The sequence below is a fragment of the Curtobacterium sp. MCBD17_021 genome, assembly GCF_003234525.1.
Taxonomy (GTDB): domain Bacteria; phylum Actinomycetota; class Actinomycetes; order Actinomycetales; family Microbacteriaceae; genus Curtobacterium.
This window is the reverse complement of sequence record NZ_QKTS01000005.1, coordinates 1-199,955: the sequence shown is the minus strand read 5'-3', so window position 1 is coordinate 199,955 and position 199,955 is coordinate 1. Positions and strand designations below refer to the sequence as shown.

The following is a 199,955-nucleotide window of genomic DNA, read 5'->3' as shown; positions in this document are numbered from 1 at the left end:
ATCACGTCACGGCGGAACTCTTCCGGATACGCCTTCACCATGGCGCACATCCTTCCAGCAGGAGCCAACGCTCCTACCCGTCAGGAGTCAACCAAACCTGCAGCAGTCCCTTGCTCTGTCCTAAGCAGGACGAGCGGCACAGTCAGGAGCGCCTGGCCACGGCCTAGGAGGCAGGGGCCCGAGTGGCAAGCCCACTCGGGCCCCTTTGCCGTCCCTCGTGGTGTGGGTGCGAAGCGGTCGGGCCTGGCACTCGCTGCACGAGCGCCGTAGTTTGCCAACCCGGGGGGGTATCCCTCCCCCCGGAGCATGTTGCTGATCGGAACCGTGCTGCATCCCGCAGAGCGCGCGAGTCTGGGGGATGTAACCGCGTCTACTCTGCTAACATTTGAGCATGCCAGTACCAAATGTCACATCGAATGATGGCCCCGTGGGCCGAGTCCTACTTCGAGATCTCGCCTTCGATGCCCTCCTTGAAGCGATCCGCGAAGGCGTGCTGCATCCTGCCGAACGCTTGCTGGACGTTGAGTTGTCGGGATGGTTGGGCATGTCGCGTACTCCGATCCGGGAAGCCCTCGCGCGGCTCGAGGACATTGGTCTCGTTGAGACGTCCGCGAACCGATACACGCGCGTGGCGACCGTCTCGGCGATCGAGCACGCGCACGCCGCCGAAGTGCTGGAGCTGCTGTGTACTTGCGCTGCAAATGGTGACGGGGGGCGAGGAGGTGAGCTCTCGAAGCGTGATCGTGCCCTAGCAAGCGACTTGATCGATGGACTCCAGACCCATGACGTTGCCGCGTACCGCGCTCTCCTTGATCTACGAGGCACGTGGATTGCTAGCTTCGGCAACCCTCTGCTTAGCGACGCCGAGCGAGGGCTGAGGCTCCGCGCTCAGTTCCATGCCGTGGCAGAGGGTGTACTCATCGACTGGTCCCGCTTAACTCAGGTTGCAGAGCGCATGGCACGAGGTGCCGCTCACGGATACTGCTAGGCGCTGGCACCCGAAATGGTCACAGAGGCACCAGGCACCAGGCTCCCGGCGCGAACGTCTCTCATGCATCCCCTATGATCCACATACCAGCTTCAAGGGGGAGGGCCATGTCGAGCGACGGCGCTGCGATCGTGAATCGCATCATGCGGGGAGAAGCGATCCTTCTGACGGGAGCGGGCTTCTCTCGCGGCCTGACGGACCAGTACGGCGATCCACTCCCCATCGGATCTGAACTCGCCGAGAGTATCTGGCCGATTGCCTTCGGCGACGAGCCTTTCGACGAGGACACCCCGCTCAACCTCGTTTACGCCGAGGCGCTACGCCAGTCGTCGAAGTTGCTGGGCGACCAGCTCCGTCGCCACTTTGAGGTCGATCGCGAGGAGATCCCCCCTCGTTACGAGACGTGGTATGCACTTCCGTGGCATCGCATCTACACGTTGAACGTAGACGACGGCGACGAAGCCGTAGCCGTGAAGTCAGCAGGGGCTGGACTCCAGATCCTCTCCGCTTTGACGTCAAAGCCGGGCACTCTGAGCGCTGACCGTCTTGGCGTGGTTCACGTCAACGGGCGGCTTGCCGACTTCCCGAACCTTACGTTTAGCCCGTGGGAGTTCGCGGACCGAACGGCTCGCGCTGACACCTGGTATCAGGAGTTTGTCACCGACATCACTTCTCGGCCCGTGGTTGTCATCGGGTCAGTGCTCGACGAGCCGCCGTTGTGGCATTACCTTCAGCTGCGTGGTAAGAGGGGGAACAACAAAGAATTGCGACCTCGGTCGTGGCTCGTGTCTCCTCGGCTTGATCCTGGCCGTAAGGCTTTGCTGGAGCGCCTCAACTTCGTGCATATCGCCGCGAAGGAGCAGGAGTTCTTCGACGCGGAGATTGCGCCGGTTGCAGGGCGACTATTGACAGCAAGGAGGGCCCAAGAGATCCTCACGAGCGAACGAGCCCTCAACGACGTATCCACACTCGTGCGCGAAGCAGACGCGGGGAAGCCGGACTACCTTCTAGGAAGCTCGCCGCAGTGGGGGGACGTCGTAGACGGGTTCGCTGCCACCTTCGTTGCTGACAGCGAACTTGTGTCGATGATCGATCGGCAGACTGGCGGGTCGGTAGCGGTCGTTGGAAGCGCAGGTTCGGGGAAGACAACTGCTTTGATGAAGGCCGCTGCCATCATGGCGGCGCGGGGAAACAAGGTTCTCTGGCTTGGCCGCGAGACGGAAGCGCAGGTGTCGCAAATCAAGGACGAGGTTCGAGCGGATGTGCCCGAATACGTCTTCATTGACGATATCGACCGTTTTGCGGATCATGCGATCAAGCTCCTCCGGGACCTACAGAAAATCGACGAGACGCTTGTCGTCGTTGTCGCTGCTAGGAGTGCTAGGTTCACTCAGCTCCGCTACGCGGATCGGCTGGGGCTCGCCGACACGCTCGAATTGTCGCGCCTTACAGACGACGATGCCGAAGCCCTTATCGGCGAGTTGAGCAGGGCAAATCGACTCGGAGCGCTTCTTTCGTTGAGTCCTCAGGAACGTGTGCTGCAAATCACGAAGCGGGACGACCGTCAGCTGCTTGTGACATTGATCGAAGCCACGTCCGGAGAGCGGTTCCACATTCGTGTAGCCGAGGAATGCAGGTCACTGACTGGTGCGGCTCTTTCAATCTATGGGATCATCTGCGCTGCCGCTTGGGCTGACAATCGAAGCTTGACGCGAGGAGACGTCCTTTACGCGACTGGGCGAAGCTTTGAGCCGAATGATGCAATCAATGGTTTGCAGCAACTTGAGGCCTCGAAGCTACTGATTGCGACGGGCTCCCGGTATCAGGCACGGCACCGGGTGATCGCCGAGTCGGCGATAGATTACTTTAGAGCCGAGGGGTTACTGGAGCATTGGATCGAAGACCTTTTGTTCCTTGTTGCTGGGCATTACGACAAGGCAAATATCAGAAACACTCGCTACGGTCGTCTTCTCGTTCGTCTGGTTGGCCATGAGAATTTGAAGGGTCTGCTAGGGGATAACGCGGCAGTTCAGCGGATCTATGGAACAGCTGAAGAGTGGCTTGCAGAAGATCCGCATTTCTGGCTCCAGCGTGGCAGTTTCGAAACCGACTACGGCTCCCTTGTGCCTGCCGAGAATTTCCTCGGCTCCGCAAGGTCCCTCGCGCCGGACGACATCCAAGTGGATACCGCTTGGGCCATGCTGATCCTTAAGAAGGCCGTTACCAAAGCTGACTCACCGGATGCACATGGGTGGGCCCAGGAGGCTTTCACCCTGTTGCGCGCAATCATGAAGGACGACCGGCGCAACTCCCCGCACACGTTCGCCGTCTTCTTAAACTTCGGACTGCGGTGGTTGCGCGTTCAGCAGCTTGGTGTCGAGGAGCAGCGTGCCCTTCGCGATGAACTGCTCTACTACGGCCAGATTGGAGCATCGAGGTTCCCACGCGTCGCGGACGTCCAGGAGGCGTGGAACCAGACTCGGCGGTGGATCGCTACGAACGCGGTGGTACAGATCACCGCTTGATCCGCAGCGCGGATCAACGCCCGGCCTCGGGGTCGCAGTCCGGATCTAGTCCGTCGCAAGCATGGATGCGGACTGCGTCTCCTGAGTCGCGACTATGTTGCTTCCGCTGAGCCGCAGGCCTGCCATCGCTAACAGGTATCGATCCACCCGTGCCGAACGTTCCGCTTCAACAACTGACCACCGTGCCCCGCAGGGGTCGACCGGTTCGGACCGAGCCGGTACCACGACATGGAGGGGAGCCGATTGTTCGGGTACTCCCAGGGCCCCCAGCTCGGTCGGGACCTGCGATGACATCACCTTCTCCGTCACCCGCATCGGAGACGCGGTATTTCCGGGTCGTAGGACGACCGGGACGCCGGTTCGTGCTCACGTCCGGCGTCGCCACGTGGGAGGTGTCGAGCGGAGCAGGGGCGTCGGCGGTCGTGGAGACGGCGGGACTGCGCGACGCGCTCGGCATCGCGCCCGGCGGTGCGCGGAACGATGAACAGCACTGCCGTTCCCGGGCGATCGAGCTGTTCGAGTCGGGCGACCGGGAGCACTGGGTGCAGTACCCGTTCGGCGGCATCGCCACGACGGACCAGGTCCTGGGCGGGCATGCCCGGCCTTGAGGCGGACTTCCGCTTCGACGACTGAGCCCCCGATCGGGAAGCTCCACCAGGGGAGACCGACAGAGGCGACCCAGCCGCGCCGCGATCAGCGCCGGGATCCGCTGCCCGACGGCTGTTCCGGACGTGCACCGAGCGCTGCGTTGTCCACTGCCCGCGCCTCCGACCCGATCCTGTGCCACCCGGAGCACCCCGGTGCCTACCGTCGGTGTCTGGGAGGTCGGATCGTGAAGTACATCCACTACGACGGCACTGACGTCCTGACGGGGGACCTCATCGCGGACGCGGTCGCGGACTACGCGGCGGTCCTCGGGGCGAACACCCGGACGGACACCATCGCCGTACCGTCCATCGGGGACGACGGAGCACTGGAACGGACCACGATGCTCGTCGGTCCGGCGAGCGAACTCGTCGTGCGGGAGGCGCCGGACGACCAGCTCGAGCCGGAGGACCCGTCGTTCATCCGCCGACTCCGGGACGCCGCCGAGCAGTGCGGCGATCAACGCCCGGTGAACGCGGACGGCCGACGGCGGTTCGTCGGAGCCGCCGAGGACGACTAGCCACGACGAGACGCCGCCCCGACGGGACGGCGTCTCGTGTCCGAGCGTCGGGGCGCCCGACCTCGGGGTCAGGCGGCCAGCGCCAGTTCCGGCGCGTGCACGGCCCGCGCCTGGAGGATCGTGCGGCTGGCTTCGCCGCGCCAGGAGCGGCCGGGGACGACCCAGCCCGCTTCGCCCTCGACCGCGACGCGGGCGCCGGGGGTGAGGAAGAGGCCGAGGTCGTCGGCCGGCAGGCGCACGAGGTACTCGCGCTGCGAGCGGTCGTCACGCACGGGGAACTCGGCGATGCGGTCGGGGGTGACGGTGGGAGCCGCGATGGCGGTCCCGGTGATTGTGGTGTGTTCGTTCGTGGTCATGGTGCTGTCTTTCTTCAGTCGTTCGGCGTCGCGCGGGGCCGGACGGACTCGATGGTCTCGTCGGCCGCAGGAGCACGGACGCGCACGTCGACACTCGACGTGCATGCTCGCCAGTCGGGGAGCGGTGGTCTCGCTGGAATGCGATCCAGGGGGATCGGTTCGAGACGGTCGGTGTGCGCGAGTCAGATGGGTTCGCTGCAATGCACCAACTAGGAACTGTACTCCGCCCAAGCCCGTCTGTCCACTCGTGCGGTCAGCTCCCGGCCCTGCCGGTCGCACTCGCAACGCGTAACACGTGGGAAACCGACCGGGCCTGAGCGCGAAACACCCCGTCGTTACGGTTCGAGCACTGAGCAAGCGTTCAGCCCGAACCCCGACGAAGGACCCGCACGGATGCAGCACCGCACTCGGCTCCGCTCCCGCACGACCACCCGCCTGACCACCACACTCCGCACGGCCGTCATCACCGCGGGAGGCATCGGACTCGCCGTCCTCGCCGCGTCACCGGCCGCCGCGGCCCCGGCCGCCACCACGGCCACGATCACCGCACCGGCCGCGGTGACGGTCGGTGACACCATCGACGTCGCCCTGACCCTGCCCGCCACGTCCGATGTCTTCGCCTACCAGATCGACGTCGCGGCGGACGCCGACGCCGTCGAGGTCGTCGACGGCAGCGCGACCGGCCCGGACGGCGGGTTCGACTCGGTCGAGCAGGACGGCGACACCGTCACGCTCCTGCACACCCGCCTCGGCACCTCGCCCGCGGTGTCCGGTGACCTGGCCGCCTCGTTCGACCTGACCGCGACGAGCCCCGCCACGGTCGACCTCGCCGTCACGAGCGTCACCCTGGTCGCCACCGACGGCAGCACCACCACCCTGACCGACCCGACCTCGACGACGATCACGATCACAGCGGTCCCGACGCCGAGCCCGACTCCGACCGCCGGGCCCACCAGCGTCCCGACGGCGGCCCCCACCGCCGCACCGGGCGGTGCCGGTGGAACCGGGAGCGGGAGCGGGAGCGGGACCGGCACGGGAACCGGCGGGTCCGTCGATCCGGTGACCGACACCTCGTCGGCGCCCGCTGGCGGTGCCCTCGCCTGGACCGGTGCCGACCTCACACCCTGGGTCGCCGCCAGCGTCGTCCTGCTGCTCGCCGGAGCAGGCCTCGTCGTCGCCCGTCGCCGTGCCTCCCGTGCCCGGGCGGAGGACGCGCGATGACCGCCACCGACCGCACCCGGACGACCGACGCCAGCTCGACCCGAACCCCCGGAGGAACCCCCGTGACCCGCCGTCGTCGCACCACCGTCGCCGGAGCCGCGCTCCTGGCCCTCGTCGGCACCGCCGTCGTCGCGACCCCGTCCCTCGCCGCGAGCGCCGCGCCGGCCGCGGTCGACACGAGCCCCGCGGCGATGCTCGCGCCGTACTACACAGCGCTCGACCTGACCGGCGACGACCAGGTCACGACCGCCGACCTCGCCGTCCTGTCCGACCACCTCGGTGCGACCTCGACGGACCCGGACTGGTCCGCCGTCTCAGCCGCGGACAGCGACACTGACGGCACGATCACGTTGCAGGACGTCGCCACGTCGTCCCAGCGCATGATCTACGACGACGGACCGTTCACGCTCGTCGAGGCGTCGACGCTCGACATGCAGGCCGCCATGAACGCGGGCGTCACGACCTCAGCCGAGATCACCCAGGACTACCTCGACCGCATCGCCGCCTACGACCGGACCACCACGGACACCGGGGCGGGCGGGCGGCCGCTCAACTCGATCGTCACGACCAACGCCGGGGCGATCGCCGCCGCGAAGGCCGCCGATGCCGAGCGTGCCGCACACGGGATGACGAGCATGCTCCTCGGCGTCCCGATCGCGCTCAAGGACAACTACGACACGAAGGACATGCCGACCACCGGCGGCTGCGGCTGCTGGGACGACAACCAGACCACGACCGACGCGGCCATGGTCGCCGGCCTCCGCGAGGCGGGGGCGGTCGTCCTCGCCAAGGCGAGCCTCGACGAGTTCGCCTTCGGCTTCGTGTCCGAGTTCTCCTCGAACCAGCCGGCGGGCTCGTCTCTCCTCGTCGCGAGCCCGTACGTCACGACGCAGACCGCCGGCGGGTCGAGCGGCGGCACGGGCGCGGCGATCGCGGCGAACCTGGCGGGCATCGGGTTCGGCACCGACACCGGTGGCTCGATCCGCGTCCCGTCGTCGTACAACCAGCTCGTCGGCATCCGCCCGACGGTCGGTCTCGCGAGCCGCGACGGCATCATCCCGCTCGCGCTGTCCCAGGACACCGGTGGCCCGCTCGCCCGCTCGGTCACCGACGCCGCCGTGGCGCTCGACGCCGTCACCGGCATCGACGCCGCCGACCCGGTCACGCAGGGCCAGGCGGGCAAGGTCCCGACCTCGTACACGCAGTTCCTCGACCCGACGGCCCTGCACGGCAAGCGGATCGGCTACGTCACGTCGATGGTCGGCACGAACCGCACCACCGCGCGGCTCTTCGCCGAGGCCCGGGCCACCCTGGAGGCCCAGGGTGCGACCGTCGTGCCGATCACCGCGACGCCCGAGTTCAACCGGGTGCTCAGCGAGGGCAGCGGCAGCACGAACGAGTTCAAGCACGACCTGGACCAGTACGTGGCGAAGCACCTCGACCCGGACGTCACCGCGCGCTCCCTGCAGGGCATCCTGGACTCGGGGAAGTACGTGCCCAGCCGGAAGGGCACGTACCAGCAGCGCAACGCGATCACCGAGGCGCAGTACCAGGCCTGGGCGGGACCGGAGGGCTCGCACAGCACGCAGATCGCGACCGGCAAGCAGGTCGTCACCGGGATGATGGACGCGCAGGACCTCGACGCGCTCGTCTACCCGTCGGGCACCCCGTACGGCACGCAGGGCACGAACATGCGCCTCAGCCCGAACACCGGCATGCCGGCCGTGACCGTCCCGATGGGACAGGCCACCGCGGCGGACGCCACGATCACCGGGGCGGGCGTGAACCTCGAGTTCCTCGGCCGCTCCTACGACGAGGGCACCGTCATCGGCCTCGGTTACGGGTTCGAGCAGGCGACCCACGCCCGCACCAGTCCGGCGCTGTACCCGGCACTCGGGTAGGTCACTGCCGCGGCCGCGGCCGTGGACGGACGGGAGGCCCGGGCACCAGCTGGTGCCCGGGCCTTGCGTCCGTCGTCGGTTCAGTTGAGCGTCGGGGTGTCCTCCGGCACGACGCCACCGAGGTAGAGGTCCGCGGCGAGGTCGCGGAGTGCCCGCAGGGCGACGCGCTGCGTGAGCGGGCCGTAGGAGATGCGGGCGACGCCGAGCGCCTCGTACTCCGACGCGGGCAGCGCGCCCGGCAGGCCGATGACGCTGAGCTTTCCGTGGCCGAGGCCCTCGACGAGCTGTTCGACGACCTCGCGCTGGTGCCCGCCCGGCACGAACACGAGCGGTGCACCCACGTCGAGGAACGCCTTGCCGCGGGCGATGGCGTCCGCGATGCTCTCCGCGATCGGGCGGTCGCCGCCGCGGGCGATGGCGTCGGTGCGGGCGTTCAGCTGGAAGTCGACACCCTCCTGCTCGGCGGCCTTCATGATCGCGGCGACGCGGGCGACGGACTCGTCGAACGGGCGGAGGCGGTCCTCGACGTTCGCGCCGACGATGCCGAGGCCGATCGCGCGGCGGATCGTCTCGGCCGGGTCCTCGTACCCGTCGTCGAGGTCGGCGGTCACCGGCAGGTCGACAGCGTCGACGACGGTCTTCGCCCCGGCGAGGGCGAGGTCGAGCGGCATGCCGCCGTCCGCGTACCCGTACGAGGCGGCGATGGAGTGGCCGGCGGTCGCGATCGCGCGCGTCTCGGGCAGGGCCGCGACCGTCTTGGCGCTGATCGCGTCCCAGACGTTCACGACGCGGAGGATCTGCGGGGCTTCGTGCAGGGACTTGAGGGTCGTCGCCTTCTCGGCGGTGCTCGTGGTCATGCCGCCGACAGTAGGCGGATGGCTGCCGTCCGGTGCGCAGGCGCTCAGTCGAGACTCGGCCTGGGACGCGGACGCAGACGACGCAGGATGACGGACCGAGTCGCACCGGGCCTCCCGGCGGGGCATGCTGGAAGGCATGGCGAGCGACGAACAGGACCCGGTCGGCACGCTCCGTGGGGTCCGCACGAGCATCAAGTGGACGCGGTACGCGCCCGACGTGCTGCCCCTGTTCGTCGCCGAGATGGACCACGAGGTCGCGCCGGAGATCCGGCAGGCCCTCGTCGAGCGGGTGCAGCAGTCGGACCTCGGGTACCTGGACGGGCCGGGGCCGCTCGCGCCGGCGTTCGCCGGGTTCGCCCGCGACCGCTGGGGCTGGGACGTCGCCCCGGAGCGCGTGTACCTCGCGACGGACGTCAGCGTCGGGATCGTGGAGACGCTCCGGCTCGCGTTGCCGGACGGTGGGCGCGTGGCGATCGCGCCGCCGGTGTACCCGCCGTTCTTCGAACTCGTCGAGGAGGCCCGATGTCAGGTCGAGGAGGTACCCCTCACTGAGCGGTGGGGCGTCTACCGCCTCGACCTCGACGGGCTCGAGCGGGCGTTCGCCGACGGGGTCCGCGTGTTCCTGCTCTGCAACCCGCACAACCCGATCGGGCTCGTGCACGACCGAGCGGACCTCGTGGCGCTCGCCGAACTCGCCGCGCGGTACGACGTGCTCGTGATCAGCGACGAGATCCACGCGCCGCTGACGCACCCGGGCGTGCAGTTCACGCCGTTCGCGACGGTCGCCGAGCCCGCCGGTGCGCGCAGCGTCTGCGTGACGAGCGCGAGCAAGGGCTGGAACCTCGCCGGCGTGAAGTGCTCGGTCATCGTCGCCGGGGACGCCCGCACCGCCGAGCTCCTCGACACGCTGTGGGAAGAGGTGGCCTGTCGGACGAGCATCCTCGGGCTGCACGCGAACGTCGCGGCCTTCAGCCTGGCCGTCGGGTGGCTCGACGACGTCATCGACCGCATCGTCGCGAACGACCGGCTGCTGGCGAAGCTCCTCGCCGAGCACCTGCCCGGCGTCGTCTACGCGCGACCCCGAGCCGGGTACCTGGCCTGGCTCGACTTCCGGGGGCTCGGGCTCGGCGACGACCCGGCGGTGCAGCTCCGGGAGCACGCGTTCGTGGCGCTCAACTCCGGGCTGCCCTTCGGCGCGCAGGGGAGGGGCTTCGCCCGGATCAACCTGGCGTGCTCGCCGGAGACGCTGCGCGAGGCGGTGTTCCGCATCGCTGCTGCGTACCCGTCCAGTGCGCAGGAGGGGGTCGTCTGGCACGTCGCCTGACGGAGACGACCGTCGGGAGCCTGCGCTGCCCGTACCGTGAAGCGCGCGGACGAGCGCAGCAGTTGGTGGCCGCCGCGGAGTGACCCGTGCTCAGGCGACGGGCGCGAAGTGGTTGCGTCCGATGACGGTCACGTGCAGGTCGACCTGGCGCGAGGGCACCTGGTCGGTGAGGGAGATCCATTCACGGGCCACGAAGGCGACCGACGGCCACCGACGGACCTCGGTCACGGGGAACCCGTCGATGAACACCTGCCACATGCCCTGCTCACGGACGGCCTGGACCTCGTGCGTCGCCATGCCCGAAGCGTAGCAACGGCACCACCGGACCGACCAGGACAGGAGCGCCCCGGTCGGTCAGCGGGTGGGAACGGTCACGGCGTGACCATGCCGCCGTTCACGTTGAGCGTCTCGCCGACGACGAAGCTCGACTCGTGCGACGCCAGGAACACGTACGCGGGTGCGAGTTCGGCGGGCTGTCCCGGGCGTCCCATCGGGGACTCGCTCGACCCGAAGTCCGGCAGCGTCTCGGGGTCGACCCCGGCGGACACCTGGAGCACCGACCAGGTCGGCCCCGGGGCGACGACGTTGACGCGGATGCCGCGCGGGATGAGCTGCTGCGCGAGCCCCTTCGAGAAGTTGTTGACGGCCGCCTTCGACGCCGCGTAGTCGAGCCGGTCCGGAGCGGGCTGGTAGGCCTCCATCGACGCGGTGGTGATGATCGTCGAGCCCGGCTCGAGGTGGGGGAGCGCCGCCTGCACGAGCCGGAAGAGCGAGAGCACGTTGACGGTGAAGGTGTCGACGAGCTGGTCGTCGGGGATGTCGGTGACCTCGGCGCGCCAGTGCTGCTTGCCGGCGCAGCTGACGATGGCGTCGAGTCCGCCGAGTTCCGCGACGGCCCGTTCCACGAGGGCCGCGGGGTAGTTCGGGGCGGTGAGGTCACCGGGGATCGTGACGGCCGTGCGACCGGCGGCCTCGACGAGGGCGACGATCCGCTGCGCGTCCTCCTCCTCGTCGGGCAGGTAGGCGAGGGCGATGTCGGCGCCTTCTCGGGCGTAGGCGATCGCGACGGCCGCGCCGATGCCGGAGTCGGCGCCGGTGATCAGCGCACGACGCCCGGTGAGACGCCCGGTGCCCCGGTAGGAGTCCTCGCCGTGGTCCGGCTTCGGGTCCATCCGCGACTCCAGGCCCGGCTCGGGCTGCTGCTGCGGTTCCGGGCTGGTGTTCGGGTACCGGGTCGTCGGGTCGCTGTACTCGTACTGGTCACGGGGCATGCCGAGGACCGTACGCGGACCGGCCGGGAGGCCCGTCGACCGGTGCGCGCTCCGGCCTGCGTCGCCTGCGTCAGAGGTCGAGCGCCATCGCCACGTCCGCCCGGACGTACGGGCTCGGCGGGTGCTCGTCGGCTCCGAGGTGGCGGAACCCGGTCGTCTCGTACAGGTGCACGGCGCTCGCGAGTGCGCTGTTCGTCTCGAGGAGCACCCGGCGGGCGCCGAGCTCCCGAGCGCGGTCCACCGCGGCGCGGATGAGCCGGCGTCCGGTGCCGTGTCCCTGGTGGTCCGGGTCAACGGCCATCTTCACGAGTTCGAACGCGTCGGCACCGTGCGGGGCCAGCCCGACGCAGCCGACCACGGCGGTGCCGAGACGGGCGACGAGGACGACGCCGCCGGGCTCGACGATGTGCTGGACGGGGTCGCCGAGGAGCCGACGGTCCTCGTCCTCGAGCGTGAAGAACGTCGTGATCCAGCGCTCGTTGAGGGACCGGAACGCGGCGGCGTCGGCGGCGGAGGACATGTCGTCGATGACGACCTGGGTGGTGGCGGGCATGCCTCCATCCTGGTTCGACGAACCAGACACGTCCAATACTCGTTCGATCGGATCGATAGCATCGATGTATGGAACGCGCTCCTGAGGTCGACCTCCGCCAACTCCGGGCCTTCCTGGCGCTCGCCGACGAACTGCACTTCCGTCGGGCGGCCGTCGACCTTGGGATCGCGCAGCCCGCGCTGTCGCAGCTCATCCGCCGGGTCGAGGTCGCCCTCGGCGTGGAGCTGTTCGCGCGCACCTCGCGGAGTGTCGCCCTCACGCCCGCCGGCCGGGTGCTGCAGGGGCGGGCGCGGTCCCTCCTGGCGCAGGCCCGACGGGACCTCGACGAGACCGTGCGGGTCGGGCGAGGCGAGGCCGGCCGCCTGGACGTGGGGTTCGTCGTCTCGGCACTGCCACTCGGTCCGATCGAACGCGTGCAACGGTTCCGGGAGCGCTTCCCCCTCGTGCGCGTCGAGCTCACCGAGGGCTTCTCCTCCCGTCTCGTGGCTGCCGTCCAACGCGGTGAGCTCGACCTCGCCGTGGTGCGCGACCCGGACCCGGTCGACGGCGTGCGGTTCACCCGGTTCCGGAGCGAGCCGTTCGTGGCCGCGGTGCCGCGTGACCATCGGTTCGCCGAACGGACGAGCATCCGAGGACCGGAACTGCTCGACGACCCGTTCGTGTTCTTCCCCGCCGAGGCCGGCGCACTCGCCACGGAGCGGAACACCGCCCCCGTGGCGTCCGGTGGTCGACGACCCGTCATCGTGCAGGAAGCCACGACCTGGGCGACCGTGCTGCACCTGGTCGGCGTCGGCCTCGGGGTGACGGTGCTACCGGAGAGCGCGGCGCTCGCGGCACCGGACACGGTGGTGCTCCTGCCGCTCGAGGGCAGCCCGCACCGCAGTGAGCTCGTCTGGGCATCGCGCGCGGACGACGACCGGGAGGTCCTCCGCAACTTCGCCGCCGCGGACTGACCCGGAGCGACGTCAGCGGAGTGGCAGGACCGGGGCGCGCTGGTCGCCGAGCTCGTCCTCGCGCCACGGCCGGGCGCCGGTCAGCGCGAGCCCGAGCTGCACGAGCACGAACGCCACGTGGGGTTCGACATCGGGGTCCCACGGTCCCTCGACGCCGAGGCCGAACGCACCGAGCTCGTCGTCGGCCTCGTCCCGGATCGTGAGACGCCAGCGGCCGTCGCCGAGCTCCTCGACGACGGCCCACCGTGCGGTGCGGAAGCGGTCCGCGGTCACGCCGTCTTCATGATGTCGGCCGTGAAGTTGTGCAGCCGCGCGAGCAGCGACTCGGACCGCATCGCGATGGTCGCCGGCGGGTTGAGGTGCGGCGGTGCCGTGCGGATGAGCATCGAGCAGCCGAGGTCCTCGCAGATGTACGAGCCGATCGTGTTGCCGTTCCGGCCGGCCTCACCCGCGCGGGCCGCGGAGAACAGGCGCACCTGCGTCGCCGGCTGGGGGGAGTGGCAGAACGAGCACATCGCCGCGATGCCCGGACGGAGCGAGCCGCCCGCGGCCCGGACGACGATGCCGACGGGCTTGCCGTCCATCCACGACACCATGTAGCCGCGTCGGGCTGCCTGCGGGTCGCGCCAGCCGAGGTACTCGCGCTCGTTCCACAACGTCTCGTGCAGCCCCGGGATCGGGAGCTGGGCGAGCTCGTCGGGCGTCGCGTTGACGAAGGACGATCGGATGTCGGATTCGGTGAGCGGCTTCACGGTTCCCCTCGCGGTGGCGGACCCGACCAGGCTAGCCCCGTGCGCCGACAGGCGGACGCAGAGCGGGCCTCCCGGCCGCTTCAGGACAGTCTGGAGGCCCGGACCGCGCCGAGTGCACCCGTCCCGTCCGCCACCAGGACCGCCCGGCGGAGCGCGTCACGGCCGACGCGACGAGCGGCGGCGTCGTCGGCGGCGAACTCCACGAGGACCCGTGTCGAGCGGGCCATCGCGCGCGCGCCCGGCACCCACGGGACCGCCCGCTCGACCGACTCGGCGAACCCGACGACGGACGCGTGGTGCTGCCGGAGGTGGGCGCGCTCGTGCGCGACCACCGCCTCGAGCTCGTCGGTGCGCAGCCGGTCCGCCAGGCCGCTGCTGACGAGGACACCGCCGGAGCGGCCGGGCACCGCGCAGGCCAGCGCGGTGTCGGCCTGCAGGACGGCGACGAGCGTGCCGTCGACCTCGCGGTGCCCGGCGGCACCGGTGCGGATCGCCTCGCGCACGGCCTCGTGCTCGGGACCGGGCCGGACGCGGACCGCGACGGCGAACGCGATGACCGCGAGGACGGCGACACCGACGTTCAGCCCGTGACTCGGGGAGTCCCCGATGCCGAAGGGGTCACCGAGCGGGCGACCCGCGAGGACGACCAGGGCGATGCCGACGACGAAGCCGACGATCCCGACGACCACCGCGGCCTGCCACGCCACGATGGCGGTCCGTGGACGGTCGATCGTCCAGCCGGACCTCGTGAGCACGCGTGGGACGAACGCGACCACGACGAGGGCGAGCACGACCAGGCAGACGCCGGTGACGACCACGGGGCCGGACCGGTCAGGAGCGCGTTCGGGAGTCGATCGCGCGGCGGAGGACCTCGAGGTCCCCGGACGCGAGCGAACCGGTGAACTGGAGGAGCGCGGCCTCACGGTCGGAGGCGGCGGCCAGCGCGTTCGACATCAGCGACGCGGTGTGGTCCTCGCGCGAGTGCGCTGCCCGGAACGTCAGCGGAGCATCGGCGTGTTCTTCGCGGAGGACGGCACCCTTGCGGCCGAGCCGGTCGAGCACGGTGAGGACCGTCGTCAGCGCCGGCCGGGGTTCGGCGAAGGCATCGAGGACCTGGCGGGCGGTGAGCCCGTCGCCCGCCGAGGCGTCGGCGGACCAGAGCGTGTCGAGCACCGCCTGCTCGAGCTGCCCACGGGGGCGCGATCGCTGTCCAGCCACGTCGTCACTCTACGTGATGTCGAAGGGCGGACGGCGGGGTCCTCACCGGCCTGGGGCAGGCGGTCGTCCTCGCCGCCCCGGGGCAGGCGCCGGACGCTGCGCCACGACACATGCCCGTAACGCGGGCTCGGTATGCTCGCCGGACAACAGAACACGACGGCCGACCACCCGCCGCGGGAGAGCCCGACCGGACCGACGAGCACCAGCGATGCTCGTCACCGGTCCCGGGCACCGAAGGAGCAAGCTCCCCGCCAATCTCTCAGGTCCAACACCGCAGCGGACAGGCCACTCTGAAAAGCAGACGCGATCGACGTGGGCGCATCCCGCGGCGGTCCGCCTCGCCCACGGTGAAAGCCGACGGACCTCGCGGGCCGCGGTGAAACTCTCAGGCCCATGACAGAGGGGGAGTTCCCACCCGACGAGCGTCGTCGGGCCCTGCCGATGCCAGGAGAACTCCGTCATGTCAGAACCGCTGCGCTCGTCGCCGCTCGAGGCCGCGCACGAGGCCGCCGGTGCCACGTTCACCGACTTCGCCGGGCACCGCATGCCGGTCCGGTACTCGTCCGACCTCGCCGAACACCACGCCGTGCGCCAGGCCGCGGGTGTCTTCGACCTCTCGCACATGGCCGAGATCGGTGTGCAGGGGCCCGAGGCCGTGGCGTACCTCGACGCTGCGCTCGCCGGGTCGTTCGGCGCGATGCCGGTCGGTCGCGCGAAGTACTCGTTGCTCCTGACCGCGGACGGCGGGATCCTCGACGACCTCGTCGTCTACCGCACCGGTGACGACGTCTTCCTCGTCGTCGCGAACGCCGGCAACCGGGACGTCGCCGTCCGGGCCATGCAGGAGCGCGCCGCCGGCCACGACGTCCTCGTGACGGACGACTCCGACCGGACGGCCCTCGTCGCGATCCAGGGGCCGGCCGCGGCGGGTACGCTCGACGCCCTCGTCGTCGCCGACCGGCTGCAGCCGGAGACCCCGCTCGACGAACTCCGCTACTACCGCGTGCTCCACGCACTGTTCGACGGCAGCGAGGTCCTCATCGCCCGCACCGGGTACACCGGCGAGGACGGCTTCGAGCTGTACAGCGACACCGAGGTCGCCACGGTGATCTGGGACGCCCTGCTCGACGCCGGAGCCGAGCGTGGGGTCGTGCCCGCCGGACTCGCGGCGCGCGACACCCTCCGTCTCGAAGCAGGCATGCCGCTCTACGGCCACGAGCTCGACACCTCGGTCCGCCCGGCGCAGGCCGGGCTCGGCCGCGTCGTCGCCACCTCGGGCTCCTTCGTCGGCGACGCCGGCGTGCAGCCCGCCCCCGACGCCCGCGTGCTCGTCGGCATCGTGATGGAAGGACGCCGCGCTGCCCGTGCGGGGTACGACGTCCTGCGCGACGGAGCGGTCGTCGGCACCGTGACCTCCGGCGCCCTCTCGCCGACGCTCGGTCACCCGGTCGCGATGGCGTTCGTCGACCCCGACTGCGCCGACGGGGGACAGGTCCTCCACATCGACGTCCGCGGTACCGCCATCCCCGGAACCGTCACCGCCCTCCCCTTCTACCGCCGCGCCTCGAAAGGCTGATCCCATGACCGACCAGACCGCACTGCAGTACACCAAGGACCACGAGTGGATCCTCGTCGAGGGCGACGTCGTCACCGTCGGCATCACCGACCACGCGGCCGAGCAGCTCGGTGACGTGGTCTACGTCGAGCTCCCCGCCGTGGGCACCACCACGACCGCCGGCGAGCAGCTCGGCGAGATCGAGTCCACCAAGAGCGTCGGCGAGCTCTTCGCCCCGATCGAGGGCGAGGTCGTCGAGGTCAACGACGCCGTCGTCGCCACCCCGGACACCGTCAACCAGGACCCGTTCGGCGCCGGCTGGCTCGTCAAGCTCAAGGTCGACGGGACCTCCTTCCCCGAGGACCTCATGGACCACGACACGTACCGGGCCTCGATCGCATGACCGCGGACCAGGACCTCACCACGTCGACGAACCTGCAGACCACCTTCGCCGACCGTCACATCGGGACGACCTCGGCCGAGCAGCAGGCCATGCTCGACGTCGTCGGGCAGCCGTCCCTCGACGCCCTCGTCCGCGCCGCCGTGCCCGAGTCGATCCACGCCGCCCCGATCGCGCACTCCTCCGTGCCGGCCGCGGTGGGGGAGACCGAGGCGCTCGCCGAGCTGCGTGGCGTCGCCGGGCGCAACACCGTCCGCCGCGCCATGATCGGCCTGGGGTACTCCGACACGCACACGCCAGCCGTCATCCAGCGGAACGTCCTCGAGAACCCGAGCTGGTACACGGCCTACACGCCGTACCAGCCCGAGATCTCGCAGGGACGCCTCGAAGCCCTCATCAACTTCCAGACGATGGTCTCCGACCTCACCGGCATGGCCACCGCGGGCGCCTCGATGCTCGACGAGGGCACGGCCGTGGTCGAGGGGATGCTCCTCGCCCGACGTGCCTCCAAGGTGCAGGGCGACGCGTTCCTCGTGGACGCCGACCTCCTGCCGCAGACCGCGGCGCTCCTCGGGCACCGTGCCGAAGCCGTCGGCATCACCCTGCGCGGCTTCGACGCTGCCGACGGTCCCACCGACGAGCAGCTCGACGGCGCGTTCGGCGTGGTCCTGCAGTACCCCGGTGCCTCCGGTCGGATCGTCGACCCGAGCCGGACCATCGAGCGCGTCCACGCCGGAGGCGGCATCGCCGTCGTCGCGGCCGACCTGCTCGCGATGACGCTGCTCGCGAGCCCCGGCGACCTCGGGGCCGACGTCGCGGTCGGGACCAGCCAGCGCTTCGGCGTCCCGCTCGGCTTCGGCGGCCCGCACGCCGGGTACCTCGCCGTCCGAGCGGGCCTCGAGCGCCAGCTGCCCGGCCGACTCGTCGGGGTCTCCTTCGACGCCGACGGCAGCATGGCCTACCGGCTCAGCCTGCAGACCCGCGAGCAGCACATCCGGCGGGAGAAGGCGACGAGCAACATCTGCACCGCGCAGGTGCTCCTCGCCGTCATGGCCTCGATGTACGCGGTCTACCACGGGCCCGAGGGCCTGCGCTTCACCGCGCACCGGGTCGCCCGGACGACGACGGCGCTCGCCGAGGTCGCCCGTGCCGCCGGTGCCGACCTCGTGCACGACGGGTTCTTCGACACCCTGACCCTCCGGTTCGTCGGGCGTGCGGAGTCCGTCGTCGCCGCCGCGCACGACGCCGGGTACCTGCTCCACCTGGTGGACGCCGACACCCTGCAGCTGTCCGTCGACGAGACCACCACGCCGGAGGACCTCGTCGCCCTCGCCGCGGTGTTCGGCGCGACCGACGCGACCGTCCCGGCGACCGAGACCGCCGTGCGCGACGCTGTCCCGGGCCTCCCGGCCGGTCTCGAGCGTGCGAGTGCGTTCCTCACCCACCCGGTGTTCAGCGCCCACCGCAGCGAGACCCGGATGATGCGGTACCTCAAGCACCTGTCCGACAAGGACTACGCGCTCGACCGGGGCATGATCCCGCTCGGCAGCTGCACGATGAAGCTCAACGCGGCGACCGAGATGGCCGCCGTCACCTGGCCGGAGTTCGCCCGGCTGCACCCGTTCGCCCCGCGTGAGGACGTGCAGGGCTACCTCGACATGATCGGTGACCTCGAGACCTGGCTCGCCGAGGTCACCGGGTACGACACCGTCTCGGTCCAGCCGAACGCCGGCAGCCAGGGCGAGCTCGCCGGACTCCTGGCGATCCGTGGGTACCACCGCTCGCGCGGGGACGAAGCACGCACGGTCTGCCTCATCCCGTCGAGCGCGCACGGGACGAACGCTGCATCGGCGGTCCTCGCGGGCATGCGGGTCGTCGTCGTGGCGTGCGACGAGGACGGCAACGTCGACCTCGACGACCTGCGCGCGAAGACGGCCCAGCACGCCGAGCAGCTCGCCGCGCTCATGATCACCTACCCGTCGACGCACGGCGTGTACGAGCACGACATCACCGAGATCTGCGCCGCCGTGCACGACGCCGGCGGTCAGGTGTACGTCGACGGTGCGAACCTCAACGCGCTCCTCGGGCACGCCCGCTTCGGGGACTTCGGCGGGGACGTCTCGCACCTCAACCTGCACAAGACGTTCTGCATCCCGCACGGCGGTGGTGGCCCGGGCGTCGGGCCGGTCGCGGCCAAGGCGCACCTGGCACCGTTCCTGCCCGGGCACCCGATGGCACAGGACGCCGACCGTCGCACCGGCGCGGACGCGAACGCCGACGGCGACCGTCTCGCCCACGCCGGCGGACCGGTCTCGGCCGCGCCCTACGGCAGCCCGAGCATCCTGCCGATCACCTGGACCTACGTGCGGATGATGGGCGTCGAGGGGCTCACCCGCGCCACCGAGGTCGCCGTGCTCGGCGCGAACTACCTGGCGGCACGACTGCGCGAGGCGTTCCCGGTCCTCTACACGGGGGAGTCCGGCCTGGTCGCGCACGAGTGCATCCTCGACCTCCGTCCCCTGCGAGAGGCGACAGGCATCACGGTGGACGACGTCGCCAAGCGGCTCATCGACCACGGGTTCCACGCTCCGACGATGTCGTTCCCGGTCGCGGGCACGCTCATGGTCGAACCGACCGAGAGCGAGGACCTCGCCGAGCTCGACCGGTTCGTCGACGCGATGCTCGCCATCCGCGCGGAGGCCGACGCGGTCGCCCGCGGTGAGTGGCCGGCCGAGGACAACCCGCTCGTCAACGCGCCGCACACCGCCGCGTCGGTGATCACGGGCGAGTGGCAGCACGCCTACACGCGTGAGCAGGCGGTGTACCCGTCGGCCGGGCAGGCCGGGCGGAAGTACTGGCCGCCGGTGCGCCGGATCGACCAGGCGTACGGCGACCGGAACCTCGTCTGCGCCTGCCCGCCGATCGAGGCGTTCGCGTAGTCGTCAACGACGGCGACGACGGACGGGAGGCCCGTGGCGACCATGCCACGGGCCTCCCGTCCGTCGTGGGTGCGGTACCGTGAGGACGGGTGGAGCGCTCCGAACACGAGCCGACCGCGACGGCACCTGTGGTTCATCGGAACGTCACCTGGACGATGCACGGACCTCGATGCAAACGCAACAGATCGAGCGCGGGATGACGAGGGACGCGCGGATGTTGCACTTTGCCGCAACGATCGTGCAACTTGGTTTCGGGCGTGTAACCGATGCGCGCTGGGTTTGGACGGGCCTGTCAGCACTGCCTACAGTTCAGGAGTCAAACGCGGCGGGAGGGACCTCTGTGCCCGGCGCGTCCCATGCACCAGGAGGAACTCTTGATCAAGAAGCGCGCTGGGCTCTCTGCCCTCGCCGTGCTCGGGGCCACAGCACTCGCCCTGACCGGCTGCTCCGGCAACGGTGGCGGAAGTGACTCGGGCTCCGGCTCGGGCTCCACGAACGCGAACGGCATCGTCACCACCAACGGCAGCGAGCCGCAGAACCCGCTCATCCCGTCGAACACCACCGAGACCGGTGGCGGCAAGATCATCACGTCGCTGTTCGATGGTCTGTTCACGTACGACGCCGACGGCAAGCCCGTCAAGGAACTGGCCAAGGACGTCTCGACCGACGACTCCAAGACCTTCGACATCACGATCAACACCGGGTGGAAGTTCACCAACGGTGAGGAGATCACCGCCGAGTCCTTCACGAAGGCGTGGAACTGGGCAGCGCAGAAGTCGAACGCGCAGGGCGCGAGCTACTTCTTCGAGAACATCGAGGGCTACGACGCCGAGAAGGACTCCGAGCTCACCGGCCTGAAGGTCGTCGACGACGACGAGTTCACCGTCACGCTCAAGTCGGCCCAGTCGGACTTCCCGCTGTCGCTCGGCTACAACGCCTTCGTGCCGCTCCCCTCGGCGTTCTACGACGACCCCAAGGCGTTCGGTGAGAACCCGATCGGCAACGGCCCGTACAAGCTCGACGGCGAAGGCGCCTGGACGCACAACCAGGACATCAAGCTCGTCGCGAACGAGGACTACCAGGGCAAGCGCAAGCCGAAGAACGGTGGTCTCACGATCACGTTCTACAGCTCGCAGGACACCGCGTACTCCGACGCACAGGGCGGCAACCTCGACGTCCTCGACGCCGTGCCGGACGCCGCGTTCTCGACCTACAAGTCGGACTTCCCCGACTCGAACGTCAACCAGGCCGCCGCGATCTTCCAGGCGATCTACCTGCCCTACTACCTCGACCACTGGAAGGGTGAAGAGGGCAAGCTCCGCCGCGAGGCGATCTCGATGTCGATCAACCGCAAGCAGATCACCGACAAGATCTTCCAGGGCACCCGCACCCCGGCCAAGGACTTCACCTCGCCGGTCATCGACGGATGGTCGGACGACCTCGAGGGCTCTGACGTCCTGAAGTACGACAAGGCCGAGGCCAAGAAGCTCTGGGCCCAGGCCGACGAGATCTCGAAGTACGACGACACCCTCACCATCTCGTACAACGCCGACGGCGGGCACGAGGCGTGGGTGACCGCGGTCACCAACTCGATCTCGAACACGCTGGGCATCAAGGCCGAGGGCAACGCGCTCCCGACCTTCGCCGAGGCGCTCGCGCTCCAGACGGACGACAAGCTCACGGGCGGAAGCCGCACCGGTTGGCAGGCCGACTACCCGTCGCTGTACAACTTCCTCGGCCCGACCATGGGTGAGGGCTCGTCGAACAACTACTCGCGCTACGACTCGGCCGAGTTCAACGAGCTGCTCGACAAGGGCCGCTCGGCCTCGACCGTCGAAGAGGGCAACAAGTACTTCGACCAGGCGCAGGAGCTGCTGTTCCGGGACCTCCCCGAGATCCCGCTCTGGTACTCCAACGTGACCGGCGTGTGGGCTGCTGACAACGTCAAGAACGTCAAGTTCGGCTGGGACTCGGTGCCGCTGTACTACGACATCGAGGTCACCAAGTAACACCGGTCCTCTCAGAGGACCCATCGCGAGCAGGTATCCTGCTCCGCGGCCAACCGGACGGGGGTTCGGGGACCACACGGTCCCCGAACCCCCGTACCACGGCAGCTACACCTTCCCCCACGAACGCGGGCGCCGCCGCCCGCACCGGACACCCGTGCCGACCCTCGGACCGTCCACCCCACACGACATGAACCTGAACGACATGCGCGCAGCGAACCAGGCAGGGATCTGATGCTCTGGTACCTCGGCAAGCGCCTCCTGCAACTCATCCCCGTGTTCTTCGGGGCCACGTTCCTCATCTACTTCATGGTCTTCTCGCTGCCCGGCGACCCGATCGCCGCGCTGTTCGGCGACCGACAGCCGTCGCCGCAGGTGATCGAGCAGCTCCGGGCGCAGTACAACCTGGACAAGCCGTTCCTCGTCCAGTACCTCCTGTGGGTCGGCGGTCTCTTCCGCGGTGACCTCGGGCTGACGTACTCGGGCCTCCCGGTCAGCCAGCAGCTCGCCACCGCGTTCCCGATCACGGCTCGACTCGCGCTCCTCGCCCTCGTCTTCGAGGCAGTCGCCGGCATCGTCGTCGGCGTCATCGCGGGTCTCCGCAAGGGCAAGTGGTTCGACGCCACCGCGCTCGTCGTGTCGCTCCTGCTCATCTCGGTCCCGACCTTCGTCGTCGGCTTCGTGCTGCAGTACGTCTTCGGCATCAACCTCGGGCTCTTCCGGGTGACGGTGTCCGGCCAGGCGCCGTGGTCCGAGCTCGTGCTGCCGGCGATCGTGCTCGCGACCGTGTCGTTCGCGTACATCGTGCGTCTGACGCGTGCGAGCGTCAGCGAGAACACCAGCGCCGACTTCGTCCGGACCGCGACCGCGAAGGGCCTGTCCCGTCGCCGTGTGGTCAGCGTCCACATCTTCCGGAACTCGCTCATCCCGGTCGTCACGTACCTCGGTGTCGACATCGGCAGCCTGATGGTCGGCGCGATCGTGACCGAGGGCATCTTCAACATCAACGGCGTCGGTGGGACGGTCTACAAGGCCGTCACCCTCGGCGAAGGCCCGACGGTCGTGTCGTTCGTCGCCGTGATGGTCATCATCTTCATGCTCGCCAACCTCCTGGTCGACCTGCTCTACGCCGTCCTGGACCCGAGGATCCGCTATGCCAAGTAACACCGAACCCCGTTCGGCGACGCACTACGTCGCACCGATCGAGGAGACCCCGCTGCAGGCGGTCGACCAGGTCAACGAGGACGAGAAGACCCGTTCCCTCTGGACCGACGCCTGGGAGTCGATGCGTCGTCGCCCGACGTTCTGGATCTCCGCCGTCCTCATCCTGCTCATCGTCGTCGTCGCCGTCGTGCCGGGGCTGTTCACGCACATCGACCCGCGTGCCGCGAACCTCGACTACAGCGACGAGGGCCCTCGCGCCGGTCACCCGCTCGGGTACACCCGCCAGGGATCCGACGTGTACGCCCGCGTCATCTGGGGTGCGCAGAACTCCCTGATCGTCGGCCTGCTCGCGACCGTCCTCGTGACGATCGTCGGCATCGTCGTCGGTTCCATCGCCGGGTTCTACGGCGGATGGCTCGACGCGGTCGTGTCCCGCATCGCGGACATCTTCTTCTCGATCCCGACCGTCCTCGGCGCGATCGTCATCATGTCCGTGATCCCGCAGCGCAACGCGGTGACCGTGTCCCTCGTGCTCGCGGTGTTCGCCTGGCCGCAGATCGCCCGCATCATGCGTGGCGCCGTGCTCAGCGCCAGGCAGGCCGACTACGTGACCGCCTCCGCGGCCCTCGGCGTCGGGCGCTTCCAGACCCTGGTCAAGCACGTCATCCCGAACTCGCTCGCACCGGTCATCGTCGTCGCCACCGTCTCGCTCGGCACGTTCATCGTGGCCGAGGCGACGCTGTCGTTCCTCGGTATCGGTCTGCCGCCGTCGGCGCTCAGCTGGGGCCTCGACATCGGCACGGCGCGCACGTCGATCCGCACGAACCCGTCGACGATCTTCTGGCCGTCCGCCGCCCTGTCCATCACCGTGCTCGCGTTCCTCCTCCTCGGTGACGTGGTCCGCGACGCGCTCGACCCGAAGGCGAGGGCCCGCCGATGAGCGAGACACTCACCCAGCCGAACGCCCGCACGTCCGGCACCCCCGGCGCGCCGCTGCTCGAGATCACCGACCTGCACGTGGGGTTCCAGACGCAGAGCGGCCTCGTCCAGGCAGTCCGTGGCGTGAACATGACCCTCGAGCAGGGCGAGCGCCTCGCGATCGTGGGCGAGTCCGGCTCGGGCAAGTCCACCAGCGCCCAGGCGATCATCAAGTTGCTCCCGGGCACCGGCACGATCACCGGCGGCTCGATCAAGCTGAACGGGCGCGAGCTCGTCGGCCTCAGCGAGAAGCAGCTCGCCGAGATCCGCGGCACCGAGATCGGGTACGTCCCGCAGGACCCGATGTCGAACCTCAACCCGCTCTGGAAGATCGGGTTCCAGGTCGAGGAGGCCATCAAGGCGAACGGCATGGCGACCGGCAAGTCCGCCATCCGCGCCCGGGCGATAGAGGTCCTGCAGGAGGCCGGGCTCGGTGACGCCGAGAGCCGCCTCAAGCAGTACCCGCACGAGTTCTCCGGCGGCATGCGCCAGCGTGTGCTCATCGGAATCGGTCTGTCGAGCCGTCCGAAGCTGCTCATCGCCGACGAGCCGACCTCCGCGCTCGACGTCACCGTGCAGCGGGTCATCCTCGACCACCTCGAGAGCCTGACGCGCGACTTCGGCACCTCGGTGCTGTTCATCACCCACGACCTCGGTCTCGCCGCCGAGCGCGCCGAGAAGCTCGTGGTGATGTACAAGGGGCAGGTCGTCGAGGCCGGTCCGTCGAAGGAGATCCTGGCGAACCCGCAGCACCCGTACACACAGCGTCTCGTCGCTGCTGCGCCGTCGCTCGCGAGCCGCCGCATCCAGTCGAAGGTCCAGCACCAGTCGATCGACATCGCTTCCGGTACCGGCAGCGAGGACGACGAACTCCTCGCCCGTGCCCACGAGCGTGAGAGCAAGCCGACCGAGGACCTCATCGTCGTCAAGGACCTGCAGAAGGTCTACAAGCTGCGCGGGCAGGGCGTCGCCACGCGTGAGCTGAAGGCCGTCGACGGTGTCTCGTTCTCGATCCCGAAGGGCACCACCACGGCGCTCGTCGGCGAGTCCGGCTCCGGCAAGTCGACGGTGGCGAAGCTCGTGCTGCAGCTGGAGTCGATCACGTCGGGCTCGGTGCAGTTCGACGGCATCGACATCGGCGCCCTCAAGGGCAAGGACCTGTTCGACTTCCGTCGTCGCGTCCAGCCGGTGTTCCAGGACCCGTACGGCTCGCTGGACCCGATGTACAACGTCGGGAACACGATCGCGGAGCCGCTCACCACGCACAAGGTCGGCGACAAGGCCTCCCGTCGTGCGCGGGTGCTCGAGCTGCTCGACCAGGTCGCGCTGCCGAAGTCGATGGTGAACCGCTACCCGAGCGAGCTGTCCGGTGGACAGCGCCAGCGCATCGCCGTCGCGCGTGCGCTCGCGCTCAAGCCCGAGGTCATCGTGCTCGACGAGGCGGTCTCGGCTCTCGACGTGCTCGTGCAGGGGCAGATCCTCGACCTGCTGACCGAGCTGCAGTCCGAGCTCGGCTTGACCTACCTGTTCATCACGCACGACCTCGCGGTGGTCCGCCTCGTCGCGGACAACGTCTGCGTCATGCGCAAGGGCCAGATCGTCGAGAAGGCGACGACCGACGAGGTCTTCGCCAACCCGCGTGAGCAGTACACGAAGGACCTGCTGGCCGCCATCCCCGGCGCGGGCTTCGAGTTCGGCCGCTGACCCGGACCGCTCCGCCGCCACCACGGAACGCGCCTCCCCGGTACCGGGGAGGCGCGTTCCGTCGTCTGCGGAGCGGACGGGAGGCTTGTCCTGCCGCCGCCACACATCGTCCGGTCGTCGGACGGGTTCCGCCGTCCGACTGATGTGACGAGGACCCGTCGCTCCTAGCCTGGAAGCCGCGCACCGGCGCGACGGACGGTGGGCCCGTCGTGTTCGGCGCTCCCACCGACCTGCCCACCGACGCCGACCTCACCCGGGTCGGAGATGACGAGTCACACGATGAGTAGTGTCGCCGAGAAGCTCCAGCAGAAGACGAGACGTCCCAGTGGGACGCGTCAGGTCCGACTCCGCCTGGTGTACGTCGACTTCTGGTCGATGGTGAAGCTGTCGTTCCTCATCGCCCTGGCCGTGTCGATCGTGCTCGTCGTCGCCACGGCGCTCGTGTGGGGCATCCTCGACCAGACCGGGGTGTTCGACGAGGCCGACGGGCTGTTGCAGGACGTCACCGGGCAGAGCAGCTACTCGGTCATGGACCAGTTCTCGCTGGGCCAGGTCGTCGGGTTCTCGATCGTGGTCGGCGTCCTCGACGTCGTCGTCGGGACCGTGCTGGGCGCCGTGGTCAGCGTCCTGTACAACCTCAGCGTGCGGATCACGGGCGGCGTCCTCGTGGGCCTCGCCAACGACTGAGACGTGTCGGGACCGCCGGCTCAGAGACGAGCGCCGGCCAGGCTCCCGGCGATGCCGAGCACCACCAGGGCCACGATCGCCCAGCCGTGCGCCTCGTGCACGATCGGCGCGGCCGTCACCGTGGCGGGGGGATCACCGTCGTACACGAGCGGCGGCGGGACGACGGCACGGATCTCGTCGGCCGCTGCGTCGACGTCCACCGGCACCGAGCCTCCCGGTCGGACGAGCGTGAGCCGGGCGTTCGGCCGGGGCGCGATCCAGACACGGTGCTCACCCTGGTCGGTGACGACCTCGAGCCCGTACTTCGTCCGCACCGCCCGCACGCGCCGCCAGGCGAACCGGGTGGTGCGACGGACGTCCACGACGACCAGGGCGTCCGCCGTGAGTTCGATCCGCGGTCGCCACAGCACGACCCAGGCGAACCATGCGGTGAACAGTGACGGGACGGGGACGAGCAGCGCGGCACTCGGCCCGTTGGTGACGAGGCCGATGACGACGAGGGCTGCGGCGACGACCCAGAGGGCGACGGCGAAGCGGCGCATGTTCGTCGCGACGATCCGGGCGGGCATGGGGCAAGCCTATGAGACGACCTGCGCGAGAGCGACGAGAGCGCCTCCTCGGGACCACCAACCGAGCGGACCAGACAGGCCGTGCGCGTACCGGCGGGAGACCCGATGTCCCGAGGAGGCGAACCCGGAGGTCTTCGTGCAGACCATGGTCACCCCGACGGGTCCGGCTGTCAACGGGTCGGACTGTCGACGGATCAGGCGACGAGCAGCTCGATCTGCTCGCGGATGACCTCGGCGCGCGGGAACCGCAGTCCCACGAGCCCGACGTGTCGCCAGCGGACCACACCGTCGGGACCGATGACGAACACGGAACGACGGAGTCCGAGGCCCGGGACGTGGACGCCGTAGGCACGGATGACGTCCCCACCGACGTCCGAGAGCAGGGGGAAGGTGAGCGACGACCCGCGGGCGAAGCCCTCGTGCGAGTCGAGTCCCTGCGGACTGATGCCCCACACGACCGCGCCGAGGTCGCGGAAGTCGTCGAGTTCCTCCTGGTAGGAGCAGAGCTGCGCCGTGCAGACCGGGGTCGCGTCGCCGGGGTAGAAGGCGAGCACGACGGGGCGACCGATCTCGGACGCGAGCGAGTACTCGGCGTCGGTGCGGACGCCCTGGCGGACGAGCATGCCGGGGAGGGTGAAGCCCGGCGCCGCGGACCCGGTCTCGGGGATGGCCATGGCCCAACAGTACGGTCGGTCGGTGCACTGACCCGGGGACGGCACCGCGAATCGGCTGCGAGAGCGCACACCGGATCCGACGAGGGGCCGGACGCGATGCGTCCGGCCCCTCGTGGTTCGATCAGCGGCGTCCGCTAGCCGGTGAACCCGACCTTGGTCCAGTCGATGTTCTGCGCGCCCGCGAAGGCGCCGTAGTTGGCGAGCTTCGGGTTCTGCGCGACCAGCGCAGGCTTCGCGGTGATCGGCATCGAGTGCCCGATCGCCCACACCTGCTCGTCGATCTGGTTCCAGATGGCGTTCGCCTTGTCGGTGTCCGGCTCGGACAGGGCCTTCTCGGTCAGCTTGTCGATCGCGTTCGAGCTGACGCGGCCGTAGTTCTGACCGGTGTCGCCCGAGGTGTAGATCGTCGCGCTGCTCGAGTGGAAGCCGGTCCCACCCCAGACGAAGATCGTCATGTCGTAGTTGCCCGGTGTGACGTACTGCTCGAAGAAGTCGTCGGTGGCGACGGACTTCAGCTTCAGCTCGACGCCGACCTCCTTCAGCTGCTGCTGCATGACCTGCGCCAGCTGCTGGGACGTCGGAGCGCCGGACGGGATGGTGATCGCGATGGACAGCTTCTTCCCACCCTTCGACCGGTACTCACCGTCGGTCTTCCAACCGTCGTCGTCGAGCAGTTGCTTCGCCTTCTCGACGTCGAACGTGGCGTTCGGCTTGGTGTTCGACGTGTAGCCCTTGTCCGTGGACAGGAACAGGTGGTTGTCGAGCGTGCCGAGCTTGTAGGGAAGGGTGCCGCCGATGACCTGCGCGAGCGCGTCGCGGTTCACCGCGTGCTGGATCGCCAGCCGGAGCTGCTTGTCCTTGAGCAGGCCGCTGGACGAGAAGTCCACGTGCGTGTACTGGGCCGAGGTCGACGCGAGGATCTTCGTGTTCTTCGCGTCCTTCACCCGGTCGAACCGCTCCGACGTCGTGGTCAGGACGGAGTCGATCTCCTTGTTGAGGTACGCGTCCACGTCGGCGTTGCCGTCCAGCGAGCGGAAGATGACCTGGTCGAGCTTCGGCTCGTCGCCCCACCAGTTGTCGTCCGGCTTCATCGTGACGGTGCCGGCCGTCTCGTCGAGGTCCGTGATCTCGTAGGGACCCGAGGAGACCGGGACCTTGCCCTTGTAGCCGTTGTTGAACTGCTCGGGCGTACTCGTCTGGCTCGCGGGGTAGAGCGGGCTGAACAGCGACTTCCAGTCCGAGAACGGCGTCGCGAACCGCACGACGACGTCACGGTCGGTCGCGCCCTTCGTGACGGACTCGATGTCCTCGTAGCCGGTCGCGCCGGCGATCAGGTACGCCTCGTCCTCGCCGTTCGTGGTCTTCCACTCGTTCTCGAAGTCACGCCAGGTGATCGGCGTGCCGTCGTTCCACTGCGCCTGGTCGTTGATCGTGTACTCGATCGTGAGCGGGTCGTCGCTCGTGACCTCGGCCTTGGTCACGTAGTCCCTGTTGAGCGTCGGAGCGCCCTTCGCGTCGATCGTGTAGATGAACGGCATCGTCGCCTGTTCGATCGTCGACGCGTCGACGAGTGGGCCGTCGACCTGGTTGTAGTTCCACTGCGAGACCCACTGCGAGATCGGCAGACGGAGCGTGCCGCCGTCCTGCAGGTCGGACACCGGCGTGGCGTTGATCTGAGCCGAGGTCGGCAGCGTCTTCTTGCCCGAGTCGTTCCCGCTGGTTCCGCCGGAGTCGCCGGAGCCGCCTGCGCAGCCGGTCACGGCGAGGGCGATGCCGGCGAGGGCCGCCGTCACCGCGAGGACTTTCCTGTGCTTCATGTGGTTCCCCTCTGGAAGTTGTCGTCGAGCCTAGGGCCCTCCGACGGGGGTAGAGCGCTTTTTCTGCACACGACGTCCGTTCGTTACGAAGCGGGTCGTCCGGCGACATGTACCGGAAACAAACCAGGCCCTATGGTGGCCTCCATGATCCGCTTCCTGGCGCGTCGACTCGTGTACTACGTCGTGCTCGTGTTCCTCGCGACCTCGCTGACGTACTTCCTGGCCTCGGCGACGTTCAGCCCTCGATCCGTCTACGCGGAGCGCAACCCCGCACCCTCGGCCCAGGTCATCGACGCGAAGCTCGACGACATCGGCGTCAACGACAAGACGCCGGTCGCGGTGCGGTACACGCACTGGCTCGGTGACGTCGTGCATGGCGACCTCGGGCAGACGATCCAGGACCGTTCGGTGAACGAGCAGTTCTTCCCGCGGCTCGGGGTGAGTCTCCGGCTGTTGCTCGTCGGGTCGGTCGCGGGCATCGTGCTCGGAGTGCTCGTCGGCGTGTGGAACGCGATCCGCCAGTACCGGATCTCGGACCGCGTGAGCGCGGCGATCTCGATCGTGCTGTTCTCCACGCCCGTCTTCCTCACCGCGGTGTTCCTCAAGATCGGTGCGACGAAGCTCAACCAGGACGCCGGCCGGCAGCTCGTCAACTTCACCGGGGAGGCGACCCCGGGGCTCGACGGGACACCGTGGACACTGCTCGTCGACCGCGGGGTGCACCTGCTCCTGCCGACGATCTCGATCGCCGTCGGCCTCATCGCGATCTACAGCCGGTACCAGCGGGCGACGATGCTCGACGTGCTCGGCTCCGACTTCCTCCGGACCGCCAGGGCGAAGGGACTCACGCGCGGACGGGCGACGTTCAAGCACGGCCTCCGCACCGCGCTCATCCCGATGACCACGCTCTTCGCCTACGGGTTCCTCGGCATCCTGACCGGTGCGACCCTCACCGAGAAGATCTTCGCCTGGAACGGGCTCGGGTCGTGGTTCATCGACGCGGTGAACAACAACGACGTCAACGTGGTCACGGCGTACACGCTGTTCGCGGCCGTGGTGGTGCTCGTCGCCGGGTTCCTCGCAGACCTCGCGACCGCAGCGCTCGACCCGCGCGTCAGGAGGGCATGACATGACCGACACCCGGATCGAACCCGTCGACCCGACGCTCGTCGCGCGCAGCGACGTGCCGACCCGACCGACGGGGCAGGGCAACCGGCTCCTCCAGACGGTGCGCCGGCTCTTCATGAACCGCGGTGCCGGGATCGGCGTCGTCGTCGTCCTGCTGCTGTTCGCCTTCGCCTTCATCGGGCCGCTCGTCAGCCCGTGGCAGTACTCCGAGATCGACTACACGTCGTTCACCCGGCCCCCGAGCGGCGCGCACTGGTTCGGGACGAACGGCATCGGGCAGGACGTCTTCGCCCAGACCGCGCGGGGCATGCAGAAGAGCCTGCTCATCGGGCTGCTCGTCGCGGTGTTCTCGACCGCGATCGCGGCGATCACCGGGGCAGCGGCGGGCTACTTCGGCGGCTGGGTCGACCGCATCGTGATGTTCTTCGTCGACATGCTGCTCGTGCTGCCGTCGTTCCTCATCATCGCCATCATCAGCCCGCGCATCCAGAACGCCGGATGGATCGTCCTCGTGGTCCTCATCACCGTCTTCGGCTGGATGATCACGGCACGGGTCGTGCGGGCCATGACGCTGTCGGTGAAGGAACGCGAGTTCGTGCGGGCCGCCCGGTACATGGGCATCGGGCCGTTCCGGATCATCTTCCGCCACATCCTGCCGAACGTGGCGTCGTTCCTCATCATCGACGGCACCATCCAGGTCGCGACCGCGGTGCTCGGCGAGACGACGCTGAGCTACTTCGGCTTCGGTGTCCAGGCACCGGACGTCTCGCTCGGGACGCTCATCGCCCAGAACCAGGACAACGCCCTGACGAGTCCGTGGCTGTTCTACTTCGCCGCCGGGGCGCTCGTGGTCTTCGCGATCGCGGCGAACCTCATCGGGGACGGGCTCCGCGACGCGCTGGACCCGACCTCGACGACCGGCAAGCGGCAGAAGCGCAACCGCCGTCGGGACCAGAACCAGGCGGCCGTCGACGTGGCCGCACTGAACACACAGGCCGGATCGGGCGCATGAGCGTCGCGGACGACCGGGGAAGCAGCATGAGCACCATCACGAACGGCTCGACCACGGGCGCGATCACCACGGAGCCGATCGTGCGGGTCCGGGACCTCCACGTCCGGTTCCCGACCCCGCGGGGGACCGTGCACGCGGTCCGGGGCGTGGACCTCGAACTCCGCCGGGGCGAGGTGCTCGGCATCGTCGGCGAGTCCGGGTCGGGCAAGTCGGTGACGAGCATGGCGGTCCTCGGACTCCTGCCCGACACCACGAAGGTCAGCGGGTCGGTCGAGCTCGACGGTGAGGAGCTGCTCGGCCGGTCGGACAAGCAGCTGAGCCGGCTCCGCGGGGACAAGGTCGCGATGGTCTTCCAGGACCCGCTGTCCGCGTTCACGCCGGTGTACACGATCGGCGACCAGATCGCCGAGACGGTCCGACTGCACCGCGGAGCCTCGAAGGCGGAGGCGCGAGCACGGGCCATCGAACTCCTCGAACTCGTCGGCATCCCGGAGCCGAGCCGCCGCGTGGACGCCTTCCCGCACGAGTTCTCCGGCGGCATGCGCCAGCGTGCCATGATCGCGATGGCCATGGCGAACGACCCGGACGTGATCCTGGCGGACGAGCCGACCACCGCGCTGGACGTGACGATCCAGGCACAGATCATCGAGGTGCTCCGGACCGCGCAACGCGAGACCGGTGCCGCGCTGGTGTTCGTCAGCCACGACCTCGGCGTCATCGCGGGGATCGCCGACCGGATCGCGGTCATGTACGCCGGTCGGATCGTCGAGACGGCCACGGCCGAGGAGCTCTTCGCCCGCCCGCGGATGCCGTACACGATCGGGCTCATCGGCGCGCTGCCGAGGCTCGACGCCACCGACCGGTCACCGCTCGTGCCGATCCCAGGCGCACCGCCGTCGCTCATCGGCCTGCCGGACGCCTGCCCCTTCGCGGATCGGTGCCCGTTGGTCAGCGAGGTCTGCCGGTCCACCGAGCCGGTGCTCGCGCCGCCCGTCGGCGTCGGTGACGGCGCGGACACGATCGCCGCGGCCGCCCGGACGGCGTCGGCCGGACACACCGCCGCCTGCCACCGCACGGCGGAGGTCGCCGCCGAGCACGCCGATGCCGGCCGGATCTTCTCGCTCCCCGTCATCCCGCAGGACGCCGATGCCGTCGCGTTCGAGGCGGCGCGGACCGCCCGCGAGCCCGTCGTGCACGTCGAGGGCCTGACGAAGACGTTCCCGCTCGTCAAGGGGTCCGTCTTCCGCCGCAAGGTCGGTGACGTCTACGCCGTCGACGGGGTCGACCTCGACATCCGCCGCGGTGAGACCCTCGGCCTCGTCGGGGAGTCCGGCTCCGGCAAGTCGACGACCCTGCACCAGCTCATGGACCTCGACCGGCCCGAGGCCGGCACGGTCGAGCTGTTCGGGGAGTCACTCGCCGAAGCGACCGCCCGGGGTGCTGCCGGCACCCGTGCCCTGCGGCAGCGCATCTCGATGGTGTTCCAGGACCCCTCCGCCAGCCTGGACCCGCGCATGTCGGTGTACGACGTCGTCGCCGAACCGCTCCGCGCGGTCGGTGCACCGGCGTCGCGCATCAGCGAGCGCGTGCCGGAGCTGCTCGAGCTCGTCGGTCTGCGGGCAGCCGAGGCCGACCGGTACCCGCACGAGTTCTCCGGCGGCCAGCGACAGCGCATCTCGATCGCACGCGCCCTCGCCGTCGAGCCGGACCTCGTGGTGCTGGACGAGCCGGTCTCCGCGCTCGACGTCTCCATCCAGGCCGGCGTGCTCAACCTGCTCGCCGAGCTCAAGGCACGGCTCGGACTGTCCTACCTGTTCGTGTCGCACGACCTGTCGGTCATCCGACACGTCGCCGACCGCGTCAGCGTGATGTACCTCGGTCGCACCGTCGAGGAAGGCGCCGTCGACGACGTCTTCGAGCGCCCGATGCACCCGTACACCGCGGCACTCATGTCGGCGGTGCCGGTACCGGACCCGGTCGTCGAGCGCGCACGGAAGACGATCCTGCTGCCGGGGGACCCGCCCAGCCCGACCGAGCGCCCGACCGGGTGCCGGTTCCGGTCGCGCTGCCCGCTCTACGCGCTCCTTCCGGAGGACGAGCGGCGCCGGTGCGAGCAGGAGGAGCCGGAGAAGGCGCCGCGTCGCGGCGAGGACGTCGACCACCGGGCGGCGTGCCACTACCCGGAGAAGGTGCCCTCGATCGCGGCGTAACCGGATGCCGGACGGGAGGCGGTGCGCACGGACTGCACGCCGCCTCCCGTCCGTCTCCGTGCACCGACCGCCTGCTCAGATCTTCGGGTGGTTGACGACCGGATCGTCCCACGTCGGCGGCGTCGGGTACTCACCCGGTCGGGACTCGGTCGGCCAGTCCAGCGTTGCTCGACCGTAGACGGCTGCGGACAGCGCATCGGAGTCGTTGGTCCAGAACGGTTCGCTGTAGACGTCGAGGGAGTACCGGCCGTCGACGTCGAGGGAGTACTGGATCCGCCACCCGTCCCCGGTCCACGCCCAGACCTCGTGACTGCCCGAGATCGCTCGCACTCGGAACGTCCATCCCTTCGTCCTGAAGGACTCGAGCATCGGATCGAGGTCACGCTTCGCGCCCGATGCGTGGGGCGGTGCCCACGTACGTGGTGCGTGGAGGTAGTAGCTGTTGACGAAGGTCGCGCCGAGGAGCGGTGCGACACCGTTCGATCCATCCAATGGAAGGTCGTCGCCCCTGTCCCACTCCCGTTCTCCGTGGTGTACCTGGTTCTGCGTCTCCGCGAGGAGGTGCTGCATGTGTCGGTAGCGATCCCGGTACCGGTCGAATTCCTCGTGCAGCGTGAGTTCCGCGACGTCGTCCTGCGTGAGTCCGGCTGCGTCCTCCGTCGTGTGCGCTGCTCCCGCTGCGCAGCCGGCCAGGAGTACGACCACGACGAGGGTGACGAGGGTGAGCGTCCGTCTTCGTGACTGCATCAGATCGTGGGGCGATTGATGATCGGCGTGTCCCACTCGGGCGGCTTCGGGTACTCGCCGGGAGAAGAGCGATCCGGCCATCGCAGCGGTGCTCGTCCGAACACCGCCCGGGAGAGTGCGTCGGCGTTGTTGGTCCAGAAGAGGTCGCTCGAAACGGTGAGGGAGTAGCGGCCGCTCGGTTGGATGAAGTACTCGACGTGCCAGCCGTCGTGGGCGGTGCCGTCGAGGTAGTAGGTGTCCGCGACCCGCTCGACGTGGGTGTCCCAGCCCCGTTGTGCGAAGTAGTCGATCATCGGGTCGAGGTCTGTTCTGGATCCCGTGGCTCCTTCCGGAGTCCACGCTCGGCTTGACTCGAGGAAGTAGCTGTTGTCGACGTCTGCACCGGGAAGGGGAGTGCGACCGTCTCCACCGATCCCCGGGTTGTCGTCACCACCGTTCCAGTCCCACTCGCCCTGGTGGACCGCACGCTGTGCCGCGGCCAGCACCCCCTGCATCTCCTCGTAGTGCTCCCGGTACCGGTCGAACTCCTGGTGCAAGCTGAGCTCGGCGACGTCAGCACGTGTCAGTCCAGCCGCGTCCTTCGGCATGGGGGTTCCTCCTGCTGCGCAGCTGACCGTCAGCCCGAGTGTCAGGGCAGCGACGACGATCGCGCGCAGTTCCGTCTTCATGGCCTTCATGCTGGCTCTCCGTCCGCGATGATCTCGGCGATGTGCCGTTGCGCCGTCGACCCGGACGAGAGGTACCCGACTCCGTGCCGTGGACACATCTCGTGGCCCGTGACGGCCTTCGTGCCGGGGCCGACTTCCGAGGAGAAGACCTCGACCCCAGGGAACTCCCGTGGGTCTGTACGGTTCGACCGACCGAGGGCCGCGACGTGGTCGTCCCGACCCTCGGTCGCGAACACGCGGTGGGCGTTGAGGTGGTCCGGCTTCGTGGTCTCGGTGAAGCCGACCGAGCCGTACGTGACGAAGGAGTCGATCCTGTGCCGTGCCTGCGCGAGTGCTTCCGCACCGGTCGTCGATCCGTAGGAATGACCGAGGACGGTCGTCGACCGCGGAGGGCGATCTGCGCGAGCGTCGACGACGCCGTCGAGGAACGAAGCCAGGTTCGCTCCACCAGTGGTGGCCCGGCCTCGGCCCGGCACCTCGGGGAAGGACGGTGCGCGGTAGCCGAACCAGGAGACGACAGCGAACGACGACTTCTGGTCCAGACGCGCTGCCGTCGAGAGGAGCCCGTGTGCAGCGCGTACCTTCTCCGACGCACTCCCGACCGTCGTCGTCGCGCCCGGCACGTTCACCGTCACGTTCGACGCCGTGTCGAGGTCCCCGAGCGAGATCGCGGCCACCAGGGCGCCGTTCGAGGCTCCGAACCCGACCAGCTGAGCGACCTTCGCCGACGGTGGGGCGAGCCTGGCAGCCGACTGGTCAGCGCGCTCGAGCCCGTCCCGCAACGCCACGACCTGCCGCGTGAACTCCTCGAGGTCGACCGCGCCGTACGTGTACGGCAGCCCGAGCATCCGGTACACCCGCCCCGGGTCCGCGACCGCTGCACGGAGCACCGCGCGCGAGGCGATGTCCCGCACCGCTGCCGGGAGCCCGTCGATCCCGGCGAGCTGCAGCTTCGTCGTCAGCGGCAGCGCATCGACGTCCTGGTCGGACAGGCCGAGCGCGTGCCAGGCCGCCGCGACCTCGACGGTGGTCGACGACGGGTCGAGGACGCGCTGGAGCTCCCCGGGCAGTCGGGACGCCCCGGCCACGTCGAGCACGCCGTCGGACAGGGACCCGCCTCCGGCAGCGGCGAAGGCGTCCGCGATCCGGTCGAGCCACGCAGCGTCCGCAGCGTTCTCGGCGAGGTGGTCCTCGAACCCCGGCACGAGGGTCGCGTCGTCCACCGGCACCCATGCGCACGTCCGGGTGAAGGTCACCCAGGCGTTCCGTACCCGGGTGAGTTCCTGGGCGGTGGCCGCGTCCTGTGCGCGGGCGCGTGCAGCGGACCGGCGCAGGCGTTCCGGGTCCGCGCCACTGCGGCCGCCGGACCCGCCGCTGCTCGTCCGGACCCGGGCGCGCGCGCGGAACCACGCCGTGAGCGGCGTCGGGCGGACCGGCATCTCGGACGGTTTCGGGTCGATCACCGCGTCGCTCCAGTCCAGCGCGGATCGCACCGGTGCCCCGATGCCGACGAGCACCTGGTCGCGCTGCCGTTCACGCTCGCACCATGCCGCCAGGTCGTGCTGCCGACGCTGCTCGTCGTGCGCCTGACGCCGGAGGACGTGGAGCTGCCCGGCCAGGTCGTCGAGCGCCCGGACCAGGCGGACGCGGTCCTCCGACTCGATCGTGCGCGCCTGCTCGAACAGTCGTGCGTAGGCGCCGTGGAAGTCCTGCAGGGCGTGCTCGGCGGCAGCGCGTCGAGCGGCGCCACTCGCTCGGAGTGACAGCGCGACCTCGGTCGCGCACGAGAGCAGCCGCACGGCCGCGGCGTCGTCGAACTCGATCCCCATCGTCCCCCACATCGCTCTTGCTGACGTGTAGAACGTAGCATTTCACGAGCGAGGCGACCGTCCCGGTGTGGAGAACCGAGAGCACGCCGGACCGGAGGCCCGCTGCCGGACCGGAAGCTCAGCGCCGGACCCGCACCGGGCCTCCCGGCCGGACGGGCGGGGTGGACGTGGGGCCACCGCACCGCCAGGACGGGCTAGGAGAACAGTCCGGGGAACGCCCGCGCGACGAACGGGTAGCCGACGAAGACCGTCGCGTCGAGCAGTACGTGGGTGATGACGAGGGGGAGCAGCCGCCCCCACTTCGTGTAGATCCATCCGAAGACGACGCCCATCACGGCGTTCCCGATGAACGCGCCGAACCCCTGGTACAGGTGGTAACTCCCACGCAGGACGGCGGTGGACAGGACCACCTGCCAGCGGCCCCACCCCAGGTCGCCGAGGCGGGCGTACAGGTAGCCGACGACGATGACCTCCTCCTGCAGCCCGGACCGGACGGCGGAGAGCAGCAGCACCGGGATCGTCCACCAGTACGAGTCGAGTGCAGCCGGGTCCACCGCGACGGTGATGCCGAGCGCACGTCCGGTGAAGTAGAGCGCCAGCCCGGGGACGCCGATGCCCAGGGCGATGAGCGCCGCGCCGCCGAGGTCCGGCCGAGCCCGGAACCGGTCGATGCCGAGCCGGCCGAGGTGCGGGCGGGAGGAGCTCCAGAGCAGCATGCACACGAGCGCGACGGGGGCGAGGTCGACCGCGATGCCGAGCAGCTGTCGCGCCAGGTCGACGTACTGCACCGTCGTCGTCGAGCTGTTGAGCGCCGTGGACTGGTCGCCCAGGGGTGTCGTCTGCGACAGGTCGTCGACGATCTGCAGGATCGAGTACAGCGCGCTGGCACCGAGCGAGAGCATCAGCACGACGGTGATCTCGGTCCACGTTCGCCGTCGGCTCATGCGGTGTACTCCTCCTGGTTGCGCAACTACCGGTAGACTGGCGAGTCGGGCATGGTCCCGAACTCCGTCGGGCACGTCCCGCACTCCTCGGGCTGGTCCCGAACACCTTCGGGCCGGTCCCGAAACCGGGCGCTCGCCCGATCATCTTCCGAACACAAAAGGATGTCCTGTATGGCGCTCGCCACTCGGTCCGACCTGCGCAACGTCGCCATCGTGGCACACGTCGACCACGGCAAGACCACCCTCGTCGACGCGATGCTCACGCAGACCAACTCGTTCGACGCCCACTTCGAGGGCGAAGACCGGATGATGGACTCGAACGACCTCGAGCGCGAGAAGGGCATCACCATCCTCGCGAAGAACACGTCGGTGCTCTACAACGGCAAGCACGCCGCTGAGTACGGCGCGGGTGGTCCCATCACCATCAACGTGATCGACACCCCCGGCCACGCCGACTTCGGCGGTGAGGTCGAGCGCGGCCTCTCCATGGTCGACGGTGTCGTGCTGCTCGTCGACGCGTCAGAGGGCCCCCTGCCCCAGACCCGCTTCGTGCTCCGCAAGGCGCTCGCCGCCAAGCTCCCGGTGATCCTGCTCGTCAACAAGACGGACCGGCCCGACTCCCGCATCGACGAGGTCGTCTCCGAGTCCCAGGACCTGCTCCTCGGCCTCGCGTCCGACATGGCGGACGAGGTCGACGACCTCGACCTCGACGCGATCCTCGACGTCCCGGTGGTGTACGCCTCCGGCCGTGCCGGTGCCGCCAGCCGCAACAAGCCGAACGACGGCGAGCTGCCCGACAACGCCGACCTCGAGCCGCTCTTCGAAGCGATCCTCCAGCACGTGCCGGCCCCGACGTACGACGACGAGCACCCGCTGCAGGCGCACGTCACGAACCTCGACGCCTCGCCGTTCCTCGGCCGCCTCGCCCTGCTCCGTATCTTCCACGGCACGATGAAGAAGGGCCAGACGGTCGCGTGGGTCAAGCACGACGGCACCGTCCAGAACGCCCGCATCACCGAGCTCCTCATCACCAAGGCGCTCAACCGGTTCCCGGCCGAGTCCGCGGGCCCCGGTGACATCGTCGCCGTCGCCGGCTTCGACACGATCACCATCGGTGAGACCCTGAGTGACCCGGAGGACGTCCGTCCGCTGCCGACCATCACGGTCGACGACCCGGCGATCTCGATGACGATCGGCACCAACACCTCGCCGCTCGTCGGCAAGGTCAAGGGCCACAAGCTCACCGCGCGTCTCGTCAAGGACCGTCTGGACCGCGAACTCGTCGGCAACGTCTCGCTCAAGGTCGTCGACATCGGCCGGCCGGACGCCTGGGAGGTCCAGGGTCGTGGTGAGCTCGCGCTCGCCATCCTGGTGGAGCAGATGCGTCGCGAGGGCTTCGAGCTCACGGTCGGCAAGCCGCAGGTCGTCACCAAGCGTGACGAGAACGGCAAGCTGCAGGAGCCGTACGAGCACATGACGATCGACACGCCGGAGGAGCACCTCGGCGCCATCACCCAGCTCATGGCCGCCCGCAAGGGCCGCATGGAGAACATGGTGAACCACGGCACCGGGTGGATCCGGATGGAGTTCATCGTCCCGTCGCGCGGCCTGATCGGCTTCCGGACGTCGTTCCTCACCGAGACCCGTGGCACCGGCATCGCGAACGCGATCTTCCACGGTTACGACGACTGGGCCGGCTCGATCCAGACCCGCATCAACGGCTCGATCGTCTCGGACCGTTCCGGTGTGGTCACGCCGTTCGCCATCACGAACCTCCAGGAGCGGATGACGTTCTTCGTCAACCCCACCGAGGAGGTCTACGAGGGCATGGTCATCGGCGAGAACTCGCGCGCCGACGACATGGACGTGAACATCACCAAGGAGAAGAAGCTCACCAACATGCGGTCGGCCAACGCCGACACGTTCGAGTCGATGACGCCGTCCCGGCAGCTGTCGCTCGAGGAGTGCCTGGAGTTCGCCCGCGAGGACGAGTGCGTCGAGGTCACGCCGGACGCCGTCCGCATCCGCAAGGTCGAGCTCGACGCGCAGGCACGCCAGCGCGCCTACGCCCGCCTGAAGCGCCAGGACGCCTGAGCACCAGCACCGCCCAGGAGGCCCGTCCTCCGTCCGTCGGCCCGGTCACCTCTCCAGGTGGCCGGGCCGTCGGCGTCCGTGCAGGACGCGTCCGAGCCGGGGGATACGGTGGTCGGGTGACTCTCGACCTGCTCTCGATCTACCAGGACCTGCACGCCCACCCGGAGCTCGGGTTCCAGGAGCACCGGACCGCCGGTGTCATCGCCGACCGGCTGGCGGAGATCGGTGGCGTCACGGTGACGCCCGGGGTCGGTGGCACCGGGGTCGTCGGGGTGCTCGAGAACGGCGACGGCCCGGTCCTCTGGCTCCGCGCCGACATGGACGGTCTGCCCGTGCAGGAACGCACCGGACTGCCGTACGCCAGCACGTACCGCGGCACCGACGAGGACGGCAACGAGGGCCCGACGATGCACGCCTGCGGACACGACATGCACGTGACCTGGCTGCTCGGGGCCCTGGAGCGCCTCGTCGCCACCACCGGGGACTGGCGTGGCACGGTGGTGGCGGTGTTCCAGCCGGCGGAAGAGGTCATCTCCGGTGCACGGGCCATGATCGAGGACGGCCTCGTCGAGCGCTTCCCGGAGCCGACCGTCGTGCTCGGACAGCACTCCGCTCCGGCGCCGGTCGGGGTGGTCGCGGTCGGTGCCGGTGCAGTGATGGCGTCGAGCGACCGCTTCACGGTGACGTTCAACGGCCGTGGGGCGCACGGCTCGGCCCCCCAGGCGTCCCTCGACCCGATCGTCACCGCTGCGTCCGCCGTCGTCCGGCTGCAGACGATCGTGTCGCGCGAGGTCCCCCCGAGCGACGCCGGTGTCGTCACGGTCGGTTCGTTCCACGCCGGCACACGGCCGAACATCATCCCGGACACCGCCGTGATCGAGATCTCGACGCGAGCCCGGAACGAGGAGACCCGGGCGCGGATCATCGCGTCGATCGAGCGGATCGTCCGGGCCGAGAGCGAGGCCGGGGGACTGGCCGAGCCGACGATCGAGCGTGCGCCGGGAGCGGACGTCCTCGTCAACGACCCCGAGCAGGCCGCCGTCGTCCTGGCCGCCGTGCGCGCCGTCGTGCCGCACGCCGTCGACATGGAGTCGGGGCTGGCGATGGCGTCGGAGGACGTCGGACAGCTCGCCACCGCAGCCGGCGCCCCGATCGTGTACTGGTTCACCGGCATCACCGACCCCGAGCTGTTCCGCCGCGGTGCGGAGATCCCGAGCAACCACTCGCCGTTCTACGCACCGCAGGCGGAGACGTCGATCCCGGTCGGGGTCGACGCCCTTGTCGCGGCGGCCCGGGCCTACCTCTCCTGAGGCACGCCGAGGCGACTTCCCAGCGAACCCACCACGAGTGCGCCGTCCGGCCGGTTACGGTACCGGCATGCGTCGCCCGATCCGCACCTCACTGACCGCCGCCGTCGCCGCCGGCATCGCACTCGCCGGTCTCAGCGGCTGCTCGTCGGACGCCGTGCGCCAGGCGACCGACCTCGGCTCCTCGGTCGCGTCGAGCGTGAGCGAGGGGGTCGACGGCATCGACGGAGCCGCGATCGAGCGGGGCATGGCAGACGTCGCGGGCGGGATCGACGGCGCGCTCGACACCGCCCTGCGCGGTGCGGACGTGACGAGCGACGGCCAGGTCCCCGACGGGTTCCCGTCGTCGGCCGTCCCGCTCGTCGACGGGAGCGTGCTCGGTGGTGGATCCGGCCCGGGAGGCTCTGGCTGGGTCGTGCAGGTCCGCACGGCCTCGGTCGACGACTTCGCAGCCGCGGCCCAGCAGCTCGCGGACGCCGGGTTCACGGCGTCGGCGGAGCGGACCGACCGGTCGAGCGCGTTCGGGATGTTCCGGAGCGAGGACCACCGAGTCGTCCTGACGTTCTCGCAGGCGGACAGCGGCGCCACCGCGACGTACATCGTCACCTCGCGCTGACGCCGGGTCCGGACGGCCGACACCGGGCTCCCGGACCGCTTCCCGTACGCTTGCAGGCGATGTCCACGGCACCGACCACGCGCCCCGAACGCGTCCTCTTCGTCCACGCGCACCCCGACGACGAGACGCTGTCGTCCGGCGGCACGATCGCGACCCTGCTCGAGCTCGGCGCCCACGTCACGGTCCTCACCGCCACCCGGGGGGAGCGCGGCGAGATGCTCACCGCGGAACTCGCACCGCTCGCCGGGGACGGCCGGCGCGTCGCGGCCCACCGCGAGACCGAGATCGCGGCGGCGCTCGCGGCCCTCGGCGGCCCGGCGCACCTGTGGCTCGGCGGCCCGGGTGCCCGGCCGACGGACCTGCCCGAGCGTCGCTACACCGACTCGGGCATGCAGTGGGGCCCGGACGGCCGCGCCACGGCCGCGGGTGACGCCCCCGCGGACTCCCTGACCCGGGCGGACCTCGGCGAGGTCGTCGACGACATCCGTGCTGCGATCCGGTCGACGGGTGCCGACGCGGTGGTGAGCTACGCGGACGACGGCGGCTACGGACACCCGGACCACCTCCGCGTGCACGCTGCCGCCCGGTACGCGGCCCGGGCGGAGGAGGTCGCGTTCTCGATGATCGTCGACGCGGACTCCGGGCTCGCGGACGTCACGGTCGACGTCCTCCCGGTCCGCGGCAAGGTCCGGGCCGCGCTCGAGCAGTACCGGAGCCAGATCACGGTCGACCCCGCCGACCCGTCCGAGCCCGGCCGGCTGTCCTACGTGATGCCACACGGCGTGCGCCAGGCCGTGCCGGCGCAGGAGGGCTTCCGGCACGACCAGGCCCCCGTCCCGACGGCACCGCAGACCTTCGTCGAGATGTCCGGTCCCGGTCGGGCTGCCGCCGTCGTCGTCACCGCGGCGGTCGGGCTGCTCGTCGGTGGCCTCGGCACGATCACGCACCAGCAGACCGTCGCGCTCGGGTCGTGGAGCGCCGCACCGATCGGCATGGTCCTCACCGCGCTCATCGTCATCGGGGTCGTGGTGGGCGTCCGCTTGTTGTACCGGTCGCGTCTGCTCGTCGCGGCCGTGGGCATCGGGATCATCCTCGCCACCCAGGTGCTCGTGGCCGTCGCCGGATCGAGCTCGCCGCTCGTGCTCGCGAACACCGCCGGGTACGTCTGGACCTTCGGGCCGGCGGTCGTCGCGATGCTCGTGCTGGGCTGGCCGGACCTCTCCGGGCTCCGGGTCCGTCCCGCGCCAGAGGCTGCCCGGTCCGAGGTCGCAGCCCCGCACGGGTAGACTCGCAGTCGCTCAACCCCGGAAGGGAGCACCCGCTCGTGACCTACGTGATCGCTCAGCCCTGTGTCGACGTGAAGGACCGTGCGTGCATCGACGAATGCCCCGTGGACTGCATCTACGAGGGTGACCGGTCGCTCTACATCCACCCCGACGAATGCGTCGACTGCGGTGCGTGTGAGCCGGTCTGCCCGGTCGAGGCCATCTACTACGAGGATGACCTCCCCGAGGAGTGGGCCGACTACTACAAGGCGAACGTCGAGTTCTTCTCCGAGATCGGGTCGCCCGGCGGTGCCGCCAAGGTCGGCGTGATCCACGCGGACCACCCGGTCGTCATGGCCCAGCCCCGGGCCTGACGCCCGTGGCGCTCGACCTGCCCGACTTCCCCTGGGACCAGCTCGCTCCGTACAAGCAGCGGGCGACGGCGTACGAGGGCGGGATCGTCGACCTCAGTGTCGGTTCGCCGGTCGACCCGACGCCCGACGTCGTCCGTCGCGCGCTGGCCGAGGCGACCGACGCCCACGCCTACCCGCAGGTCGCCGGCACCCCGGCCCTGCGCGAGGCCATCGCCGCCTGGTACGGCCGACGTCAGGGCGTGCAGCTCACCGCCGACCACGTCCTGCCGACCATCGGCTCGAAGGAATTCATCGCCGGCCTCGCGCTCTGGCTGGGGCTCGGCCCGGGGGACACCGTCGTCTTCCCCGAGGCCGCGTACCCGACCTACGAGCTGGGCGCCGCACTCGTGCGCGCCGAGGCCCTCGCGGCCGACGACCCGGCGTCGTGGCCGACGAGCACGAAGCTCGTCTGGCTGAACTCCCCGGGCAACCCCGACGGGCGCGTCCTCTCGATCGAGCAGCTCGGTGCCGCCGTCGAGCGCGCGCGTGAGCTCGGTGCCGTCATCGTCGGCGACGAGTGCTACGCCGAGCTCGGCTGGGACGCCCCCCACGACACCACGCCCACCCCGACGATCCTCGACGCCCGCGTGGTGGGCGACTCGTTCGACGGTGTCCTCAGCGTGTACTCGCTCTCGAAGCAGTCGAACCTCGCCGGGTACCGGGCGGCCTTCGTCGCCGGTGACCCCCGACTCCTCGCCGACGTGCTCGCGATCCGCAAGCACACCGGCATGATGCCGCCACTGCCCGTGCAGCAGGCGATGGTCGTCGCGCTCGAGGACCAGACCCACGTGCAGCAGCAGAAGGCCCGGTACCGCAACCGGCGCACCGTGCTCCGGACGGCACTGGAGCGAGCGGGGTTCCGCATCGACGCCAGCGGCGCCGGCCTGTACCTGTGGGCGACCCGCGACGAGCCAGCCCTCGACACCGTCGCGTGGCTCGCCGACCGCGGCATCCTCGTCGCTCCGGGGACGTTCTACGGTGCCGCCGGAGCGCGGCACGTCCGCGTCGCCCTGACGGCGACGGACGACCGGATCGCGGCAGCCGCCCAGCGACTCGCCAGCGCAGGGCGCGTGACGGGCGGCTGACGGGCCTCCAGACCGACTCCACCCACCGACCCGGCGTCCGCGCAACCGTGTTTCCACACCAACCGACGGTCTCCGGGCTGTACCGGATCGACAGTCGCCGCCGTTAGGCTGTCCAGCGTGACTGACACTGCCAACGACGCTCAGAAGACGGCCACACCGCCCACGACGCCCGTCCCCGTGAGCCCCGGCGCCGGACAGGCGACCGAGACGGCCACGCTGACGTACCCGGGCGGGCAGGCGGAGTTCCCGATCCTGCCGAGCGTCGACGGCGCCTCGACCGTGGACATCTCCACGTTCAAGAAGCAGACCGGGATGAACACGCTCGACTACGGCTTCGTGAACACCGGCTCGACGAAGAGCGCCATCACGTACATCGACGGCGACCAGGGCATCCTGCGGTACCGCGGCTACCCGATCGACCAGGTCGCCTCGAACTGCACCTTCCTCGAGGTCGCCTGGCTCCTCATCTACGGCGAACTGCCGACGCCCACCGAACTCGAGGCGTTCGACAGCAGGATCCGGCGGCACACGCTGCTGCACGAGGACCTCCGCCGGCTGTTCGACGCGCTCCCGCACTCGGCGCACCCGATGTCCGTCCTGTCCAGCGCGGTCAGCGCCCTGTCGACGTACTACGAGGACGACATGGACGTCGACGACCCCGAGAAGGTCGAGCTGCAGACCGTCCGGCTCCTCGCGAAGCTGCCGGTCATCGCCGCGTACGCCCACAAGAAGGCCATCGGGCAGGCGTTCCTGTACCCGGACAACTCGCTGTCCTTCGTCGACAACTTCCTCCGGCTCAACTTCGGCACCATGGCCGAGCCGTACGAGCCGAACCCGGTGCTCTCGAAGGCGCTCGACCGGCTGCTCATCCTGCACGAGGACCACGAGCAGAACGCCTCGACCGCCACGGTGCGCCTGGTGGGGTCGACGAAGGCGAACATGTTCGCGTCGATCTCCGCGGGCATCAACGCGCTCTACGGGCCGCTGCACGGCGGTGCGAACGAGGCCGTGCTCGAGATGCTCCAGCAGATCAAGGACTCCGGCGAGCCCGTCACCCGCTTCGTCGAGCGCGTGAAGAACAAGGAGCGCGGGGTCAAGCTCATGGGCTTCGGACACCGCGTGTACAAGAACTACGACCCGCGCGCGAAGCTCGTCAAGGAGTCCGCCGACGAGGTGCTCGAGGCGCTCGGGGTGCAGGACGACCTGCTCGACATCGCGAAGGAGCTCGAGCAGATCGCGCTCGAGGACGAGTACTTCGTCAGCCGCAAGCTCTATCCGAACGTCGACTTCTACACCGGCATCATCTACAAGGCGATGGGGTTCCCGCCGCGCATGTTCACGGTGCTGTTCGCCATCGGCCGCCTGCCGGGTTGGATCGCCCAGTGGCGCGAGCTCAACAACGACCCGCTCAACAAGATCGGGCGCCCGCAGCAGCTGTACGTGGGGCACCCGAAGCGGGACCTGCCGCACCGCTGACACCCTGACGGGCTGACGCACGTCCTGCAGGAGGTCTCGCTCTCGCTCGCCGACCGGGTCAGCGCCCACCAGCACGAGATCGTGGACCACCGTGAGCGGTTCGACACCGCGCGCGAACAGGGAGCGAGCGGCGCCACGGACGCGTCGAGCACGCCCTAGGCGTGCAGCGCCGTGTTGAGCTGGATCCCCTCGCCCTTCCGCTGCAGCGCCTCCACCGCACCCGTCAGGGAGTTGCGGCGGAACAGGACGTTCGGCGCGTCCGACAGCTCGGCGGCCTTGACGGTGCGTGGCGTGCCGTCCGGGTTCGGGGCGGCTCCGACCAGGACGACCTTCGTCCCCGCGGTGACGTACAGCCCCGCCTCGACCACCGAGTCGTCCCCGAGCGAGATGCCGAGGCCGGCGTTCGCCCCGAGGAGCGCGCGGGCGCCGAGTCGGACACGGTGCGTGCCGCCGCCGGACAGGGTGCCCATGATCGACGCGCCGCCGCCGATGTCGGTGCCGTCGCCGACGACGACGCCCTGCGAGACCCGGCCCTCGATCATCGCCTCGCCGAGGGTGCCGGCGTTGAAGTTGACGAAGCCCTCGTGCATGACGGTGGTACCCGGGGCGAGGTGCGCGCCGAGCCGCACCCGGTTCGCGTCACCGATCCGGACCCGGTCCGGCACGACGTAGTCCACCAGCCGGGGGAACTTGTCGATCGCGTGCACGGCGATGCCGGCGCGCTGCAGGGCCGGGCGGAGGCGGGTCAGCGCTCCGGGGTGCACCGGGCCGGCGTTGGTCCAGGCGACGATCGGCAGGTGGCCGAAGACGCCGTCGAGGGAGATCTCGTTCGGCCGCACGTGCAGGTGGCTGAGCAGGTGGAGGCGGAGGTAGGCGTCGGGCGTGCTCGTCGGAGCGTCGTCGATCACGATGTCGATGGTGACGACCTCGAGCCGGACCTCGCGGACGGGGTCCTCCCCGGCCGCGGCCTGCAGGTCGGCGGGCACCGCTGCGTCCGCTGGGCGCTCGCCGAGGGACGTCGACGGGAACCAGGTGTCGAGGACCGTGCCGTCGGCGGCGATCGTCGCGAGGCCGTGGCCCCAAGCGGAGGTCGGGCGGGGGTCGGCGGTCGTGTCGGTCGAGTCGGTCACGGCACCAGGGTACCGAGGTGCCGGACCGGACCTCCGGACCGGCCGGACGGACGCTGCGGGGCCGGACCGGGCCTCCCGAGCGGAGCGCCGCCGCGCCAGCGGGACGCCAGGGCTGCCGGATAAGGTGACCGCATGCCGCAGCCGCTCGACCTCAGTGCCTCGTCCATCGACATCACCCGCGCGATATGCGACATCGAATCAGTGTCCGGCAACGAGGGCGCGCTCGCCGACGCGATCGAAGCCGCCCTGGCCCCGCTCGACCACCTCGACGTGGTCCGCGACGGCGACGCGATCGTCGCCAGGACGCAGCTCGGGCGGGAGCGCCGGGTCGTGATCGCCGGGCACATCGACACCGTGCCGCTCAACGACAACCTGCCGACCGAGTTCCGCACCACCGAGGACGGCACCGAGATCCTCTGGGGTCGCGGGACGGTCGACATGAAGGCCGGCTGCGCGGTGCAGCTCAAGCTCGCGGTGGACCTCGACGCCCCGAACGTCGACGTGACCTGGGTCTTCTACGACCACGAGGAGGTCAGCGACGCCCTGAACGGTCTCGGCCGCCTGGCGAGGACGCGTCCTGAACTCCTGGCCGGCGACTTCGCGATCCTCGGCGAGCCCTCGGGCGCACAGATCGAGGGCGGCTGCAACGGCAACCTCCGGGCCGAGATCCGCACCTCCGGCAAGCGCTCGCACAGTGCCCGGAGCTGGATCGGCGACAACGCCATCCACAAGACGGCCCCGATCCTGGCCACCCTCGCCGCCTACGAGCCCCGCACGGTCACGGTCGACGGACTCGAGTACCGCGAGGGCCTCAACGCCGTCGGGATCTCGGGCGGCATCGCCGGCAACGTCATCCCGGACGAGGCGATGGTGCACGTCAACTACCGGTTCGCCCCCTCCCGTTCCGCGGACGAGGCGGTCGAGCACATCCGCGAGCTCTTCGACGGCTACGACGTCACGATCGTCGACCTCGCCGCCGGTGCCCGCCCGGGCCTCGACGCCCCGCTGGCGCAGCAGTTCGTCGCGGCCGTGGGCGGTCCCGCGCCGCGCCCGAAGTACGGCTGGACCGACGTCGCGCGGTTCTCGGCGCTCGGCGTCCCGGCCGTGAACTACGGCCCCGGCGACCCCGTCTTCGCTCACCACGACGACGAGCAGGTCCCCGTCGCCCAGATCACGGCCGTCGAGGACGGGCTGCGGCGGTGGCTGACGGCGTGACCACCGCCTCATCGGCCGTGCCGCGTGGACGGTCGTCGCGAGCGGCGCTGACGTGGGTGGTCGTCCGGTGGCGGCTCGTGCCGTGGTGGTTGCGCATCACGGCGGTCTACGCGCTCTCGCGGGTCCTGACGACGGTGCTGATGTCCGGCTTCGCGAGGATCCAGCCCGCCAACTCGTTCACGGTGCAGCACCCGACGTACCTGTCGTTCGCGTCGATCTGGGACGGCGCCTGGTACCGGGTCATCGCGGCGAGCGGGTACCCGTCGACGCTGCCGGTGGACGCCGCCGGACACGTGACGGAGAACGCATGGGCGTTCATGCCCGTGTACCCGTTCACGGTCCGTGCGTTGATGACCCTGACGGGCGCCTCGTTCGAGTTCGTCGCCGTGTGGGTCTCGTTGCTCGCCGGGTGGGGTGCCGCCCTGGTGTTCCGGCGGCTGATGGGACGGTTCCTCGACCCGACGCGCGCGACCTTCGCCACGGTGCTGTTCTGTGTCGCGCCGGTCTCCGTGGTGTTCCAGGTCGCGTACGCCGAGGCACTCGGCCTCCTGCTGCTCCTCGTCGCGCTGCTCCTGCTCGTGCAGCGGCGGTTCTGGGCGATGCTGCCCGTGGTGCTGCTGCTCGGCATGACCCGACCGACCGGCCTGGCCTTCGCACTCCTCATGGGCCTGTTCGTGCTCGTCGGGGTGCTCCGGCCGGCCTGGCTGCGGATGTCCGAGCGGCTGACCCTCCGCACCGCTCTCGCCCCGGCCGTGGTCGCGGTGGTGTCCGGACTCGTCGGCCTCGCCTGGCCCGCGATCGCGTGGGCGGCGACCGGGGTCCCGAAGGCGTACACCGACACCGAGCTCGCCTGGCGGTCGTCCTACATCGGCTGGGGAGAACTCGTCCCGTTCACGCCGTGGGTGCAGGGCTTCGGGTGGTGGTTCCGGCAGCCGGCGGGCACGATCCTGCTCGTCGTGGTGCTCGTCGGGTTCGCGGCCGTGGTGTTCCAGCCGGCCGCCCGTCGCATCGGCCTCGAACTGCGGCTCTGGGGCGTGGCGTACCTGGTGTACCTGCTCGCGGTGTTCTTCCCGCAGTCGAGCACGTGGCGGATCCTGCTCCCGATCGCACCCCTGCTGGGCGTCGTGGCGTTGCCGCGATCGCGGGTCTACCGGGTGGTCCTCGTGGTCCTCGCGGTCGTGTTGCAGTGGACCTGGCTGTACTTCTGTTGGTGGGTCGACGGCTACGACTGGACGCCACCGTGACCGTTCCGGGTGCCCGCCGCGGACACCCCCGAGCTGGGCGGTTTCGCAGTCGCGCCTGTCTACGGGATAATGGCCCCTGTTCGTACTGCACGAAAGGGGACATCTGATGGCAGCGATGAAGCCGAGGACCGGCGACGGGCCGATGGAGGCTGTCAAGGAGGGTCGACTCATCATCGTGCGGGTTCCGCTCGAGGGTGGAGGCCGCCTGGTGGTCTCGGTCAACGACGCCGAGGCCAAGGAACTCCACGACGCACTGGCAGAGGTCGTCTCGGCCTAGTACGTCGACGCACCACCACGGAAGGCCCGGGACGCGTACGTCCCGGGCCTTCCGTGCGTCCGGCCCTGGCCTGGAGGCTGTCGGTCGCGCCCGCCATGATGGTCACGTGCCCCGGGACCGCGTCCGCAACCTGCCGATCCGCCGTGTCGAGGAGTACCTCGACCCGAGTCCCATGCCCCGCGACGAGTGGCCGGCGACGCTACCACCGGTCCGACAGCTCCTCGACGACGGCCTCGAACTCGGCCCCGTGACGGTCCTGGTCGGCGAGAACGGTGTCGGCAAGTCCACCCTGGTCGAGGCGATGGCCCTCGCGTTCGGCATGTCGCCCGAGGGCGGATCGACGGGATCGGGCCACTCGACCCGTCCCTCGGAGTCGTTCCTGGCGGAGCACATCCGCGTGGTCCGCGACTTCGGCGCCGCGCGGAGTGGGTTCTTCCTCCGGGCCGAGACCATGCACGGGCTCTTCACCTACCTCGAGCAGCACCCGGGCGCCCGACCCGAGACGCGGTACCACGAGCGCAGTCACGGGGAGTCGTTCCTGGAGTTCGTCATCGACCGCGCGCGGTGGCCCGGTCTGTGGCTCCTCGACGAGCCGGAGTCGGCGCTGTCGTTCTCGGGCTGCCTGACGCTCATCGCGCTCCTGCGGTCCATCGTCGAGGACGGGGTCGGGCAGGTGGTCCTGTCGACCCACTCGCCGGTGCTCGCGGCGTTCCCGGACGCGACGGTCCTCGAGGTCGGGGAGTGGGGCATCCGGCGGTCCGACTGGGCGGACCTGGACCTCGTCCGGAACCAGCGCGCGTTCCTGCAGGACCCGGGACGGTACCTGCGGCACCTGGAGTGACCCGGGTCTCCCGGCTGACGCACCGATCCGACGCACCCGGTGCCGACCGCGTCAGGCCGTGAGCTTCGTCATCTGCAGCAGCCCGTCGCCCGCTGGGGACAGGGCGCTGCGGACCGCGCCGGAGGTGGAGACCTCGGTGAGGAGCAGGCGGAAGTCCGTGGTCGCACGGTCCCGCTTGACGGGGTCGGCGACCTTGCCGCGCCACAGCGCGTGCGGGACGAGCACGGTGCCGCCGGTCTTCGCCAGGCGCAGGCCGTGCTCGACGTACTCGATGACGTGCTCCGGATCGGCGTCGATGAGGACGACGTCGTAGCTGGCGTCGTTCATCCGCGGCAGCACCTGGGCCGCACGACCCGGGATGAGGCGGACCCGACCGGGAGCGGTACCGGCGGCGATGAAGGCATCCCGTGCGTACTGCTGGTGGTCGATCTCGACGTCGATCGTCGTCAGCGTGGCGTCGGGCGCACCCGCGAGCAGGTACAGCCCCGACACGCCGAGGCCGGTCCCGATCTCGATGATGCTCGTCGCTCGGGACGCCGCGGCGATGACGCTCATCTGCGCCCCGATCGCCGGCGAGACCGGTTCGACCCCGAGCTCGAGGGAGTGCTCACGCGCACGGGCGACACCGTCGGGTTCGGAGACGATGTCCTCCGCGAACTTCCAGTTCGAGTCTTTCTCTGACACGCACACTCCTCGTCGGTCAACTCTACGGGTGACTCGCCGACTCCACGCGTTAGGCTCGCTCCCGTGAACATCCAGCTCGACAAGATCCTGATCATCGGGATCATCGCCGTGCTGTTGCTCGGGCCGCAGCGGCTGCCCCTCTACGCCCAGAAACTCGCCGACTTCGTCAAGGCCGTGCGCCGGTTCGCGGACAACGCCAAGGACCGGATGCGCGAGGAGATGGGCCCCGACTTCGACGACGTGGACTGGCAGAAGCTCGACCCGCGTCAGTACGACCCGCGCCGGATCATCCGGGACGCCCTGCTCGACTCGCCCTCGTCGGGGGCCGAAGCAGCGACGGCGGCGACCGTGACCGCCGCCAAGGTGCGGGCGCCCGCGCCGGTCGTGCCACTCACTGCGGGTGAACCCGCGCCGTTCGACGCCGAAGCGACCTGACACCGGCACACACGGGCACCGGGGGTCAGGACAGCGTCAAGCCGAGCTTCCGGCCGGCGAGTCCCCGACCCATCGCGGTGAGCCGGTCCGCCACGCCGTCGAGCGCGACCGCCGCGGGGTCCGTCGGGTCGCCGAGGACGACCGGGAGGCCCGCATCGCCTCCGGCACGCAGCGGCACCGAGAGCGGGACCCGGCCGAGCACCGGCACGGGGGAGTCCTGCCCGCGGGACAGGCGCCGAGCGGTCTCGTCCCCGCCGCCCTCGCCGAACAGGTGCAACACGCTGCCGTCGGGCTGCACGAGCCCCGCCATGTTCTCGACGACGCCGATGACCTTCTGACCGGTCTGCCGCGCGACGATCCCGCTGCGCTCGGCCACGTCCGCCGCTGCCGCCTGGGGGGTGGTCACGACGAGCACCTCGGCGTGCGGGAGCAGTTGGCCGACCGAGATCGCCACGTCCCCGGTGCCCGGCGGCATGTCGAGCAGGAGCACGTCGAGGTCGCCGAACCACACGTCGGACAGGAACTGGTTCACGGTCCGGTGCAGCATCGGGCCACGCCAGGACACCGCGGTCGAGACGTCGTCGACGAACATGCCGATCGAGACGACCTTCACCTCGTGGGCGACCGGCGGCAGGATCATGCTGTCGACACGGGTCGGCCGCGGGGCGACGCCGTGCTCGTTTGTGAGGCCCATCAGGCCCGGGATGCTGAAACCGTGCACGTCGACGTCGACGATGCCGACGCGCTGCCCTCGACGGGCGAGCGCCGCGGCGAGGTTCGCCGTGACCGTGGACTTGCCGACGCCGCCCTTGCCGCTCGTCACCGCGATCACCCGGGTCAGCGAGTCCGGGGTGAACTGCACGCCCTGGGGACGACCCTCGCGCAGCCGCTCCGTGAGGGCCCGACGCACGGCCGGGTCCATCACGGACACGTCCACGTCGACCGTCGCGACGCCCGCCACGGAACCGGCGGCGGACCGCACGTCCCGCTCGATGGTGTCCGCAGCCGGGCACCCCACGATCGTGAGCTGCAGGTCGACGCGCACCGAGCCTCCCGGCTGGACGTCCACGCCGCGGATCATGTCGAGCTCGGTGACGGGCCGGCGGATCTCGGGGTCGAGGACGCGGCCGAGCGCGGTGAGGACCGCGGCGGCGAGCTGGTCCTCGGTGGTGGTGCCGTCAGCCACGCGTCACCGAACGCTCGTGGCCGTGCCCGCGGTCGTCCAGGTCGTCGAGGTCGTCGGGGTCGACGTCGCGACGGTCGAGTTCCTCGAGCAGGGAGCGGAGCTCGGCGCGGATGAAGTCCTTCGAGGCCATGTCGCGCATCGCCAGGCGGAGGGCGACGACCTCGCGGGCCAGGTACTCGGTGTCGGCCAGGTTCCGCTCGGCCCGCTGCCGGTCCTGCTCGAACTGCACGCGGTCGCGGTCGTCCTGCCGGTTCTGCGCGAGCAGGATCAGCGGTGCCGCGTACGAAGCCTGCAGCGAGAGCACCAGGGTCAGCGCGGTGAAGCCGATCGCCGCGGAGTCGAACTGCCACGACTTCGGTGACAGCGTGTTCCAGCCCATCCAGAGCACGCAGAACAGGGTCAGGCCGATCAGGAACCAGGGCGTGCCCATCGCACGAGCGATGCCCTCGGTCGCGCGACCGAACGCGTCACCGCGTCCACGTCGACGGGTCGGCAGGACGCGGGTGCGCATGCCCTTCGGGGAGTCGAGGCGTTCCTCCGGCCGCTCCCGGCGGTTCTCATCTGGGCGTACCACGATTCGTCCTCCTTCCCGAGGGGACCGCCGTGCGGCGGGTGCGGGTCCGCGGTCGCGACGCGGCGCCGGGGTTGGCGTCGGCCGCGTCCTGACTCCGCCAGTCGTCCGGGAGGACGTGGTCGAGGACGTCGTCGATGGTCACCACCCCGACGAGTCGGTGGGCGTCGTCGACCACGGGGACGGACAGGAGGTTGTAGGTCGCCATCACGCGCGTGACCTCGGCGGCGCTCGCGTCGACCTTGACCGGCTCGGTCTGCTGGTCGATGAGGGTGCCGAGACGCTCGTTCGGCGGGTACCGGAGCATGCGCTGGAAGTGCACGAGGCCGAGGAACCGGCCGGTCGGCGGCTCGTACGGCGGCAGCGTGACGCACACCGCGGCACCGAGCACCGGGGCGAGTTCGTGGCGACGCACCAGGGCCAGGCCCTCGGCGACGGTCGAGTCGGCGGACAGGATCACCGGCTCGGTCGTCATGAGACCACCCGCGGTGTCCGGCTCGTACTCGAGCAGCATGCGGACGTCCTGCGCCTCCTCCGGCTCCATCAGCTCGAGGAGGGCCTCACTGCGCTCGTCGGGCAGCTGCGCCAGCAGGTCGGCGGCGTCGTCCGGCTGCATCTGGTCGAGGACGTCGGCGGCGCGGGCGTCCCGCAGCGCGGACAGGATCTCGATCCGCTCCTGGTCCGGCATCTCCTCGAGCACGTCGGCGAGCCGGTTGTCCGGCAGCTCCTCGGCCACTTCGAAGCGGCGCTCGGACGGCAGGTCGAGCAGGGTCGACGCCAGGTCGGCGGGCACCAGGTCGGAGTAGGCGGCGATGACGTGCTCGGCGGACTGGGACTCACCGGGGAGCTCGTCCTCGGTAACCTCGTTCCACGTGGCGAAGGTGGTCGGCCCCTTGCCGAACGGCGAGGGCGTGGTCTTCGGCTTGCGCAGGAACAGCTGCGCGATCGACCAGTCGCCCTGCCCGTGGTCCTCGATCGCGACGTCCTCGATGGTCGCCCGGATCTGCTCCTTCTTGATGAGCACCTTGCGGCCGAGGATCTCCGCGATCACCCGGACCTCACCGCCGCGCTGCTCGAAGCGGCGCATGTTGACCAGTCCGGTCGTGATGACCTGCCCGGCACCGATCGAGGTGATCCGGCCGATGCTGACGAAGATGCGGCGCTTGCCGGGGACCTCGACGATCAGGCCGACGACCTGCGGGGCGTCGACGCGGCGGTACACGACGAGGACGTCACGCACCCGGCCGACACGGTCGCCCGCGGGGTCGAAGACGGAGCACCCGGCGAGGCGGGCGACGAAGACCTTCGAGGCGCTCACCCGTCCAGCGTAGTCGCTCGCCCGCCCCTGCTCGCCGCCCCTTCCCTGGTGGTTCTCGTGTGATCGCAAGGACTCCGGTGGATGATGACTGGGTGAGCACTCAAAGCCCCTTCGGCGGCCGCACGGCACAGGCGTTCCCCACGCTGCCCCGCGGTGACGTCCTCGGCACCTTCGACAGCTACCCCGAAGCACAGCGCGTGGTCGCGAAGCTCGCCGAGGCGGACTTCCCGGTCGCCAAACTGTCCATCGTCGGCAACGACCTCAAGACCGTCGAGCGGGTCACCGGCAAGATGACCTACGGGCGGGCCGCCCTGGCGGGTGCGCTCTCCGGGCTCTGGCTCGGGTTCTTCTTCGGCATCGTCCTGACGCTCTTCTCGCCGCAGGCCGGCGGGCTCTTCTTCGCCGCGGCCGTCATCGGTGCGGGCTTCGGCATGCTGTACGGGATCGTCTCGTTCGCGATCACGAAGCGGCAGCGGGACTTCACGAGCATCCACCAGGTCCTCGCCACCACCTACCAGATCGTCGTCGATCCGCAGCTGTCGGGTCAGGCGCAGCGCATCCTCGGTCAGGGCGGCGCGATCGAGCACACGTCGTGGGACCAGCCCGGCGGGCCCGGGTACCGCGGGCAGCAGCAGCTCGGCGGGCCCGGCCAGCAGCAGTGGGGTCCCGGTCCCGGCGTCCCGCCGCAGAGTGCGCCGCCGCAGTACGGCCAGCCCGGTCAGCAGTGGCGTCCGGGCGCTGCGCCGCAGGGGTCGCCGTACGGCGGCCACGCGACGCCGCACCAGCCGGGAGGCCCGGGGCGGCCCGCCGGACCGGACCAGCAGCAGGGTGGGGACGGAGCAGCGCCGAGCGCTCCGGGTGGACAGGGGCCGGCGACGCCCCGGTACGGCACGAACGACGGGCCCCGCTACGGCACGAACGACGGAGCGGTCCGTCCGGCTCCGACCGGTGACGGTCCCGCGCACCGCCCCGCCGCGCCGCGGTACGGGACGAACGAGGGGGCCGCCCGGACACCCGGATCCGACGGTGGTGCCGGTGCCGACCAGGCGCAGCGTCCGTCCGGGTCGACCCGGAGCTACGGCACGAACGACGGGCCCCGCTACGGCGAGCAGGCTCCGACGTCGGCGGGCGGCACCGGTCCCGCCGCTGAGGGGGACCCGGCGACCCCGGACGCCGGGCATCGTCAGGACGACGGCACGGACCGGCGAGCGGGTGACGACCGGCGGGCATGACGTCCCGTCGCTGCTGCAGGCCGACTGCGCGCGTCGACCGCGTCGCCGGCACGTGTCGGATGCGCCGCCGTTCCGGCGGACACCACAGATGACGACGGGCTCCCGGTCGACGCCGATCGACCGGGAGCCCGTCGTCGTTCCCGGAGCATTCCGGGTCCGACTCGGTGGGTCGTCAGAGGATCTTCGAGAAGCAGACCGACTGTGCAGCGCCCACGTACGGCCCGAAGTTCGCGATGCGGCGGAAGCCCTCGCGCTCGTAGAACCGGATCGCGCCCTTCTGCTCCGTCCCCGTCTCGAGGACGAGCGCCGGGGATCCGAGGTCGAGCGCCGCCTCCTCCAGCCGACGCAGGATCAGCGCCGCGACGCCGGACCCGCGGGACTCGGTCCGCACGTACATCCGCTTCACCTCGGCGATCCCGTCGTCCACCATCCGCAGCCCACCGCACCCGACCGGCGTCCCCGCTTCGTCGCGCGCGACGAAGAACACGGCGATCGAGTCGGCGGTCGGCTTCGGGCCCGGCTCGGTGTCCGCTCCGTACGTGCTCTCGATCTCGATGCGCTGTGCTGCTCGCAGCCGCTGTGCGTCGGGCGAGTCGAAGTGCTCGACGTCGATCAGGAAGGTACTCGAGGGGGCTTCAGCGCTCACGAGGCTCAGGCTAGCGCGCAGAACGGGCGATCCACCCCTCCACTTCCGAGGGGGTCCGGGGGATGCCGACGGACAGGTTCTCGGCGCCGTCCTCGGTCACCAGGATGTCGTCCTCGATCCGGACGCCGATCCCGCGGAACTCCTCGGGCACGGTGAGGTCGTCCTGCTGGAAGTACAGGCCGGGCTCGATCGTGAAGACCATCCCGGGCTGCACGATGCCGTCGAGGTACATCTCGCGCCGGGCCTTCGCGCAGTCGTGGACGTCGAGGCCGAGGTGGTGGCTCGTGCCGTGCACCATGTAGCGACGGTGGAACTGGTTGTCCGGCTGCAGCGACTCCTCGGCGGAGACCGGCAGGAAGCCCCACTCAGCGGTCTTCCGCGCGATGACCTCCATCGCGGTGGCGTGCACCTGCCGGAACGTGATGCCCGGCTCGACGATCGCGAACGCGGCGTCGGCGGCCTCGAGCACGGCCTCGTAGACCATCCGCTGCACGGGGGAGAACGTGCCGCTCACGGGCAGCGTGCGGGTGATGTCGGCCGTGTAGAACGAGTCGACCTCGACCCCGGCATCGATGAGGATGAGGTCGCCCGGCTGGACGGCGCCGTCGTTGCGGGTCCAGTGCAGGATGCAGGCGTGGTGGCCGGCGGCGGCGATGGTGTCGTAGCCGACCGTGTTGCCGTCCGCGCGGGCGCGACGGTTGAACGTGCCCTCGACGATGCGCTCGCCGCGGGGGTGCGCGAGCACCGCGTCGAAGTCCGCGATGACGTCGTCGAAGCCGTGCTGGGTCGCGTCGACGGCCTTGCGCAGCTCGTGCACCTCGTAGGGGTCCTTCACGAGGCGGAGTTCGGACAGGTCGCGCGACAGGACGTCGTCGGCCGCGGGGGTACCGTCCTGCTCCGCCGCTCCGCCGACCGTCGTGCCGAGACGCTCGTCGAGTGCGCGCGTGAAGTCGGGGTCGGCGTCACGGACCACGAGCACGGAGGCGTCGAGCCCGGCCAGCGCGTCGTCGAGCTCACCGAGGTCGGCGGTCGCGACGCCGAGGTCGGCGGCGACCTCGGCCAGGGAGGGGCGCGGCCCGACCCAGAACTCGCCGATCTCCGGGTTGGCGTAGAACTCCTCCGAGTCGCGGCCCGCCGTCGCGCGGAAGTACAGGGTGGCGTCGTGTCCGCTGCCGTTCGGCGCGAGGACGAGCACGGAGCCGACCACGGTGTCCGTGCCCCACCCGGTCAGGTGGGCGAAGGCGGAGTGCGGGCGGAACGGGTAGTCGCAGTCGTTTGAGCGGACCTTCGCCTGTCCCGCCGGCACGACGATCGTGCGGCCGGTGTGCAGCTCGGACAGACGGGCACGACGTGCGGCGGCGAAGGCCGACTGCTCGCGTGGCGCCGGCAGCGGACGCTCCCGTTCGGCCCAGTTCGAAGCGATGTGGTCCTTGAACACGGACGAGCCGGGAGTGGTGGAGCGGTTGCTCGTCGCGCGGGGAGTGGTGTCGGCCATGTCCCCCATCATCGCACCGCGCTTCCGGGTCTTCGCGTGGCGGGCGTCCGATCGGATCGACCCGGCCGGTTCCGCGACGCAGGGGGAGCGTTCCGCGGCCACCTGTGGCGGCATCGGAACACGGAGGGCGGGCCGTTCCGGGATCGGAACGGCCCGCCCTCGTGTCGCCGGTCAGACGACCTGCGACACCGGTGCCTGCCCGCCGGGTCCGTCGGGGGACCACCGGCTGGACGAGTGGTGCTCGATGGTCAGTTCGAGCGTCCGTTGACGTCGCGTCGGTCGTCGTCGTTCCAGTCGGGCTTGCGCACGCCGGACTTGGCGACACCGCGACTGAGGATGTAGGCGGCCGTCACGATCGCGACGTACAGCCAGGCCTGGTCGGCGCCGAAGCCGCTGTGGCCTTCGTCCGCGTTGTCGACGACCGCCGACGCGATGAGGATCGCGATCGACACGACCAGCCACGCGTAGAACTCGGTCGTCTTGAGCGCGGACTTGGTCTCGTTCCAGGTGGCACGGACGACTGAGTCGTGTCGTGCGGGATTCCCTGCCGTGTTCGACATGGTCACTCCTTCTGATCTCCGCCACCGCACTTCGATGGCGTCATGCACGCCACAGTTGTCTCGCTCGGTTGATTACTCACTCAGCTTCGGTTCACAGCGACGCCGAGGAGGATGGTGATCATCCAGGACACGAGGGGACGATCGACGATGAAGTCCGAAGGCGACGCGCACAAGACACCCGGCCTGTTCACCAGCGAGCCCCGGACCAGCGGGGGTGCCGCCGCCATCGCGAGCCTGCAGGAACTCAGCGACAGCGTCCACGACGCGGACGAGCGGGCGCTGCGCGCATTGGGGATGTTGCCCATCGACGCTCTCGCCCTGCGGTTCCTCGTGCTCGCGCAGCACGAGGCACGAACGGTGAAGCCGACGCAGCTCGCACAGGCATTGCGGCTCTCGACCGCTGGGATCACGAAGCTCGTCGATCGACTCGTCCGCGACGGCCGGGCGGCTCGCGGACCGAACCCGCGTGACCGTCGCAGTGTCGTCGTCACCGCAGCTGGAACAGCGGAGCAAGACCTGGCAGCTGCCTACGGACACATCCATGCTCCACTGATCGCGACCATCGACGCGCTCAGCGACGACGAAGCGGCCGCCGTGGAACGCTTCGCGTCCCGGCTCGCGGCCGCCCTCCGCGACGGATCCAGCACGCCGAGGACTCCGCCCGTGGTCGAGATGCACCCCGGCAACGGCGGCAGCGGCGGCAGCGGCGGGTGATCGGCCACGCATCCCTGAACGGCGTGCGACCGGCCGGTGACCTGTGGATAGCATTGCCGCGTGCCTGAAGCGTTCATCGACCTGCACGCTCACTCGAGCGTCTCCGACGGCACCGAGCGCCCTGCTGACCTCGTCCGTGCGGCGGCGGTGAGCGGGCTCGACTGCGTCGCCCTCACGGACCACGACACCACGGCCGGATGGGCAGAGGCGTCCGACGCCGCTCGAGAGCTCCCGCTCACCCTGGTGCCCGGGCTCGAGTTGAGCACCCGGACGGGCTGGCGGAGCGTGCACGTGCTCGGGTACCTCGTCGACCCGACGGATCCCGCACTCGTCGCCGAGACCGACGCCATCCGTGACGGTCGGCTCACGCGTGCCCGCAGCATGGTCGATGCCATCGGCCGTGACCACCCCATCACCTGGGACGACGTCCTGGCCGAGGCGAGCGTCGGAGCGACCATCGGGCGCCCTCACATCGCCGATGCGCTCGTCCGGCTGGGGCTCGAGACGGACCGGAGTGCTGCGTTCGGCGGGATCCTGCACCCGTCGTCCGGGTACTACGAACCCCACGACGCCCCGACGCCCCTGCGCGGCGTGGAACTCGTCCGCGCGGCCGGTGGCGTCCCGGTGATCGCGCACCCGGCGGCCTCGTCGCGTGGCATCGTGATCGACGAACCGATGCTCCGGGAACTCGTCGACGCCGGCCTCGGCGGGCTCGAGGTCGACCACCGGGAGAACATCGCCGAGGGCAAGCGGACGCTGCTGGAGTGGGCCGAGCGCTACGGCCTGTTCGTCACCGGTTCGAGCGACTACCACGGCACCGGCAAGCCGAACCGCCTCGGGGAGCACCGGACGGCGCGCCGTTCCTTCGACGCGATCGTCGGCCAGGCGACCGGCAGCGTGCCCGTCGTCGGCCCTGGTTCGCGCCTGTCCTGACCCGGTCGGCTGGTCCGTCGGCCGGGTCACGGGCCTCCCGTCCGAGGGTGCGTCCAGCCGCCGCAGGGGCCGGAACCGCGGTTTCCACAGGCGAGCCCGCCGTGTCGGTCGCAGCCGCGCCACGGGCCCCGGGACGACGGAGGCCCCGTCACGCTCGTGACGGGGCCTTCGGCCTGGAGGCGCTACTCGCCGTCCGTGGATCCCTGCGGTGCCGAGGCGGCCGCCTCCGACGAGCCACCGCCGCCGCGACGGCGGCGACGCCGACGGCGCTTCTGCACGCCGTCGGCGGCGTCGTCACCGGCGGGGGAGGTGGGTGCCGACGCAGTGGCCGGGGCAGCGGCGTCCGCTGCCGGGGCGGAGCGCTCCGGAGCCGGGCGGTCACCCGAGGTGCGGCGGGAGCCGGTCTGCTCGGAGCCCGACGACCGGGTGCGGCTGCGCGACCGCGACCCGCTGGCGCTGCCGGAGCCCGAACCGGACCCGGAGCGTCCACCGGAAGCCGGCTTCTCGGCGCCGGCGGTGGCGGCGTGCGACGACGCGCCGGGCAGGCGGCCCTTGGTGCCGGCCGGGATGTCCAGGTCGGTGAAGAGGTGCGGCGACGACGAGTACGTCTCGACGGGCTCGGGGATGCCGAACTCGAGCGCCTTGTCGATGAGCGTCCACTTGTGCAGGTCGTCCCAGTCGACGAAGGTGACGGCGATGCCGGTCTTGCCGGCACGACCGGTGCGGCCCGCGCGGTGCAGGTACGTGTCGGGGTCGTCCGGGATCGTGTGGTTGATGACGTGCGTGACGTCGTCCACGTCGATGCCCCGCGCGGCCACGTCGGTCGCGATGAGGACGTCGCGCTTGCCGGCCTTGAAGGCGGCCATCGCGCGCTCGCGCTGCTCCTGGTTGAGGTCGCCGTGGACGGCCGCGGCGTTGAAGCCACGGTCCTTCAGCTCCTCCACGATGCGTGCGGCGGCACGCTTGGTGCGCGTGAAGATGACGGTCTTGCCGCGGCCCTCCGCCTGGAGGATGCGGGCGATGACCTCGTCCTTGTCCAGGGAGTGCGCGCGGTAGATGACGTGCTTGATGTTCGCCTGCATCAGACCCTCGTCGGGGTCCGTCGCGCGGATGTGCACCGGGCGGGACATGAAGCGACGCGCGAGTGCGACGATCGGCGCGGGCATCGTCGCCGAGAAGAGCATGGTGTGGCGGACCGCCGGGACCGACTGGAAGATGCGCTCGATGTCGGAGAGGAACCCGAGGTCGAGCATGCGGTCGGCCTCGTCGAGGACGATCTCCTGTACCTGCGAGAGGTCGAGGAGCCGCTGCCGCTGCAGGTCGATGAGACGGCCGGGCGTCCCGACGACGATCTGGGCGCCGGCCTTGAGCTGCTCGACCTGGCCTTCGTAGGCCTTGCCGCCGTAGATCGAGACGAGCTTCGTCGACCGGTTGACCATCGCGGACTCGAGGTCCTCGGACACCTGCACCGCGAGTTCCCGCGTGGGCACGACGACGAGCGCCTTCACCCCCGGCCCGGGGTCTGCGCCGAGGCGCTGGATCAGCGGCAGGCCGAACCCGAAGGTCTTGCCGGTGCCGGTCTTGGCCTGACCGATGATGTCCTGGCCGGTCAGGGCGAGCGGGATCGTCTGCTGCTGGATCGGGAAGGGCTCGATGATGCCCTTGCTCGCGAGCGCATCGACGATGTCCTGCTCGATCTGGAGTTCTGAGAAAGTCAAGAAGTTCACCCTGTTCGTGGGGAGGAGTCCCGCCCAGTCTACCGACGTGCCGGACGGGGATGAGCCGACCCGTATGCTGGTCGTGTGGTGTCGTGGTGGAACCGGAAGCGCGCTGCGCAGCTCGCCGCGGCCTGGCTCGCGTCGCGGAACCCGCGCGGCGGTGCCGTCGAGCGTCTGCGACTCGACGACGTCAGTCCCGAGCTCGACGTCTACCTCGGTCAGGCCGCCTACCTCCAGCTGTCGCTGTACGAGACGATGGGGCGTGCCGGAGCCGGCGCGCCGACGCTCTCGGGCCGTCTGGTGACCGGGGTGCTCGCGACGACCGCCCTCGAGCGGCACCGGGCCATCGTCGCCGAGATCGAGCGCGGCGGTGAGGAACCCGCCGAGCTGATGGCGCCGCACCGGGACGCGATCGACACGTTCCTCGAGCGGACGAGTGGTGCGGACTGGTACGAGTCGATGCTGACCGGCTACGTCACCGCGGGCATCCTCAACGACCTGTTCGCCAACCTGCTCCGGTCACTCCCGATCGACGTCCGGCAGCGCCTGCGCACGGTGTTCGACGCGCGGGAGGAACCCGCCGTGGTCGAGGAGCTCACCGCCCGCATCGACGAGGACCCGGTCGTGGCGTCCCGTCTGGCGATGTGGGGACGACGGCTGGTCGGGGACACGCTGCTCGTGGCCCGGTCCGCGTTGGCGTCACACGCCCGGGAGGACCAGGAGCGCCTCGAGCCGGTCTGGACCGAGCTCATCGCGGCGCACACCCGGCGGATGGACGCGCTCGGCCTGACGGCCTGACAGTCAGCCTGTCGGGGCTGACCCGCCGGTGCGACGCGACCGCGCAGCGGGCGTCAGACGCCCTGCTTGACCGAACGCTCGTAGTGCGCCTGGTCGGCGGCGGTGCGACGGCGGCCGAGGACGACCTCGACCACCAGGGCGACCGCGGCGGCACCGAGCAGGGCGACGACCCAGATCCAGGTGCCGTCGTACGGCCACCCGGCCCAGGTCAGCGCCTCCCACAGCACGGCCGCGACGATGCCGCCGACCACCGGGCCGACCACGACGCCACGGGTCCTGCGCCACGGCACGACCACGTGGGCGACGGCCCCGAGCAGGATCCCGCCGAGGACGGCGAAGAGGAGCTCCACGCCAGGAGCGTCAGGCGACGAAGCCGATGCGGCGCGACTCTTCCGAGCCCACCTCGACGTACGCGAGAGCAGCGACCGGCACGATGAACCGGCGGCCCTTGTCGTCCTTGAGTGACAGGTGCGTCGCCTGGGAGGCGAGGGCCTCGGAGACGGCGGTCTCGATCTCGTCGGCGGACTGCGCCGTCTCGAAACCGATCTCACGCGGGCTGTTGATGATGCCGATCTTGATGTCCACGAAGCTCAGCGTAGTCGAGCGCCCCCTGCCTGCCCGGCTCGTTCGCCGCGGGCGCACACCCCGCCCGGCAGCCGGCGCGGGCGGCACGGGATGTCGGCCGCGCTCGGTACCGTACGACCGTGCCACCGACCACCCTGACGCCCGCTCCGGACCTCGGCACGGTCACGCGCGCGCTCGTGGCGGACCCCGGCCAGCAGGCCGTCCTGGCACTGCCGGACGGGGTGCACGCGGCGGTGTCCGGTGCCCCGGGCACGGGCAAGACGAGCACGCTGACGCGTCTGGTGGCCGACCGCTTCGCCCGTCCCGACGCCGTCGACGCCGCGGGCAACGCGACCGTCCTGGCGCTGACCTCGGCGCGCGTGGCCGCCACCGCCCTCCGCGACCGGCTCGCCGCCGCGGTGGACCGGGTCACGCCGGGAGCGCTCGCCCGCACCGTGAACTCCCTGGCCTTCCAGGTCGTGGCGCACGCGGCGACCGTGCAGGGGCAGGAGGCACCGACCCTCCTGACCGGTGGTGAGCAGGACCGCATCCTCGCCGACCTCCTCGCCGGCCACGAACTCGACGGCACCGGCCCGGACTGGCCGGCCCCGATCACCGCGGTGGTGCGGGAGCGCGCCGGCTTCCGCACGGCCCTCCGCGACCTCATGATGCGGGCGGTCGCCGCCGGCATCGAACCCGACGACATGCGCGAGCTCGGCGACGAGACGGGCCACCCCGAGTGGCGTGCGGTGGGCGACCTCGTCGACGAGTACCGCGCCACCGTGACCGCGTTCCGTGCGACGAACCTCGACGCCGCCGAACTCGTGGCCTTCGCGACCGCCGCGGTGCTCCGCGGCGACCTCCCGCCCGCGGTGGCCGCACTGCGCCTGGTGGTCGTCGACGACGTCCAGGAACTCGTCGAGGGCGAGATCGCCCTGCTCGGTGCGCTCGCCCGCTCCGGTGTGCAGGTCGTGGCGTTCGGGGACCCGGACATCGCCGCATCCGCCTTCCGCGGTGGGGTCCCCGACGTGCTCGGACGGCTCGGTCCACGCCTCGGCGTCGAGCACGTGCAGGAGATCGTGCTCGGCACGGTGCACCGGCACGCGGCCCCGATCCGGTCCCTCGTCACCGGCGTCACGGGGCGCATCGGCACCGCGGCCGCCGGTCGGCAACGCGCTGCCGCATCGCGGGAGGCCCGTGGCCGCTCCGACGCCGTCCTGCACCTGGAAGCCCCCAGCCGTTCCGCGATGGTGGCCGCGGTGGCGAGACGTCTCCGCGAACACCGGCTGCTCGACGGGGTGCCGTGGCACCGGATGGTCGTCGTCACCCGCAGCGGCGCCGCGATCCCGGAACTCGTCCGGGCGCTCTCGGTCGCCGAGGTCCCCGCGACCGCCGGCGCCGCGCCCACCCGTCCCCGCGACGAGACGGCCTCCCGGGCGCTCGTCGACGCGGCCGCCGTCGCACTCGGCGTGGTGCCGCTCGACGCCGCACTCGCGACGTCCTTCGCGACGGGGCCGCTCGGTGGGCTCGACACCCTGGCGATCCGCCGACTCCGTCTGGCGCTCCGGCGCGAGGAGCTGGCCGGTGGCGGGACCCGCACGGCCGACGAGCTCCTCGTCGATGCCCTCGGCGCCCCGGAACGGCTCGCGACGATCGACGCCGCCTTCGCCCGACGGGCCGCGCGGCTGGCGACGAGCTTCGTGACTGCCCGTCACGACGCCGAGACCGGCGCGAGCATCGAGGAGATCCTCTGGGGGCTGTGGGAACGCAGCGGCCTCGCCGGTGTCTGGCGGTCGCAGTCGGTCGCCGGCGGTGTCGGTGCTGCCGAGGCGGACCGTCACCTCGACGCCGTGGTGGGGCTCTTCACCGCCGCCAAGCGCTTCGTCGAGCGGACGCCGGACGCCCCGGCGCGCGTGTTCATCGACGACCTCCTCGGTGCCGACCTCCCCGAGGACTCGATCGGGCCGGACCGGACCGCCGGGCGCGTCCGGGTGCTGACCCCCTCGGCCACCGTCGGACTGGAGTGCGACGTCGTCGTGGTGACGGGCCTCCAGGACGGTGTCTGGCCGAACACCCGCGTGCGCGGCAGCCTGCTCGACCCGGACGGGTTGGTCCGTGCCGCCGCCGGGATCCCGCACTCGCCGACGGACGACCGGGCGGCGGTCATCGGGGACGAGCTGCGGTTGTTCGCCCGTGCCGTGTCCCGGGCGACGACCCAGGTCGTCATCGCGACCGTGGCGAACGACGACGAGTCGCCGTCACCGTTCGTCCGGCTCGTGCCGGTTCCGCCCGACCGGCAGCCGTCGGCGCACCCGCTCTCGCTGCGCGGACTGGCCGGGTCACTGCGCCGCCGCGTGGTCGCCACGGGCGACTCCGAGGCCGCCTCGGCGCTCGCACGACTCGCCGCCGAGGACGTCCCCGGCGCGTCGCCCGACGACTGGTACGGCCTGGCCGAGCCCACGACGGATGCGCCGCTCGTCGACCTGGACGCCGAGCCGGTCGTGCCCGACGGCGGCGACGAGCCGGTCCCGCCGACCGTGTCGGTGTCGCCGTCGCGCATCGGCACCTTCGAGGAGTGCCCGGTGCACTGGTTCGCGCAGACGTTCGGCGGCGGTGCCCCGAGCCCGGCGATGGGCATCGGGACGATCGTGCACGAGGCCATGGAGCACGCGACCGACGTCGACGTCGAGTCGCTGTGGCAGCGCGTCGAGGACCGGTGGGACGAGCTGACGTTCGAGTCGCCGTGGATCGCCGACCGCGAGCGCGCCCGGACCCGGCGGATGATCGAGGGCCTCAGCGACTACCTGCGGACCTTCGCGAGCGCGGGGCGTCGTCTGCTCGGCGCGGAGTCGTCGTTCGCGCTCGTGACCGGCCCGGCCCGGGTGCGGGGGAGCATCGACCGCATCGAGGTCGACCCGGACGGCCGGATCAGCATCGTCGACCTCAAGACCGGACGTTCCATGCCGAGCGAGAAGAACGACATGCCGGGGCACCCGCAGCTCGCCGCCTACCAGCTCGCCGTCGCCGACGGTGCGGTCGAGGGCGTCCCTGCGGGCTCGGAGACCACCGACGCGCGGCTCGTGTTCGTGCAGAACCCGAAGGGCGTGCACGCCTACTCCGAGCGGACGCAACGGGCACTCGACCCGGAGTCCCGCGAGGCGTACCGCGAGCGGTTGCACGACGTCGCCCGCGGCATGGCGGGGCGGACGTTCCTGGCGAACGTCGACGACCACTGCGACCGCGCCCGGACGGGTAGCGAGTGCCGGATCCACGTGGTGGGCGAGGTGACCTGGTGAGCGCGGAGGAGACGACGGCGCTGGACGGTCCCGCGACCGACAGCGCCCTGGAGCGGCTCCCGCGGGTCGGTGCCGACGCGATCGCCGACGCGCTCGGCAAGCCCCGACCGACCGAGCAGCAGCGCGCGGTCATCGAGTCACCGCTCGCGCCCGCCCTCGTCGTCGCGGGGGCCGGCAGCGGAAAGACCGAGACGATGGCCTCCCGGGTCGTCTGGCTGCTCGCGAACGGGTACGTCCAGCCGGACCAGGTGCTCGGTCTGACCTTCACCCGCAAGGCGGCGGGTGAGCTCGGCGTCCGCATCAACGACCGGATCGCCGCGCTCGAGGACGCCGGACTCATCCCGACCGGCGACGCCTTCCTCGCGCCGACGGTGTCGACGTACAACGCGTTCGCCAACGCCGTGTTCCGCGAGAACGCCCTGCTCGTCGGCCGGGACGGCGAGTCCCAGGTGCTCACCGAACCCTCCGCCTGGCAGCTCGCCCGCCGGGTGGTCGTCGCCGCGCGGGACGACCGCCTGGCCGGCCTCGACCGGAACGTCGACACCATCACCGCGGCGGTCGTCGCGCTCGCCGGGGCCGCGTCCGAGCACCTCGTCGACCCGGCGGACCTCCGACGCTTCGCCATCGACTTCGGGGAGCTGCTGGAACTGCCCGGGTCGAGCCGGGGCACGCCGTACCGGGCCGTCACCGACGCCGTCGCCGCGATCGGGTCGCTCGAGCCGCTCGCCGACCTCGTGGAGGAGTTCCGCCGGCAGAAGGTGGACCGCGGCTTCGTCGAGTTCTCCGACCAGATCGCCCTGGCGCTCGCCGCGGCCGACGCAGCCCCCCGGGTGGCCACCGACCTGCGCGCACGCTTCGCGGTGGTGCTCCTCGACGAGTACCAGGACACCTCGGTCGTGCAGACGCGGTTCCTCGCCCGGCTGTTCCGGGACCACCCGGTGATGGCGGTCGGGGACCCGCACCAGTCCATCTACGGGTTCCGCGGTGCGAGCGCCGCGAACCTCGCCCGCTTCCCGGCGGACTTCGGCGAGTCGGCGGCCGGACCCGTCGTGACGTACGCCCTGTCGACGAGTTGGCGGAACCCCGTCGACGTGCTCGCCGCCGCGAACGCGGTCGTGCACCCGCTCTCGGCCGCGTCCGAGGTCCGGGTCGAGCAGCTCGCACCCCGGCCGGGAGCCGACCGCGGCACCGTCGCCGTCGTCTTCCCGGAGACCCTGCCGGAAGAGGCCGATGCGGTCGCCGCCTGGTTCGCGGACCACCGCGCACGGAACCCCGGTGGGTCGATGGCGCTCCTGCTGCGCGCGCGGAAGGACCTGGCGGCGTTCACCGCGGCCCTCGCGGCCCGGACGGTGCCGTACCACGTGCTCGGCACCGGCGGACTGCTGCAGCGGCCGGAGATCGTCGACCTGGTCGCGTGCCTCCGCGTGCTCCACGACCCGGCCGCCGGCAACGACCTCATCCGGTTGCTCGCCGGGGCCCGGTGGCGGGTCGGCGCCGCGGACGTCGTCGCCCTGCACGGCCTCGCCCGCTGGTTGTTCGGGCGCGACCACACGCACCGGCGCCTCGACGACGACGTCACGGCGGCGTTCCGGGCCTCCGTCGCCGCGGGGGAGCAGGGCTCCGTGGTCGACGCCCTCGACTTCGTCACGACCGCCCCGGACGACCACTCCGCGCTGGCCGACATCAGCCCGACCGGTCGCGAGCGGATGCGTGCCCTCGGTGCCCAGCTGGCCTCGCTCCGCGCGCGGGCCGGCGGTGACCTGGTCGACTTCGTCACCCTCGTCGTGCAGGAGATGCGGCTCGACATCGAGGTCGCCGCACACGAGCAGGGCGGCTCGGCGTACCTCGACGCCTTCGTCGACGAGCTGAGCGGGTTCGTGCAGACGGACGACCGCGCCGACCTCGGCGCGTTCCTCGGTTGGATCGACGCGGCTGCTCGTCGTGACGACATGGGCCCGCGGTCCGAGGAGCCCGAGGGCGGCACGGTCCAGATCCTGACGATCCACGGGTCGAAGGGCCTGGAGTGGGACGCCGTCGCCGTGCCCCGGATGGTGGAGGGCGCCCTGCCGGCGCGTCCGCAGGAGGGCTCGACGGGATGGCTCGGCTTCGGCCGTCTGCCGTACGAGTTCCGCGGTGACGCCGAGGAGCTGCCGCGCCTCGCCTGGCGCGGGCAGGAGACCCAGAAGGACGTCGTCGACGCGATCGACGCGTTCAAGGACGAGGTCAAGGCGAGGAACGAGGACGAGGAGCGTCGGTTGACGTACGTCGCACTCACCCGCGCCAAGCACGAGCTGCTCGTGACCGGGTCGTCATGGTCGACGGGCGTGAAGCCCACGGCTCCGAGCCGGTACCTGCACGACCTCGTCGACGCCGGGGTGCTGCCGGCCGACCGGATCCCGGAGGGCTCCGCGCACGAGTCGAACCCGCTCGGCGACCAGGGGGCGTCGCAGACCTGGCCCCACGTGCCGTTCGGCTCGCGGGGGCCACGGGTGCTCGCGGCCGCCGAGCGCGTGCGCAACGCCAACCCCGGAGCCGCCGGTCGCCACGCCGCCGACATCGACCTGTTGCTCGCGGAACGACGGGCGTCGCGATCGGCCACGCACGCGGTGGCCGTCCCGCACCGCGTGCCGGCGTCCGGGTTCAAGGACTACCTCGGTGAGCCCGACCGGGTCGCGGAGCGGTTGCGCCGCCCGATGCCGGAGCGGCCCTACCGTGCGACCCGCCTCGGCACGCTGTTCCACCAGTGGGTCGAGCAGCGTGCTCGTGGTGGAGGTGCCGTGGCGCCGCTCGGTGGGTGGGACGGCGGTCTCGACGCGTGGGACGGCGAGCTCGACCTCGACCTCGGCGAGACCGCGCCCGCCGTCGACGGCGACCTCGCGGTGACCGACGACGACGCCCGGCGCCTGGCCGCCTTCCAGGACACCTTCGCCCGTTCGCGGTGGGCCGGCCTGACCCCCCTCGAGGTCGAGCGGGAGATCCACATCCCGTTCCTCGGGCACAGCGTCGTGTGCAAGCTCGACGCCGTGTACGAGATCGACGGTCGCATCGAGGTCGTCGACTGGAAGACCGGCGGGGCCCCGATCGGAGCGGACGACCTCGATCGTCGGCAGTTGCAGCTCGCGCTCTACCGGGTCGCGTACGCCGAGTTCACCGGGCGTCCGATCGAGGACGTCGACGCGGTGTTCTACTTCGTCGCGGATGACCTCGAGGTCCGACCGACGTCACTGCTCGACCGTGCCGGGCTGGAGCGCGCCTGGCGCGAGGCGATCGGCTGAACCGCGCCGAGCGTCCGGGCCCGACGAGGCCCTGTCAGCCGTGCCGGCGTTCGGTGGAGGACAGGAGCTGCTCGACCTCGCCGATCTCCATGGTCTCCGGCGACACCGCCTGCAGGGGAGCGGCGGTGGGGGCGTGCACCGCTTCGGCGAGGCGGTGCATCATCGCGACCGCGTCGTCGACGACCTCGGTGCTCTTCACCTGCACGCCGTGCAGGAGCCACTGCGCGGTCTCGAGTTCGTGGTGCACGCGGGCGCGCTGGCCGAGCTGGCGGTCACGGCCGCCGCCACCGGCGGTGTAGGCGCTGAGGACGGTGTCGAAGGCCGCACGACGGCCGGCGAGCACCCAGGCGAGGTCCTTCGCCGGGTCGCCGAGGCGGAGTTCGCCCCAGCCGAGCACACCGGTGACCTCGTCGCCCTGCACGAGCAGCGAGTCGACGCCGAGCGAGCCGTGCACGACGGTGGGGGTGAACTGCCAGAGCTGCTGGTCGCGGGCGGCGCCCTCCCACCGCTGCTGCAACGCGGTCGGCACGAGCTTCGTCGCGACCGCGCGGTCCATGACGGACACGGCGGAGCGGAGCACCTCGAAGGGCGTCAACGAGGGCAGGCCGGCGTCCGTGACGAAGCTCGTCGGCAGGACGTGGAGTGCGGCGACCGCGCGACCGACGCTGGTGGCCAGCTCCGGGCGGTCGGTCAGGTCACGGAGCGCGGGGTGCTCACCCTCGACGTACGAGGTCAGGATCGCGCGGGTCGAGCCGATCGGCGCCTGACCGCGGTACTCCGGGACGGCGAACGGGAGGCGCGTGCGGATCCCGGCGCTGAGGGCCCGGATCGCGACGAGGTCGGCGGACTGACGCGCCTCGGCGCGCTGGTTCCGGGGTCGGCGGATGGCCGAGCTCCGGCCCTCGTCGTCGCGGACGACCGCCGACTCGTAGTCACCGGCGGCCACCGAGCCGAGCGTGCGCGTCCCGGTCAGGACGAGCCCGGGCACGGCCGTCGTCGCCAACGCGGCTAGAGTGAACTGCGATCCCGCCATGCCCATCAGGGTAGGTCCGCGGCGCATCCGATCGGTGCGCGCCACGCTGACCCGGGACGTGTCGACCACGAGGAGATCCGTGTGACCGTGGAGTTCGCCGCCCGGCTGCCGCTCGCCCGCAACGAGCTCGACCGCGACGCGGAGTACCGGTCGACGCCGGACCTCGACCGCGTGCTGCGCGACGACCCGGCGACCCGGTTCCTGCCCGTCCACGGTGGTGCGATGCTCCGGAACGGCGACGGCACGCTCCGCTTCGTCGACGCCGGGCAGGTGCCCGACGACGCCACGCTGCTCTACCTCGGACGGGCGATCGCCGACGCCGCGGACGCTCCGGCCGGCACCCGCTTCGTCGCCGCGCTCGTCGACGACGACGCCGCTGCCCGCATCGAACCGGACACCGCGGCGTGGGAGAACCTCCGCATGTTCGGCACCGAACTGTCCGCCCGCGACCAGGGGCTCGCGGTCGAGGCCGTCGCGATGGCGAACTGGCACGCCGTGCACGGGTTCTCGCCGCGGACCGGCTCGGCGACCGAGTCGACCGTCGGCGGGTGGGTCCGCCGCGACCCCGAGGGCCACCAGCACTTCCCGCGCACCGACGCGGCGGTCATCGTCGGCATCACGGACGGCCAGGACCGCATCCTGCTCGGCTCGAACGCCGCGTGGGACACGAACCGCTACTCGCTCCTCGCCGGGTTCGTCGAGCCGGGGGAGTCCCTCGAGGACGCCGTCCGACGCGAGGTCTTCGAGGAGGCCGGTGTCGCCATCGAGGAGCCCGAGTACCTCGGGTCGCAGCCGTGGCCGTTCCCGGCGTCCCTGATGGTCGGGTTCCGCGCCCGTGCCGTCGACGGCGACCCCTCCACCGCGCGTCCGGACGGCGTGGAGATCATCGACGTCCGCTGGTTCTCGCGCGACGAGATCCGCGAGCACGCCGGTGACACCGTCCTGCTGCCCGGCCGGACCTCGATCGCCCGCGTCATCATCGAGGAGTGGTACGGCGGGCCGCTCGACCTGCCGTGACCGGCGCACCCGGTGCCGTCGACCCGGCGACCCCGTCGCCCGACGCCCTGCTCGCCGCGCTCGACGCCGAGCAGCGGACGGTCGCCCGGACGCTCCTCGGTCCGGTCGCCGTCCTGGCCGGCGCGGGGACCGGCAAGACCCGTGCGATCACGCACCGCATCGCCTACGGCGTCGCGACCGGCACCTACTCGCCGAACCACGTCCTCGCGCTGACCTTCACCACGCGGGCGGCCGGTGAGCTGCGGTCCCGGCTGCGTGCCCTCGGCGCCGGCGCGGTGCAGGCCAGGACGTTCCACGCCGCGGCGATGTCCCAGCTGGGGTACTTTTGGCCGGACACCGTCGGCGGGCACGCCCCGGGGCTGGTGGAGTCGAAGGGCCGGATGATCGCGCACGCCGCGGACACCATCGGCCTGCGGGTCGACACCCCGACGCTCCGCGACCTGGCGGGCGAGGTCGAGTGGCGGAAGGTGCAGCGCCTGACCTACGACGAGTACGAGTCCGCTGCGACCGGACGGACGATGCCGCGCGACACCTCGCCGTCCCGGGTGGTCGACCTCATGCGCGCGTACGAGCGGCTGAAGGACGACCGTCGGCAGATGGACTTCGAGGACGTGCTCCTCGCGACCCTCGGCATGGTCGAGTCCGAGCCCCGGGTGGCCTCGTACGTGCGGCAGCAGTACCGGTTCTTCGTGGTGGACGAGTACCAGGACGTCTCGCCCGTGCAGCACGACCTGCTCCGCGCCTGGCTCGGCGGCCGGGACGACCTGTGCGTGGTCGGCGACGCCAGCCAGACGATCTACTCGTTCACCGGCGCGTCCAGCCGCTACCTGCTCGGGTTCGGCTCCGAGTTCCCGCGTGCGTCAGTGCTCCGGCTCGAACGCAACTACCGCTCGACGCGCGAGGTCGTGCACGCCGCCAACGCCCTGATGCGCGGGCAGCCGGGCGCGCTCGACCTCGTCGCGCAGCAGGCCGAGTCGGGTCCGGACCCGACCGTGCTGGCGTGCGCGCACGACGGTGACGAGGCCGCCATGATCGCCAGGCGGATCACGGAACTCGTCGACGGCGGAGCCGCGTACGGTGACTGCGCCGTGCTGTTCCGTGTCGGTGCGCAGTCCGCTGCGATCGAGTCGGCGCTCGGCCGCACCGGGATCCCGTACCGGGTGCAGGGCGGCAAGCGCTTCTTCGACCGACCCGAGGTCAAGCTCGCCGTCCACCACATGCGCGGGGAGGCGGTCCGGCAGACGGACGACGGGCTCCTGCGCCGGGTGGAGCTCGTGTTGCAGATCAGCGGCTGGACCCGCACCGCTCCGGAGGGCACCGGCGCCGTCCGCGAGCAGTGGGAGGCGCTGCAGGCGATCATGCAGCTGGCCGAGGCCGCGCCGGCCGGGACGACCATGCAACAGTTCACGGCCGACCTGGTGGACCGTGCCGCGACCCACCACGAGCCGGAACTCGACGCCGTCACCCTCGCGACGCTGCACTCGTCGAAGGGCCTGGAGTGGCCGCACGTGGTGCTGGCCGGCGTCGCCGAGGGGCTGCTCCCGATCTCGTACGCGACGACCGACGAGGGCATCGACGAGGAACGACGGCTGTTCTACGTCGGCATCACCCGCGCCCGTCGTTCCCTGACCATGACGTGGTCCGCGCAGGGCTCCACACGGGGCGGGGCCCGGGTGGCGAGCCGGTTCCTGGCAGCCCTCGGCACGCACACCGCGGATGCGGAGCGACCCGCCGGACCGTGACCGACAGGTCCGTCCGGTCGACCAGCAGCTGCTGCGCGTCCGGGTACTGCGCCACGAGGGGGAGGCGCTCGAGCACCAGACGGGTCACCGTCGTGGCGATCGTCGCCGCACGGTAGGGCGACAGCGCGGCCGCCGGTCGGCCCCACACCTGTGCGGCGATCGCCGGCCAGGCCGGATCGGCGTCGGTGCGTTCGAGCTCGACGCACTGGAGGCACGGCCCCGCGCCCGGCACGAGGAACGGACCGACGCGGACCCGGCCGTCGCCCACCACCACCGGCAGGTGCGGCACCGACCGGCGACACCACGCGGCGCGGACCGCCGGGTCCGTCACGTGGTCGGCCACGAGGACGGCGAGCACCGGCGGCGGCTCGGGCTCGGGCACCGGACCGCCCCGAGGAGCGGACGTCCGGACGACCGTCACCCCGTCACCGGTGAGCATCCGGTCGAGTTCCTGCGCGAGCGGACCGGTGCCGGAGACCTCGACCCGGGCGGTCGGTTCCGGGCGGATGTCGACCACGGCGGGGGCCGCGTCACCGAGCAGCCGGGCGGCGACCGCCGGCGCACACCCGACGCTCTGGGCGACGCCCGACATGGCGTCCCGACCGGTCTCACGGCGGAGTGCGCACAGGAAGCGTTCCTCGGCCGTCGTCGGGACCGGCACCACGGCGCGCGGCGGGTCGACCCCGAGCTGGACGGTGCAGGGATCGCGCCAGACGAACTCGAGGGCCGGATCGATGCGGATGCCCATGGGTCAACGCTGGTGCATCCGGCGCCGGAGGTGGTACGGAGACGGCCGATCTGTGGACAAGCCGGCTGGGTCGGGCGGTGTGGACAGGAGGCGGGTCGCACCTCCCGGCCACACCACCGGCGTGGACGACTAGTGCCGCGGACCGCCGTCGGTGGGGCCACCGTCGCCAGGACCACGGTCGGCGGACCCGTCCGTCGGGCCACTGCCGGAGCCGTCGATGCCGCCGTCCTCGTCCTCGTGCGGGCGGTCGTCGGTCGCGTCGTTGAGCAGGTCCTCGAGCGCGCGGTCGAACGCGTCGTCCTCCGGCGTCTGCGACGGGTCGCGGAGTCGGGCGACCAGGGCCTCCGGGGCGTCGATGTCGTCGGAGCCGGGCACCAGGTCGAACGCGGCCCAGAGCGCGTCGCGCTCCCCGGCGCCGAGCTCGTCGGTGACCCGCTGCCACATCGCCGCCGCCTCGCGCAGACGACGCGGCCGCAGCTCGAGGCCGACCAGTGTCGCGAAGGCGGACTCGGCGGGGCCGCCGGCGGCACGGCGACGCCGGACCATCTCGGCGATCGCACCGGAGCGGGGGAGTCGGGCGGTCGCGGCGGCCGTGACGGTGTCGACCCAGCCCTCGACGAGCGCGAGCATCGTCTCGAGTCGGGCGAGGGCGGCGTCCTGCTCCGGCGTCCGCGGCGGGATGAGCGCTCCGGAGGCCAGTGCGTCGCGCAGCTGCTCCTGGTCGGTCGGGTCGATCCCGGACAGCGACTCCTCGACGCGGTCGAACGGGATGTGGACGCCCTTCGCGTACTCCGTGATCGACGAGATGATGTGCAGACGCAGCCAGCGGGCCGAGCGGAACAGCCGGGCGTGTGCGAGCTCGCGGACGGCCAGGTAGATCCGGACCTCGTCGGCGGGGACGTCCAGGCCCTCGGCGAACTCGGCGACGTTCTGCGGCACGAGCGCGGCGACCTGCTCGTCGAGGAGCGGCACGCCGACGTCACCGCCGGACACGACCTCCTTCGCGAGCTGTCCGACGACCTGGCCGAGCTGGATCGCGAAGAGCGCGCCACCGACCCCGCGCATGGCCTTCGAGACGTCGCCGAGCATGAGCTTCAGCTCCTCGGGCGCGCGCTGGTCGATCGCCTCGGTGAGGGCGGTCGCGATGCTCGACGCGACGGGCTCGGCGATCTGCGACCACACGGGTGCCGTCGCCTTCGCCCACTGCTCGCGGGTGTAGACGCTCGGCGTCGAGGTGAGCTCCGCGACGGTCGTCACCTCGTCGAGCCAGAGCGCGGCGACCTGGAAGGCCTGCGCTGCGGCCTGGGCGGTGGCGGGGTCGAGCGGCTGTTCACCCTCGCGGGCGATCGCGGCGGCGCGCTCGGCCGTCACGGTGAAGTCGATGCCGTCGCCGCCGTTCTGCGCGGCCCGCTGGAGCTGGCTCATCAGGTTCGCGACGAAGGCCGGGTCGTTCGGCAGGCCGGCGGCGCCGGCGAGCTGCGACGGGTCGATCTGGCCCTCGCCGGAGAGGAGCTTGCGGAGCATCTCCTGGAAGTCGTCGTCCGGCCCCGGCTGCGGTTCATCAGGCATGCCGACTACGCTAACCGCTGCCCGCGGGCCCGGACCTGGGACCGGCCCGGGCATCCGCCCGTCCGGCTGCGCCGTGGGCGAACAGCCCCCGGAAGGACCCGTGTGACCCTCTTCGCCCCCGCCCCACGCCGTCGCTCGCGATCACGGACCATCGGCTGGGCCTTCGTCATCGGCGCCCTCGTGCTGGCGGTCGTCGCGAGCCTGCTGCCGAGCCCCTACGTGATCGAGATGCCCGGTCCGGTGTTCAACACGATCGGCACGCAGCGGCAGGGGACGGGCGAGGACGCGAAGGACGTCGAGCTCATCCAGATCGACGGGCACCGCACCTACCCGACCTCCGGCGCGCTCGACATGCTCACCGTCAGCGTGCAGGGCACGGCGACGGAGCGGCCGCCGTGGACGAGTGTCATCCGGGCACTGTTCACGAAGTCGCAGGCCGTGGTGCCCGCCAGTGCGATCTACCCGCCGGGGCGCACGACCGAGCAGGTGAACGAGCAGGACGCCGCCGACATGACGAACTCGCAGCAGTCCGCCGTCGCCGCGGCCCTCGTCGAGCAGGGGTTCGAGATCCCGAGCGAGCTCGAGGTCGGCACGGTGCAGGAGGGGTCGCCCGCCGACGGGGTCATCCGCACCGGGGACGTCGTCACGGCGTTCGACGGCACCTCGCTGACGACGAACTCCGACGCCACGGCCCTCCGGGAGCTCGTCGCGCGGCACGGCACCGGCTCGCCCGCCACGGTCACGGTCGAGCGCGACGGAGCCACCAGGGAGCTCTCGGTCACCCCCCGGTCCGAGCAGGGCACAGCGCTCCTCGGCGTCGGCGTGGTCGAGCGCTACGACTTCCCCTTCGACGTCGACATCGAGCTGCAGGACGTCGGCGGACCCTCGGCCGGCATGATGTTCGCCCTCGGGATCATCGACGAGATCACGCCGGGCGAGCTGAACGGCGGGAAGCACGTCGCGGGCACCGGCACGATCACCGCCGCCGGCGACGTCGGCCCGATCGGCGGCATCCGACAGAAGCTCTACGGGGCCCAGGCCGCGGGCGCGACCGTGTTCCTCGCGCCGCAGGAGAACTGCGACGAGGTCGTCGGGCACGTTCCGGACGGACTCGACGTGTACGCGGTCTCGACCCTCGACCAGGCGGTGACGGACCTCGAGACGATCGCGGCGGGCCGGAGCACGGCCGGTCTCGAGCGCTGCACGGCCTGACGGGGGCTGCGGGGCGGACGGCGGACGGGCCTCCAGGGCGTCGTGCCGGGGCGCCGCACGGCACGGACGGGAGGCCCGGAGCGCGTTCCTGAGACGCGGCACAGGTTGACTGTCGGTCAGGACGAATAGGATCGTCAGCACTGACGGCTCGGCCTGCCGGCGCCGCCGGTCCGACACGTCTGGAGCACAACAAGTGACGAACACCTCGTCCACCGCGGGACGGCGCTCGCCGCGTGTCCCGATCGTGGTCACGATCATCGTGCTGGCCGCACTGGTGATCGGCTTCTTCATCTTCGCCAGCCTGTACACCGACTACGCGTGGTTCGCGCAGCTCGGGTTCGAGCGCGTCCTGACCACCCGGTGGCTCGCCGGGACGGCCATGTTCGTCGCCGGCTTCCTGGGCATGGCGATCCCGGTCTGGGTGAGCATCGCGCTCGCCTTCCGGTTCCGTCCGGTCTACGCGAAGCTCAACTCGCAGCTCGACCGGTACCAGCAGGTCATCGAGCCGCTCCGTCGCGTCGTGATGCTCGGCATCCCCGCGGTCCTCGGCGTCTTCGCCGGGCTCGCCACGGCACCGCGCTGGAGCATGGTCCTCGAGTACTTCAACCGCACGCCGTTCGGCAAGACCGACCCGCAGTTCGGGCTCGACATCGGGTTCTACGTCTTCGAGCTGCCGTTCTGGCGCGCCCTCGTGGCCTACTCGTCGGCGGTCGTGCTCATCGCCGGCCTCGCCGCCCTGGCCGCGACCTACCTGTACGGCGCGATCCGGTTCGGCGGGCGCGACGTCCGCATCTCGAAGGCGGCGCGCATCCAGCTCGCCGTCACGGCCGGGCTGTACATCGCCCTGCAGGCCGCCAGTCTCTGGCTCGACCAGTACGCGGCGCTCACCAAGGACAACTCGCTCATCACCGGTGCCCAGTACACCGAGGTGAACGCCACCATCCCGGGCCGCGAGATCATGGCGGGCATCGCGGCGATCGTGGCGATCCTGTTCATCGTGACGGCGGTCATCGGCCGTTGGCGCGTGTCCATCATCGGCACCGGCCTGCTCCTGGTGTCCGCCATCGTCATCGGCGGCATCTACCCGTGGATCGTCCAGCGCCTGCAGGTCGCCCCGAGCGAGCGGTCGTTCGAGTCCGCCTTCATCCAGCGGAACATCGACGCCACGCGCGACGCCTACAACGTGGCCGACGTGCAGGAGCAGGACTACGACGCCACCACCACGGCGACGACCGGCGCGCTGTCCGAGGACGCCCAGACCACCGCGAACATCCGCATCATCGACCCGAAGATCGTCGCGGACACGTACAGCCAGCTCCAGCAGTACCGGCAGTACTACAAGTTCCCGGACCAGCTCGACGTCGACCGGTACCAGGTGGACGGCAAGACCGAGGACACCGTGCTGGCGGTGCGCGACATCGACCTCGACGGGCTCGGCGCCTCGGCCACGCAGTACAACCGGACCTTCGTCTACACGCACGGCTACGGCGTCGTCGCGGCCTACGGCAACCAGCGCGCGACCGACGGCAAGCCGGTGTTCATCGAGTCGGGCATCCCGTCCGGTGACGCCCTGGGCAAGTACCAGCCGCGCGTGTACTTCGGCGAGAACTCGCCGGCGTACTCGATCGTCGGTGCGCCCGAGGGCACGAAGGACGTCGAACTCGACTACCCGTCGGGCTCGGACGACAACGACGGCAACGCCACCACGACGTACGCGGCGGACGGCGGCCCCACCATCGGGAACTTCTTCAACCGCCTGGTCTACGCGGCGAAGTTCCAGTCCGAGCAGATCCTGCTGTCGAACGCCGTGAACGCCGACTCGCAGATCCTGTACGACCGCGACCCGGTGCAGCGTGTCCAGAAGGTCGCCCCGTACCTGAAGCTCGACAGCGACGCCTACCCGGCGATCGTCGACAACCGCATCCAGTGGGTCGTCGACGGCTACACGACGAGCAACGCGTACCCGTACTCGCAGAGCCAGAGCATGACGGACAGCATCAACGGCACCGACTCCGGCAGCTTCCGGACCGACCAGGTGAACTACATCCGGAACTCGGTCAAGGCCACGGTCGACGCGTACACGGGCAAGGTCACGCTCTACGCCTGGGACACGAAGGACCCGGTGCTGAAGACGTGGCAGAAGGTCTTCCCGACCTCGCTCGAGCCGGTCTCCGCGATGAGCGCCGACCTGCTGGCCCACGTACGCTACCCGACCGACCTGTTCAAGGTCCAGCGGAGCATCCTCGGCACCTACCACGTCACCAACGCCAACTCGTTCTACTCGGGCGACGACGCGTGGACGACGCCGGTCGACCCGACCTCGACCTCGACCAGCGCGGGGGACGCCGACTCGGCGGGCACGACCACCGGGACGAACGCGAACACCACGAACGCGCTCGGGACGCAGACCACCGCCACCGACCCGGACCAGCAGGACCCGTACTACCTGACGATGAAGGTGCCGGGCGCGGGCACGGCGTACTCGCTGTACAGCACCTACATCCCGAAGCAGAACTCGTCGTCGAACGCGCGGAACGTGCTGACGGGGTACCTGGCCGTCGGTTCGGACGCCAGCGGGGCCGGCGAGGGCAAGAAGGGCGAGGGCTACGGCAAGCTCACGCTGCTGACGATCCCGAAGACCGACAGCATCCCCGGCCCGTCGCAGGTGCAGAACCTGTTCAACTCGGACCCGACCGTCTCGCAGGAGCTCAACATCCTCAAGCGCGGCAACAGCACCGTCAAGCAGGGCAACCTGCTGACGCTGCCGGTCGGCGGTGGGTTCCTCTACGTGCAGCCGGTGTACGTGCAGTCGACGTCGAGCGGGTCGTACCCGCTGCTGCAGAAGGTGCTCGTGGCGTTCGGCGACAAGATCGCCTTCGAGGACACCCTCGACCAGGCGCTCGACGAGCTCTTCGGCGGCAACTCCGGGGCTGCCGCGGGTGACTCCGAGGCCGCCGCGGGCACGCCGGACTCCGGGACGGACGACGACGGTTCGGACACGTCGACGGGCGGCAGCTCGACCGGCGGGGCCACGGGCGGCGCGACCGGCGGCTCGTCCGCCGGCAGCGCGAGCCCGGACCTGCAGCAGGCGCTGTCCGAGGCCGACGAGGCGCTCCGGGCTCGTGAGCAGGCGTACGCCGACAACGACCTGGTCGCCGCGGCCGAGGCCGACAAGCGACTGCAGGAGGCCATCGAGGCCGCCATCGCAGCGCAGGGCGGTAGCGGTTCCGACGGCTGATCCGGGCGGGCGGGGTGCTCGATTTGGCACCCCGCTCGAACCCGTGTAGTGTTTTCCATGTGCCGCGGGGTGGAGCAGTTCGGTAGCTCGCTGGGCTCATAACCCAGAGGTCGTAGGTTCAAATCCTGCCCCCGCAACCAACGCGACACGAGAAGCCCCGGTCCTCACGGACCGGGGCTTCTTCGCGTTCGCGGGCGGGCCCTCAGCTGGTCGCCCGCGCGCCGCGGACGCCACGGCCGAGGACGTCGATCCTCGTGAGTTCCTCCGGGGTGAGCGCGACGTCCGCAGCGGCGACGTTCTCGGCGACACGCCGCGGGTTCCGTGATCCGGGGATCGGGACGACGTCGTCGCGCTGCGCGAGGATCCACGCGAGGGCGAGCTGCGAGAGCGTGATCCCCTTCTCCGCCGCCAGTTCGGACAGGCCCGCGACGACCGCCGTGTTGGCGTCCCAGTGTTCCGGTGCCCACCACTCCAGCCACTGCCGGATGTCGTCGTCCGCGTAGGCGCTCCGGGGTCGCACGGCGCCGCTGAGGAAGCCGCGTGCCAGCGGTGAGTACGCCACGAGACCGATGCCGAGTTCGTCGACGACGGGGAACAGGTCCTCGGACTCGCGGGCGAAGACGGAGTACTCGGTCTGCAGCACCGAGATGGGGTGCACCTGGTGAGCCCGGCGGATGTTCTCCCCGTCGGTGTTGGACAGCCCGAGGTACCGCACCTTGCCGGCGTGGACGAACTCCTGCATGACGCCGACGACGTCCTCGACCGGGACCCGGGGGTCGTGCACGTGCTGGTAGAGCAGGTCGATCGAATCGGTGCCCAGGTTGCGCAGACTCGTGTCCACGACCTGACGGACGTGGTCCAGTTGCGAGTTCGGGGCGTAGGTGTCCGGTGTGAAGCCGAACTTCGTGGCGATCGTGACCTCGTCGCGGACCGGTGCGAGCGCGGTGCCGAGGAGTCGTTCGCCGGTGCCCCAGCCGTAGAGCTCGGCGGTGTCGAAGTGGGTGACGCCCAGCTCGTGTGCGTTCCGGATCGCGGCGATGGACTCGGTGTCGTCGCCGGGGCCGTACGCGAACGTCGTGCCCATCGCGCCGTAGCCGATCGCGCTGACGACGAGTCCCTGTCGTCCGAGTGTGCGTTGCTGCATGTCGTACTCCTGTCGGTTCGTGGTGATCGGCACTGTACGCCAGAAGTGTCATAGGCTGTCAAGCTAGGCCGAGCCTGCCTCGGGGGTACGATCGGGACATGAGCGACACGACGGTTGGGACACACACGAACCTGCGGGACGTCGCTCGTGACGCGGTCCGGGCGCGCATCGCCGCCGTCGCCGTCGCCCGCTTCGACGCGGACGGCTTCGACCGCGTGACGGTCGAGCAGGTGGCCGCCGAGGCGGGGATCTCGGCGCGGAGCTTCCACCGGTACTTCCCGGCGAAGGAGGACGCGGTCATCGGCGACCCGGCACGACACGGCGCGGCCCTCGCGGCGGCCTTCCGCGACCGTCCGACGGAGGAACCGGTCTGGACAGCGCTCCGTGAGGCCTTCGCGGCGATGCTCGCACACGGCGGGGACGACCCGGAGACGGGACGCCGCTCCGTCCGGGTGATGACGAGCACCCCGTCACTGCGTGCCCGGAACCTGGAGAAGCACCACGCGTGGGCCGAGGTGCTGACCCCGCTGGTCGTCGAGCGGATCGACGGACCGGACCACGACCTCCGTGCGCAGACGATCGTGCAGGCCGCGCTCGCGTGTTTCGACGTGTCCGTCACGACCTGGGCGACGGGTGACGACGACGGCGTCGTCGAGATCCTGCGCCGCTCGTTCGACGTCCTGGACGTCCTCGACGTGTGACGGTCCGGACGAGCCCGGTCCGGACGAGCCCGGACCCCGACGGCGGCACGCCGTGGCGGGTTAGCCTGGCACCGTGACGACACTGACCATCGCCTCGGCGCAGTTCGCTCCGGTCGACGACACCGCGGCCAACCTCGAGACCGTCCGGGCAGCCGCGGTGGACGCCGTGGCCCGGGGCGCCCAGCTGCTGGTCACGCCCGAGTACACGTCGTACTTCACCCCGGAGATCGACGACCGCTTCGTCGCAGCCGCCCAACCGCTCGACGGTCCGTTCGTCACCGGGCTCCGGCGCATCGCCCGCATCACCGGGGTCGCACTCGTCGTCGGCGTCGCCGAGACGGGGGAGACACCCGACCGGTTCCGGAACACCCTCGTGGCCGTCGCTCCCGACGGCTCACTCCTGAGCACGTACCGGAAGGTGCACCTCTACGACGCCTTCGGCTCGCGCGAGTCCGACCGCATCGAGCCGGGCGACCCGTCACAGCTGCCCGTCATCGAGGTCGGCGGCGTCCGGGTCGGACTCGAGACCTGCTACGACCTGCGGTTCCCGGAGGTCACCCGCCGCCTGGCCGCAGCCGAGGACGGTGCTGCGGACGTCGTCGTCCTCCCGGCCGAGTGGGTGCGCGGTCCGGGCAAGGAGCACCACTGGCGGACGCTGTTGACCGCTCGGGCGATCGAGAACACCGTCTGGGTGGTCGGCGTCGGGCAGGCACCGCCGACCGGGATCGGCGGTTCGGTGGCGCTCGACCCGAGCGGCACCGCGGTGGCAGCACTCGGTGCGGAGCCCGGCCTGCTCGTCGTGACCGTCGACACGGCCGTCACGCGGCGGGTGCGCGGGGTGAACCCGTCGCTGTCCCTGCGTCGCTACGCGGTCGTTCCCCGCGACTGAGCGACTCCCGCCAGACGGGACACGGCCTCCTCGAGCACCGTCCGTCGTTTGCAGAACGCGAAGCGGATCAGTGACCGGTACCCGGCGACGTGCTCGGGCCGGACGAAGGCCGACACCGGGACACCGACGACGCCGGCCAGTCGGGGCAGCTCGAGGCAGAGCGCTCGGGCGTCGTCGTGTCCGAGCGGGGCGGCGTCCGCGATGACGAAGTAGCCCGCATCCGGGCGGAGCACCCCGAACCCCGCCTCGGCCAGCCCCGTGGCCAGGATCTCCTGCTTCGCCCCGAGCTCGGTGGCGATCCCGGTGAAGACCGCGTCGGGCAGCCGCAGACCGGTCGCGACGGCCGGTTGGAAGGGCGCCCCGTTGACGAAGGTCAGGTACTGCTTGACCGTCGTGATGGCCTCGACCAGTGCGGCCGGAGCCGTGAGCCAGCCGATCTTCCACCCCGTGGTGTTGAAGGTCTTGCCGGCGCTCGAGATCGACACCGTGCGGTCCCGTGCCCCCGGGAGCGCTGCGGGCGGGACGTGCGACCCTGCGAAGGCCAGGTGCTCGTAGACCTCGTCGGTGACGATCACGGCATCGTGCCGTTCGGCGAGCTCGACGACGGTGCGGAGGACCTCCACCGGCAACACCCGTCCGGTCGGGTTGTGCGGGGTGTTCACGAGGACGACCCGGGTGCGGTCCGAGAACGCCGCGCGGAGGTCCGCTTCGTCGGGCAGGAAGTCGGGCGCCCGAAGCGGGACGGTGACGTGCTCCGCGCCGGTGAGTCGGATGAGCGCCCCGTACGCGTCGTAGAAGGGCTCGAACGTCACGACCTCGTCGCCCGGCTCCACGAGGGCCAGCAGGGTCGCTGCCAGAGCCTCGGTGGCCCCGGCGGTGACGAGGACCTCGCGGTCCGGGTCGACGTCGAGCCCGTACCAGCGTGCCTGGTGCTCGGCGACGGCGGCGCGCAGGTCCGGTGTCCCGCGGCCCGGCGGGTACTGGTTGGCGCCGGCGCGGATGGCCTGGACCGCAGCCTCGAGGACCTCGGCCGGCCCGTCCTCGTCGGGGAACCCCTGTCCCAGGTTGATCGCTCCCGTCGCGGCGGCGAGCGCGCTCATCTCCGCGAAGACGGTGGGTGCCGGCACCCCGTCGGGCCCGAGCAGCATGGCGCCTTCGGCGGCTCGGAGCCACGGACCGGTCTGCCGCATGTGCGACCCCTCTCAGCCTCCCGGGCACCGACCGGGAGGCTCGGCGCGCGTCGCACCCAACCTAGCGTCCGCCTCCCGTCGCCTCCGGTGGACAGTCGTCCGGAACCTCCACACAGCTGACGCATACGATCGGCTTGGTCAGCTCGCAGCTGCGCCATCACGACCGCCCAGGTCGGTGGGGAAGACTGCAGGAGCTTTGGAAGGAGCACGTCCAGCATGAGCGACACCACGCCCCACGGGCACGGCGACGACGACCGTCGCGACGAGACCACCGGTCCGGACGAGTCGAACGGGGCCCGTCACGGGCACCACGGCGCCGACGACACGGACGTGGTGGGGACGACTCCGGCGCAGGAGACCGAGCAGTTCGCTGCCGCCTCGGACCACCGCACCGACCGCTCCACCGCGCCGTACCCGACCGCGGACGGTGGATCCGCGCCGACCGCCGAGTACGGCCAGTACGGCCAGTACGCGCAGCAGGGCCAGTACGGCCAGGGCACGCAGTACGGGCAGGACCAGTACGGCCAGGGCCAGTACGGACAGCAGAGCCAGTACGGCCAGGGCCAGTACGGCCAGCAGGGCCAGTACGGCCAGCAGAGCGAGTACGGCCAGGGCCAGTACGGCCATTACGGCCAGCAGAGCGAGTACGGCCAGTACGGCCAGTACGGGCAGGGCCAGTACGGCCAGGACCGCCCGCAGTACGGCGAGTACTCCGCCGCGTCCGCTCCGGCCCGGTCCTCCGAGCAGCGTCCGACCTCGGCGACGAGCGCGTTCGGCGAGGCAGCCGACCAGCAGCGTGCGAACGGCCACTACTTCAGCGGTGCCCCGGCGTCGGCCGGTACCGCCACACGTGAACGCTCCGGGAAGAACCGGCTCGTCCTGCCGCTCGTCGCGGCCGCGGTGATCGCCGGTCTCGTCGGCGGCGGCGCCGGCTGGGCCGCCGGTGCGGCCTCCGACGGCGGCACGGTGGTGGGCGGCTCGGGCACCTCGCAGAGCGGCGGCAACCTCACCGTGAACGACTACGACTCCGCCACCGTCGTGACCGCGGTCGCCGCCAAGGCCACCCCGTCGGTCGTCACGATCAACGTCTCCGCGAGCAGCGAGGCCGGCACCGGATCGGGCGTCGTGCTGAACAAGGAGGGGTACATCGTCACGAACACGCACGTGGTGACCCTCGACGGTGACAGCGCGAACGGCACGATCTCGGTGACGACCTCGAACGGCAAGGTCTACAAGGGCACGCTCGTGGGCACCGACCCGACGGTGGACCTCGCGGTGATCAAGATCGACGCGCCCGACCTCACCCCGATCGACTTCGCCGACTCGTCGAAGCTCAACGTGGGTGACACGGCGGTCGCGATCGGCGCCCCGCTCGGCCTGTCGAACACCGTCACGGACGGCATCGTCTCGACCCTGAACCGAAGCATCCAGGTCACGTCGAGCGACCCGAACGCCGGTGGCGACACGAACGAGGGCCAGGGCAACAACGGCAACGGCCCGTTCGACTTCTGGGGCAACGGCGACAACGGCAGCAGCTCCGGGGCCAGCACGACCGTCTCGCTGCCCGTGATCCAGACCGACGCATCGATCAACCCCGGCAACTCGGGTGGTGCGCTCCTCGACGACAAGGGCGCGCTCATCGGGATCAACGTCGCGATCGCCAGTGCCGGCAGCTCGGACTCGTCCAGCTCGCAGGCCGGCAGCATCGGCGTGGGCTTCTCGATCCCGTCGAACCTGGTCAAGCGCGTCGCGACCGAGATCGTCGAGAACGGCAAGGCCACCCACGGTCTGCTCGGCGCGTCGGTCGGTGACGCAACCGAGGACGCGAACGCCTCGCAGGTCGGCGCGCTCATCAAGTCGGTGACCTCGGGCGGCGCGGCCGCCGAGGCCGGTCTGCAGAAGGGCGACGTCGTGACCAAGCTCGGCGACGCCTCGATCGCCGACGCGACCGACCTCACCGCCCAGGTCCGCTTCTACGCCGGAGGCGCGACGACCAAGGTCACCTACGTCCGCGACGGGCAGACCCGCACGGCGGACGTGGAACTCGGCACGTACGACAGCTCGAACTGACCCGGCACGTTCCGGACGGGAGGCTCCCCACCAGGTGGTGGGGAGCCTCCCGTCCGTCCGTCGGGCACGCGGGGTGCGGCCAGGTGGGTGCCGCAGGTGCTTGATAGGCTCGGGTCCGCTCTGCGAGGCGGCCCAGGCGGGCCGTGCCGCGCCCGCCGGACCCCGAGGATCACATGCAGCACGACGGACAGGCCCTGCCGGGTGTCTCCTACGTCATGCCCGTGCTCAACGAGGTGACCGAGGTCCGCGCGGCGGTGGGCAGTCTGCTCGAGCAGGACTACCAGGGTCCCTTCGAGGTGATCCTCGCCCTCGGGCCCTCGATCGACGGCACGAACGAACTCGTCGCCGAGATGAGCGCCGCCGACCCGCGGATCCGTGCTGTCGACAACCCCGTCGGCTCGACGCCCGCCGGTCTCAACGTGGCGATCCGGGCCTCCGAGCACCCGATCGTGGTGCGCGTCGACGCGCACAGCGTCCTGCCGCAGGACTACACGCGGATCGCCGTCCGGACCCTGCAGGAGTCCGGAGCGGACAACGTCGGCGGCATCATGCGTGCCGAGGGCCGCACGCCGTTCGAGAAGGCCGTCGCGCTGGCCTACGGCAGCCGGGTGGGCCTCGGCGGCACGCCGCACCACGTCGGCGGGCAGGCCGGTCCGGCCGAGACGGCCTACCTCGGGGTGTTCCGACGCGAGCGGCTGTTCGCCGTCGGGCTCTTCGACGAGGGCATCAAGCGCGGCCAGGACTGGGAGCTCAACCGACGGCTGCGGACCACCGGCGGCACCGTGTGGTTCACCCCGGAGCTCGTCGTCACCTACCGGCCCCGACCGAGCCTGCGCCGCCTGGTGCGGCAGTTCGTCGCGACCGGGCTGTGGCGCGGTGAGCTGGCCCGGCGGTTCCCCGCCGGCAACGGCCTGCGCTACTTCGTCCCGCCGCTCATGGTCGTCGCCGTCGCACTCGGCCTCGTCGCCGGTCTCGTCGGCGTCGTCGGAGCGCTGCTCGGCAGCCCGCTCGCGTGGGCACTGACCGGCTTCGCGATCCCGGCGACCTACCTGCTCTTCGTCGTCGTCGGCGCGCTCGCGGTGTCGCGACGATCGGATCCGGCGACCCGGGCGTGGTTGCTCGTCGTGCTGCCGTGCATCCACGTCGGCTGGGGCGTCGGCTTCATCATCGGGTTCCTCACCCGGACCTCCGATCTGACCACGCACACGGGACGGTGACCGACATGGCCGACGACGACCTCGGGAACGGCGCTGCGCCGGGTCCCCGGGACAGCCGCGGGTTCGCACGTCCCACCTCGATCGCGGAACTCCGCGCCGTGGCCCAGCCGGACGAGGTCCGCGCACGCGCCAACGCCGAGCACTGGACGGCCTCGCTCTACCTGCGGGACATCTCGCCCTACCTGACGTCCGTGCTGCTCCGGACCCGGGTCAGCGCGAACCAGGTCACGGGCCTGATGATCCTGGTCGGCTGGTCGGCCGCGGCCGCACTGCTCATCCCGGGCATCTGGGGTGCGCTCATCGCCCTCGTGCTCGGTCAGCTCCAGATGCTCGTCGACTGCTCCGACGGCGAGGTCGCTCGCTGGCGCGGCACCCGGTCGCCCGCCGGCATCTTCCTCGACAAGGTCGGGCACTACACGACCGAGGGACTCATCCCGATCGCCCTCGGTGTCCGCGCCGCGACGTGGCCGATCGAGGGCGTCGACTGGATGTGGACGACGATCGGGTGCGCCCTCGGTCTGGTGATCGTGCTCAACAAGGCCCTCAACGACATGGTGCACGTCGCCCGGGCGCACGGCGGGATGGAGAAGCTCGCCGACCGCCGTGACGGTGCGACCGCGCCGACGGGTGCCCGCCTGGCCTCGCTCCGCCGCGTCGCGCGGTTCCTGCCGTTCCACCGGCTCTACCACTCGGTCGAGCTGACGATCATCACGTTCGTCGTGGCCCTGGTGGCGCTCGTCATCGGGCACCCGCTGGCCGACCGGATCCTGGTCGGGGCGCTCCTGCCGCTCGCCGTCCTGGCGACCGCCGGCCACTTCCTGGCCATCATCTCCTCGAAGCGGGTCCGCGCGTGACCGGCGGCACCGACCGACGCCATGCGGTGCCACACCGCGACCGCCCTCGGGTCGCCGTCGTCAGTCTCACGCAGGGCACCCGGCCGGAGGACCTCCGGCGCGGGCTCGACAGCGTGCTGGCGCAGCAGGACGTCGAACTCGACGTGGTCTGCGTCGGCAACGGCTGGGAGCCCGTCGACCTGCCCGACGGGGTCCGGGCACTGGCGCTGCCGGAGAACCTCGGCATCCCCGCCGGCCGGAACGCCGGGGCCGCCGTGGTGGACGGCGACTACCTGTTCTTCCTCGACGACGACGCGTCGGTGCCGTCGCCGACGTTCCTGCGGGACACCATCGCGTTGTTCGAGCAGGACCCGTCGCTCGGCCTCGTGCAGCCGCGGGTCGTCGATCCGAGCGGCGCGGCGAACCCCCGGCGCTGGGTGCCCCGCATCCGGAAGGGCGACTCGGAGCAGAGCTCGCCGGTGTTCTCCGTGTGGGAGGGCGCCGTCGTCCTGCCGATGGACGTCTGGCATGCCGTCGGCGGCTGGGGAGCGGAGTACTTCTACGCGCACGAGGGCATCGAGCTCGCGTGGCGGGTGTGGGACGCCGGACGACGGACCTGGTACGCGGGGGACCTCGTGGCGAACCACCCCGCGATCGATCCCGCACGGCACCGCGAGTACGTGCGGCTGAACGCCCGGAACCGGGTGTGGTTGGCGCGACGGAACCTCCCCGCGGTCCTGCAACCGCTCTACGTGGGCAGTTGGGCCGCGATCCAGGTGCTCCGGTGGTGGCGCTCGCCGCGACGCCTCGCGACCTGGCTCGCCGGCGTCGCCGAGGGCTGGCGGACGGACTGCGGTCCGGTGCACGTGATGGGATGGCTGACGATCGGACGGATGACGCTGGCGGGCCGACCGCCCGTCGTCTGATCCCGCAGCCGACCCGTCCCGACACGGTCCACACCGTGCCGACCCGACTCCACCGAACCAGCGCCCAGGAGCACAGCATGGCCATCGTCAACGACGCCCGCACCGCGATCCGTCTCGTGCTCCGGCTGGTGCGGTCGCGGCAGGTGCGCGGCCGGTTGGCCCGCCGGCTGCCCTCGGCACCGACGCCCGCGCCCGGCTCCGTCGAGATCGCCGTGTACTTCGCCGACGGACCGGTGAACATGTACCAGATCCGGCAGTGGTACGGCCCGCTGGCCGAACTGTCCCGACACCGCGGCGTCGCGATCGTGTCGCGGAACCCCGGCACCATGCTGGCGCTGCTCGACGAGTCGCCGGTCCCCGTCGTCTACGCACGGCAGGTGGTGGACCTCGAGCGGTTCGTCGCGGAGCAGTCGCCGAAGACGGTGCTCTACGTCAACCAGAACGCCCGGAACTTCCAGATGATGCGGTACGGGCGCATGTGGCACGTCTTCGTGAACCACGGTGAGAGCGACAAGATGTACATGACGACGAACCAGTTCAAGGCGTACGACTACGCCCTGATCGCCGGTGACGCCGCCCGTGACCGGCTCGCCGATGCGCTGTGGGACTACGACCTGGACGCCAGGACGATCGCCATCGGCCGTCCCCAGGCGGACCACTTCGTGGGGGAGCCCCCGTACCCCGCCGACGAGCGGACCGTCGTGCTCTACGCACCGACGTGGGAGGGAGACCGCGGCGCTGCGGCCTACGGGTCCATCGCGAGCCACGGGACGACGATCGCCGAGCGGGTGCTCGCGTCGCCGCAGCACCGCTTCGTGTACCGGCCGCACCCCCGGAGCGGCGTGGTCGACCCCGGGTACAAGGCCGCCCACGAGCGGATCGTCGCCGCCATCGCCGCGGCCAACGCCGCCGACCCGTCGGCGCACCACGTGTACGACGACGGGCCGACGCTGGGCTGGCAGCTCGCGGGCGCCGACGTCGCGATCACCGACATCAGCGCGATGATCTACGACCGGCTCGCCGTGGGGCGGCCCCTGCTCGTGACCCGTCCGGTGTCCGCGGACGCCGAGGTCGACGAGCGCGGGTACCTGTCCGACGCCGACTGGCTCCGGGCCGAGGACGCCGGAGACGTGCTCGCGCGCGTGGACCGGGCCGCGAACGACGCCGAGCAGCTCGCTCGCCTGCGGCACTGGGTCGAGCGCTACTTCGGCGACACGACGCCCGGTGCGGCGACCTCGCGCTTCCACGCCGCGGTCGACCGCCTGGTCGCACGCTGGCACGAGGTCGCCGCCGAGCGCTCCGGTCGCTGAGGACCCGGACCGACCCCGGATCAGGGAGCGAGCCCGGGCCCGGCCAGGGACATCCGCCACAGGTACTCGGAGCGGTCCGGTCGGCGCCACCGCACGATGACGACGCCGGTCTCGTCCGGGGCGGCACCGAACACGGCGAGGGACAACCCACGGCCGGGCTCGAGCCGACGCACGACGAGCGGCGGGGAGTACCCCGTGCCCAGATGCGTCAGGTCGATGCCGTCGAGGGTCTCGCTGCTGGTGTTGGTGATCTCGTACCGCCGTGGGGCGGCCGATCGGTCGACGGTGAACGGGACTGGGTAGGCGGTGCTGGGGTGGTGCATGGGCAGCACGCTAGGGGTGGGGTCCGACGTCGGGGCCCCGCCGGCCCCCCGGAGGACACCGGGCTGTGGAGCGCGCTGCGGGAGGCCCGGGTTGTGGAGGAGAGGCGCTCAGGCCCCGTGGTCCGCGTTGTAGCGGTCGAGGGCCTCGTCGATCGGCCCGTCGAACTGCAGACGGCCCTTGTCGAGGTACAGCCCGCGGTCGCAGAAACGGCGCAGGTCCTTGTCGCTGTGCGAGACGAAGAACAGCGTGCGCCCGCCGGCCAGCAGCTCCTCGATGCGCTTGTAACACTTCTCGCGGAAGGCCTTGTCGCCGACGGCCAGGACCTCGTCGACCAGGATCACCGGCTCGTCCAGCCGCGAGATCACGGCGAAGGCGATCCGCACCTTCATGCCACTGGAGAGGTGCTTGTACGGGGTGTCCACGAAGTCGCCGATCTCGGCGAAGGCGATGATCTCGTCGAACGCGTCGCGGATCTCGGCCCGCGACATGCCGTGCAGGCCGGCGGTCAGGAAGACGTTGTCGCGGACGGTGAGGTCCCCGACGAACCCGCCGGTGATCTCGATGAGGGGGGCGACACCGGCACCGACGTGCACGCGACCCTCGTCCGGGAGCATCACCTGCGCCACGAGCTTCAGCAGCGTGGACTTGCCCTGTCCGTTCCGACCGACGACGCCGATCGCCTCGCCCGGGCGCACGTCGAACGACACGTTCCGCAACGCCCAGAACTCGTCGGCCTTGCGGCGGCGCTGTCCGCGTCCGAACAGGTCCTTGAAGCTCCGGCTCGCCCGACGGTTGCGCTTGAACCGGATGCCGGCGTCGGTGACGGAGATCACCGGTGCGGTGGTGCTCGCGGTCACGGAGGGTTCGGTCGTGGCCATCACAGCTCCTTGAGGACGCGGTGCTCGCTTCGGCGGAAGACGACGACCCCGACGACGAGCACGACCGCGGTGACGACGACCGATGCGGCCACCTCCACCCAGTCGAGCTGGCCCGGGAAGAACGCCGAGCGGTAGATGCCGAAGATGCCGCTGAGCGGGTTGATCGCGGCGAGGCCGTGCAGCACCGGGGGGAGCGCGTGCGTGCCGTAGATGATCGGGGACGCGTAGAACATGAACCGGAGCACGAGCTTCACCGCGCGCTCGAGGTCGCGGAAGAAGACCACGAGCGGCGCCACGATGAGCCCCAGACCGTAGACGAGGGTGGCCTGCAGCACGATCGCGAGCGGCCAGAGCACGGCCTGCCAGTGCAGGTGCGCGCCGGTGGCGACCGCGAAGACGGCGAGCACCGGGATGCTCAGCAGGAACTCGATGGCCTTCGACGCGTCGATCCGCGCCACCCAGATGCTCCGCGGGATCGTCGTCGAGCGGATGAGCTTCGACTCCTTGATGAAGGCGCGTGTCGAGTCCGAGACGCCGCCGGTGAACCACATCCAGGGCAGCAGGGCCGTGAGCAGGAACACGATGTACGGTTCCTCACCCACCGACCCGCGGTGGAACACCTGCGTGAAGACGAACCAGTAGATCGCCGACATCACCAGCGGGTCGAGGATCGACCAGAAGTACCCGAGGGCCGACGTCGAGTACCGCACACGCAGGTCGCGGACGGTCAGCAGCCAGAGCGCCTGACGGTACCGGCGGCCCGCGCCACGGGACCGCATCGGTGACGCCGCGACGGCGGCTGACTGCGTGCGCGTTCCACTCATGGGTTCCCTCCGGCCGTGACGACGCCGGAGGGAGGAGACGACCAGGGGGTCCTGACGCTGGTCAGGCGAACAGGTCGTTCGCGCGCTCGAGGTCCTCGGCGAAGTCGATCTCGACCGCGTAGAGGTCCGAGATGTCGATCGGCGTCCAGCGTAGCCCGTCCTCGGCGATGGCAGCCTCGATGCCGCCCTCGAAGTACTCCTGGTCGTCGACCCGGCCGAGCTGGCGCACGAGGGCCTGCTTGTCGGCCGCCGAGACGTAGTTGATGCCGACGGCTTCACCGAGCCCACCGACGACCTTCTTCGACAGCTTCGCGATGAAGCCCTCGGCGTCGACGGTGTACTTGACCTCCTCGTCGGAGACCTTCTCGGTGTTGACGCTGACGAACGAGCGACCTTCGTCGATCATGTCGGCGGCACGGACGAGGGCCATCGGATCGAAGACGACGTCGCCGTTCATCCAGAGGACGCCGCTCTTGCCGGTCGCCTTGAGGGCGCGCAGCAGGCTCTTCGAGGTGTTCGTGGAGTCGTAGGACTCGTTGTAGACGAAGTTCGCCTCGGGGAACGCCTCGACGATGTACTCCGACTTGTAGCCGACGACGATGGTCACCCGGGCGCTCGACCCGAAGGCGGCGCGGATGTTGTCGAACTGCTGCTGCATGATGGTGCGGCCGTCGCTGAGTTCGGTGAGCGGCTTCGGCAGGCTGCGCCCGAGGCGGCTGCCCATCCCCGCTGCGAGGATCACGATCTGCGTGGTCATGCTTGTCCCTTCCGGTGTCCGCCCGCCCCGTGCGGTGGAGTCGCCCGGGGGCGCTCCGTGTGGGGCTGGGTGGACTCTTCGAGTCTGCTCGTCATCCGTGCGAGAACGCCGCGGATCGCGTGATCCGGAGCGACGTGCGCTCCGTACGGCGACCGCTCCGGCTCGTCCGGACGGGTTTCCGAGTGGTGAACACTGCATCGTGTCTCGGTGAATGATACGGAACGAGCCGGGAGCGGGGTACGGCTCGCCCGGCATCGTGTTCGGATCGTGACCCGGCCGGACGCGGCCCAGCGGGCGGTCGGAACCGTTGGTACGGTTGGGCTCGTGTCGGCAGGAACAACGGGAGACGACGACGTGTACAGCACGTCGGACGCCACATGGACGGCCGATCAGGACGACGACGCGAACGCTGCCCCGGGGACAGGCAGTACCGCTGGCTCGAGGACGGGCAGCGGCGACCACGACGACACGGGGGACACGGGTGCGCAGGGTGCGCCCGCGGGTGACGAGATGACGGACGAGACGACCGGCAGTGCGGTCCAGGCCCCGGAAGGCGCCGGGGCGGACGCCCCGCCGACGGCCGCCGCGGGGGCGACCCCGGCGCGACCGGTGAAGAAGGGCAAGAAGCGCTCCGGACGGGCGACACGCCCGCAGGGGGCAGCAGCGGCGCGCACGCCCGAGCAGCGGGCCGAGCGCGGCGGACAGGAGGCGCGGGACGGTTCGGGCACGGGCGCTCGGGACGCGTCCGGTGCATCCGGCGCCTCGACGAGTGCACGGCCGTCGGCCAAGCGGCCCACCGCGCGTCCGAACGTGCCACAGCAGCCCGTCGTGCTCCGTGCCGACGGCCTCGTCAAGCGGTACGGACAGACCCTGGCGGCGGACGACGTCGACCTCGAGATCCGCAAGGGCTCGATCTTCGGCGTGGTCGGTCCGAACGGGGCGGGCAAGACGACGACGCTGTCCATCCTCACGGGCCTCCTGCGTCCCGACGCCGGCTCGGTGACGGTGCTCGACCACGACGTGTGGGCGGACCCGACCGCTGCCAAGCGCGCGATGGGCGTCCTGCCGGACCGGCTCCGGCTCTTCGACCGCCTGACCGGCGCGCAGATGCTGTTCTACTCGGCGACGCTCCGCGGGCTCGACGGTGCGACCGCTCGCAGCCGGAGCGCCGACCTCGCCGAGGCGTTCGGTCTCGGCGACGCCCTCGGCCGACCCGTCGCGGACTACTCCGTCGGCATGGCGAAGAAGATCGCCCTCGCCGCCACGCTCATCCACTCGCCGCGCGTGCTCGTGCTCGACGAACCGTTCGAGTCGGTCGACCCGGTCAGCGCGACGACCATCACCGACATCCTGCGGCGGTACACCGCCGGGGGCGGCACCGTCGTGCTCTCCAGCCACTCCATGGAACTGGTCCAGCGCACCTGCGATTCCGTGGCGATCATCGTCGGTGGCAAGGTCCTGGCCGCCGGCACCATGGCGCAGGTGCGCGGGCGCCGCAGCCTCGAGGACACGTTCGTCGAACTCGCCGGCGGTCGCCCCGTCGCGGAGAGCATGGAATGGTTGCACAGCTTCTCCGGCTGAGGGCCGACCTGCTCGCGGGCGAGGTCCGCGGGGGAGCCCGCCGGTCCGTGGCCGTCGTGCTCGGCAGTCTCGCCGCCCTCGTCGTCGCCGTCTGGGTCGCGTCCGTGTTCATCGACCTCCGCGCCGCCGACCCCGCGGCCGCCCGGGCCGTCGTGGTGCTGGTCGGTGCCGCCGTCGCCGTCGGCTGCACGTTCGTCCCGCTCGCCGTCGGGGTGGCGGACCCGCTCGACCCGCGGCGCTTCGCCGTGCACGGCATCGGTCGCAAGGACCTCGCCGTCGGGTTGGGGCTCGCCGGACTCCTGGGCATCCCGGTGCTCGCGGTCGCGGTGCTCGCCGTCGCACAGGTGGTGACGTGGAGCCGTGGGGTCGGCCCGGTGCTCCTCGGCGTCCTCGCGGCCGTCCTCGTCGTCGCGACGACCGCGCTGCTCCTCCGGGTCGGCAGCGCCGTCGGCGCGTGGCTCTTCCCGGCACACCGCGTCCAGGACGCTGCCTGGTCCGTCGCGTTCGTCGTGGTCGTGCTGCTCGTGGCCACGGTGCCGCTGCTGCTCCGTCCCGACTGGATCGACCCCTCCGGCGCCGAACTCCAGGGCATCGCCGACGTCGCCGGCTGGACGCCGTGGGGCGCCGCGTGGGCCGTCCCGGCAGATGCGGCGAGCGGGCACGTCGGCGCTGCCGTCGGCAAGCTCGCCGTCGCACTCGTCGTCGTCGGGGTGCTCGCGCTCGCCTGGTGGGGGCTGGTCGGACGGTTGCTCGTCACGGTGTCGGGGCAGACCCGAGCGCGCCACCACCGCACGCTCGGCTGGTTCGACCGGCTCGGGTCCACCCCCCTCGGTGCGGTCGCCGCCCGGGCGCTGACCTACTGGGGTCGCGACCCGCGGTACCGCAGCTCGTACCTCATCCTGGTCTTCGTGCCGCTCGTGGTGGTGCCGCTCGGTGTCGCCGGGGTGCCGTGGGCGTGGACCGCGCTCGCACCGCTGCCGCTCTTGGCGCTCATCGCCGGGTTCCTGCCGCACAACGACGTCTCCTACGACAACACGGCCGTCTGGCTGCACGTCGCCTCGGGTGCCCCCGGGTGGACGGACCGCCTCGGCCGTCTGGTCCCGCTCATCGTGGTCGGCCTGCCGCTGCTCGTCGTCGGAGCCTGGCTGTCGGCCAGCCTGTACGGCGACCCGATCGCCTTCCCGCTGCTCGTCGGGGTCTCGGTGAGTGCCCTGCTCGGCGGACTCGGCCTGTCGAGCATCGTGTCGGTCGTGCTGCCCTACCCGACGGTCCGGCCCGGCGACCACCCCTTCCAGCAGCCGCAGGCCGCCGGCGCCACGGCCACCGTCGCGCAGACGCTGATGGTGCTCGGCACCCTGGTCTGCATGGTCCCCGCCGGCTGGTCCGCGGCCGTGGTCCTGCTCCACGGCGGCGACGCCTGGCCCACCCTCTGGCTCGGGGTCGGCGTCGGGCTGGTGCTGCTCGTGGTCGGCGTCGTCGTCGGCGGTGCGGTGTTCGACCGACGCGGTCCGGACCTCCTGGCCGCTGCCCAGCGCAACTGACGCGGCGCACCGCGGACCGGGGCGCCCCACCCGGCGCACCGGACCCCGGGCGCCCCACCCGGCGCACGCGACCGGGCAGGGTGGGACCGGAGCCCGCGGAGGCAGCGCGACCGCGGACGGCGACGTACGCTGGTGTCATGAGCACGACGGAACCCGGTGGTGGCGGCCTCGACGTGATGGACCGCGAACTCGAGAAGCTCCTGGAAGAGGAGGCGATCGAGCCCGGCGACCACGAGCGGTTCTCGCACTACGTCAAGAAGGACAAGATCCTCGAGTCCGCCCTGACCGGCAAGGCCGTCAAGGCGCTGTGCGGCAAGAAGTGGATCCCGGGCCGCGACCCCGAGAAGTTCCCGGTCTGCCCCGACTGCAAGAAGATCTACGAGCGGATGAAGTCCGAGTAGCACCGGGCCGCAGGCGCGCCCGCCCGCGGGGTCAGATGACGAGCGTCGGGATCGCCGGGTCGCCGCGACCGATGCGCTCCGCGTCCGCCGGCAGTTCGGCCTTCGCCCGCTTGTGGTGCGCCCGCGCCGCCTCGACGCCCGCGACGCCGAGGAACGCCGGGTCCACCTCGCCGCGCGTGACCACGGGCACGAGCAGGTCGCGCTCGTCCGGCCCGACCGAGCCGGAGGTGAGCACGACCTCCGCCGTCGCGATGCCGTTCCGCAGCCGGCGTCCCGCCTCCTTGCGGCCGCCGGTCGACGCCTTGTCGGCGGACTTCTTGGCGACCGGCACCCACTCGCCGGCGGGGGAGTGGTGCGCGACGAGCTTGAACACCATGCCGGCTGCCGGGTGTCCCGAGCCCGACACGACCGAGGTGCCGACGCCGTAGGAGTCCACCGGCGCGGCACGGAGCGCGGCGATCGTGTACTCGTCCAGGTCGTTCGTGACCGTGATCTTCGTGCCGGTCGCGCCGAGCCGGTCGAGCTGCGCGCGGACGCTCGCGACGACCGACGGCAGGTCGCCGCTGTCGATGCGGACCGCGCCGAGCTTGCCGTCCGTCAGGCGGACCGCCGTCTCGACCGCGGCCTCGATGTCGTACGTGTCGACGAGCAGCGTCGTGCCGCTGCCGAGGGCGTCGAGCTGCGACCGGAAGGCGGCCTCCTCGGAGTCGTGCAGGAGCGTGAAGGCGTGCGCGGCGGTGCCCATCGTGGGGATCCCCCAGGTGCGCCCGGCCTCGAGGTTGCTCGTCGCGCCGAAGCCCGCGATGTACGCGGCCCGGGCAGCGGCGACCGCGTTCCACTCGCCGGTGCGGCGCGAGCCCATCTCGGCGAGCGGTCGGCGGTCGGCGGCGGAGACCATGCGGGCCGCGGCGGAGGCGATCGCCGAGTCGGCGTTGAACACGCTGAGCGCGAGGGTCTCGAGCATCACGGCCTCGGCGAAGGTGCCCTCGATCTGCAGGACGGGGGAGTTCGGGAAGAACACCTCGCCCTCGCGGTAGGCGCGGACGTCGCCGCTGAACCGGTAGTCGGCGAGCCAGCGTGCGGTGCCCTCGTCGATCACCCGACGGTCACGGAGGAAGCCGATCTCCTCGTCGCCGAACCGGAACTCCGTGAGCTGGGTGAGGAACCGCCCGAGCCCGGCGGCGACGCCGTACCGGCGCCCGTCCGGCAGGCGGCGGGCGAACACCTCGAAGACGCAGCGGCGGTCGGCGGTGCCGTCCTTCAACGCGGCGTCGACCATGGTGAGTTCGTACTGGTCGGTGAGGAGCGCGGTGGTCACCCCACCGACCCTAGCCAGGACCGGGCCGACAGGCACGGATCGGACCCTGGAGGCCCGGAGCGCGACGGCGGGTCGGCGCGCGTCGGTACGCTGGTCACCGTGACGGATGCACCGATCGGAGTCTTCGACAGCGGCGTCGGCGGGCTCACGGTGGCCCGGGCGATCATCGACCAGCTGCCCCGCGAGAGCGTCCGCTACGTCGGGGACACCCTGCACTCGCCGTACGGCCCGAAGCCGATCGCCGACGTCCGGCGGTACGCCCTGCAGGTGATGGACGACCTGGTCGACCAGGGTGTCAAGGCGCTCGTCATCGCCTGCAACACCGCGTCCTCGGCCGTGCTCCGCGACGCCCGCGAACGCTACGAGCAGGCCGTCGGGATCCCCGTCGTCGAGGTCATCCAGCCTGCGGCCCGCGCCGCCGTCAAGCAGACCCGCACCGGCCGCATCGGTGTGATCGGCACGATCGGGACGATCGCCTCCCGTGCCTACGAGGACGCCTTCGCGGTCGCCGCCGACGTCACCCTCACCACCGCGGCCTGCCCCCGTTTCGTCGAGTTCGTCGAGGCGGGGGACACCTCGTCCGCCGGTCTCCGCGAGGTCGCCGCCGGCTACCTCGCCCCGGTGCGGGACGCCGGCGTCGACACCCTCGTGCTCGGCTGCACGCACTACCCGCTCATGTCCGCCGCGATCCAGTACGTCATGGGGCCGGACGTCACGCTGGTCTCGAGCGCCGAGGAGACCGCGAGCGACGTCTACCGACGCCTGGTCGAACACGGGCTCGAGCGCACGAGCACCGAGCCCCCGAGCCACTCGTTCGAGGCGACCGGCGCCGACCCGGCCGGCTTCATCCGACTCGCCCGCCGGTTCCTCGGGCCCGAGGTCGCGAGCGTCGGCCACCTGGAGACCGGCGCCATCACGCTCCCGCGCGCCCCGCGCTGACCATGCCCGCGCCGCCACCCGGCGGGCGCACGACGACCGGACCACCCGCACCGAGCCTCCAGGCCGGACCGAGAGGAACACCATGAACGCCACCGACGGACCCGCCCGCATCGACGGCCGCACCACCACCGACCACCGACCCGTCACCATCGAGCGGGGCTGGAGCACCCAGGCCGAGGGCAGCGCCCTCATCTCGTTCGGCAACACGAAGGTCCTCTGCACCGCCTCGTTCACCAACGGGGTGCCGCGGTGGATGGCCGGCAAGGGGACCGGCTGGGTCACCGCCGAGTACTCGATGCTGCCGCGGTCCACCAACGAGCGCATGCAGCGCGAGTCGATCAAGGGCAAGGTCGGCGGCCGCACGCACGAGATCTCGCGGCTCATCGGCCGCTCGCTGCGTGCCGTGGTCGACATGAAGGGCCTGGGGGAGAACACCCTCGTCCTCGACTGCGACGTGCTGCAGGCCGACGGCGGCACCCGCACCGCGTCGATCACCGGCGCGTACGTCGCGATGGCCGACGCGATCGAGTGGGGCCGGTCGAAGGGCTTCATCGGCAAGAAGGCGACGCCGCTGACCGACAGCGTGCAGGCGATCTCGGTCGGGATCGTCGGCGGGGTGCCGATGCTCGACCTGGCGTACGAGGAGGACAGCCGCGCCGACACCGACATGAACATCGTCACGACCGGGTCGGGGAAGTTCATCGAGGTCCAGGGCACCGCCGAGCACGCGCCGTTCGACCGTGACGAGCTGGACGCGCTGCTCGACCTCGGGCTCGCCGGCAACGCCTCGCTCGCCGCGGTCCAGCGCGCGGCCCTGGGGCTGGCCTCGTGACCGGCACGGTCGTCCTCGCGACGCACAACCAGGGGAAGGTCGTCGAGCTGCGGGACATCCTCGGGGACGCGCTCGGTGGGATCGAGCTCGTCGCCTACGACGGGCCCGAGCCGGTCGAGGACGGTGACAGCTACGCGGCGAACGCCCTCATCAAGGCCCGTGCTGCGGTCGCGCACACGGGGCTGCCCGCGCTCGCGGACGACTCCGGCATCGCGGTCGACGCGCTCGGCGGTGCACCGGGCATCCACTCCGCCCGGTACGCCGGCACCCGGGTGGACGCGGACAACATCGCGCTCCTCCTGCAGAACCTGGAGGGCGTGGTCGAGCGGACCGCGGCCTTCGTCTGCGCCGCGGCGTTCGTGACGCCGTCCGGTACCGAGCACGTGTTCGAGGCGGTCTGGAACGGCGAGGTCGGCACCGAGCCCGTCGGTGACGGCGGTCACGGCTACGACCCGGTGTTCCGACCGGACGACGCGGACGGATCGGCGGCGCAGCTGACCCGCGCCGAGAAGAACGCGCTGAGCCACCGGTCGAAGGCGTTCCGGGGCATCGCGCCCATCGTCCGCGAGTGGTTCCAGGGCGCGGAGCGGTAGCCGCACGGCGCGTCCGGGTGTCGGCCGAGACGCCTCGGTCGGGGCGCGACGCCGCCGAGGACGTGAGACGCCGCCGGGTCCGGCGGCGTCTCGGTGCTCTCGCGGCGTCCCGCACCGACGGGCCCGTCTCGCACGCGGGCCCGCCGGCTCCTACTGCTCGGCCTGCTTCGCCTTGCGGGAGTTGCGGAAGTAGGTGAGGAGGGCGGGGACCACCGTGACGACGACGGCCGCCAGCAGGATCACGTCGATGTAGTTGCGCACGATGTACGCGACGGCGGGGATGTAGCCGAGGAAGTACCCGAGGAAGGTCACACCGACCCCCCAGACGACGGCGCCGACGGCGTTGTACAGCGAGTACTTCCGGTAGTCCATCCGACCGACCCCGGCCGCGATCGGTGCGAAGGTCCGCACGACGGGGACGAAGCGGGCGAGGATCACCGCGAGGGCGCCGTACCGGTGGAAGAACGCGTTCGTCCGGTCGACGTTCGCCTTCGAGAACAGTCCGCTGTCCTTGCGCTCGAAGATCGGCGGTCCGGCCTTCTTGCCGATGTAGTAGCCGAGTTCCCCGCCGATGAACGCGGCGGCACCGATCATCAGCGCGACGGCCCAGATCGGGATCCCGCCGATCTGCCCGTCACGGTCGAAGGCGAACAGGCCCGTGATGACGAGCAGGCTGTCCCCGGGGAAGATGAAACCGACCAGCAGGCCGGTCTCGGCGAAGATGATCGCGCAGACGACGAGCACGGCGAACGCCCCGAAGTGGTCGAGGATGTACTGCGGATCCAGCCAGGGGATCAGGGCGAGTGCGACGGAGTGCATGGTTCTTCCGGTCGGCGGACGAGGGCGGACAGTGCACCCGCCGGACCGAGGGTACCGTGCGGGCGTGCCCGGCCCATCCGTCGCGAGGGTGACGTCGCGGGCCCCGCCGCACGGCGAGCGGACGGGCAGGGCGCCGCTCGCCGACACGGCGGTCCCCGGTGCGGAAGGAGGGACTCGAACCCTCACGCCGAAGCACAGGAACCTAAATCCTGCGTGTCTACCGATTCCACCACTCCCGCTGGCCGACCCAGTGTACGCAGGAGCCCGTCCGGCGGACGGTGGGCGGTCCTCCCGGACGGTGCCGACGTCACGTCGGGACCGGCTGCGCCGCGACCGGGGCGCGCGGGGCTCGTCAGCGCAGCGACCGCGGCAGGTACCGCGGCACGTACCGGAGCAGGATGCCCGCGCCGAGCAGACCGAGCACGCCCATCACACCGCTCGCGACCGCGATCGTCGCGACCGCGGTGACGCCCGAGATGACGAGCGGTGCCGCGGCGGAACCGAGGTCGCCGGTGAAGCGCCACGCGCCGAGGAACGGCGCCGGACGGTCGGCCGGCGCGAGGTCGGCGCCGAGCGTCATGAGGATGCCGGAGCCGACACCGTTCGCGAGGGACATGGCCATCGCGACCGCGATGAACCAGCCGACGCGGGCGTCGAGGTGGTCGCTCCAGGCGAGCAGGAAGTAGCAGATGCTCAGGCCGAGCATGCAGGGCAGGGCGCTCGCCAGGCGGCCCCAGCGGTCCATGATCTGCCCGCTCGTGTAGAACAGCGCGAAGTCGACGGCCCCCGCGATGCCGATCACGAGCGCGGCTGACGAGTCGTCGAGGCCGACGGCGACCGCCCAGAGCGGCAGGATCACCTGGCGACCGGCGCGCATCGCGCCGATGAGCGCGGCGCCGCTGCCGAGCCGGACGAGGACCCGGTGGTGGGAACGGAGGGTGCGGAAGAGGCCTTCGGACTCCTCCTTGACGAACTGCTCGCCCTCGTGGTCGGGCGTCCCCGTCGCGGACCCGTCCGTCGTGCGGGGTCCGTCCGTCGCGTCGGCGGGTGCCGGCCGGGAGGCCCGGGTCGGCCGCTGCAGGCCGCGCGCGCCCGTCGCGGGGTCGCGGATGACGAGGAGCACCACGGCTGCGCCGAGGCAGCACACGACGTGCACCCAGAACGCGCTCTGCGTCGTCCCGGTGAGGTGCACGACGCCGGCCGCGAGGAACGGTCCGACGAAGTACCCGAACCGGAACACGCCGCCGAGGCTCGACAGTGCCCGCGCCCGGATCCGCAGCGGGATCGCGGTGGTCATGTAGGCGTGTCGGGCGAGTGCGAACACGGCGGTCGACAGGCCGACCAGGAAGACCCCGACCGCGAGCACGAGCGGGTTCGGGGCCGCCGTGCAGACGAGCAGGCCGAGCACCGAGACGACGGCGGCGCCGATCATCGCGTTCCGCTCGCCGATCCTCGCGACCACGACGCCGGAGGGGACGTCGCCGATGAGCTCGCCGACCAGGATCAGCGAGGCGACGAAGCCGGCGATCGCCAGGCTGGCTCCGAGGGAGTCCGCCGCGATCGGGATGATCGGGATGATCGCGCCCTCGCCGATCGCGAAGAGCGCCGCGGGCAGGAACCCGGACAGCAGGACGCCCCGCAGGTCGAAGGAGTCGTTCGGAGTGCTCGTCATCGTCGAGCAACGGTACGCCGGTGTCGGAGTTACCCTGGACGCATGCGTGTTCTGGCGGCGATGAGCGGTGGGGTCGACTCGGCGGTGGCGGCTGCCCGGGCGGTCGAGGCCGGTCACGACGTGGTCGGCGTGCACCTGGCCCTCAGCCGGATGCCGGGCACCCTCCGGACCGGCAGCCGCGGGTGCTGCACCATCGAGGACTCGATGGACGCACAGCGGGCCGCCGCCGCACTCGGCATCCCGTACTACGTCTGGGACTTCTCGGCGCGGTTCAAGGAGGACGTCGTCGACGACTTCGTGGCCGAGTACCAGGCCGGCCGCACCCCGAACCCCTGCATGCGGTGCAACGAGCGCATCAAGTTCGCCGCGCTGCTCGAGAAGGCGCTCGCCCTCGGCTTCGACGCGGTCTGCACCGGCCACTACGCCTCCATCGTCACCGGCCCGGACGGGTCGCGTGAACTGCACCGTTCGGCGGCGTGGGCGAAGGACCAGTCCTACGTGCTCGGCGTCCTGACCGCCGAGCAACTCCGGCACGCGATGTTCCCGCTCGGGGCCACGCCCTCGAAGGACGAGGTCCGGGCCGAGGCTGCTGCCCGCGGCCTCACCGTCGCACAGAAGCCCGACTCGTACGACATCTGCTTCATCCCCGACGGCGACACCCGTGGCTGGTTGGCCGACCGCGTGGGCAGCGCGACCGGTGACGTCGTCGAGCGTGACGGCACCGTGGTCGGCTCGCACGAGGGTGCGCACGGCTACACGGTCGGGCAGCGCCGCGGTCTGGCCCTCGGTCGCCCCGCTGCCGACGGCAAGCCCCGGTTCGTGCTCGAGATCCGGCCGAAGGACAACACGGTCGTCGTCGGACCGAAGGAGGCGCTCGACGTCGCCTCGCTCTCCGGCACGCGCTACACCTGGGCCGGTGCGGCACCGGCCGACCCGTCGGAGCCGTTCCGGTGCGACGTGCAGATCCGCGCCCACGCCGACCCGGAGCCCGCCACCGCACGGGTCGAGGACGGCGCGCTCGTGATCGTCCCCGACGCGCCGCTCTCCGGCGTCGCGCCCGGGCAGACCGCGGTCGTGTACGTCGGGACGCGGGTGCTCGGGCAGTGCACGATCGACACCACCGTGTCGGCGGCACCCGTCCCCGCCTGACCCCCGTCCCACGCCGTCCGCGTGCGGCGCTCCCGGCCAGCGCGGACGGTGCGACCAGGGTCGGTGGCGCGCGGTAGAACTGACACATGAGCGACACCGACGCGACCTTCGAGACCATCGACCCCGCGGGGCTCGACGCCGCGCAGGCCGCTCGGGAGGTCGAACGGCTGCGCGCCCGCGTCACGGAGCTCCGACACGCCTACTACGAGGGCAACGGTTCCCCGGTCGCCGATGCCGAGTACGACGCCATGATGCGCCGGTTGGACGCGATCGAGCAGCGGTTCCCGGAGCTGCTGACCGAGGACAGCCCGACGCAGACCGTGGGCGGGCAGGCGCAGACGACGCAGTTCGCGCCGGTCGAGCACGCCGAACGCATGCTCAGCCTCGACAACGTGTTCAGCCCGGACGAGCTGACGGACTGGGCGCTCAAGGTCCAGCGCGACGCCGGGGCCGAGCGGGTCCGGTTCCTGACCGAGCTGAAGATCGACGGGCTCGCGATCAACCTGCGGTACGAGCACGGCCGGCTCGTCTCGGCGGCGACCCGCGGCGACGGCGTCGTGGGCGAGGACGTCACCGGCAACGTCCGCACGATGGGCACCATCCCGGACCGGCTCGCCGGCACCGGACACCCGCCCCTCGTGGAGGTCCGTGGCGAGATCTTCTTCCCGGTCGCGCAGTTCGACGAACTGAACGCCCGGCAGCGTGATGCGGGTGAGCGCGTGTTCGCGAACCCACGGAACGCCGCCGCGGGGTCGCTCCGGCAGAAGGAAGAGGGCAAGTCGCCGGCGAAGCGCGAGCTCATGGTCGACCGGCTCCGCCGACTGCGGATGCTCGTGCACGGCATCGGCGCCTGGCCGGTCCGCGAACTCGAGCGTGACACCGACGTCCGGGCGCAGTCCGAGGTCTACGAGCTCCTGCACGAGTGGGGGCTGCCGACCGGGACGCACCACCGCGTGTTCGACTCGGTGCAGGACGTCCTGGGCTTCGTCAAGGACTACGGGGAGCGTCGGTCCGCGGTCGAGCACCAGATCGACGGCATCGTCATCAAGGTCGACGACCTCGCGTTGCACGAGGAGCTCGGCTCGACCTCCCGTGCCCCGCGCTGGGCGATCGCCTACAAGTACCCGCCGGAAGAGGTCCACACGAAGCTCCTCGACATCGTCGTGAGCGTCGGACGGACCGGGCGTGCCACCCCGTTCGCGTCGATGGAGCCGGCCGAGGTCGCCGGGTCCGTCGTGCGCCAGGCCACCCTGCACAACCAGCAGGTCGTCAAGGCGAAGGGCGTCCTGATCGGCGACACGGTCGTGCTCCGCAAGGCGGGGGACGTCATCCCCGAGGTCCTCGGGCCCGTCGTCGAACTCCGCGACGGCACCGAGCGCGAGTTCGTGATGCCGACCGAGTGCCCGGAGTGCGGGACACCCCTGCGCCCGGCGAAGGAGGGCGACATCGACCTCCGCTGCCCGAACGCCGAGAGCTGCCCGGCCCAGGTGCGCGGGCGGGTGGAGCACATCGCCTCGCGCGGCTCGCTCGACATCGAGGGCCTCGGCGAGGTCGCGGCGGCCGCCCTGACGCAGCCGGTCCACCCGGAGACCCCGCCGCTCGTGACCGAGGCCGGTCTCTTCGACCTCACGATGGAGGACATCGTCCCGATCGAGGTCATCGTGCGGGACGCCGAGACCGGCATGGAGAAGACCGAGGACGGCGGCGCCCCGAAGCGGGTGACCCCGTTCAGCCGGGCGCGCAAGAAGACCGACCCGCCGTACGACCCTGACGCCCGCGGCGCCGACTACACCGGCGAGCCGACCCGCTACCCGTCGAAGAACGCGTTCGAGATGCTCGCGAACATCGACGCGGCGAAGACCAAGCCGCTGTGGCGCATCCTGGTCGGCCTCAACATCCGACACGTGGGGCCGGTGGCCGCCCGGGCCCTGGCGAACCACTTCGGCTCGCTCGACGCCATCCGTTCGTCCTCGCGCGAGGACCTGGCCGCGGTGGACGGCGTCGGCGGCATCATCGCGGATGCGCTGCTCGACTGGTTCGAGGTCGACTGGCACCGCGAGATCGTCGACCGCTGGACGGCCGCGGGCGTGCAGCTCAGCACGCCGGGTCACCCGGGTCCCGGTGCCGCGGTCGCCGAGGGCGGCGTCCTCAGCGGTGTGACCGTCGTCGCGACGGGGTCCCTCGAGGGCTTCACGCGAGAGGGCGCACTCGAGGCGATCATGGCCGCCGGTGGGAAGGCAGCCTCGAGTGTCAGCAAGAAGACGGACTTCGTCGCCGCCGGTCCGGGTGCGGGCTCGAAGCTCACGAAGGCCGAGCAGCTCGGCGTCCGGGTCATCGATGCCGCCCAGTTCGCCGTCCTCGTCACCGAGGGGCCGGCGGCACTCGCCGACGCTCCGGCGGAGGGCACGGACGAGGACGGTGGAACCGGGGCCGTCACCGCAACCGACGCCGAGGCAGCAGCCGACGCCGCCCGCTGACCCGACCGCTTGCACGTCGGAGCGGGATCCGGCCGCTGCGACGCGCCCGCGGGTGTCCCCAGTTCGAGGGACAAGTTGCATCCCGCATGACCCCCGAAGGGCCGTTCTCCCTAGACTCGACAGAGCATCACCTGTCGTCTGCAGGGGAACGACAGGCTGGCCTTCCAGGGGGAGACCCGTTTGCTGTTCATCGCCGCGGCGCTGCTGACCGCCTCGATGCACTCACTGGGAGTGGTCGAGGCCCCGGCCGTGCCCACGAGTACCGTCGCCCGGGTGACGGCGTCCGCGCCCATGCGGCACGCGCCTCCCGAGATCGCGCCCGGCCCAGCCGTCGACGCCCTGGCGGCCGCGTCCGGCCAGGCCTGGCTCGACGTCCTCGCGGCAGCGCCGCCGACGGTCCTCCGGGCGGCCGACTCGGACGCCCGGGTGACCGCGACCGCGATGGACGACCCGCCGAGCAGCACGCTCGTCACCGCATGGTGGGCAGCGCTCACGCCCGCGAGCCGGACGGTCCTCACCGATGACGCCCCGGTGGTGGTCGGGAACCTCGACGGCGTGCCGTTCGACGTCCGGGATGCCGCGAACCGCGCGGTCCTGACGTCGGGGCTCGCCGATCCGCAGGCCTCGACCGCGCTCACCGCGATGCTCGGGCAGGTGCAGGAGTCACTGGCGCAGGAGCCGGGGGACCCCCGCAAGTACCTCGTCACCCTCGACACCCGGGGGAGCGGTCGGTGTGCGATCTCGGTGGGGGACATCGGCACGGCCGGGCACGTTTCGGTCGTAGTCCCGGGCATCTTCTTCACCGTCAACGGGCAGATGGCGGACTTCACCGCGACGGCCGGCGACGTGTACCGGGAGCAGGCGACCCTCGCTCCCGTGGCGGCTCCGGCGGACGGCGCCGGGGTGGCGGTCCTGGCCTGGATGGGGTACCGCACGCCGGGCATCTCGGACTTCATGTCGCTCGACCTCGCGCACCTCGGCGCGGACCGGCTCGTCCGGACGCTCGACGGCATCCGTTCCGTCCGCACCGGCCACGAACCGCGGCTCGGTGTCGTGGCGCACTCGTACGGGTCGACCACGGCGATGATCGCGCTGTCGTCGGGACGGGTCTCCGTCGACAGCCTCACCATGCTCGGATCCCCCGGGAGCTCGGTGACGACGGCCGACCAGCTCGCGGTGACCCCGGGAGAGGTGTACGTCGGTGGAGCCCACTGGGATCCGGTCGCCGGGACGGGCTTCTTCGGCACCGACCCCGGACTCGCCGCCTTCGGGGCAGCACGGCTCGACCTCCTCGCCACCGACGACCCGGACGGACGCGGCGACGTGTTCCGCCAGCCCTTCGGGCACAACGACTACTTGAAACCGGGCACCGCCTCGCTGCACGACGTGGCGCTCATCGCGGTGGGGCGGGGTGACCTGGTCCGGGGCGAGCACCGCGAGGGCGACGGGCCGGACGGCGGTGTCGTGCAGGCGACCCCGGACATGTACCTCGTCCGCCCGCAGGACCTCCAGCCTCGCGACTGACCGCCACCCGGGGCAGGCAGACGTGACCAGATCGTGACCGGAGGTGCGCTGGCAGGCGATCCGTGCCTCCAGGCCGCGGCGTCGGGGTCGGTCCGGGCCGGTCTCGGCCCTTCCTGTGGGGCTGCGCAGTCGCGGGGCGCCGGGCAGCAGACCGGACCCAGCACGGCTCCTTACCGTCCTCGACATGCGAATCGCGCGCCGGCCGGGGGCCTTCCTGATGTTCGTCGTCATGTCCGTGCTCGCCGGGCTGCTGGTCGCCGTCGCGGTGACGCCGACGGTGGCGGTGGCGGGCGAGGGGGCCTCGGGGGCCGCGGAGTTCTTCGAGGACCTGCCGAGCTACCTCGACATCCAGACCCCGCAGCAACTCTCGACGGTGTACGCGAAGCAGGGCGGCAAGGACGTCCCGATCGCCTCGTTCTACGCGGAGAACCGCACGGACGTGACGTCCTCGCAGATCGCCGACACCCTCAAGCAGGCCGCGATCGACACCGAGGACCCGCGGTTCCGCGACGAGGGCGGCATCGACGTCGTCGGCACCATCCGAGCCACCATCGCCGACGCCCTGCACGCGGGGGTCCAGGGCGGGTCGAGCATCACGCAGCAGTACGTGAAGAACGTGCTCGTGCAGCAGTGTGAGCAGCTCACCGGCACGGACCCGGCGTCGACCAAGACGAAGGTGGACGCCTGCTACGACAAGGTCGCCGGCCAGACCAAGGCCCGGAAGCTCCAGGAGATCCGGTACGCGATCGCGGTGGACGAGAAGTACACGAAGGACCAGGTCCTGACCGGGTACCTCAACATCGTCGGCCTCGGCGGACGCGTCTACGGGGCGGAAGCCGGAGCGGAGTACTACTTCGGCGTGCACGCGGCGGACCTCTCCCTCGTGCAGTCCGCGACCCTCGTGGCGATCCTCAACAACCCGTCGTACCTGCGCATCGACGAGCCGGACAGCACGGCGAACGGTGCCGCGAACGGGTACCGGCTGACGAAGGTCCGGCGTGACTACGTCCTGCGCCGGATGCACGCCCACGGGACGATCTCGTCGGCGGAGCTGCGCAAGGCCGTGGCGACGCCGATCACCCCGCGGATCACCGACACCGCGAACGGGTGCTCGAGCGCCGCGACGGAGTACGACGCGGGGTACTTCTGCGACGCCGTCCGGTCACAGGTGCTCGCGGACCCCGCGTTCGGCAAGACGGCCTCGGACCGGATCGCGACGCTCGACACGAAGGGGCTGTCGATCCACACCTCGCTCGACCTCGACCTGCAGCACACCGCGCAGGCAGCGCTGTCGTCGTACGTCCCCACCACCATGGCGGGCGTCGACGCCGGCGGCGCGAACGTCACCGTCGAGCCGGGGACCGGGCGCGTGCTGTCGATGGTGCAGAACACGGACTACACGCAGTCGGACGCGCCGGGCGCCGGTGCCACGGCGGTCGACTACAACGCCGACCAGGCCGTCGGCAGCTCGGGCGGGTTCCCGACCGGCTCCACCTACAAGGTCTTCACGCTGGCGGACTGGCTGGCGAACGGACACACGTTGTCCGAGTCGGTGTCGACGACCGAGCACACGTTCCCGCAGTCGGAGTTCACGAACTCCTGCAGCCCCCTCGGCGGCGAGCCGTGGCAGGTGGCCAACGCCGAGGTCGTGCCGGCGTCGATGAGCGTGCTCGAGGCCACCGTGGAGTCGATCAACACCGCGTTCGGTGCGATGGCGAAGCGACTCGACCTGTGCGGCATCCAGAAGACCGCCGAGGCGATGGGCATCCACCAGGCCGACGGCAGTGCGCCCGACTCGAACCCGGCATCGGTCCTGGGGACGAACCCGCTGTCACCGATCGACCTCGCGGAGGCCTACGCCGGCTTCGCGAACGGCGGCGTCGTCTGCACGCCGACCACGATCGACTCCGTCACGACCGCCAGCGGCGCCACGATCCGACCGACCCCGTCGACGTGCACGCGCGGCGTCAGCGCCCAGGTCGCGGGCACCGTCGACTCCGCGCTCCAGGGCGTGCTGGCGGGGAAGGGGACCGCCGCGAGTGCGGACCCCGGCGACGCGGTGCCCAAGTTCGCGAAGACGGGCACCACCGACGGCGACGAGCAGAACTGGCTCGTCACCTCGTCGACGAAGTACACGAACGCCACGTGGATCGGCAACGTGCAGGGGCACGTGCGGTTGGCGGACTGGCCGTTCCTGCAGGGCACGACCGGGTACAGCGCGAAGTTCGGGGTCGGCAAGCAGATGATGGCCTACCTGGACGGCGTCATCGGCGGGGACGCGCTGCCGGCACCGGACCCGGCGATGATCGGCACTCGTGTGGCGGCGGGAGCGGCGCCCGGAGCGAGTGCGCAGCAGGGGACGCAGGTGCCGTCGCCGCAGTCACCGGCGCCGACGAGCCCGGAGTCGGCCGGCGGCGCCGGGCGGGCGGCGGTGCCCGGCGTGGGTGACCCGACCCCCGCTCAGCGCTCCCAATAGACTGGGCGGCATTCCACGAACCGATCGACGGAGCACCATGCCTGACATCACGAGCGAGCAGGTCGCCCACTTGGCGAACCTCGCACGTATCGCACTCACGCCCGACGAGATCGAGAAGATGACCGAGGAGCTGTCACTCATCGTCGACAGCGTCGCGAAGGTCACCGAGGTCGCGACCCCGGACGTCCCCGCGACGAGCCACCCGGTCCCGCTCGAGAACGTCTCCCGCCCCGACGTGGTCGGCCAGACGCTGACCCAGGAGCAGGCGCTCTCCGGCGCCCCCGACTCGGACGGCGAGCGCTTCCGGGTGACCGCGATCCTCGGCGAAGAACAGTAGGCGGAAGAACAGTGACCGACGACATCACCACGCTGAGCGCCGCTGCGCTCGCCGACGCCCTCGTGGCCCGCGACGTCTCGAGCGTCGAGGCCACCCAGGCGCACCTCGACCGCATCGCCGCCGTCGACGGGGACGTCCACGCGTTCCTGCACGTCAACCAGAACGCCCTCGCCGCGGCGAAGTCGATCGACTCGCGCCGTGCCGCCGGGGACGACCTCGGGCCGCTCGCGGGCGTGCCCATCGCCGTGAAGGACGTCCTGTGCACGCAGGACATGCCCACCACCTCCGGGTCGAAGATCCTCGAGGGCTGGGTGCCGCCGTACGACGCCACCCCGGTCGCCAAGCTCCGCCGCGCGGGCCTGGTGCCGCTCGGCAAGACCAACATGGACGAGTTCGCGATGGGCTCGTCGACCGAGTTCTCGGCGTACGGTCCGACCCGCAACCCCTGGGACCTCGACCGGATCCCCGGCGGGTCCGGCGGTGGTTCGGCCGCCGCGGTCGCCGCGCACGAAGCGCCGATCGCCCTCGGCTCCGACACCGGCGGGTCCATCCGCCAGCCCGGCGCCGTCACCGGCACGGTGGGCGTCAAGCCGACCTACGGCGGCGTCAGCCGGTACGGCGCGATCGCGCTCGCGTCGAGCCTCGATCAGATCGGCCCGGTGTCCCGCACCGTCCTCGACGCCGCGCTCCTGCACGACGTCATCGGCGGGCACGACCCGAAGGACTCCACGTCGCTCCGCCAGGAGTGGCCGTCGTTCGCCGCCGCCGCGCGGGAGGGCCTGCAGGCCGACTCGCTCCGGGGCGTCCGCATCGGCGTCGTCAAGGAGCTCGCCGGTGGCGAGGGCTTCCAGGCCGGCGTCACCCAGCGCTTCCAGGAGACCGTCGCGCTGCTCGAGTCCGCCGGTGCGGTCGTCGTCGAGATCGACGCCCCGTCGTTCGCCTACGCGATCAGCGCGTACTACCTGATCCTCCCGGCCGAGGCGTCGTCGAACCTCGCCAAGTTCGACTCCGTGCGCTTCGGCCTGCGGGTCACCCCCGAGGGCGGGGCCACGGTGGAGGACGTCATGGCCGCCACGCGCGAAGCCGGCTTCGGTCCCGAGGTCAAGCGCCGCATCATCCTCGGCACGTACGCGCTGAGCGCCGGCTACTACGACGCCTACTACGGCAGCGCGCAGAAGGTCCGCACGCTGGTGCAGCGGGACTTCGCCGCCGCGTTCGACCAGGTCGACCTGCTCATCAGCCCGTCGGCGCCCACCACGGCGTTCAAGATCGGTGAGCGCATCGACGACCCGCTCGCGATGTACCTCAACGACCTCACCACGATCCCGGCGAACCTGGCCGGCGTGCCCGGCATGAGCATCCCGAACGGCCTGGCTCCCGAGGACTCCCTGCCGACCGGTGTCCAGCTGATGGCCCCGCAGCGCGAGGACGCCCGGCTCTACCGGGTCGGCGCCGCCCTCGAGCGCCTGCTCGAACAGCAGTGGGGCGCCCCGCTCATCTCCCGGATCCCGAACCTGGACGCCGCACAGCAGTCCGCCGCAGAGGAAGGTGTCATCTGATGGCCAAGGACGCACTCATGGACTTCGACGAGGCGATCGAGCGGTTCGAACCGGTCCTCGGCTTCGAGGTGCACGTCGAACTCGCGACGGCGACCAAGATGTTCTCGGACGCGCCGAACTTCTTCGGCGGCGAACCGAACACGAACGTGACCCCGGTCGACCTCGGGCTGCCCGGGTCCCTGCCGGTCGTCAACGAGCAGGCCGTGCGCTACTCGATCCAGCTCGGGCTCGCGCTCGGCTGCTCGATCGCCGAGAGCTCGCGGTTCGCGCGGAAGAACTACTTCTACCCGGACAACCCGAAGAACTACCAGATCTCGCAGTACGACGAGCCCATCGCGTTCGAGGGCGAGGTCGAGGTCGAACTCGCCGACGGCACGATCTTCCAGGTGCCGATCGAGCGCGCCCACATGGAGGAGGACGCGGGCAAGTTGACGCACGTCGGCGGTGCCACCGGTCGCATCCAGGGCGCCGAGTACTCCCTGGTCGACTACAACCGTGCCGGCGTCCCGCTCGTCGAGATCGTCACGAAGCCGATCATCGGCGCGAAGGAGCGCGCGCCCGAGCTCGGTGCCGCGTACGTGCAGGTCATCCGTGACCTCGTGCGTGCGCTCGGCGTCTCCGAGGCCCGGATGGAGCGCGGGAACCTGCGCTGCGACGCGAACATCTCGCTGCGCCCCTGGGGCCAGGAGAAGCTCGGCACCCGCACCGAGACGAAGAACGTCAACTCGTTCCGGGCGGTCGAACGTGCCATCCGCTACGAGATCCAGCGCCAGGCTGCGATCCTCGCCGCCGGGGGGACGATCACGCAGGAGACCCGGCACTGGCACGAGGACACCGGGCGCACGTCGGCGGGACGACCGAAGTCGGACGCGGACGACTACCGGTACTTCCCGGAGCCGGACCTGCTGCCCGTGGTGCCCGACCCCGCCCTGATCGAGGAACTGCGCGCTGCGCTGCCCGAGGCTCCGGTCGCACGTCGTCGTCGTCTCAAGGGCGAGTGGGGCTTCGCCGACCTCGAGTTCCAGGACGTCGTCAACGGCGGGCTCCTCGACGAGGTCCAGGCCACCGTCGCCGCCGGTGCCGCTCCGCAGGCCGCCCGCAAGTGGTGGACCGGCGAGATCAGCCGCGTCGCCAACGCCCAGGACGCCGCTCCCGGTGACCTCGTGTCCCCGGAGCACGTCGCCGAGGTCATCGCGCTCGTCGAGTCCGGCGACCTCACCGACCGGCTCGCGCGTCAGGTCCTCGAGGGCGTCATCGCCGGCGAGGGCTCGCCGGCCCAGGTCGTCGAGGCGCGTGGGCTGAAGGTCGTCTCGGACGACTCGGCGTTGACCGCCGCGGTCGACGAGGCCCTGGCCGGACAGCCCGACGTGCTGCAGAAGATCCGTGACGGCAAGGTGCAGGCCGCCGGCGCGATCATCGGCTCCGTGATGAAGGCCATGAAGGGCCAGGCGGACGCGGCGCGTGTCCGTGAGCTGGTCCTGGAGCGCGCACAGCAGCAGTAGGCGCACGTCCCCCGGACCGGAGGCCCGTGGCGGATCCGCCACGGGCCTCCGGTCCGTCCAGGGACGGCTGCGCGACCGGTCCGCGTCCGTGTTCCATGGCCTCCGGCTCATCCTGGGGACACGTCAGCGATCCGGTGACAGGATGGAGCGTGTCAGCAACGATCCGAGCCATCGGTACCGCCGTCCCGCGGACCACCCTCGGGCAGGCCGAGGTCCGTGACCTCTTCGCCGCCCAGCCCGGTCTGGGGCGGCTGGCGTCGCGGCTCGTCCCGGCGGCGTTCGGCGCGTCCGAGGTGGAGCACCGGCACAGCGTCCTGCCGGAACTCGATGCCGCCGCGGCGCCCGGCCCCTTCCGTGATGCGGACGGCGTCCTCACCTCGCCGAGCACCGGGATGCGCAACGACCGGTTCCGCGAGCTCGCGCCACCGCTCTTCGTCGGCGCCGCCCGTGACGCCCTCGCCCGCGCCGCCGTCGACCCGGGGACGGTCACCCACGTCGTGACCGTGTCCTGTACCGGGTTCACGCAGCCAGGGCCGGACCTGGCGATCGTGGAGGAACTCGGGTTGCCGCGGAACGTCTTCCGTCAGCACATCGGCTTCATGGGCTGCTTCGCGGCGTTCCCCGCGCTCCGGATCGCCGACGCGTTCGTCGGCGCCGACCCGTCAGCGGTCGTGCTCGTGGTCTGCGCCGAGCTCTGCACGCTGCACGTGCGGAACTCCGAGGACCCGGACCAGATCGTCGCGAACAGCGTCTTCGGGGACGGCGCGGCCGCCGCGGTCGTCACCGCTGACGGTCCGGGCCTGCGGCTCGACGCGTTCACGACCATGGTGCTGCCCGAAGGGGCGAGCGAGATGGCGTGGAACATCGGCGACGAGGGCTTCGAGATGGTCCTCAGCACCGCGGTGCCGAAGCTCATCGGTGTGCACGCCGAGGAGGCGGTCGCGCCGCTGCTCGACCCGCGCGGCTGGACGCCGGACGACGTGCCGGTGTGGGCCGTGCACCCGGGCGGCCGGGCCATCCTCGACCGCACGCAGGACGCCCTCCACCTGCCCGACAGTGCGTTGACGGCCAGCCGCACGGTGCTGCGGGAGCACGGCAACATGTCGAGCGCGACGGTCCTGTTCGTCCTCCGGGAGGCGCTCGCAGCGGACCCCGCCGACGGCACCCCCGTCGTCGCGCTGGCCTTCGGGCCGGGGCTGACGGTGGAGGCCGCGGCCCTCACGGTGGTGGAGGCGTGACGGACCGGATCGACCTGTCCACCCGCGCCGTCGACCTGCGCGAACTCATGGACGATCCGGACTGTGACCCCGCGACCCTCGACCGCACCTTCCGACGGTTCGCCGTCGTCAACGCCGCCGTGAGCGGCTGGCGATCCGTGTGGCAGACGCACGTGGTGCCTGCGCTGCCGGCGACCGGCCGGGCACGCGTGCTCGACCTCGGCTGCGGGGGCGGAGACCTCGCCCGGTCGCTGACCCGGTGGGCTCGGGGTGACGGCTTCGACCTCGAGGTCGTCGGTGTCGACCCGGACCCGCGGGCGATCCGGGCGGCCGAGCGGCGGTCCGCCCCCGGGGTCACCTTCCGGCAGCAGTCGAGCGCCGAGCTCGTGGCCGCCGGGGAGCGGTTCGACGTGGTCGTCTCGAACCACGTGCTGCACCACCTCGGCGACACCGAGCGCGACGCGTTCCTGCGCGACTCCGCGGCGCTCGCCGTGTCACGGAGCGTGCACTCCGACATCCGGCGGTCCGCAGCCGCCTACCGGCTGTACGCGGTCGGGTCGGTGCTCGTCACCGCGGGGACGTTCATCCGTGAGGACGGGCTGCGCTCCATCCGACGGAGCTTCACGGTGCCGGAGCTGGCCGCCGCCCTGCCACCCGGGTGGCGCGCCGAGCCGGCGTCCCCGCACCGAGTCCTCGCGGTGCGCGACTGACCCCCCCCGCTGTGGCGAGACAGGGACCCTACGGCCGCAGCAGCACCTTGATCGCCCGGCGCTCGTCCATCGCGGCGTACGCCTCGGCGGCGTCGTCGAGCGGCAGCTCGAGGTCGAACACGCGGCCCGGGTCGATCGTGCGCGCGAGCACGTCGGGCAGCAGCTCCTCGATGTAGGCGCGGGCCGGGGCCATCCCACCGCCGACCGTGATGTTCCGGGCGAACAGGAACGGCATCGGCAGTTCCGGGTCACCCGCGGGCACGCCGACGTAGCCGACGTTGCCGCCCGGACGGACGACCCGCAGTGCCTGGTCCATGCTCTCCGCCGTGCCGACGGCCTCGAGCGCGCAGTCGGCCAGGTCGCCGCCGAGCAGGTCGCGCACCGCCTGGACGCCCTCGTCGCCGCGGGCCTCGACGATGTCGGTCGCCCCGAACTCGCGTGCGAGGGCCTGCCGGTCGGCGTGCCGGCTCATGGCGATGATCCGCTCCGCGCCGAGCCGCGAGGCGGCCAGGACACCCGACAGGCCGACCGCGCCGTCACCGACCACGACGACGGTCTTGCCGGGGCCGACCTCGGCGGAGACCGCCGCGTGGTGTCCGGTCGAGAAGACGTCCGACAGCGTCAGCAGGGACGGCACGAGGTCGTCGTCCACGGGGCCCGGCACGACGACCAGGGTGGCCGCGGCGTCCGGCACGCGGACGTACTCGGCCTGCGCGCCGCCGAGCGGGTGGCCGTACGCGTCCGGCGTCACGCCGAAGGTGGAGCGGTGGTCACAGCCGCTCGTCATGCCGTGCGCGCAGGCCTGGCAGGTCCCGTCGTTCGTGGTGAACGGCGCGATGACGAAGTCCCCGACGTGCAGGTCGGTCACCTCGTCGCCGACCTGGTCGACGACGCCGACGAACTCGTGGCCGATCGCGCGCGGCTCCGCGGTGTCCCGGACGCCCCGGTACGGCCAGAGATCGGAGCCGCACACGCAGGCGGCGGTGATGCGGACCACGGCGTCGGTCGGCTCGATGATCGTCGGGGCGTCACGCTCCTCGACGCGGATGTCGCGAGGGGCGTGGATGACTGTTGCGCGCACGGGGAGTGCCTTCCGTCGTGATGGTGGGGGACCGGCCGGTCGACGTCGTCCGGCCGCCCGTCGACAGTACGCTCGTGCGGGTGGACGAGGACCGGTACGGCAGTGACGTGCTCTCGGGCGACTGGCGCTCGCGCGGCGTGCGGAAGGTGCGGCAGGTGCCGCTCGAACGGGACATGGTGCTCGAGGACCCCGCCTCCGGGTGGGCCGGCGCCGTGGTCGGGCTCGAGGCGGGCACCGTGTCGCTCGAGGACTGGAAGGGTCGCACCCGCGCCTTCCCCTTCACCGGGCAGTTCCTGCTCGAGGGCGAACTCGTCACACTGACCCGCCCACAGGCACCCGTCGGCCGCTCCGCCGCCGCGGCGCCGCCGGCCAGGACGAGCGGACCTGCCGGGAGGCCCGACCCGGCCCCGGCGGTCCGGCGTGCGCCCGAGGGTGGTCGCCTCCGCACCGCGTCCGGGTCGTTCGCGGTCGAGCAGCAGCGCGCCCGCGTGGCCCTGCCGAGCCGGATCATGGTGGAGGGCAAGCACGACGCCGAACTCGTCGAGAAGGTGTGGGGCGCGGACCTCCGGGTCGAGGGCGTCGTGGTCGAGGAGCTCTCCGGCGTCGACAACCTCGCCGACGTCCTCGACGACTTCCGGCCGACCCGGGAGCGCCGGGTCGGCGTGCTCGTGGACCACCTGGTGCCGGGCTCGAAGGAGTCCCGGTTCGCGGACGCCGTGATGCGTGGGAAGTGGGGCGCACACGTGCTCGTCGTCGGGCACCCGTTCGTGGACGTCTGGCAGTCGGTGAAGCCCGCGCGGGTCGGACTGCGCGAGTGGCCGACGATCCCGCGGTCGATCGAGTGGAAGGCCGGCATCTGCCAGGCGCTCGGGTGGCCGCACGCGGAGCAGGCCGACATCGCCCGGGCGTGGCAGCGGATCCTCGGACAGGTGCGGACCTTCGCCGACCTCGAGCCGCAGCTGCTCGGCCGGGTCGAGGAGTTGATCGACTTCGTGACCGAAGCAGCCTGATCCGCTGCCTGCCGGCGGCGCCCCGCGCCTCCCGGCCGAGACGCCGTCGCCGGACCGGCGCGCTCCGGCCGACGAGTTCCGTCGTCCGCCCCGAGCCTCGGCGCAGATCCCGGGCGCGCCGCTTACGCTGACGGGATGGACGGCATCGACGGACGCGTGCGGAACGCCGTCGACGTCTGGCTGCGCTGGCTGCCGCGGTGGCAGATCGGCTCCGCCCGCCCGCGCACCCGGATCTGCCGACGCTGCACCGGCTCGCCGGTCGCTGCGGCAGCGGGATTCGGCCCGGACGTGCCGCACCCCGTCCAGCACGCGTTGATCGGTCGGATGGCGGTGATCGTCGAGGACGCCGTCGACGAGTACACCGCGAGGAACCTGCCGCTGCTCCAGCGCGAACTCGAGCGCGCCGCGGCCCGCAGACGGCGCGCCGGGTACCAGCCGGCCGAGGGGCTCGAGCCGGAGTTCCAGGGCCTCGACGTCGACCCGCAGCCGCAGCCCGGGGAGCCGTTCCTGTTCACGCTCGGTGAGCTCGCCGGTACCGGCGCGAGCGAGCAGGAGCCGCGGGAGCCGCTGTCGGACGAAGCGAAGGCCGCGCTCCGGCACGAGATCGAGCTGTCCGACGAGTGTGCTCGGTCCACCGGCACGGCCGTGTGCCTGGCGCTCATCGACCACCGGGAGCGGATCGCCGAAGCGGTCGAGCGCCTGGTGGAACCGCAGATCGCGGCGCTCGTGTCCGACATGTTCCGCGGGCTGGACGGCCCGGACGAGGGCCGTCGCGGCGGACTGTTCTAGCGCCGGGCGGGGCGCTCCGCGCCGCGCGCCGGGCTCCGGCGGTCCCGGGTACGCAGGACGAGCCGGGCGAGCAGCCGCCACCCGACCAGGAACACCCCGAGCACGATCGTCGTGACGACGACGAACGAGATCGGCAGCGGGTTCCCGTCGACCACGCCCTGCCCGGTGGCGACCCGGATCGCCAGGCCGACGAACACCGTCAGGACCCACACCACGACCCCGGTGGGCCAGGTCGCTAGCGGACGCGACCACGCCCCGGACGTCACGTACGCGATCGCCCAGCCCGCCAGGAACGGGAAGGCAGTCGTCCACAGTCCGAGCGGCGCGAACGGTTCGCCGTGCGAACTCCGCCCGATCACGGCGAACGCCACGATGAGCACGACGTCGACGACCGCCGCGAGCCAACCCCAGGTACGAGTCTCCACACGTCCATCCTCGCAGGCGACCGGGTGTCCACAGGCAGCCGGCTGTTCACCGTCCCGTCACGTGCCGTTGGGACGGCCCTCCCACCATGGAGCGGTGACGACGCTCGAGAGCCCGGCCCCCGCACCCACCGGGAGGCCCGCCCTCCGTCCGCCACGGGTCGTCGCCTCCCGCGGTGCGCCGCGCGTCCGCCGCGAGAACACCCTGCCGGCCGTCGCGGTCGCCGAGGCGCTCGGCGCGGACGTCATCGCGGTCGACGTGCGCCGCACGGCCGACGACGTCGCGGTGCTGCTGCACGACGCGACCCTCGGCCGGATGTGGGGCGACGGACGCCGGGTGTCGGACGTCTCGTGGTGCGACGTCGCCAGGCTCGGCAACGGGCTCGACCGCATCCCGCGGCTCGACGCCGTGCTCGAACGGTTGGAGGGCTGCTCGGCGACGCTGCTGGTCGGGCTCGCCGACCCCGCCGACGCCGAGGTGGCGGTCCGCACGGTGCAGGGCGTCGCCGGCACCGCGGTCGTCGCCTGGCGCGGATCCACCGCCGCGATGCGGGCGGTCCGGGCGCTGCTGCCCGAAGCAGACGTGTGGATGCCGTGGGACGCGCTCGAGCCCCCGACCGCCGCGCACCTGACGGCGCTGCGACCCTCGACCCTCGACCTCGACGTGGCCTTCCTCACGCCGGCGACCGTCCGCGCGGCACACGCACTGGGCCTGTGCGTCGCGGTGTGGACCGTCGACGACCCGGAGCCGACGCGGTGGGCGACACGACTCGGCGCCGACCTGCTCCTCACCGAGGACGTGGCGACCGTGCACGCCGTGCTCGCCGCTGCGGAGCGGGACGGGTGGGACGTGCCCCGACGCGAGCCGACCGAGCCGGAGGTCGCCGGGCGTGCGCAGGCCCTGGCCCACCGGATCGCACACGAGGTGATCGCGTTCACCCGGGAGCACCGGATCAGCACGGACGCCGGGGACGCGGCCGCCCGGGTCGTCGACGTGGACCGGTCGATCGAGCAGCACGTCCGCGGACGGGTCCGGGCAGCGTTCCCGGAGCACGGTTTCACGGGCGAGGAGTACGGCGTCGCCCCCGGGGACAAGCACCGGTGGTACCTCGACCCCGTCGACGGCAGCACCAACCTGGCGAACGGCGTGCCCTGGACGAGCACCTCGCTGTGCCTGACGCGCTCCGGGCGACCCGTCGTCGGCGTCGTCGCGGACCCGTGGCGGGGCGAGGTCCTGGAGGCCCGACGCGGCCGGGGCGCGACCGAACGCGACCGCGTCCTGCGACTCGACGACGCTCCGCGGGCCCTGGCCGGTGCCGTCGTCGGCACCGAGCTCGACGGGCACCGGCCGTGGCCCGGCTTCACCGCGTTCGTGGCGGCGCTCGCCGCGAGGTCCTGCTCGGTCCGGGTGACGGGGTCCGGCACGCTGACCATCGCCCAGGTCGCCGCCGGACGGGGGATCGGCGCGTGCACGCCGGCGTTCGACCCGGTCGACCACGGCGCCGCGGTCCTGCTCGTGCACGAGGCCGGCGGCCTCGTCCTCACCCTCGACGGCCCGGTGTCGGAGTTCCCGCCGGTGGGCGCGCCGTTCCTCGTGGCGCACCCCGGCGCGGCCGACGAGTTGCACGAGGTGTGGTCGGCGGCGTTGCGCGGCTCCGAGTCGTGACCGTGACGCTCCGCGGCTGCTTCTGAGCACACACCCAGTCAGCCGGAGCCGTCGGTGCCTACCGTGGGCGCCAGCGGGCACGGTGTCCGCACGAAGGAGCACGTCATGGGATTCCTCGACCGTCTGCTCGGCCGCGAGGAGCGTCCGCAGCAGCCACGACCCGGTGCAGGCCAGCAGGGGTACCAGTACGGCCAGCAGTCCTACCAGCAGCCGTACGGCGCGACCGGACAGCCGTACGGCGCGACCGGACAGCCGTACGGCGCAACCGGACAGCCGTACGGCGCACCGCAGCAGCCGGGCGGTGCCGACGACGAGCGCGCCGTCGCCCGCTACCGCTACCTGCTCCGGACCGCTCCGCCCGAGCGCATCGAGGAGGTCCACGCCGAGGCCTTCGCGCAGTTGACGCCCGAGCAGCGCCGGATGGTCTACGAGGAGTTCACGCGCACCGCACCCGCCGGTGACGCCCCGCGTGGCGACGACCCGCGCTCCCTCGCCCAGTCGGCGACCCGTTCGGAGCTCCGGCAGCCCGGGTACATGGAGCGGTCGCTCGGCGGCATCGGCGGCGGTGGTGGGTTCGGTGGTCGACAGGGTTCCGGCTTCGGCAGCATGCTCGGTGCCTCGCTGCTCGGCACCGTCGGCGGGTACGTGATCGGGTCCGCCCTGATGAGCGCCTTCCTGCCCGACCCCGGTTCGTTCGACGGTGGAACCGATGCAGGGGGTGCGGATGACGGTGGCGCAGGGGACACTGGTGAGGGATCCGGCGACGGCGGTGCGACCGACGGCGGCGGGACCGAGAACGCCTCCTGGGGCGACGGTGGATCCGACTGGGGCGGTGCGTCCGACGGCGGTGGGTTCGACCAGGGCTTCAGCGACTTCGGTGGCGGCGACTTCGACGTCTGAGTGACGCCGGTCGCTCCTCCGACCCACTGGTGTCCGGCCGGTCACGAAGGAGCGACATGGCGATCATCGAGGCCTCCGGCCTGACCAAGACCTACCGATCGAAGTCGGGGCCGGTGCACGCCCTGACCGGTCTCGACCTCTCGGTGCCCGAGGGCACCGTCACCGCGCTGCTCGGGCCGAACGGCGCCGGCAAGACGACCACCGTCAAGGTGCTCACCACGCTCGTCGAACCCGACGCGGGGTCGGCCCGGGTGGCCGGTGTCGACGTCGTCGCCGATCCCCAGGGCACCCGCCGTGCGATCGGCGTCTCGGGGCAGTACGCCGCGGTCGACGAGAACCTGACCGGGTTCGAGAACCTCGAGATGATCGGGCGGCTGTACCACCTCGGTCGGCGGGCCGCCCGGGACCGGGCGCGCGAACTCATCGACGTCTTCGGGCTGTCCGAGGCGGGCGACCGCCCGGTCAAGGGCTTCTCCGGGGGCATGCGGCGGCGCATCGACCTGGCCGGAGCGCTCGTGATGAACCCGCGCGTGCTGTTCCTCGACGAACCGACGACGGGGCTCGACCCCCGTAGCCGTCTCGCGCTCTGGGGCATCATCGAGGACCTCGTGACCGACGGCGCCACGGTGCTCCTCACCACGCAGTACCTGGAAGAGGCCGACCAGCTCGCCGACGACATCGCCGTGATCGACGACGGCCGGGTGATCGCCGAGGGCACCGCGGACGAGCTCAAGGCGCAGGTCGGCGGGCACCGCGTGGTCGTCACCCTCGTCGACGCCGCGGACGGGGACGCCGCCTCGACCGTGCTCGCGCGGTACGGCACGGGTGACGTCGAGACGAGCGGGGACGGGCGGACCCGGGCGATCGCGGTCGACGCCGGGCCGGCTGCCCTCCAGCGGGTGCTCGCCGACCTCGGTGCGGCCGGGGTCGGACTCCACGACGCGGGCATGCGACGGCCGACGCTCGACGACGTCTTCCTCCGGCTCACCGGGCACGTGGCCACCGAGGACGAGGACGACACGACGACCGTGGCGGGCGGCGGACGGGCCTCCCGGCCTGGCACGAGCGACCGACCACCCGGCGGCGACGACCGGACCACCGTCCCGGTGGACACCACCGGAGCGGAGCACGTCCGATGACCGCCACCACGTCCGCCCTCGGGCGGCAGCTGCCCGTCGTCGTCACCTCGCCGGTCGCGGTCTGGTTCGAGGACGGCTGGACCGTCACGAAGCGGAACCTGACGAAGATCAAGCGGTCGCCGGACATGCTCGTGTTCGCCGTCCTGCAGCCGATCATGTTCGTCCTGCTGTTCAGTCAGGTCTACGGCGGCGCGATCAGCGTCCAGGGCACGGACTACACGCAGTTCCTGATGGCGGGGATCTTCGCGCAGACCGTCGTCTTCGGGGCGACCTTCTCGGGATCGGCCATGGCGCAGGACCTCAAGGAGGGGCTCATCGACCGGTTCCGGACGCTGCCGATGTCGGCGTCCGCGGTGCTCGTCGGGCGGACCAACTCCGACCTGGTGCTCAACGGCATCTCGATGGTCATCATGATGGCGACCGGACTGGCGGTCGGCTGGCGCGTCAACTCGTCACCGCTCGAGTTCATCGGTGGACTCGCGCTCCTGCTGCTGTTCAGCTACGCGTTCAGCTGGGTGATGGCGCTGCTCGGGATGAGCGTCAAGTCCCCCGAGGTGATCAACAACGCCTCGTTCATGATCCTGTTCCCGCTGACGTTCATCTCGAACGCGTTCGTGCCGAGCGAGACCATGCCGCTGGTGCTGCGGGTCTTCGCGGAGTGGAACCCGGTCTCCTCGCTCGTGCAGGCCGCCCGCCAGCTGTTCGGCAACGCCGGCTCGGCGCCCGTGCCCGACGTCTGGACGATGCAGCACCCGATCGCGACCGTGCTCATCGGCATCGCGGTGATGCTCGTCGTGTTCGTGCCCTGGGCGGTGAACAAGTACACCCGGATCAGCAGCAAGTGACGAGGGCTAGTCGCCGCCGAGGATCGCGTCGCGCACCTTCCGGCGCAGCACCTTGCCGATCATCGACCGGGGGAGGTCCTCCACGACCACCACGCGGCGCGGCACCTTGTACGCCGCCAACTGGTCGCGGCACCACGAGCGCAGGGCGTCGGCGTCGAACGAGGCGGGGTCGGACGGGACCACCGCGGCGACGACCTGCTCGTTGCCGGCCTGCGTGATGCCGACCACCGCGACCTCCTTCACGCTGGGGTGCTTGAGGAGTGTGTCCTCGACCTCGGACGGCGAGACGTTGAAGCCGCCCGTGATGATGAGTTCCTTGAGCCGGTCGACGATCCGCACGAAACCGTCCGCGTCGATCGCGACGATGTCGCCGGTGCGGAACCAGCCGTCGGGGGTGAAGACCTCGTCGGTGGCGTCCGCCTTGCCCCAGTAGCCGCTGAACACCTGTGGCCCACGGACCTGCAGCTCGCCGGACTCATCGGTGCCGAGGACCTTCGTCGGGTCGTCGGGGTCCACCACGCGGCACTCGGTCGACGGCAGCGGGAGGCCGATCGCGCCGAGGCGCCGCGCGTCGGACACCGGGTTCGCCATGAGCACGGGTGAGCACTCGGACAGGCCGTACCCCTCGACCAGGAACCCGCCGGTCCGGGCCTCCCACGGCTCGATGACGTCCTTCGACAGCGGCATGGCACCGGAGATGCCGATGTCGATGCCCTGCAGCGACACCCCGGCGGAGTCGGCGGCGTGCTGCAGTCGGGCGTAGATCGGGGGCACGGCGGGCAGGAACGTCGGCGGACGCTTCTTGATCGCGGCCAGGACGAGCGCGGGGTCGAACGCCGGGAAGAGCACGAGTCGGCCGGCGATGCTCATCGCGAAGGTGAGGCAGAGCGTCAGGCCGTACGCGTGGAACATCGGCAGGACGGCGTGCACGACGCTGCCGTCGCCGGCGCTGATCTGCGGGATCCACGCCCGCGCCTGTGCGGCGTTCGCGAGCAGGTTGCGGTGGGTCAGGACGGCGCCCTTCGGGGTGCCCGTGGTGCCCGAGGTGTACTGGATGAGGGCGACGTCGTCGGTTTCTGGGCGCGGGTGCCGCTTCGACAGCTTCCGGGCGGACACGAGGTCGTCCCAGCGGGTCGTGCCGCTCACCGTGGTGGTGAGCTTCGCCCGGGACTCGCGGGCCTTCGCGACCGGCAGCGAGAGTGCGAGCCGGGTGCTCCGCGGCATCGCCCGGGTCAGGTCGACCGAGACGATCGCGTCGAGGGCGACGTCCTTCGGGAAGTCCTGCAGCGTGGCCACCGACTTGTCCCACGCGATCGCCACCCGGGCGCCGTGGTCCTCGAACTGGTGCCGGAGTTCGCGCGGCGTGTAGAGCGGGTTGTGCTCGACGACGATCGCCCCGAGCCGCAGGACCGCGTAGAACGCGACCACGTGCTGCGGGCAGTTCGGCAACACCAGGGCCACGCGGTCGCCCTTCGTGACGCCGAGCTTCCGCAGGCCGTTCGCCGCACGGGCGATGTGCTCGTCGAGTTCGGCGTACGTCGTCGTCCGCTTGAAGAACTCCAGCGCCACCGCCTTCGGGAAGCGTTCTGCCGACCGCTCGACGAGGTCCGGCAGGGACCCCGTCATCGGCTCGATGTCGTTCGGGACCCCTGAGGCGTACGAGGCAAGCCAGGGACGAGGCGTGTCGATGCTCACGCCGTCCAACCTAGCGGGCGGACCCGAGCCGTTGTCAGGCGCGTTCCGTGGCCGAGGTCAGGGCTCGCTGTCAGGGGCCCGACGGACCATGGAGCATGTCGTTCGTCACCGATGCGTTCCGCACCCGTCTGCAGGCCACGTTCACGGGCAGCACCTCCGGCACCAGCCCCGAGTGGGTCGACGACCTCGAGCAGGGGACCGACGCCGGCTTCTTCGGCCCCGGGTCGGCCACGTGGTCGGTGCACGGCGGTAACCAGACCATCGTCGCCGGCGTGCGCGCGCTGCTCGTCCAGGCGCTGCACCCGGGTGCCCTGGCGGGTGTGGCCGACCACTCCCGCTACCGAGAGGACCCGTTCGGGCGGCTCGCCGGCACGATCCGCTGGATCTACACGGTCACGCACGGCGACACCGCGACGGCCAGGGCGGGGACCGAGTGGGTGCTCCGGCTGCACGAACGCGTGCGGGGGCAGTACGTCGACGGGCACGGGATCGGCCGGCCGTACACGGCGAACGACCCCGACCTGGCGCGCTGGGTGCACCTGGCGTTCACGGACGCCTTCCTCCGGACCGCGCAGCGCTGGGGTGAGCCCATCCCCGGCGGTGCCGACGCGTACGTCCGCGAGTGGGCGATCGCCGGGCGACTCATGCGCGTCGAGGACGCTCCGGAGACCGAAGCCGCACTCCGGGCGCAGATGGACGGCTACCTCGATCGTGGGGAGCTCGCCGTGACGCCCCGGACCCGCGAGGTCCTCCGCTTCATCAAGAACCCGCCGCTCGCGCAGATGCTCCGGCCCGGGTACCGCGCCATCTACCAGGGCGCGGTGTCCACCCTCGACCCGCGGCACCGGTCGCTCCTCGGCGTCCGCACGCCGTCGATCGGCCCGGTCGAACTGCCGGTCGACCGGGCCACGGGACTCGTCCTCGGCGGCATCAGCAGCGTGCTCGGCGCCCAGACGGGCAGCGAGCGCGCGGCACTGGCCCGCATCGCGCGGCTCGAGCGTGAGGCCGCGGGAGAGCAGGGCATCGGCGCGGCCTGAGGCGATCGTCGGTCGCCGGAGCACGGACGCCAGGCCCGATGCCGGCTGGCCCGGGCCTCCCGCCGCCGGTCCCGGGCCGACGCCTGCGCGACGGTCCGGGCGTGCCGGTGCGGAGCCTCCCGTCCGAGGGGACGACGCCGCCGTCAGAAGCCGGACGGCACCCGCGGCGTGTACGCCTGCTCGAGTCGCGCGACCTCGTCCTCGGTCAGGGTGATCGCGGTGGCCGCGACCGCGTCGTCGATGTGGTGCTCCTTCGTCGCGCCGATGATCGGCGCGGAGACCGCGGGCTTGCCGGCGACCCACGCCAGGGCGATCTGCGCCATGCTCGCACCGCGATCCTCGGCGACCTGACCGACCGCGTCCACGATCGCACGGTTCGCGTCCTCGTCCTGGCGGTACAGGGTCTTGCCGAACTCGTCCGTGTCGGCACGTGAGCCGGACCCCTGCGCGTCCCAGGGTCGGGTGACCTTGCCGCGGGCGAGCGGGCTCCACGGGATCACACCGACACCCGTGTGCGCGCAGAACGGGTGCATCTCGCGCTCCTCCTCGCGTTCGAGCAGGTTGTACTGGTCCTGCATCGCGACGAACTGCGTCCACCCGTGCCGCTCGGCGACGTGCTGCATCTCGGCGAACTGCCACGCCCACATGCTCGAGGCACCGATGTAGCGCGCCTTGCCGGACTTGACGACGTCGTGCAGTGCCTCCATCGTCTCCTCGACCGGGGTGGCCGGGTCGAACCGGTGGATCTGGTAGAGGTCGACGTAGTCCGTGCCCAGGCGGGTCAGCGATGCGTCGATCTCGTGCATGATCGCCGCACGCGACAACCCCGCGCCGTTCCGGCCGGGGCGCATGCGGTTGAAGACCTTCGTGAAGACCTGGACCTCCTCGCGCGGGGCGAGTTCCTTGAGGAGCATCCCGGTGATCTCCTCGCTGCTGCCGGCGGAGTAGACGTTCGCGGTGTCGAACGTCGTGATGCCGGACTCGAAGGCGCGGCGGACGAAGGGGCGAGCGTCGTCGAGGCCGACGCTCCAGGCGTGCGAGCCCTCGGCCGGGTCGCCGTAGGACATCATCCCGAGGATCACACTCGAGATCTCGAGGCCGGTGCTGCCGAGGCGGGTGGTGGGGACGGTCGTGTCGGACATACGGGGTCCTTCCGTGACGTGTGTGGTGCGGCGTCAGGCGTCGGAACGGGCGTCGCGCCCGGTCACCGCGAGGAGCTTCACCTGCAGCGGAGCATCGTCGTCCACCTGCACTGGTGCCGCGTACAGGCCGGTCGCGGCGAGCGACTGGATCTGCGGTTCGAAGTGGGTCCACACCGCCTCGACGAGCTCGCCCGGCAGGTGCTCGTCGCTGCCGGTGGCCCGGGCGAGGTCCCAGGTGTGGATCGCGATGTCGCTCGTCTGCTCGACGAGGTACTCGCCGGCACTCACCACGTCGGTCGACAGGTGGACCGGGGTGTCCTGCGGTGCCTGGTGCCAGGCCTCGATCGCGGCGCTCGAGTGCCGCTGCCACTCCGCCACGAGGTCGTCGCCGATCGGCTCGAGGTCCGCAGCGGCCTGCTCGTGGTCGCACCCCGTCAGCAGCTTCGGGATCCACCGCTGCTCGTCCACCACGTGTGCGACGAGGTCGCGGGTGGTCCACTCAGAGTCGGGGGTGGGCGCGTCCCAGTCGGTGACGGCGGCGACGCGGCGGCCGAACTCCGCGGCCGCGAGGGTCTGCAGGGCGATCCAGTCGGTGGGCATCGTGATGACTCCTGTTCGGCCGTTGTCCAGCGGTGCTGCGTGCAACTCCCGGGCTGCGGGGAGGATTCCCGCGGGCGGCTCGGGCGCGGTCCACGCTACCGCTCGTCGTGGTCCGCTCGGGGTCGCGCGTCCTGCGGTCCGCACGGTGCGTCGGGGGACTGCGCGGGCCCTCCGGGCTGCCCGCGCGTCCGAGCCCGGACAGCACGGAACCCCGACGCCGAGGGCGCCGGGGCTCCGTGTCGGGGGAGGGGTCAGGCCGCCTGGAGGACGAACTGGACGTCGAGGTTGATGGTGACGTCGTTGCCGAGCGTGAAGCCGCCGGCCTCGAGGGCTGCGTTCCAGTTCACGCCGAACTCGGTGCGGTCGATCTTGGTGGTCGCCTCGGCGCCGAGCTTGACCTGGCCGTAGCCGTCGGTGGTGACGCCGCCGAACTCGGTCTTCAGGGTGACGGGCTTGGTGACGCCGCGCAGCGAGAGCTCGCCGTCGATGAGCATGTCGTCGCCGTCCTCGCGGATGCCGGTCGAGCGGAAGGTCATGTGCGGGTGCTCCTCGGTGAGGAAGAAGTCACCGGTGGCCAGGTGCTGGTCGCGCTGCGGCTGGTTGGTGTTGATGCTCGAGACGTCGATCGAGGCCTCGAGGGTGGTGTCGAGGGGGTTCTCGGCGGTGACGAGCGTCGCGTCGAACTGCTCGAACTTGCCCTTGACCTTGCTGATCGCGAGGTGGCGGACCGAGAAGCTGACCTCGGAGTGGGTCGGGTCGAGCTTCCAGGTGCCGGTGACGTAGCCGGGGATGGCGGAGGCGGTGAGAGCCATGGTGTGTCCTTCTTCGAGCGGTGAGTGCTGGGGCGGACGCGATGGTGCATGCGCCTGCATCGAACCTGATGGTAGCCCATTCTGCACGCGTTTGGTTGAAGCGTCAACCATTGTTCACCGGGCCGTCGACCCGGGTACTGCCGAGACCCCTCACGGGAGCGCTCACTCCAGTAGCGTCGCACCCATGGAATTCAGGTACCTGGGCAACTCCGGACTCAAGATCTCCGAGATCACCTACGGCAACTGGCTGACGCACGGCTCGCAGGTCGAGAACGACGTCGCCACCCAGTGCGTCCGGGCAGCGCTCGACGCCGGCATCACCACGTTCGACACCGCGGACACCTACGCCAACACGGCCGCTGAGACCGTCCTCGGCGAAGCGCTCAAGGGTGAGCGTCGGCAGTCGCTCGAGGTCTTCACGAAGGTGTACTGGCCGACCGGGCCGAAGGGGCACAACGACGTCGGCCTCAGCCGCAAGCACATCATGGAGTCGATCAACGGCTCGCTCGAGCGTCTGCAGACCGACTACGTCGACCTGTACCAGGCGCACCGCTACGACTACGAGACCCCGCTGGAAGAGACGATGCAGGCCTTCGCCGACGTCGTCCGCCAGGGCAAGGCGCTCTACATCGGCGTCAGCGAGTGGAACGCCGAGCAGATCCGCGCGGGTGCTGCACTCGCGAAGGAGCTCGGCTTCCAGCTCATCTCGAACCAGCCGCAGTACTCCATGCTCTGGCGTGTCATCGAGGGCGAGGTCGTCCCCGCCTCGAAGCAGCTCGGGCTGTCGCAGATCGTCTGGTCGCCGATCGCGCAGGGCGTCCTCACCGGCAAGTACAAGCCGGGTCAGCCGCTGCCCGAGGGCTCCCGCGCCAGGGACGAGAAGGGCGGCGCGGACATGATCAAGCGGTTCATGCGCGACGAGGTCCTCGAGGCCGTCCAGCGCCTGCAGCCCGTCGCCGACCAGGCCGGCCTGACGCTCGCCCAGCTCGCCATCGCGTGGACGCTGCAGAACGAGAACGTCGCCTCGGCCATCGTCGGCGCATCCCGTCCGGAGCAGGTCACCGACAACGTCAAGGCCGCCGGCGTGGAGCTCGATGCTGACGCCCTCGCAGCCATCGACGAGGCGCTCGGGGACATCCCGGAGCGCGACGCCTCGAAGAGCGTCAGCCCCGCGTCGCGCCCCGCGTAGTCGCGGGCCCGTCCGCGCGGACGCCGCCGACGGCAGACGGGAGGCCCGGTACCGACTGGTACCGGGCCTCCCGTCCGTCTGTCGGTGACGTGTGCCGTCAGCGCACCACGACCAGTCCGCGACCGCCGAAGCGGACGCCGTCCGTGTCGAAATCGGCGTCACCGAAACTGAAGAGCACCTCGCCCGTGGCGCCGACGAGCGGGACCTCGGCCGTACCGTCGGACAGGTTCACGACCACGTGCACCGGTGCCGCGGTCGGCCCGAGGAGCCCCCGGGTGAGCACGAGCCAGCGCTCGTCCTCGCTGAACCGGACGGCGTTCGCCTCGTACCGGTGGTCGACGAAGGCCTCGTCGGTCCGGCGGAGGGCGACGAGCACGCGGTAGGCGTTGAGGATCCGGGCGCCACGCTCCGACTCGGCGTCGGCCCAGACGAGCTTCGAGTTCGTGAACGTCGTCGGGTCCTGCGGGTCCGGGACCGTCGACTCGTCCCAGCCGTGCTCCGCAAACTCCTTGATGCGACCCTCGGCCGTCACCTTGCCGAGCTCGGGCTCCGGGTGCGACGTGAAGAACTGCCACGGGGTCGTCGCGGCGAACTCCTCGCCCATGAACAGCATCGGCGTGAACGGGCCGAGCAGGGTCAGGGCCGCCGCGATGACCAGCCCCTCGTCCGACACCGTCGCGGCCAGGCGGTCACCGGCTGCCCGGTTGCCGATCTGGTCGTGGTTCTGGTTCGCGACGACGAGCGCCGTGGTGGGGGAGGTGCCCCGGTCGATCGGACGACCGTGCCGCTTGCCCCGGAACGAGGACCACGTGCCGTCGTGGAAGAACCCCTGGTCGAGGACCTTCGCCAGCGCCGTCAGGGGAGCGAAGTCGGCGTAGTAGCCGTTCGTCTCGCCCGTGACGGCGACGTGCACGGCGTGGTGGAAGTCGTCCGACCACTGCCCGGCGAGCCCGTAGCCCGCGGCTTCGCGCGGACGGAACATGACCGGGTCGTTGAGGTCCGACTCGGCGATGAGCGAGAGCGGCTTGCCCGTGAACGCCGAGTACGCGTCGGTCTCGCTCGCCATCTCCGCCAGGATGTGTGGTCGCGTGGTGTCGCGGATGGCGTGCACGGCGTCGAGCCGGAGCCCGTCGACGTGGTGGTCGCGGAACCACATGCGCACGTTGTCCAGGACGTACCGGCGCACCTCGGGGTGCTCGACGTTGACGGAGTCGCCCCACGTGTTCGCCAGGCCCTGCACCAGGTACGGACCGTACAGCGGCAGGTAGTTGCCGCTCGGGCCGAGGTGGTTGTACACGACGTCCTGGATGACCCCGAGACCGAGCGCGTGCGCCCGGTCGACGAAGCGGTCGTAGGCGTCCGGGCCGCCGTACGGCGCGTGCACCGCGTACCAGGCGACACCGTCGTAGCCCCAGTTCCACTCGCCGTTGACGCCGTTCACCGGCAGGAGCTCGACGAACTCCACGCCGAGCTCGACGAGGTGCTCGAGCTTGGCGGCGGCGGCGTCGAGGGTGCCCTCGGGGGTGAAGGTGCCGACGTGCATCTCGTAGACGACCCCACCGCGGGCCGGGCGACCGGTCCAGGCGTCGTCGGTCCAGGCGAAGCGGGCGGGGTCGACGACCTCGGACGGGCCGTGCACGCCCTCGGGCTGGAACCGGCTGCGCGGGTCGGGACGGACGGCGTCGTCGTCGCCGATGCGGAAGCCGTAGCGAGCGCCGACGACGGGGACGACCTCGTCGGTGGTCCACCAGTCGTCGTCACCGCGCGTCAACGGGTACTCGGTCCCGTCGACGACGAGGCGGACGTTCTCGGGCTCGGGGGCCCAGACGCCGTAGCGGGCAGGACTGGTCATGCGTGACCCTCCAGGATCTCGACCTCGGCCTGCGCGTCGGTCTCGGTGTCATCGGTGGTGGTGCTGGTGGTCGTGCCGGCGCTGGCGCCGGTGCCGGCGTGCCGGGCGTCCTCGGCGCCGAGGGCCGCGTCGTGCCCGGCGCCGTCGACGACGTCGGCCGGGACGAGGAGCGCGACCGGGAAGTCGGTGAGCAGCTCATCGAGCAGCAGGTCGCGGTCGGCCGGGAAACGCCTGCCGGTCAACAGGTCGACGCGCTCGACGGGGACGACGTGCAGCAGGGTGTCCGCCCAGCCGCCGACGGCCGCCAGACCGAGCGGCAACCGGGTGGCGACCGTCACGGCACCGCCACGGTCGAACGCGACCACGTGGTCGGCCGCCGTGCCCGTGGCGTCGAGCGGGACGTACCGGGTGAAGAGCTCCGGGTGGTCTCGGCGGAGGCGGAGCGCCCGACTCGTGACCAGGGTCTTCGCGGCGGCGTCGAGGTCGATGCCGGGCAGGGCGTCGGGGCCGTCGTGGTCCGCACCGTCGAGCGTGGCGAGGACCCGCCGACGCTCGGCGTAGTCCACCGGACGACGGTTGTCGGGGTCGACGAGGGAGCGGTCCCACGCCTCGGTGCCCTGGTAGACGTCGGGGACGCCGGGCGCGGTCAGGTGCAGGATCTTCGCGCCGAGGCCGTTCGACCAGCCCGCCGCGGTGACCCGCTCGTCGAGGGCGTCCAGCTCGGCGACCACGGCCGGATCGTCGAACGACGCGTCGACCAGTGCGTGCATCTGCTGCTCGAACGCCTCGTCCGGCTCGGTCCACGTCGTGCTGTCGCCGGCTTCGCGCGAGGCCTTCTCGGCGTAGGCGTGCAGACGCTCGCGAGAGGCCGGGCGGGCGCCGACGATCGCCTGCCAGAGCAGGTTCGCGAACACGCCGTCCTCGAGCGGGGCGAGGGCGTTCAGCCGGTCGAACGTCGCCGTCCACTCCTCGCCGAGTTCAGCGAGGACCGCGATGCGGGCGCGGGTGTCCTCGCTGCGCTTCGTGTCGTGCGTGGTGAGCGTGGTCATGGCGAGCGGCCAGCTGGCCAGGCGCTCGCGCTGGGCCGCGTGGAACTCGTCGAGGGTGACCGCGAAGACGCTCGGGTCGCCGCCGACCTCGCTCAGCGAGGACAGGCGGGAGGTCCGGTAGAACGCGGTGTCCTCGACGCCCTTCGCCATCACCATGCCGCTGGTCTGCTGCAGGCGGATCGCGGCGGCGTCGTCCCCGTCGCACAGCGCAGGCGCGATGCGGTCGATGACGTCGGCGAGGTCCGGACGGGACTCCGCGGCGACCTCGAGCGCCTCGATGAGGTGGTGGATGCCCTCCGGCAGGTAGGTCCGGTAGACCTCGAAGCTCGCCACGACCTCGGCGACGGCGTCGACGATCCGCTCCTCGTCCAGCGGCGCACCGTCGGCCTGCACGACCGGGTCGACGACGAGCAGGCGGGCGAGACGACGGACCTCGCTGTTCAGGATGCCGTCGGCGATGCCGCGGCGCGTGCCGCGGGTCAGGTCCTGCCAGGCCACGTGCGCACCGCGGAGACGGTCCTCGAGCGCGGTGAGGGGGGCCTCACCCGCGGGGTCGACGAACACGCGGTCGATGTACCCGAGCGCGTCGTAGCCGGTCGTGCCGTCGACGGGCCACGACGAGGGCAGGAGTTCCCCGGGCTCGAGGATCTTCTCGACGAGCGTGTAGGCGCCGCCGGTCAGGTCAGCGAGGTCGTCGAGGTAGCCGGCCGGGTCGGTCAGACCGTCCGGGTGGTCGATGCGCAGACCGTCGACGAGGCCGTCCCGGAACCAGGAGCCGATCACGCCGTGCGAGGCGGCGAACACCTCGGGCTCCTCGACGCGGATCGCCGCGAGGGTGTTCACCGCGAAGAACCGGCGGTAGTTGAGCTCCGAGTCGGCACGCTTCCAGTGCACGAACTCGTAGTGCTGCCGCGCGTGCACGGTCTCGAGGTCGTCGCCGTCGTGCACGGTCCCGGGAGCGGTCGGGTACGCGGTCTCGCCGACGAGCAGGCGGGGCGCGCCGTCAGCGTCGCCGGTGTCGAGCGTGACGCCGTCGAGCAGTCGGTCGTCGAGCACCGGGATGCGGATGCGTCCGCCGCCGGCCGCCCAGTCGACGTCGAACGCCGACGCCAGCGGGGACTCCTGGCCGTGCTCGAGGAGCGACCACCACCACGGGTTCACCGCGGGCGTGGCCACACCGACGTGGTTCGGGACGACGTCGACCAGGACACCGAGGCCCGCCGCGTGTGCGGCCTCGGCCAGCGCCCGGAGGGCGTCGTCGCCACCGCGTTCGGTGTCGACGTGCGTGTGGTCGACGACGTCGTACCCGTGGCCGGAGCCCGGCTCGGCCTGCAGGACGGGGGAGAGGTACAGCCAGTCGGCGCCGAGGTCCCGGACGTAGTCCACGACGTCGCGGGCGGCGTCGAGGTCGAAGTCGGCCGTGACCTGGAGGCGGTAGGTGGAGGTCGGGTTGCGGCGGGTCATGCGGCACTTCCAGGGGTGTCGGCTCCGGCGGCGCCGGGCGCGTCGCGCTCGGACGCAGCGTCGTCGGAGGGGGATGTGGCAGGGGTCTCGGTTCCGGCGTCGTCCGTCGTCGCGGACGAAGCCGGCTCGGGTTCTGCGGGCGGGGTGCTCGCCGCCGTCGTGCTCGTCGGCGAGCTCGACATCGTCGGGGCGACGTCAGCGGCACCGGGCGTCCCGGCGGCACTGGATGTCCCGGCAGCGTCGGGTGTCCCCGCGGCACTGGGCGTTGCCGATCCCGCGGGGTTCGCCGGGCTGGCGGCGGGGTGCGCCGGCTCGTCCTGCTGCGCGGTGTCGACGGGCGTCCGCTGGATCTCGTGCTCCGGTTCGGCGCGGAGCACGATCATCGACCGGGCGGGCACGTCGAGCGCGTCGCCGGCCTCGAGCACGTCGTCGCGGGCACCCGGCTGCGCGGTGTCGATCCGGACGGTCCAGCCGGGGGAGTACTCCTCCGGTGGGAGGGTGAACGTGACGACCCCGTCGTGGGCGTTGAAGTACGTCAGGAACGCCACGTCGGTCACCCGCTCGCCGCGGGCGTCGCGGCCGCGGATGCCCTCGCCGTTCAGGTACATGCCGACGCTCTTGCCGAAGCCGGAGTCCCACTCCTCGGGCTGCATGGCGTCGCCGGCCGGGGTCAGCCACACCACGTCGGGCAACGGCTCGCCCTCGCCACGACGGACCGGACGGCCGTTGAAGTACCGGGTCCGGCGGAACGTCGGGTGGTCGTGGCGGAGCTTGACGACGTCGGCGGTGAACTGGATCAGTTCGTCGTCGGCGGCGGCCCAGTCGATCCAGCTCAGCTCGGAGTCCTGCGCGTAGACGTTGTTGTTGCCCTGCTGGGTGCGTCCGAGTTCGTCGCCGTGCGCGATCATCGGGACGCCCTGGCTGAGGAGCAGCGTCGCGAGGAAGTTGCGTCGGCGCTGGAGACGGAGTTCGTTCACGGCGGGGTCGTCCGTCGGTCCCTCCACGCCGGAGTTCCAGGACCGGTTGTGGCTCTCGCCGTCGTTGTTGTCCTCGCCGTTGGCGTCGTTGTGCTTGTCGTTGTAGGCGACCAGGTCGTACAGCGTGAAGCCGTCGTGCGCGGTGATGAAGTTGATGCTCGCCTTGGGCGTGCGGCCGTCGTGCTCGTAGAGGTCGGCGGACCCGGAGATGCGCGACGCGAACTCGCCGAGCGTCGAGGGCTCACCCCGCCAGAAGTCGCGCACCGTGTCGCGGTACTTGCCGTTCCACTCCGACCACTGCGGCGGGAAGTTGCCCACCTGGTAGCCACCGGGGCCGACGTCCCACGGCTCGGCGATGAGCTTGACCTGGGACACGATCGGGTCCTGCTGCACCAGTTCGAAGAACGCCGCGAGCCGGTCCACCTCGTAGAACTCACGGGCGAGCGCGGCAGCGAGGTCGAAGCGGAAGCCGTCGACGTGCATCTCGGTCACCCAGTAGCGGAGCGAGTCCATGATGAGCTGCAGCGAGTGCGGGTGGCCGACGTTGAGCGAGTTGCCCGTGCCCGTGTAGTCGCGGTAGTACCGCTTGTCGTCCTCCATCAGGCGGTAGTACGCGGCGTTGTCGATCCCGCGGAAGGACAGCGTCGGGCCGAGGTGGTTGCCCTCGGCCGTGTGGTTGTAGACCACGTCGAGCACGACTTCGATGCCGGCCAGGTGCAGCTCGCGCACCATCGCCTTGAACTCCTGCACCTGCTGGCCCTTGTCGCCCGCGGCGGAGTAGTGCGAGTGCGGCGCGAAGAACCCGATCGTGTTGTAGCCCCAGTAGTTCGACAGTCCCTTGTCCTGCAGGGTCGAGTCGTTCACGAACTGGTGCACCGGCATGAGTTCGAGGGTGGTGACGCCGAGCCGCTTCAGGTGCTCGATGACCGCCGGGTGGGCCACGCCGGCGTAGGTGCCGCGCTGTTCTTCGGGGACGTCGGGGTGCGTCTCGGTGAGGCCCTTGACGTGCGCTTCGTAGATGACCGTCTCGCCGTAGGGGATCCGCGGTGCGCGGTCGCCCTGCCAGTCGAAGAACGGGTTGATGACGACGCCCTTCATCATGTGGGACGCCGAGTCCTCGTCGTTCGTCGAGTCCGGGTCGCCGAACGTGTACGAGAACAGGGACTGGTCCCAGTCGATGTCGCCGCTCGTCGCCTTGGCGTACGGGTCGAGCAGGAGCTTCGCCGGGTTCGAGCGCAGGCCGTTCGCCGGGTCGTACGGGGCGTGGACGCGGAAGCCGTACTCCTGCCCGGGGCCGACGGTGGGCAGGTACGCGTGCCACACGTGCGCGTCGACCTCGACGAGGCGGACGCGTTCTTCGGTGCCGTCGGCGTCGAACAGGCAGAGCTCGACCCGTTCGGCGACCTCGCTGAACACGGCGAAGTTGGTGCCGCTGCCGTCGTAGGTCGCGCCGAGCGGGTAGGGGTTGCCGGGCCAGGTGTGCAAACGTGCCTCCAGAAGGGGTGAACGTGGCCAACGTATCGGCGGGCCCCTGTGATGTCCGGGCTCGGACCGCGCACTGTGGAGCGTTCTCCCTCCCCACCGCGTCGTGCCGTGCAGTGGCCCCGTCCGCCACCGCCGATGGCCTCGCACGACTTCTCCACAGTTCGTCACGGACGACCGGACAGCCAGCGCTCGCGGAGTAGCGTCGCCGCCATGACCAACATCGTCACGCAGATCGCAGACAAGGTGCGGCCCGTCGGCGTCGCCTCGAACTACGGCGACCCGGTGGACGTCGGGGACAGCACGCTGATCCCCGTCTCCGTCAACTGGTACGGCTTCGGCGGCGGCTCCGACGCCGACGAGGACGGCGCTGGCGGCGGTGGCGGCGGTGCCGTCTCGCTCCCGGTCGGCGCGTACGTCCGCCGCCCTGGGCAGGACCTGGCCTTCGAGCCCAACCTCATCTCGCTCCTCACCGTGAGCATCCCGGTCATCTGGGTCACCGGCAAGGTGCTCGCCAAGTTGATCCGCGCGCTCAAGAAGTGACGGTCTGACCCCTGTGACGGCCGGGAGGCACGGTGCGGATCCGCACCGTGCCTCCTGGCCGTCAGTGGTCGCGTCCCATGACCTCATCGCCACTACACTGGCGGGACACACACGGGAGTCCGGGTCCACCGGGCTGAGAGGGAGCGAACGGCGCTCCGACCGTCGAACCTGATCCGGATCATGCCGGCGCAGGGAGGAGTCCAGGTCATGCCTGCTGTCATGCAGTCCGCAGTACCGTCCACCAAGGCCACCCGCTCACTGCGGTGGCGGGTCGTGGACATCGTCGTCGCGAGCGTCCTCGCCGTCGCGATCGGCGTCGTCTTCAAGCTCTGGGAGTTCGGCTACGAGCCGATCAGCGCCGCCGCCGCGCTCGTGCTCCCCGGGTCCCAGTCGCTCTTCGGCGGTGTCTGGCTGCTCGCCGGCCCGATCGTCGCGATCGTCGTCCGGAAGCCCGGGGCCGCCCTGTACGCCGAGATGGTCGCGGCGTCGGTCGAGGCCCTGCTCGGGACCCAGTGGGGCTGGCTCACGCTCGAGGCCGGTCTCGTGCAGGGCCTCGGCGCCGAACTCGTCCTGGCGGTGTTCCTCTACCGCGTCTACCGACTGCCGGTGATCGTCCTCGCCGGGGCCGCCGCGGGCCTCGCGCTCGGGATCAACGACTCGCTGCTCTGGTACGCGGGGCTCGACGCCGGCTTCAAGGCCGTGTACGTCGTGTGCGCCGTCATCTCGGGTGCCGTGATCGCGGGCCTCGGCTCGTGGCTCATCGTCCGCGCGCTCGCGGCCACGGGCGTGCTCTCGTCGTTCGCCGCCGGCCGTGAGCACACCAAGCGTGCGGCCCGAACCCCGGCGTGACGACCGCACCGGCAGCCGCTGCCGGCCCTGGGTCCGTGACCGCCACACCAGCGGCCCGCATCACCTTCCGCGACTGGGGCTGGCGGTATGCATCGCGTGACGCCTGGGCCGTGCGCGGGGTCGAGCTGACCGTCGAACCCGGCGAACGCGTGGCGATCGTCGGACCGTCCGGCGCCGGCAAGTCGACCCTGCTCCGAGCCGTCGCCGCCGTGTTGCCCGACGAGCCCGATCCGGACGACGACACGGCCGCCGCGGTCCAGGGTGAGGTGCTCGTCGACGGGGCCGCGCCCGGCAGCGCGCGCGGCCGGGTGGGTCTGGTGATGCAGGACCCCGAGGCGCACACCGTGATGTCCCGGATCGGCGACGACGTGGCCTTCGGGTGCGAGGCCACCGGTGTGCCACCGGAGGCCATCTGGCCGCGGGTCCGCGCTGCGCTCGACGTCGTGGGGCTCGACCTGCCGCTCGACCGGTCCACCACGGCGATGTCGGGCGGGCAGCGGCAGCGGCTGGCACTCGCCGGGGTGCTCGCGATGCGCCCGGGGGCCCTCGTGCTCGACGAGCCGTGCGCGAACCTCGACCCGGACGGGGTCGCGCAGGTGCACGACGCCGTCCGTGCCGTGCTGGAGGAGTCCGGCGCGACGCTCCTGGTCGTCGAACACCGGATCAGCACCTGGCTCGACCTGGTCGACCGCCTGGTGCTGCTCGAACCGGCCGGCGGCGTCGTGGCCGACGGGCCTCCGGCCGAGGTGCTCGCCGCCCACGGACCGGCGCTCACCGCGGCCGGCGTCTGGGTGCCGGGCAGCGAGCCCGCACCCGGTTCGGCACGTCGCCGCACGGACCGTGCCCACGCGGCAGACCGGTCGGGAGGCACCGATCGCCTGGTCGCGTCGGCCCTCGGGACGGCGCGGGGCCGGGGACCGCAGATCGGCAGGGGGATCGACCTCACCGTCCGCGCCGGCCGGGTCATCGCGATCACCGGTCCGAACGGGGTCGGGAAGTCCACGCTCGGGCTGACCCTGGGCGGGCTCCTCCGACCCGCAGCGGGTTCGCTCCGCGCGACCACAGCACTCCGAGGGGACGCGGGGGAGGACCCCTCGGCGTGGTCCAGCCGCGAGCTCGCCGCCCGGATCGGCACCGTCTTCCAGGACCCCGAACACCAGTTCATCGCCCGGACCGTCCGCGAGGAGCTCGCCGCCGGTCCACGCGCCGTGGGTCACCACGACGTCGACGACCGGGTGGACCGGGTGCTCGCCGACTTCGACCTGGCGCACCTCGCCGACCAGCACCCGTTCAGCCTGTCCGGTGGTGAGCAGCGCCGACTCGCGATCGGGGCCGTGATCGCCGCCGAGCCACCCGTGCTCGTGCTCGACGAACCGACCTCGGGGCAGGACCGGGCGACCTGGCAGGCGGTGGTCGAGCGGATCGGCGCACTCGCCGACGCCGGCACCGCCGTGGTCGCCGTGACGCACGACCGCGACCTCGTGCGGGCGCTCGACGCGGACGAGGTCGTGCTCGGTGCCGACGGGGTCCGCGCAGCGGGGTCGCGGGGGCAGGACCCGCTGCGGCACACGGGAGCGGCAGCCGCCGGTCGGACGGTCGCGGCGGTCGCGGAGACCGACTCGGTCGCGGAGACCGACTCGGCCGCCGCCACCGACTCGGCTGCTCGCTCCGGGGTGGCCGCCCGGACCGACCCGGCCGCGCCGGTCGTCTCGGTCGTCTCGGCCGGCCGGCGCAGCAGCACGAGCACCGAGCCCACCAGCGCGACGACCCCCGGGGCAGCGGCCGGACCGCCCGGGTGGGCCGAGCCTCCCGTCCGCCCCCGCGGGATCCACGGCGTGCAGCCCGTGGCGTCGCTGCTCGGCGTGCTGGCACTCGGCCTGTGCCTCGTGCTGAGTCTCGACGTCGTGTCGGCGGCCGTCGCGCTCGCGCTCGAGGTGCTGCTGCTGCCGCTCCTCCGGATCCCGCCGCGGACGCTGCTGCTGCGGACGGTCCCGCTGCTGGCAGCGGTGCCGCTGACGGCGGTGAGCATCGCCCTGTACGGCCGTCCCTCTGGACGGGAGTGGTTCGACGTCGGCTTCGCGCACGTGACGGACGGGTCGTTGGCCCTCGCCCTCGCGACCGCGCTGCGCGTGCTCGCGGTCGGACTGCCCGCGATCGCGCTGTTCGTGCGGGTGGACCCGACGGACCTCGCCGACGGGCTCGCGCAACTGCTCCGGCTGCCGTCGCGGTTCGTGCTCGGCGCCCTCGCGGCGATCCGGATGACCACCCTGCTCGGCGACGACTGGCGACAGCTCGGCAGCGCACGGCGAGCCCGGGGCGTGGCCGACACCGGTCGTCTGCGGCGCGGCGCGTCGATGGCGTTCGCGCTGCTCGTGCTGGCGCTCCGGCGGGCGACGACGCTCGCGGTGGCGATGGAGTCGCGCGGGTTCGGCGCTCCCGGACGGCGGACCTGGGCGCGCAGCGTCCGGTTCGCCGGTCCCGAGTGGGCCATGGTCGGCGTGCTGGTCGGCCTCGGAGCGGTGGCCACCACCGTAGCGGTGGCCGCGGGGACCTGGCGTGCCTGAGGAGCCGGCGGGGAGCACGTCCGACGTCGGGGGTGTGGTCGACGAGGTCGTGGCACGGGTCCACGCCGCCGGTGCGGGCGGTGTCGGTCGGGACGGTGCCGGTGCCCGCGGCCGTGTGGTGGTGCTCGTCGACGGACGGTCGGGGACGGGCAAGACCACGCTCGGGAACGCGCTCGCCGCCGCGCTCGGCGCGCAGGTGGTGCACCTCGACGACCTCTACCCCGGGTGGGACGGTCTGCGGGCCGCCGCCGAGGCCGTGGTGACCGACGTGCTCGGCTCCCCGTCCGGGTACCGCGGGTGGGACTGGCAGGCCGACCGGCCGTCCGGATGGCGGGCGCTCGACCCCGACGCGGCGCTGGTCGTCGAAGGGTGCGGAGCGCTCTCCCGCGCCGCCGCGCCGCTGGCCACCGTGCGGGTGTGGCTCGAGGCCGACGACGCGGTGCGGTGGGACCGGGCGATCGGCCGGGACGGCGCCGCGTTCGCGCGCGAGTGGGAGCGATGGGCCGCGCAGGAGGAGGCGTTCATCGCGGCGGAGCAGCCGGTGGCACTCGCCGACCTGGTGGTGCGGACCTGAGCATCGAGCGGTCGTCGCCCTCGACTCATGCCCAACCGAGCTCGTGCAGCCGCTCGTCGTCGATGCCGTAGAAGTGTCCGATCTCGTGGACGAGCGTGGTGTGCACCTCGTCTTTGAGCTCGTCGAGGGTGTCGCACTCCGCCAGGTGCTGCTTCCGGAAGACGACGATCCGGTCGGGCAGCTCACCGAACCCGTACTGGCCGCGCTCGGTCGTGGCGACGCCGTCGTACACGCCGAACAGGTCAGAGCCGTCCTCGGGTTCGTCCTCGACGACGAAGACGACGTTGTCGAGCCCGTCGACCATCTCGTCCGGCAGCAGGTCGAGTTCGTCGGTCACCAGCTGCTCGAAGTCCTCGGCCGACATCTCCATCACGAGGTGATCGTGACACAGCTGCCCGGGGGAGAGCTGGCTGCGGCGGGCTCCGCTCCTTCCGGGACACCGTCGACATCACGAAGGCCCCCGTCCGTCGGACGAGGGCCTTCGTGTCGCTGTGTCAGCGATGCTGGGGTGAGTAACGGGGCTTGAATCAGTTGGTGTTCCGACCGCAGTGGAGCGGTCCTTCCCCGTCCGGATGCGGATGCAGGAGGTTGCGGCCATCATCGGCAGCATGGCCCAAAGTACCGCGGAATCGCCGCGATTTGTAGCCCCGGCTACATCCGCGGCAACAGGATGCAGATGGCCTGATGGGGAGGTCAGGAGAGGGCCCGAGCAAGCTCGTTGGTCAGTCGGCCGCGAGCGGATCGGCTGTAGGTGCGTTCTCCGAGGCGTTGTACGCACATGGACCGGTAGTCGTCAATGACCTCTACGGTCACCCCCAGTTCCTCGGCGATGTGGAAGGCGTCCTCGCTGACATGTTCCGCATCGGCGTAGTCGATCGGATGCACGAGCAGGTGGGCGGCGTATGCGCGAGCTTGTCGCTCGAAGCGGCTGTCACGCTCACCGCCGCACTCATGGCCGTGGTGCACATGGCCGAGTTCGTGCGCGATGACTGACCGCTTTTCATCGGGGGTCAGTGCGATGTCGATGAGCACCTTGCCGGCATCCGGGTCGTAATAGCCATTCGCGTCCGTGATGTGGCAGAGCTCGATGCGGACGCCGTACGACGCCGCGAGTTGGATCAGGTCGCGCATGGTTTTCCCCTCAGTCGGCGTAGGGGACGTCCGCCTTTCGCGGCCCCTTGTGTGCCGCGCGGCCCCACGCCGAGCGGACTTCGTTGGTGACGTCGATGTCCGCTTCGTCATCCTCAGTGGAGGCACTGACATCTCGTCGATCTTCGACCGCGCTCGCTGCCTCGCGCAGCACGTCAAGCACGTCGAGTCCCAGGAAGTCGCACGCGGCACCCAACTGGTCGACGTCCCAGTGCTTGCTCCCGGCGAGCATCCGCGAGATCTGCGATCGCGAGACGCCCACGGCGGCGGCCAGTTCCTGCTGCTCGACCCCTCGGCGCGCGAGAACGCCGGTGAGAATCGCGGCGACCTCCTTGGTGATCGCACTGGGTTCGGGACGTGCAGTTGCTGGCATGGTCGAAACAGTACCGATTATGGAAACTCCGTGTCAATAGTGGAAACGGGGTTGCCGTATGGAAACCCGAGTGGCATGGTTTCTGTATGGCAACCACGACGACGACACCGACATCCCGGGTCGTGGCTGATGAGGTACTCGCTCGACTCGGCCGCATGCGCCAGTCCCGCGTCTGGCTCTCGGCAGCGACCGGAATCCCGCTGACCACGCTCACTCGGCGGCTGAACGCGCAGTCCGCGTTCACCATCGATGAGCTCGACATCATCGCGACCGCTCTCGGCACTGGCCTGGTCGACCTCATCGCAGCAAGCGCGCCCCCGGGTGCGGCCGCCGCATGACCGACGAGCCGGACATCAGTCGGAAGGAGTTGGCGGTCGCTCTCGGCGTCTCGACCGACACCATCCACCGCCTTACGCACAGCGGAGACATCCCGTACCTCAAGGTTCGGAAGCTCTACCGCTACCGCCTCTCAGAAGTTCGGGCGGCCTTGCAACCCGAACGGCAGGACTCCTGGGCACCGCCCAGCAGGAAGAAGATCAGGAGGGCATCGTGAGCATCGTTCTCCCCGCGGTGATGACGAGGGACGAAGCCGAGCGCATCTCCACTCGGATCGGTCTCCGACTCGACACGATCGGCGACAACTACGTCGCGGTCATGCCGATGATCCGCGAGGCGATCGAACGTCAGGCGTACGCCGCACTCGGGTACAAGTCGCACGGCGCTTACGCGCAGGACAGGTTCGGCGACGCGCTGGCGAAGGTCGGCGTCGAACTGCGTCGCGAGATTGTTCGTGAACTGGCAGAGGCCGGCATGAGCGTCAGGGCGATCGCACCGATCGTTGGGACGTCGCACATGACCGTGTCGCGTGACCTCGCACCTGTAACACCTGTTACACCTGCCGAAACGGCTCCGCCAGTCGGGGGCGACGAAGATGGCCGTTCACCGTCGACTACAGGGGAGTGGTCGCCGGACGATGGATTTCTCAACGAGGCCACGGGCGAAGTAACCGTCGGCGACATCGGTGCCGAGATTCCGACGCCCGAACCTCGCACGGTGACGGGCGTCGACGGGAAGACGTACAACGTGCCGGCCGAGAAGCCAGCACCCCGTCGTTCCCCGCTGACGGACACCGCCCGCAACGCGGGTTGGGACGCCCGCAAGCTCGCCGAGCGACTTCAGCGCATCGCTGCCGACGATCGCTACGCCCGAAACAAAGAAGAGGTGGCCTCCCTCATCAGGGGCCACCTCATGTTCACCGTCGAGGTCTGCCAGGACCTACTCGACAACTTCAACCAGTCGGAGGACTGATCAATGAACGACTCCATCGTAGCGCCCGAGTTCGACGTCGTCACTGTCACGCCGGACCTCGCCCGAGCCTGGCTCGGACTGAACACGGGGAACCGGAAGCTCAAGGAAGCGAACATCCGCGGTTTCGCCGCCGACATGGCAGCCGGCCGGTGGCAGCTCAACGGTGAGGCCATCAAGTTCCGGGGCCCCAAGCACGACCCACAGAAGATGCAGGACGGCCAGAACCGCATGCAGGCTGTCATCCGCGCGAACACGCCCGTGCAGATGTTCGTCGTCTACAACATCCCGGACACGGCGCAGGCAACCATGGACTCGGGCGCCAAGCGATCGGTTGCAGACCAGCTCACCATCAACGGCATGTCCAACCCCACCCACGTAGCCGCTGCGGCGGCTATCGCCTGGCGCGAGATGAACGGACAGCTCAACGGGCGCAACATGCGCCCGACGAACGCAGCGCTCGAGGAGTTCATCTACGAGCACCCGGCGTTGTTCAAGTCGGCCGAGATCGGCGCGAAGTACGCCCGCCGCGCTGACAGCACGCCTGCGCTTGTCACGTACACCCACTGGCGGTTCGCTGAGTACGACGAAGGGGCCGCGACCGAGTTCTGGATGGACGCATCCCAGAAGGTCGGCCTGCGCCCCGGCGATCCCGTCATCGCGATGACGAACTGGTTCGCCGAGAACCGGCGTGCCCGACGGTCGTGGCCCGAGTCGGTGCAGCTCTCAGTGGTCTTCCGGTGCTGGAACGCGCGCCGCCAGAACAAGCGCCTCTCCATCGTCAAGGTGCACTCCACCAAGGGCGGCCTCATCGACATCCCGAAGATCGCGGCCTAACCAGCCCGCTGGTCCACCCGCCGTAGGAGGCGGTCTCGTCCCGGTTCGACCCCGGGGTGGACTACTGCGCCCGAAAACGGGCGCTGTACGACTCGCGTCGCCTGCTCCTACCTCGAACGGGTTCCAGGCCCAGGCACCAGCAGCCAGCCGGCTGCGGCGGCGACACCAAGCGGGACAACTACACAGAGCACTACTTCCAGGCGGGTGAACCAACTGGTGTGCGCGGTCGTCGTGGTGGACGGCCGAGCATTCCCGCCTTCAAGTTTCCGGCCGCCCGCTTGAACGCGGAGGCCGGCAGTTCAACTTCGGTCAGCAGTACGGCGTCCGTCCTCCGGCAAGTCGCTCATCGAGCGAAGACGGGTCGCTACACCCACGCAGTGAAGGGCTACCGGGCCTGGCGTGGAGGACGGGCTGACTACGCATCACCCCGGCGGTCACCGGGTCACCAACGGACGAGGGGCGCAGCGGGTCGAACCGCTGCGTCCTGCTGAGCGCGTCCGGACCCCTAGCCGGACGCGCTCCCCATCATCCGCACGAGCAAGGGAGCACCGATGAGCACCACCGCACGCAAGATCAGGAAGCGCCGCCGTCATGCCAGCCTCGAACGGGCGGCGTTCTTCGGCGGGGCACCGGTCCCGCCGTTCCAGCACCCCGTGAAGGTCGGCACGCCGGTCGCCGAGCGGGCGGTCAGCGTCTACCGGGCCGACCGTCGCATCGACGCGACGATGTCGCGGCTCGGGCTGTACGACGCGATCCGCAAGCACCTCGGCATCGGGAAGAACGGACGCGGCCGGTGAGCCGGCCGGCGCCGAGCGCCAGCAGGAGACGGTACTTCCGCCCCTGGGGCACGGACTCTCGCGGCGCCATCGTGAAGGAGACCGACGCCGGCCTCACCGTCCGTTACGACCACGAGCCTGGCCGGGAGCACTTCATCCCGACGAAGGAGCTCGCCCGCGTCGGACGGATCGTCACGGACCACCCCCGCCAGTGAGCGGGCACGTCCACCTCTTCATCAGCACCTGCGGGCGCTGGGCATGCGCGTCGTGCTCAGCGCCCGCTTCTCTTCCTCCCGAAGGAGCTCGGCATGAACCCCGACCCCGCGATCTCAGAGGCGTACGCAGCCGGCCGCGCAGCGGCACAACGGGAACTGCGCGCGAAGCAGGAGCAGTCGCGACGCTCGCAGCCCAAGCGGAAGCACACGCGGAAGGGGCACCGACGGTGAGCGCGCTCGACGTCTTCCAGTACGCGGATCGCAAGGCAGGCCGCGACTCGACCCTCCTGGCCGGTGCCGAACAGCACCTCTACATCGTCGAGTACGTCAACGCCGGCGTGAAGGTCGGAGTTACTGCTGACCCGCCCTCGCGGCTGAAGGCACACGAGCGGGCCGCGCGGGCCCATGGCGGTCAGGTCGGGCGCATCGCTTTGTCTGGACCCCACTCCTGCTCCAAGGAGAACGAACGGTCACTGGTCCGTCTGGGCGGTGCAGGTAACCGCAGCGAGTACCTGCCAATCACCTTCGACGACGCGCTCAAAGCAGCCGAGGCGCTGTCTTACCCGCGGGCGGACCGCGACGCGTTCGCTGCACGAACTGAAGCCGGATTCAACTTCCTCAAGGCGCTCGTCCTGAGGAGTGACCGGTGAACGCGGCAGCCGTGGTGCAGTTGCGCTTCGAGGGTGCGCCCGTGCGAACCGTCGTGATCGACGGGGCGACCTGGTTCGTCGCGAAGGACGCGTGCGACGTACTCGGCATCCGCAAGTACCGCGACGCCACTCAGCAGCTAGCAGCTGACGAAAGGGTGTCCACGGCCGTGGACACCCCTGGCGGCACACAGGCAATGACGGTGGTGAACGAGCCTGGTCTGTACGCCCTGATGCTGTTGAGTCGATCGGGCCGGGCTCGCTCCTTCCAGCGCTGGGTGACGCACGACGTCCTCCCGGCGATCAGGAGAACTGGGCAGTACGTCGCCCCGGCGCCGGAGGACGACGCGTCGCTCGTCGCTCGGGCGTTGCAGGCGTCCGCTCGGATGCTCGAGCAGAAGGACGAGCAGATCGCTGTGCTCACGCCGCGGGCTGCAGCGTGGGACGAGCTCGCGGACGCCAGCGGTGACTACGAGGTCGCCGACGCGGCGAAGATCCTCGCTCGCGCCGGCATCGAGACCGGACGTCAGCGCCTCTTCGACCAGCTCGAGTCTCTGGGCTGGATCTTCCGCGGTCCGGCGGACAAGTACGGGCCCGGCAAGTGGAAGGCCCGCCAGGTCGCAGTCGACTCCGGCTACCTCGCCGAGCGGCCGCAGTCCCACCACCACCCGCGCACCGGCCTGGTCGTCATCGACCCGCCTCAGGTGCGCGTCACCATCCGCGGCCTCGAGCGTCTCCGCGTCCGACTCGGACGGCTCGACGCCCCCGCGCTCCACGCAGTCGAAGGAACGAACGCATGATCACCTCCTACGCACCCCAGGACCTCCGCACCGAAGACCCGAGACGGACCGCGTCGATCGAGGACGCACGCAGCACCGTCGCCGCTGGTGTCCGGCGCCGTCTCGGTGACGACTGCGACGACGTGCTGAACATGCTCGGCCTGGCGGTGACGTCGTGACCGCATCACCTGTGGGGCAGTACGAGCAGCTCGAGTCGCTCTCGATCGGCGTGCTGCGGACCAAGCTGACGCACCGGCGTGAGCGGCTCGCGCTCGCTGAGGCGGCCGGTCGTCCGGGCCACATCGCACGTTGCCGCGAGCGCGTCGAAGCTCTCGAGATCAAGGTCCGCCGCCTGGAGCAGACCTCAGGCGCCCGGGAGGACGCGTCGTGAAGCGCTCGTTCGAGGACGTGTCGATCGCCGCCGTGACCGCGCTGACCGGTGTGGGCGTGCTGACGATCGTGGTGCTGCTGTTCACGGGAGCGACGCTGTGACCGCCCCGATCGTGCTGTACGGCACCCGCTGCGTCCGGACCTGGTTCCCGCCACACCGGTTCGACGGGGACTGCTGTGCTTACGCCAACGCCAGCGTTCGCGGCCAGCTCTGGTCGCGTGTCGCTGAGGGCCGGAAGCAGGTGTGGTCGTGAAGGGCGCGCTGGTCCTCCTCGGCTTGGCGCTCACCATCGGACTCGGCCAACTCTGCGCACCCGCAACCGTCAACGGGTGGACGCTCGTCGCCGTCGTCCTCACCATCTGGGGTGCCGTCGTCGGCATCGCCGCACACGAACGAAAGGAAGGGCGATGACCCTCAACTCGTATGAGCTCGCCGCCGAGATGCGAGACGCCGCCGAGCACAACTTCCAGGCCGGCAACCACCAGACCGCGGGGACGCAGGCGCTCATCGCGATGATGCGGCTGCAGTTCGCCGCGGCGGAACCGGTGCGCATCGAGATCACCCCCGGTGCGTTCGACCAGGCGGAGGCAGGCCGCATCGCCGCTTCAGAAGCGAGACTCCAGCTGCGGAAGCCGACCGTCACAAGCGCCGCGATCCCGACCGTCCAGGGCGTCTACCAGGCAGCGAACGGCACGCCCTGGTTCAGGTCCGCGGCGGAGACCACGAAGCCGTGGCTCGACATCTACAGCGCCCACGGTACTGACCGGTGGTTCACCGACGAGGAAGCCGCGAAGCACGCCCCCTTCACCCGAATGGAGGCCGTCGCATGAGCGCCGTGCACCTCGAGGTGGAGGGCAAGCTCTACCCGTCCGCGGACCTCGACTGGGTCTACTACGCACCGTGTGGCTGCGTGGCGGGCTGGATGGTCGTCGGTACCGACTTCACCGCCGACCAGGCGTGGAAGCACTTCAACGACGGGACCGACCCAGCGTTGGCGAAGCGCGACCAGAAGCTCGGCGCGCGCATGGAACTTCACCCCCGCGACGCGCTCCCCGAGCTGACGAAGAAGTGCCCGCACACGCCGACATGGGGCGTCCCCGCCCGGCCTCAACTCACCGACCACACCTGGCTCGTCAACGACGGCTACGGAGCACGACGCAACGACAAGGCTCACCTGTTCAACGATGGCTCGCGCCGATCACTCTGCGGCAAGCACGAGAACCGGTACGGCAAATACCAGGCCTACGAAGTCGCCGGACGGCTCGAGTGCGCCACATGCATGCGCAAAGCCGCGAACGTTACGGAGGCCGCAGCATGAGCGCGACCGAGCACGCTGGGACAGCGAAGGTCACCGTCGTCGACGGGAACGTGCACGTCACGCTCCCCGAGGGCAGCTACCTCGACTTGACGCCCGACATGGCGGAGCGCTTCGCATCGCGCCTCCTTGTCGAAGCCGCCCTAGCCAAGGGGCAGAACCCTCCCGCGATGATGATCGTCGCGGCGGTCGGCGCATGACCGGCCGCATCGAGCTCGACCTGGACGAGCAGGAGTACCACCGCCACCCGGCACTGTCGTCGACTCAGGCACGGAAGCTGCTCGAGTCGCCCGCTAGGTACCGGTACGACCGCGACCACCCGGAACCCCCGAAGCGGGAGTTCGACCTCGGGACTGCCGTGCACTCGAAGGTCCTCGGGGTCGGCGCTGATACGGTCGCGATCCCCGACGACCTCCTCGCATCGAACGGTGCCGCCTCGACGGCGGCCGCGAAGGCGTGGATCGCTGAGCAGCGTGAGGCCGGCCACACCCCAGTGAAGGCGTCCGTCGCCGACCAGGTGAACGCGATGGCCGAAGCGGTCCTCGCGCACCCCGTCGCCCGGGCCCTGTTCGAGCAGCCCGGCAACTCGGAAGTGTCCGTGTTCGCCACCGACCCCGACACCGGAGTGGACACCAGAGCGAGGTTCGACTTCCTCCCCGACTTCACCGCCGACGACCCCATCGCCGTCGACCTGAAGACCAGCGGAAAGGTCGCCTCCCCGGAGGAGTTCGCCCGCACCGTCGCCAACCACGGCTACCACATCCAGCAGGAGTGGTACCTCGCAGCTTGGGCTCTCGCCACCGGCGACTTCACCGCACGCATGCAGTTCGTCGTCGTCGAAGCGGACGCACCCCACCTCGTCGGCGTGTACCCGCTCGCCCGTGAGTTCGCGGAGATCGGCCGCATGAAGGTCAGGCAGGCGCTCGAGATCTACGCCGCCTGTTCCGCCGCAGACGAGTGGCCCGGGTATGCACTGCGGCCCGATCCGCTCCAGCCCCCGACGTGGTTGATGTTCCAGGAAGGAGCCATCGCATGACCCAGCACCTGTGGGATCCCGAGCACGACTACTACGGACCAGAGTCCAACTGGTTCGCCACCGGCGCCCAGCAGAGCGGTTACTCGAACACGTGGGAGAGCTGGGGTGAGTTCGCGGACGGCTGGGGCCAACCCATCGACGGCCTCAACTGGCTCTACCGCTTCGACTGGATCAAGCCCAGCGCCGAGGACGTCGAGACGTTCCCCGACGAAGACCACCGCGACTACGTCCGCCTGTTCTACCTGCTCCCGCGCAAGGGCATCCTCCTCGACCACACCGTGTACGTGACCGAGGCCGACGAGGCCGCCGTCCGGGCGTTCCTCGAACCGGCTGCCGAGTACACGCGCCGCATGTGGGCACCATTCATGGAAGGAGCGACCGCATGACGATCGCTACTCGAAAGCCCACTGGCAGGCCGTCGTGGCCACTGCTCCTCGCTGCCGGCGGGGAAGGCGCGGGGAAGTCGTTCCTCGCCGCGGAGGCGTCAGCGTCAGACCTCATCGGCCGCACCTACTGGATCGGCCACGGCGAGCAGGATCCCGACGAGTACGGCCTCATCCCCGGCGCCGACTTCGACATCGTCGAGTACGACGGCACCGTCCGGCAGCTGCGGCAGATCGTCCGCGACATCGCCGCCGAGCCGAAGGGTGACAAGCCGACGCTGCTCGTCGTCGACTCCGGCACGAAGGTGTGGGACACGATCAGCGAGAACGCGCAGCTCGACGCGAATCAGCGTGCTGCTCGCAACGGCCGCCGCGGTGACGGCGACGCCACGATCGGCGTCGACATCTGGAACAAGCACAAGGCGCACTGGCGGGACATCATCGACGCCCTCCGCCTCCACGACGGCCCGGCGATCATCACCGCCCGGTACGAGGAAGTCGCCGCCATGGGGAAGGACCCCCGCACCGGGAAGACAGTCCCCACCGGCGACAAGGTGTGGAAGGTGAAGGCCGAGAAGGGCCTCCCGTACGACGTCGACGCCGTCGTGCACATGCCGATCCGCGGCACGTACACGCTGTCGAAGGTCCGGTCCGTGCGTCTGCAGCTCGAGGAGCCCCGCGAGTGGCCCGGCTTCACGATGGACGCGTTCTGGCGGGCCCTCGGCCTTGCCGACGTCGAGACGGGGCGCTCCGCCTACGCCACCCCCGTGACGGAAGAAGCGGACCTCGTCGACGAGTCCGGACGCGACTGGCTCGCCGAGCTCGCCGACACGCAGGGCGACGTCGACGCGATCACCGCACTCGGCTCAGCCGCTCGAGCAGCGCATGCCACCGATCAGGTCCTCGCCGTCATCCGCGGCGCGTACCAGGAAGCGAGACGAGGACCCGATGCCGTGGACTCTTGACCTGCCGTTCGAACGGCCACCGCTGACCGAGAACCAGCGCTGGTCCCACTGGGCACCGAAGGCGGCCATGACCAAGAAGGTCAGGGCCGCCTCTTCGTTGCTCGCCAAGCAGCAGCGGATCCCCGCGCTCGGCACGTGCACGGTGCGGCTCGTCTGGGTCGTGAACACACGCCACCGCCGAGATGCCGACAACATCACACCCACGTTGAAGGCCGCCTGCGACGGGCTCGTCGACGCCGGACTCGTCCCGGACGACACCCCGGCCCTGATGGACAAGCGGATGCCGGAGATCGAGTACCGGCCCGAACAGCCCGCCGGCCTGCAGCTGCTCATCACCGAGGGCATCGACCGGTGAAGCACCTGCCCATGCGCCCCGAGGAGGACGCCATCGTCCGCGAACGCTGGGCAGCCGGCGTCCGCGACACCCACATCGCACAGGAACTCGGCCGATCGCAGTCGATGATCCACCGCACCCGAAAGCGGCTCGGCCTGCTGCCCACCTACGGGCGCGGCCGGCCCACTCGAACCGAGAGGAGAGGCTGATGCTCGCTGGCTTCAGAGCGCAGAACCACCCGCAGCAGACCGGCCTTCGCGGAGCGCTTGACGAGGTCGACGACCGCGGCACCCATCGGGAGTACTTCGATCCGTGGAACGAGCGCTTCGGCGGCTTCACTCTCGATGTCGCCGCGGCGCCGCACAACGCGAAGTGCGAGCGCTACTTCACCCGAGAGGACGACGGCCTCGGACAGTCGTGGGCCGGCGAGCGAGTGTGGTGCAACCCGCCCTACTCGAACCTGTACGCCTGGGTCAGTAAGGCCTGGGCAGAGTGGCCGACCAGTCGCGGCGTCGTGATGCTGCTGCCCGCCAACCGTCCCGAGCAGAAGTGGTGGCAGGAGCTCGTAGAGCCGCACCGCGACCGCAACGGCTCCCCGCTGTCAGTGGAGTTCCTACCTGGCCGGATGCGCTTCGACCGCCCGAACGTCACCATCAGCCCGAAGGGCGACCGCCCGCCGTTCGGCTGCGCCCTGCTCATCTGGGCCGATCCCCGCGCCGTGGCGGCATGAGCAGCGTCGAGCCCGGCGACTGGATGGTCAGCAAGGCGAACCCGTCCGCGTTCCTCGAGGTCGTCGCCGTGTCCACCGAGAACGGGCAGGAGCTCGTTGACGTGCGCATCGGCCAGACCGTCATGCAGGTGTCCAAGCGGTATCTGCTTGCCACATGGAGCCACCTCGAGGACGAACGGTGAACGCCGCGGACGTCGTCGCTGTCCTCGACCGGACGCAGCTGCAGTTCGTTTCCGAGGACGACCTGCAGGAGTCGATACGGACGGCGCTCATGGCCGCCGGTATTCCGGCCGAGCGTGAGCGCCGGCTATCGGACGGCCGGTCCCGCATCGATCTCTTCGCCAACCCCGGCATCGGCGTCGAGGTGAAGATCGACGGCTCCTGGGCCGCGGTCGTCCGCCAGCTGCAGCGGTACGCGAAGTGCCCCGAGATCGACGAGCTCATCCTCGTCACCTCCCGAAGCAAACACCACCGGATCCCGACGGAGCTCGAAGGGAAGCCGGTCCATCTCGTCTCCCTGATTGGAGCAGCCCTGTGACCCGCACCTACGGCACCTACGAATACGTCCCAACTGGGCACCAGTGGACGAACGGCAAGCCCGCATGGTCGCTGAAGCTCGAGCCGGCCGTCGCAGTGAGAGCGAAGCGCGTCTTCGCCCGATCTCGTTCCACCACCGCCGGCCGTGTGCTGATGCTCGCCACCGACGAGACCGCCCGCGACATCACATGGATGATGGACCGCTGGCCGCTCGATGCCGCGGACGACCGCAGCGCCCACATGCTCACCGCGGCGACCGACAGGCACGCGGACCGTGAGCGGCAGATCGTCGAGGCGCTGACATCGGGCAAACGGCACGCTCCGCTCACGGTTCAGCCGGCGAAGGAGCCGCGCGAGTACCAGCTCACCGCGATCGACCTGCTCCGCGCGTCGGGGCGTCTGCTGCTCACCGATGAGGTGGGCCTCGGCAAGACGTTCACCGGGCTGCTCGCCCTCGCGCACGACGACGCTCTCCCTGCCGTCGTGGTGCCGCCGACGCACTTGCCGTCACGTTGGGTGGCGGAGCTGCAGGACGCGTTCCCGATGCTGACGTTCGAGGTGGCGAAGAACACGAAGCCGAGCGAGGCGTTCATCGCAGGCGACCGACCCGATGTCCTCATCGTCCCGTACTCGCGCATCGCCGGTTGGGCGCATCACCTGCAGGGGTGGCCGCAGACAGTGATCTTCGACGAGTTCCAGGACCTCCGCGCCGGCACGTCGACGATGAAGGGCACCGCCGCCGCGCAGATCACCCGCGAAGCGAAGTACGCGATCGGCCTCACCGCGACGCCGGTCTACAACTACGGCGGCGAGATCTGGAACCTGATGGACATCCTGTCGTCCGGAGTCCTCGGCACCCGCGATGAGTTCCTCCGCGAGTGGGGTGCGCAGCACGGCAACCACGTGTCCGTCAGCGACCCCGCCGCGCTCGGCTCCTACCTCCGCGAGCAGGGGTTGCTCCTCGGCCGCACCCGCAAGGAGGTCGGACGGGAGCTGCCACAGACGATCAAGGTTCCCCAGTTCATCGACGCGAACTCCGCCGCACTTGAAGCGGTCGCAGGAGACGCCGCGGCCATGGCCCGGCTCATCCTCGACGACACCGCATCAAGGCAGGACAAGTTCCGCGCTGCCGGCGAGCTTGACTGGAAGATGCGTGAGGCGACTGGGATCGCGAAGGCGCCCTACGTCGCCGAGTTCGTCCGGCTGCTGCTCGAAGCGGAGGAGAAGGTCATCCTCTTCGGCTGGCACCGGGCCGTCTACGACATCTGGAACGACATGCTCAGCGGCTACAAGCCCGCCATGTACACCGGCACCGAGTCGCCGAAGCAGAAGGACGAGGCGCAGGACGCGTTCGTGAACGGCGACGCACGCGTCCTGATCATGTCGCTCCGCTCCGGCGCCGGCGTCGACGGCCTGCAGAAGGCCTCCCGCACTGCCGTGTTCGGAGAGCTCGACTGGTCGCCGCAGGTGCACGAACAGGCGATCGGACGTCTCCGCCGCGACGGCATGTCTGACGAGCCGCCGGTCGCGTACTTCCTCAACAGCACAGAGGGATCCGACCCGGCGATCATGGAGACGCTGCAGGTGAAGCGGAACCAGGCGGAGCCGCTGCTCAGCCCCGACGGGAAGCTGTTCACGAACAGCGTGCAGGACACATCACGGGCCCAGTCGCTAGCGAAGCATGTCCTCGACATCGTGTCGGACCGAGGCCGGAAGTGATCGGCCCGAAGGAGCCGCGGCCGTCCGCTGCGGACGAGAAGCGCGCCTACGCCATCGTCAACGACCGGGACGACCTGCTCTGCCAGCGCTGCCTCGGCTGGTGCGGTGCGCCACAGCGTGACCACCGCAAGAACCGATCCCAGGGCGGCCTGACCGTCGCCTCGAACCTCTGCGTTCTCGGCGAGACGTGCCACCGCTGGAAGACAACGGAGGTCCGCGACGCCCTGATCGACGGATGGGCAGTCCCCGGCTGGGCGGATCCGCGCGAGTGGCCGACCCGCCGCTACTTCCGCACGCCGCTCAACACCGTCCGGAAGGGCTGGGCGCTGCTCGACGACGTCGGCGGCGTGCACGAGATCAGCGAAGACGAAGCGCGCAAGCGCATGGAAGGAGTCCTGCCGTGAAAGCACTGACCGTGAGGCCTCCGTACGCGGGGCAGATCGTGACCGGCCGGAAGCTCGTCGAGAACCGGACCCGGCCGACGTACTACCGGGGGAAGATCCTCATCCACGCCGGCGCCGCCGTGCACGACCACTTCAAGGAGATCGCCTCGACGGTGACGGACCCGATGGGCGCGATCGTCGGTGAGGTGACGATCCTCGGGTCGCACAGCGCCGCCGGGTGCACCCGTCTGGACTGCCGTGATCTGGGCGGGTTCCGTCCAGGCAGTGCGGAGGTCGACTTCAAGGACGGGCCCCTGCACCACTGGGTGCTGTCCGACCCGGTGCAGTACCGGGAGCCGGTGCCGGCGACTGGTGCGCTCGGGTACTGGGCACCGCCGGAGTCGGTGATGGAGCGGGTGCGCGAGCAACGGCGCCTGCTGCACGACTGATGGATGTCGGGTACACGTTCTCCGCCCGCGGGACGCTCGAGCGGCTGTCGCTGTTCGTGCCGCCGGAGTTCGAACCGCCCCTGTCCGTGACGGTCACCAGGGACGGCGCCGACGTCGTGTTCGTGCGTCTCTCCGACGTGGAACTCACGTGCGGTGCTGTGTCCGGAGTTACCGGGAAGTGCACCTCCGCCGAGTGCCACCGCCGAGTCATCGGCGAGTGCCAGTGCGGCCGCCACAAGGGACTCCTCGAGCAGGACCCCGACGACCAACGACCGCGGATTGAACTCCGCGCTGCAGAAGGGAGAGGGACCTGATGGTGTGGCAGAAGATCGACGACCAGTTCGGCGTCTCCCAGAAGGTCATCCGCATCCCACGAAAGCGCCGGCAGCAGTGCGTCGGCCTGTGGGTGCTTGCCGCGAACTACGCGGTACGGGCACTCACCGATGGGGTGATCGAGGAGCACGAACTCGACGAGCTCGACGCCCGCGACGTCGACGTCGCAGAGCTCGTCCGTGTGGGGCTGTGGCATCACCACGGTGACCGATGTGACAGCCCCCGGGATCAGTGCAGGCCGGCCCCGAAGGGCGGCGTCTCGATCCACGACTTCCTCGCCTACAACCCGAGCAGGGAGAAGGTGATGGCTGATCGGGAGGCGGAGCGAGTCCGGAAGGCATCCCAACGGCAGTCCAAGCGGAGTCCCAGTGGGACACCGGCCGGACGTGATCCGGTGTCCGAACACCCCGTCCCGTCCCGTCCCGATCCCGTCCCGACCCCTGGACTGGACATGACTCACGAACCAGAAGTCCGTCCAGTAGGTGACGTTGTCGCGTTGAGGACGGACAACGAGTTCGAGGCATCAGTCAGAGAACGAGCGACCGCTGCTGGTGTGCGTGACCTGCCTCGGTTGCACGGTCTCCTCGCACGAGCAGTGAAGCCCGTCGGCCCGTTGTCGCCGGCTGCTTCGGTGGTCCTCATCGAGGCGATCACGAACCGGGCGACCGGTGAGGTGAAGGACGTCGACGCGTACGTGGTCGCCGCTGCTCGGAACCAGGGCGACGTGCAGGGCATGTACGTCGCCGAGGACCTGCAGTGGATGTCCGAACGTGACCTGAGGAGCGCGTCATGACCGACGACACGTGGTGGGCGTTCATCGCCGGCATCGACAAGCAGCAGCTGCTCCGGGAACTACCGGGCAGCCCTGACGACCGGCGGATGCGGGAGCAGCACGCAGCACACGCCACTCGTCTGCGGGCGGCGGCCGCAATCCCGTCCCCGGTCGCTGACGAGATGGCGCTGGAACGACGCATGGAGCTTGTCGCCGCGTCACGGCGGTGGCGTGCGAACCAGGTCAGGAACAGACAGCGCGGCAACGCGCGGACAGGAGACGCAGCATGACCGACAGCAGCATCATCCAGCAGGCCCGCGACGTGCTCGGGAAGTGGCGCAAGGAAGCCCGCGAGGGGCGGTGGCACTTTGCCTACATGGTCCCGAGCAGCAAGAACCTCGGAACCATCGACGGCGACATGGAACGCGCCGAGTTCTATGTCGCGTCGGACGTCACCAGCGAGGACGCCCGCCTGGTCGTCGGCACCGCGGGCAACCCCGACCTCCTCGACGCGATCGATGGCTTGTTGGCCGCAACGGCCGGGGGACTTGCTCAGGGATTCAAGTCATACCCGGGCTTCACCTACGCCGAGCGCATCGCCGCCGCGATCATCGCCGCCGACGAGCGGATGACGTCGTGAGCAAGCCGGAGCCGACCGCGAAACAGCGGCTGGCTCTCGCCCAAATGGTCACCCGAGCGCGCGACGAGCACGGTGTCGAGTCGATGCCCGACTGGTCCGAATCACATCCCTGGTGGCTCACCACTTACCGGGACGAGACCCGCCCCGGACGCGGTCGCGACATGGACACCGTGCTCTGCACCGGAGAGCACTTCGTGCAGATCACCCTCGACCCGTACGGCTCCGGGTCGCTCTCCGTCGCAGCAGTCGACTGGATCCACTCCGACTCGGACGACGAGTGCGACTGCGACGAGTGCGCACGCATCAACGCATGACCCGCCGCACCCTCGCCCACCTAATCGCCCGCAGCAGCCCGCTGCACCCCCTCAACGAACCAGGAGAACGCATGACCAGCCCCACCCCGACCCGCACCGTCCGGGTCTACACGAAGCCGAACTGCCAGGCGTGCGACGCCACCAAGCGATGGCTCAACAACCGGGACATCCCCTTCGAGGTGGACGACATCACCACCGAGGCGAACCTCGCCGCCGCGAAGGCCCTCGGCCACCAGCAGGCACCCGTCGTCGTCGTGTCCAACGGCACGCCCGGCGACGAGCAGCACTGGTCCGGCTTCAACCCGTTCGAACTCGACAAGCACCTCGGGGCAGCAGCATGAGCGCCACCACCCAGTCCAAGAGCAGCGGCGTCGGCTTCGTCGGGCTGCTCACCATCGTCTTCATCGTCCTGAAGCTCACCGGCGCCATCGCGTGGTCCTGGTGGTGGGTCCTCTCACCGCTCTGGATCTCGACGGGACTTGCGATCGTCGTGTTCGTGATCGCGATGGCCGTGATCGCGGGCACGGGAGGTCGGCGCTGATGTCCGGCGAGACCGTGATCACCGTGGTCGGCAACCTGACCGCGGATCCGGAACTGCGGTACACGCAGAACGGGCTGGCGGTGGCGAACTTCACCATCGCTGCCACTCCGAAGGTGTTCGACCGGCAGACGAACGAGTGGAAGGACGGGGACGCCCTGTTCCTCCGCGCGTCGGTCTGGCGTGACTTCGCTGAGCACGTCGCGGGCAGTCTCACGAAGGGTTCCCGCGTCATCGCGCAGGGCCGCCTACGGCAGCGCAGCTACCAGGACCGTGAGGGCGTGACCCGCACGAGCATCGAGCTCGAGGTCGACGAGATCGGCCCTTCGCTCCGCTTCGCGACCGCGCAGGTCACCCGGGCGCAGGGCCAGGGCGGCCGTGGCGGTACGACTGGCGCTCCGGCGGGTAATCAGACCGACCCGGCGTGGAACACCGCACAGCCGGGCACGCAGCAGAACGACGTGTGGAGCACGCCGGGCAACGAGTACAACGACGAGACCCCCTTCTAGGAGAACGAGACCCATGGAACAGATCACCAAGCGGCTCATGAACTGGGCCAGCATCCTCGAACCGAACACCCGTGAGCAGGCCGAGCGCTTGTCTCGCATGCCGTTCATCCACCCACACGTCGCCCTCATGCCGGACGCGCACCTCGGGAAGGGCGCGACCGTCGGGTCCGTCATCCCGACCGTCGGCGCGATCATCCCCGCTGCAGTCGGAGTCGACATCGGCTGCGGCATGATCGCGCTCCGCACGCAGCACAGCGAAGGTGAGTTCCGGGAAATGCTCGGCGGCGACCTCAGCTACCTGCGCCAGAGCATCGAAGCGCGTGTCCCGCTCTCCGCAGGCAAGTACAACCAGAAGATCGCGGACTCGGCCACTCCCCGTATCGCCGAGCTCGAGGACCTGGCAGCCGCCGCCGGCTTCGATCCGGCCACCTACGCGCCGAACTGGCGACTGCAGCTGGGCACGCTCGGCTCCGGGAACCACTTCATCGAGGTCAGCGTCGACGAGGAAGACCGGGTCTGGCTGTTCCTGCACTCGGGCAGCCGCGGCGTCGGCAACAAGATCGCGCAGCACCACATCAAGGTCGCCCAGGGCTACGCCGCACGGAACTACATCCGACTCGAGGACCCCGACCTCGCGTACCTCGTCGAAGGCACCGCCGAGTTCGACCGGTACATCGCCGAGCTCCGGTGGGCGCAGCATTTCGCGCTCCTCAACCGCGAGGAGATGATGCACCGCGTCGTCGCCCAGGTCGAACTCTTGACCGGCGTCGCCGTCGAGGTGTCCGAAAAGGTGAACTGCCACCACAACTACACCGCTGAGGAGCGCCACTGGGGCAAGGACGTGTGGCTGTCCCGGAAGGGCGCGATCGACGCGTCGGAGGGCACGCTCGGCCTAATCCCGGGGTCGATGGGCGACAAGTCCTACGTCGTCCGGGGCCGCGGCAACGCGCTCGCGTTGAACAGTTCCCCGCACGGCGCCGGCCGGCAATACAGCCGTTCGGCAGCCCGTCGGACGTTCACGCACGAGCAGCTGCGCGAGGCGATGGTCGGCATCGAGTACCGCGACACGGACGCGTTCCTCGACGAGATCCCCGGCGCGTACAAGCCCATCGACGTCGTCATGCACGACGCCTCCGACCTCGTCGAGGTCGTCCACACCCTCCGTCAGATCGTCAACGTCAAGGGCGACTGACCAGCACCACCCATCCGCGAGAGCGCCGACCCCACCACCACGGGGCCGGCGCTCTCGCGTTCTGCCCCAGGAGCGAGCACATGACCACACCCACCACCGCCCGCATCGCGCACGACAACCCGGACGAGTTCGCCACCCGCGGCCACTTCTCCGAGCCGTACTACGAAGCGATGAAGAGAGCGCTCGAGACCAGCGCCGACCTCACCGAACACGTCGTGTCGATGATCACCGTCGCCACCCGCGGCGACGACGAAGTGTCCGGCACGAAGGACGCCCCGCTGCCGTTCAACACGACCGCGTTCAACGACGCGAACACCCTCTACGGCAGCCTCGTCATGTTCGTCCGCCTATGGGCCGGACGCCTCCGCCGGCAGGCACCCGGCGCCGCGAAGAACGCGTGGACGAACGCGGAAGGACGCGTCGTCGGCCTGCCTGCGAACACCACCCCCGGCGACGCCCGCCAAGCCGTGTCCGTCATGGCGACCTGGCTGATCGCGCACCTCGAGGACATCTGCTGGCAGGACCAGACCGGGGACGTCGAGTACATGTCCGACGAGCTCCGCAACGTGTGGACCATAAAGTCCCGGTGGCCCACGAAGCGGCAGTCGTACTGGTCGCCGCTGCCCTGCCCGACCGACGGCGGCCGCGTCGCCGTGTACCCGCCCGAGACGGCAGACGCTGCGGAGACGGCAGCGTGCACCCAGTGCGGCCGCCAGTTCACCGCGGACGAGTACCAGGCGTACGTCCGCGCCTACAACGCCAGCCGACAGACGATCGGCGACAACGCAGCAGCGAAGCAGATGCGCGTCTCCGAACGCGTCAAGGCGCAACTGCTCGCCAAGTACGGGAGGACCGCATGATCGACCACAACGAGCGCGCCGAGGCAGCGCGGGCGCTCCGACAGGCAGCAGCCGACGCACGTGCGATGCACGACCCAGTCGCTCCGGACTGCGAGGAGTGGGCGTCGTGGCTGGACGCCCGCGCCGACCGCGTCGTCAGTCCCATCAGTGCGGGCACTCATGTCACTGACGGAAGTGACAGCAGTGAGCCGTCCCTCGAGACGGTCCTCACCACCTGGTACACGGACGAAGCTCGCGGCACGCACCTCGACTTCGACGACCTGCCCACGCTCGTCAAGCGGATCGAAGCGCACTACGCGACCGTGCAGCCGCCGACGCGCGAGCAGATCGCGGCGGAGGCCTACGCGGTCGTGCGACCTGTCGCTCGGTTCACTGACCTCGGCCCGGGCGGGCAGGCAATCTACCTACAGATGGCCGACGCCGTGCTCGCCCTGTTCCCGCAGCCGACCCCGACCGCCGAGCCGTGCGGGCGGAAGGCATGGCCGCACGAGGAGTACCAGGACGAAGACGATGCGTGCATCTGCCTCCTCGACGGCGGGCACGAGGGGCTACATCAATGCGGCGCGGGTTGCGGCGTCGAGTTTGCGGGCGGCCTCCCCGCCGAGCCGATGGTGCCCCTTCGGGCAGTCATCGCCGTGATGGACCACTACGACAACGGCGACGGCGAGTGCGAGCCGGAGGACCGCTGGCGACTGTTCCGCGACATGCGGTCGCTGCTCGAGTCCAAGCAGGTCGGCCGATCGCCCGCCGAGCCGGTGAGCATCGCCGACATGGCACCGGGCACGACGTTCACGGGGCGAATCTGGGGTGAGACCGACGATGAGTTGTGGTTCCGTACCGCGCTCGGCGCGGTATCTGCGTCGGGAGTTCGCGCCTCGGACGACCACATCGACCCGTCCACGATCCGCGACGTCACCCCGCCGCCCGCGACACCGGAGGAGGGCGACCGTGGGTGAGCCGCACCTCAGCCACCCGGGCGAGGTGCGCTGGTACAACGGGCATCACCCCCACCCGGTGCAAGGCCCCTGCCCACACACGACGTGCCGGCACAACATGCTCGGCACGATCGCGGAGGGCCCCGACCACGAGCACTACACGCTCGCCGTCTGCGCCGTCGAAGACCCGGGCGGCTGCAACCACGAGTGCCGAGCATGGACGGTCGAGTACCCAGCTGCCCACCGTCGCCCGTGGTTCACGCCGGACTGGCCGAAGTTCGCGCTGAAGCCCTGGCTGCACGTACCCGGCGGGAAGGGCGAAGGCGGATGACCGACGCCGACACTCTCCGTCGCGCCATGCTCGACGAGGCAACGAACAACGGCCCAGCAGTCACCCCGGCTGCTGGGCCGTCCCCATGGCGGTACCCGTACTGGCCCGCCCACGACATCGCCTACGAGGAGGAGGCCGATGTCCGCTGACAGCCCGTGGGATCGCGTGACCTACCGCCTCGACCCGAAAACGGAAGGTCCCGAACCGCAGGACATCGCGATGAAGGCGTACCTCGAAGAGCACCCCGACGCGCCCCGCATCGCTGGCGCCGAACTCGCCAGCACCGACGAACACGGCCACTGGGTCGACATCTGGCTAGACCCCGAGGAGGAAGCATGAACATGGAAGAGCAGCCCCCGCCCCGATCGCTCCGTCGTGAGCACATCATCACCGACCAGTTCACGTCCCTGTCCAACGCGGCACTGCGCCGCATCGCGGACCGGGCTGAGGAGATCATCGCCGGACGTGGCGAAGACGGTGTGTTCTCGTGACGGGCACCCTGTCCCGCATCGGACTCCTCATCGGCGCCGTCACTGCTGTCACCTTGGCGACGCTCTGCATCTGGACGGGTGACCCACGGTGGGCAGCGATGATCTTCGTCGCCATCCTTGCCGCCACCGGATTCATCATCGCCAGTTTCACCGAAGTCCCACGAAAGGAGCCGAACGATGACCGCCCCCGACCCGGAGCAGATGCGCCGGCGCGCAGCTGACCACGACACCGCCGCCCAGTACGGAGTGCTCCTCAAGGATGCCGAAGCTCACCGCGAGACCGCCGTCATGCTCCGTGCCGCCGCCGACCAACTCGAAGCGGTGCAGGACTGGGCCGATTCCGCGTTCGTTGTCGACGGCGGCATGACGAAAGCGTTCAACGACGGGTACATCTGCGCAGCGCGCGACTTGCGCACCATACTCACCGCCGAGACCGAACCCCGGAGTCTGAAGCGCGGCAGTACCCAGGCGAGCCGTGGACGTCGCTCGCTCGACGCACCGCACCCAGGAGGACCGTAATGAGTGACCAGATGTTCGATTGGGACGACCGTAAGCGGCTGCTCGATTGGTGGTACGAGGGGCGTGCTGAGGCGCGACGCGACGGCGTGAGGGACGATCTGCGCCTGACGTACTCAGGCCTTGTCTACGTCGCGCAGCAGGTGGAAGCGGCAACCCGAGAGGTGCTGGAGGCGTCCGATGACTGACCCGGTGCACACGGACGCGCTACGGAAGAGCGTCAATTTCGAGGCAGACAGCGACACTGCGTTTGCTCGTGGGGTCATGCTTCTGCAACGCGCTGTCATCGCATCGGCTGATGAGCTCGACCGCGTCCGGAGCGTGATCGCGAATGCGCCGCACGACAATCACTGCCCCGTGTCAGACCGGGGCGCCTACTTCGGAACCACCTACCCCTACGCGCCGCGGTGCACCTGCTGGAAGGCGGACGCGCTATGAGCAAACCTGTGAACACCGACGCGCTACGACGTGACGCGCGCGTTCTCGCCCCGGGGTTCCCAGACGTAGCCAAGCGCCTCAACGCTGCTGCCGACGAGCTCGATCAGCTGCGGAGCGATCTGCACGCGAAGGACGTCGTCATCCAGTCGTACGCAGTCGGCGCCGGTTCGATCGGCACGCAGCCCGCGAAGGTGCAAATCAGGCCGGACGTACGCGTCAGGGTCGACACGCCAATGTGGGGTGCTTGACACAATCTGAGGCCGCCAATACGGTTGAGCCGTAGGCAAGTGGTGACAAACTGCTTGCCTTTCGTGCTTCTACGAGAAGGGCCCCGCTTCGGCGGGGCCTTTCGTCGTTTCAGCACACCAGTGCCCCGAGGAGCGGATCGGGTACCGGCGCCGACCACGACGACGCGCACTGCACACGAGCTCGTTCGCCGGAGACGCATACGGCCACGATGGGGTGTAGCTCAACTGGAAGAGCAGCGGTCTCCAACACCGCCGGCTGCAGGTTCGAACCCTGCCACCTCTGCGAGTCGACGGCCCAGCGGGTCGAACGACACGGCGTCTGCTCGGCAGACGCTTCCCACTCTTCCTCGTGCCCGCCGACACGCACCGAGCCCCGCATCTGCCGCCTGTCCTGCACCTCGCTCTGGGACTGGCCGCACCGCGACCTACCGCACGCGGCGCGAGCACGAGGAACCCACTCAGGCCGAGACCCCCGAGGGAAGCCGCGCTGGCATGCGGACCCCGGACGAGGACGGCCGACCACTTGCGGGGACGTCAACGCGGAAGCCATCGGGCCGCGAAGGACGATCCACGACGGCGTACGCCCCCTGCGCCGAGACGCACCTGCGTCCTCGCACACCACGAACGGAGACGGCATGAACGACGAGCCCATCTCCGGCGGCTACATGACGTGGGACGACGAACGCCGCGCCCGATATGACGAGGCGCGAGACCGCGCCGCCACCGCGTTTGCTGACCTCGCGCGCATCCACACCGAGGACGAGTACCCCAACGACCCGCCCTACATCCAAGGCTGGGTCGCTGCGGTCGAGTGGACGAACGTCGAGTTCGAGCGCAGCAACGCCGGCGGACGGTACGTGTTCACCCCCTTCGGCCAGATGCTCTCCGTCGGTGCTGGCCTCGCCGACTGGGCACGACAGCGTCACCTCTGACGAAGGGGGCAGCAGCATGGGCATGGGACACCGTCAACGCCTTACCGCTGCAGAGTCGGACGCGTTCAGCCGGTACGGACGTCGGTACGTCGCGTACCTGCAGCGCGCGTGCGTCCGCAGCAGCATCAAGCGTGGCGCTCGGCGCCGTGAACGCCACGAGGCGAACCGTGCCGCACGCAACGCAGCCTGACGACAGCAGCGCCCACAGGACGCGGAGCAACCGTCGCCCCGAACCGCAGCACGAACCGGCACCAGCCGCGCTCGTCGCTGCGGTCAACGCCGTGTACGAACCGCTCGAAGACCGGTACTGACGAGGAGGGCAGCATGCGCACCACAGTCGAGTACCTGCTGCCCTGGCCCTGCCGCCCTCTCCGCTGCCTCCTCGGCCTCCACCTGTGGCGACTGCACCCCTCCGGCTTCGGCTGGTGGTACTGCCGCATGTGCGGCGCCGAAAAGCAGACAGCCTGACGTGCGCGTCTGCTCCAAGCCAGGCTGTCCGACACTCATCCCCACCTCCGGCCGCTGCCCCGTTCACGCACGAGCACACGACCAAGCACGAGGGTCACGGCAGTCACGTGGGTACGGAGCGGAACACGACAGGCTCCGACGTGAGTGGGCACCGCGAGTAGCAGCAGGCACCGTGACGTGCGCACGCTGCGACGCGTACATCCACGTCGGTGAGGCGTGGCACCTCGACCACAACGACGACCGCACCGGATACCTCGGCCCGAGCCACGCACGCTGCAACGTCAGCGCCGCCGGCCGCGCATCCCACCACTGACTCCAGACAGAGAGAACGCCCCGGCGCTGCGCTAACAGCCCGGGGCTTTACCGACTCGTGTGAAGGAGTCGACATGACTGAGCGTACCTGCCAAGCCCCGGGCTGTAGCAACAGCATCCCGAACGAGCGCAACGCACGCGCGAAGTTCTGCTCCAACACCTGCAACCACCGAGCACATCGCAACAGCACCACGTCGCAGTGCACCGAGTCAGACTGCGAACGCCCCGTCCGGGCACGTGAGCGATGCAGCATGCACTACCGCCAGTGGGAACGCGCGAACGGGAAGGGCAACAGCCCGTCGAGCCAATGGGGCCCGCGACGCCGAGCCAACTGGAAGAAGCGCCACGCGAACAAGCGAGGCTCCACCCACAGCGAGACCATCTACGAAGTCAGCATCTACGACCGTGACGGTTGGACCTGCGGCATCTGCGGACTACCAGTCGACCGAACCCTCGCATGGCCCGACCCGATGAGCGCCAGCCTTGACCACAGGCAGCCCCTCAGCCAGGGCGGAACCCACACCAGGGACAACGTGCAGTGCTCACACTTCGCTTGCAACGCGAAGAAGGGCGCGAAACCACCCCTCACGCTCACTCAGACCCCGGTCTGAGGCGTCAAAGGGGTGGGGAGGTACCCGGTACAAGGCCTGATACATGGACCGCCGGGGAGGAACCTCGCAGTCCACAAGCTGAAAAGTTCCGAGATGGGAGGCCCTGATGGCTGCTGTGCCCGCTCCGAATGGTCTCGGCGAGAAGGGTCAGGCCCTCTGGTCTGACCTCCACGAGCTGCACGAGTTCGACCCGGCACAGACGTTGGTGCTCGAGGAAGCGTGCCGCATCGCTGATCGCCTCGACGGTCTGAACGATGTGATCAACGGCAAGGGTGTCGTCCCGCTCCTGCACTTCCGCATGCCGCATGTGGTCGATGACGACGGCGTCGCGACGATCAACCTGACGGTCGACGGCGTCCTGTCCGAAGCTCGTCAGCAGGCGAACGTGTTCAAGCAGTTGATCGCGGCGCTCCGCATCCCTGACGTCGCCACGGGCAAGAAGCCGCAGGCGCGCGGCGGGGCACGGGGTAGCTACGCCCCCTCCGGCACGGCTCGGGTGTCGAGCCTTGACCGTGCTCGAGCGAGGGCGGCAGGCGGTAGCTGATGTTCGCGCCGCTGTTCGAGGGTCAGGTCTGCTCCCTCGGCTATGCGGCGGTGGACTTCATCGAGCAGTGCATGGTGCACGGTCCCGGTGACATCGAGGGCACGCCCGTCGAGGTCGACGACGAGATGGCCGACTTCATCATCGAGATGTACCGGCTCGATCCGGAGACTGGGCGCCGCGTCTACGACGAGGGCGTCCTGTCGCGTCCGAAGGGGCGAGCGAAGTCGGAGATCGCCGGCTTCATCGTCGTGTGGGAGGCGTACGGCGAGTGCCGGTTCGACCACTGGGATGAGGACGGGCAGCCGGTCGGCCGGCGAGTGACGTCGCCGATCATCAAGTGCATGGCGACGGAGGAGTCGCAGGCGGGCAACACGTTCGAGAACGCGGCGTTCATCGTCAACTGGGGCATGCAGAACCTGCCCGAGGTGTACGCGGGCTCGGGCGGCATCCGTCAGGTGCACGCCGCGACGACGATCTACCTGCCCGACGGCGGGTACATCGCTGCGGTGACGTCTGGTGCTGCGTCGAAGGACGGCGGCAAGGAGACGTTCGCCGTCGCGGACGAGACGCACCTCTACGTGCTCAAGGAGCTCAAGCGGATGTTCGAGACGATGTCTCGGAACCTCTCCAAGCGCAAGCAGGCTGAGCCGTGGCTGCTGCAGACGTCGACGGCGTACCGGCCGGGCGAGATGAGCGTGTTCGAGGACACGCTGACCGCCTGGCGGAAGAAGGAGCTGTCGGCTCGGGTGCTCGTGGATCACCGCGAAGCCAAGGGCAAGATCGACATCGCCAACTACGAGCACACGATCAAGCAGCTGAACTACGTGTACGGCGCTTCGGTGCCGTGGCAGGACATGGACCGCAAGTGGCGGGACATGAACGACCCACGGAAGTGCCCGGACGAGGAGACGGCCGCCAGGTACTACCTGAACCGGCCGCTGTCGTCGCAGGACGCGTGGATCCCGGCTGCGATCGTCGAGAAGCAGGACGCGACGCAGGAAGCCACCGAGGAAGACCCGCGTGAGCGGCCCTCCGTCGAGGTGCCGGCCGGCGAAGCGATCGCGCTTGGCTTCGACGGCAGCCTGAACGACGACTCGACGGTCCTCATCGGCTGCCGCATGTCGGACGGATTCCTGTTCCCGCTGGGCATCTGGGCGAAGCCGACAGGCCCCGCCGGGATGTGGTGGGAAGTGCCTCGCTCGGAGGTGCTCGAAGCGATCCGGCAGGCGTTCAAGGACTACACGGTCGCTCGTCTCTACGCGGACCCGCACGAGTGGCGGACCGACATCGAGGCGATCGAGCAGGAGTTCGGCGAGACCGTCGTGCCCTGGGCGACGAGCAGGTACGTCCCCATGGCGGCGGCGCTCGACCGGCTGCACGTCGACCTGAAGACCGGGCAGGCGTGGCACTCGGGCGATCCGGTGTTCATGGAGCACTTCCGCAATGCGTACGTGAAGAAGCGCGGCCCGCATCGGCTGATCGGCAAAGAGAACCCGAACAGCGAACGCAAGATCGACTCCGTCGTCGGCGCCTCCCTGGCGTACGAAGCGCGAGCCGACGCGATCGCTGACGGGTGGAAGCCCCCCACGAAGAGCAAGGTCCGCGTCTGGCGGTGAACGAAGGGAGTCCTCGTGGCTATCGAGAACCCCGAAGCGATCCGTGATCGGCTGCTGAAGAAGCTCGCTCGTGAGCGTCGGTTTCTGACGCGGTACGACGACTACTTCGAGGGTGAGCAGGGGCTGAAGTACCTCGCTCCTGAGGTGCGGGAGCAGATCGGCACGCGTCTCGTGGACCTGCTGATCAACCTGCCGCGGTACACGACCGACGTGTACGAGAACCGCCTCGACATCGAGGGGTTCCGGTTCCCGGGCGTCGACTCCGGCGACGAGGACCTGTGGTCGGTGTGGCAGCACAACGACGGCGACATGCTCTCCCAGCAGGTGCACCGCGACAGCCTCGCGATTAGCCGCTCCTACGTCCTCGTGGGCGAGGGGGACGACGACGTGCCGCTCATCACCGGCCAGTCGGCGTTCGACGCAATCCATGAGGACGACCCGCGGACGCACAACGTGCGGTACGGGCTGACGCAGTGGACGGAAGAGGACGGCTCCCGCTGGATCAACGTCTTCCACCCCAACGGGCGTGTGACCTGGGTGCGGAAGCCGAAGTCGAACGAGTGGACGACGGACGGGAAGCCGGAGGAGAACACCTTCGAGCTCCCGCGGCTCGTGCCGCTCATCAACGACCCGCGGATCCTCGGCCGACAGGTCTCACGTCGGTCCGACCAGCGGCTCGGCCGGAGCGTGTTCCACGACCTCCTCAGTCCGACTGAGGCGCTGAACAAGATTCTCACCGACATGATGGTGTCCGGTGAGTTCCATGCCATGCCGCGACGGTGGGCGACGGGGCTCGCAGAGGACGACTTCGTCGGCGAGAACGGGGAAGCGCTCAGCACCTTCGAGATGATCGCCGGCCGCATCTGGGGCGTCACGAACGAGAAGGCAAGCTTCGGGCAGTTCCCCGAGGCGAACCTCGACAACTTCCACTCCACCGCGAAGCTGCTCGTGCAATTCGCGTTCATGATGCTCGGCCTGCCGGCGCACTACCTGCCGTTCGTCGGTGACAACCCGGCGTCGGCGGACGCGATCCGTTCGTCGGAGTCGCAGCTCGTCAAGCGTGCCGAGCGGAAGCAGTCGGTCCTGTCCACCCGGTGGGAGCGTGTGCAGCGGCTCGTCCTGCTGACGCAGGGCAAGCCGGACACGGAGAACGCACGGCAGATCGAGACCATGTGGGGCGATCCGGCGACGCCGACGTTCGCGCAGAAAGCCGACGGCACCGTGAAGCTCGTGCAGGCGAAGGACACGTCCGGTCGATCGATCATCACCGTCGACCAGGCTCGCGAGGACCTCGGCTACACGCAGGGGCAACGTGACCGCATGGCGGCCGCCGACGCCACCGCGAACGACGCCACGCTCGCGGCGTCCGTTCGCGCTGCTGCTGACGCTGAACGAGCAGCGGCAGGAGTGAATGGTGTCGACTCCGTATGAAGTAGCTCGAGCGCACCAGCTGTCGCGGATCGCGCTCGCGTACGACACCGTCAACCGTGCGGCGACGACGTGGCGGGCCGCGGATCTCGACTACTTGGACGCTTCGTGGAACGTCATCGCGCCGGCCCTCGTGGACCAGGTGTCGGAGGCGCAGCGCGTCGCCGCATCCCGGTCGGACGCGTTCGTCGACGACGCCGTGTCCGCCCAGGGCGCTGTTGCGGGACGCGCGTCGGTCAACCCGGACGCGTTCACGGGCGTGATGATCGACGGTCGCGAGGTCGGGCCGGCGATGTTCGGCGCGGTGACGCACACGAAGACGCTCATCGGTGCTGGCATGCCGCCTGCACGAGCGTTCGAGGGTGGGGCGCAGTTCCTCGCGACGGTCGTGCAGTCCGCGATCGCCGACGCGGGACGGCAGTCCGACCGCGTGTCGATGGTCGGCAAGCAGATCACGCGGTACATCCGCGTCATCTCGCCGGGAGCATGCTCCCGGTGCGCGATCCTTGCAGGCACGGCGTCGGCCGCGAAGGCGTTCGAGCGGCACAACAACTGCCATTGCACCGCCTGCCCACTGCCATCCTGGGACGCGCCGATCCCGAAGGGCTTCTACCGGTCGGCGGACGAGTACTTCGATTCACTGTCGCTGCAGGAGCAGAACCGGGTCTTCACCAATGCCGGCGCCGAGGCCATCCGCAACGGAGCCGACCCGACGGCGATCGTCAACGCTCGACGCGGCGCTGTGGGTCCTGGGGGACTTACGGAACGCCGGTCGGGCATCAAGGCTCCGCTCGGCTACGACGCGAACGGCGACCGAATCAAGGTCTTCACCACCAGTGAGGGCACGACCATCCGCGGCGCCTACGGGCGGGCTGAGGCTCGCCGACAGTCGGAGTTCACGAAGGGTCCGCGGGACCGGTACCGACGGACCGTCAACCCGCGCCTGATGCCCGAGACCATCGTCCAGATGGCCGGCGGTGACGCCGAGAAGATGCGCCGCCTGCTCGGGCAGTACGGGTACCTCAACTGACTTCCCACCTCCTGGTGGAAGCGCCCACGCGCAGCGCATGTGCGGTCACGCCGACGGGCTCACGGAACAGAAAGGGCACGGACCCCATGTCCGGAATCGCAACGACCATCTCTCCCACCTGCTACGGCCCGCGCAAGCTGAGCCGTCTCGACCTCATGGGCATCCGCTTCGTCGACGACCCGAACGACCCCACGGGCGGTTCGGGCGCGGGCGGCGGAACCGGCTACAAGGCGCCGGAGTCCCAGGAGGAGCTCGACCGGATCATCACGGCACGGCTGCAGCGCCAGGAAGCATCGCTGAACGAGCGCTACAAGGACTTCGACTCGCTGAAGTCGAAGGCCGAGCAGTTCGACCGTCTGCAGCAGTCCGGCGCCGGGTCGGGCCAGCCCGCTGACGTTACCGCGCAGCTGCAGCAGTTCGAGCAGCGCGTCACCGCGGCGGAGACGACCGCGACGCAGACGCAGACGCAGCTGACCGAGACGCAGACCGAGCTCGCCCGGAAGGACGTCGCGCTCGACAAGGGCATCGCCAAGGAGCAGCTGCCCCTGCTGACCGCGACCACGAAGGAAGAGCTCGAGAAGCAGGCGGACGCGATCCTCGCGCTCACCCGCGGCTCCGGCCGCGTACCCGGACAGGGCGGCGGTGGCGGCAACGCACCCTCCGGCCTCGACGCCGGCCGTGCCGAGTGGGAGAAGCGGCATCCCAAGAAGAACTAGCCCCGCAGCAACCGTGCTTCGGGCTTGAGCGCTCTGGAAGGAGCACCAACCATGGATCTCACTCCTCGAGTTGAGACGTTCGGCCAGGACGACCAGACCTGGCTGGACTCGGCCCACGGCACGGACGCTGCTATCAGCGGAACCGTCGACCTGACGAAGGGCTTCGTCGCGGGTACGCATTACCCGAACGGCGACCTGCCCTCCGGTACGGCGCTGGGCAAGGTGACCGCGTCGGGCAAGTACGGCCTCTACGACGACACCGCCACCGACGGCCGCCAGACGCTCGTCGGTCACCTCTTCACCTCGGTGAAGGCGCGAGGCGACGTCATCGGCGCCGTCCTCGTCCACGGGCGCATCAACCGCTCCCGCCTCCCGTTCGCCATCGACGACGCCGGTGTGGCTGACGTCGCGGGCCGCATCCAGTACGTCTAAGGAGACCCACGATGCAGATCAACACCGACTACATCCAGCCGGCGGAACTGACCGGCTTCGCGCGTGAGGCGCTCGTCGACCTCGAGCAGAACCAGTTCACCCTCTCGGCGTTCCTGCCGTCCAGCCCGGTCGACGACCTGCAGTACCGCTTCAACCGCGGAGGGGTCGGCCTGGCGGACGCGGCGACGTTCCGCAGCTACGACGCGGAGGCGTCGATCGGCCGCCGGCCGGGCACCGTCCGGGTGACCGGCGACCTGCCGCCCGTGTCGCGGAAGATCCGACTCGGTGAGTACGACCGGCTGCGTCAGCGGAAGGCCGACGAGTCGATCCGGGGTGGCCTGTTCGACGACACCGTCAACATGGTGACCGCCGTCGCCGCGCGCCTCGAGCTCGCTCGCGGTTCAGCGCTGTCCGCCGCGCAGGTCTCCCTGAACGAGGACGGCGTCATCGCGAACGTCGACTTCGGGCGTCGGGCTGCGCACACCGGCGTCGCGCCGGCAGCGCTCTGGTCGAACTCGGCCACTGCGACGCCGATCGCGGACATCATCGCCTGGGTCACCACGTACCGGAAGAACAACGGCGGCAAGACGCCGGGCGCCTTCCTCACGTCCCAGACGGTGCTGTCGAACATCCTGCGGTCGCAGGAGGTCCGGGGCCTCGCGGCCGCGAACGGCGTGACCCCGTCGATCATCAGTCCGCTGGTGCTGAACACGATCCTGCAGGCCTACGGTCTGCCGCCCATCGTGCTCAACGACGCGCAGATCGCCGTCAACGGCGTCGCCACCCGTGTCATCCCCGAGAACAACTTCCTCATGCTGCCCGCCGTCGGCGACACGCAGCTCGGCGGGACGCTCTGGGGCACCACGGCCGAGTCGCTGGAAGAGGACTACGACCTCGCCGGCAACGAGCCCGGCATCGTCGCGGGCACGTACCACACGTTCGACCCGGTCGCGGTGTGGACGAAGGCCGCAGCGATCGCGCTGCCGGTCCTCGCGAACCCGGACCTCACCTTCCAGGCGGTGGTCATCTGATGACCGCCACGAAGGTGTTCGTCACCGTGCACGACGAGAACGGTGCTCCGCACACGTTCGAGCCGGGCTCGGAGGTGCCCGACTGGGCGGCGCGGAAGATCTCGAACCCGAACGTCTGGGCCGGCGACGCGCCCGTGTTCGAGGACGAGAACCCCGACGGCGACCTGAGCGAGGACGAGGTCAACGAGCCCTCCCGCTCCGGGAAGGGGTCTGGCCTCGCCGTCTGGGCGCCGTACGCGAAGGGCCTCGGCATCGAGGTCCCCGACGACGCGTCCCGTGACGACGTGATCAAGCTCGTCGACGAGCACAAGGCCGCTCAGGCCTGACGCTCACCCTGGCGGGTCACCGGTGCTCCCGGTGGCCCGCCCCCACAACTTCACACCCCGCGGAGGTCGCCGTGTTCTGGTTCGACGTCGACACCGACGACATCGTCAAGCGGTGGCGTCCGCTCGAGGCTGCCGAGGCTGCCGTCGCTGAGCAGATCATCGAGGACGCGCAGGACATCTACGAGTCCGCCGTAGAAGCGGCAGGCATCGCTGCCCCCGCGCCGGACGACGAGCGTCGCGAGCGGGCCTACGTCCGCGCCGTCGCGTACATGGTCATCCGGGTATTCAAGAACCCGGACGGCATCCTGACCGAGACGCTCGACGGGTACACCTACCGCCGCGACAGCGCAGTGTCCACCGGGATGCTGCAGCCCACGGCGGAAGAGATCGACCAGCTTCGGCCCGTGGTTCGGCCGCGCCGGGGCGCGTTCACGATCAGGCCGTCATGAGCCGGGCGTCAGCGATGGCGCGCGGGCGCCTGTTCGCCGAGACCGGCATGACCGACCACTGCGTCGTCACCCGCACGAAGACGTCCTCGGACGTCGACCCCGCCACGGGTCAGGCAGCATCGATCACAGACACCGTCTACGCCGGCCGTTGCGAGTTCATCGCCGCCGACACGGAAGCGCGCGACATCACGTCAGCGGGCCGGCCCGTGACGCAGCAGGGAGCCGTCCTGAAGGTCCCCGTCGACTCCGACGGGTCCGCGAGCATCGCCGCCGGAGACGCGTTCGTCGCGACGCTCACGCAGAACGGGCTCGAGCCGATCGTCGTCCGCGGACGCGTCGGTGGCGGGCACCACCAGACCGCAGCCGTGTCGCGGCGCATCCCCGTGGAGGTGACCTCGAGTGGCTGACGACGGACTCTTCATCGACACACACCAGCTCGACCAGATCGCCATCGCGCTCGGGAACGTACCGCAGCAGACGCTGCCGAAGGTGCGGTCCGCGGTGCAGTTCAACGCGACCCTCGTCAAGCAGGAGTGGCGAAGGTCCCTGCAGGGGAACAAGTTCGCCCCGGTCGTGCCGTACTCGATCACGTACGAGACCCACGAGCTCGCCGACGCCATCTCGGCCGAGATCGGCGCCGAGAAGGACACCGGCAAGCAGGGTGGTGTCGCGCTGCTCCTCGAGTACGGGGCGCCCGCGAAGAAGCTCGCACCTCGCGGCTACGGCTCGAAGGCGGTCCTCGACAACCTCGACGACCTCCGCCAGGGCATCGGGAAGGCCATCGAAGACGGCGCTGCGGCGGCTGGACTGTGACGGCGCAGACGGAAGACTTTGACGAGGCAGTCGCGTTCCGCGACGCGATCGCGAGCATCCCGCAGCTGGTGGGGCGGGTGGGCCTCGGTCGGGCCCCGACGCTCGCTGACGGCTCGGTGATCCCCGCGGACAAGCCCTACGCGGTCATCTACGGATCCCGCACGGACGAGACGTCCGACCGCTTCGCGGCGGCGGGGTGGCGGCGGCGTCCCACGTGGATCGTGCACGCCGTCGGCGCATCTGAGCTCGCAGCGGTCGCCGCCCTCGGGTGGATCGACGACAAGCTCCGGCCCGGCCCGTTCCGCCGCGGCATCACCATCCCGGTCCGCGGCCGCAACACCTCACCCGTGCGGCGCCTCGAACGTCCCGGCAACGCCGAGGACGACGCCATCAAGCCAGCCGTCTGGTCCGCGATCGCCGTCTACGGCTTCGAGTCCGACCCCGCCTGACAAGGAGAACACCATGCGCAAGCAGCCTACCGTCGAGCAGGTCGACGTCGTCATCGGCCCGAAGGACGACGAACGCGTCGTCACCGTCGCGAAGACGATCGCGGACCGCTGGCCCGACATCTACCGCCCCGCCACCACGGCCGCCGGGAACCCGACCGCCGCCGCTCGGCGCGCGAAGGACACCCGCGGCAAGGAGCCGGCGCCGATCACGGACGCCGCTGACCTCCCGACCGCGGGAGACACGACCACGGCGACCGCCGCGGCCGACAGCACGGCCGGGACGTCCGGCGTGACCACGGAAGGAGTCACGTCGTGACTCGCGATCTCATCCTGCCCCCCAGCGTCGACGTCGACAGCAACTTCGCGCTGCTCGCCGCCCCGAAGTCGACGGTTCTCTCGTGGCCGCCGAAGTTCAGCGACGTGATCGCCGACACCACCGTCGACATCACCTACTCGCTGACCACGGACGGGTGGACACACGGGAAGTCCCAGGACACCACCACCGACCCCCGCTTCTCCCTCCGCGAGGTCCTCGGCGGCTTCAGCGCCGTCACCCACACCGCTTCCCTGACGTACGTCTACGGCAGCGACGAGGACATCGCCGACCCGCTGCTGCAGGAGGACGAGGAGTACATCCTCTTCGGCCGCTACGCGACGCCGTGGGAGCAGGAGCTCGCCGCGACGGACAAGTTCGACGTTTTCGACGTCGTCGCCGGCACGAAGGTCCGCAACACCGCGGCCGGCGGGAAGTTCACGAAGACCCAGGCGCTCGCGCCGCGTCGTCGGGTGCTCGAGGACCAGGTCCTCGCCGCCGCCTGACGGTGACACACGTGCGGGCGGCGGTCCATTCCGGGAGCCGCCGCCCGCACCCCTTCTCCCTCATCCCGGATCGATCCCGGAAGGATTAACCATGGGCAACATCGCGAAGGCACGGCAGGGCTACAAGCCGCCGACCGGCACCCTCCGCATGGTCCTCGACGTCGAACTCGCCAAGGAGCGGAACACCCTCCTGCAGCGCATCGGCGCAGCGAACGACCACGTAGACGAACTCCGGCGCGAGGCAGGCGACCGACCGGTCACGCCGAAGCTGAAGAAGGCGAACGACGAGGTCCTGCGCCTCAACGAGGAGCTGCAGGCACTCGAGGAGCGCGAACGGGAGCACGTGCACCTGCTGCACATGACGAAGCTGCCCGGCATCGAGTGGAACGACATCGCCGACAAGTTCCCGCCCCGCCTCGACGTACAGCTCGACATCGACCTCGGCTACAACCACCACGCCGTGGCGCTCGTCGCCGCACGCGTGAACACCGTCGACGTGAAGGAACCCCTGGCGGAGGGCGAGCAGCGCGACGAGGACGGCACGTACGTCGAGGTCGACGGCGTCGTCCACCGCGGGGAGCTGCTCGACGACGACGACTGGGACTCGATCGAGGAGATCGCGTCCGGCTGGGACATCGGGAACGTCGTCAACCTGCAGCTGAACCTCAACGTGCTGCAGTCGTCGAACCGTCTGGGGCGCCTGAAAAAAGGCTGACCGAGGACCCCGTCCTTCGCCGGACCGTCGAGCTCTCAAGAGCGATGGGCGTGTCCGTGCGGAGGCTGCAGGGGTGGGAGCCGTCCGAGCGGACCGTGTACGAGTACGGGTCCGACGGGCGGCTCTCGTCGTCTACGACGACCCTCGAGTCCGAGTTCGGGCCGACCGACCTCGACTGGTTGGCGGCTCTCCTCGACGTCGAGCGGGAGACCGGCCCGCACGGCTTCCTGATGTCCGAGGCCACCGACCCTGACGCTGACCCGGACCTGCCGGGATCGCACTACCGGTTCATGGCCGGAACGCCGCAGGTGTCACCCGAGGGCAGCGTCGTCTGGTCGCCCACGTACGACCTCGCTGAGCGCGCCCGCCTGCACGCGATCTCGGTGGTCCGCAAGGAAGACCCGGACCCGCACGCCGGTCTGATGATGCCCGTCCATCGGGTGCGCGTGCAGCCGAAGAAGGACCGCGTCCGGAAGCGACGCACTGCTCCACCGCCCCCGACCGCTTGACGCCTGAGGGCAGGAAGCAGGTGCCCCATGGCGAACGGCAGCGATCGCAGCATCATCCTCGAGATCGGTGCGAAGATCGGCGGCTTCGTCACCGCCATGGGGCAGGCGCAGACCGCCGCGACGAACTTCTCGAACCAGACGGTGCGGGGCGCGGCTGCCGCGGCCAGAGCTCTGCACGAGCAGCGGGAAGCCGCCGAGTCGGTCGCGAAGCCGCTTCTCGCAGTCGGCGCCGTCGCGGCGGTCGGCGTCGGTCTCGCGGTCAAGGCGTACGCCGACTTCGACGAGAAGATGTCGTCGGTCAAGTCGCTGTCGCACGCGACGTCCGAGGAGATGGAGCAGCTCAAGAACGCCGCCCTCACCACGGGTACGGCGATCGGCTTCTCCGCCACTCAGGCGGCTGAGGCCGAGATCGAGCTCGTTAAGGCGGGCACGTCCGCGGCGGACATCTACGGCGGTGCCCTCTCGGGGGCACTCAAGCTCGCAGCGGCCGGGCAGATCGACGTCGCGGACGCAACTGAGATCGCGGCGTCGACCATGGCTCAGTTCGGCCTCAAGGGCAAGGACGTCACGCACATCGCGGACCTCCTCTCCGCCGGTGCCGACAAGGCGCTTGGTGGTGTCTCCGAACTCGGTGAGGGCCTGAAGTACATCGGCCCCGTCGCCGCGGCCGCGCACGTCGGCCTCGAGCAAACCGTCGGCTCCCTGGCGCTCCTCGCCCAGAACGGCATCATGGGTGAGCAGGCGGGCACCAGCCTCCGGGGCATGCTGCTGTCGCTCACCGCCCCGTCGCACCTCGCGGCTGTGGAGATGCAGCGGTACGGCGTCGAGGTCTACGACGCTCAGGGCAAGTTCATCGGGTTCAACGGCGTCGCCGAGCAGCTTCGGACGAAGCTCGGCTCGCTCGACGACGCGCAGCGCGACGCGGCCCTCGGCACGATCTTCGGCAACGCGCAGATCACCGCCGCGACCGTCCTCATGAAGGGCGGCGCGAAGGAGGTCGACAAGTGGACGAAGGCCGTCAACGAGCAGGGGTTCGCCACTGAGCAGGCCGTCGGCAAGATGGACAACCTCAACGGCGACCTGACCAAGCTGAAGGCCTCGTTCCAGACCGCCGGCATCGTCACCGGTGAGGCGGCCAACGGTCCCCTCCGGGCGGCAGTGCAGGTCGTCACCGACCTGATCGACACCTACAACAACGCCCCCGGCGCGGTGCAGGGTATCGTCTTCGGCGTCGGTGCTGTCACGGCGGCGGTCGCGCTCAGCGGTGGCACCATGCTCATCGCCGTTCCGAAGATCGTCGCGTACGGTCTGGCGCTGCAGACCCTGTCGACCGCCGGCATCCCCGGCGTCTCCCGCGCCGCCACGCTCGGTCTCCGGGCCGCGAACGGTTTCGGAAGGGGCCTCGCGGCAACCGCCGGAATCCTGACGGGCCCGTTCGGTATCGCCCTCGGCGTTGGCGCTGCAGCAGTCATCGGCCTGAACGTCGCTGCCAGCTCTGGTGCGGCGTCGCAGGAAGAGCTCGCGAACGCGATCATCACCACCGCGGACGCGTCGAAGGTCCTCGAGAAGGCCGGGCAGCGGTCCGACTTCTCGAAGCTGATCGCCGGCGACACCGCGGCACGGCTGCGTGACCTGAAGGGCGTGATCAAGGAGCTCAGCTCGACGGACGTCGGGATCTTCTCGGCGTTCTCCGTCAAGCAGGAGGCGAAGTCCCTTGAGGACCTCGGGTCGGCGCTGGCAGAGATCAGCGCGGCCGATGCTCCTGCCGCAGCCAAGGCGTTTAAGCGGCTGCGAGACGAGCAGAAGCTCAACCGTGACCAGACGGCGCAGCTGATCGACCTGATGCCGGCGTACCGGTCGCAGCTGGTGAACCAGGCAAACTCGCTCGGGATCGCTACGTCGAAGTCGAACCTGCTCAAGCTCGCGACGGGTGAGTACGAGGAGGCGGCGAAGAGCGCGAAGGCTCCGACGAAGGACAACGCGGACGCGCTGAAGCAGCTCGACACGTCGGCTGAGGAGGCTGCCAAGGCGATCGAGGACACTGCGAAGGCGCTCCGCGATCTGACGTCGCCCACGTTGGACGCACGATCGGCGCAGCGCGACTTCGAGGCGGCGGTCGACGCTGTGACGGACTCCATCAAGGAGAACGGCAACAGCCTCGACATCACGACGGACAAGGGACGCGCCAACCAGGGCGCGCTCGACGCGATCGCGCAGTCCGCTGAGGCGGCGGCCGCGGCCATCTACAGCCAGACCGGTTCGCAGGAGGAAGCGACCGGGGCGATGCAGCGCGGCCGTGAGGAGCTCATCGCAGCTCTGGGGCAGTACGGCATCACCGGCGACGCGGCGCAGCAGTACGCGGACAAGATCATCGGTACGCCGACTGACTGGGCGACGACGTTCTCGAACAACGCTCCTGGTGCTGGCACCGCGGTTGACGCGTACAAGGCGAAGGTCAACTCGATCCCGAGCCTCGCGACGACGCTGTTCAAGGTGCAGGGCGACAGCACCGCGGTCGACCAGATCCTCGCGAAGATACGCATGGCCCGGTCCGAGATGAAGGACCTCAACGGGAAGAAGGTCTCGGGCGGCGGCCGGATGGGGACGTTCGCGTCCGGTGGTCAGATCGTCGGACCGGGAACGGGAACGTCCGATGAGGTGCCGATCTGGGCGTCCAACCGGGAGTGGATCATTCGCGAGCGGTCCGCGTCGATGTACGGGCCGCAGATCATGCACGCCATCAACCAGGGGACGCTGTCGAAGCGGCAGCTGATGGACGCGATGGTGGGCGCTCCGCGGTACGCATCCGGCGGGCCGGTGGCGGCTCCAGTGCGGTACGCGCCGCCGTCGCAGCAGGTCGTCGTCGTGCAGGGCGCTGGCGGAGGAGGCGGCACTTCGGTGACGCAGAACATCTACCCGCAGCCCATGCAGTCCGAAGCGGAGATCGGCCGCATGGCGATCGATGAGTTCAACTGGAACGCACGGAGAGGATGACCGTGGACGACGTACCCGAGGACATCGTCCGTATCGGCGGTCTCGAGTTCCGCGGCGGTGAGGGCTTCGACGGGTTCTACATCAGCCCGAACGGCCTCGTTGGTTGGGACGACAGTCCCGAGGTGCGGTTCGACTCGATCGATCGCGAGAACGGTGACGGTGAGTTCGAGGCGCCTGTGTACTACGGGGCTCGCGTGCTCACCGTCTCCGGGTTCTGCTACGCCGACTCAAGCGAGCAGCTCGGCGTGTACCGGGACCGGCTGATGGGCATCGTCGCGAACACCACCCGCGTCGAGGTGACGCTGCATGGCCGCACGACGTACGGGCAGGGGGCGATGGCAGCTGCGTCGAAGTTCGAGGTCGACATTCCCGGCCGGCGGGCGGCGTACCAGTTCTCACGCCGCTTCCCAGACCCCTACAAGTACGGGCAGCTGCACACGTCTGACACGGCCGTGGGTGGTGGTGATTCAGTGACGGTCCTGCATTACGGGAACACGTGGGCGACGTCGCTGCTCACGATCACCGGCACGGACCCGGACGGTTACACGATCGTCGGGCCCGGTGGTCGGCGCGTCGACATCACCGCGCCGCTGACTGCCAACGCACCGCACACGTTCGACACCGCGACGGGCCTGCTGAGGGTCGGCGGGTCCATCCGGTACGGGGCGCTCGGCCGAGCGGACCTGTGGCGGACCGCGGCGGGCCGGCCGACGACGGTCGGAATCGGCGGCACCAGCTCCTCGACGAAGCTCGTCGCCACCACACGGGACACCTACATCTGAGCGGAGGCGCACCATGTGGACGCACTGGATCTGCTCAACGAAGACCGGTGAGAAGCTCGCGCCGGTAGAGGCCACGTCGTCCCAGTTCTCCCGGAAGCTGAACGGTGTCGGGACGGGCACGCACGAGTTCGTCACAGCGTCGCTCGGCGCTGGTTCGTCCACCGCCGAGCGTCGCACGTCACGGCTCGACCTGCTCCGCACCTGGGATCGCACCATCGTGCAGTGCTGGAACGACAAGCCGATGTACGCGGGCGTCATCGTGGGGAAGGGCACGAAGACCGACGGCACGGTGTCGGTCCGGACGGTCGACGTCCGCGAAATCCTCAAGTACCGGACCACGTTCGGACAGAACGGCTACAACGGGCGCGAAGACGGCCGGTTCATCCTGCAGAACAAGACGCTGACGTTGCTCGCCGCGTACCTGCTGTGGGACGTGACGCAGGGCCTCACCGACAACTGGGACCTGCCGCTGCTTCTCCCGTCGCGGGAGGGCACTGGAACGCAGGACCGGGTGTACCACGAGTTCAATTTGCCGGTCATCGAGACCGAGCTCGCCGCCATCCAGAACACGGAGGGCGGCCCCGACATCGACTTCGACCCCGTCTGGTACGGGGTGCAGCTGCGGTGGCAGGTGCGCGTCGGAGACCTGTCCGGGGGCCCGTTCGACTTCAACATGACCGCGTCGAAGCCGCAGGCGACTGATTTTGTGTTCGACGAGGACGGCAACGCGCAGGGCAACGTGTTCTATGCCGTCGGCAACGGTCAGGACCGGGACCTGAAGGTGGCGACGTCGACAACGCTCCTCGGCCCCGACCAGGTGGCGCTCGAGCGGATCGTGTCCTACGGGCAGGAGCGCAGCCAGACGGTGCTGCAGGCGCACGCGAACGAGGACCTGCGGACGTCGCGGAAGGCGACCCGGCAGTTCTCGTTCGACATCCAGGCCGACGGTCGCCCCGGTGCCGGAAACCTCAGCCTCGGACAGACCCTCCGCACCTACGTGGAGGACCACGACTGGCTGCCCGACGGATGGATGAACCACCGACTGATCGGATTCTCCGGCGACCTGACGACCACCATCAAGCTCCAACTCCAAGAGCAATGACGAGGAGGACCGCATGGGACGCATCGACGATCTCACCGGCAACCGCGAGTGGGACAGCCTCAAGGAGCGCGTGCGACTGCTCGAGTCCCGCACCCCACTGTCCGACGCCGCCGTGTCTGGCGGCCGAACCCGGTTCATCGGCGAGAACTCGTTCCTCATCGAAGGATCGGGGGGCGTCGACGGGACGCTGACGGTCGATGGCGTCGAGGTTGTGAACGGCACGCTCCGCATCACAGGCACGCTCACGGTGTCCGGTCCGACCTCGCTGAGTGGTGCCACGAAGATCACCGGCGACACAACGGTCACCGGCCGGTTCGACGTCGAGGGGCCCGCCTCCATCGACGGGGACACGGACATCACCGGGGACCTCGACATCACCGGTGACACGACCGTCACCGGCCCGTTCCATGTGGACGGCACCGCTGACTTTGACGGCCGCTTGAGCATCAACGGCGACACGACGCTCTCAGGTGACCTCGAGGTCGACGACAACGGCCGCATCAACCTCGGCAGCATGACCATCGGCAAGTTCGGTGGTCGCGGCAAGGTTGACTTCGGCACAGCCGAACTCGCCTCAGACGGAACCCGCGCCGCGATCCAGTCCGGATCCGCGCTAGTCGGCGCCCGTGCCGGAGCAGCGATGCTCCTCTACGGCGGGAACGGCTTCGTCGCCGAACCCGGCGGTCTGTATATCGCGGCGCTGCCTCTCGCTGACCAGCCGCCAAATCTGTACATCGATCCGAGCGGCAAGCTCTACCGCTCCGCCAACACTGGCGGCGGCGTCAGCGTCTGACCCGGGAAGGAACCCGATGGCTGCCATCACTGGCGCGCTCCGCGACTTCGGCCTGAACAACCTGACACCCCTGTCTCCTCGCTTGGTCTTCACTGCGTCGGCACCGGCGGTGACGAGGAGCGGCATCTTCTCGACGCGGCCGGTCGTCGCGATCCCGAACGGGTCCGGCAACTTCACCGTGGAGCTGCAGGAGACCGCGTCGATCCGGCCAGCGATCTTCTACCGCATCCGCATCGAGTGGATGGAGGACGGAGAAGGCACGGCGGGCTACGTCGGGGTCGACCTACTCCACTGGCCGTTGTTCGTGCCGCCGGAGGGCGGCGCGATCGGTGACCTCATCCAGGCTCCGGCGAACTCCTCCGCGGTGTGGGTCGGCTTGCTCCCGCCAACTGACCCGACCCCGGGCACGTGGTGGCTCGAGATGAATCCCGACGACGCGGCGGACCCGCGGAACACCGGGCAGCTGTACGAATGGAGCGACAACTGATGGGTGTGTGGAAGCCGAAGTCGAACCTCACCGGCCCGCAGGGCGAAGTCGGCCCTCGCGGCACGCCGGGTCAGGGGTTCGGCACGAACGCAGTCGAGTACTTCCCCGACCGGCCGGACAGCCCGTGGGACTTCGCCATCGGGTACCGGGACCCGCAGGGCGTGGGCCGTGTGGCGCTCGGACGCCGGAAGGACGGCACCTGGTACCCGGACCGGCTTAACGTCGGAGCGACCACCCTCCCGTCGATCGTGCAGCACGGCGACTCGCTCAGCGCGAACTGGGGTAAGCAGGCCGCTGACCTGTCCACTCGCCTCGGGAACCGCACGCTCGTCAACCAGGGCATCGGCGGACAGACCTCGCTGCAGATCGCCGCGAGGCAAGGTGGTGCGCCCACCCGCGCAACGGTGGCAGGCGGCGTCATCCCCGCGTCGGGGTCCGTGTCCGTCACCCTCTCCGTCGCGCTCCGGTCCGACACCAACGTGCCGTCGAACGTCGTCATCGCGGGTGTTGCGGGGACGTTCGTCGCCACGGACGCGTCGAACTACCTGACGGGCACGTTCACCCGCAAGGCGGCGGGGCTGCCCGCGGTGGCGCCCGCGGGGAGCCCGGTGCAGACGGGGTACGAGTACCGAGACATGTGGCCGATCTACTGGTACGGCCGCAACAACTTCAAGGACCAGAACGGTGCCGCGCAGATCGTCTCCGACCTCCGCGGGTCGCTCGAGTGGAATCAGCACCGGGCGCACGCGCTGATCCTCTCCATTCCGCCGTGGGCTGGCGAGGAGAACGGCCTCGCGATCCGCACGATCCTCGACAACACGAACGCCGCGATCCGCGATGCGTTCCCCCGCGAGTTCGTTGACACTGCCGCTCGTCTCAGGAGCGCGGACGTCATCACGGCGACGGGGAACACGCCCACGGCTCAGGACCTGACGGACATCGCGAACGGGCTCACCCCGACCGTGTTCCGGCTGACGAATGCGGACGGTTCGGTCGACCCGGGGCACCTCGGGCCGGTCGGGTACACGGCGCTGAACATGATCGTCAACGAGATCTACACCTCGAGAGGGTGGAAGTAATGGGCGTGCTCCTCCTCGGGCTTGGTACTGGTACTGGCGACCCGATCGCACCGGAACCGCTGTACTCACTCGGTGCCGACGACTTCAGCCACCGCTGGGCTGCGGAACGCATCACCGGGAACCCCGGCGACATCGTCACGGTGTGGCCGGACTCGATCACTCCGAACACCGACGACCTCCGCATCAGCTCGGCGACGTCGCGACCGTTCGTGCTGGCGACGGACACTGGCGAGAAGGTCGTCAGCTTCCGGCCGACTGACGCGACAAGCCTCGCGGCGACCCGTGCTGGCGGGCTGGGGGCGGCCGGGACGATTGCGATGGTGGTCCGGGTCGACCCGGGCGGGACAACCGGAACACGCATCTTCGCGAACGCGTTCGGCATCAACTTCCAGAAGGCCGGCAACAACAACTACGGCATCTCCGGGAACGGCGGCAACGCGTACCGCGGTGGCGCGCTGGATGCGTGGGTGCTTCTGATCTTTGAGACCGACGGTTCCTCGCCGCTGGCGAGCGGTGTTCCGGTCGTCAGCGTGAACGGGACGGAGTCGACCGCACTGTCTGGTCCGATCACCCCTGCCGTGAACCTGACGCCGCTGACGCTGCGGGCGACGACGAGCCCCGCAGTCGAGTACCGGTACGCCGAAGTCATCACCTGGAACCGCATGCTGACAGCTGCGGAGCGCGCCTCGGTGTTCGCCGCGGTGAAGAACCGGTACGCGTTCATCTGACCTAGCACGATCCGAGCCCGAGCCGTCCCTGCGGGGGCGGCTCTCGTCGTTCCAGGAGGTTCCATGAGCACACCCATCTACGACCAGCTCGACGCGGATCACGAGTCGACGGTTGTCATTCCTAACGACGTCCGCGTGTGGACGGAAGACGACCACCTCACGCTGGCCGACACCCCCACCGTGAACGGCCTGATCGACGAGGCAGGAGGGCTGACGCTGTGAGTATCCTCGACTCGGTCGCCGCTGTTCGCCGCGCGACTGCGCAGCTCGGCCAGTACGACGGCGCCGGCATGTGCCTCGCCAACGTCTTCAAGTGGTTCGGGTCGGTGCAGTCCATCGGCCCGGGCGCAGGGCACTACTCGGTGGCAATCGCTGGCTGGGACTACGCCCCTGCCGCGGATCGGCACGAGGGCGACTACAACGCCCCCGCGGGCGTGCCTGTTTACTTCGATCGCCTAACCGGACCGCGCTGGCCGGGTGACCGGAACTTCGCCGCCGGCGACGTCGGCCTGTCGATCGGTGGCGGGTACGCCATCTTCACCGACTCGCCGACCGGGAACACCGGCGTGATGTCGATCCGCGCCCGCGCGGCGCAGATCGGTCGCCGGTACCTCGGCTGGACGCGCACGTTCCTCGGCCACCAGACCTCCGCGGGCAACGCCTACGGCAAGCCTGTCCCGCCGGCCGTGATCGTCACGGTCGGGAAGACCCCCGTCAAGATCGATCCCACGGTAGGAGACCGCATGTACGCCATCCGCAACAACGCGAAGGGAACCGTCGGGTACGGGGCGGTCTACGCGCTCGCGCCCGGCTTCGTCCGTCACCAGGTCAACAACGGAGCGTCGCGTCCGCCGCTGCGCCTGCAGACGATCGTCGGTGACGCACGCGACATCGGCGACGAGAACACGTTCAAGGACGTGCTCGAGGCGTTCGGTCTGCCGCGCGAGGCGTCCGACCCGAACTGGGTCGTCCGTCACGCGAACGTCGACAGCCGCACTTACTCGTCGCTCGTCGCAGCGATGAAGGCGGGTGACTGATGGGCGACCACGAGCAGAAGACCGGCGGTGGGCTGCGCGAGCTCATCGCCATGCTGGGTGCGCGGGCGAAGAAGGCGTACTCCGCCGGTGTCGCCGGGGCCGTTCTCGCGATCGGCGGAATCTCGGTCGCCGGGTTCTGGGCTGACGGGAAGGTCGACACGGAGAAGGTCGCCGCGGCGGTTGGGAGTATCGTCGTCGGGTTCGTCGCTGGCTTCCTCGCTGCGTTCCTGCCGAGGAACGCGACCACCTCGTCGTCGTCCGAGCAGGGCGACTGAGGGCGACCCGGATGCGAGCCATACGACTCGTCAAGCGGCTCGCGCACCACAGCATCTGGGGTGCCGGGTCCGTGTCCACGGCCGACGCCCGCATGAGTCGGATGCTCCGCCAGTATCTGCCCGAGTACTACCTCGCACTCATCGTCTTCGGCGGACTCGGGTTCATCGACGGCGTGCCGGCGCTCCGCGACACCTTCGGGGAGTCCTACGCCCAGGGTGTCACCCTCATCATCGCGCTCGCAGCAGCCGTCGCGGGGGCCGGAGAAGCGTTCCCCGCCCGTCTGTGGCGCATCGAGTTCTGGGCGGTCGCCGTCCTCATCGGCGTGGTCATCCTCTACGGCTTCGCGATTGCCTTCGCCGGCTTCATCGGAGGGGACCTCGGCCGCGCCGCGGTGGGGGCGATCATCTACGCGTCCGCCGTGCTGCCGCGCTGGCGGCTGCAGGACATTGCACGAGACAGGCAGGTGCACGGATGGCGGTAGACGGGAACGTCGCAGCGATCGTCGGGTCCGTGCTCACCCTGGCGGGCATCGTAGTCACGGCGTTCTTCGCCGACCGTCGAGCAAAGCGCAACGCCGAGCTCGAGCAGGCGCGCCTCGCGGCCGACGAGCGGCAGAAGCAGCGGGAGCGAGAGCAAGCCGCCGATGCCGGCGCGTTCGCGCAGAACCTCGACCTCAATCGCTACATCGACGCCCGCGTCGACGAGCGCACGAAGGCACTCCGCGACGAGCTCTCCGCCCTGAAGGGCGTCGTCGGCTCGCTGTACGGCCGCCTCAACAGGATCCGCGAAGCCGTGCACAAACACGTCCTCGAGTGGCGGGCCGCGTGGGGCAAGCAGGAACACCCGCCCGCGCTCTCCCCGACTATCCGCGAGATCATGGACGAGGAGTACGACTACGACACGATGACGCCGGAGATGATCCGCGACATCATCGAGCGGCCGACGCCGCCGGGATGACACAGTCCCCCTCGGGTTCCTTCGGGAGCTCGAGGGGGTCTTTCGTCGTTGCGGCGCGCTTAGTCCCGCGGGAGCGCCTTGTCGAACGCTGCGGCGAGGGCGGCATGGCCGGCGTCGTTCGGGTGCACGCCGTCTGTGGTGATCAGGTTGGCGTGGCCGACGAGTGGCTCGCCGACGTCGACGTAGGTGGCGCCGGCGGATGCGGCGACGGTCTTCAGCGCCTCCTGGATCTCGCCGAGCTTCGCCGACGGCTGGTCGTCGTCGAACACAGGGGAGGTGACGTAGACCTTCGCTTGCGGCAGCGCCGTCTTGATCCGCTGCAGCAGCGTGTTCGCGTTCGCGGAGATGTCATCGATGGGGAACTGGATGTCGTTACGGCCACCGGCGACGATGACGATGGAAGGTGAGGCGTCGATCACGGTGTCGAGGTGGTCGGCGTACGGGGAGCCGCAGTTGCCGGGGTTGACGTACCCGCCACCGCCGCACGCGCTCACCGTGGTGATCCAGTGGCGGTCGGACGCGAGCAGCGACGCGTACGACTTCTGCTTAGTCGATGCCCCCGTCCCGCCGGTGTAAGAGTCGCCGACAAATCCGACCTTCACACGTTCGACGCGAGGGGTGCTGGTGAACGTGGGGATCGGGTGAGCTGTCGCGTTTGTTGCACGCGCTGATCCTTCGACGTGTTGCATCGCGAGCACGACGAGCATGACGGCCATGATCGCGACGAGCACGACGATGATGGCCTTGTACGACCGCGCGAACCAGCCGACGAATCCGTTCCCCATGCCGCTGATCCTAAGCGACGCTCAGGATGTGAAGTGTCGCTGACACCAGAACGGGGGGCGTGCCCTGTAGCTAGGTGTCTCGCTAGCGTCCGAGCGTGGGTTCCGACCAGATGTTCGCCCTCGTCGTCGAGGGCATCCTCGAAGGCTTCGGCACCATGAGTGCCGCCGCCTGGCGATACTCCGTCGCTGAGGTGTGGCCGTTCGCCGTTCTACTCGGCGTCATCGCACTCAAGCTCATCGAGCTGCGAGCGCGGCGACGGCCTAGGCGCTGACCTCGGTCAGCACAGGCAGGCCCCCTTCGGGTTCCTTCGGGAGTTCGAGGGGGTCTTTCGTTGTCGGGTCAGCGAGGGGCGCGCGGAAGAAGCTTTGGGAGGCCACGGTCGGCCACCCAGGCGAGCGCAATCAGGGCGGCCACCGCTGGCAGGAACCAGGCCGTGTGCTGCGTGTTCGGCTGGACAAGCAGCGGGTAGTGAAGGACGTAGAGCCCGTAGGAGACAGATGCGACGGCTGCCGCCGGCCGAGCAGCAGTGAGGGAGGCTTTCCCTAGAAGCGTTCTGGCCGGGGTCACGAGCACGAGTGCCAGCAGGAGTGCAATTGCGAAATGCCGGACCATGAGGCCGGGGAACAGTCCGGCTCCGTTCCAGCCGTGCACTGCGACGCCGGCCAGGGCGACGAGAGTGAGAGAGACGAGGCCGAGGAGTTCGCTCTTCACGGCACCGACACGGATCGTCCCAGTCCGCAAGTAGACGTGCGCCGCCATAGCTCCGGACCACCACAGCAGGAAGTACGCGATGACGAGTGACAGGTGGTTCGGCATGAAGATGTAGCTGGCGAAGGCAGCTACCGCAACAACGGGCACGAGGGCTCGAGTGCGTTGTTCGTTCCGTCGCCATGCCACCATCACGAGCGGGAAGACGAGGTAGAAGAACACCTCGTAGGACAAGGACCACAACGGATCGTTGCCGAGGTACGGGGCAGTAACGACACCAGGCTTCAGAGTCGGGATGTCCTGCAGACTCAACATGGTTCCGACCGCCGACCACAGCGACGGATCGACGCGGATGAGTCCGAAGGCCCACAGCACAGTGGAGAGCGCCATCGCCAGCAGGATCGGCGGGTAGATGCGTCGCAATCGGCGAAGGTAGTAGCCACCCGGCCGCGCAGACCTGTCTGCTTCGTTGGCAAAGATCACGAAGCCGCTGAGTAGGAAGAACACGATGACGGCCTCTTGGCCGAACGAGAACAGGGCGCTGAGCGGCCGAGGCATCGCCACGGATGCCAGGACGTGGTAGGCCACCACGTAGACAGCTGCGAGGGCGCGCGCGAGGTCAAGTCCAGCCCGTACGCCTGGCGATAGCTGAGGCCGGGACCGAGTCGAAGTTGTACCGGCTGCTGCCGGAGACGCGCTTTCGGCGCTCACGAGGCGACCACCGTGGTCGTAGGTCGGTTCTGCGGTCGCAACCACTGGCCAACCTTGCGACGGAGCGGGACGTCAACCCACTTCGTGAACGCGAACGCGAGCAGGAGAGCTCCCGCGATGGTAAGGCTGACGGCCATCCAGCGCGGCGTTCCGATGTCCTGAAGGTGCAGGAGGCTGATGTAGCCGAGGTTCTGGTGCAGCAGGTAGAGCGGGTAGGACGCCCATCCGAGCGCCCGGAGCGGGGCGCTGTCGAGGCCGAGGGGATGCCACATGAGAGTGATCAGGACGATGGCGAATCCTGCTGCTGCGCCGAGCACGGCGGCCCAGTCGAAGTAGATGCCTGAGAGCAGAGCGATTGGAACGAAGGCGATGATGCTGGCGCGCCGGTCACCTTCCACGATCCGAAGCGCGACGATGCCGATCAGGAACCAAGGCATGTTCTCGAACACTCCTCCAGGGCCCTGGAGGGCGAGCTGGTCGCTGATGAAGGCGAGCACGGCCGACGCGACGAGCCAGGCGTAGAGGACCACTGGCAGACGCTTAGGAGTCAGCGCCCCGAGGAACCACAGTGCTGCGCTAATGACGTAGAAGACAAGCTCGACCGCGAGGGTCCAGTAGACCGGGTCGACGTCCTTGATGCCGAGCGCGGTGTGGATCATCGTGAAGTTCAGAATGAAGTCGCGAGCGGAAACGGCTTGCCCGGGAAGGCCGAAGACGGCGACTGCGGTCCCGGTGAAGAGGATGGCGATCCAGTACGAGGGAAACAGTCGTGTGAAGCGGGAGCGGGCAAACCGGAGCGGGCTGCTGCCACGCAGCGACATCATGATGACGATCCCGGAGATCACGAAGAACACGCGGACGCCCTGCTCGCCCGGGAGCGTCCAGTCGACACGGTCGCCGAGTTCGGGGAAGACGCGTGGACCGTTGTAGAGGAAGTGGAAGATCACGACTGCCAGCGCGGCAAGCCCCCGGAGCCCGTCGAGGGGTAGTAGTCGGTGACCTACGCGGTCCCGTCCGTGATCAAGCTCGGCAGACCCCTCGGACATGTGGCCCCTTTCCGTTGTCCCGCGCTGATCCTAAGGGACCCTCACGGCCTGCCCTCGCTTCGGAGGGTCGGGGCGCTTTCGTCTTCCCTCCGCTACCGAGTGAGCGCCGCAACCACGAGGGCGATGGTGATGATTGCGACGACGGCGAGAAGCAAGTATGCCCATGCTGGCGTCCTGCCGGGACGTTTGATTTGGCGTCGATTCTGGTTCATCCCGAAAGGATCCGTCCTTCACCTGTGCGTCGGTCTGGGCCTGACGGCATCACGCCACACCCACGCGCTCTCCGCTGCCTGCCCGAACCCCCATTCGACGAGGACGGCACGGTCGGTCCACGCGATGACGTGTGCTTCGACCTCGAGCGCGCGGTCGGGGTACTGCAGCCACACGAGGACGGGGTCGGGCGCTGGCAGGTCGTAAACAGGGCCGCCGTACGCCGCCTCGGGCAGGGAGAGGGCGGGGCCGAGCGCCCAGCGGTCGCGGCGCCGGCGGGCCATCAGCGGGCGCGAGGGTCGAGCGCGCGGCGGGTGACGTAGTCGCGGTCGACGAGGACCTCCTGCAGCCGTCCCTGCCACGCGGTCTGCACGAGCACGGCGACGTCGCTGCTCGCGATCGCGAAGCACTTCAGGTGCAGGGCGTCGGGGATCTGCTCGAACGCAATGTCAGCCCACACGGGCTGCGGCGGGTCGATGGGCGTCAGTGCGCCTGCGAGCTCGGGGTCGAAGCCGATGGGCTGGTGGAGGGTGACGTCGGGGTGCTCGGGTGGTGCCCACTGGTGCTCAGCCATGCGGCGATGCTGCCGCCGGCCGCCGACATCAGCCCGCGACCTCGTGCACGTGCTGCGCCTGCCACCCCTCGGGCACGGACGCGTGGAACGCTGCGAGCGCCGCGGAGTACGACGGGCCCGAGGCCTCGTGCGGCTGCGTCGCCCTCGAGCGCGCGGTAGCGCGGACCGTGGACTCACCCGTTGCCTTGCTCGCCACCGTGACCACCTGCAGCAGCTCGAACCCATCGAGGTCGAGACCCGAGGTCGCCGCCTCGCGGGCTTCGCCGATGGTGTCTCCCTCAGCCTCTGCCTCTCGTGTCTCGGTCGAGCGGATGGTGCCTCGCAGAGTCGTCACCAAGCCAGTATCCCGCGCCGTAGGAGTGTCGGGGGCCGGAGAGACGATGGCCGCATGATCGACAGCGAGAGGGCCGTCCTCGCGTTCGAGGAGCAGCATCCCCGGAACGACCGGACGAAGGAAGCAGCGATCCGGACGGAACTCGACATGTCGTGGGTCCGGTACCGGCAGGTGCTCGGCCGCCTGGTGCAGCGTCAGGACGTGCTCGATGAGTACGCCGTGGTGGCGCACCGGATGCAGCGAGCGACGGAACGCGGGGTAGCCGCTAGGGCAGCAAAAACGTTTGCGTGAAGGACGAGAGCGCCCCCGCTCACGTTGCGGGGGCGCTCTCGTCATGCCTCGAGGACGGGAAGTATCCCCGCCATCGTCTTCTGCATGATCGACGCCATCTGCTGATGCGCTTCGGGGAGTAGGTGGCCGTAGGTGTCCACGGTCGTCGTGATCTTCTCGTGCCCGAGCTGCGCTTGCACGTACGGGAGGGGAGTGCCGGCCGCGATCAGCCACGAAGCATGTGTGTGTCGACAATCGTGCGGAGTCGGCCTCTTCCCAAGCGGGGTCAGCCCTGCGTCCTTGCATCGCTTTTCGTTGTTCGCGGCCTCGACGGCCACATCCCAGACCCGCGTCTTGAACGGTCCGTACCAGACCCGACCGTGGTTCTGCACCCCCTGGAACAGCAACTCGGAGCCTTCGCCTGCGCTGTGGATGTACTCGGCCATCTCGGGGAACAGTGCCACTGTGCGCCGGCCCTTGTCCGACTTCGGGGGACCGGCCTCGCCCGTCTTCTTCCATGCCTTCGTGACACGCGCGGTGGGCGGGCTGGTGTCGAGGTTCAGGTCCCGCTTCTCGAGCGCGGTCGCTTCGCTCCATCGCATCCCAGAGCCCACCAGGAACGCCACGAGCGGCTTGTAGTAGGCCGGCACGAAGTGCAGGAGTACGGCGAATTCGTTGGGCGTCAGGAACACGGCCTCATGCTTCTGACCACGGCTGAGCCGTGCCCTCCGGGCGGGGTTGTCTGGGCGGTGCTTCGCCTCCATCGCCCCCGTGAGGATGCTGCTGAGGAGCGCGTGATAGTTGCGGATCGTCTTCGCGGACACCTTTTGACCTTCACGCCGTAGCGACGGACGTCCCTCCTGCCAGCTGATCCACCGCCCGACGTCCGCCTTCGTGATCGCGTCGACCGGGATCTCCCCGAGGATGGGGTTCAGAGAGTTCTTCACGATCTGCTGGTACCCATCACGGGTGCCCTGCTGAATGCCCGTGAGGTAGCCCGAGGATTCGTCGAGGTACGTTTCCGCCCACTCCCGGAACAAGGGCGCGCCTGCGGTGTTTCCCTGTCGAGCTTTCCAGACCGCGAGCGCGGCTTCGGCTCCAACGCGGTCGACCTGGGCGGCGAACTCAGTCGCGCCCTTGGGGGATGCGAACGACTTCGACGTCAGGCGCCCGCCGATGCGGTACTGGACGCGGTAGGAGGCCGATCCGTCGGCCCTGGCACGGGCTTGGATACTCGCCATGGTGATGCCTTTCGTTTCAAGGCATCCGCGGGGAACAAGGAAGCGGATGTAGCCCCGTTTGTAGCCGGAACCTCCGACACGGGCCTACATCCGCTTACCTACTGGGGTGAGTAACGGGGCTTGAACCCGCGACCTCCTGGACCACAACCAGGCGCTCTACCAGCTGAGCTATACCCACCATGTGTCGGTCCGGCGAGCCGGAGCAACCACTCGATTGTAGTACATCCGAGCGCCTGCCCGGACCACGATCGCTACTCGGCGGGTGTCGGGCTCGGCTGTGGGGTCAGGCGCGGTTCCCACTTCGCGACGACCTCGGCCGCGATGGTCTTGACGTCGTCGCTCGCCGGCCCGGGCTCGGGCGTGAACCCGGCGCGGCGGTAGTACTCGAGCTCCCGGATCGACTCGAGGATGTCGGCGAGGGCGCGGTGCCCGCCGTGCTTCTCGGGCGAGTTGAAGTACACGCGCGGGAACCAGCGACGGCAGAGCTCCTTGATGCTCGACACGTCGACGCTTCGGTAGTGCAGGTGGTTGTCGATGCGCGGCATGTACTTCGCCAGGAACGCCCGGTCGGTGCCGATGGTGTTGCCGGCCAGGGGAGCGGTGCCCTCGGCGGGGACGTGGGCGAGGATGTACTCGAGCACCTGGTACTCGGCATCGGCGAGGGAGACGCCGTTCGGGATCTCCTCGATCAGGCCCGAGGTCGTGTGCATCTTCGTCACGAACTCGTTCATGTTGTCGAGCGCTGACTGGTCGGGCTTGATGACGATGTCGAAGCCGGGGTGCACGGGGTTCAGGTCGAAGTCCGTGACGACGACCGCGACCTCCACGAGCTCGTCGACCTCGACGTCGAGACCGGTCATCTCGCAGTCGATCCAGACGAGGCGGTCATTCGCTGCAGACATGCCCTGATCCTACTTCCGCCCGCCGACGCCGCCGCGCCCCTGTGGAGGACGAGTGTCCCACCGGTCTACGCCATCTCGCCGGCTGAGATCGCCTCGGCCTCGACGCGCTCCGGCTCGGCCCCGTCGTCGACGCGACGCAGCACCTTCGTGGTGAGCACGACGACCAGGAACGCCACGGCGACGGCCACGCCGGCGAAGACGTAGGCGGCGCTCGGCGAGTACGCGTCGGCGAGCAGGGTGCTGACGGGCGGGGCGATGGCGCCACCGATGAAGCGGACGGCCGAGTAGGCGCTGGACGCCACGGAGCGAGGCAGGTCGGTCGCTTCCATGACGCACTCCGTCAGCACGGTGTTGAGGACACCGAGGACGAGACCGCCGATGACGACGCAGACGATGAGCCCGGCCTGCGACCGGACGACGACGGCGGCGGCGAACAGGTCGAGGGCGAGCAGCGGCAGCGCGAGCTTGAGGACGCTGGTGCGGCGCATCCGCGCGGTGAGCATCGGGGCGACCCACACCGAGGTGATCGCGAGTCCGACGCCCCAGCCGAAGAACGTGAACCCGATGCCGAGCGCCCCGAAGCCGAGCGGGAACGGCGTGTAGGCGAGGAGGACGAAGAACCCGATGTTGTAGAACAGCGCGGTCGCGGCGAGGGCGGCCAGGGCCGGTCGACCGAGGGCGCGGAACGGTGCCGAGAGCTTGGTCGGGGTGGGCTTCTCGAGGCTCCCGGACTTGAGGAGCACGAGGATCGCGATGAACGCGACGGCCATCAGGGTGGTGACGCCGAAGAAGGGTCCGCGCCAGCTGACGGAACCGAGCAGGCCGCCGACCAGGGGGCCCACCGCGATGCCGAGGCCGAGTGCGGCCTCGTACAGGATGATCGCCGACGCGGTCCCGCCCGACGCTGCACCGACGATGGTCGCGAGTGCGGTCGAGATGAAGAGGGCGTTGCCGAGACCCCATCCGGCACGGAAGCCGATGATCGTCCAGACGTCGTTCGACACGGCGGCGAGGACCGAGAACAGCACGATGAGGGCGAGCCCGGTCATCAGGGTCTTCTTCGCACCGATGCGGCTCGACACCCAGCTCGTGAAGAACATCGCGATGCCGGTGACGGCCAGGTAGCTCGTGAAGAGGAGCTCGGTCTGCGCGGGGGTGGCCCGGAGCGACTCGGCGATCGCGGGGAGGATCGGGTCGACGAGGCCGATGCCCATGAAGGCGACGACGCAGGCGAAGGCGATGGCCCACACCGCGGACGACTGCTTGAGGATGGAGCCGGCGGGTGCGTGCGAGGTGGACTGTCCGGCGGGTGCGTGCGTGTTCACGCGGTGGTCTCCGTTCTGGTCCTCGCTGCGATGAGGGCCGATGCGTGGTGCAGGATGTCCCAGTCGTCGTCGCTGAGGTCCGCGAACAGGGGACCGACGGTGCTGGTGAGGGCGGCCCGCCAGGCCGCGAGACGCTCGCGGCCGGCGTCGGTGATCTCGATGAGCTGCCCGCGGGAGTCGTCCGGGTCGACGGTGCGCGAGATCAGCCCGTCGGCGGTCATGCCGGCGACCAGGCGGGTCATGGTCGGCTGGGACACCCGCGACGCCCGGGCGAGTTCGCCGAGTCGGAGGGACTCCTCCGTCTCGAGGATGCCGAGGGTCCGCCATACGGCGGTCGAGGTGGTGTGCCCCGTGGCCTGGAGCGCGGACCGGATGAGCCGGTTGACGGAGACGAGGAGCGTCTCGATGGTCTGGTCCCGCGCTTGTTCCATACCGGAACTATATAGCCGAGCTATGGATTCGGCAAGGGGGTCCGGGGCACGCCCGCCGGACCGTTCGGGTCGCGCCCCTGGTCACCGCGCGCTGGACCGGGCTGTCCCGGGTGCTGGTAGAAGGGACACATGAGCGACATCACGATCCACGAGGGTGACGAGTTCACCGCCATCTTCCACGGGGGCCCATTCGACGGGACCACGGACACCCGCACCGCCACGAGCGATGCGTTGGACGACGAGGTGACGGTGTTCGCGGACGTCGAGGGCCTTCAGACGGCCTTCACCTACAAGTCCACCGGTTCGCGCCAGGTGCTCGACCAGATCTCGGTCGACTACACCTTCGCGCCCGACGAGTCCGACCCGGTCGACGACCTGCAGGACCGCGGCGACCGCAGCGGCGAGTTCGACCGCGAGTAGCCAGCGCCCCGGACAGCCCAGGACAGCCCCGGTCGTCGTCGACGGCCGGGGCGCTCCGCTGCCCACTCCGGCCGTGGCCGACGCCGATCGGGATTGCCGGGGCCGCGGTCCGCGTTGGAGGAGGACATGCAGGTCGATCTCTGGACGTCCGCGTTCTGCGCGCCGTGTGCCGCCGCGCGCCGTGTGGTCGGCGACGCCGCCCGCCTGGTCCCGGCGCTCGCCGTGACGGAGCGGGACGCCGCGGCCGAACCCGAGGTCGTCGAGGAGCTCGGCATCCGCTCGACGCCCACCGTCATCGTGCGCCGTGACGACGGGACCGAGGTGTTCCGGTCAGCGGGCGTCCCGACCCGCGACCAGTTCCTCGTCGCGGTCGCGAAGGCGCTGGACTGACCCCGGCCGCACCGCGGGCACGACCGGGGCCGTGCGTCGTCGCAGTGCCCTGAGCGCACGCCGACGGAGTCGCTTCACGGCACGGATCGGCGTCCCGATGGACAGTGCGACCTGCCCGATCACCGAGCGGTCGTGGTCACCGAGCGCGTTCCGCCGTTCCCAGGCACGTCGGAGCACCCCGCCGCGACTCCGCCGGGCGGCAGGGCGGTCGACCAGGGCGCCGGCGTCGCGGAGCGCCATCAACGTCTCGGTGCGGTCGGCCCAGTCGTCGTCCTCCGGATCGTGGAAGTAGTTGTCCGTCATCCACCCCGGTCGGACCGTGCCGAAGCGTCCACGGACCAGGTCGTCCGCGTCGCCCTCGAGTCCGCTGTCCACGAAGACCTCGTTGATGAAGGACCGGGACGTGCCGAAGTCGGTCAGCGTCAGTGCCGGCACGCCTCGGGCCGCCGCCTCGAGGACGGCGGTCGAGCTGATCGTCACGAGCGCCACGGCCCGGTCCAGGTGCACCGACATCGGACCGGCCTCGACCACGAGGTTCGACGGCGCGTCCGCCGGCACCAGGTCCGCGTACGGGTACGTCTCACGGTGGGTCTGGTGCTCGCCCGCGCCAGCCCGGGTCTTGACGACCACGCGCCACTCCGGGTGCGCCCGGGCGGTCTCGACGAGCCACCCCACGACTCGGCGGCGGTCGTCCTCGTCCTTCGGCACGCTCGGTTGCGCCGCGAATACCACCGAGTCGCGCGTGACGCCCGCCCGGTCCGCGACGGTCGGCCGTGCGAACGGCAGCGTGGCGAGGGCGAAGGACGGCTCGATCCCGCCAGCCGTCGACATCGCGGTGTACTCGCGGACCTCGCGGTGGCTGTGCAGCACGAACAGGTCGGCGCGGGCGCGGAGGAACACGCCCTTCCACTTCGCCGGGAACGAGATGCCCGGGAGCCCGCTCACCAGCACGGGTCGGCGCGGGACCGAACGCGTCACCTGGTCGATGACCACCTCGGCCACCGGACCGATGCAGGACACCAGGACGGCGTCCGGCGGTTCGGCCTGGAGGCGCGCCACCACGTCGTCCACGCTCATCGGCTCGGGAGGCGCGAGGTCGATCGGGCCCAACCGTGCGTCGACGTCGCGGAAGGCCGCACGCAGTTGCGCGGGGCTCGCCGACCGCGGCGTCGCCACGGTCAGCAGCTCGAGCGACCAGTTCGGCGGGGCTGCGGAGAGCAGGTGTGCGCCCCACTTCGCGAACGAGTCGGTGTCGACCAGGCCGACCACTCGCCGCCGGCGAGGCCGCGGGGCGGACGGGAGGCGGGCCTGACGTCCGTCAGCGACCGCGTCGAGGTCGTTCCCCGGAGCGCTCACGCACCCACCCGGCGGAGCTTGACGAGGGGCGCCTCCTCGCCGGGGAAGATGCGCTTGACGCCGTCGCCCATCGCGGTCTCGATGATGCGGATGTCCCGGACGAGCGTGCGGAGGCCGTGTGGCTCGAGCGAGGCGGCGTGGTCCGAGCCCCACATCGTGCGGTCCAGCGTGATGTGGCGTTCGACCGCCGTGGCACCGAGCGCGACGGCGGCGAGCGAGATCTGCAGGCCCGGCTCGTGACCCGAGTAGCCGACCGGGACGCCGGCGTAGGCGTAGCGCGTGCGGAGCGTGTCGATCATGCGGAGGTTCGCCTCCTCTGCGGGGAGCGGGTACGTCGACGTGGCGTGCATGAGGACGAGCCGCTCGGTGCCGAGGGTCTGCACCGCACGGTCGATCTGATCGAGCGTGGACATGCCCGTCGACAGGATCACCGGCTTGCCGGTCGCGGCGACGGCGGCGAGCATGCCGAGGTCGGTCACCGACGCCGAGGCGATCTTGTAGGCGACGACGTTGAGGTCCTCGAGGAAGGCCACCGACGGCTCGTCCCACGGTGACGCGAACCAGTCGAGGCCGCGGAGGGTCGCGTGGTCACCGATCTCGATGTACTGGTCGCGGTCGAACTCGACGCGGTAGCGGTAGTCGAGGTAGGTCATCTCGCCCCACGGCGTGCTGCGCGGCATCGACTTCATGTGCTCGGGCGTGGAGATCTCGGGAGTGCGCTTCTGGAACTTGACCGCCTGCATGCCGGCGTCGGCCGCGACGTCGATGAGCTGCTTGGCGATCTCGACGTCACCGTTGTGGTTGAGGCCGATCTCGCCGATGAGGTAGGCGGGGTTCCCGGTGCCGATGGTGGAGAGGCCGATGCGGACGCTCATGGTGCTCCGTTCTCCGCTGCGGGGGGCCGCGCGGGGTGGGGGTCGGTG

General features: G+C 70.5%; 213 protein-coding genes, 4 tRNA genes, 1 pseudogene and 2 riboswitches. Of the genes and pseudogenes, 153 read left to right on the top strand and 65 right to left on the bottom strand.

The genetic code is table 11. The annotated features are described in order from the left end of the window. The first annotated feature begins 391 nt into the window (after positions 1-391). The 4 genes from DEI83_RS07095 (at position 392) to DEI83_RS07080 (ending at position 4,678) form a co-directional block, all read left to right on the top strand. Positions 392-988, top strand: coding sequence for a GntR family transcriptional regulator (locus tag DEI83_RS07095; protein ID WP_111081073.1), 597 nt, complete (start codon positions 392-394; stop codon positions 986-988). A gap of 107 nt (positions 989-1,095) precedes the next feature. Further along, entirely contained in the window at positions 1,096-3,513 is a 2,418-nt protein-coding gene (locus DEI83_RS07090) for a hypothetical protein (protein WP_146243263.1), read from the top strand. A 362-nt stretch (positions 3,514-3,875) separates the two neighbouring features. Then, positions 3,876-4,121, top strand: coding sequence for a hypothetical protein (locus tag DEI83_RS07085; protein ID WP_111081071.1), 246 nt, complete (start codon positions 3,876-3,878; stop codon positions 4,119-4,121). A gap of 224 nt (positions 4,122-4,345) precedes the next feature. After that, complete coding sequence (locus DEI83_RS07080; protein WP_111081070.1) at positions 4,346-4,678, top strand: hypothetical protein; 333 nt, start codon at positions 4,346-4,348, stop codon at positions 4,676-4,678. A gap of 68 nt (positions 4,679-4,746) precedes the next feature. Here the strand turns inward: DEI83_RS07080 and DEI83_RS07075 are convergent, their stop codons facing one another. Further along, positions 4,747-5,034, bottom strand: a complete 288-nt coding sequence (locus DEI83_RS07075) for a hypothetical protein (protein WP_111081069.1) — start codon at positions 5,032-5,034, stop codon at positions 4,747-4,749. 393 nt (positions 5,035-5,427) lie between these two features. On the opposite strand from DEI83_RS07075, the gene DEI83_RS15685 reads away from it, so the two are divergent. Together DEI83_RS15685 and DEI83_RS07065 are read left to right on the top strand one after the other, a co-directional pair. After that, positions 5,428-6,255: a cohesin domain-containing protein gene (locus DEI83_RS15685; protein ID WP_146243262.1), complete on the top strand. Its 828-nt coding sequence runs from the start codon at positions 5,428-5,430 to the stop codon at positions 6,253-6,255. A 62-nt stretch (positions 6,256-6,317) separates the two neighbouring features. Next, positions 6,318-8,156, top strand: coding sequence for an amidase family protein (locus DEI83_RS07065; protein ID WP_258371090.1), 1,839 nt, complete (start codon positions 6,318-6,320; stop codon positions 8,154-8,156). Between the two features lie 80 nt (positions 8,157-8,236). On the opposite strand, the gene DEI83_RS07060 is transcribed toward DEI83_RS07065, so the two are convergent. Next, positions 8,237-9,013 (bottom strand): isocitrate lyase/phosphoenolpyruvate mutase family protein, encoded by a 777-nt coding sequence (locus DEI83_RS07060; protein ID WP_111081066.1) that lies wholly within the window; start codon positions 9,011-9,013, stop codon positions 8,237-8,239. Positions 9,014-9,149: 136 nt separating this feature from the next. Between DEI83_RS07060 and DEI83_RS07055 the strand changes: the two genes are divergently transcribed. After that, positions 9,150-10,337, top strand: a complete 1,188-nt coding sequence (locus tag DEI83_RS07055; RefSeq protein WP_258371089.1) for a MalY/PatB family protein — start codon at positions 9,150-9,152, stop codon at positions 10,335-10,337. A 90-nt stretch (positions 10,338-10,427) separates the two neighbouring features. On the opposite strand, the gene DEI83_RS07050 is transcribed toward DEI83_RS07055, so the two are convergent. The 3 genes from DEI83_RS07050 to DEI83_RS07040 all read right to left on the bottom strand — a co-directional run bounded on the left by DEI83_RS07050 (position 10,428) and on the right by DEI83_RS07040 (position 12,161). After that, a complete protein-coding gene (locus tag DEI83_RS07050) occupies positions 10,428-10,634 on the bottom strand; it encodes a hypothetical protein (RefSeq protein WP_111081064.1) in 207 nt (68 codons plus the stop codon). 74 nt (positions 10,635-10,708) lie between these two features. Beyond that, positions 10,709-11,608: an SDR family oxidoreductase gene (locus DEI83_RS07045; protein WP_111081063.1), complete on the bottom strand. Its 900-nt coding sequence runs from the start codon at positions 11,606-11,608 to the stop codon at positions 10,709-10,711. Between the two features lie 70 nt (positions 11,609-11,678). Further along, positions 11,679-12,161: a GNAT family N-acetyltransferase gene (locus DEI83_RS07040; protein ID WP_111081062.1), complete on the bottom strand. Its 483-nt coding sequence runs from the start codon at positions 12,159-12,161 to the stop codon at positions 11,679-11,681. 68 nt (positions 12,162-12,229) lie between these two features. Between DEI83_RS07040 and DEI83_RS07035 the strand changes: the two genes are divergently transcribed. Next, on the top strand, positions 12,230-13,114 hold the full coding sequence (locus tag DEI83_RS07035; protein ID WP_111081061.1) for a LysR substrate-binding domain-containing protein: 885 nt from the start codon (positions 12,230-12,232) through the stop codon (positions 13,112-13,114). Positions 13,115-13,126: 12 nt separating this feature from the next. Here the strand turns inward: DEI83_RS07035 and DEI83_RS07030 are convergent, their stop codons facing one another. The 4 genes from DEI83_RS07030 to DEI83_RS07015 all read right to left on the bottom strand — a co-directional run bounded on the left by DEI83_RS07030 (position 13,127) and on the right by DEI83_RS07015 (position 15,084). Then, on the bottom strand, positions 13,127-13,387 hold the full coding sequence (locus tag DEI83_RS07030; RefSeq protein WP_111081060.1) for a hypothetical protein: 261 nt from the start codon (positions 13,385-13,387) through the stop codon (positions 13,127-13,129). Then, positions 13,384-13,866, bottom strand: a complete 483-nt coding sequence (locus DEI83_RS07025) for an FBP domain-containing protein (protein ID WP_181431114.1) — start codon at positions 13,864-13,866, stop codon at positions 13,384-13,386. Before DEI83_RS07025 ends, DEI83_RS07030 begins: the two co-directional genes overlap by 4 nt. Before the next feature lie 80 nt (positions 13,867-13,946). Next, complete coding sequence (locus DEI83_RS07020; protein WP_181431113.1) at positions 13,947-14,684, bottom strand: M56 family metallopeptidase; 738 nt, start codon at positions 14,682-14,684, stop codon at positions 13,947-13,949. Positions 14,685-14,697: 13 nt separating this feature from the next. Then, positions 14,698-15,084 carry a BlaI/MecI/CopY family transcriptional regulator gene (locus DEI83_RS07015; protein WP_111081057.1) on the bottom strand — a complete coding sequence of 129 codons (387 nt, stop codon included), beginning with the start codon at positions 15,082-15,084 and terminating at the stop codon, positions 14,698-14,700. A gap of 164 nt (positions 15,085-15,248) precedes the next feature. Then, a riboswitch (glycine riboswitch) is annotated at positions 15,249-15,368 on the top strand. A 176-nt stretch (positions 15,369-15,544) separates the two neighbouring features. On the opposite strand from DEI83_RS07015, the gene gcvT reads away from it, so the two are divergent. From gcvT to DEI83_RS06975, 8 genes are all read left to right on the top strand, one after another. Further along, positions 15,545-16,660 (top strand): glycine cleavage system aminomethyltransferase GcvT, encoded by a 1,116-nt coding sequence (gene gcvT / locus DEI83_RS07010; protein WP_111081056.1) that lies wholly within the window; start codon positions 15,545-15,547, stop codon positions 16,658-16,660. A 4-nt stretch (positions 16,661-16,664) separates the two neighbouring features. Further along, on the top strand, positions 16,665-17,042 hold the full coding sequence (gcvH, locus tag DEI83_RS07005; protein ID WP_110903296.1) for a glycine cleavage system protein GcvH: 378 nt from the start codon (positions 16,665-16,667) through the stop codon (positions 17,040-17,042). Further along, the gene (gene gcvP, locus DEI83_RS07000) at positions 17,039-19,978 is read left to right on the top strand and encodes an aminomethyl-transferring glycine dehydrogenase (RefSeq protein WP_111081055.1); all 2,940 of its coding nucleotides are present in this window, start codon (positions 17,039-17,041) and stop codon (positions 19,976-19,978) included. Before gcvH ends, gcvP begins: the two co-directional genes overlap by 4 nt. A 374-nt stretch (positions 19,979-20,352) precedes the next feature. Then, complete coding sequence (locus DEI83_RS06995) at positions 20,353-21,987, top strand: ABC transporter substrate-binding protein (protein ID WP_181431112.1); 1,635 nt, start codon at positions 20,353-20,355, stop codon at positions 21,985-21,987. 231 nt (positions 21,988-22,218) lie between these two features. Then, entirely contained in the window at positions 22,219-23,148 is a 930-nt protein-coding gene (locus tag DEI83_RS06990) for an ABC transporter permease (RefSeq protein ID WP_111081053.1), read from the top strand. Continuing rightward, the gene (locus DEI83_RS06985; RefSeq protein WP_111081052.1) at positions 23,138-24,088 is read left to right on the top strand and encodes an ABC transporter permease; all 951 of its coding nucleotides are present in this window, start codon (positions 23,138-23,140) and stop codon (positions 24,086-24,088) included. The genes DEI83_RS06990 and DEI83_RS06985 overlap by 11 nt, the downstream gene beginning before the upstream one ends. Further along, on the top strand, positions 24,085-25,830 hold the full coding sequence (locus DEI83_RS06980) for an ABC transporter ATP-binding protein (RefSeq protein ID WP_111081051.1): 1,746 nt from the start codon (positions 24,085-24,087) through the stop codon (positions 25,828-25,830). The genes DEI83_RS06985 and DEI83_RS06980 overlap by 4 nt, the downstream gene beginning before the upstream one ends. Before the next feature lie 279 nt (positions 25,831-26,109). Next, positions 26,110-26,517, top strand: a complete 408-nt coding sequence (locus DEI83_RS06975) for a DUF3566 domain-containing protein (protein ID WP_111081096.1) — start codon at positions 26,110-26,112, stop codon at positions 26,515-26,517. A gap of 20 nt (positions 26,518-26,537) precedes the next feature. Here the strand turns inward: DEI83_RS06975 and DEI83_RS06970 are convergent, their stop codons facing one another. From DEI83_RS06970 to DEI83_RS06960, 3 genes are all read right to left on the bottom strand, one after another. Next, positions 26,538-27,086 (bottom strand): PH domain-containing protein, encoded by a 549-nt coding sequence (locus DEI83_RS06970; RefSeq protein ID WP_111081050.1) that lies wholly within the window; start codon positions 27,084-27,086, stop codon positions 26,538-26,540. Between the two features lie 194 nt (positions 27,087-27,280). Next, complete coding sequence (locus DEI83_RS06965; RefSeq protein ID WP_111081049.1) at positions 27,281-27,760, bottom strand: peroxiredoxin; 480 nt, start codon at positions 27,758-27,760, stop codon at positions 27,281-27,283. Between the two features lie 134 nt (positions 27,761-27,894). Continuing rightward, entirely contained in the window at positions 27,895-29,577 is a 1,683-nt protein-coding gene (locus DEI83_RS06960; RefSeq protein WP_146243261.1) for an ABC transporter family substrate-binding protein, read from the bottom strand. A 144-nt stretch (positions 29,578-29,721) separates the two neighbouring features. Here DEI83_RS06960 and DEI83_RS06955 point away from each other — a divergent pair, with 144 nt between their 5' ends. The 3 genes from DEI83_RS06955 to DEI83_RS06945 are packed head-to-tail and all read left to right on the top strand — an operon-like array spanning position 29,722 to position 33,927. Continuing rightward, entirely contained in the window at positions 29,722-30,705 is a 984-nt protein-coding gene (locus DEI83_RS06955) for an ABC transporter permease (RefSeq protein ID WP_111081095.1), read from the top strand. A gap of 1 nt (position 30,706) precedes the next feature. Further along, positions 30,707-31,717 carry an ABC transporter permease gene (locus DEI83_RS06950; RefSeq protein WP_111081047.1) on the top strand — a complete coding sequence of 337 codons (1,011 nt, stop codon included), beginning with the start codon at positions 30,707-30,709 and terminating at the stop codon, positions 31,715-31,717. Between the two features lie 26 nt (positions 31,718-31,743). Beyond that, on the top strand, positions 31,744-33,927 hold the full coding sequence (locus DEI83_RS06945) for an ABC transporter ATP-binding protein (protein WP_111081094.1): 2,184 nt from the start codon (positions 31,744-31,746) through the stop codon (positions 33,925-33,927). A gap of 75 nt (positions 33,928-34,002) precedes the next feature. Here the strand turns inward: DEI83_RS06945 and DEI83_RS06940 are convergent, their stop codons facing one another. The 4 genes from DEI83_RS06940 to DEI83_RS06920 all read right to left on the bottom strand — a co-directional run bounded on the left by DEI83_RS06940 (position 34,003) and on the right by DEI83_RS06920 (position 38,115). Next, positions 34,003-34,674 carry a hypothetical protein gene (locus DEI83_RS06940; protein ID WP_111081046.1) on the bottom strand — a complete coding sequence of 224 codons (672 nt, stop codon included), beginning with the start codon at positions 34,672-34,674 and terminating at the stop codon, positions 34,003-34,005. Continuing rightward, positions 34,674-35,342, bottom strand: coding sequence for a DUF4148 domain-containing protein (locus DEI83_RS06935; RefSeq protein ID WP_146243260.1), 669 nt, complete (start codon positions 35,340-35,342; stop codon positions 34,674-34,676). The genes DEI83_RS06940 and DEI83_RS06935 overlap by 1 nt, the downstream gene beginning before the upstream one ends. 5 nt (positions 35,343-35,347) lie before the next feature. Further along, a complete protein-coding gene (locus tag DEI83_RS06930) occupies positions 35,348-37,171 on the bottom strand; it encodes an alpha/beta hydrolase (RefSeq protein WP_181431111.1) in 1,824 nt (607 codons plus the stop codon). Between the two features lie 194 nt (positions 37,172-37,365). Further along, positions 37,366-38,115, bottom strand: coding sequence for a CPBP family intramembrane glutamic endopeptidase (locus tag DEI83_RS06920; protein WP_111081042.1), 750 nt, complete (start codon positions 38,113-38,115; stop codon positions 37,366-37,368). A gap of 171 nt (positions 38,116-38,286) precedes the next feature. On the opposite strand from DEI83_RS06920, the gene typA reads away from it, so the two are divergent. The 7 genes from typA (at position 38,287) to DEI83_RS06885 (ending at position 46,371) form a co-directional block, all read left to right on the top strand. Then, positions 38,287-40,209, top strand: coding sequence for a translational GTPase TypA (gene typA / locus DEI83_RS06915; protein WP_111081041.1), 1,923 nt, complete (start codon positions 38,287-38,289; stop codon positions 40,207-40,209). A 116-nt stretch (positions 40,210-40,325) separates the two neighbouring features. After that, positions 40,326-41,519, top strand: coding sequence for an amidohydrolase (locus tag DEI83_RS06910; RefSeq protein ID WP_111081040.1), 1,194 nt, complete (start codon positions 40,326-40,328; stop codon positions 41,517-41,519). 67 nt (positions 41,520-41,586) lie between these two features. Continuing rightward, entirely contained in the window at positions 41,587-42,132 is a 546-nt protein-coding gene (locus DEI83_RS06905) for a hypothetical protein (RefSeq protein WP_111081039.1), read from the top strand. Positions 42,133-42,191: 59 nt separating this feature from the next. After that, positions 42,192-43,418, top strand: coding sequence for a PIG-L family deacetylase (locus tag DEI83_RS06900; RefSeq protein WP_111081038.1), 1,227 nt, complete (start codon positions 42,192-42,194; stop codon positions 43,416-43,418). Between the two features lie 38 nt (positions 43,419-43,456). Then, the gene (fdxA, locus tag DEI83_RS06895) at positions 43,457-43,771 is read left to right on the top strand and encodes a ferredoxin (protein ID WP_111081037.1); all 315 of its coding nucleotides are present in this window, start codon (positions 43,457-43,459) and stop codon (positions 43,769-43,771) included. Between the two features lie 5 nt (positions 43,772-43,776). Further along, positions 43,777-44,895, top strand: coding sequence for a succinyldiaminopimelate transaminase (dapC, locus tag DEI83_RS06890; RefSeq protein ID WP_111081036.1), 1,119 nt, complete (start codon positions 43,777-43,779; stop codon positions 44,893-44,895). Between the two features lie 177 nt (positions 44,896-45,072). Next, positions 45,073-46,371 (top strand): citrate synthase, encoded by a 1,299-nt coding sequence (locus DEI83_RS06885; RefSeq protein ID WP_111081035.1) that lies wholly within the window; start codon positions 45,073-45,075, stop codon positions 46,369-46,371. A gap of 155 nt (positions 46,372-46,526) precedes the next feature. Here DEI83_RS06885 and dapD read toward each other — a convergent pair whose 3' ends face one another. Then, a complete protein-coding gene (dapD, locus tag DEI83_RS06880) occupies positions 46,527-47,501 on the bottom strand; it encodes a 2,3,4,5-tetrahydropyridine-2,6-dicarboxylate N-succinyltransferase (protein WP_111081034.1) in 975 nt (324 codons plus the stop codon). Between the two features lie 132 nt (positions 47,502-47,633). On the opposite strand from dapD, the gene dapE reads away from it, so the two are divergent. The 4 genes from dapE (at position 47,634) to DEI83_RS06860 (ending at position 51,078) form a co-directional block, all read left to right on the top strand. Then, positions 47,634-48,716 (top strand): succinyl-diaminopimelate desuccinylase, encoded by a 1,083-nt coding sequence (gene dapE, locus DEI83_RS06875; protein ID WP_111081033.1) that lies wholly within the window; start codon positions 47,634-47,636, stop codon positions 48,714-48,716. After that, the gene (locus DEI83_RS06870) at positions 48,713-49,960 is read left to right on the top strand and encodes a mannosyltransferase family protein (protein ID WP_258371088.1); all 1,248 of its coding nucleotides are present in this window, start codon (positions 48,713-48,715) and stop codon (positions 49,958-49,960) included. Before dapE ends, DEI83_RS06870 begins: the two co-directional genes overlap by 4 nt. Before the next feature lie 106 nt (positions 49,961-50,066). After that, complete coding sequence (locus tag DEI83_RS06865; RefSeq protein WP_017887054.1) at positions 50,067-50,237, top strand: DUF3117 domain-containing protein; 171 nt, start codon at positions 50,067-50,069, stop codon at positions 50,235-50,237. Between the two features lie 172 nt (positions 50,238-50,409). Next, the gene (locus tag DEI83_RS06860) at positions 50,410-51,078 is read left to right on the top strand and encodes an AAA family ATPase (protein WP_111081092.1); all 669 of its coding nucleotides are present in this window, start codon (positions 50,410-50,412) and stop codon (positions 51,076-51,078) included. A 51-nt stretch (positions 51,079-51,129) separates the two neighbouring features. Here DEI83_RS06860 and DEI83_RS06855 read toward each other — a convergent pair whose 3' ends face one another. Continuing rightward, the gene (locus tag DEI83_RS06855; protein ID WP_110823687.1) at positions 51,130-51,762 is read right to left on the bottom strand and encodes an O-methyltransferase; all 633 of its coding nucleotides are present in this window, start codon (positions 51,760-51,762) and stop codon (positions 51,130-51,132) included. A gap of 63 nt (positions 51,763-51,825) precedes the next feature. On the opposite strand from DEI83_RS06855, the gene DEI83_RS06850 reads away from it, so the two are divergent. Beyond that, positions 51,826-52,197, top strand: coding sequence for a Sec-independent protein translocase TatB (locus DEI83_RS06850; RefSeq protein WP_111081032.1), 372 nt, complete (start codon positions 51,826-51,828; stop codon positions 52,195-52,197). A 25-nt stretch (positions 52,198-52,222) separates the two neighbouring features. On the opposite strand, the gene DEI83_RS06845 is transcribed toward DEI83_RS06850, so the two are convergent. Genes DEI83_RS06845 through DEI83_RS06835 form a run of 3 tightly spaced genes read right to left on the bottom strand, consistent with a single transcriptional unit; the run spans position 52,223 to position 55,272 of the window. Further along, positions 52,223-53,383: an Mrp/NBP35 family ATP-binding protein gene (locus DEI83_RS06845; RefSeq protein ID WP_111081031.1), complete on the bottom strand. Its 1,161-nt coding sequence runs from the start codon at positions 53,381-53,383 to the stop codon at positions 52,223-52,225. Then, on the bottom strand, positions 53,376-53,894 hold the full coding sequence (locus tag DEI83_RS06840) for a DUF1003 domain-containing protein (protein ID WP_111081030.1): 519 nt from the start codon (positions 53,892-53,894) through the stop codon (positions 53,376-53,378). The genes DEI83_RS06845 and DEI83_RS06840 overlap by 8 nt, the downstream gene beginning before the upstream one ends. A 46-nt stretch (positions 53,895-53,940) precedes the next feature. After that, complete coding sequence (locus DEI83_RS06835; RefSeq protein ID WP_111081029.1) at positions 53,941-55,272, bottom strand: magnesium transporter MgtE N-terminal domain-containing protein; 1,332 nt, start codon at positions 55,270-55,272, stop codon at positions 53,941-53,943. A gap of 92 nt (positions 55,273-55,364) precedes the next feature. On the opposite strand from DEI83_RS06835, the gene DEI83_RS15885 reads away from it, so the two are divergent. Continuing rightward, complete coding sequence (locus DEI83_RS15885; protein ID WP_181431110.1) at positions 55,365-56,504, top strand: general stress protein; 1,140 nt, start codon at positions 55,365-55,367, stop codon at positions 56,502-56,504. A gap of 172 nt (positions 56,505-56,676) precedes the next feature. Here the strand turns inward: DEI83_RS15885 and DEI83_RS06825 are convergent, their stop codons facing one another. From DEI83_RS06825 to DEI83_RS06815, 3 genes are all read right to left on the bottom strand, one after another. After that, positions 56,677-57,150 (bottom strand): GNAT family N-acetyltransferase, encoded by a 474-nt coding sequence (locus tag DEI83_RS06825; RefSeq protein WP_220034284.1) that lies wholly within the window; start codon positions 57,148-57,150, stop codon positions 56,677-56,679. A 10-nt stretch (positions 57,151-57,160) separates the two neighbouring features. Next, complete coding sequence (locus DEI83_RS06820) at positions 57,161-58,645, bottom strand: aminopeptidase P family protein (RefSeq protein WP_181431109.1); 1,485 nt, start codon at positions 58,643-58,645, stop codon at positions 57,161-57,163. A 248-nt stretch (positions 58,646-58,893) separates the two neighbouring features. Beyond that, positions 58,894-59,205 carry a hypothetical protein gene (locus tag DEI83_RS06815; RefSeq protein ID WP_111081027.1) on the bottom strand — a complete coding sequence of 104 codons (312 nt, stop codon included), beginning with the start codon at positions 59,203-59,205 and terminating at the stop codon, positions 58,894-58,896. A gap of 147 nt (positions 59,206-59,352) precedes the next feature. On the opposite strand from DEI83_RS06815, the gene DEI83_RS06810 reads away from it, so the two are divergent. Next, positions 59,353-59,919: a MarR family winged helix-turn-helix transcriptional regulator gene (locus DEI83_RS06810; RefSeq protein WP_181431108.1), complete on the top strand. Its 567-nt coding sequence runs from the start codon at positions 59,353-59,355 to the stop codon at positions 59,917-59,919. Between the two features lie 60 nt (positions 59,920-59,979). Beyond that, positions 59,980-60,852 (top strand): PHP domain-containing protein, encoded by an 873-nt coding sequence (locus DEI83_RS06805; RefSeq protein WP_111081025.1) that lies wholly within the window; start codon positions 59,980-59,982, stop codon positions 60,850-60,852. A 182-nt stretch (positions 60,853-61,034) separates the two neighbouring features. Here the strand turns inward: DEI83_RS06805 and DEI83_RS06800 are convergent, their stop codons facing one another. Next, a complete protein-coding gene (locus tag DEI83_RS06800; protein WP_111081090.1) occupies positions 61,035-62,570 on the bottom strand; it encodes a DEAD/DEAH box helicase in 1,536 nt (511 codons plus the stop codon). Between the two features lie 87 nt (positions 62,571-62,657). On the opposite strand from DEI83_RS06800, the gene DEI83_RS06795 reads away from it, so the two are divergent. Beyond that, positions 62,658-63,368, top strand: a complete 711-nt coding sequence (locus DEI83_RS06795) for a ferritin-like domain-containing protein (protein ID WP_258371087.1) — start codon at positions 62,658-62,660, stop codon at positions 63,366-63,368. Positions 63,369-63,421: 53 nt separating this feature from the next. Here DEI83_RS06795 and DEI83_RS06790 read toward each other — a convergent pair whose 3' ends face one another. Both DEI83_RS06790 and DEI83_RS06785 read right to left on the bottom strand, forming a co-directional pair. Next, positions 63,422-63,718: a hypothetical protein gene (locus DEI83_RS06790; protein ID WP_111081024.1), complete on the bottom strand. Its 297-nt coding sequence runs from the start codon at positions 63,716-63,718 to the stop codon at positions 63,422-63,424. Positions 63,719-63,728: 10 nt separating this feature from the next. Then, positions 63,729-63,953: a DUF3107 domain-containing protein gene (locus DEI83_RS06785; protein WP_111081023.1), complete on the bottom strand. Its 225-nt coding sequence runs from the start codon at positions 63,951-63,953 to the stop codon at positions 63,729-63,731. Positions 63,954-64,072: 119 nt separating this feature from the next. Here DEI83_RS06785 and DEI83_RS06780 point away from each other — a divergent pair, with 119 nt between their 5' ends. Then, positions 64,073-67,228, top strand: coding sequence for a UrvD/REP family ATP-dependent DNA helicase (locus DEI83_RS06780; RefSeq protein ID WP_111081022.1), 3,156 nt, complete (start codon positions 64,073-64,075; stop codon positions 67,226-67,228). Continuing rightward, positions 67,225-70,503 carry an ATP-dependent DNA helicase gene (locus DEI83_RS06775; protein WP_258371086.1) on the top strand — a complete coding sequence of 1,093 codons (3,279 nt, stop codon included), beginning with the start codon at positions 67,225-67,227 and terminating at the stop codon, positions 70,501-70,503. Before DEI83_RS06780 ends, DEI83_RS06775 begins: the two co-directional genes overlap by 4 nt. Positions 70,504-70,537: 34 nt before the next feature. Here the strand turns inward: DEI83_RS06775 and DEI83_RS06770 are convergent, their stop codons facing one another. After that, on the bottom strand, positions 70,538-71,536 hold the full coding sequence (locus tag DEI83_RS06770) for a phosphotransferase (protein WP_111081087.1): 999 nt from the start codon (positions 71,534-71,536) through the stop codon (positions 70,538-70,540). A gap of 81 nt (positions 71,537-71,617) precedes the next feature. On the opposite strand from DEI83_RS06770, the gene nudC reads away from it, so the two are divergent. Then, positions 71,618-72,553 carry an NAD(+) diphosphatase gene (nudC, locus tag DEI83_RS06765; RefSeq protein WP_111081021.1) on the top strand — a complete coding sequence of 312 codons (936 nt, stop codon included), beginning with the start codon at positions 71,618-71,620 and terminating at the stop codon, positions 72,551-72,553. Beyond that, the gene (locus DEI83_RS06760) at positions 72,550-74,295 is read left to right on the top strand and encodes an ATP-dependent helicase (RefSeq protein ID WP_181431107.1); all 1,746 of its coding nucleotides are present in this window, start codon (positions 72,550-72,552) and stop codon (positions 74,293-74,295) included. The genes nudC and DEI83_RS06760 overlap by 4 nt, the downstream gene beginning before the upstream one ends. Here the strand turns inward: DEI83_RS06760 and DEI83_RS16200 are convergent. Together DEI83_RS16200 and DEI83_RS06750 are read right to left on the bottom strand one after the other, a co-directional pair. Next, positions 74,288-74,734: pseudogene (locus DEI83_RS16200) on the bottom strand (hypothetical protein); the annotation flags it as partial. The gene DEI83_RS06760 and the pseudogene DEI83_RS16200 sit on opposite strands and share 8 nt — an antisense overlap. A 438-nt stretch (positions 74,735-75,172) precedes the next feature. Next, complete coding sequence (locus tag DEI83_RS06750; RefSeq protein ID WP_111081018.1) at positions 75,173-76,612, bottom strand: zinc-dependent metalloprotease; 1,440 nt, start codon at positions 76,610-76,612, stop codon at positions 75,173-75,175. A 102-nt stretch (positions 76,613-76,714) separates the two neighbouring features. Here DEI83_RS06750 and DEI83_RS06745 point away from each other — a divergent pair, with 102 nt between their 5' ends. From DEI83_RS06745 to DEI83_RS06735, 3 genes are all read left to right on the top strand, one after another. Continuing rightward, positions 76,715-77,824 carry a PDZ domain-containing protein gene (locus DEI83_RS06745; RefSeq protein WP_111081017.1) on the top strand — a complete coding sequence of 370 codons (1,110 nt, stop codon included), beginning with the start codon at positions 76,715-76,717 and terminating at the stop codon, positions 77,822-77,824. Between the two features lie 193 nt (positions 77,825-78,017). After that, positions 78,018-81,062: a UPF0182 family protein gene (locus tag DEI83_RS06740; protein ID WP_181431106.1), complete on the top strand. Its 3,045-nt coding sequence runs from the start codon at positions 78,018-78,020 to the stop codon at positions 81,060-81,062. 63 nt (positions 81,063-81,125) lie between these two features. Next, positions 81,126-81,202: transfer RNA gene (locus DEI83_RS06735), tRNA-Met, on the top strand. Between the two features lie 62 nt (positions 81,203-81,264). On the opposite strand, the gene DEI83_RS06730 is transcribed toward DEI83_RS06735, so the two are convergent. After that, positions 81,265-82,206, bottom strand: coding sequence for an aldo/keto reductase (locus DEI83_RS06730; RefSeq protein ID WP_111081085.1), 942 nt, complete (start codon positions 82,204-82,206; stop codon positions 81,265-81,267). Positions 82,207-82,304: 98 nt separating this feature from the next. Between DEI83_RS06730 and DEI83_RS06725 the strand changes: the two genes are divergently transcribed. Next, positions 82,305-82,907, top strand: coding sequence for a TetR family transcriptional regulator (locus DEI83_RS06725; protein WP_111081016.1), 603 nt, complete (start codon positions 82,305-82,307; stop codon positions 82,905-82,907). Between the two features lie 73 nt (positions 82,908-82,980). Next, positions 82,981-83,796, top strand: a complete 816-nt coding sequence (locus DEI83_RS06720; protein WP_111081015.1) for a carbon-nitrogen hydrolase family protein — start codon at positions 82,981-82,983, stop codon at positions 83,794-83,796. On the opposite strand, the gene DEI83_RS06715 is transcribed toward DEI83_RS06720, so the two are convergent. Further along, the gene (locus tag DEI83_RS06715) at positions 83,772-84,986 is read right to left on the bottom strand and encodes an aminotransferase class I/II-fold pyridoxal phosphate-dependent enzyme (protein ID WP_111081014.1); all 1,215 of its coding nucleotides are present in this window, start codon (positions 84,984-84,986) and stop codon (positions 83,772-83,774) included. The two genes, DEI83_RS06720 and DEI83_RS06715, sit on opposite strands and share 25 nt — an antisense overlap. Positions 84,987-85,202: 216 nt before the next feature. On the opposite strand from DEI83_RS06715, the gene DEI83_RS16120 reads away from it, so the two are divergent. From DEI83_RS16120 to DEI83_RS06690, 5 genes are all read left to right on the top strand, one after another. Beyond that, positions 85,203-87,056, top strand: a complete 1,854-nt coding sequence (locus tag DEI83_RS16120; RefSeq protein ID WP_111081013.1) for a S1C family serine protease — start codon at positions 85,203-85,205, stop codon at positions 87,054-87,056. A 173-nt stretch (positions 87,057-87,229) separates the two neighbouring features. After that, the gene (locus tag DEI83_RS06705) at positions 87,230-88,273 is read left to right on the top strand and encodes a glycosyltransferase family 2 protein (protein ID WP_111081012.1); all 1,044 of its coding nucleotides are present in this window, start codon (positions 87,230-87,232) and stop codon (positions 88,271-88,273) included. 5 nt (positions 88,274-88,278) lie between these two features. Beyond that, the gene (locus tag DEI83_RS06700; RefSeq protein WP_111081084.1) at positions 88,279-89,127 is read left to right on the top strand and encodes a CDP-alcohol phosphatidyltransferase family protein; all 849 of its coding nucleotides are present in this window, start codon (positions 88,279-88,281) and stop codon (positions 89,125-89,127) included. Then, positions 89,124-90,032, top strand: coding sequence for a glycosyltransferase family 2 protein (locus DEI83_RS06695; protein WP_258371085.1), 909 nt, complete (start codon positions 89,124-89,126; stop codon positions 90,030-90,032). The genes DEI83_RS06700 and DEI83_RS06695 overlap by 4 nt, the downstream gene beginning before the upstream one ends. A 77-nt stretch (positions 90,033-90,109) precedes the next feature. Next, on the top strand, positions 90,110-91,342 hold the full coding sequence (locus DEI83_RS06690; RefSeq protein ID WP_111081082.1) for a CDP-glycerol glycerophosphotransferase family protein: 1,233 nt from the start codon (positions 90,110-90,112) through the stop codon (positions 91,340-91,342). A 20-nt stretch (positions 91,343-91,362) separates the two neighbouring features. Here DEI83_RS06690 and DEI83_RS06685 read toward each other — a convergent pair whose 3' ends face one another. The 4 genes from DEI83_RS06685 to DEI83_RS06670 all read right to left on the bottom strand — a co-directional run bounded on the left by DEI83_RS06685 (position 91,363) and on the right by DEI83_RS06670 (position 94,125). Further along, positions 91,363-91,665 carry a hypothetical protein gene (locus tag DEI83_RS06685; protein WP_111081011.1) on the bottom strand — a complete coding sequence of 101 codons (303 nt, stop codon included), beginning with the start codon at positions 91,663-91,665 and terminating at the stop codon, positions 91,363-91,365. Positions 91,666-91,773: 108 nt separating this feature from the next. Then, complete coding sequence (locus DEI83_RS06680; RefSeq protein WP_111081010.1) at positions 91,774-92,544, bottom strand: ABC transporter ATP-binding protein; 771 nt, start codon at positions 92,542-92,544, stop codon at positions 91,774-91,776. Continuing rightward, positions 92,544-93,368, bottom strand: a complete 825-nt coding sequence (locus DEI83_RS06675; RefSeq protein ID WP_181431105.1) for an ABC transporter permease — start codon at positions 93,366-93,368, stop codon at positions 92,544-92,546. Before DEI83_RS06675 ends, DEI83_RS06680 begins: the two co-directional genes overlap by 1 nt. A gap of 61 nt (positions 93,369-93,429) precedes the next feature. Further along, on the bottom strand, positions 93,430-94,125 hold the full coding sequence (locus tag DEI83_RS06670; RefSeq protein ID WP_110823712.1) for an NTP transferase domain-containing protein: 696 nt from the start codon (positions 94,123-94,125) through the stop codon (positions 93,430-93,432). 324 nt (positions 94,126-94,449) lie between these two features. Between DEI83_RS06670 and DEI83_RS06665 the strand changes: the two genes are divergently transcribed. From DEI83_RS06665 to DEI83_RS06655, 3 genes are all read left to right on the top strand, one after another. Further along, positions 94,450-95,706 carry an ABC transporter ATP-binding protein gene (locus tag DEI83_RS06665; RefSeq protein ID WP_258371084.1) on the top strand — a complete coding sequence of 419 codons (1,257 nt, stop codon included), beginning with the start codon at positions 94,450-94,452 and terminating at the stop codon, positions 95,704-95,706. Next, complete coding sequence (locus DEI83_RS06660; protein WP_146243258.1) at positions 95,682-97,247, top strand: ABC transporter permease; 1,566 nt, start codon at positions 95,682-95,684, stop codon at positions 97,245-97,247. Before DEI83_RS06665 ends, DEI83_RS06660 begins: the two co-directional genes overlap by 25 nt. A 137-nt stretch (positions 97,248-97,384) precedes the next feature. Beyond that, positions 97,385-97,648 carry a DUF3039 domain-containing protein gene (locus DEI83_RS06655; protein ID WP_111081008.1) on the top strand — a complete coding sequence of 88 codons (264 nt, stop codon included), beginning with the start codon at positions 97,385-97,387 and terminating at the stop codon, positions 97,646-97,648. Between the two features lie 31 nt (positions 97,649-97,679). Here DEI83_RS06655 and DEI83_RS06650 read toward each other — a convergent pair whose 3' ends face one another. Next, a complete protein-coding gene (locus DEI83_RS06650; protein WP_111081007.1) occupies positions 97,680-98,966 on the bottom strand; it encodes a nicotinate phosphoribosyltransferase in 1,287 nt (428 codons plus the stop codon). A gap of 99 nt (positions 98,967-99,065) precedes the next feature. On the opposite strand from DEI83_RS06650, the gene murI reads away from it, so the two are divergent. From murI to rdgB, 3 genes are all read left to right on the top strand, one after another. Further along, entirely contained in the window at positions 99,066-99,905 is an 840-nt protein-coding gene (gene murI, locus DEI83_RS06645) for a glutamate racemase (RefSeq protein WP_111081006.1), read from the top strand. An 82-nt stretch (positions 99,906-99,987) separates the two neighbouring features. Further along, positions 99,988-100,737, top strand: a complete 750-nt coding sequence (gene rph, locus DEI83_RS06640) for a ribonuclease PH (protein WP_111081005.1) — start codon at positions 99,988-99,990, stop codon at positions 100,735-100,737. After that, positions 100,734-101,330 carry an RdgB/HAM1 family non-canonical purine NTP pyrophosphatase gene (gene rdgB, locus DEI83_RS06635; protein WP_111081004.1) on the top strand — a complete coding sequence of 199 codons (597 nt, stop codon included), beginning with the start codon at positions 100,734-100,736 and terminating at the stop codon, positions 101,328-101,330. Before rph ends, rdgB begins: the two co-directional genes overlap by 4 nt. A gap of 150 nt (positions 101,331-101,480) precedes the next feature. Here the strand turns inward: rdgB and DEI83_RS06630 are convergent, their stop codons facing one another. From DEI83_RS06630 to DEI83_RS06620, 3 genes are all read right to left on the bottom strand, one after another. Next, positions 101,481-102,149 carry a DedA family protein gene (locus tag DEI83_RS06630; RefSeq protein WP_111081003.1) on the bottom strand — a complete coding sequence of 223 codons (669 nt, stop codon included), beginning with the start codon at positions 102,147-102,149 and terminating at the stop codon, positions 101,481-101,483. Between the two features lie 159 nt (positions 102,150-102,308). After that, positions 102,309-102,388, bottom strand: a tRNA-Leu gene (locus DEI83_RS06625). Between the two features lie 113 nt (positions 102,389-102,501). After that, positions 102,502-103,821 carry an MFS transporter gene (locus tag DEI83_RS06620; RefSeq protein ID WP_111081002.1) on the bottom strand — a complete coding sequence of 440 codons (1,320 nt, stop codon included), beginning with the start codon at positions 103,819-103,821 and terminating at the stop codon, positions 102,502-102,504. 42 nt (positions 103,822-103,863) lie between these two features. On the opposite strand from DEI83_RS06620, the gene mnmA reads away from it, so the two are divergent. The 9 genes from mnmA to DEI83_RS06575 all read left to right on the top strand — a co-directional run bounded on the left by mnmA (position 103,864) and on the right by DEI83_RS06575 (position 116,772). Further along, entirely contained in the window at positions 103,864-104,970 is a 1,107-nt protein-coding gene (gene mnmA, locus DEI83_RS06615) for a tRNA 2-thiouridine(34) synthase MnmA (protein ID WP_111081001.1), read from the top strand. An 86-nt stretch (positions 104,971-105,056) separates the two neighbouring features. Beyond that, positions 105,057-107,447, top strand: a complete 2,391-nt coding sequence (gene ligA, locus DEI83_RS06610; protein ID WP_111081000.1) for an NAD-dependent DNA ligase LigA — start codon at positions 105,057-105,059, stop codon at positions 107,445-107,447. Positions 107,448-107,696: 249 nt separating this feature from the next. Continuing rightward, positions 107,697-108,971: an alpha/beta hydrolase gene (locus DEI83_RS06605; protein ID WP_146243257.1), complete on the top strand. Its 1,275-nt coding sequence runs from the start codon at positions 107,697-107,699 to the stop codon at positions 108,969-108,971. 184 nt (positions 108,972-109,155) lie between these two features. Further along, positions 109,156-111,447: a transglycosylase domain-containing protein gene (locus DEI83_RS06600; protein ID WP_146243256.1), complete on the top strand. Its 2,292-nt coding sequence runs from the start codon at positions 109,156-109,158 to the stop codon at positions 111,445-111,447. A 37-nt stretch (positions 111,448-111,484) separates the two neighbouring features. Beyond that, positions 111,485-111,784, top strand: coding sequence for an Asp-tRNA(Asn)/Glu-tRNA(Gln) amidotransferase subunit GatC (gene gatC / locus DEI83_RS06595; RefSeq protein WP_111080997.1), 300 nt, complete (start codon positions 111,485-111,487; stop codon positions 111,782-111,784). A gap of 11 nt (positions 111,785-111,795) precedes the next feature. Next, entirely contained in the window at positions 111,796-113,343 is a 1,548-nt protein-coding gene (gene gatA / locus DEI83_RS06590; RefSeq protein WP_111080996.1) for an Asp-tRNA(Asn)/Glu-tRNA(Gln) amidotransferase subunit GatA, read from the top strand. Further along, positions 113,343-114,845: an Asp-tRNA(Asn)/Glu-tRNA(Gln) amidotransferase subunit GatB gene (gene gatB, locus DEI83_RS06585; RefSeq protein WP_111080995.1), complete on the top strand. Its 1,503-nt coding sequence runs from the start codon at positions 113,343-113,345 to the stop codon at positions 114,843-114,845. The genes gatA and gatB overlap by 1 nt, the downstream gene beginning before the upstream one ends. A gap of 149 nt (positions 114,846-114,994) precedes the next feature. After that, a complete protein-coding gene (locus DEI83_RS06580; protein ID WP_111080994.1) occupies positions 114,995-116,083 on the top strand; it encodes a type III polyketide synthase in 1,089 nt (362 codons plus the stop codon). Further along, positions 116,080-116,772, top strand: coding sequence for a methyltransferase domain-containing protein (locus DEI83_RS06575; RefSeq protein WP_258371083.1), 693 nt, complete (start codon positions 116,080-116,082; stop codon positions 116,770-116,772). The genes DEI83_RS06580 and DEI83_RS06575 overlap by 4 nt, the downstream gene beginning before the upstream one ends. A gap of 28 nt (positions 116,773-116,800) precedes the next feature. On the opposite strand, the gene DEI83_RS06570 is transcribed toward DEI83_RS06575, so the two are convergent. After that, positions 116,801-117,853 carry a zinc-dependent alcohol dehydrogenase family protein gene (locus tag DEI83_RS06570; RefSeq protein ID WP_111080993.1) on the bottom strand — a complete coding sequence of 351 codons (1,053 nt, stop codon included), beginning with the start codon at positions 117,851-117,853 and terminating at the stop codon, positions 116,801-116,803. Positions 117,854-117,933: 80 nt separating this feature from the next. Here DEI83_RS06570 and DEI83_RS06565 point away from each other — a divergent pair, with 80 nt between their 5' ends. Beyond that, complete coding sequence (locus DEI83_RS06565; RefSeq protein WP_111081078.1) at positions 117,934-118,863, top strand: DUF3097 domain-containing protein; 930 nt, start codon at positions 117,934-117,936, stop codon at positions 118,861-118,863. A 135-nt stretch (positions 118,864-118,998) separates the two neighbouring features. Then, positions 118,999-119,652 (top strand): spermidine/putrescine ABC transporter substrate-binding protein, encoded by a 654-nt coding sequence (locus DEI83_RS06560; RefSeq protein WP_111080992.1) that lies wholly within the window; start codon positions 118,999-119,001, stop codon positions 119,650-119,652. Here the strand turns inward: DEI83_RS06560 and DEI83_RS06555 are convergent. Continuing rightward, positions 119,649-120,077: a DUF3054 domain-containing protein gene (locus DEI83_RS06555; RefSeq protein WP_111081077.1), complete on the bottom strand. Its 429-nt coding sequence runs from the start codon at positions 120,075-120,077 to the stop codon at positions 119,649-119,651. The genes DEI83_RS06560 and DEI83_RS06555 overlap by 4 nt on opposite strands. Positions 120,078-120,171: 94 nt before the next feature. Here DEI83_RS06555 and DEI83_RS06550 point away from each other — a divergent pair, with 94 nt between their 5' ends. From DEI83_RS06550 to DEI83_RS06535, 4 genes are all read left to right on the top strand, one after another. Next, the gene (locus DEI83_RS06550) at positions 120,172-121,740 is read left to right on the top strand and encodes an inositol monophosphatase family protein (protein ID WP_181431104.1); all 1,569 of its coding nucleotides are present in this window, start codon (positions 120,172-120,174) and stop codon (positions 121,738-121,740) included. A gap of 105 nt (positions 121,741-121,845) precedes the next feature. Next, the gene (locus tag DEI83_RS06545) at positions 121,846-122,640 is read left to right on the top strand and encodes a hypothetical protein (RefSeq protein WP_111081076.1); all 795 of its coding nucleotides are present in this window, start codon (positions 121,846-121,848) and stop codon (positions 122,638-122,640) included. 56 nt (positions 122,641-122,696) lie between these two features. Continuing rightward, a complete protein-coding gene (locus DEI83_RS06540; protein WP_111080990.1) occupies positions 122,697-123,779 on the top strand; it encodes an ATP-binding cassette domain-containing protein in 1,083 nt (360 codons plus the stop codon). Beyond that, on the top strand, positions 123,776-124,624 hold the full coding sequence (locus DEI83_RS06535) for an ABC transporter permease (RefSeq protein ID WP_111080989.1): 849 nt from the start codon (positions 123,776-123,778) through the stop codon (positions 124,622-124,624). Before DEI83_RS06540 ends, DEI83_RS06535 begins: the two co-directional genes overlap by 4 nt. A gap of 6 nt (positions 124,625-124,630) precedes the next feature. Here DEI83_RS06535 and DEI83_RS06530 read toward each other — a convergent pair whose 3' ends face one another. Beyond that, complete coding sequence (locus tag DEI83_RS06530) at positions 124,631-126,319, bottom strand: long-chain-fatty-acid--CoA ligase (protein WP_111080988.1); 1,689 nt, start codon at positions 126,317-126,319, stop codon at positions 124,631-124,633. Between the two features lie 95 nt (positions 126,320-126,414). On the opposite strand from DEI83_RS06530, the gene DEI83_RS06525 reads away from it, so the two are divergent. After that, positions 126,415-127,356, top strand: a complete 942-nt coding sequence (locus DEI83_RS06525) for an oxygenase MpaB family protein (protein ID WP_111080987.1) — start codon at positions 126,415-126,417, stop codon at positions 127,354-127,356. Positions 127,357-127,499: 143 nt separating this feature from the next. Here DEI83_RS06525 and DEI83_RS06520 read toward each other — a convergent pair whose 3' ends face one another. The 3 genes from DEI83_RS06520 to DEI83_RS06510 form a co-directional block, all read right to left on the bottom strand. Then, positions 127,500-128,498: an aldo/keto reductase gene (locus tag DEI83_RS06520; RefSeq protein WP_111080986.1), complete on the bottom strand. Its 999-nt coding sequence runs from the start codon at positions 128,496-128,498 to the stop codon at positions 127,500-127,502. A 33-nt stretch (positions 128,499-128,531) separates the two neighbouring features. After that, complete coding sequence (locus tag DEI83_RS06515) at positions 128,532-129,098, bottom strand: TIGR03086 family metal-binding protein (protein WP_111080985.1); 567 nt, start codon at positions 129,096-129,098, stop codon at positions 128,532-128,534. Positions 129,099-129,349: 251 nt separating this feature from the next. Then, positions 129,350-129,910, bottom strand: a complete 561-nt coding sequence (locus DEI83_RS06510) for a YceI family protein (protein WP_111080984.1) — start codon at positions 129,908-129,910, stop codon at positions 129,350-129,352. Positions 129,911-130,094: 184 nt separating this feature from the next. Between DEI83_RS06510 and DEI83_RS06505 the strand changes: the two genes are divergently transcribed. Continuing rightward, the gene (locus tag DEI83_RS06505; protein ID WP_111080983.1) at positions 130,095-131,099 is read left to right on the top strand and encodes an aldo/keto reductase family protein; all 1,005 of its coding nucleotides are present in this window, start codon (positions 130,095-130,097) and stop codon (positions 131,097-131,099) included. A gap of 97 nt (positions 131,100-131,196) precedes the next feature. On the opposite strand, the gene treZ is transcribed toward DEI83_RS06505, so the two are convergent. From treZ to glgX, 3 genes are read right to left on the bottom strand one after another with little or no spacing between them, the layout of a single operon-like run. Then, positions 131,197-132,951, bottom strand: coding sequence for a malto-oligosyltrehalose trehalohydrolase (gene treZ / locus DEI83_RS06500; RefSeq protein WP_111080982.1), 1,755 nt, complete (start codon positions 132,949-132,951; stop codon positions 131,197-131,199). Beyond that, positions 132,948-135,464: a malto-oligosyltrehalose synthase gene (treY, locus tag DEI83_RS06495; RefSeq protein WP_111080981.1), complete on the bottom strand. Its 2,517-nt coding sequence runs from the start codon at positions 135,462-135,464 to the stop codon at positions 132,948-132,950. The genes treZ and treY overlap by 4 nt, the downstream gene beginning before the upstream one ends. Further along, entirely contained in the window at positions 135,461-137,926 is a 2,466-nt protein-coding gene (gene glgX / locus DEI83_RS06490; protein WP_258371082.1) for a glycogen debranching protein GlgX, read from the bottom strand. Before glgX ends, treY begins: the two co-directional genes overlap by 4 nt. A 210-nt stretch (positions 137,927-138,136) precedes the next feature. On the opposite strand from glgX, the gene DEI83_RS06485 reads away from it, so the two are divergent. From DEI83_RS06485 to DEI83_RS06470, 4 genes are all read left to right on the top strand, one after another. Then, positions 138,137-138,466 carry a hypothetical protein gene (locus DEI83_RS06485; protein WP_110824005.1) on the top strand — a complete coding sequence of 110 codons (330 nt, stop codon included), beginning with the start codon at positions 138,137-138,139 and terminating at the stop codon, positions 138,464-138,466. A 101-nt stretch (positions 138,467-138,567) separates the two neighbouring features. Beyond that, a riboswitch (TPP riboswitch) is annotated at positions 138,568-138,679 on the top strand. Continuing rightward, complete coding sequence (locus DEI83_RS06480) at positions 138,674-139,315, top strand: ECF transporter S component (protein ID WP_258371081.1); 642 nt, start codon at positions 138,674-138,676, stop codon at positions 139,313-139,315. (Overlaps the previous riboswitch by 6 nt.) Before the next feature lie 35 nt (positions 139,316-139,350). Beyond that, positions 139,351-141,879 carry an ATP-binding cassette domain-containing protein gene (locus tag DEI83_RS06475; RefSeq protein ID WP_181431103.1) on the top strand — a complete coding sequence of 843 codons (2,529 nt, stop codon included), beginning with the start codon at positions 139,351-139,353 and terminating at the stop codon, positions 141,877-141,879. Then, positions 141,872-142,453, top strand: coding sequence for an ATP-binding protein (locus DEI83_RS06470; protein ID WP_258371080.1), 582 nt, complete (start codon positions 141,872-141,874; stop codon positions 142,451-142,453). Before DEI83_RS06475 ends, DEI83_RS06470 begins: the two co-directional genes overlap by 8 nt. Positions 142,454-142,478: 25 nt before the next feature. Here the strand turns inward: DEI83_RS06470 and DEI83_RS06465 are convergent, their stop codons facing one another. From DEI83_RS06465 to DEI83_RS06455, 3 genes are all read right to left on the bottom strand, one after another. Continuing rightward, positions 142,479-142,823 (bottom strand): metallopeptidase family protein, encoded by a 345-nt coding sequence (locus DEI83_RS06465; protein ID WP_111080979.1) that lies wholly within the window; start codon positions 142,821-142,823, stop codon positions 142,479-142,481. 323 nt (positions 142,824-143,146) lie between these two features. Continuing rightward, complete coding sequence (locus DEI83_RS06460; RefSeq protein WP_181431102.1) at positions 143,147-143,584, bottom strand: ImmA/IrrE family metallo-endopeptidase; 438 nt, start codon at positions 143,582-143,584, stop codon at positions 143,147-143,149. A 10-nt stretch (positions 143,585-143,594) separates the two neighbouring features. Then, entirely contained in the window at positions 143,595-143,975 is a 381-nt protein-coding gene (locus DEI83_RS06455; protein ID WP_111080977.1) for a helix-turn-helix transcriptional regulator, read from the bottom strand. Between the two features lie 155 nt (positions 143,976-144,130). Between DEI83_RS06455 and DEI83_RS06450 the strand changes: the two genes are divergently transcribed. The 73 genes from DEI83_RS06450 to DEI83_RS06115 all read left to right on the top strand — a co-directional run bounded on the left by DEI83_RS06450 (position 144,131) and on the right by DEI83_RS06115 (position 188,328). Beyond that, a complete protein-coding gene (locus tag DEI83_RS06450) occupies positions 144,131-144,313 on the top strand; it encodes a helix-turn-helix domain-containing protein (RefSeq protein WP_111080976.1) in 183 nt (60 codons plus the stop codon). Beyond that, positions 144,310-144,528, top strand: coding sequence for a helix-turn-helix domain-containing protein (locus DEI83_RS06445; RefSeq protein WP_111080975.1), 219 nt, complete (start codon positions 144,310-144,312; stop codon positions 144,526-144,528). The genes DEI83_RS06450 and DEI83_RS06445 overlap by 4 nt, the downstream gene beginning before the upstream one ends. Next, positions 144,525-145,283: a helix-turn-helix domain-containing protein gene (locus tag DEI83_RS06440; RefSeq protein ID WP_111080974.1), complete on the top strand. Its 759-nt coding sequence runs from the start codon at positions 144,525-144,527 to the stop codon at positions 145,281-145,283. The genes DEI83_RS06445 and DEI83_RS06440 overlap by 4 nt, the downstream gene beginning before the upstream one ends. 3 nt (positions 145,284-145,286) lie before the next feature. Beyond that, on the top strand, positions 145,287-146,117 hold the full coding sequence (locus tag DEI83_RS06435; RefSeq protein ID WP_111080973.1) for a hypothetical protein: 831 nt from the start codon (positions 145,287-145,289) through the stop codon (positions 146,115-146,117). Between the two features lie 551 nt (positions 146,118-146,668). Next, the gene (locus DEI83_RS06430) at positions 146,669-146,914 is read left to right on the top strand and encodes a hypothetical protein (protein ID WP_111080972.1); all 246 of its coding nucleotides are present in this window, start codon (positions 146,669-146,671) and stop codon (positions 146,912-146,914) included. Between the two features lie 71 nt (positions 146,915-146,985). Continuing rightward, entirely contained in the window at positions 146,986-147,108 is a 123-nt protein-coding gene (locus DEI83_RS16195) for a hypothetical protein (RefSeq protein ID WP_258371079.1), read from the top strand. Between the two features lie 93 nt (positions 147,109-147,201). Continuing rightward, a complete protein-coding gene (locus DEI83_RS15875) occupies positions 147,202-147,339 on the top strand; it encodes a hypothetical protein (RefSeq protein ID WP_181431101.1) in 138 nt (45 codons plus the stop codon). Then, the gene (locus DEI83_RS06425) at positions 147,336-147,758 is read left to right on the top strand and encodes a hypothetical protein (RefSeq protein ID WP_111080971.1); all 423 of its coding nucleotides are present in this window, start codon (positions 147,336-147,338) and stop codon (positions 147,756-147,758) included. Before DEI83_RS15875 ends, DEI83_RS06425 begins: the two co-directional genes overlap by 4 nt. Next, entirely contained in the window at positions 147,755-148,555 is an 801-nt protein-coding gene (locus DEI83_RS06420; protein WP_111080970.1) for a BRO family protein, read from the top strand. Before DEI83_RS06425 ends, DEI83_RS06420 begins: the two co-directional genes overlap by 4 nt. Then, positions 148,552-148,713 carry a hypothetical protein gene (locus DEI83_RS15870; RefSeq protein WP_181431100.1) on the top strand — a complete coding sequence of 54 codons (162 nt, stop codon included), beginning with the start codon at positions 148,552-148,554 and terminating at the stop codon, positions 148,711-148,713. The genes DEI83_RS06420 and DEI83_RS15870 overlap by 4 nt, the downstream gene beginning before the upstream one ends. Then, entirely contained in the window at positions 148,710-148,925 is a 216-nt protein-coding gene (locus tag DEI83_RS06415) for a hypothetical protein (protein WP_146243254.1), read from the top strand. Before DEI83_RS15870 ends, DEI83_RS06415 begins: the two co-directional genes overlap by 4 nt. Before the next feature lie 249 nt (positions 148,926-149,174). Next, positions 149,175-149,336: a hypothetical protein gene (locus DEI83_RS15865; protein ID WP_181431099.1), complete on the top strand. Its 162-nt coding sequence runs from the start codon at positions 149,175-149,177 to the stop codon at positions 149,334-149,336. Then, positions 149,333-149,755 (top strand): hypothetical protein, encoded by a 423-nt coding sequence (locus DEI83_RS06410; protein WP_111080968.1) that lies wholly within the window; start codon positions 149,333-149,335, stop codon positions 149,753-149,755. The genes DEI83_RS15865 and DEI83_RS06410 overlap by 4 nt, the downstream gene beginning before the upstream one ends. Further along, on the top strand, positions 149,752-150,243 hold the full coding sequence (locus tag DEI83_RS15860; protein WP_181431098.1) for a hypothetical protein: 492 nt from the start codon (positions 149,752-149,754) through the stop codon (positions 150,241-150,243). Before DEI83_RS06410 ends, DEI83_RS15860 begins: the two co-directional genes overlap by 4 nt. Beyond that, positions 150,240-150,440, top strand: a complete 201-nt coding sequence (locus tag DEI83_RS15855) for a hypothetical protein (RefSeq protein ID WP_181431097.1) — start codon at positions 150,240-150,242, stop codon at positions 150,438-150,440. Before DEI83_RS15860 ends, DEI83_RS15855 begins: the two co-directional genes overlap by 4 nt. Then, positions 150,437-151,276: a PD-(D/E)XK nuclease-like domain-containing protein gene (locus DEI83_RS06405; protein WP_181431096.1), complete on the top strand. Its 840-nt coding sequence runs from the start codon at positions 150,437-150,439 to the stop codon at positions 151,274-151,276. The genes DEI83_RS15855 and DEI83_RS06405 overlap by 4 nt, the downstream gene beginning before the upstream one ends. Next, a complete protein-coding gene (locus DEI83_RS06400) occupies positions 151,273-151,662 on the top strand; it encodes a hypothetical protein (protein ID WP_111080966.1) in 390 nt (129 codons plus the stop codon). The genes DEI83_RS06405 and DEI83_RS06400 overlap by 4 nt, the downstream gene beginning before the upstream one ends. Further along, positions 151,659-152,624, top strand: a complete 966-nt coding sequence (locus DEI83_RS06395) for a hypothetical protein (protein WP_111080965.1) — start codon at positions 151,659-151,661, stop codon at positions 152,622-152,624. The genes DEI83_RS06400 and DEI83_RS06395 overlap by 4 nt, the downstream gene beginning before the upstream one ends. Continuing rightward, positions 152,608-152,979: a hypothetical protein gene (locus DEI83_RS06390; protein ID WP_111080964.1), complete on the top strand. Its 372-nt coding sequence runs from the start codon at positions 152,608-152,610 to the stop codon at positions 152,977-152,979. The genes DEI83_RS06395 and DEI83_RS06390 overlap by 17 nt, the downstream gene beginning before the upstream one ends. A 187-nt stretch (positions 152,980-153,166) precedes the next feature. Then, a complete protein-coding gene (locus DEI83_RS06380) occupies positions 153,167-153,688 on the top strand; it encodes a DNA N-6-adenine-methyltransferase (protein ID WP_111080962.1) in 522 nt (173 codons plus the stop codon). Further along, entirely contained in the window at positions 153,685-153,870 is a 186-nt protein-coding gene (locus DEI83_RS06375; RefSeq protein ID WP_111080961.1) for a hypothetical protein, read from the top strand. Before DEI83_RS06380 ends, DEI83_RS06375 begins: the two co-directional genes overlap by 4 nt. Then, positions 153,867-154,226 carry a hypothetical protein gene (locus tag DEI83_RS06370; protein ID WP_111080960.1) on the top strand — a complete coding sequence of 120 codons (360 nt, stop codon included), beginning with the start codon at positions 153,867-153,869 and terminating at the stop codon, positions 154,224-154,226. Before DEI83_RS06375 ends, DEI83_RS06370 begins: the two co-directional genes overlap by 4 nt. After that, positions 154,223-155,944, top strand: coding sequence for a DEAD/DEAH box helicase (locus DEI83_RS06365; protein ID WP_111080959.1), 1,722 nt, complete (start codon positions 154,223-154,225; stop codon positions 155,942-155,944). The genes DEI83_RS06370 and DEI83_RS06365 overlap by 4 nt, the downstream gene beginning before the upstream one ends. Beyond that, complete coding sequence (locus DEI83_RS06360; protein WP_111080958.1) at positions 155,941-156,348, top strand: HNH endonuclease; 408 nt, start codon at positions 155,941-155,943, stop codon at positions 156,346-156,348. Before DEI83_RS06365 ends, DEI83_RS06360 begins: the two co-directional genes overlap by 4 nt. Beyond that, positions 156,345-156,776 (top strand): hypothetical protein, encoded by a 432-nt coding sequence (locus tag DEI83_RS06355; protein ID WP_111080957.1) that lies wholly within the window; start codon positions 156,345-156,347, stop codon positions 156,774-156,776. The genes DEI83_RS06360 and DEI83_RS06355 overlap by 4 nt, the downstream gene beginning before the upstream one ends. Positions 156,777-157,662: 886 nt before the next feature. Beyond that, positions 157,663-157,902, top strand: a complete 240-nt coding sequence (locus tag DEI83_RS06345; RefSeq protein ID WP_146243253.1) for a hypothetical protein — start codon at positions 157,663-157,665, stop codon at positions 157,900-157,902. Further along, positions 157,899-158,171 (top strand): hypothetical protein, encoded by a 273-nt coding sequence (locus tag DEI83_RS06340; RefSeq protein ID WP_111080954.1) that lies wholly within the window; start codon positions 157,899-157,901, stop codon positions 158,169-158,171. Before DEI83_RS06345 ends, DEI83_RS06340 begins: the two co-directional genes overlap by 4 nt. Then, on the top strand, positions 158,168-158,521 hold the full coding sequence (locus DEI83_RS06335; RefSeq protein WP_111080953.1) for a hypothetical protein: 354 nt from the start codon (positions 158,168-158,170) through the stop codon (positions 158,519-158,521). Before DEI83_RS06340 ends, DEI83_RS06335 begins: the two co-directional genes overlap by 4 nt. Further along, on the top strand, positions 158,518-158,835 hold the full coding sequence (locus DEI83_RS06330) for a hypothetical protein (RefSeq protein WP_146243252.1): 318 nt from the start codon (positions 158,518-158,520) through the stop codon (positions 158,833-158,835). Before DEI83_RS06335 ends, DEI83_RS06330 begins: the two co-directional genes overlap by 4 nt. Next, entirely contained in the window at positions 158,832-159,176 is a 345-nt protein-coding gene (locus tag DEI83_RS06325) for a glutaredoxin family protein (RefSeq protein WP_258371078.1), read from the top strand. Before DEI83_RS06330 ends, DEI83_RS06325 begins: the two co-directional genes overlap by 4 nt. After that, positions 159,173-159,376, top strand: coding sequence for a hypothetical protein (locus tag DEI83_RS06320; RefSeq protein ID WP_111080950.1), 204 nt, complete (start codon positions 159,173-159,175; stop codon positions 159,374-159,376). Before DEI83_RS06325 ends, DEI83_RS06320 begins: the two co-directional genes overlap by 4 nt. Beyond that, entirely contained in the window at positions 159,376-159,882 is a 507-nt protein-coding gene (locus DEI83_RS06315; RefSeq protein WP_111080949.1) for a single-stranded DNA-binding protein, read from the top strand. Before DEI83_RS06320 ends, DEI83_RS06315 begins: the two co-directional genes overlap by 1 nt. 13 nt (positions 159,883-159,895) lie before the next feature. Then, positions 159,896-161,074 carry an RtcB family protein gene (locus tag DEI83_RS06310; RefSeq protein ID WP_111080948.1) on the top strand — a complete coding sequence of 393 codons (1,179 nt, stop codon included), beginning with the start codon at positions 159,896-159,898 and terminating at the stop codon, positions 161,072-161,074. Positions 161,075-161,154: 80 nt separating this feature from the next. After that, positions 161,155-161,934 carry a hypothetical protein gene (locus tag DEI83_RS06305; protein WP_111080947.1) on the top strand — a complete coding sequence of 260 codons (780 nt, stop codon included), beginning with the start codon at positions 161,155-161,157 and terminating at the stop codon, positions 161,932-161,934. Next, positions 161,931-162,890 carry a hypothetical protein gene (locus DEI83_RS06300; RefSeq protein WP_111080946.1) on the top strand — a complete coding sequence of 320 codons (960 nt, stop codon included), beginning with the start codon at positions 161,931-161,933 and terminating at the stop codon, positions 162,888-162,890. Before DEI83_RS06305 ends, DEI83_RS06300 begins: the two co-directional genes overlap by 4 nt. Beyond that, complete coding sequence (locus DEI83_RS06295) at positions 162,883-163,200, top strand: hypothetical protein (protein ID WP_146243251.1); 318 nt, start codon at positions 162,883-162,885, stop codon at positions 163,198-163,200. The genes DEI83_RS06300 and DEI83_RS06295 overlap by 8 nt, the downstream gene beginning before the upstream one ends. A gap of 138 nt (positions 163,201-163,338) precedes the next feature. Then, the gene (locus tag DEI83_RS06290; RefSeq protein ID WP_111080944.1) at positions 163,339-163,539 is read left to right on the top strand and encodes a hypothetical protein; all 201 of its coding nucleotides are present in this window, start codon (positions 163,339-163,341) and stop codon (positions 163,537-163,539) included. Further along, a complete protein-coding gene (locus DEI83_RS15850) occupies positions 163,536-163,691 on the top strand; it encodes a hypothetical protein (protein ID WP_181431095.1) in 156 nt (51 codons plus the stop codon). The genes DEI83_RS06290 and DEI83_RS15850 overlap by 4 nt, the downstream gene beginning before the upstream one ends. Beyond that, positions 163,688-163,912: a hypothetical protein gene (locus DEI83_RS15845; protein WP_181431094.1), complete on the top strand. Its 225-nt coding sequence runs from the start codon at positions 163,688-163,690 to the stop codon at positions 163,910-163,912. Before DEI83_RS15850 ends, DEI83_RS15845 begins: the two co-directional genes overlap by 4 nt. Beyond that, positions 163,869-164,210: a hypothetical protein gene (locus DEI83_RS06285; RefSeq protein ID WP_111080943.1), complete on the top strand. Its 342-nt coding sequence runs from the start codon at positions 163,869-163,871 to the stop codon at positions 164,208-164,210. Before DEI83_RS15845 ends, DEI83_RS06285 begins: the two co-directional genes overlap by 44 nt. Continuing rightward, on the top strand, positions 164,210-164,395 hold the full coding sequence (locus DEI83_RS06280) for a hypothetical protein (RefSeq protein WP_111080942.1): 186 nt from the start codon (positions 164,210-164,212) through the stop codon (positions 164,393-164,395). The genes DEI83_RS06285 and DEI83_RS06280 overlap by 1 nt, the downstream gene beginning before the upstream one ends. Before the next feature lie 258 nt (positions 164,396-164,653). Next, positions 164,654-164,893 carry a hypothetical protein gene (locus DEI83_RS06270; RefSeq protein WP_146243250.1) on the top strand — a complete coding sequence of 80 codons (240 nt, stop codon included), beginning with the start codon at positions 164,654-164,656 and terminating at the stop codon, positions 164,891-164,893. Between the two features lie 211 nt (positions 164,894-165,104). After that, a tRNA-Trp gene (locus tag DEI83_RS06265) sits at positions 165,105-165,176 on the top strand. Between the two features lie 352 nt (positions 165,177-165,528). Further along, positions 165,529-165,825, top strand: coding sequence for a hypothetical protein (locus DEI83_RS06260; protein ID WP_111080939.1), 297 nt, complete (start codon positions 165,529-165,531; stop codon positions 165,823-165,825). 854 nt (positions 165,826-166,679) lie between these two features. Continuing rightward, on the top strand, positions 166,680-167,216 hold the full coding sequence (locus DEI83_RS16400) for an HNH endonuclease (protein WP_375334653.1): 537 nt from the start codon (positions 166,680-166,682) through the stop codon (positions 167,214-167,216). 106 nt (positions 167,217-167,322) lie between these two features. Then, positions 167,323-167,760, top strand: a complete 438-nt coding sequence (locus DEI83_RS06245; protein WP_111080937.1) for a hypothetical protein — start codon at positions 167,323-167,325, stop codon at positions 167,758-167,760. Further along, entirely contained in the window at positions 167,760-169,376 is a 1,617-nt protein-coding gene (locus DEI83_RS06240; RefSeq protein WP_220036757.1) for a terminase large subunit domain-containing protein, read from the top strand. Before DEI83_RS06245 ends, DEI83_RS06240 begins: the two co-directional genes overlap by 1 nt. A gap of 15 nt (positions 169,377-169,391) precedes the next feature. Beyond that, positions 169,392-170,807 (top strand): phage portal protein, encoded by a 1,416-nt coding sequence (locus DEI83_RS06235; protein ID WP_111080935.1) that lies wholly within the window; start codon positions 169,392-169,394, stop codon positions 170,805-170,807. Continuing rightward, complete coding sequence (locus DEI83_RS06230; RefSeq protein WP_146243249.1) at positions 170,791-171,834, top strand: hypothetical protein; 1,044 nt, start codon at positions 170,791-170,793, stop codon at positions 171,832-171,834. Before DEI83_RS06235 ends, DEI83_RS06230 begins: the two co-directional genes overlap by 17 nt. Positions 171,835-171,920: 86 nt before the next feature. Next, positions 171,921-172,550, top strand: coding sequence for a hypothetical protein (locus DEI83_RS06225; protein WP_146243248.1), 630 nt, complete (start codon positions 171,921-171,923; stop codon positions 172,548-172,550). 51 nt (positions 172,551-172,601) lie between these two features. Next, positions 172,602-172,982, top strand: coding sequence for a head decoration protein (locus DEI83_RS06220; protein WP_111080932.1), 381 nt, complete (start codon positions 172,602-172,604; stop codon positions 172,980-172,982). A gap of 11 nt (positions 172,983-172,993) precedes the next feature. After that, positions 172,994-174,013, top strand: a complete 1,020-nt coding sequence (locus DEI83_RS06215; protein ID WP_111080931.1) for a major capsid protein — start codon at positions 172,994-172,996, stop codon at positions 174,011-174,013. Further along, on the top strand, positions 174,013-174,339 hold the full coding sequence (locus DEI83_RS06210) for a hypothetical protein (protein ID WP_111080930.1): 327 nt from the start codon (positions 174,013-174,015) through the stop codon (positions 174,337-174,339). Before DEI83_RS06215 ends, DEI83_RS06210 begins: the two co-directional genes overlap by 1 nt. A 71-nt stretch (positions 174,340-174,410) precedes the next feature. After that, a complete protein-coding gene (locus DEI83_RS06205) occupies positions 174,411-174,788 on the top strand; it encodes a Gp19/Gp15/Gp42 family protein (protein WP_181431092.1) in 378 nt (125 codons plus the stop codon). Beyond that, on the top strand, positions 174,785-175,195 hold the full coding sequence (locus DEI83_RS06200) for a DUF6093 family protein (protein WP_146243247.1): 411 nt from the start codon (positions 174,785-174,787) through the stop codon (positions 175,193-175,195). Before DEI83_RS06205 ends, DEI83_RS06200 begins: the two co-directional genes overlap by 4 nt. After that, positions 175,188-175,601 (top strand): hypothetical protein, encoded by a 414-nt coding sequence (locus tag DEI83_RS06195; protein ID WP_111080927.1) that lies wholly within the window; start codon positions 175,188-175,190, stop codon positions 175,599-175,601. Before DEI83_RS06200 ends, DEI83_RS06195 begins: the two co-directional genes overlap by 8 nt. Then, positions 175,598-176,050, top strand: a complete 453-nt coding sequence (locus tag DEI83_RS06190) for a hypothetical protein (protein WP_111080926.1) — start codon at positions 175,598-175,600, stop codon at positions 176,048-176,050. The genes DEI83_RS06195 and DEI83_RS06190 overlap by 4 nt, the downstream gene beginning before the upstream one ends. A gap of 13 nt (positions 176,051-176,063) precedes the next feature. Further along, positions 176,064-176,366 carry a hypothetical protein gene (locus DEI83_RS06185; protein ID WP_111080925.1) on the top strand — a complete coding sequence of 101 codons (303 nt, stop codon included), beginning with the start codon at positions 176,064-176,066 and terminating at the stop codon, positions 176,364-176,366. Beyond that, positions 176,363-176,869, top strand: a complete 507-nt coding sequence (locus DEI83_RS06180) for a hypothetical protein (RefSeq protein WP_111080924.1) — start codon at positions 176,363-176,365, stop codon at positions 176,867-176,869. Before DEI83_RS06185 ends, DEI83_RS06180 begins: the two co-directional genes overlap by 4 nt. 91 nt (positions 176,870-176,960) lie before the next feature. After that, positions 176,961-177,584, top strand: a complete 624-nt coding sequence (locus DEI83_RS06175; RefSeq protein ID WP_111080923.1) for a hypothetical protein — start codon at positions 176,961-176,963, stop codon at positions 177,582-177,584. A 50-nt stretch (positions 177,585-177,634) separates the two neighbouring features. Next, positions 177,635-178,093, top strand: coding sequence for a hypothetical protein (locus tag DEI83_RS06170; protein ID WP_146243246.1), 459 nt, complete (start codon positions 177,635-177,637; stop codon positions 178,091-178,093). Positions 178,094-178,120: 27 nt separating this feature from the next. Beyond that, a complete protein-coding gene (locus DEI83_RS06165) occupies positions 178,121-181,087 on the top strand; it encodes a phage tail tape measure protein (protein WP_111080921.1) in 2,967 nt (988 codons plus the stop codon). A gap of 2 nt (positions 181,088-181,089) precedes the next feature. Next, positions 181,090-181,869: a hypothetical protein gene (locus DEI83_RS06160; RefSeq protein ID WP_146243245.1), complete on the top strand. Its 780-nt coding sequence runs from the start codon at positions 181,090-181,092 to the stop codon at positions 181,867-181,869. Between the two features lie 13 nt (positions 181,870-181,882). After that, positions 181,883-182,971 (top strand): hypothetical protein, encoded by a 1,089-nt coding sequence (locus tag DEI83_RS06155; protein ID WP_111080919.1) that lies wholly within the window; start codon positions 181,883-181,885, stop codon positions 182,969-182,971. 13 nt (positions 182,972-182,984) lie between these two features. After that, entirely contained in the window at positions 182,985-183,764 is a 780-nt protein-coding gene (locus tag DEI83_RS06150; RefSeq protein WP_111080918.1) for a polymer-forming cytoskeletal protein, read from the top strand. A gap of 16 nt (positions 183,765-183,780) precedes the next feature. After that, positions 183,781-184,251, top strand: a complete 471-nt coding sequence (locus DEI83_RS06145) for a hypothetical protein (RefSeq protein ID WP_111080917.1) — start codon at positions 183,781-183,783, stop codon at positions 184,249-184,251. Next, positions 184,251-185,330: a hypothetical protein gene (locus DEI83_RS06140; protein WP_111080916.1), complete on the top strand. Its 1,080-nt coding sequence runs from the start codon at positions 184,251-184,253 to the stop codon at positions 185,328-185,330. Before DEI83_RS06145 ends, DEI83_RS06140 begins: the two co-directional genes overlap by 1 nt. Continuing rightward, the gene (locus DEI83_RS06135; RefSeq protein WP_111080915.1) at positions 185,330-186,058 is read left to right on the top strand and encodes a hypothetical protein; all 729 of its coding nucleotides are present in this window, start codon (positions 185,330-185,332) and stop codon (positions 186,056-186,058) included. The genes DEI83_RS06140 and DEI83_RS06135 overlap by 1 nt, the downstream gene beginning before the upstream one ends. Before the next feature lie 63 nt (positions 186,059-186,121). After that, entirely contained in the window at positions 186,122-186,280 is a 159-nt protein-coding gene (locus DEI83_RS15840; RefSeq protein ID WP_181431091.1) for a hypothetical protein, read from the top strand. Then, on the top strand, positions 186,277-187,095 hold the full coding sequence (locus tag DEI83_RS06130) for a hypothetical protein (protein ID WP_111080914.1): 819 nt from the start codon (positions 186,277-186,279) through the stop codon (positions 187,093-187,095). The genes DEI83_RS15840 and DEI83_RS06130 overlap by 4 nt, the downstream gene beginning before the upstream one ends. Beyond that, complete coding sequence (locus DEI83_RS06125; RefSeq protein WP_111080913.1) at positions 187,095-187,370, top strand: hypothetical protein; 276 nt, start codon at positions 187,095-187,097, stop codon at positions 187,368-187,370. The genes DEI83_RS06130 and DEI83_RS06125 overlap by 1 nt, the downstream gene beginning before the upstream one ends. 11 nt (positions 187,371-187,381) lie before the next feature. Then, on the top strand, positions 187,382-187,852 hold the full coding sequence (locus DEI83_RS06120; RefSeq protein ID WP_111080912.1) for a hypothetical protein: 471 nt from the start codon (positions 187,382-187,384) through the stop codon (positions 187,850-187,852). Next, positions 187,843-188,328, top strand: a complete 486-nt coding sequence (locus tag DEI83_RS06115; protein ID WP_111080911.1) for a hypothetical protein — start codon at positions 187,843-187,845, stop codon at positions 188,326-188,328. Before DEI83_RS06120 ends, DEI83_RS06115 begins: the two co-directional genes overlap by 10 nt. 59 nt (positions 188,329-188,387) lie before the next feature. Here the strand turns inward: DEI83_RS06115 and DEI83_RS06110 are convergent, their stop codons facing one another. Continuing rightward, the gene (locus tag DEI83_RS06110) at positions 188,388-189,113 is read right to left on the bottom strand and encodes an SGNH/GDSL hydrolase family protein (protein ID WP_111080910.1); all 726 of its coding nucleotides are present in this window, start codon (positions 189,111-189,113) and stop codon (positions 188,388-188,390) included. 95 nt (positions 189,114-189,208) lie between these two features. Here DEI83_RS06110 and DEI83_RS15835 point away from each other — a divergent pair, with 95 nt between their 5' ends. Further along, on the top strand, positions 189,209-189,385 hold the full coding sequence (locus tag DEI83_RS15835) for a hypothetical protein (RefSeq protein ID WP_181431090.1): 177 nt from the start codon (positions 189,209-189,211) through the stop codon (positions 189,383-189,385). A 68-nt stretch (positions 189,386-189,453) separates the two neighbouring features. Here the strand turns inward: DEI83_RS15835 and DEI83_RS06105 are convergent, their stop codons facing one another. The 5 genes from DEI83_RS06105 to DEI83_RS06085 form a co-directional block, all read right to left on the bottom strand. Beyond that, a complete protein-coding gene (locus DEI83_RS06105; protein WP_111080909.1) occupies positions 189,454-190,533 on the bottom strand; it encodes an acyltransferase in 1,080 nt (359 codons plus the stop codon). Further along, positions 190,530-191,579: an acyltransferase gene (locus DEI83_RS06100; RefSeq protein WP_111080908.1), complete on the bottom strand. Its 1,050-nt coding sequence runs from the start codon at positions 191,577-191,579 to the stop codon at positions 190,530-190,532. The genes DEI83_RS06105 and DEI83_RS06100 overlap by 4 nt, the downstream gene beginning before the upstream one ends. A gap of 230 nt (positions 191,580-191,809) precedes the next feature. Then, positions 191,810-192,073, bottom strand: coding sequence for a hypothetical protein (locus tag DEI83_RS06095; protein ID WP_111080907.1), 264 nt, complete (start codon positions 192,071-192,073; stop codon positions 191,810-191,812). Further along, a complete protein-coding gene (locus DEI83_RS06090) occupies positions 192,073-192,363 on the bottom strand; it encodes a hypothetical protein (protein WP_111080906.1) in 291 nt (96 codons plus the stop codon). The genes DEI83_RS06095 and DEI83_RS06090 overlap by 1 nt, the downstream gene beginning before the upstream one ends. 28 nt (positions 192,364-192,391) lie before the next feature. After that, complete coding sequence (locus tag DEI83_RS06085) at positions 192,392-192,697, bottom strand: hypothetical protein (protein ID WP_111080905.1); 306 nt, start codon at positions 192,695-192,697, stop codon at positions 192,392-192,394. A 54-nt stretch (positions 192,698-192,751) separates the two neighbouring features. On the opposite strand from DEI83_RS06085, the gene DEI83_RS06080 reads away from it, so the two are divergent. Then, positions 192,752-192,988, top strand: a complete 237-nt coding sequence (locus tag DEI83_RS06080; RefSeq protein WP_111080904.1) for a DUF3263 domain-containing protein — start codon at positions 192,752-192,754, stop codon at positions 192,986-192,988. A 41-nt stretch (positions 192,989-193,029) separates the two neighbouring features. Here the strand turns inward: DEI83_RS06080 and DEI83_RS06075 are convergent, their stop codons facing one another. The 5 genes from DEI83_RS06075 to DEI83_RS06055 all read right to left on the bottom strand — a co-directional run bounded on the left by DEI83_RS06075 (position 193,030) and on the right by DEI83_RS06055 (position 196,866). Further along, entirely contained in the window at positions 193,030-194,208 is a 1,179-nt protein-coding gene (locus DEI83_RS06075; protein ID WP_111080903.1) for a site-specific integrase, read from the bottom strand. Positions 194,209-194,310: 102 nt separating this feature from the next. Continuing rightward, positions 194,311-194,386 (bottom strand) — tRNA-His (locus tag DEI83_RS06070). A 73-nt stretch (positions 194,387-194,459) separates the two neighbouring features. Then, positions 194,460-195,110, bottom strand: a complete 651-nt coding sequence (gene orn / locus DEI83_RS06065; protein ID WP_111080902.1) for an oligoribonuclease — start codon at positions 195,108-195,110, stop codon at positions 194,460-194,462. Positions 195,111-195,175: 65 nt separating this feature from the next. Continuing rightward, the gene (locus DEI83_RS06060) at positions 195,176-196,435 is read right to left on the bottom strand and encodes an MFS transporter (RefSeq protein WP_111080901.1); all 1,260 of its coding nucleotides are present in this window, start codon (positions 196,433-196,435) and stop codon (positions 195,176-195,178) included. Further along, complete coding sequence (locus tag DEI83_RS06055) at positions 196,432-196,866, bottom strand: MarR family winged helix-turn-helix transcriptional regulator (protein ID WP_111080900.1); 435 nt, start codon at positions 196,864-196,866, stop codon at positions 196,432-196,434. Before DEI83_RS06055 ends, DEI83_RS06060 begins: the two co-directional genes overlap by 4 nt. Before the next feature lie 129 nt (positions 196,867-196,995). On the opposite strand from DEI83_RS06055, the gene DEI83_RS06050 reads away from it, so the two are divergent. Beyond that, positions 196,996-197,286, top strand: coding sequence for a hypothetical protein (locus DEI83_RS06050; RefSeq protein ID WP_110823756.1), 291 nt, complete (start codon positions 196,996-196,998; stop codon positions 197,284-197,286). A gap of 126 nt (positions 197,287-197,412) precedes the next feature. Next, a complete protein-coding gene (locus DEI83_RS06045) occupies positions 197,413-197,676 on the top strand; it encodes a co-chaperone YbbN (protein WP_111080899.1) in 264 nt (87 codons plus the stop codon). Here DEI83_RS06045 and DEI83_RS06040 read toward each other — a convergent pair. Next, positions 197,617-199,032 (bottom strand): DUF6716 putative glycosyltransferase, encoded by a 1,416-nt coding sequence (locus DEI83_RS06040; RefSeq protein ID WP_146243244.1) that lies wholly within the window; start codon positions 199,030-199,032, stop codon positions 197,617-197,619. The two genes, DEI83_RS06045 and DEI83_RS06040, sit on opposite strands and share 60 nt — an antisense overlap. Beyond that, positions 199,029-199,907, bottom strand: a complete 879-nt coding sequence (locus DEI83_RS06035; protein WP_111080897.1) for an N-acetylneuraminate synthase family protein — start codon at positions 199,905-199,907, stop codon at positions 199,029-199,031. The genes DEI83_RS06040 and DEI83_RS06035 overlap by 4 nt, the downstream gene beginning before the upstream one ends. Between the last annotated feature and the right edge of the window lie 48 nt (positions 199,908-199,955).

Coding starts and splice junctions, on each gene's coding strand:
- DEI83_RS07095 (WP_111081073.1), top strand. CDS start 392: ATGCCAGTACCAAATGTCACATCGAATGATGGCCCCGTGGGCCGAGTC.
- DEI83_RS07090 (WP_146243263.1), top strand. CDS start 1,096: ATGTCGAGCGACGGCGCTGCGATCGTGAATCGCATCATGCGGGGAGAA.
- DEI83_RS07075 (WP_111081069.1), bottom strand. CDS start 5,034: ATGACCACGAACGAACACACCACAATCACCGGGACCGCCATCGCGGCT.
- DEI83_RS15685 (WP_146243262.1), top strand. CDS start 5,428: ATGCAGCACCGCACTCGGCTCCGCTCCCGCACGACCACCCGCCTGACC.
- DEI83_RS07060 (WP_111081066.1), bottom strand. CDS start 9,013: ATGACCACGAGCACCGCCGAGAAGGCGACGACCCTCAAGTCCCTGCAC.
- DEI83_RS07055 (WP_258371089.1), top strand. CDS start 9,150: ATGGCGAGCGACGAACAGGACCCGGTCGGCACGCTCCGTGGGGTCCGC.
- DEI83_RS07050 (WP_111081064.1), bottom strand. CDS start 10,634: ATGGCGACGCACGAGGTCCAGGCCGTCCGTGAGCAGGGCATGTGGCAG.
- DEI83_RS07045 (WP_111081063.1), bottom strand. CDS start 11,608: ATGCCCCGTGACCAGTACGAGTACAGCGACCCGACGACCCGGTACCCG.
- DEI83_RS07040 (WP_111081062.1), bottom strand. CDS start 12,161: ATGCCCGCCACCACCCAGGTCGTCATCGACGACATGTCCTCCGCCGCC.
- DEI83_RS07035 (WP_111081061.1), top strand. CDS start 12,230: ATGGAACGCGCTCCTGAGGTCGACCTCCGCCAACTCCGGGCCTTCCTG.
- gcvT (WP_111081056.1), top strand. CDS start 15,545: ATGTCAGAACCGCTGCGCTCGTCGCCGCTCGAGGCCGCGCACGAGGCC.
- gcvH (WP_110903296.1), top strand. CDS start 16,665: ATGACCGACCAGACCGCACTGCAGTACACCAAGGACCACGAGTGGATC.
- gcvP (WP_111081055.1), top strand. CDS start 17,039: ATGACCGCGGACCAGGACCTCACCACGTCGACGAACCTGCAGACCACC.
- DEI83_RS06990 (WP_111081053.1), top strand. CDS start 22,219: ATGCTCTGGTACCTCGGCAAGCGCCTCCTGCAACTCATCCCCGTGTTC.
- DEI83_RS06985 (WP_111081052.1), top strand. CDS start 23,138: ATGCCAAGTAACACCGAACCCCGTTCGGCGACGCACTACGTCGCACCG.
- DEI83_RS06980 (WP_111081051.1), top strand. CDS start 24,085: ATGAGCGAGACACTCACCCAGCCGAACGCCCGCACGTCCGGCACCCCC.
- DEI83_RS06975 (WP_111081096.1), top strand. CDS start 26,110: ATGAGTAGTGTCGCCGAGAAGCTCCAGCAGAAGACGAGACGTCCCAGT.
- DEI83_RS06970 (WP_111081050.1), bottom strand. CDS start 27,086: ATGCCCGCCCGGATCGTCGCGACGAACATGCGCCGCTTCGCCGTCGCC.
- DEI83_RS06965 (WP_111081049.1), bottom strand. CDS start 27,760: ATGGCCATCCCCGAGACCGGGTCCGCGGCGCCGGGCTTCACCCTCCCC.
- DEI83_RS06960 (WP_146243261.1), bottom strand. CDS start 29,577: ATGAAGCACAGGAAAGTCCTCGCGGTGACGGCGGCCCTCGCCGGCATC.
- DEI83_RS06955 (WP_111081095.1), top strand. CDS start 29,722: ATGATCCGCTTCCTGGCGCGTCGACTCGTGTACTACGTCGTGCTCGTG.
- DEI83_RS06950 (WP_111081047.1), top strand. CDS start 30,707: ATGACCGACACCCGGATCGAACCCGTCGACCCGACGCTCGTCGCGCGC.
- DEI83_RS06945 (WP_111081094.1), top strand. CDS start 31,744: ATGAGCACCATCACGAACGGCTCGACCACGGGCGCGATCACCACGGAG.
- DEI83_RS06940 (WP_111081046.1), bottom strand. CDS start 34,674: ATGCAGTCACGAAGACGGACGCTCACCCTCGTCACCCTCGTCGTGGTC.
- DEI83_RS06935 (WP_146243260.1), bottom strand. CDS start 35,342: ATGAAGACGGAACTGCGCGCGATCGTCGTCGCTGCCCTGACACTCGGG.
- DEI83_RS06930 (WP_181431111.1), bottom strand. CDS start 37,171: ATGGGGATCGAGTTCGACGACGCCGCGGCCGTGCGGCTGCTCTCGTGC.
- DEI83_RS06920 (WP_111081042.1), bottom strand. CDS start 38,115: ATGAGCCGACGGCGAACGTGGACCGAGATCACCGTCGTGCTGATGCTC.
- typA (WP_111081041.1), top strand. CDS start 38,287: ATGGCGCTCGCCACTCGGTCCGACCTGCGCAACGTCGCCATCGTGGCA.
- DEI83_RS06905 (WP_111081039.1), top strand. CDS start 41,587: ATGCGTCGCCCGATCCGCACCTCACTGACCGCCGCCGTCGCCGCCGGC.
- DEI83_RS06900 (WP_111081038.1), top strand. CDS start 42,192: ATGTCCACGGCACCGACCACGCGCCCCGAACGCGTCCTCTTCGTCCAC.
- dapE (WP_111081033.1), top strand. CDS start 47,634: ATGCCGCAGCCGCTCGACCTCAGTGCCTCGTCCATCGACATCACCCGC.
- DEI83_RS06865 (WP_017887054.1), top strand. CDS start 50,067: ATGGCAGCGATGAAGCCGAGGACCGGCGACGGGCCGATGGAGGCTGTC.
- DEI83_RS06860 (WP_111081092.1), top strand. CDS start 50,410: ATGCCCCGCGACGAGTGGCCGGCGACGCTACCACCGGTCCGACAGCTC.
- DEI83_RS06840 (WP_111081030.1), bottom strand. CDS start 53,894: ATGCGCACCCGCGTCCTGCCGACCCGTCGACGTGGACGCGGTGACGCG.
- DEI83_RS06820 (WP_181431109.1), bottom strand. CDS start 58,645: ATGGCCGACACCACTCCCCGCGCGACGAGCAACCGCTCCACCACTCCC.
- DEI83_RS06815 (WP_111081027.1), bottom strand. CDS start 59,205: ATGTCGAACACGGCAGGGAATCCCGCACGACACGACTCAGTCGTCCGT.
- DEI83_RS06810 (WP_181431108.1), top strand. CDS start 59,353: ATGAAGTCCGAAGGCGACGCGCACAAGACACCCGGCCTGTTCACCAGC.
- DEI83_RS06770 (WP_111081087.1), bottom strand. CDS start 71,536: ATGGCGGGATCGCAGTTCACTCTAGCCGCGTTGGCGACGACGGCCGTG.
- DEI83_RS06750 (WP_111081018.1), bottom strand. CDS start 76,612: ATGCCTGATGAACCGCAGCCGGGGCCGGACGACGACTTCCAGGAGATG.
- DEI83_RS06730 (WP_111081085.1), bottom strand. CDS start 82,206: ATGCAGCAACGCACACTCGGACGACAGGGACTCGTCGTCAGCGCGATC.
- DEI83_RS06725 (WP_111081016.1), top strand. CDS start 82,305: ATGAGCGACACGACGGTTGGGACACACACGAACCTGCGGGACGTCGCT.
- DEI83_RS06715 (WP_111081014.1), bottom strand. CDS start 84,986: ATGCGGCAGACCGGTCCGTGGCTCCGAGCCGCCGAAGGCGCCATGCTG.
- DEI83_RS16120 (WP_111081013.1), top strand. CDS start 85,203: ATGAGCGACACCACGCCCCACGGGCACGGCGACGACGACCGTCGCGAC.
- DEI83_RS06705 (WP_111081012.1), top strand. CDS start 87,230: ATGCAGCACGACGGACAGGCCCTGCCGGGTGTCTCCTACGTCATGCCC.
- DEI83_RS06700 (WP_111081084.1), top strand. CDS start 88,279: ATGGCCGACGACGACCTCGGGAACGGCGCTGCGCCGGGTCCCCGGGAC.
- DEI83_RS06690 (WP_111081082.1), top strand. CDS start 90,110: ATGGCCATCGTCAACGACGCCCGCACCGCGATCCGTCTCGTGCTCCGG.
- DEI83_RS06685 (WP_111081011.1), bottom strand. CDS start 91,665: ATGCACCACCCCAGCACCGCCTACCCAGTCCCGTTCACCGTCGACCGA.
- DEI83_RS06680 (WP_111081010.1), bottom strand. CDS start 92,544: ATGGCCACGACCGAACCCTCCGTGACCGCGAGCACCACCGCACCGGTG.
- DEI83_RS06675 (WP_181431105.1), bottom strand. CDS start 93,368: ATGAGTGGAACGCGCACGCAGTCAGCCGCCGTCGCGGCGTCACCGATG.
- DEI83_RS06670 (WP_110823712.1), bottom strand. CDS start 94,125: ATGACCACGCAGATCGTGATCCTCGCAGCGGGGATGGGCAGCCGCCTC.
- DEI83_RS06660 (WP_146243258.1), top strand. CDS start 95,682: ATGGTTGCACAGCTTCTCCGGCTGAGGGCCGACCTGCTCGCGGGCGAG.
- DEI83_RS06655 (WP_111081008.1), top strand. CDS start 97,385: ATGAGCACGACGGAACCCGGTGGTGGCGGCCTCGACGTGATGGACCGC.
- rph (WP_111081005.1), top strand. CDS start 99,988: ATGAACGCCACCGACGGACCCGCCCGCATCGACGGCCGCACCACCACC.
- DEI83_RS06630 (WP_111081003.1), bottom strand. CDS start 102,149: ATGCACTCCGTCGCACTCGCCCTGATCCCCTGGCTGGATCCGCAGTAC.
- DEI83_RS06620 (WP_111081002.1), bottom strand. CDS start 103,821: ATGACGAGCACTCCGAACGACTCCTTCGACCTGCGGGGCGTCCTGCTG.
- mnmA (WP_111081001.1), top strand. CDS start 103,864: ATGCGTGTTCTGGCGGCGATGAGCGGTGGGGTCGACTCGGCGGTGGCG.
- ligA (WP_111081000.1), top strand. CDS start 105,057: ATGAGCGACACCGACGCGACCTTCGAGACCATCGACCCCGCGGGGCTC.
- DEI83_RS06600 (WP_146243256.1), top strand. CDS start 109,156: ATGCGAATCGCGCGCCGGCCGGGGGCCTTCCTGATGTTCGTCGTCATG.
- gatC (WP_111080997.1), top strand. CDS start 111,485: ATGCCTGACATCACGAGCGAGCAGGTCGCCCACTTGGCGAACCTCGCA.
- gatB (WP_111080995.1), top strand. CDS start 113,343: ATGGCCAAGGACGCACTCATGGACTTCGACGAGGCGATCGAGCGGTTC.
- DEI83_RS06560 (WP_111080992.1), top strand. CDS start 118,999: ATGGACGGCATCGACGGACGCGTGCGGAACGCCGTCGACGTCTGGCTG.
- DEI83_RS06545 (WP_111081076.1), top strand. CDS start 121,846: ATGGGATTCCTCGACCGTCTGCTCGGCCGCGAGGAGCGTCCGCAGCAG.
- DEI83_RS06540 (WP_111080990.1), top strand. CDS start 122,697: ATGGCGATCATCGAGGCCTCCGGCCTGACCAAGACCTACCGATCGAAG.
- DEI83_RS06535 (WP_111080989.1), top strand. CDS start 123,776: ATGACCGCCACCACGTCCGCCCTCGGGCGGCAGCTGCCCGTCGTCGTC.
- DEI83_RS06525 (WP_111080987.1), top strand. CDS start 126,415: ATGTCGTTCGTCACCGATGCGTTCCGCACCCGTCTGCAGGCCACGTTC.
- DEI83_RS06520 (WP_111080986.1), bottom strand. CDS start 128,498: ATGTCCGACACGACCGTCCCCACCACCCGCCTCGGCAGCACCGGCCTC.
- DEI83_RS06515 (WP_111080985.1), bottom strand. CDS start 129,098: ATGCCCACCGACTGGATCGCCCTGCAGACCCTCGCGGCCGCGGAGTTC.
- DEI83_RS06510 (WP_111080984.1), bottom strand. CDS start 129,910: ATGGCTCTCACCGCCTCCGCCATCCCCGGCTACGTCACCGGCACCTGG.
- DEI83_RS06505 (WP_111080983.1), top strand. CDS start 130,095: ATGGAATTCAGGTACCTGGGCAACTCCGGACTCAAGATCTCCGAGATC.
- treZ (WP_111080982.1), bottom strand. CDS start 132,951: ATGACCAGTCCTGCCCGCTACGGCGTCTGGGCCCCCGAGCCCGAGAAC.
- treY (WP_111080981.1), bottom strand. CDS start 135,464: ATGACCCGCCGCAACCCGACCTCCACCTACCGCCTCCAGGTCACGGCC.
- DEI83_RS06485 (WP_110824005.1), top strand. CDS start 138,137: ATGACCAACATCGTCACGCAGATCGCAGACAAGGTGCGGCCCGTCGGC.
- DEI83_RS06480 (WP_258371081.1), top strand. CDS start 138,674: ATGCCTGCTGTCATGCAGTCCGCAGTACCGTCCACCAAGGCCACCCGC.
- DEI83_RS06465 (WP_111080979.1), bottom strand. CDS start 142,823: ATGGAGATGTCGGCCGAGGACTTCGAGCAGCTGGTGACCGACGAACTC.
- DEI83_RS06460 (WP_181431102.1), bottom strand. CDS start 143,584: ATGCGCGACCTGATCCAACTCGCGGCGTCGTACGGCGTCCGCATCGAG.
- DEI83_RS06455 (WP_111080977.1), bottom strand. CDS start 143,975: ATGCCAGCAACTGCACGTCCCGAACCCAGTGCGATCACCAAGGAGGTC.
- DEI83_RS06450 (WP_111080976.1), top strand. CDS start 144,131: ATGCGCCAGTCCCGCGTCTGGCTCTCGGCAGCGACCGGAATCCCGCTG.
- DEI83_RS06445 (WP_111080975.1), top strand. CDS start 144,310: ATGACCGACGAGCCGGACATCAGTCGGAAGGAGTTGGCGGTCGCTCTC.
- DEI83_RS06435 (WP_111080973.1), top strand. CDS start 145,287: ATGAACGACTCCATCGTAGCGCCCGAGTTCGACGTCGTCACTGTCACG.
- DEI83_RS06430 (WP_111080972.1), top strand. CDS start 146,669: ATGAGCACCACCGCACGCAAGATCAGGAAGCGCCGCCGTCATGCCAGC.
- DEI83_RS15875 (WP_181431101.1), top strand. CDS start 147,202: ATGAACCCCGACCCCGCGATCTCAGAGGCGTACGCAGCCGGCCGCGCA.
- DEI83_RS15870 (WP_181431100.1), top strand. CDS start 148,552: ATGATCACCTCCTACGCACCCCAGGACCTCCGCACCGAAGACCCGAGA.
- DEI83_RS06410 (WP_111080968.1), top strand. CDS start 149,333: ATGACCCTCAACTCGTATGAGCTCGCCGCCGAGATGCGAGACGCCGCC.
- DEI83_RS15860 (WP_181431098.1), top strand. CDS start 149,752: ATGAGCGCCGTGCACCTCGAGGTGGAGGGCAAGCTCTACCCGTCCGCG.
- DEI83_RS15855 (WP_181431097.1), top strand. CDS start 150,240: ATGAGCGCGACCGAGCACGCTGGGACAGCGAAGGTCACCGTCGTCGAC.
- DEI83_RS06405 (WP_181431096.1), top strand. CDS start 150,437: ATGACCGGCCGCATCGAGCTCGACCTGGACGAGCAGGAGTACCACCGC.
- DEI83_RS06400 (WP_111080966.1), top strand. CDS start 151,273: ATGACCCAGCACCTGTGGGATCCCGAGCACGACTACTACGGACCAGAG.
- DEI83_RS06395 (WP_111080965.1), top strand. CDS start 151,659: ATGACGATCGCTACTCGAAAGCCCACTGGCAGGCCGTCGTGGCCACTG.
- DEI83_RS06390 (WP_111080964.1), top strand. CDS start 152,608: ATGCCGTGGACTCTTGACCTGCCGTTCGAACGGCCACCGCTGACCGAG.
- DEI83_RS06380 (WP_111080962.1), top strand. CDS start 153,167: ATGCTCGCTGGCTTCAGAGCGCAGAACCACCCGCAGCAGACCGGCCTT.
- DEI83_RS06375 (WP_111080961.1), top strand. CDS start 153,685: ATGAGCAGCGTCGAGCCCGGCGACTGGATGGTCAGCAAGGCGAACCCG.
- DEI83_RS06340 (WP_111080954.1), top strand. CDS start 157,899: ATGACCGACGACACGTGGTGGGCGTTCATCGCCGGCATCGACAAGCAG.
- DEI83_RS06335 (WP_111080953.1), top strand. CDS start 158,168: ATGACCGACAGCAGCATCATCCAGCAGGCCCGCGACGTGCTCGGGAAG.
- DEI83_RS06325 (WP_258371078.1), top strand. CDS start 158,832: ATGACCCGCCGCACCCTCGCCCACCTAATCGCCCGCAGCAGCCCGCTG.
- DEI83_RS06320 (WP_111080950.1), top strand. CDS start 159,173: ATGAGCGCCACCACCCAGTCCAAGAGCAGCGGCGTCGGCTTCGTCGGG.
- DEI83_RS06315 (WP_111080949.1), top strand. CDS start 159,376: ATGTCCGGCGAGACCGTGATCACCGTGGTCGGCAACCTGACCGCGGAT.
- DEI83_RS06310 (WP_111080948.1), top strand. CDS start 159,896: ATGGAACAGATCACCAAGCGGCTCATGAACTGGGCCAGCATCCTCGAA.
- DEI83_RS06305 (WP_111080947.1), top strand. CDS start 161,155: ATGACCACACCCACCACCGCCCGCATCGCGCACGACAACCCGGACGAG.
- DEI83_RS06300 (WP_111080946.1), top strand. CDS start 161,931: ATGATCGACCACAACGAGCGCGCCGAGGCAGCGCGGGCGCTCCGACAG.
- DEI83_RS06290 (WP_111080944.1), top strand. CDS start 163,339: ATGTCCGCTGACAGCCCGTGGGATCGCGTGACCTACCGCCTCGACCCG.
- DEI83_RS15850 (WP_181431095.1), top strand. CDS start 163,536: ATGAACATGGAAGAGCAGCCCCCGCCCCGATCGCTCCGTCGTGAGCAC.
- DEI83_RS06285 (WP_111080943.1), top strand. CDS start 163,869: ATGACCGCCCCCGACCCGGAGCAGATGCGCCGGCGCGCAGCTGACCAC.
- DEI83_RS06280 (WP_111080942.1), top strand. CDS start 164,210: ATGAGTGACCAGATGTTCGATTGGGACGACCGTAAGCGGCTGCTCGAT.
- DEI83_RS06260 (WP_111080939.1), top strand. CDS start 165,529: ATGAACGACGAGCCCATCTCCGGCGGCTACATGACGTGGGACGACGAA.
- DEI83_RS16400 (WP_375334653.1), top strand. CDS start 166,680: ATGACTGAGCGTACCTGCCAAGCCCCGGGCTGTAGCAACAGCATCCCG.
- DEI83_RS06245 (WP_111080937.1), top strand. CDS start 167,323: ATGGCTGCTGTGCCCGCTCCGAATGGTCTCGGCGAGAAGGGTCAGGCC.
- DEI83_RS06240 (WP_220036757.1), top strand. CDS start 167,760: ATGTTCGCGCCGCTGTTCGAGGGTCAGGTCTGCTCCCTCGGCTATGCG.
- DEI83_RS06225 (WP_146243248.1), top strand. CDS start 171,921: ATGTCCGGAATCGCAACGACCATCTCTCCCACCTGCTACGGCCCGCGC.
- DEI83_RS06220 (WP_111080932.1), top strand. CDS start 172,602: ATGGATCTCACTCCTCGAGTTGAGACGTTCGGCCAGGACGACCAGACC.
- DEI83_RS06215 (WP_111080931.1), top strand. CDS start 172,994: ATGCAGATCAACACCGACTACATCCAGCCGGCGGAACTGACCGGCTTC.
- DEI83_RS06210 (WP_111080930.1), top strand. CDS start 174,013: ATGACCGCCACGAAGGTGTTCGTCACCGTGCACGACGAGAACGGTGCT.
- DEI83_RS06200 (WP_146243247.1), top strand. CDS start 174,785: ATGAGCCGGGCGTCAGCGATGGCGCGCGGGCGCCTGTTCGCCGAGACC.
- DEI83_RS06185 (WP_111080925.1), top strand. CDS start 176,064: ATGCGCAAGCAGCCTACCGTCGAGCAGGTCGACGTCGTCATCGGCCCG.
- DEI83_RS06175 (WP_111080923.1), top strand. CDS start 176,961: ATGGGCAACATCGCGAAGGCACGGCAGGGCTACAAGCCGCCGACCGGC.
- DEI83_RS06165 (WP_111080921.1), top strand. CDS start 178,121: ATGGCGAACGGCAGCGATCGCAGCATCATCCTCGAGATCGGTGCGAAG.
- DEI83_RS06155 (WP_111080919.1), top strand. CDS start 181,883: ATGTGGACGCACTGGATCTGCTCAACGAAGACCGGTGAGAAGCTCGCG.
- DEI83_RS06150 (WP_111080918.1), top strand. CDS start 182,985: ATGGGACGCATCGACGATCTCACCGGCAACCGCGAGTGGGACAGCCTC.
- DEI83_RS06145 (WP_111080917.1), top strand. CDS start 183,781: ATGGCTGCCATCACTGGCGCGCTCCGCGACTTCGGCCTGAACAACCTG.
- DEI83_RS06140 (WP_111080916.1), top strand. CDS start 184,251: ATGGGTGTGTGGAAGCCGAAGTCGAACCTCACCGGCCCGCAGGGCGAA.
- DEI83_RS06135 (WP_111080915.1), top strand. CDS start 185,330: ATGGGCGTGCTCCTCCTCGGGCTTGGTACTGGTACTGGCGACCCGATC.
- DEI83_RS15840 (WP_181431091.1), top strand. CDS start 186,122: ATGAGCACACCCATCTACGACCAGCTCGACGCGGATCACGAGTCGACG.
- DEI83_RS06125 (WP_111080913.1), top strand. CDS start 187,095: ATGGGCGACCACGAGCAGAAGACCGGCGGTGGGCTGCGCGAGCTCATC.
- DEI83_RS06120 (WP_111080912.1), top strand. CDS start 187,382: ATGCGAGCCATACGACTCGTCAAGCGGCTCGCGCACCACAGCATCTGG.
- DEI83_RS06115 (WP_111080911.1), top strand. CDS start 187,843: ATGGCGGTAGACGGGAACGTCGCAGCGATCGTCGGGTCCGTGCTCACC.
- DEI83_RS06110 (WP_111080910.1), bottom strand. CDS start 189,113: ATGGGGAACGGATTCGTCGGCTGGTTCGCGCGGTCGTACAAGGCCATC.
- DEI83_RS06100 (WP_111080908.1), bottom strand. CDS start 191,579: ATGTCCGAGGGGTCTGCCGAGCTTGATCACGGACGGGACCGCGTAGGT.
- DEI83_RS06095 (WP_111080907.1), bottom strand. CDS start 192,073: ATGGCCCGCCGGCGCCGCGACCGCTGGGCGCTCGGCCCCGCCCTCTCC.
- DEI83_RS06090 (WP_111080906.1), bottom strand. CDS start 192,363: ATGGCTGAGCACCAGTGGGCACCACCCGAGCACCCCGACGTCACCCTC.
- DEI83_RS06080 (WP_111080904.1), top strand. CDS start 192,752: ATGATCGACAGCGAGAGGGCCGTCCTCGCGTTCGAGGAGCAGCATCCC.
- DEI83_RS06075 (WP_111080903.1), bottom strand. CDS start 194,208: ATGGCGAGTATCCAAGCCCGTGCCAGGGCCGACGGATCGGCCTCCTAC.
- orn (WP_111080902.1), bottom strand. CDS start 195,110: ATGTCTGCAGCGAATGACCGCCTCGTCTGGATCGACTGCGAGATGACC.
- DEI83_RS06055 (WP_111080900.1), bottom strand. CDS start 196,866: ATGGAACAAGCGCGGGACCAGACCATCGAGACGCTCCTCGTCTCCGTC.
- DEI83_RS06050 (WP_110823756.1), top strand. CDS start 196,996: ATGAGCGACATCACGATCCACGAGGGTGACGAGTTCACCGCCATCTTC.
- DEI83_RS06045 (WP_111080899.1), top strand. CDS start 197,413: ATGCAGGTCGATCTCTGGACGTCCGCGTTCTGCGCGCCGTGTGCCGCC.
- DEI83_RS06035 (WP_111080897.1), bottom strand. CDS start 199,907: ATGAGCGTCCGCATCGGCCTCTCCACCATCGGCACCGGGAACCCCGCC.